The organism is Agromyces sp. H66 (genome assembly GCF_004959775.1).
Classification (GTDB): Bacteria; Actinomycetota; Actinomycetes; order Actinomycetales; family Microbacteriaceae; genus Agromyces.
Genome location: NZ_SJZG01000005.1, coordinates 56,754 through 279,254, shown reverse-complemented (window position 1 = coordinate 279,254; position 222,501 = coordinate 56,754). Strand labels below are relative to the sequence as shown.

The following is a 222,501-nucleotide window of genomic DNA, read 5'->3' as shown; positions in this document are numbered from 1 at the left end:
CAGCTCGCGACGCCGCAGGAGCTCTATGCGAACCCGGCGACCCGGTTCGTGGCCTCGTTCATCGGCACGGCCAACCTCCTCGACGGCTCGGCCACGACCGCGGGCGTCGAGGTGCCCGGTGTCGGCGCCGTGGCGGGGACGCACCGGTTCGCCGCCGGGGCGCCGGCCACCGCCGTCGTGCGTCCCGAGGACGTCGAGCTGTCACCGGATGCCGCGACCGCGTCGTTGCGCGGCACCGTGGTCGACACGTACTTCCTGGGCGGCGCCTCGACCATCTCGGTGGAGGTGCCCGGCGTCGCCTCGCCCATCCTCGCGAGCGTGCACGGCGCGAGCCGGCTGGCCCGCGGCGACGTCGTCGGCGTGCGGTTCGGACGCGCGGCCGTGGTCGCACACGACGTACCCGCGGCATCCGCTGCCGAGTCGGACGCGACGGACGCGACCGCGGGCGCTGCGGGCGCTGCGGGCGCGCCTCAGGAGGAGGTCAGCGCGTGACCGGTCGCGACCCGCGCGAACGACACGATGAGCTCGAGGGCGGCGTCGTGGTCGATCGTGGGGTGCTGGGCGATGATGCGGTATCCGTAGGCGTCCTCGAGGGCGACGAGGTTTCGCGCGACGACCAGCGAGGGCTGCGTGAGCGAGAAGATGCCGCGCGCGGCGCCCTGCTCCAGCACGACCTGGTACATGCCCACCTGGCGGTCGTAGAGGGTCGTCAGCAGCGACGCCATGAGCGGGTTGCGGCCGGCCGAGCCGCCGAGCTCGCACAGCAGGCGCACCTCGGTGTCGTCCGGGCCGCTGGGCAGGCCCGACTCGGCGAGGGCGAGCAGTCGCGTGACCGGGTCGTCGGGAAGCTCCTCGAGCATGCGCACCCGACCCTCGTAGAAGCGCTCCATGCCCGCGCGGTTCGCCTCGAACATCAGCTCGTCGATGTCGGGGTAGTAGTAGAGCACCGCCCCCGACGTGAGACCGGCCTCCTCGGCCACGCGGTTCAGGCGTGCGCCGTCGGGCCCGTGCGCCGCGATCGCCCGTTGCGCCGCCGCGACCAGCTGGCTGCGACGTTCCTCCTGCCGCTTCGGCCTGGCCATACCGCTCCTCCCAGCAGACGGATTGTCTGCACCGTCGGTCAATATTAGGGCGAATCGACTTGATTTCACACACTCCTTGACATCACCAGTTCATTCCATCAGCATTCAAGAAATTCACGAACGGAGTCGCCATGAACGATGAGCGCCGCACCTTCCTGTTCATGCCCGAGAGCGCGTACGGTCCGACGAACAACTGCATCGGCATCGGCCACGAGCTCGCCAGGCGCGGGCACCGCGTGGTGTTCGCCGCCGAGCGCTCCTGGGAGGGCAAGCTCACCGCCCTCGGCTTCGAGGAGGACCTCGTCGACCTCGCGCCCGCCCCCGAGGGCGACGACGAGCAGGACGCCGGGCAGTTCTGGAAGGACTACATCAAGGAGGTCGCACCGGAGTTCCGGAAGACCACCGCGGAGCAGCTCGAGACGGTGACCAAGCCCATCTGGGAGGCCCTCATCGACGGGGCGAAGTACTGCGAGCCCCAGCTGAAGCAGATCATCGAGCGGGTGCGGCCCGACGTCATCATCGAGGACAACGTGCTCACCTTCCCGGCACTCGTGACGGCCGGCGTGCCGTTCGTGCGCATCGTCTCGTGCAACCCGCTCGAGGTGCCGGGCGACGACATCGCCCCCGTGTTCTCCGGCCTCGCCGAGGACGACCGCGAGGGCTGGGCGTCGTTCCGTGCCGAGTACGACCGCACCCACCGACCGCTCTGGGAGTCGTTCGACGCGTGGGTGCAGGAGCAGGGCGCCTCGGCGTTGCCCGACCTCGAGTTCATCCACCAGGGCGACGAGAATCTCTACGTCTACCCCGAGGTGCTCGACTACACCGACCGCCGCCCGCTCGGCGCGAACTGGCACCGGCTCGACTCCTCGGTGCGCGAGACCGAGCAGGCGCCCGCCGACCTGCCCGCGTCGTTCACCGACGGCAGCCGCCCGCTCGTCTACTTCAGCCTCGGTTCGCTCGGCTCCGCCGACGTCGAGCTCATGCGCCGGGTCATCGCAGTGCTCGCCGACCAGCCGATCAACGTCATCGTGTCCAAGGGCCCACTGCACGACGAGATCGAACTCGCCGACAACATGTGGGGCGCGGAGTTCCTGCCGCAGACGAAGATCCTGCCGCTCGTCGACCTCGTGATCACCCACGGCGGCAACAACACCACGACCGAGGCGCTGCACTTCGGCAAGCCCATGATCCTGCTGCCGCTGTTCTGGGACCAGTACGACAACGCGCAGCGGGTGCACGAGCGCGGTTTCGGCATCCGCCTCGACACCTACCGGTTCACGCCGGAGCAGTTCCAGGGCGCCGTGCGCACGCTGCTCGACGACACGGCGCTGCGCGAGCGCATCGCCGCCGTCGGCGCCGACATCCGCTCGCGTGCCGGCCTGGCGACCGCGGCCGACGTCATCGAGCGGGTCGGCGCGCGGGAGCGCGTGTGAGCACGGGCTCCTCCACGGCCGGCACGGATGCCGCGGCGCACGCGCTCCGCGACGCGGCTCCCGCCCCCTACTGGATGGATCGACCCGACGCGCCCGGCCCGAGGCCGCGCCTCGAGGGACCGGTCGACGCCGACCTCGTGGTCATCGGTGCGGGGTTCACCGGGCTGTGGACCGCGTGGCGGGCGCTCGAGCGCGACCCCGCTCGTTCGGTGGTCGTGCTCGAGGCCGAGCGCGTCGCCTTCGGTGCGACGGGCCGCAACGGCGGCTTCGTCGCGTCGTCGCTGACGCACGGACTCACGCACGGCACGCACGTCTGGCCCGACCAGGTCGGCGCGCTGCACGAGGAGGGCGAACGCAACCTCGCCGACCTCGTCGCGACGATCGAGGCGGCCGGCATCGACTGCGACCTGCGACGGTCGGGCAAGACGACGATCGCCGTCGAGGAGTGGCAACTGGCGGGACTGCGCGACGCGCAGCGCCTCGGCGAACGGCACGGCGTGGCGCTCGAGCTGCAGTCGCGCGACGAGCTGCAGGCCGACGTGCACTCGCCCACCTACCTGGGTGGGCTCCGCGATCGCACGGGCACGGTGCTCGTCGACCCGGCCCGCCTCGCCTGGGGCATGGCCGCGGAGCTCGAGCGTCGCGGCGTGCGCGTGTACGAGGCATCCGCCGCCACCGGGCTCCGCCGACAGGGCGCGGGCGTGCGCGTCTCGACGCGGACCGGGCACGTCGACGCTCGCGATGTCGTGATCGCGACGGCCGCCTACCCGGCGCCGCTCCGGCGGCTCGGCAACTACCTCATGCCGCTCTACGACCACGTGCTCATGACCGAGCCGCTCACCGAGGCGCAGCGGGCCTCGATCGGCTGGGCCGAGGGGCAGGGGCTCACCGATGCGGGCAACCAGTTCCACTACTACCGGCCCACGGCCGACGGGCGCATCCTGTTCGGCGGCTGGGACGCCGTGTACTACTTCGGCGGTCGCGTGGACTCGAGGCTGGAGCAGCGCGACAGCTCGCACGGGCTGCTCGCCCGCCACTTCTTCGAGACCTTCCCGCAGCTCGCGGGCCTCGGCTTCACGCACCGCTGGGCCGGCCCGATCGACTCGACCACCCGGTTCACGGCGGCCTACGGCACGGCGCTCGGCGGTCGGGTGGCGTACGCGGTCGGGCACACCGGGCTCGGCGTGGGCGCGTCGAGGTTCTCGGCGGATGTCGCGCTCGACCTGCTCGCGGGCGAGCCCACGTCGCGGCTCCGCTACGACATCGTGCGCCGCCGGCCGTTCCCCATTCCGCCCGAGCCGTTCCGCAACCCGATCGTGCAGTTCACGCGGCGCTCGATCCTCGCCGCCGACGCGCACGAGGGCCGGCGCAACCTGTGGCTGCGCACGCTCGACCGCTTCGGCCTCGGCTTCAACTCGTGAAGGACCACCACATGACCACCGGCACGTTCATCGGCGAGTACCGCCCCGGCACGGGCGGCGACGCCGTGATCACCAACCCGGCCACCGAGCAGGAGGTCGCGGCGTTCACCTCGTCGGGGATCGCCGACGTCGAGGAGGCCGCGGCAGCGGCACGCGCCGCGCAACCCGAGTGGGCCGCGAAGACGCCGGGGGAGCGCTCGCTCGCGCTGCTCCGCCTCGCCGACGCGATCGAGGCCGACGGCGAGCACCTCGCGAAGCTCGAGGTCGAGGACTCGGGCAAGCCCTGGACCACGGCGTTCGACGGCGAGCTGCCCTTCGGCGTCGACAACCTGCGCTTCTTCGCGGGCGCGGCGCGATCGCTCGACGGCACCGGGGCGGGATCGTTCTCGAACGGCTACACGTCGATCCTCACGCGCCGCCCCGTCGGCGTCGTCGCCGGCATCACGCCATGGAACTTCCCGCTCATCATGGCGATCTGGAAGGCCGGGCCCGCGCTCGCCGCGGGCAACGCGGTCATCGTGAAGCCGGCCCCGGCGACCCCGCGCACGACGCTGCGGCTCGCCGAGCTCGCGATCGAGGCGGGCCTGCCCGCCGGGCTGTTCAACGTCGTCACCGGGGGTGCGGAGGTCGGACAGGCCCTCGTCACGCATCGCGAGGTCGACATGGTGAGCGTCACCGGGTCGACCGAGACCGGCAAGGCCGTCATGCGCGGCGCCGTCGAGGGCGTGAAGCGCGTGCACCTCGAACTCGGCGGCAAGGCGCCCGTGATCGTGTTCCGCGACGCCGACCTCGGTGCGATGGCGCACGCGGTCGCACTCGGTGCGACCTACAACACGGGCCAGGACTGCACGGCGGCGACCCGCGTCTATCTCGAGCGATCGGTGTACGACGACGGCGTGGCGGCGCTGCGGGCCGCGCTCGCCGACGTGGTCGCGGGTGACCCGATGGACGCCGACACCCACATCGGACCGCTCGTCTCGCGTGCCCACCGCGACCGCGTCGAGGGCTTCGTGTCGCGGGCCGTGGCCGACGGCGCCGAGGCGCTCGTGGGCGGCCACGCCATCGATCGCGTCGGCTCGTACTATGCGCCGACCCTGCTCGTGGGTGCGGCGCAGTCGTCGGAGATCGTGCAGGGCGAGGTCTTCGGCCCTGTGCTCGTGGCGTTGCCGTTCGACGGCGAGGCCGAGGGCATCGCGCTCGCGAACGACAGCGCGTACGGCCTCGCGTCGTCGGTGTGGACGTCGGATGTCGCCCGCGCCCTGCGCGTGAGCCAGTCGCTCGACGTCGGCGTCACGTGGGTGAACGACCACCTGCCGATCGCGTCCGAGGCGCCGCACGGCGGCGTGAAGGGCTCGGGATTCGGCAAGGACATGTCGATCGAGCCGCTCCTCGACTACTCGGTGACGCGCCACCTCATGATCCGGCACGCGCCGCCGCCCGAGACCACTGGGTTCCGTCCCGCCTGAGCCGCGCGGGGTTCACTCCCACGCGTCGCCGCGGCATCCGCATAGGCTGGGTATCGACCGATGCGCGACCTGCGAGGGAGGACGCCCATGCTGGACTACGACCCCTACGAGGCCCTGCAACGAGCGCGACCGGTCGACACGTTCATGGTGACGAGCGCCGACTTCGAGCAGGGGCGACCGCTCGCGCGGGCGCAGTTGGCGGCGCACGCCGGCGGTGCGGATCGCTCGCCTCAACTCTCGTGGTCCGGATTCCCGGCCGGCACGCGCAGCTTCGTCGTGACCTGCCTCGATCCCGACGCGCCCTCGGCCTCGGGGTGGTGGCACTGGGTCGTCGCGAACATCCCGGTCTCGGTCACGAGCCTCGAGACAGATGCCGGCGCCGCGGGCGGCGCGAAACTCCCGCCCGGCGCGATCATGCTGCGCAACGAGGACGGCGAGGCCGCGTACAGCGGCGGGGGACCGCCGCGCGGCACGGGAGTGCACCGCTACATGTTCGTCGTGCAGGCGCTCGACGTGCCGAGCTTCGACCTCGATCCGGATGCCTCGCCCGCGAGCCTGGGCACCCGGTGCTTCTTCCACGCCCTCGGGCGCGGCATCCTCGTGGGCACGGCGACGCGCGACTGAACGCCGGGCCCGCGGCATCAGCGTTCGACCGGGCCCCGGAGCCGCTCGAGCCCGTCGAGAATGAGGTCCAGGCCGAACGCGAACTCGGGCGAGATCCCGTCCGGGGCATCCATCACCGACTCGGCCATCGCGGCGAGGTTCGGGTGGTCGCCGGCGGGCACGCGCCGCACGAAGCTCGCCGCGACCTGCGGAGCCGTTCCGACCTCGAACGGCCAGGCGGACTCCTGGAGTGCGAACCCATACGTGTAGCTGTCCAGCACCATGATCGAGCGCCGGATGATCGGCATCGAGAAGCCTGCGGCCGCGAGCACGCCGATCGTGGCGTCCAGGTATCGAAGTCGTGCGAGGCCGGCGCTGGGACGTGATTCGATCAGGCCGCCGGCCCAGGGGTGCCGCAGGAGGACCTCGTGCGCCGAGATCGCACTTCGCCGCACGGCCGACTTCCAGTCGACGTCGTCGGCGGGCACCTCGAACTCGCTCACGACGAGGTCGGCCATGCCGTCGAAGATGTCGTCCTTGTTGTCGACGTGCTTGTAGAGCGACATCGCCTCGACGCGCAGCTCCTGGCCGAGCTTCCGCATCGAGACCGACTCGAGCCCGTGGCGGTCGGCAAGCCGGATCGCGGCGCGCAGGACCCGGTCCCGATCGAGCGGCATGCGTCGCGTCACCGTCCGGTCGGGCGGTGTCGGCAGGTCCGTCATCCCGATCGCCTCCACCCTTCCTTGACAAGCTTACGGTGTAAGCATAGCCTCGGACCTGAGTGGCTTACGGTGTAAGCCAAGAACGGCCAGGGAGGCATGGATGTCACTGCAATCGGCGACCGTCGCGGGCGCGCTCTTCATGGGGTTCGCGGCGATCGCGGCCATCTTCGTGCTCGCGATCCGAGCGAAGTCCCCGCTCGTACTCGATCCCCTCATCCGCTTCCAGCGCGCGATCGTGAATCCGCGCCAGCTGCGATCGGCGGGCAGGCCGGGAGCGACTGCATCCGTGATCCGGCACCGCGGCCGCGTCACGGGCCGGCCCTACGAGACACCGGTCGCAGCGGTCGTCGCCGATGACGGGTTCCTGATCCCGCTTCCGTACGGAACGCGCACCCAGTGGCTGAAGAACGTGCTTGCCGGCGGCTCGGCCGTCATCGTCCACGAGGGAGGCACGTTCGCGGTCGACCGGCCGGAGGTCATCGGGATTCCGGCGGCACCCTTCACGGCGAGCGAGCGGCGCATCCACCGCTGGTTCGGCGTCGACCGGTGTCTCCGGGTTCGCCGGGCCGGGTCGGACGGCGCTGGAGCGGGTGCGGACGCGGCGGGCGCCTCGTCGACACCACGTCGAGGGACTCCGCATGTCCGATGAGTCGCGCACCGTCGTCAGGGACTTCCGTCGCGATGACCGCGAGGCGGTCATCGAGGTGATGGTCGCGTCATTCAGGGCCTTCGGGCCGGTGGACCAGGTGGTCGGCACCGACCGCAGAGCCCGCGATCGGAGACGTCGCATGTTCGAGATGTCGCTGGACGAGCGGGGACGGCAGCACGTCATCGTCGCGGAGCGCGCCGGTCGCATCGATGGGGCCCTCACCTACGTCGATTGGCCGGACTGCACGCCCGGCATCCGCGACCGTCTCGGCGCCGTGCGCATCGCGGGTCCGAGACTGCCGACGCTCATCCGCGACTTCCGCAGGGTCGGCACGGCCCACCCCACGACGCCGCATCGACACCTGCCCGCACTGGGTGTGCGGCCCGAGGCGCAGGGCCGGGGTCTCGGCGGTCTCCTGATGGCGGAGTACGTACGACGGTGCGACGAGTCGGGCCTCGAGGGCTACCTGGAGACCATCCGCTGGGCCGACGCATCTCGACGTGCCCAAGAGCGGCTGTACGAGCGCCACGGGTTCTCCGAGGCCGCGGTCGTGCCGATGACGGAGGACTGGTCGATGGTCACCATGACGCGGCCGGCGGCCGGGGCCGCGGGCGTCTGAGCCGATCGACCACCGGTACCCTTGAAATTCCATAACACGCTATATATCGTGTTATGGAATGAGGGGAGCGCACATGGTCGACGACATCGTCGGTCGTCTGGGACATCTCACGCTCGGCACGAGGTTCAAGCGCCTCGGAGAGCGCCTGCAGGCCGAGACGACGAGGTTCATCGAGGCGAGCGGCGTCGCGCTGCCGGCGAGCTGGTTCCCACTGCTCGCGGCGATCGAGCGCGTCGGCCGACTGACCGTCGGCGAACTGGCCGAGGCCGTGGGCGTGAGCCAGCCGGGCGTGACGCGCAGCGTGGCGAGACTCGCCGAACTCGGGCTCATCACGGTCGCGCACGAGTCCGCCGATCGGAGACGCCGCTCGGTGATGCTCACCGACTCGGGGGCGTCGCTCGTGGCGCGGGCGCGTGCCGAGGTCTGGCCCCACGTCGAGGCCGCGGTCGTCGACGCCTGCACCGGGCTCGATGGGCCGCTCCTCGACCAGCTGGCCGCGCTCGAGGCCCGACTCGACGACGAGCCGCTCGACCGGCGCGCCCGACGACTTCGCGATGCGGCGGCAACCGAGGCGGCGGCGTCATGACGCGGCATCCGCTCGACCGGCCGGTGTGGAGCGCGCTCGCGAACCGGCAGCGCGCGTTCTCCCTCGGCGACGACCTCGTCCGACGCCTCGACCCGGCCGTCGGGCCGTTCGCGGCCGTCGGAGCCGACGAGCCCGAGAGCCTCTCGCGTCTCGGCGCCCTCGTCGCCGAGCACGGTCCCGTCGTGCTGCTGCAGCGCGGAGAGATCCCCGTTCCGCCCGGCACGACCGCGCGCCTGCGGGCCGCCGGCGTGCAACTCGTGCTCGATCGGCTCGCCGCGGTGCCGACCACCGCCGACCTCGTGCCACTCGGCGCCGATGACGTCGACGAGATGGTCGCCCTCGCGCGGCTCACCGAGCCGGGGCCGTTCGAGTCGCGCACTCCCGAGCTCGGCGGGTTCCTGGGCATCCGGTCGGAGGGACGACTCGTGGCGATGGCCGGTGAGCGCATGAAGCCCGAGGGCCACACCGAGGTCAGCGGGGTGTGCACGCATCCCGACCACCGCGGTCGCGGGTACGCGGCCATGCTCTCGGCCGCCGTGGCCGACCGCATCGTCGCCCGAGGCGAGACGCCGTTCCTGCACGCCTATGCGGCGAACCGCGCCGCCATCACGCTCTACGAACGGCTCGGGTTCGTGCTGCGCACGCCCGTCGAGGTGCTGGCGCTCGTCGCGAGCTGAGCGCGGCGCCGAGCCTGCGGTTCGCACCTCACTCCTCGCTCCTCGCCCCTCACTCCTCGTCGGGCGCGGGCGAGATCGCCGCACCGAGACGGATGCGGGTGCCGAACGGATCGGTCAGGAGCGACGTCCGCTCGCCCCACGGTTGGTCGAGCGGCTCCTCGGCCACGCTTCCGCCGGCATCGGCGAGCACCTCGGTGACCCGGTCGACGTCGTCGACGTAGAACCACAGCAGCACGTTGCCCGGCGGCAGCGGGGACTCGGCCAGGCCGATGCCGAGCGACGACGACCCGACCGCGAGCGACACGTAGTCGGGATCGCCTTCGGGCGGGAATCGGTACGTCACGACACCCCCGAGCGCGTCGCGGTAGAAGACGAGGGCGGCGCGCATGTCGTCGACCTCGAGAATCGGGAACGCTGACTCGATCATGACCCCTCCTCCAACGGGAGGCTACGCCGCCGGTCGGGATGCCGCTACGGTGGCACTCGTGAGCGACCAGATCTCCGTGAGCGTCGCCGACGGGGTCGGCCACGTCACGCTCGACCGTCCACAGGCGCTCAACGCGCTGAGCTATTCGATGATCCGTGAGCTCACCGTCGTCTTCGAGGGGTGGCGCGACGACGCCGAGGTGGGGCTCGTCGTGCTCGACGGAGCCGGCGAACGCGGCTTCTCGGCCGGCGGCGACGTGCGGGAACTCTACGAGTACATCGTGGGCAGCGACCATGGCGAGGCGCGCGAGTTCTTCCGGTCGGAGTACCGGCTCGACGCGATGATCGCTCGCTATCCGAAGCCCGTCGTGGCGATCATGGACGGCATCACCATGGGCGGCGGTGTCGGCCTCGCCGGCCACGCCGCGATCCGCGTCGTCACGGAGCGGTCGCGGGTGGCCATGCCCGAGACCCGCATCGGGTTCACGCCCGACGTCGGCGGCTCGTGGCTCCTCGCGAGGGCGCCGGGCGAGCTCGGCGTGCACCTCGCGCTGAACTCGCGCACGATGGATGCCGCCGATGCCCTGCACGCGGGCTTCGCCGACTCGTTCGTGCCGTCGGAGCGACTGCCGCACCTGCTCGACGCGCTCGCCGAGCGGGCCGACCCCGGCAGCCCGGCCGAGGTCGTGATGCTCTTCGACGAGACCCCCGGTCCGTCGGCGCTCGCCCTCGCGCGCGACTGGATCGACGCCTGCTACTCGGCGCCGACCATCGGTGAGATCATCGCCCGTCTGCGCGCCTTCGCCGATGGACGGACGGATGCCTCGTCGAGCCGCTTTCCGACGAGCCCGCTCGACCCGGCCGCACGGGCCTACGCGGCGGCCGCGGCGGACGAGCTCGAGACCCTGTCGCCCACGGCGCTCACCGTCACGCTCGAGTCGGTGCGCCGAGCCCGCACCCTGCCGAACCTCGAGGCCGCGCTCGAGCAGGAGTTCCGGCTCGTCGCGTGGTTCCTCGAGCAGCCCGACCTGCGCGAGGGCATCCGTGCGCAGGTCGTCGACAAGGACCGCTCGCCGAAGTGGAACCCGCTCACGCTCGACGGCGTCGACGCAGGGCTCGCGGCTCGCGTGCTCGATACGCAGGTGCACGCCCCGGTCTGGCCCTCGGAGGATTGAGGGGGCGCGCAGCGCCCGTCTCGAAACCCGCGCAGGCCCGTCTCGAGACCCCGCAGCACGCCCGATCGCGTTTCGCAAGCCCTTCGCACGCCCCGGGGCATCCGCACGGCTTTTCGATAGCGTGGGGTCGTGAAGACCCACCACCTGCGTACCCACCGAAGCGATGAGAACCTGTCCCGAGAAGGGCAGCTGGCCTGGCAGCTCGCGGGCGTCGCGACCGACCCCGTCGACGTCGGCGACGACGTCGTCGAGATGGTGATCAACCGCGTCATCGACAACGCGGCGGTCGCGGCCGCGGCGCTCGCACGCAAGCCCGTGGTGTCGGCGCGCAGCCAGGCACTCGCGCATCCGGTCTCGATCGGCGGCGACGGCGCCACGGTCTTCGGAGCGGATGCCGCGCGCCGCACGTCGCCCGAGTGGGCGGCGTGGGCCAACGGCGTGGCCGTGCGTGAGCTGGACTACCACGACACGTTCCTCGCGGCGGAGTACTCGCACCCGGGTGACAACATCCCGCCGATCGTGGCCGTCGCGCAGCACCTGGCCGCGGGTCGTGGCCTCACCGGCCGCGATGTCGTGCGCGGCATCGCGACGGGGTACGAGATCCAGATCGACCTGGTGAAGGCGATCTCGCTGCACGAGCACAAGATCGACCATGTCGCGCACCTCGGGCCGTCGGCGGCGGCCGGCATCGGCACGCTGCTCGGCCTCGACCAGGAGACGATCTTCCAGGCCATCGGCCAGGCACTGCACACCACCACTGCCACGCGGCAGTCGCGCAAGGGGGAGATCTCCAGCTGGAAGGCGCACGCCCCCGCGTTCGCGGGCAAGATGGCCGTCGAGGCGGTCGACCGTGCGATGCGCGGCGAAACCAGCCCGACCCCGATCTACGAGGGCGAGGACGGCGTCATCGCGTGGCTCCTCGGCGGCCCCGAGGCCAACTACGACGTGCCGCTGCCCGAGGAGGGCGAGGCCAAGCGCGCCATCCTCGACTCGTACACGAAGGAGCACTCGGCCGAGTACCAGGCACAGGCGTGGATCGACCTCGCCCGCAAGCTCCACGAGGAGTACCCGCTGATCCTCGACGACCCCGACCGCATCGAGTCGATCACGCTGCACACGTCGCACCACACCCACTACGTGATCGGCTCGGGTGCGAACGATCCGCAGAAGTACGATCCGGATGCCTCGCGTGAGACGCTCGACCACTCCATCCCGTACATCTTCACGGTCGCCCTGCAAGACGGCACCTGGGATCACGAGGCGTCGTACTCGCCCGAGCGCGCGCACCGAGAGGACACCGTCGCGCTCTGGCGCAAGGTGTCGACGGTCGAGGACCCCGAGTGGACGCGCCGCTACCACTCGCTCGACATGGACGAGAAGGCGTTCGGTGGCCGCGTGGTGATCAAGCTGGCCGACGGCGGCGAGATCGTCGACGAGATCGCGGTCGCCGACGCGCACCCGCTCGGCGCCCGTCCGTTCGGACGCGAGCAGTACGTGCAGAAGTTCCGCACCCTGTCGGAGTGGGTGCTCGAGGAGGCCGAGATCGAGCGCTTCCTCGAGCTGGCGCAGCGCCTGCCCGATCTGGGTCCCGACGAGCTCGGCGGCCTCACCATCACGGCGGCGCCCGGGTCGCTCGTCGGAGTCGAGATCCCCACCGGACTCTTCTGACGCGGCTCGCGGGTCGAGGAGGGCGCTTCGCGCCCGTCTCGCAACCCGCCTCCATGACCGCATCGAGAAGTCGCGGATGCACGGTGCGACCCTGCATCCGCGACTTCTCGACGGGAAGGGCGTTCCCGCGGTGCATCGCGCCTCCGGGGGCGGGTCAGGTGGCCGCGGCGCTCCGCAACCCGCGGGCCCGTGCGTCTCGCCCGGCCGAGCCGGGTGCCCGTAGGCTGGGGGAGCGGTCGCGCCGCGGCGGCCGCTCCGTCACGAGGAGCACGATGAGCGATCAGCAGCAGGGGGCAGCCCCGGTCATCTACAAGGGCCTGGCCGGCGTGCCCGTCGACTACACGGCCGTGTCGAAGGTGAACCCCGAGACCAACTCGCTGCTGTACCGCGGCTACCCGGTGCAGGAGCTCGCGGCATCCGTCACCTTCGAGGAGGTCGCGTACCTGCTCTGGTACGGGGAGCTCCCCGACGACACGCAGCTCGCCGAGTTCGAGGATCGCGAGCGTTCGCTCCGGGGCCTCGATCACGAGGTGAAGCGCATCATCGACGAGCTGCCGCTCAGCGCGCACCCGATGGACGTCGTGCGCACGGCCGTGAGCGTGATCGGGGCATCCGACCCCGGCGCCGACGACGCCAGCCCCGAGGCGAACCTCGACAAGGCGATCCGCCTGTTCGCGAAGCTCCCGTCCATCGTCTGCTACGACCAGCGCCGACGGCGCGACCTCGAGTTCGTCGAGCCGCGCGACGACCTCGGGTACTCGGCCAACTTCCTGTGGCAGGCGTTCGGAGAGGCCCCTGAGCTGGCGGTCGTGAACGCCTTCGACGTGTCGATGATCCTGTACGCCGAGCACTCGTTCAACGCATCGACGTTCGCGGCGCGCGTCATCACGTCGACGATGTCCGACCTGTACTCCGCCGTCACGGGCGCGATCGGCGCGCTCAAGGGTCCGCTGCACGGAGGTGCGAACGAGGCCGTCATGCACGCCTTCGCCGAGATCGGCACCGCGGATGCCGCGGCCGCGTGGCTCGACGCGGCGCTCGCCGAGAAGCGCAAGATCATGGGGTTCGGGCACCGCGTGTACAAGAACGGCGACTCCCGCGTGCCGACCATGCGGGACGCGCTCGAGCGGATGGTCGAGCACTACGAGCGTCCCGACCTGATGCGCCTGTACATCGCCCTCGAGGAGGCGATGGCCGAGCGCAAGGGCATCAAGCCGAACCTCGACTATCCGGCGGGCCCGACGTACCACCTCCTGGGCTTCGACACCGAGACGTTCACGCCGCTGTTCGTCGCGAGCCGGGTCACCGGGTGGACGGCGCACATCATGGAGCAGAACGCGGCCAACGCGCTCATCCGGCCCCTCTCGGTCTACAACGGCCCCGACGAACGGCACGTGCCCGTGCGGGGGTGATCCATGGCGCAGGTGCTCCTCGAGATGACGATGACGGTCGACGGATTCATCACGGCGCCGGGCATGAGCCCCGAACATCCGCTCGGCGTCGGCGGGGAGCGCGTGCACGACTGGATCCTCGGCGCCGTCCAGCCGGCGACCGACGGGAGCGGCATCATCCCCGAGCACGGCGGCTCCCCCGCAGGCAGCCCCGAGCACGTCGACCGCTTGATCGCGGCTCGCATCATCAACCGCACCGGTGCGTTCGTGATGGGCCTGCGCACCTTCGAGGCCGGCGAGGCCATGTGGGGCGATCGAACCGTCTTCGCGAGACGCCCCTGCTTCGTCGTCACCGACGCACCGCGGGAGCCGATCGTGCGCGGGCGCTCGCGCTTCGATTTCGTCACCGACGGCGTCGCCGAAGCCGTGCGCCGTGCCACCCTGGTGGCGAGGGCTGCCCCCGTCACCGTGATCGGGAACGCGGCGATCGCTCGCGAGGCGCTGCTGGCCGGACTCGTCGACGAGTTGCGGCTGCACCTCGTGCCCGTGCTGCTCGGCTCGGGTGATCGCCTGTTCCCCGAGGTGCGGAACGGGCCCGTCGAACTCGAGTTGCTCAGCGTCGAGCGCGGCGCCAAGGCCACCCACCTGCGCTACCGCGTCATCCGGCCGGATCTGCGCGGACCGGGAATTCGCGCAACCGCACAATCCTGAGGCCGAGCACTCGGCCGGTGGCTGTCGCCAGCCGCAAAGGTGTGAGGATCCACGGTGATCCGGGCATACAGTCGTGGGTTATGCACATGTTGTTCCGCACGCTGCTGCACCTGCTGTTCCTGTCTCGCCGCAAGCCCGACCTCGGGTACCGGGATGTCGCGCGCACGAGGTTCATCACGCTGCCGACCGACCTCGACATCAACCGGCACATGAACAACGGCGTCTACTTCTCGATCATGGACGTCGCGCGCTTCGACATGCTCGTGCGCAACGGCGTGTGGAAGATGATGCTCGACAAGGGCTGGTACCCGGTCGTCGCCAGCGAGACGATCACGTTCCGCAAGTCGCTCGGCCTGTGGGATCGGTTCACGATCGAGTCGAGGCTCGTCGGGCACGACGACAAGGCCGTGTACATGGAGCAGCGCTTCGTGCGCCCCGACGCGAAGGGCGAGCCCGAGATCTACGCGACGGGGTTCATCAGGGCGCGCTTCCTGCGGCGTGCGGGCGGCACCGTGCCGATGTCGGAGATCGTCGAGGCGCTCGGCGTGACCGATGCGCACGGCATCCCCGAGTGGCTCGAGCGGTGGGGCACGGATGTCGCGCTGCCCGCGACGCGCGCGGAAGCCCCGTCGGTCTGGCACTGACAGACGGCGGCGGGGGCTAGGAGCGCGCCTTCCACGGCACGACGACCTCCTTGATGATGAGCAGGATGCCGGCCGCGACGGGGATCGCGACGAGCGCCCCGGGCAGGCCGGCCAGCGTGCCGCCCGCGAGCGCCGCGATCAGCACGATCGAGCCGGGCACCTGCACCGCCCGGCTCATGACTCTCGGTGTGAGCACGTAGGCCTCGACCTGCATGTAGACGAGCATCGCGATCAGCACGATGAGGGCCGCCAGCGGCGACACGAACAGCGAGATCACCGACATGAACACGGTCGTGAGCACGGTACCGATGAGCGGGATGAGCGTGATGAAGAACGCCGCGACCGAGATGACGAGCGCGAACGGCACGCCCACGAGCGAGAGCAGGATGAGGCTGTAGAGGGCGTTGAAGAAGGCGAGCACGACCATGCCGCTGAGGTACCGGCCGACGTTCTGCATGATCCGCTCGGCGTAGTCCACGACTCGTGCGCGATGCGAGGCCGAGACGATGCTGTAGACGGCGGTCTTCGAGGAATCGAGCGTGGCCGTGAAGTAGATCGTCAGGATGAAGATGAAGAACCCGGTCGAGATGCCGCCGACGATCGCGACGCCGATGTTCAGCGCACCGCCGCCGACGGTGGCCCAGAAGTTCGGGTCGCTGATGGTCGAGGTGATCCACGCGTAGACGGTGCCGAGGACTCCGCCGGTGCCCGACTGAGCCTCCTGGAACCAGTCCTGCGCCTGCAGGTCCTGGTACATGGCGGGCAGCGACTGGATGAACGACGCCGCCTGCGTGATGACGAGTGGGAGCACGATCCACAGCAGTCCGGCGATCACCAGCACGAACAGGATGATCACTGTCAGGATCGCGATGCCTCGCGGCATGCCGCGCCGCTCGAACCAGCGCACGAGCGGGTCGAGGCCGAGCGTGATGAAGACCGCGGCGAACACCGAGAACACGACGCTGGAGATGCTGGCGATCGCTGAGGCGATTCCGAACGCGACGAGCACGCCGAGCGTCGCCACGAACGCCCACACGAACGGCCGGTCCGTCATCAGGTTCACGTGCCGCTCGCGCAGGCCCTTCTTCGCGTCGACCTCGCGGGCCCGCCGCTCGATGCTCTTCACGGCGTCAGTCTAGGGCTGGGGATGTCGCGGCCCGCGGACCTCCGTCAGCTGCGTGCCGCGTCGGGAACGTGCAGTCCCCGGTAATAGTCGGCGAACGCCGGGTAGTACGTCTCCCATTCGGGCATCGGACGCCCCGCATGGGCGGCGACCAGCCGGTCGAGGTAGTAGTCCCAGCCGGGGCCCATGGTCGCGGCATCCGCAGCGCTCTGCAACCTGCTGCCGAAGGTGAGGGTCGTCATGCCGCCGCCCTCGACGAGATGGCAGTAGACCCGCATCGGTTCGGCTCCCTCGCGCGAGTCGACCAGGAACCGATGCGGCGGCGCGCATTCGAGGATCGACACGTTCTGCCAGTCGGCGCCCTCCTCGAACGCCATGCGGAACTTCACGCCGCCCGTCGCAGGACTGCCCGTGTACGTGCCGATCCACGCCTGCATCGCGGTGGGATTCGTGAGCGTGAACCAGACCTCCTCGATGGGCGCATGGAACAGTCGATCGAACTGCAGGTAGAGCCCGTCAGGCTTCAACGTGTAGTGGCCGGTCGGTTTCGCGGTCATCATCGCCCCCTGCTCGTCGTGCTTTCAGGCTAATGCGGCGGCTCGCCTATCTCCAGCCGACAGGCCTCAGTAGAGTTGCCGCATGAGTTCCAGGGGAGGACAACGCGTGGGAAACGACGCAACGGTGGAAGTGATCGAGGGCAGGTCCGGATTGTGGGGGGCGCTGGCGGGCCTCATCGTCGCCGCACTCATCGCCGTGCCGCTCTCGGCGTCGTTCGCGTTCGCCACGCATCCGACGACGCAGCAGCTCTTCGCCGGCCGACTCGAGGAGGCGTCGACCGGCGGATACGTCGCGTTCTGGTGGATCGTCACCCTGCTGCTCGCCGCGCTGCCGTTCCTCGTCGGCTTCGGCGTCGCGAAGCTGTCGGTGCGCTCGCTCACGATCGTGGGCGCGATCGTCGCGCTGTTCGTGATCGCGATCATGGTGCTGGGGCAGCTCTTCGTGTTCTGAGCGCGTTCGCGCCGTCCAGGGGGCCACGGTGTACGGTACTGGCCGAGTACCGTACAATACGGTATGGTAGGTTTCATGTCCGTGCTTCCCGATCCGATCTGGCCGGTCGTCGTGCTCGCCCTGATCCAGCTCGTCGACGGCGTGCTGAGCTGGAAGCCCGTGCCGTTCGTCGCGAAGTGCTTCGACGACGTCGGCTTCCCGCGTGAATGGTGGTGGATCTTCAGTCCCATCAAGTTCGCGGCCGCAGGGGGCCTGATCGCCGGGATCTGGATCCCGTATCTCGCTGCCGTGACGTGCGGGGCGCTCGTGCTCTACTTCCTCGTCGCGATCGGCATGCACGTCGCGGCCCGCGACTTCGGCCGGAACCTCTTCCTCAACGCCACGGGGATGCTCGTCATCTGCGTGGCCACCGGCCTCTGGAGCTTCGTGCTCTGACGCGGGGCAGCGAGGCCGGGTCGCCGATCACTCGCCCGGCGACCGCGGAACCGCCTCGAGCAGCAACTCGTAGACGCTGCGCAGTTCTTGGGGCGAGATCGGCGGCACGGTCACCGCCGCGCCGAGCGAGACGAGGTACGGCACGAGGGCGGCGGTGCGCGCCGCGGCATCCGTTCGGACCGACGGCCGCCAGACGGCCTGCAATGCGTCGATGACCGCGGCATCGATGCGCGCCTGCACCGCCCGAGCCTCGGCGTCCGACGACGCCCACGCCCGAACGGCGAGGTCGAGCTCGGGCGTGCGGATCGCGCCCTCCGCGCCGGGCCGATCGCCGGCCGCTTCTGTCGTCGCGAGGCCGGTGAGCCGGGCGAGGGTCGCCCGTGTGCCCTCGCTCCGCCCGGCATCGACGGCCTCGGCGAGGGCGCCGAGTGCGAGCCCTTCGTAGTGTTCGAGCAGCGCCGAGCGGTACGCCGCCGCCCCGGCGAAATGATGGAAGAAGGAGCCCTTCGTCAGTCCGAGCCGTGCGGCCAGCCGATCGATGCGCAGTCCTGCGGCGCCGTCCTCGGCGAGCACGGCCAACCCCTCGTCGAGCCATCGCTGCCTGGTCGCGGACATACCGTTACCGTACCCGATGGTACGGACCCGGGTCGCCGCTCGGGACGCCGACGTTCCGATTCAGGCGACGGATGCCTCGAGCACGGCCATCGCGGCGTTGTGCCCGCCGATGCCGCTCACCGCGCCGCCGCGCACCGCGCCCGAGCCGCAGATGAGGATCCGCGGATGCCGCGTCGCCACCCCCCACCGCTCCGCCGGCGTCGCGAGCCTGGCGTCATCCTCCGCCCACGGCCACGAGAGCGGCCCGTGGAAGATGTTGCCGCCCGGCATGCGGAGGGCCTGCTCGAGGTCGAGCGTGGTCTTCGTCTCGATGCAGGGGCGGCCCGCGGCATCCGTGGCGATCACGTCCTCGATCGGCTCGGCCAGCACCGAATTCAGCGACGCGAGCACTTCGGCCTGCAGCCGCTCACGCAGCTCGTCGTTGCGGAACCGCTCGAGCAGGCGATGCGGCACGTGCAGCCCGAACACCGTGAGCGTGTGAGCGCCGGATGCCGCGAGCTCGGGATCGAGGATCGACGCGTCGCTCAGGGTGTGGCAGTAGATCTCGCACGGCAGCGGCGACGGGATCTCGCCGCGGGCGGCGGCGCGGTACGCGGCGTCGAGCTGCGATTCGAGCTCGTTGATGTGGAAGGTGCCGGCGAACGCCGCCTCGGGCGCGACCTCGGTGTCGCGCAGGCGGGGGAGGCGGGTGAGGAGAAGGTTGACCTTCACCTGGGCGCCCTCGGGGGCGGTGAGCCGGCGGAGCCGCGCGCGCACGACCGGCGGCACGGCGAGCGGGCCGTCGGGCGAGAACGGGTGCTGGTCGCGCGGGGCGATGGCGTTCCCTTCGACGGGCTCAGGGAACGCCGTCGTGCCGGCCTCGAGCAGCATCTCGAGCACGGCGGGGGCCACGTTCGCAAGCAGCGTGGGGGCGGATGCCTCGTGCTCGGCGCCGCCGAGACGGTAACGCACGCGTCCGTCGGGGTCGACCGCGAGCACCTCGGCGCCCGTGACGAGTTGTGCTCCCGCCTCGCGGGCGGCGCGCGCGAGCTCGCCGGTCACGGACCCCATGCCGCCGACCGGGACATCCCAATCGCCGGTGCCGCCGCCGATGACGTGATAGAGGAAGCAGCGGTTGGCGTCGAGCGCGGGGTCGTCGAGGTCGGTGAACGTGCCGATGAGCCCGTCGGTCGCGACCACGCCGCGCACGAGGTCGTCGGCGAAGCGTGCGTCGATGGTGCGTCCGAGGGGCTGCCGGACGAATGCGGTCCACACGCGGTCGTCGGCGACCAGGGCGCGCGCCTCCGCGCGGGTCGGCAGCGGCTCCGTCAGGGTCGGGAACAGCGCCTGCGCGACGCGGGCGGTGTCGGCGTAGAACGCCTGCCACGCGGCGGCGTCGTCGTCCGCGCCGACCCGGGCGAACGCCTCACGCGCGGCAGCGGCATCCGCTTCGACGTCGACGAGGAGGCCCCGTTCGGGGTCGCGCGGGTCGGGCGTGTACGACGAGAAGCGGCGGCGCACGAGCCGCACGTCGAGCCCGAGGTCGTCGATGATGCGTCGGGGCAGGAGGCTCACGAGGTAGGAGTATCGGCTCAGCCGGGCGTCGATGCCGTCGAACGCCTCTGCCGAAACGGCCGCGCCGCCGAGGTGGTCGTCGCGTTCCAGAAGGAGCACCGATCGTCCGGCGCGGGCCAGATAGGCGGCGGCGGTGAGGCCGTTGTGGCCGCCGCCGATGATCACGACGTCGTGGGGCTGGGACATCCCACGAGCGTAGACGACCGCTTGCTGGCAATCCGCCCGCGCGATTCGCCGAGTCGAAGGAGACGTTGCGTGACACGCCGGCGCTGCCCCGGCGTGTCACGCAACTCTCCTTCGACTTGTGAACCGCGCGATGAGGGCGAGCGGATGCGCCATCCGCTCGCCCCTCGCTGAGCGCCGTCAGTTCGCCCGGCGCATCGCCCGAACGCCGACGAACACGCCGACCGCGCAGGTCGCGACCGCGGCGATGATGCCGCCGATCACGTCGGGGCTGCCGAGGTCGCCCGCGAGCAGGGCGCGCTCGGCGGCGACGAGGTAGCTCAGCGGATTCACGGCCGCGGCGACCTGCATCCAGTCGGGGCCGTCCTCGAGGGGGAGCAGCATGCCCGAGAGGATCATCAGCGGGAACAGCAGCGTCTGGTGCACCATCCAGAACATCCAGTCGCGGTTGCGGCACGAGAGCGCCAGCGTGTAGCTCAGCGCGCCGAACCCGATGCCGAAGACCGCGAGCACCGCGAGCCCCGCGACGAGTCCGGGCACGTCGAGGCGGAACCCGAACGGCACCGCGACGAGCACCACGATCGTGCCCTGGATCGTGAGCGGCACGACCTCCTTGAGCGCGCGGCCGACGAGCAGGGCGCTGCGCGAGAGCGGCGCCACGAGCGTGCGCTCGTGCGAGCCGGTCTGCATCTCGAAGAGCAGGTTCGCGCCCGTCGAGGCCGTGCCGAACAGGGCGACCATCACGAGGATGCCGGGCACGAACCACTGCAGCGTGCCGGCGACGTCGCCGCCGGCCGCGCCGATGAGCAGCGGGCCGAACAGGCCGAGGAAGACGAGCGGCTGCACGAGCGAGAAGATCACGCTGAACGGGTCGCGCACGAGCGGGCGGGACTCGCGCACGAACACCGTGGCGGTGTCGCGGGCGAACCCGGTGGGGCGGACGGATGCCGCGGGGCCGGTGGTGGCGGTGGTGCTGCTGGTGGTGGCGGTGGTGGTCATGATGTGGTCCCTTCGGTTCGGTGGTCTGACTGCGCCGGGCGTCAGGCGGCGGCGGCGGTGGTGACGGCGGGCTCGGGCACGGGCGTGGCGGCCTCCTCGCGGAGGCTCCGGCCCGTGAGCGCGAGGAACACGTCGTCGAGCGTGGGCTGGCGGTGCGTGGCCGCCACCACCTCGAGACCCGCGTCCGAGAGCTCGCGGATCCAGCGCGGGAGGGCGCGGTCGCCACCCTGCGCGGTGACGGTCATGACGGCGCCGTCGATCGCGCCGCCGATGCGGGATGCGGCGGCCGCGGCATCCGTCGCCGATCCGAACTCGAGCGTCACCCGGTCGCCGGCGAGCGACGACTTCAGCGCCCACGCGGTGTCGTCGGCGATGACGGCGCCGTGATCCATCACCATGACGCGCTCGGCGAGCTGGTCGGCCTCGTCGAGGTAGTGCGTGGTGAGGAAGATCGTCGTGCCGGTGCTGCGGCGCAGGTCGACGATGTGGTCCCAGAGGTTGGCGCGGCTGTGCGGGTCGAGGCCCGTCGACGGCTCGTCGAGGAAGAGCAGTTCGGGCCGGTGGATCAGCCCGAGCGCGATGTCGAGCCGGCGCTTCTGTCCGCCCGACAGCGCCTGCACCTGGCGGTTCGCGACCTGACCGAGCTCGAGCGATTCGATGAGCTCGGCGGCCCGCGCGCGGGTCTCGCGGCGGCCCATGCCGTAGAACGCGCCCTGGGCGTGCAACTCATCGCGCACGCGCTGGGTGTGCCCGCCCGACGAGCCCTGTCCGACGTAGCCGATGCGGCGGCGCACGCCGGCCGGATCGTGGCGGATGTCGCAGCCGGCCACGCTCGCCTCCCCGCTCGTCGGCGGCAGCAGCGTGGTGAGCATGCGGAGGGTCGTCGACTTGCCGGCGCCGTTCGGGCCGAGGAAGGCGACGAGCTCGCCGTCGGCGACCTCGAGGTCGACGGCTCGGACGGCCTCGACGGTCTGCCCCTTCGAGCGGAACGTCTTCGTGAGGCCACGGGCGGTGATCATCTGAGCGGAGTGCGTGTGGTTCGTCATGTCGCCAGTCTTCCGAGGCATCCGGTCACTTCCTGTCCGGATGAACGAGATACTTGAGACATGGCCGCCACCACCTCGAGGACCCTCGAACTCCTCTCCCTGCTGCAGAGCCACCGTCATTGGTCGGCGCGCGAACTCGTCGACCGGCTCGGCGTCAGCGAGCGCACCCTGCGCCGCGACGTCGAGCGCCTCCGCGAGCTCGGCTACGGCATCGAGTCGATGCGCGGGAGCGCGGGCGGATACCGCCTCGAGGCGGGCACGGGCCTGCCGCCGCTCCTCCTCACCGACGACGAAGGCGTCGCGATCGCGGTCGGGCTGCGCTCGCAGGCGACGGCGGGACTCCGGGGGGCCGAGCACACGACGCTCAGCGCGCTCGCGAAGATCGAGCAGGTGCTGCCGGCCCCGCTGCGGCGTCGCATCGACGCGCTGGCCTCGCACGCGACGCCCGGGGTCGGGCCTGGTGGCGGGGCATCCGGTCGTGACGGCACGGTCGGTCGGCCCACGCCCGAGATCGACACCGAACTGCTCGGCGCGCTCGCGCTGGCCTGCCGCGACGCCGAGCGGCTGCGCTTCGGCTACACGGATGCCTCGGGCCAGACGTCGGCACGCGTCGTCGAGCCGTACCGGCTCGTGCCCGTCGCGCGGCGCTGGTACCTGCTCGCATGGGACCGGCAGCGCGACGACTGGCGCACGTTCCGCCTCGACCGGATGGCCGATCTCTTCCCGACCCGGGTGCGCTTCGAGCCGAAGCCGCTCACCGACGACGAGGCCCGCGAACGCGTCGAGCGGGCGCTGCGGCATCGCGACCGCAGCGTGACGGCCCGTGTGATCGTCGAGATGCCTCGCGAGGAACTCGTCGAGCATCTCGGCCGGTACGGGCGCGACGTCGTCGCCGATGGGCCGTCGCGCTCGGTGTGGCCGCTCGAGGCCGACTACATCGAGATTCTCGCGATGGCACTCATGTGGGTGCCCCGAGGCACCCGCTATCGCGTCGAAGGGCCGCCCGAGGTGCTCGAGTTCCTCGCCGAGCAGGCGGAGCGGTTCGCGGCAGCGGCGGGCCGCGGTCCGGCTGTGGGCGGGCGGGACTGACGCCGCCGATGTTGAGACCATCGCCGCCCTGCCGGACATCCCTGTTCAGGAGGTGTCGAATGGGGATCACGGGGAGCGTCGGGGTCGGCGCGCTGATCGGCGGACTGGCGGCGCTGATGGTGGGGTGGGCGACGCGGTCGTTCGCGACGGCCTTCTCGGGCGCCGAGGCCGCGGTGACGACCTCGACGACGATCGTGGTCGCCGGCGGGTGCGCCGTGGTGCTGGGAGCCGGCCTGCTCGCGATCGCGGCGGTCCTTCAGGCGGGTGAGCGAGCGGGGCGCGACGGCGTGCGTGAGTGAGGCCGGGCGCGGAGCCAGGCGAGGGCCGCCTCGGCCATTGCGGCATGGCCGGTGGGCGACGCGTGCACGCCATCGGCGGTCATCCCGTCGAGCCATCTGCCGCCGGGTCCTTCCACCGCCGCCGCCAGGTCGATCAGTCCGCTGAGCGGCGCGGGGCGGGAGCGGATCCAGTCGTTCACGTCCGGGCGCGCGGATGGCGAGGCGACGGGCACCTGGCCGCCGAGGGTCGACCAGCCGTCACGGCTCGCGGTCAACGGCGGAATCGTCGCGGCGACGACCTCGCCGGCGAGATCGAGGGCACGTCGCCACGCGGTCCCGAGCCGCTCGCGCAGTGCGGAGGCATCCGCACCGCCCTGCAGGTCGTTCGTGCCGAGCGCGACGATCGCGACCTCCGGCCGGAAGCCGCCGGGGAGGTCGAATGCGATGCCGCACGCGGTGACCGCGCCGCTCACCGCCAGGTTCACGACATCGCACCACGGCTCGAGGCCGCGGGCGACCCAGCCGAAGTGGTCGGCGGTGCCGCGCCGGTCGCCGTATCCGACGGCATTCGAGTCGCCGATGATGACGAGGAACGGCGCGTGCGAGGCATCCGGCTCACCCGCGATGAGCCAGGGCGAGTACCCATAGCCGGTCGACGGCGGGAACGCCGAGCCGCGGGCGTCGCCCCGCACGACGCCCTCGTGGGCTCGGGAGTCCGAGGCCGACCCGAGCGGGACGGGTCCGTGCTCGGCCGACACCACCGTGACGGTCGAGATCGTGTCGCCGGCGCGAAGTCGCACGGGGAGGGGATCCGACCACCCGGCGGCGCCGGGCCCGAGACGGATCGATGCACGGCCGGCGAACGTCACGGGAAGCCGCGCGGTGTTCGCGTCCGGGCGCGGGCCGACTGCGCCGTCCAGCACGGCTTCCACCGGAACGGTCACCTCGACGCCGATCGTGAGCTCGGCGGTGCCCGGCCGAGACCGCCCGAGTTCGTTCACGCGGTTCGCGAAGTACAGGCGCGGCGCCGCGACATCCGCTCGCACCCGATGCACCCGTCGGGTGCTCAACGGACCCTCGACCTCGACCGCGTTGCCACCAGAGCCGACCCGGACGAGTCGGTGCGGGTTGTCGGCGACCGGTCGCATCAGCCCTTCAGCCCGCCGCCGAAGCCCTGGATGATGTGCCGCTGCAGGAAGAAGTACACGATGAGCACCGGCAGGGCGGCGATCACGAGCCCGGCGAAGATGATGCCCCATTCGCTCGCGTACTCGCCGCGGAACGAGAACACGGCAACCGGCAGTGTGCGACTCGACGAACCCGAGAGGTACAGCAGCGGCGTCAGGAAGTCGTTCCAGACGTTGATCGCGTTGATGATGACGACCGTGCCGGTCACGGGGCGCAGCAGCGGGAACACGACTCGCCAGAACGTCTGCCACCAGGTGGCGCCGTCGATGCGAGCGGCCTCCTCGTACGCCGGTGACTGCGTGCGCAGGAATCCCGCGTAGAGGAACACCGTCATCGGCATCAGTGCGCCCGTGTTGACTATGATGACCGACCAGTAGGTCTGCAGCAGGCCCAGGTCGCGCATCAGCATGTAGAGGGGCACCATGCCGAGCTGCGCCGGGATCATCAGGCCGAGCAGGAAGAGCATCAACGTCGGCGTGCTCCAACGTCGGCTTCCGCGCACGATGGCGTAGGCGGCCATGGCGCCGATGACCACGGCGCCGAGAATGCTCAGCGACGTGATCACCACGCTGTTCACCATGGCTCGGCCGAGGTCGGCGCCGAACCACGCGGTCTCGTAGTTGCCGAGGTACAGGTCTGGGGGCGGTGCGACGGGGTTTCCGGCGACGTCGACCGGGCGCTTGAACGACGTGACCACGAGGATGTACAGCGGGAAGAGGTAGACGACGGTGAGGGCCACCATCACCAGTTCCAGCACGGGGCGCCCGTATCCGTTGCGGAGCCGCGGGCGCCGCGGTCGGCGGGGGTCGCGGTCGGCCGCTGCCGGTGCGATGGACGTGTCGGGCACGGCGGTCATACCTGGTGCTCCCCTCGGCGGGTGATCGAAAGCTGCACGAACACGACGGCGGCGACGATCATCGTGAGCACGAGCGCGATCGCGGTGCCGTAGCCGTACTCGCCGTAGACGAACGCCTGCTGGTACATGACGAGCGACAGCGTCTGGGTCGACACCCCTGGCCCGCCGCCGGTCATCACGAACATCTGGTCGAACAGCTTGAACGATGCCGTGAGGGTGAGCGCGATCACGATCGTCGTGGATTGGCCGAGGAGCGGCCTCGTGACGTACCAGAACCGGCGCACCGCACCGGCCCCGTCGACCTGGGCGGCCTCGGTCAATTCCGGAGGGATGCTCTGCAGCCCCGCGAGGTAGATGGCCATGACGATGCCGACGTGGTGCCAGATGATGCTCGCGACGATGGCCCAGAGCGCACCATCCGAACCGAGCCAACTGCGGGTGAGGAATCCGAGGCCGAGTCCCTCGAGCGTCGAGTCGAGCGGCCCGCCTGGCGTGTAGATGTACTGCCAGAGCAGGCCGACGATGATCGGCGAGAGCATCATCGGCGCGAAGAAGAGCGTGCGCATGAGGTTCCGCGCCCGGATCGCGGAATTGAGCGCGAGCGCGAGCAGGAGTCCCAGCGTGGTCTGCACGACCGTGATCACGACGGCGACGGCGACGGTGTTCGTCAGGGCAGCCCGCGCCGCGTCGTCGCGGAGGAGCTTCTCGAAGTTCGCCAGGCCCACCCACTCACCGGGATCGAACCCGCTGCGATCGGTGAACGCCAGCACGCTGCCTGCGAGGCTGGGGTACAGCACGACGAGGGCGTAGACGACCAGGGCCGGCAGCAGGAACCACGTCGGTGCGACGGTCGGGCGCCGCCGCGGAGCCGGCCGCCCCGGCACGGACCGCACCGGGGCGTCCGACCGGCCCCGCGACAGCACCGCGGTCATCCCGTGATCTCCGCGTACGCCGCGTCCATGTCGGCCAGCAGTCCGTCGACGTCCTTCTCGCCTTGGATGACCTGCTGGATGCCGGCCATCATCGCCGCCGCGAGCTGGCCGCCCGGCCAGATGTGGTTCTGGAACGGCGACGTGTGCTCCTCCTGCAGGTAACTCCGGATCGACTCGTTCACCGGGTTGTCGATCGGCGTGGCGTTCTTCAGCGCCGGGATGGCGCCCTGCGCCTCGGCGAGCTCCGACGCGCGGTCGGGGTCCGAGATGTGCTCGAGGAAGGCGAGCGCGGCATCGCGGTTCTTCGCGTCCGCGTTCACGACGAGGTAGTCGGGGCTGAACGGGATGAACGTCTCGCTCGGGTCGTCGGTCGCGGGCAGCGCGAAGACGCCGAGGCCGTCCCATCCGTCGGGCACGAAGCCCACGAGCGTGGGCGCAGCGCCGGACGGCATGATGACGATCGCCGCCTCGCCGGTGCCGACGGCCTGCATCGCGGGGTCGCCGGGCGTGCCGAGCGGGTCGGCGTTCGTGTAGCCGTCGTCGATCAGGGAGAACAGCTTCTCGAAGGTCTCACGCCAGCCGTCGGACTCGGCGAAGGAGGTCTCGCCGGAAGCGAGCTCGTCGTAGAAGTCGGGCTCGAGTCCGTTGACGAGCGAGGACGCGAGCGCGTACGTCGGGAACTGGGTGACGTAGTTGTCGGCGAACCCGAACGAGAGCGGGGTGACGCCGGCGGCCTTCAGCGCGTCGAGCACGTCGATGAGCTCGCTCCACGTGGTGGGGGGCTCGACGCCCGCCTTATCGAATGCGGCGACGTTGTAGAAGGCGAGGATCGCCTGGCCGAAGGTCGGGTACGCGTAGAGCTTGCCGTCGGCCTCCTGGAGGGGAGCGAATGCCGATGGCACGTGCTCGGCCCACGGCTGTCCGGAGAGGTCGAGGAGCTTGCCGGCGTCGACGAGGTTCAGCACCGCCGACGGCGCCGCCCGACCGGGGGCCGATCGGAAGAGGTCGGGTGCGGTGCCCGCGTTCAGCTGGATCGTGAGTTGCTCCCCGAGCGCGCCTGCCTCCGCGAAGGTCGTCTCGACCTCGACCCCGGTGTCGGACTCGAAGTCGGGCAGCAGCGGCGAGATGCCGGCCTCACTCGACGTCGCCAGCGTGAGCGTGCCGCCGAGCGACCCCGGGTCGTCGCCGGCGGCGGCATCGCCGGACGCGCACGCCGCCAAGGAGGCGGCGAGCGTCGCCGCCGTGGCGACGGCCGCGAGGCGGATGAGGGTTCGGTGTGACATGGTGTCCTCCATTGGACTGGTGTGATTGCGGATCAGCGAGTCACGGCGGATGCCGCGCCCCGGGTCATGCCGATGAGCACCTTGCCCGCCACGGGAGCCCCGTCGGCGAGGCGCCCGAACATCGCCGGCGCCTCCTCCAGCGGAATCGTCGCCGAGACGAGCGGGTCGACGAGGTCGGGCGCGGATGCCGCCCACCGGGCGGTCTCCGCGAACTCCTCGGCGGTGTAGCAGAACGCACCGACCACCGCGCGTTCCTGGGTCGAGATGTCGTAGGCCGCCACCTCGAGGCGGGGCGACGCCATGCCGACGAGCACGCAGCGACCACCGGGCACGGCGAGCTCGAGGGCGGCGCGCAACGAGCGGTCGTCGCCGACGGCGTCGACCACGAGGTCCGCGCCGGGCAGCGCGTGGAAGGCTGCCGCGTCATCGGGATCGATCGCTTCGGCGCCGAGCCGCGCCACCAGCGCTCGCCGGGTGGCCACGGGCTCGGTCACGGTGACCCGCGCCGCCCCGCGCCGTGCGGCGGCGAGCGCCACGGCCTGCCCGATGGGGCCGCCCCCGATGACGACGACGTTCTCGCCGGGTTCGAGCCGGCCGCGGTTGACCGCATGCCACCCGACCGCGAGCGGCTCCACGACCGCGCCGTGGTCCGGCGAGCCCGCGAACGGCACCGCGTTCGCGGCCGGAATGACGAGGTAGTCGGCGAAGGTGCTCGATCGATCAGGATCGACGCCGATGACGCTGCGCTCGGCGCAGAGGTGGTCGTGCCCCATCCGGCAGCTGCGGCATCGCCCGCAGGAGATGGTGGGGTGCACGACGACGGTCGTACCGACCGCCGGCGACTCGACCCCGGCGCCCAGGGCGTCCACGATGCCGGCCGCCTCGTGCCCCATCACCTGACCCGGGCTGCGGCGACCGTTCTCTCCGGTGAACCCGTGCACGTCGGAGCCGCAGATGCCGGTGGCCACGATTCGGAGGCGCACGTCGCCCGGCCCCGGCTCGGGGGTGGGACGTTGCTCCACCGTCATCCGACGGAACTCGGCGAGCACCAGCGCTCGCATCGCCGTCGGCGACGGGTCGGCCGCGGGGGATATGCTCGGCCGCCTGCCGGTCATCGGCGTCGTCATCGACTCTCCTTCTGTTCCAAATTCGGAACTGGAATTCCTCAGAATGAACTTCGCCGAGCGTAGCGCGCGTCGCGTGCCGCTGCAAGCGGCGGTTCACGCACCGCCGGTCGCTACCGGAGTCGGCTGGACAGGGGCGGGCGCGGGAGGTTAGCCTGTGCTCGCTGTTCCATCGCTGCAACCACTATTCGATATCTCGAACGGATGATGATGTCTGACCGGCTCGACGCGCGGGGTCCCGCCGCACCCGCTGCCCTGCGCACCCTGCGCATCCTCGAACTGCTCGCCGATGCGGAGTCGGCGCTCTCGCTCACCGAGATCGCCTCTCGCCTGGGCCTGCCCAAGTCCAGCGTGCATCACGTGGTGAGCGTGCTCGTCGACCGCGGGTGGGTCGAGAGAGACGACGAGCTGCGGATGTCGCTCGGCCTGCGGGCGTGGGAGGTAGGCCAGGCGTACGACCTCGCGCAGAGCCTCACCCAGCGAGCTCGCCCCTATCTCACCGAGGTGCGTGACGCGGTCGACGAGACGGTACGGCTCGCGGTGCTGTCGGGCACCGACCAGGTCTGCCTCGCCAAGGTGCCGGGTTCGCACCCGCTCGTGTTCGACCAGCGCATCGGCGCGAGGCTGCCGTGCCACGCCACGGGCCTGGGCAAGGCGTTGCTCAGCGGCCGGTCCGGCGACGAGATCAGGAAGCTCTATGCGTCGGGGCCGTTGGAACAGTTCACCGCGCAGACCCTCGCCGATCGGGACGCCCTCGAGGCCGAGCTCGCCACCATCCGCGAGCGCGGCTACGCGGAGGACCTCGGCGAATACGTCCTCGGCATCCGTTGCGTCGCGGTGCCCGTTCGCACTCGCGAGGGCGACGTCGTGGCCTCGATCTCGGTGAGCGGTCCGGTGCACCGATTCGACGACGAGCACGTCGAACGCGCCCGTGCCGCGCTGCAGTCCGCGGCGGAGCAGCTGGGCGTGCGGCTGGGTGAGGCCACGGCCGTCTCGTGAACGCGATGCCTCCCGTCGCGGCATCCGGATCCGAGGTGCGCCCGCGCTTGCGACGCGTCACACTCGAGATGTCGCTCAAGCCGTTCCCGTCGTTCGACGAGGCATCCGTCCGTGCCGTCGCGCGCGAGATGTTCCGGCAGTGGCACGTCCTCCTCGACGATGCCGACGCGTGGTCGGTGATGCTGTGGGTGGCCGACGGAAGCGAGTTGCTCGACTGGGCGGGCCGCGACGCCGACCCGGTGGACTGGGCGCGCTTCATCGGCTTCTGCAACACCGATGCCGACCCGTACGGGCACGTCAAGACCGCCGATCGCGTCGGCATCCCGTATCGGGAGGATCCGCCGGTGCTCGACTACGCGGACCTCCGCCGTATCGTGCGAGTGCTGCGCGAGGAGGGCGAGCGGCTGGGGCATCCGACCACCATCGTGGCCACGTTCGACCCCGGCCCCGAGTTCGCGCCGTCGGCGTTCAAGTACCGGCGGCATCCCGAGATCGTCGCGAGCGGCTCGGACGCCGGGATCGGCCCGGTCATCCGCATGGTGCAGCACTCGGCGACCCTCGCCGCCGAGAGCCGCGACTACGCCGCATTCCCCGACGGGATCCCCGAGGGCACGTCATTCGGCACCTTCCTCGGGCGTCAGGCGCAGGCGTACCTCACGGCCATCGGGTTCGACGGGCTCTGGCTCTCGAACGGATTCGGCTTCAGCGCCTTCCCATGGTCGGAGCTCGGGGCCGCCTTCGACGGCGACGCCTTCCACGCCGAGCGGCTTCCGCGGTTGCGGTCGGCGGCGCTCGCGTTCTGGGACGACCTCGCACGCGAGTGCGCGTTCCCCATCGAGGTGCGCGGCACCAACCACTCGACGGGCATCGATCTCGGCGCCGACGGCGTGCCCGCGCTCGAGGTGTACGAACGCGGCATCATCACCGGCCCGCCGCCGAACTCGCCCTGGGGCCCGCTCAACGAGGACTTCGGCATCGAGATCGCCGGGTACCTCTCGCGCATCGCGATGCTGCCCCAAGGCGCACCCGGTTATCGATTCCGGTTCTACGCGAACGACCCCTGGTTCTGGCAGCAGCCGTGGTGGGACTTCTACGGTCGGGAGCCGTTCGACATCGACCTGCCCCTGGCGGTCAGCCGCGTGACCCGGTCCGGCAGGGTGCAGCCACCTGACGAGGTCAACATCCTGACGGTCGACACCGCTCGCGGCGTGCTCGACGAACGCTGCGCCCGCGAGGTGTCGGGTGCGATCCGACGCGCTCGCGAGACTCCGCCGGATTCCGCGGGGCCGGTCGTCTGGGTGTACCCGTTCCGCGAGATCCACGAGCGTGCGGTGCGCGAGCCCGACTCGGCGGCGCAGGCGTTCGCCGAAGACGCGATTGCGGCCGCCGCCATCTCGGCGGGACTGCCGATGTCGACCGTGGTGTCGACCGACGACCTCCGTGGCGCGCTCGACGCCGGCGCGCTCGACGACCGCGTGCTCGTCGTGCCCGCCGGGGCGCTGACCGACGCCGTCGCCGAGGACCTCGCCCGCCACGTCGCGAGCGGAGGCCACGTCGTGGCCTACGGGACGCTCGTCGGGCGCTCGCCGCGGGCGCTGGCGCTGCTCGGCCTCTCGACGCCCGAGACCGGCGCGTCCGGCCCCGCCGGCTCCGGCGTGCAGGGGGACCTCGTGCTCTCGCTGGCGGCGGACGCGGGCCTCGGCCGTGATCTCGGCGCGCAGGTGGAACGCGCCGCCCTGACGCACACGGCCGCCCTGAGCGGCGGCGCGATCGTCGAGCAGTCCGCGGGTGCCGCCGTGCTCGCAACGGCAATCGATGCGCTCGGTCTAGCAGCCGCCTACGCGAGCCGTCATCGGCCGAACCCGGGCGGGGGCACCGCGATCTGGATCCGCGGCAGCGCGCCGGAAGTGGCCTCGGCGCGCGGCGGGGCACCGGCGCTGGATGCCGGCGCGCTGCTGCGCGATGCGGTGGGCCTGGTGGGGCCATCGGTCTCGCACGAACTGCGCACGCCCGACGGCGGCCGCGTCGTGATCGGCATCCACCGGCATCGCGACGCGCTCTGGTTCAGCGGGCACCAGACCGACACCACCACGCGGGTCAGGCTGCGGCTCCCCGGGGGCGCCCCGATCCTCGTCGGGCGCGACGCCTGGCTCGACGGAGGCGACGCGACCTATCAACTCGATCGATCGTTCCGGCTCGAGTGCCGTGCGCTCGTGCGTCAGGATGCCGCGAGCAGGGTCGGATGCCGCGAACTGGCGCCGTCCCCGGCGTCGATGACGCGCGCCCTCGAGCTCCGCGGCCTCGTCGACGCCGCCGTCGAGCTGCGCCTGCCGCCGGGTACCGCGGCCGAAGCCCGGATCGAGGTGGCGGGTCGGTCCGTCGCGCCCGATCGAGACGGCGACCGGCTGGGACTGCAGGGTGTCACCGGGACGCTCACCGTCGCCTGGCGCGATCCGGTGCTCGCCCCGGCGCCGCCGACCGGGCACGCCGCCGACCACCCTGCCGAGGCGGTGCCGGCATGATCGTCACCGAGGTGCTGGTGCGCACCCAGCCGTACTCCACCGAAACCTGGCTCGATCGGCAGCGCATCTCGACCCCCATGTCGCGATTCCCCGAGTTCGCCGAACGGCGTTCGAGCTGGCGTGGACCCGGAGCCGACCTCGTGTGGGTGCTCCTGCGGACCGACGACCCAGACGTCTTCGGCGTCGGTCAGTCCCGTGGCGGCGCCGTGACCGCCGCGTTGATCGCCGAACACCTGCGAGCCCTGGTCGTCGGCCGGGATCCCGGCGAGATCGGGCTGCGGGTCGCGCAGCTGCGCGCTGCCACGCAACCGTACGCTGACGGGGGCATCGCCGCGATGGGAGTCTCGGCGGTCGAACTCGCCCTCTGGGACCTGCACGCCCGTCGCCTGGACGTGCCCCTCACCGTCGCGCTCGGCGGTTCGGTGGCCACCCCGCTCCGCCACTACCTCACGGTGCCGGGCGGTCTCCTCATCGACTCGCTCGACGCCGAGATGGTCGCAACCGCCGAGGCGGTGAAGGTGCCCGCCGCCTGGGGACCGCATGACGGGGTCGCGGGCCTCGACCGCCTCGTCGCCGACGTCGAGGCGGTGCGCGCGCACGTACCGGCCGACACGCCCATCGCCGTCGACGCCTTCATGTCCTGGGACATCTCGTTCACGCTGAGGGCGATCGAGCGACTGCACCACCTCGGGATCGCCTGGATCGAAGAGCCCTTGCCGCCGAGGGACTTCGAGGGGTACGCCGAGCTGCGCCGCTCCGCTCAGCCGGTGCGCATCGCCGGCGGCGAGCACCTGTTCTCCCTCGCCGACCTTCGGCGCTTCGTCGAGGGATGCGCCGACATCGTGCAGATGGACGTCACGTGGTGCGGCGGCATCGGGGTCTCGACGGCCGCGGCGAGGCTGGCGGCGGATGCCGGGCTGGTGGTCGCCCCGCACGCCGCCGGGAACCAGCCCTGGGCGCTGCACCTCGCGGCGGCGCTGGCCCCGGATGTGCTCGTCGAGGTGCTCCTCGGCGTCGACGGCGCCGACCTGCCCGCGCCATCCGACGCGCCGGGCGTGGGCATCACCCCTCAGGCGGCGGGCTTCGCGTGATCGTCGACGCCCACTGCCATGCGTGGCCCAGTTGGCCCTACGACCCGAAGGTCCCCGATGCGACCACCCGGGGCACGGCGCCGATGCTCGACCACGTGCTCGAGCGGCACGGCATCGACCATGCGGTCGTGGTCGCCGCGAACCTCGGAGCATCGGGGACGCCCGAAGACGACGACGATGCCTATGTCGCCCGGCTCGCGACATCCGACCCCGACCGCTACACCGCGGTGGCCGACCTGGACTCGTTCTGGAGTCCCTCGTACGGGACGCCCGGCATGTCCGACCGACTGGCCCGGATCACGGACGCCGGACCGTTCCGCGGCGTCGCCCACTACGTTCGCGGCGACGACGACGGACACCTGCTCTCGGACGATGCGCTCTCGGCGTGGAGGCACGCCGAGCGGTCGCGCCTCGTGGTCGGGGTGCACGCTCCGCCCGCCTGGCACAGCTCGGTGCTCGCCCTCGCCGCGAAGCTGCCAGACCTGACGATCGTGCTGCACCACCAGGGGCTGGTCACCGACGAGGTCGCCCTCGACGGCCTGCTGACGCTGGCCGCGAGGCCGAACATCCTCCTCAAGGCGTCGGGGTTCCACCACCTCGTCGATGAGCCCTGGCGATTCCCGTTCGCTCCGGCGCTCGAACGGTTCGAGGCGATCGTGGACGCCTTCGGCCCCGACCGGCTGATGTGGGGCTCCGACTACCCCGTGTGCGAGAAACACGGCATCGGCTATCGACAGGCGCTCGAAGCCGTTCGCACGGAGTGCCGGTTCCTCGACGCGGCTGCGCTCGACGCGGTGCTCGGCGGCACGGCGGCGCGGGTGTTCGGACTGGCGGCGGCATCGTGAGTCCGCATGCGCCGCGCATCGCCGTGGTCGGCGCCGGCTGGTGGGCGACCGCGCATCACCTGCCGGCGCTCGCCGAGCTGGCCGCCCGCGGGTCGGCCGAGATCGTCGCCGTCGTCGACGCCGATCCCGGCCGCGCGAGAAAGGCGGCGACGGAGTTCGCGGTCCCGCTCGGGACCGACGATCTCGAAGCCGTCACGGCGGTCGGCCTCGACGGCGCAGTCGTCGCGACGCCGCACTCGACCCACCACGCGATCGCCGGCGACCTGATCGATGCCGGGATCGGGGTGCTCATCGAGAAGCCGCTGGCCACGACGGCCGCCGACGCGTTCGACCTCGTGCGGCGGCACGAGGCGACGGGCGGGGTGCTCGCGGTCGGGTACACCGCCGAGTACTCGCGCGCGGCCCGAATCGCGCGCGAGTGGGTGGCCGACGAGATCGGCGAACTGGTGCAGGTCTCGATCGACTTCGCCTCGGCGGCCGGTGCGCGGTACGCCACGACGGATGCCGCGGACGAACGGTCGGCGTACTCGGCGCGCACCGGCGGCGGCCAGGCATCGACGCAGCTCACGCACGCCGTCGCGTCGGCGATGTACGCCACCGGCCGGCAGGCGGAGACGGTGGCGGCCCTCACATCGGACCGGAGGCTGGCCGTCGATGTCGATGACGCGGCGGTGTTCCGGCTTGCGGGCGCGGTCATGGGGGCGGCCGTGTCGACCGGTGCACTCGAGCCGGGCGCTCCCATGCGGCACCGCGTGCGATTCCTGGGCACGCGGGGAACGGTGTCGCACGACCTCTTGCACGCGACCGCCAGGCTCGAAACGGCCGTGGGCTCGCTCACCGTCGGACCGCGGCACGACGAGCCGGCGTATCCGGCGCGCGAGCCGGTGCGGGCATTCGTGCACCTGCTCTCGGGTGCCGTCGAGAACCCGGCGCCCATCCGGCCCGCGGCCGCGACGGTCGCATTCATCGAAACCCTGTTGCACGCCGCCGAATCCGGCGGATTCCGCGACGTGCCGCAACTGCCACCACTGGAGGACTGAACCCATGGAATTCCTGCGACTCGGAGAGCCCGGACGTGAACGTCCCGCGGTCAGGGAGAATGGCGCCACCCACGACCTGACGCCGCTCACGGACGACCTCGATGGCGCATTCCTCGCCGCAGACGGGGTCGCACGAACGCGCGCGGCGCTCGGAGCCGGTAGCCTGCCCCGACTGGATCCATCGGGACTGCGCGTGGGCGCACCCATCGCCCGCCCCACTGCGGTGCTGTGCGTCGGGCAGAACTACGCGGCGCACGCCGCGGAGTCGGGTTCGGCGCCGCCCACGGAACCGGTGCTCTTCATGAAGCATCCGAACACCGTGGTCGGCCCCTATGACGATCTGCCGAAGCCTCCGGGAGCCACCCGGCTCGACTGGGAGGTGGAGCTCGGCGTCGTCATCGGCCGACGGGCGTGGCAGCTCGGCAGCGACGCGGAGGCGCTCGCCCACATCGCCGGCTTCGTCGTGACCCACGACGTGAGCGAGCGTCGCTGGCAGCTCGAGGAGTCGGGCGGCCAGTGGTCGAAGGGCAAGAGCGCGCCGGGCTTCACTCCCGTCGGCCCTGTGCTCGTGCCCGCCGACGAGGTGCCCGACGTGCAGGCACTCGGCCTGTGGTCGAGGGTCAACGGCGAGCCGCGGCAATCGTCGAACACGGTGGACATGATCTTCTCCGTGGCCCACATCGTGCGACACCTCTCGCGGTACGTCGCCCTCGAACCGGGCGACCTGGTGATCACCGGCACGCCGGAAGGCGTCGCACTCTCGGGGCGCTTCCCCTATCTCGAGCCGGGCGATGTGGTCGAGCTCGGCATCGACGGGCTCGGCGTCCAGCGGCAAGTCGTCGCCTGAGCGGCATCGAGCGGGCGTGCGCCGGCGCGGGTCCGCGCGCCGGCCCGCACGCCGACCCGAGTCGGCGCACGGGCCGGCGTTCCCTATTCGATGCGGAAGATGGCGCTGCGCCACTTCGGGAGGTCGATCGTGAGGCCGCGGGTCCACAGGGTGCGGGTGTCGCCTTGGAACACCGCCTCACCCGATTCGTCGACGAGCGTGAACCCGGACTCGCGCGGCACCCGTGGGAACACCCGTTCGCTGCCATCACTGCCGCTGCGCCGATAGACCACGAGGTGCTGCGGCCCGTACACGAGTTGCAGGTCGGCGCTCGTGCGACGGTCCTCGGCGATGTCGGCCTTCCTGAGGAAGGCCCCGAGTGCGTCGGTGCTGAGGTCCTCCGCATCGTCGACCCAGAGGATGGGCTTCTCGAAGTCGTCGCGCTCGAGGACCTCCCGGACTCGCGCGTCGAGATTTCGGCGGTCGACCACGACCGCCGAGTAGTCGAACGAGGCATCCAGACCATCGACCTGTTCGAGCCCTGACGGCACCTGCGTGAGCATCGTGTCGATGATCTCGTCGTCGGTGAGCAGGTGCCAGACCGGGACGTGCAGGTCGAGCGCGCGGCGGACGAACGGCACGGCCGCGAAGTTGTGTCCGTTCGCGACGGGAACGGCCGCCGGGTTCTGGATGAACGCGACCTCGGCCCCGGACCAGTCGACGGGTCCTGCCGAATAGACCGGCGAGAACCTGCGGTAGTGGCGATCGAAGATCTCCTCGAACGGCACGAAGTCGTTGACGTTGTGCCAGAGGCTCCAGTGGAGTTGGCCGGCCGCCCCGGCGGCGTAGTACTGCACGAGCGCCGCCTCGGTCATGTAGTCGGCGGCCTCGACTCGATCGAGGTCGGGCAGGAACGACTCGAATCCGTAGTGTCCGCCTTCGCCGTTGTAGACCGGATGCCGCGACGTCGAGTACGGCGCGAAGAGCGCGGGAATCGCGTACGCGAACACGGCGTCGATATCGCGCGCGAGCCAGGGCGAGCGACGCGACTGCGCGTCGGAGCGCAGTGCGATCGGAGCGTTCGGTAGGTAGTGGTGGGGAGCGTTGGCGTCCACGACGTTCGAGAACTGCCACGTGGGGGCGGCCGTGGAGACGTCGTGCCCGTAGGCGGGCGGCATCGCGAGCGTCAGGCGCTCGGGGTCTCCGGCCTTGACGGCGAGCGAGGCGAGTTCGGTCAGGCGCCGCCAGTTCGACTGGATCGACATGTAGGCGGCGTGGGGCTCGTTGTGCGGGACCTCGATACCGAGGATGTTCGGATTGCCTCGGAAGTGCGCGGCGGTCCAGCGGTGGGTGTCGAAGAGCACGGTGCGGTGCTCTTCGTCGGCGAGATCGAGTTCCCCGCTCTCGGTCGACGAGGGTGCAAGGTAGGAGATCGCCGTGCCCGGGCGGCCGGTCCCGCGATCAGAGGGGGTGCCGCCCTGCCAGTAGTCGTAGGGATCGGTCGGGGCGCGATGCCAGTCGATGATGACGCGGATGCCGTGCTCACCCGCCCGGGTCACGAAGTAGTCGAGCATCTCGAGGAACTGGGTGTTGAGTCCGCGGCTGCGCAGTTCGCCGGCCCAGGCCGGATCGTCGGGGAAGACGCCCCTCGCCGGCTGCAGGAGACCGATCGCGAGCGGGACCCGGATGGCGCCGAGGCCCCAGCTGGCCATGAGGCTGAGGTCCGCATCCATGCCCGACCACAGCGCCCGGCGCGGATAGCTCAGCAGGAACAGGTCGTAGTTGAAGCCGGTGAAGCCGAAGGGAGTATCACCGTCGTAGAACTTGCCGTCGCGTATCGTCACCGGGCCGAGTGCGCGCGGTGCCCGCACCTCGACGGGGAAGGTCTGGGTCACACCGAGATGCTCGATGCTGATGTCTGCTCGGCCCGCACCGGTCGCCGTGAGACCGCCGTACGCGTCGACCGAGAGCACGGCGGGGTTGGAGCTGGTGAGCGTGGAGTGCTGGGTGACGTCGCGAGCGGCCCGGTCGGCGTAGCTCGCGCGCACCGTGAGCGGAACCGGGTCGACGTCGCCGAGGAGCAGCACCGGAAGCCCGGAGGTTTCGAGCGACTCCGGCGTCTGCTCCTCGACCAGATGATCGATCTGCACGTCGTCGACCCACAGGGTGGCGGTCGGATCACTCGGTACGGCGAGGTAGTCCTTCCAGGCCTGAATCTGAAGGGTGACCGCGTCGGAGAATCCGACGATGTTGTTCCACCGGTCCATCTCGATGCTCAGCCAGTCGCCGGCTCCCGGGCTGACCGCTGCCCAGCCCTGACGCAGCACCCGGGTGCCGCTCACCAGCCGGATCCCCACGCGGGTGAGGTTCTGAGCGCTCACCTTGAGCCGCACCTTGGTGATCTCGAGGTGGTCGAGCGTCTTGACGAGTGCGATGTACCGGCCGGCTTCGCTGAAATCAGCCATGAGCTTGCCCGAGAACACGCCGTCGGCCGCGCGCTCCTCATCGCGGACGAACCCACCTCCCGCGGCTCCGTACTCGGGCCCGTACGACACGGTCCAGGGTTCGTGGCGGGATTCGAACCGGCCGACGACGTCGGTCCAGGTCACCGGTTCGGCGGCCATGGCCGGCGGCGGCCCGGCGACCTCGGTGAGGACGCTCGTCGCGACGACGGCGCCGACGCCCTTGAGCAGGGTGCGTCGTGACAGGTCGGTCGATCCCATGTTGATCTCTCCGTTGCGATCGGTGGTGCCGGGCGGGGTTGCCGTCAGGCTAGCCGGAAAGTCCGGTCCTGTTCAACAGGTTCAACAAGTGTTCCAAATTTGGAATCGCGTGAGGTCAGCGGCTGCATGCGCCGGCGGCTCGCCGAAGGCGTCCGCGCGCGTGCGCGCAGGCCGTTCACCGGCCCCAGGACCGGCTCGTCAGGACGAGGGCGTCGCTGTCTGCCGGGCCGCCCGCGCGAGCGCGTCGCGGCAGGCGGCGACCGCGGGGCGCGCGGACGCGGCGCGCCTGGTCGACGTGAAGACCTCGCGCTCGGGATGCCCCGGCAGGTCCGCGAGCGTCACGCTCGGCGCTTCGCCCGCCCACACGAGGTCGGGCAGGAGCCCCACGGCGTTGCCCGAGCGGATCAGACGGATGTGCGCCATCAGGTCGGCGGTCTCGAAGCGCACGTCGGGTTCGAAGCCCGCGTCGCGGCAGAGCTGCTCGGCCCACTCGCGCGACGCCGTGCCCTGCGGCTCGAGCACCCAGGGCATGTCGGAAGCCGCGGCGAGCGGGCTCTCCCCGGCCCGACTCATGTCACGTTTCGCGGATATACGATCCGCCGCGCCGGCCGCACCCCCACCTGAACCGGGGTGGCGGATCGTATATCCGCCGGAAGGAACGGGAACGGGAACAGGAACAGCGGCGGGCCCCGGCGGCAGCGCCAGCCGGATCGTGTCCGCGGCGAGGTGCACGCGGTCGAGGTCCTCGCGGTGCGCGCGCGTGTGCCCCGGGTACTGTTCGGCGACCACGAGGTCGAAGTCGCGCGCCGCGACGTCGAAGAGGGCGAGCTCGGGCTCGCGCTCGGTGACCTCGACCCGGAGCGACGGATGCTCCGCGCGCAGCAGCGTGAGCGCCTGCGGCACCACGGCGTGCGCCGCGGACTGGAACACGGCGATGCGCACCGTGCCGCCGACCGCGGTGAGCGAGCGCGCGACATCCGCCTCCGCCTCCTCGAGCCGGTCGAGCACCGCCTTTCCGTGCTCGACCAGCACGAGGGCCTGCGGCGTGAGTTGCACGCGGCGGCCCACCTGCACGAGGAGCGGCACGCCGGCCTCGCGTTCGAGCAGGCTGAGCTGCTGCGACACCGAGGAGGGGCTGTACGAGAGCGCCTCGGCGACGGCGGCCAGCGTGCCGCGCCGGCTCAACTCGACGAGGAGGCGCAGGCGTCGCACGTCGAGCATGGCAGGCCTCCGGCATCCGATCGCAACCATTCGGTTCTCATGAACAGTATGCGTCGGATTCATTCGCTGTACCGAACGGATGTCGCGGCCCACACTGGAATCGAGCGGCGCGAACGCCCGGCGCGCCCGGATCAACGGAGACTACCCTCGTGACCATGTCGAACGCCGCAACGGACGCACGACCGAACACCGATCACGTCGTCGCCCTCGTGCGCCGCTGGCTCGCCGAGAGCGCCGACCATCCGGCCGAGCCGGCCGCCGAGCGACTCGCGGGCGTGCTGAAGGACCCCAACGGGCTCGCCTTCACGGTCGGGTTCGTCGACGGCGTCATGCGCCCCGAAGACCTCGGCGTCGCCGGACGCAACCTCGAGCAGGTCGCGCGCCTCACCCCGAGGTTCCTGCCCTGGTACCTGAAGGCGGCCATCCGCGTCGGCGGTGTCGTCGCACCGCTGCTCCCGTGGGTCGTCATCCCGATCGCCCGGCGCGTGTTGCGGGCGATGGTCGGCCACCTCGTGCTCGACGCGACGCCCGAGAAGCTCGGCCCCGCGATCGCGACGCTGCGCGAATCCGGCAACCGCCTGAACCTCAACCTCCTGGGCGAGGCCGTGCTCGGCGAGGACGAAGCAGATCGGCGCCTGCGCGGCACCTACGAGTTCCTCGCCCGCGACGACGTCGACTACGTGTCGATCAAGGTGTCGAGCGTCGTCAGCCAACTCTCCATGTGGTCATTCGACGAGGCCGTGCAGCGGGTGGTCACCAAGCTCAGCCCGCTCTACGAGCTCGCGGCCGCGAGCCCCACGCCGAAGTTCATCAACCTCGACATGGAGGAGTACCGCGACCTCGACCTCACGATCGCGGTGTTCACCACGCTCCTCGACCAGCCGCGGCTGCGCGGCCTCGAGGCCGGCATCGTGCTGCAGACCTACCTGCCCGACGCACTCGGCGCGATGCAGGAACTCACGGCATGGGCGACCGAGCGTCGCCGCGCCGGCGGCGCGCCCATCAAGGTGCGCGTCGTGAAGGGCGCGAACCTCGCCATGGAGCGCGTCGACGCCGCGATCCACGGGTGGCCGCTCGCGACCTACGACGCCAAGCAGGACTCCGACACGAACTACAAGCGCGTGCTGAACTGGTCGATGACCCCCGAACGCACCGATGCGGTGAAGCTCGGCGTCGCCGGACACAACCTGTTCGACATCGCCCACGCCTGGCTCCTGGCCAAGGAGCGCGGCGTCGACTGGCGCGTCGACTTCGAGATGCTGCTCGGCATGGCGACCGGGCAGGCCGAGGCGGTGCGCCGCGACGTCGGCAACCTGCTGCTGTACACGCCCGTCGTCAACCCGAGCGAGTTCGACGTCGCGATCGCGTACCTGATCCGCCGCCTCGAGGAGAACGCGAGCCAGGACAACTTCATGTCGGCGGTGTTCGAGCTCGGCAGCGACGAGCGCCTGTTCGAGCGCGAGCGCCGGCGCTACGAGCGCTCGGTCGCGGCCCTCGAGGCAGAGGGGCCGGATGCCCCGGTGCCGACGCCGAACCGCACGCAGAACCGCCGCACGGAGTGGACCCAGGAGTCGTTCGCGGCCGCCATGGCCGCACCCGACGCGCCCGCACCCGGCGCCGAACTCGACGACGACGCGTCACTCACGAGCGTCGTGCTCGAGATCACCCGCGGCAGCCAGGGCACCGGGCTCTTCGGCGAGACGGATGCCGCGGCATCCGCTTCCCCGGTGCCGGCGGGCCCCGGCGCCACGCCGGGCTTCCGCAACGAACCCGACACCGACCCGGCGCTCGCCGCGAACCGGGAGTGGGGCCGCCGCATCCTCGAACGCGTGCCCGACTCGCGGCTCGGCATCGACACCATCGCCGGGGCGCGTGTCGACGACGCGGCGATGCTCGAATCGATCATCCAGACGGTCGCCGCGCGCGGGCGCGCCTGGGGCGAGCGGAGCGGCGCCGAACGCGCCGCCGTGCTGCACCGCGCGGGCCTCGCGCTCGCCGCGAACCGCGACCGGCTCATCGAGGTCATGGCCGCCGAGACGGGCAAGACCATCGCCGAGGCCGACCCCGAGGTGAGCGAGGCCATCGACTTCGCGCACTACTACGCCGAGCGCGCCCGCGAGCTCGACCACGTGCAGGGCGCCGTGTTCGTGCCGCCTCGCCTGACCGTCGTCACGCCGCCGTGGAACTTCCCCGTCGCGATTCCCGCGGGCGGCGTGCTGGCCGCGCTCGCCGCGGGCTCCGGCGTCATCATCAAGCCCGCGAGGCTCGCGCAGCGCTCGGGCGCCGTGATGGTCGAGGCGCTGTGGGAGGCGGGTGTGCCGCGCGAGCTCCTCGCCCTCGTCGACCTCGGTGAGCGCGAGCTCGGCCGGCAGCTCGTGTCGCACCCCGCCGTCGACCGGGTCATCCTCACGGGTGCGTACGAGACGGCGCAGCTGTTCCGCTCGTTCCGCAACGACCTGCCCCTGCTCGCCGAGACCAGCGGCAAGAACGCGATCATCGTGACGCCGTCGGCCGACCTCGACCTCGCGGCATCCGACGTCGTGAAGAGCGCCTTCGGCCACGCCGGCCAGAAGTGCTCGGCCGCGTCGCTCGTGATCCTGGTCGGATCGGTGGCACGCTCGGAGCGGTTCCGTCGCCAGCTCGTCGACGCCGCCAGGTCGCTGCGCGTCGGCCGGCCCGAGCACCCGCAGAGCCAGATGGGCCCCATCATCGAGCCCGCGAACGGCAAGCTCCTCCACGCGCTCACGCAGCTCGGCATCGGCGAGGAGTGGCTGGTCGAGCCGAGACGGCTCGACGCCGCGGGCCGGCTCTGGTCGCCCGGCATCCGCACGGGCGTGGCCGCGGGCTCGTACTTCCACCTCACCGAGTTCTTCGGCCCGGTGCTCGGCGTCATGCACGCCCGCGACCTCGACGAGGCGATCCGCATGCAGAACGCCGTCGACTACGGGCTCACCGCGGGCCTGCACTCGCTCGACCCCGACGAGGTGGCGACCTGGCTCGACCAGGTCGAGGCCGGCAACCTCTACGTCAACCGGGGCATCACGGGCGCCATCGTGCAGCGCCAGCCGTTCGGCGGCTGGAAGCGCTCGGCCGTCGGTGCCGGGGCGAAGGCCGGCGGGCCGAACTACCTCCTCGGCCTCGGCGAGTGGCTGCCGCGGCACGACCCGTCGACCTCGGGCACACTGCACCTGCGCGGGCTCGAGCACCGGGTCAGCGAGTTCATCGAGGCGTCGCAGCCGTCGCTCGACTACGAGAGCTTCGAGGTGCTGCGGCGTTCGGCGCTCTCGGACGAGTTGATGTGGGCCGAGGAGTACGGCGCGGTGAAGGATGTCTCGGGCCTCGGTGTCGAACGCAATCTCTTCCGGTACCGACCGGTGCCCGTCACCGTCCGCATCGGCGAGGCCTCGACGCTCGCCGAGGGGCTCCGCGTCATCGCAGCGGGCCTGCTCGCGAAGTCGCCATTGGACGTGTCGACCGCCGTCGAGCTGCCGAAGGGCGTGCGCGGCGTCCTCGCGGCGCGCGAGGTGCGCGTCATCCGCGAGGGGGATGCCGCATGGCTCGGGCGCGCCGCGAACGGCGGGATCACGACGCCGCGCGTGCGGCTCGTCGGCGGCGGGGCGAGCGCGTTGGCCTCCGCCCTGGGCGGCTCTCCGGATGTCGCGGTGTGGTCGCATCCCGTGACGCCGTCGGGTCGCGTGGAACTGCTGCCGTTCCTGCACGAGCAGGCGATCTCGATCACGAACCACCGGTTCGGCAACCCGACGATGCTCTCGGACGCGGTGATCTGACGCCCGTGGATTGAGGCGCGAACGCGCAGCCCCGCACGTCGTCGACCTGCGGGGCTGCGCGCGCTCGCGACATCCGCCCCGTCCTATGCTCGGGGTGTGGTCGTGCATGCCCCGATCGTCACGCTGACGATGAATCCCGCACTCGACGTCTCGAGCTCGACCGAGGAGGTCGTGCCCGAGCACAAGCTCCGCTGCGGGCCCACCCGGTTCGACCCGGGCGGGGGCGGCGTGAACGTGTCGCGCGCGATCCGCAACCTGGGCGGCAGCTCGATCGCGATCTGCCCCCTCGGCGGCCCCACCGGGCAGGCGTATCGCGGATTCCTCGAACAGGAGGGCGTGGTCGCGCGCATCCTCGGCGTCGCGGGGAACACGCGCGAGAGCTTCACGGTCGACGAACTCTCGACGGGTGACCAGTTCCGCTTCGTGCTGCAGGGCCCGACGCTCCGCGAGCCCGAGTGGCGGGCCTGCCTCTCGGTGGTCGGCGACCAACTACCGGTCGGCGGCTACCTCGTCGCGAGCGGCAGCCTGCCGCCCGGAGTGCCCGACGACTTCTACGCGCTGCTCGCCCGGATCTGCGGCGAGCACGACGTGCGCATCGTGGTCGACGCCTCGGGCCCGGCACTCGAGGCGGCGCTCGCCGAGGGGGTCTTCCTCATCAAGCCGAGCCTGCGTGAACTGGCCGAGCTCGTGGGCGCCGGCGACACGCTCGACGAGGCCGAACAGGTCGAGGCCGCGCGGTCGATCGTCGCGAGCGGACGTGCCGAGATCGTGGCGCTCTCGCTCGGCGGGGCCGGCGCCGTGCTCGCCACGGCCGAGGGCGTGCTGCGACTGCCGACCCCGCGCGTCGAGGTGCGGAGCACCGTGGGCGCGGGCGACGCGTTCCTCGCGGGGCTGATCATGCGCCTCGCCGAGGGGCGAACCGTGACCGAGGCCTTCCGCACCGCGGTCGCCGCGGGTTCGGCGACGGCCATGCGGGAGGCTACGGGGTTGTGCCTGCCCGAGGATGTCGCGCGGCTGGAGGCGGAGCTGGCCGCCTGACGTTCAAACCCGTGGCCCCGCGTGAGAGTGCATTCCTCGCCCTGCGAGGGGCGGCAACTGCACTCTCGACCGGGGTATCGGGCCGCGTGACCAGGTGAGCGTCGCCCGAGAGTGCATTCCTCGCCCTCGGGAGGGCGGCAACTGCACGCTCGGCCCGATATTGGGCGGCGGAGTCAGCCTCTCGGGGCGCTCAGCGACCGCGGTTGCGGCGGCGGATGCCCCGTGGCGCGCGCCCGCCCGTGAACGATCGCGCCGCGTCGACGACGAATCCCTGGCGCAGCACCTCTCGGCCGATGAGCATGCGGAACCCCATCTCGTCGCGGTTCGTGAGCGTGACCTCGGCCTTCACGGAACGGCCGCGGAGCACCACGTCGAGGAGCACCACGATCCGCTCCTCGGTGTGCCCCGACGAACTCCGCACGATGCGTCGGTCGTGGACGGGGAACTCGACCACGGCGAGGTCCTCGTCGGTGTCCTGCCAGGGGTGGATGCCGAATCGCACGAAGTGCCTGCGTCGTCGCCGGAACTCGACGATGTCGAACGCGTGCAGCGATGACGTGCGCGCCCCCGTGTCGATCTTCGCCTTGATCCACGGCACACCCACTCCGGGCAGGCCGACCCACTCGCGCCATCCGACGATGGTGTTTGAATGGGAAGGCTCTACCACCCGACCATCTTCGCAGGGGCAACACGATGAAACTGGCGATCCTCTCGCGCGCGCCGCACGCGTACTCCACGCAACGGCTCCGCGCGGCCGCGGAACAGCGCGGTCACGACGTCAGGGTGCTGAACACCCTGCGCTTCGCCATCGACCTCGTCGGCCCCGAACCCGACCTGCAGTACCGGGGTCGCCCGCTCTCCGACTACGACGCGATCCTGCCCCGCATCGGCAACTCGATCACGTACTTCGGCACGGCGGTGGTGCGGCAGTTCGAGCAGATGGACGTGTACACGCCGAACACGGCGAACGGCATCACGAACGCGCGCGACAAGCTGCGGGCCAACCAGATCCTCTCGCGGCACAACATCGGCATGCCCGCCACGGCGTTCGTCCGCAATCGCGCCGACGTGCGTCCTGCCATCCAGCTCGTCGGCGGCGCGCCGGTCGTGATCAAGCTCCTCGAGGGAACGCAGGGCATCGGCGTCATCCTCGCGCCAGAGGTGAAGGTCGCCGAGGCCATCATCGAGACGCTGCACTCGACGAAGCAGAACGTGCTCATCCAGCGCTTCATCGCCGAGAGCCGCGGCCGCGACATCCGTGCCCTCGTCGTCGGTGACCGCGTCGTCGCGGCCATGCGGCGGGTCGCGAGCGGCGACGAGTTCCGCTCGAACGTGCATCGCGGCGGCACCGTCGAGCCGGTCGAGCTGTCGCCCGAGTACGAGCAGGCGGCCGTGCGCTCGGCGCAGATCATGGGCCTCAAGGTCGCTGGTGTCGACATGCTCGAGGGCAACGAGGGCCCGCTCGTGATGGAGGTGAACTCGTCGCCCGGCCTGCAGGGCATCGAGACCGCGACGAACCTCGACGTCGCGGGCGCCATCATCGACTACATCGGGGGTCAGGTCGCGTTCCCCGAGATCGACGTGCGCCAGCGCCTCACCGTCTCGACCGGCTACGGCGTCGCCGAGCTCCTCGTGCACGGCGCCGCCGACCTCGTCGGCAAGACCCTCGGCGAGTCCGGGCTCTGGGAGCGCGACATCACGGTGCTCACGCTGCATCGCGGCACGAACGTCATCCCGAACCCGCGCAAGGGCGTCGTGCTCGAGGCCGAAGACCGCATGCTGTGCTTCGGCAAGCTCGAGGAGATGCGGTCCATGGTGCCCGAGCGGCGCCGTCGCCGCGCGAAGGTGCGTCGCCTGCCGAAGCAGCCGATCCCCGAGGTGAGCTGAGCGCGACCTCGGTCGCCGGATGCCGGGTCAGCCCAGCGCGGCGTCGACGATGGCGCGAGCCTCGGATGCCTCGACCCCGAGCCGGCGCGCGAGCGCGGCGTAGTCGGCGGCGGCCCGCTGCAGCCGGCGTTCGGCGGGGTCGCCGTGCTCGGCGACGAACGTGCCGTTGCGCCCCCGTGTCTCGATCACGGCGTCGGCTTCGAGCGCGCGGTACGCCTTGGCGACGGTGTTCACGGCGAGCCCGATCTCTTCGGCCAGTGCTCGCACGGTCGGCAGCTTCGCGCCGACGGCGAGCCGCCCGTCGCGCACGGCTTCGACGACCTGGGTGCGCAGTTGCTCGTACGGCGGGTCGGATGCCCCGGGGTCGATCGTGAACCGCATGCGCCGGCGTCAGTCCCGGTTGCGGTTCACGAGCCGCGAGAGCACGATCGCGCTGCGCGTATGGTCGACGTTCGGGGCGATGCGCACGCGTTCGAGCGCATCCTCGAGCGAGGTGATGTCGCGGGCGCGCATGTGCACGATCGCGTCGGCGCTGCCCGTGACGGTGCCGGCGTACACGACCTCGGGCACGCCCTGCAGGATCCGCTGCAGCTCGTCGGGCGCCACGGTGCCGCGGCAGAACAGCTCGACGTACGCCTCGGTCGACATGCCGTCGACCGCCGGGTCCACCTGGATGGTGAACGCCTTGATGACGCCGTCGCCGACGAGTCGGTCGACGCGTCGCTTCACGGCCGACGCGGAGAGGCCGACGGACGACCCGATGTCGCCGTAGCCTGCCCGCGCGTTCTGCCGGAGCAGGTCGAGGATGGCGCGGTCGAGGTTGTCCATCCTCGGAGTGTACGTCGATTCGTTGCGTTCTCACAGCACAGAACGCCGATTTCCTGCGCGTGTTGGCGAACTCGGTGCGCGCCGGATGCCCCGGCCGGCGTATGCCGGGTGACGGCCGCGGATGCCGCAGCGGAGGACGTGGATGCCGCAGGCGGGGTGTGGATGCCGCGGCGCGGCGTCGTGGCATCCGACCTAGTCTGGAACGCATGCCTCTCGATTCCCCCGTTCGCATCGGCATCCAGGTGCAGCCGCAGCACGCCGAGTACGCCGCCATCCGTGACACCGTGCTCCGCCTCGAGGAACTCGGCGTCGACATCGCCTTCAACTGGGACCACTTCTACCCGCTGTCGGGCGACCGCGACGGCAAGCACTTCGAGGCGTGGACCATGCTCGGCGCCTGGGCCGAGCAGACCGAGCGCATCGAGCTCGGCACCCTCGTGAACTGCAACTCGTACCGCAACGCCGACCTGCAGGCCGACATGGCCCGCACGCTCGACCACATCAGCGCGAAGGGCGGCACCGGCCGGTTCGTCTTCGGCACCGGGGCGGGCTGGTTCGAGCGCGACTACGACGAGTACGGCTACGAGTTCGGCACTCCGGGTACGCGGCTGAACGCGCTCGCCGACGCGCTCCCGCGCATCGAGGCGAGGTGGGCGAAGCTGAACCCCGGCCCGACCCGGAAGATCCCGATCATGATCGGCGGCAAGGGGGAGCAGAAGACGCTCCGCATCGTCGCGCGGCACGCCGACATCTGGCACTCGTTCGTCGCACCCGACGACCTGCCGCACAAGCTCGACGTGCTGAAGCGGTGGGGCGACGAGGTGGGCCGCGACGTGTCGGAGATCACCGTGTCGAACGAGCTCACCCGCCGACGCGTCGACCTCGAGTACGCCGATGCGCTCTACGACGCCGGGGTGCGGTTGTTCACGCTCGGCATCTCGGGGCCCGACTACGATCTCGCCCCTGTGACCGAGTGGCTGGCCTGGCGCGACCGGAAGAACGCCTGAGCCGGACTACGGCGTCGGCACGGTGATCTGCACGGAGCCGTCGGCATGCACGGCCACCGTGACAGTCCCGTCGCGATCGTGCCAGAACTCGTAGCTGAGGACACCCCCCTCGAAGGTCTCGTCGTGCGTGCAGGACATGCCGAAGCCAGGCTGGTCGGGAACGACGGTCAGCACGCACAGGTCGACGGACTCTCCCGGCGGCTTGGCGGCGTACACCGTCATCCCGTTGGGCATGGTGGCGAGGAGCCTCGGGCTCGCCGAGATCCTCCATTCGTCGGGCAGGTCGATTGGCGGCATGTCCTGCGGCGTCGCGGGCCGATCGAAGACCGCGTATGCGGCCGAGCCGTCGACGGGTACCGGCGCCGCGAGGAGCGAGTCCACCGACAACGACACCGGCGCGCCCGATGCCGGATCGGTCACCGGCTCGGCAGCGGGGGTGCGCGCTCCCGCCTGCCATCCCACCGCGACCCCGACGAGCAACGCGGCGGTGCCCGCCGCGATCGCCCAGGTGAGCGGGCGCGCCGCGACGCCGTGCGCGGCCCTGTGCGAGACCCCGTGCGCGTCCTCTCGCGCGTCGCCGGCCGACGCCTCGAGGTCGTCGGCAGCCTCCGCCGGCTCGGGTCCGTCGACGACCGACGCGGCTGCGACATCCGCCCCGCCTGCCTCCGCGCGTCGCAGCGACTCGAGCTCGGCGAGGGCGTCGGCCCGCTCGGCATCGCTCGCCACGGCGCCGTAGGCGATGCGCTGCAGGCGCAGAACCTGCTCGTCGTGCGATGGTTCGTGCACGCCGACCCCCGTCGATCGTCCGGCAGCATGCCGGGTCGAGCAACAGGATGCCCCAGCCGCGGGTAAGGGGCAAGCGCGCCGCGCGAACGCGCCGGGACGAGGCATCCCGTCGAACTCCCATGCAGCTTTCGCCGGAATCCGGCTCGAATGCGCAGGGAAATTGCGTGCGAAGCCCGGAATCTTCCGGCCCATTCGGTTCACACTGAAAGTGGCGTCTCGACGGCGGCGCAACCCGAACGTCGTCGTCGAGGCTCGGAATGAGCGACCTGGTCCGCCGACATTGCAGACCCGGCGGATGTCGCCCGACGACATCCCCCCGACGCGAAGGAGCGAGATGTCGACCGCGATCCAGACCGACGAACAGTCGGGCACCAGGCCCGAGCGACGGCCGACCGGCCGCACCGTGCTGATGTGCCGGCCCGAGCACTTCACGGTCGTGTACCGGATCAACCCGTGGATGAATCCCGCCGAGCCGACCGACACGAACCTCGCGCTCGAACAGTGGCAGGTGCTCTACGACACCTACCTCGAGCTGGGCCACGACGTGCACCTCATCGACCCGATCCCCGGCCTGCCCGACATGGTCTACGCGGCGAACGGCGGCTTCGTGATCGACGGCATCGCCTACGGCGCGAGGTTCACCTACCCCGAGCGGGCGCCCGAGGGCCCCGCGTACATGGAGTGGTTCCGCGCGGCGGGGTTCGACGTGCGCGAACCCGAGGAGATCAACGAGGGCGAGGGCGACTTCCTGCTCGTCGGCGAGACGATCCTCGCCGGCACCGGGTTCCGCAGCCACTCGCACTCGCACGAGGAGCTCGCGCGCATCGCCGACCGCGAGGTCGTGACGCTGCGCCTCGTGGACCCGAGCTTCTACCACCTCGACACGGCGGTCGCGGTGCTCGACGCGACGCCGGGGCAGGAGCACATCGCCTACCTGCCGACCGCGTTCGACGCCGCCTCCCTTGCGGTGCTGCAGGAGCGCTTCCCCGACGCGATCCTCGTGAACGAAACGGATGCCGCGGTGCTCGGCTTGAACTCGTTCAGCGACGGGTACAACGTGGTCATCGCCTCGCGCGCCGCCGACTTCGAGCGGCAGTTGCGACTGCACCGCTACAACCCGATCGGCGTCGACCTCTCCGAGCTGCTGCTCGGCGGCGGCGGCGTCAAGTGCTGCACCCTGGAGCTGCGCCGATGACCCACACGAACCACGACGTGATCAACGTTTCGACACGGACGGCCGCGGCCATCCACGAGGAGGACGAGCACGCCGCCCACAACTACCACCCGCTGCCGGTGGTCGTCGAGTCGGGAGACGGCGCCTGGGTGACCGACGTCGATGGGCGCCGTTACCTCGACTGCCTCGCCGCCTACTCGGCTGTCAACTTCGGGCACGGCAACCCGCGCCTCGTCGACGTGGCGCGCGCGCAGCTCGACCGCATCACGCTCACGAGTCGCGCCTTCCACAACGACCGGCTCGGGCCGTTCGTCGCCGAGCTCGCCGCGCTCTGCGGCAAGGACATGGTGCTGCCGATGAACACGGGCGCCGAGGCCGTGGAGTCGGGCATCAAGATCGCCCGCGCCTGGGGCTACCGGGTGAAGGGCGTCGCGAAGGACCGGGCGAACGTCATCGTGATGGCCGGCAACTTCCACGGCCGCACGACCACGATCATCTCGTTCAGCGACGACCCCGACGCGCACGCCGATTTCGGGCCGTACACGCCGGGCTTCCACACGGTGCCGTACGGCGACGCGGCCGCGGTCGAGGCCGCGATCGACGAGAACACCGTCGCGGTGCTCGTCGAGCCGATCCAGGGCGAGGCCGGCATCCTCGTGCCGCCCGCCGATTTCCTGCCCGAGGTGCGGCGGATCACGCGCGAGCGCAACGTGCTGCTCATCGCCGACGAGATCCAGTCGGGGCTCGGTCGCGTGGGGGCGACCTTCGCGTGCGACCTCGTGGGCGTCGTGCCCGACCTGTACCTGCTCGGCAAGGCGCTCGGCGGCGGCATCGTGCCGGTCTCGGCGGTCGTCGGCGACCGCGACGTGCTCGGCGTGATCCGGCCGGGCCAGCACGGATCGACGTTCGGCGGCAACCCGCTCGCGGCCGCCGTGGGCCTCGAGGTGGTGCGCATGCTCGCGTCGGGCGAGCCGCAGGAGCGCGCCCGGGTGCTCGGCGCGCGCCTGCACGATCGGCTCGAGGCGCTCATCGGGCGCGGCGTGGTCGCGGTGCGCGGCGCCGGCCTGTGGGCGGGCATCGACATCGATCCCCGGCTCGCGACCGGACGCGAGGTGTGCGAGGCGCTCATGCGTCGCGGCGTGCTCGCGAAGGACACGCACGGCTCGACCATCCGGCTCGCTCCGCCGATCGTGGTGGAGCCCGACGACCTCGACTGGGCCGTCGACCAGCTGGCGGCCGTGCTCGACGAGCTGCGCGCCGCGTGACGCGACGAGGGGCCGGATGCCGCGGCATCCGACCCCTCGTCGTGATGGCTACTTCGCGAGGAACGCGAGCAGCACCTCGTTGATCTCGTCGGCGTGCGTCCAGAGCATCCCGTGGGGGGCGCCCTCGATCTCGACGTACTCGGCGCTCGGCAGGCGCTTCACGAACTCGCGCGCGGTCGCGTCGATCGGCAGGATGCGGTCGGCGGTGCCGTGCACGATCAGCGTGGGCACGTCGATCTTCGCGATGTCGCCGCGGAAGTCGGTGAGCCACGTGTCGACCACGGCCGACGATGCGAACCACGACGCGCCGGCCGCCACGTTCCAGCTGGCGCGAACGGCGGCCTCGCTGATGCGGGCGCCGAGGTTCTCGTCGAGGTTGTAGAAGTTCGCGTAGAACTCGTCGAACCACGCGTAGCGGTCGTCGGTCGCCGCCTTCCGGATGCCGTCGAACACCTCGGCGGGCACGCCCGTGGGGTTGTCATCGGCCTGCAGGAGGTAGGGCTCGAGCGAGGCGAGGAAGCCGGCCTTCGCGACCCGCTCGCTGCCGTAGGTGCCGAGGTAGCGGCCGACCTCGCCGCTGCCCATCGAGAACCCGACGAGCACGGCGTCACGCAGGTCGAGGGTCTCCATGAGCACGTTCAGGTCGGCGGCGAAGGTGTCGTAGTCGTAGCCGGTCGTGGGCTGGCTCGACCGGCCGAAGCCGCGGCGGTCGTAGCTGATCACGCGGTAGCCGGCAGCCAGCAGTGCACGCGACTGCTTCTCCCACGAGTGCCCGTCGAGCGGGTACCCGTGGATGAGCACGACGGGCTGCCCGGCTCCGTGGTCCTCGTAGTAGAGCTCGATGGGGGTGCCGTTCTCGATTCCGACGGTGATGGTGGACATGGATTCCGCTCCTTGTTGGTGGTGTCGCGTGGTGGTGTGACATGTTCTAACCGGCTCAGCCGATCATGACAGTTATAACTTGGCGTCGACGGGATTATTCCAACCAGTTCGGAGCGTTGAGAGGGTTAGAATATTCCTCAGCTACGGAAGCGAGATCCCATGTCCATGTCACTCCTCCTCGACCTCGTGAACTCGAGGCTCGTGCTCGGCGACTCCGTGGTCGACGAGCTCGACGGCGATGCCGAGGCATCCGCGTGGCTCCGTGCCCACGACCTGGCCGGGACGCCCGATCAGGTCGCCGACGCGCGAGAGGCGCGCGCCGCGCTCGTGCCGTTCCTGCGGGGACAGGCGGATGCCGCGGTGCTCGAGCCCTGGGTGGGCGTGATGCGTCGCCGGGCCGAGGTCGGACCTGACGGGCTCTCGTGGATCGACGACATCGACCAGGCGCGTGCCGTCGGCGTGCGGGCCGTCGAGGAATGGGGAGCGCTGCAGGGTGAGCAGGGATCGCGCATCCGGCCGTGCGCGGCCGAGGACTGCCAGCACTTCCTCATCGACACGAGCCGCGCGAACACCCGCAAGTGGCACTCGATGGAGACGTGCGGCAACCGCGCCAAGGCGCGCCGCCACTACGCGAAGGCGAAGCAGGGCGGCGCGGGCGCGGAGGCGTGAAGGTCAGTCGGGCTGCCGGCGGATGCCGCGCCGGCAGCGCCAGCGCGTCAGTCCTCGCGGACCGTGATCGATCCGTTCGACGTGTGCAGCTCGAGTTCGAACTCGCCGTCGGGGTCGTCGGCCACGCCGATGTCGGTCGAGCCGTTCGACGTCTCCGCCGTCACGCGATAGGTCGCCTCGGGCACGCTGAGCTCGATCGTGCCGTTCGAGGTGCGCGCCTCGACGTCCTGCGGCTCGCCGATCTCCAACTCGATACCGCCGTTCGAGGTGAGCGCCCGCACGCCGTCGCCGTTGAGGTCGCGGCCGACGACGCGACCGTTGCTCGTTTCGACGTCGACCCGACCCGAGACATCCTCGAGCTCGATGCGGCCGTTCGAGGTGCGCGCGTCGACCTCGGCCACCGCCGTGAGCTCGATGCTGCCGTTCGCCGTCCTGCCCTGCACGTCGAGACCCTCCGGGCCTTCGATGGTGTAGTCGACGGAGCAGAAGCGGCCGCAGCCGCCCAACTCGAGGGTGTCGCCGTCGATGTCGTGCGTGTCGCCGATGTCGCGATCACCGACGTAGGAGACCGTTCGTTCGACCGTGATCTCGGTCGCGCCCTCGGTGCCGACCACCGTCACGTTGCCGGTCGCATCGTCGAGCTCGATCGTGGTGATGTTCTCGGTCACCGTGAATTCGTCGGTGAATCGCTGCGGCGGGCCGATGAAGTTGCACCCGGCCAGGCCGCCCACGGTCACCGCCGTCACTGCTGCCGCGATCGCGACACGGACGAACCTGTTCATGAGAGCCCCCCTTGCGACGTTCGACCTTAGTCCGCCGACGCATGGACGGCACGGACGAAGGTCCCGTCTACTTTGCCACGAACGCGAGCAGCGCCGCGTTCACCTCGTCGGCGTGCGTCCAGAGCAGGCCGTGCGGCGCGCCCTCGATCTCGACGTAGTCGGCGTCGGGCAGCCGCGTGCGCAGTGCACGAGCCGAGACGTCGATCGGCAGGATCCGGTCGGCCGTGCCGTGCAGGATGAGGGTCGGCACGTCGACGTTCTCGATGTCGGCACGGAAGTCGGTGAGCCAGGTGTCGACGCACGCGGATGCCGCGTACCACGATGCCCGTGCCGCGACCGCCCAGCTCCCGCGCAGCGCCTCCTCGCTGATGCGGGAACCGAGGTTCTCGTCGAGGTTGTAGAAGTTCTCGAAGAACCCGGTGAACCATGCGAACCGGTCGCGCTCGGCCTGCGCGGCCAGGTCGTCGAAGTCGGGCGCCGCGCCGCCGGGGTTGTCATCGGTCTTCCGAAGGTACGGTCCCAGCGATGCGAGGAACGCGGCCCCGGCGATGCGCTCGCTGCCGTGGCTGCCGAGGTAGCGGGCCACCTCGCCGCTGCCCATCGAGAACCCGACGAGCACGACCTCGTCGAGGTCGAGCGTGTCGAGCAGGGTCTTCAGGTCGGCCGCGAACGTGTCGTAGTCGTAGCCGGTGGTGGGCTGGCTGGATGCGCCGAAGCCGCGCCGGTCGTAGGTGATCACGCGGTGGCCCGCGCCGAGCAGCGCTCGCGACTGCTTCTCCCACGAGTGGCCGTCGAGCGGGTAGCCGTGGATGAGCACGACCGGCCGCCCGTGCCCGTGATCCTCGTAGTAGAGCTCGATCGGCGTCGAATTCTCGGTTCCGACGGTGATGTACGGCATGGGCGTCCTCACGGTTCGTTGACGGATGTCTCGAATGACGGATGTCGCGGCGGCACCTTCTGCCGCCGTGGCCAGTCCACCACCGGCCGACGGGCGGGCACAAGGGCGCACCCCTCTCATCGAGTGGATGGCCTTTCACCGAGCGGATGACGGATTGACACGGCCGCACGATTCCGCGGGACTGGATCCAGTGCCGTTCGACGACGAGAGGACCGCGGGCCATGCCGACATCGACGAGGGAACTCCCGCGCACCATGCGCGCCGCCGTGCTCCACGACGAGGAACCGCGGCTGCGGGTCGTCGAGGTGGACGTGCCGGTGCCGCAGCGCGGCGAGGCGCTCGTCAGGGTCATCGCCTGCGGCGTCTGCCACACCGACCTGCACGTCGTGAAGGGTGAGGTGGCGTTCCCGCGGCCGGCGGTGCTCGGCCATGAGATCAGCGGGGTCATCGTGGGCTTCGGGCCGGGCACCGTCGTGCCGGAGTCGCTCGAGATCGGCGCCACGGTGGTGGGGGCGTTCATCATGCCGTGCACCGAGTGCGACGCCTGTCGCCGCGGACGTGACGACCTGTGTGCGAACTTCTTCGCGAAGAACCGGCTGCGCGGCACGCTCTACGACGGCACGAGCCGAGTGGCCATGCCCGACGGCTCGTTCCTGGCGATGTACTCGATGGGCGGGCTCGCGGAGTACTCCGTCGTGCCCGTCTCGGCGCTGGCCCCGCTCTCGGAGGCGACGGATGCCGCGACCGCATGCATCGCCGGGTGCGCCGGCCTGACGTCCTACGGGGCGGTGGTGCGCGCGGGGCACGTGGCGGCGGGCGACACCGTCGCCGTGGTCGGCGTCGGAGGCGTCGGGTCGAGCATCGTGCAGATGGCCGCCGCGGTGGGGGCGACCCGCATCGTCGCCGTGGACATCGCGGACGAGAAGCTCGTACGTGCGCGTCAGCTCGGCGCGACCGACACGGTCAACTCCCGGGAGGTCGATCCGGTCGATGCGGTTCGCAGCGTCCTCGAGGGCGGGGCGGATGTCGCGTTCGAGGCCCTCGGTCGCCCCGAGACCTTCGTGCAGGCGTCGCGCATGCTGGCTGACGGCGGACGCATGGTCGCGGTCGGCATCGCCGCCGGCGCGGCGACCGCCCCGGTCGAGATCACGCCGTTGGTGCGGCGCGGGTACACGATCACGGGATCCTTCGGCGGGCGCACCCGTTCCGACCTGCCCGCGGTCGTCGGCCTCGTCGAGTCGGGCGCGTTCGACGCGGCCGGGCTGATCACCCGTCGGTACACGCTCGAGCAGGCCGACGACGCGTACCGGGCGCTGGCCCGTGGCGAGATCACCGGCCGCGCGATCGTCGTGATGGAGGATGATGGAAACCGTGACGGCGGAACACCCGGGTGACGCGGCCGATGGCGGCGCGCCTCGATCGGTGATCGATCGCGCCTTCGCCATCCTCGGCACGTTCCAGGGCGGTCGCGTGCGCCAGTCGCTCTCCGACATCAGCCGTCGCACCGGGCTTCCCATCGCCACCAGCTACCGCATCGTGCAGCGCCTCGTGGAGTGGGGCGCGCTCGAACGCGATGGCGAGGGCCGGTACCGCATCGGCCTGCGCCTCTGGGAGCTGGCGTCGCTCGCGCCGCGCTCCGTGGGCCTCCAGCGACTCGCGCGTCCGTTCATGCAGGACCTCTACGAGACGACCGGCTACGCCTCGCATCTCGCGATCCGGGAGGGCCGCGAACTCGTGTCGATCGAGCGGTTCCAGAGTCCCCGGCGTTCGGTGCGGCGCCCCCTGGTCGGCGCACGATACCCGCTGCACGCCACCGCCATCGGACAGGTGCTGCTCGCGCACGCTCCGCCCGAGATCCGGGAGGAGGTGCTGGCGGGGGAGCTCGAGGCCTTCACGTCGCGCACGTACACCGATCGCGACACCCTCGAACGCCTGCTCAGGGACATCCGTCACATCGGGTACGCGGTCAGCGACCGCCAGGTCGACAACGTGCACATCGGGGTCGCGGCGCCCGTGCGTGACGCGAACAACGAGGTGATCGCCGCGGTCTCGCTGGCACTCACGGAGAAGGACGTCGACGGGAAGAACATGATCCACCTCGTGCGGATCACCGCGGCCTCGATCTCACGCGCGCTCGAGGCCGCCGGCTACGTCGAGCAGGCCGACGACGCGGGTCGGTGAGCGGTCGCCGGCGTCAGGCGAAGCCCTCAGGATTGCGTGGCCGGTACGGCGCCTCGAGCCGTGCGACCTCGTCGGCGGTGAGCTCCAGTTCGAGCGCGGCGATGGCATCCTGCAGGTGCTCGGGTTTCGTGGCGCCGATGATCGGCGCCGACACCGCGGGCTTCGCGAAGTGCCACGCGAGGGCGACCCGTGCACGGGAGACGCCCCGCTCGGCGGCGATCTCGCCGACGGCCGCGGCGATGGCCCGGTCGGACTCCTCGTCCTGCCGATAGAGGTTCGCGCCGGTCGCGTCGAGCTCGAGTCGGGGGCTCGGTGCGCCGTACTCACGGGTGAGGCGGCCGCGGGCGAGCGGGCTCCACGGGATGACCCCGATGCCCTGGTCGACGCAGAACGGATGCATCTCCCGCTCCTCTTCGCGCATCAGCAGGTTGTACTGGTCCTGCATGGAGACGAAGCGCGTCCAGCCGTGCAGGTCGGCGGTGTACTGCATCTTCGCGAACTGCCAGGCGTGCATCGAGGATGCCCCGAGGTAACGCACCTTCCCCGAGGCGACCACGTCGTGCAGCGCCTGCATGGTCTCCTCGACGGGCGTGCGGTGGTCGAGGCGGTGGATCTGGTACAGGTCGATATAGTCGGTGCCGAGCCGTCGCAGCGAGTCGTCGACCTGCGTCATGATGGCGCCGCGCGAGAGGCCGGCGTCGTTCGGCCCTTCGCCCATCGGCATGCCGAGCTTCGTCGCGATGACGACCTGGTCACGGCGAGTGAACTCACGGATGAGCTGGCCGGTGATCTCCTCGCTCGAGCCGAGCGAGTACACGTTCGCGGTGTCGAAGACGGTGATGCCCGCCTCGACCGCGGCACGGAAGAAGGGGCGCGAGTCGTCGAGGCCGAGCGACCAGCCGTGAGCGCCGCGGCCCGGCTCGCCGTACGACATGCAGCCGAGGATGAGGCGCGAGATCCGCAGGCCGCTCGCGCCGAGGGTGGTGTATCGCATTGCAGGCTCCAGGTCGGCGTGGCGCCCGCATCGGGCGCGCCCTGAGATGGGGGCGCCTGCGATCGTGGCAGACGAGGCATCCGAAGTCCACGGCCTTTCCGCTGCGTGGCGTATCGGTGGTGGGCGACGCGTTCGCCGGGTTAGTGTCCGATGGCGGATCCCGAGGCCGAGCGGATGCCGCGCTGGAGGAGGCACCGTGGCACACATCGCGATCGTCGAGTTCCGGATGGACCCTGCACGGCTCGAGGAGGCACACGCCGTGGTGGCGGACCTGCTCGAGGACACCCGATCCTTCCCCGGATTCGAGCGGCTCGAATGGCTCGCGAACCGCGATGACCCGGCCCACTGGACGCTGTACGAGACCTGGGCCTCTTGGGAAGCCGAGCAGGCGTATCGAGACTTCCGTGCTGGGGAGGGCGCGGTACCCGAACTCGCCGAACTCCTCGCCGCGCCCCCGAGCCTCATCAGGTACGAGACGCACCGGTCGTTCGAGGCCTGACGCGGACCGCGTCGCCCGGATTCGCACGTCGCGGCGGGGTGTCACCACGGAACGGGGCCGGTGCTGCTGATGAATGTTCCCGATGCCCCGTGTTCGGAAAGCGTCGCGGCCGCCACGACGATCCGTGCGGCCTCGTCGGCGCTCGTCGGGGCCTGCTCACGGTTCCCCGGTGCGAGGTCGGTCTGCACCCACCCGGGACATACCGAGGTGACCTTGAGCTTGGTGCCGGCGAGCTTCTTGCTGAGGCCGATGGTCATGCTGTTCACCGCCGCCTTCGACGCCTGGTAGGCAGGCAGCACGCTCGTGTAGTACGGAGAGCTCTCGTCCGACTGGTCGCTCAGGGATCCCATCGTGGAGGAGACGTTCACGATTCGACCCGCGTCGCTCCGACGGAGGAGCGGCAGGAAATTCTCGGTGACGGTCGCCACGCCGATGACATTCGTCTCGAACGTGCGGGCGAAGGCACCGATGTGCACGAACTCGTGGTCTCCGATCGCGGTCGCCTCCGGCAGGATTCCTGCGTTGTTCACCAGAATGTCGAGGCGGCCGTGGCGATCGGTGATCGCCTCGGCGCCTGCCCTGACGCTCTCCGGTGAGGCGACATCCATCGTCAAAGCCTCCGCGACGAGCCCTTGCTCGAGCAGGCCGTGCGCGGCCGTGGCAACGGCGTCGGAGTCGCGTCCGGCGATGATGACCGTCGCTCCCGTGCGGGCGAGGGCGGTGGCCGTCGCCAGTCCAAGGCCGCGGTTTCCGCCGGTGACCAGTGCGATGGTGCTCATGTCTGGGTATGTCCTTTCCGTCCGGCGACCGACGCCGGTTCAAGTCCCGCTACCGATTCTGTGCGGAAGACGCCCCGTCATCTCGCGAGAATCGGACCTCGCGTAGAACGTGCGGCGGTCGCTGCTCGGCCATGCAGACGCTGCGCTGGCGGGTGCGTCCTTCTCCGGGGCACCGTTGCCGACACCGGCGTCACGCGGGAGAACGGAATGCACCGCCCCTCGGGCCCGTTGCTGTTGGTGTGACCGACGGCGCCCGAGTCCTGCCCCACTCGTTTACGCTGGATCGCTTCAGTCCCGTCCGGTTCGACGCGGGGCATACCGTGTCGAACGGCGTGGTCGATCTCCTTCTGGAGGCGGCGCGTAGTGCTCCCTCGGCCGGCAACTCCCAGCCGTGGGCGTTCATCGTGGGCCTGCGAGGCGACGAGGTGCATGAGCGGCTCGTACGCCACCTCGCTCGGAGCTCGGCGATGTGGGCGCCCGGCGCCAGCCTGCTCGTCGCGAATCTCGCACACCGATTCGTCGAAGACAGCGATATCGAATACTCGGAGTTCGCGCACTACGACGTGGGGCAGGCGGTCGCCCACATGACGTTCCAGGCGCACTCGATGGGGCTCTTCGTCCACCAGTTCCGCGCCTTCGACCGCGAAGCCGTCGCCCTCGAGTTCCGGATTCCCGAGCACTGGGAGGTGACGACCATGGCGGCGATCGGAATGCCGCTGGGGGGAGGTCGGGGCGACCCGGGGCCCGGTACGAGCGACGAGCGATACCCGCTCGAGGAGATCACGTGGGAGCGAGCCCGATAGCGGTCCCTTCAGTCCTCGTGGAGCAGTCCCACCAGACGGTTCGTCGTGTGCCGACTGCGCACCATCAAGTGCCGCAAGACCGGGGATATCATGCCGGGACGCCCGGACCGGGCGTGACACGAGATGCGAGCACCGGACGGGGCTTTCAGAACTTCGCAGACTCGGACCAGCTCCGCGACGCCGAGGCGTACTACGGGACCAACCTGCCACGGTTGCGGGACATCCGGTCGCACTACGACGCCCGCGGCATCCTCTCGCACTGGCATCCGCTCGACTGAATCTGCGCGAGCACGCTCAGCTCTCATGGAGCACCCCGAGGAGCCTGGTCGTCGTGCGCCAGGTGCGCACGGTCATCTGCTGGAAGACGGGCATGGCCATCAGGCGGGTGATGCGGGTCTTGCCCGCTTGGGCTGCCACCCGCGAGAAGTAGAGCGCGCCGGGCCCGGGCACGATCGCGTCGACGCCCGCTCGCAGGTCCGGCATCTGTGCCATCACGACGTCCGCGGTGAGCGGATGCTTCAGGAAGAACACGTCGCTGCGCAGCTCCGCGGAGCCGTGATCGGCCGGTGCCGACGCGACGGTCGCGTCGAGTTCGTCGCGTGATCGCACGATCGCCGGAATCGGGATGTCGAAGCGCTGCCGAAGCATCCGTTCGATCGTCTCCTCGACGTCGGACCCGCTCCGGCGGCTCGATGAGAACAGGACGTTGCCGCTCTGCAGGTGCGTGCGTACCTCCTCGTACCCGGCCGCGCGGAAGCACTCGGCGAGGTCCTGCATGCCGATGGGGTTCTTGCCGCCGACGTTGATGCCGCGCAGCAGGGCGACGTAGGCGGTCATCACGGAACCCCGCGGAGTCGACGGGAGCCTAGAGAAGCCATACCCCGCACGATGGCACGGACGACCGACACGAGCGACCGCTGATGCTCCGCGATGTCGCCGAGTGGATGCCGATCGCACCGCATCCTGCCTCCCACGGTGCAGATCGCATGCATTCGTGACCCGACGGCTCGAGCCGATGCCGGGGACGCCCTCGCATGCAGGCACGCCGCTGCGTCCGGTCGAATCGACGGGCGCCGGGGACGCTCTACTGGTCGGTGCCGTCCAGCCGGCGTCGCAGGTACCTCGGGGCCTGCACGCGCCACGCGTCGGTCACGAGCTCGGCGAGATGGTCCTCGTCGATGCGGGCCATGCGGAACGCGACCTTCGGCTCACTCCACGTGGTCGTGGTGCGCAGGAACACGTCGGGCGCCATTTCGACAAGGGCGAGCGCGTCCAGGCGGTCGGCGACCTTCACGCCGACGACGAGCTCGGTCGCGATGATCTCGCGGATGTCTGCGGGGATGCTCGGCCAGGGAGGGCACTCCCACGCGTACAGCTTGCGGCGAACGAACCACGCCGCGCCGCCCGTCGTTGCGCGTTCCTCGCTGCCGGGGAGCTCCAATGCGGTGCGGCGCAGGTCGTCGAGTGTGGCCACCGTCCGAGCCTAGGTTGCACCACCGACAGGGAGGCGCGAGGGGATGATGGAACCATGCCCGCCGCCCACCGTCCCGGTCTTCGGGTCGACTCCGCGCTCACGATCCCCGAGTCTGAGCTGTCGTGGCGGTTCTCGCGGTCATCCGGTCCCGGCGGGCAAGGCGTGAACACCGCCGACTCCCGAGCGGAACTCGTGTGGGATGTCGCGGGCTCGGCCGTCCTGTCGCCGCTCCAGCGGGAGCGACTCCTCGAACGCCTGGGCAGTCGCGTCGTCGACGGAGTCCTGACGATCACGGCATCCGAGCACCGCGCGCAATTGCGCAACAGGAACGCTGCGCGCGCCCGGCTGGCCGCCCTCGTGGCCGACGCGCTGAGGCCGCCGTCACCGACGCGACGACCGACGCGTCCGAGTCGCGGCGCCAAGGAGAGGCGCCTGGAGGCGAAGAAGCGTCGCACCGACGTCAAGCGACTGCGCCGCCCACCACAGGACTGACCACCGAACCTCGTGCCGGCGGGATTGATGAGGAGGAACTACCGGCGGGTCGACCTACCAGACGGTGCCGCCGCCGACCGAGATACCGCCCCACGTGAGCGCGATGAAGATCGCGGCGAACACCACGGGCGCGATGCCCGTGCCGCTGCGCGCGAGCCCCTTGAAGAGGGCGATCACGGCGAGGATTGCGGCGACGATCGAGAGGACGCCGCCGAGGATCAGTCCGATGAACAGCGGGATGGGCATGAGCACGAGGCCGGCCAGCGCGAACCAGAACGCGGCCCAGGCGGTCGGATTGGAGCGGCGTTCGACGGAAGAGGACATGCTTCATTATCTCGTGTTCGCGGCTCGCAACCCGTGAGACCCACGGGTACTCGACGAGACGTGAAGTCCTCTACGTCACGCAGCGGCGATCCTTGGACTTCAATGACGCAGCTGTTGCGCCGGCTCTGAGAAATCGCAAGGGTGCTTACTGCAAAGCCTCGTCCCCGTTCGTGGTGATGGTCGCAGGAAGTGTGTCGTCGGTGTCCGTGAGCAAGCGACGAAACTCGTCGCCGTCGCGGAAGTACAGCTGTTGGCGCAGTCGTCACCAATCTGGCGGGCGGCGAGCTGTATACCGGCGAACACGGCATGGTGGCCGCCGCGGACGCAGAAACGCACGCGTTCGTGCTCCTCGTACTGACTCGATGCGATAACCCGTATGCCAGGCCGGCCGACACCACCCAGGGGCGGCTCGGCGTCGATCCCGCGTACCTCTTCACCGACCGCGGACTGACGGGAACGGATCGCGCCCGACCCGGTCTTCGCGAAGCTCTCGCCGCGTGCGGAGACGGCGACACCCTTGTGGTGGCGAAGCTCGATCCCTCGGTGGACGATGCGGGGTCAGCGGTCGTAGACGTCGCGGCGGTGCCCGAGCGTGACGATGACCAATAGCACGTCGTCATGGACGGTGTAGGTGATCCGGTAGTTGCCCACGCGCACCCTGAGTCCGTCTCGGCCTTGGAGTGCCTTTGCCCTGGGCGGGCGCGGATCTTGGCCGAGCAGCGCGATCGCGCCCCGGATGCGATCGCGGTCTTGGTGGTCGATCCGCTTGAGCGCTCGAATGGCGGCCGGTCGCAGTTCGATCCGGTAGCTCACTCCCAGCCCAGGTCCTTCTTGACCTGGTCCCAGGGAATGTTCTCGCCCTCTTCGGCCATCGCCTCATCGAAGGCGGCGGCATCCTCGGCGTCTTCGAGCGCCTCGAGCATGCGCTCGTACCGCTCCGGGCTCACCACGACCGCGGCGCGCCGGCCCCGTCGTTCGATGAAAACCGCCTCCTGCTGGGATCGGGCGATCACGTCCGACAGGTGGCTGCGGGCGGCTGCGACACTTACACTGGACATATTGCAATTGTACATCCGATACGGTGTCATGTACATGATCTACGGCGGGCCTGCCATCCTGCCAGACGCCACTGCGGGCCGCCCTCACCACGTTCAAAGTGCGCGCTGAGGGATCGGCCAGCGGGCACCCGCGGGCAGATCCCTTTTACTGCCAGTCTTCGGCGACGAAGGCGGGCATCGATCTCCACAAGAGCGCACCGCCACGCCGAGTTCCTTATACAATGGCCTATATAGACGCTAAGGAGGAGTGGTCATGCCCATCACCTCAATCGACATTGACCAAGAAGAGCTCAGGCAGGCCAAGCAACTAACTGGCGCGAAGTCGAACCGCGAAACGGTCGATCTCGCCCTGCGGACCTTGATTGCGGTTCGGCGCCAACCGTCCGCCGTTGAACGGATCATCGGTCGCGACTTCGAGCCCGACCAGATCGACGCGCCAACCATCACCCCGACCGCTGCGCCGGCGTGACGACATACCTGGTCGATAACAGCGTCTGGCACAAGGCCAGTAGAAGCCCGAACATCGCTCAGCGCCTCCGGGAGATCTCACCAACTCACCTCATCATCACCTGTCCTCCGCAGGTGCTGGAGTACTGCCATTCTGCGCGCACTACCGCCGAGTACTCCGACCTCCGAGCGGACATGGACGCGCTGCTCCCGGCGTGGGAGCACCCGACCGAGGAAGATGCCCTAGACATCCAGCAGGCGCTCTGGGATCAGGGGATGCCGCGGGCCGCTGGAGCCTTCGACTGCCTCATCGCCGCGTATGCACTAGCCAATGACGCAGTCGTCCTCAACTCGGATCACGACTTCAGGTACATCGCGATGGCCACCAAAGGAACCGTTCGCCAGGAATACATCGCGGAGTAGGCGGTCCAAACCGGGAATACCACTTGCCGACGAGCGCAAGCTGATCCCCCCGCGCACGCCCGCTGGCGGATCCCGCGTGCATCGGGATTCCGCGTGCCGCCGGCGGACCGGTCATCGCGAAATCACGGGCTGGTTGGCCTAACCATCGAACTCGACTACCGGCTCGGCGCTGGCTCCCGGGCCCAAGGTGTCGACGAGTTCCGGATCGCAGCCTGCTCCCGCCGCCCGTGATCCACTCCTGTTCCGGCTCCAGTCGACAAACAGACCGTCCTGGAACTCGGCGGTGATCGAGAAACACGTAGATCGAGGGCGGCCCGAAGTATGGTTCACCCGCACTGACGAAGCGGTCGGATTTCGCGTCCCGCGGCCCGGGTGCGAGGAGCACATCGAAGACCACCAACCCTCGATCGGTGTCACGCAGATCGTAGAGAACGGTGCCGCCCTGGTTGAGGGCCAGCGCCATCGGGTCCGACGTCCCGTCCCAATAGGCTCCTGGAACCGCGCCGCCTTCCGTCATCACATCGTCGACGAAGGCGTCTTGCTCGGCTCCCACCTTCTCCCAGTCCGAGATGGAACGCATCAATGGGTCTTTCAGGGCGCCAATCTGGCGCGCCAGCACGCCGTCGTACTCGGCGATCGAACAGCCAGTCAGGCAGAGCCCCACCGCGACCACGATCGCGCCGAGCGCGAGCGTTACTCGATCTCGACGTTCGGCGATAGAACCCACATGCTTACGCTAGCCACGACCGTCGGGACTTGTATCCCGAGACCCGCGGGTCGCTCAGGGATCCCTGAATGCAACGGCTGTGACGCCGGTGTTCCCGAACGGCTCGGCGGCGTAGGGACTAACCGCGAGCGAATACGTTCGGCGCGACCTCGCTGCCCGATCCCGGGTTGATGCATCCGGTCAACGCGAAGACTGCGATGAGCGAGATACCGGCGAGCGAGGCGATCTTGAACGGCGATACCATGCCCGAATGCTCCCACGTGAGCGTCTGCCGAGTCGAACGGAAGGCCGAGCGACGCCACGCACTTCCCATCGCCAGTGCGCCGCCTACGGGAGGAGGTCGAGCATCTGCGGCCGCGCCTTCATTGCATGGATCACCAGCTCGTTCCCACTGTCGAAGACCAGCACGACCGTCTCGAGCAGTCGACCTCGAGTGTCGAATACGAGTCGGAGCTGCCGGGCGGGCGAGTCGTCGTCGAGGTCTTCGATCCAAGTCGGCCACGAGGCTGCCTGCGTCGCGTCCTCCGGAGTGATGCCGTGCTTGAGTGCCGAAGGGTGGACGTTCACGCGGCGTACGCGGCCAGCGCGTCCCGGATGAGCTCCGACCGAGTCTTGTGCTCGCGGGCAGCGCGCGCATCCAGCACTGCGAGTTCGTCGCTGGTCAAACGCAGCGCAACTACCTGCGACGGCTCAGCACCACGCCCTGGCCGGCCGCGTCCGCGCTTCTTCAGCGCCTCGACGTCATAGCCAGCCTCGGCTTCAGCGACCCACTCGGAGATCTGCTCCTCGGTGACGGGCACGCCGTTGATCGTCTCGCGCTTGCTCATGGCAATAGTGTAAAACGTAAATGCCTGTGGCGACAGCGGACGGTCGCGCTCAGGGATCCGTATACGGGCACGCCGGCAGATGACCCAGTCTGAGAATCAGCCTCGTGCATGTCGCCCGGCACCGCCGTTTCACTAGGGTGACGGTGTGATCAAGGTCAATGCCACCAGCGTGATAGTGACCCGGTGGGCGATGGAGAGATTTTTCTCCGCGGTGCGCGATGGCGAACGCGACGGGCACTCGCACGTGGGCCCGCTTGGTCCCCTCGATGCGACGGACACGAAGGGTCGAACTCGCAGGTGATTGAGATCCGCAACCTCTCCAAGCGCTTCGGCTCGCGGCTCGCTCTCGACGACGTCTCGTTCGTCGTCGAGGCGGGCCGCGTGACCGCGTTCCTCGGACCGAACGGTGCCGGAAAGACGACAACGATGCGTGTCCTGCTCGGCCTGGATTTCGCAGATTCGGGTCAGGCGCTGATCGATGGGAGGCGATTCGTCGATCTGGAGGCTCCGATACTGAGTGTAGGAGCCCTCTTGGATGCTCGTCATGCGCACCCAGGCAGGTCGGCGTTCGCCCACCTTCGGGCGCTCGCGCTTACCCACGGATTACCTCAATCCCGGGTGGAGGACGTCCTGTACGACGTCGGACTCAGCGAGGTCGCCGGAAAGCGAGTGGGCGGGTTCTCACTCGGCTGACGGGAACGAATCGCGCCCGACCCGGACTCCGCGAAGCTCTCGCCGCATGCCGAAACGGCGACACGCTCGTGGTGGCGAAGCTCGACCGGCTGGCGCGCTCACTGCGCGACGCGAAAGACATCGTCGACGAGCTCACCGCCAAACATGTCAAGCTCAGCATCGGCGGCTCCGTCCATGACCCACTCGACCCGGTGGGACGTCTGCTGTTCAACGTGCTCGCGATGGTAGCCGAGTTCGAATCCGACCTGATCCGTGCTCGAACCCGTGAAGGCATGCAGGTGGCGAAAGCGAAAGGCCGGCTCCGCGGCAAGCAGCCCAAGCCCTCCATTCCGCAGCAGCGTCACCTGATGGAGGTCCACAACGCCGGCACCCACACCACGACGGAACTCGCGGAACTCTTCAACGTCGCGCGATCTACCGTCTACAGGACCATCCAGCGCCAGACGTCTGGCCCAAACGCGACACGCGGACCGGCACTTCGCACAACACTCAGCGCGTGAACGCGCTCAACCCCGTGATCGCCCGCCCGACGATGAGCGAGTTGATCTCGTGCGTGCCCTCGAACGTGTACAGGGCCTCGCAGTCGGCGAAGTAGCGCGCCACGTCGTTGTCGATCCGGATCCCCTCGGCACCGCAGATCTCACGTCCGAGCGCGACGGTCTCGCGGGCACGATCGGCGGCCCACGTCTTCGTGAGGGCCGCATGTTCGTCGCCCAGCGGCCCGCGTTCGGCGAGTTCGGTGAGCCGCACCGCCATCGCGAGCGTCGCGGTCGCGTTGCCGAGCATCCGCGTGAGCTTCTCCTGGATCAGCTGGAAGCCCGCGATGGGTCGCCCGAACTGCTCGCGCCGTAGCGCGTACGCCAACGCCGCCTCGTAGGCACCCGTCTGCAGGCCGGCGGCGTTCCAGCCGATCACGAACCGCAGCTTCGCGAGAATGGCCGACATGTCGCGGAACGAGTCGATGCGCTGCAGCCGATCGGACTCGGGAACCCGCACCTCGTCGAGCACGATGTCACCGTTGCGCACCATTCGCAGGGCGATCTTGCCGCCGATGTCGGTGACGGTCACGCCGGGTGCCTCGCGCGGCACGAGGAAGGCCTTCGCACGCCCGTCGGCGGCGTCCTTCGCCACGACGAGGATCACATCCGACAGGGCGGCGTTGCCGATCCACCGCTTGCGGCCTGTGATGCGCCAGCTGTCGCCGTCACGAGTGGCCGTCGTCTCGAGGCCGCCCGCGACATCCGACCCGTGCTGGGGCTCGGTGAGGGCGAAGCATCCGCTCAGCTCGAACGATGGAATCAGCGGATCCCACTGAGCCACCTGCTCGGGCGACCCACCCTCGCGCACGACGGTTCGGAACATGCCCACCTGCCCGCCGTACAGCGTGCCGATCGACATGTCGAACCGCGCCATCTCGAAGTGCTTGAAGCCCACGTAGAAGGGCGAGGGCAGCCCGTCGTCGCTGAGCAGCTCGGGGTCGTCCTCGAGGTGCAGCGCGGCGAGCTCGGCGCGCAGGTGCGCCGGCGACTCGCCGCGCTCCCACCACTCGGCGAGGTGTGGGCGGGCGCGTTCCTCGAGCAGGTCGCGCAGCGACTGCAGCTTCGCGCGCTCGACGTCGGTGAGGAGCTCGGTATAGCCGAACAGGTCGGTCGGGGGGGCCGTGCTCATTCGGTCAGCCCCAGCAGCCGCACCGCGTTCTGCTTCAGGATCAGCTCCCGGATGTCGGCGTCGAGCTCGAGCCCCTCGAAGTCGCCGAGCCACCGCTCGGGGGTGAGGGCCGGGAAGTCGGTGCCGAAGAGCACCTTGTGCTTCAGGTACGTGCGTGCGGCTCGCACGAGCGACGGCGCGAAGTACTTGGGCGACCAGCCCGAGAGGTCGATCCACGCGTTCGCCTTGTGCGTCGCGACCGAGAGGGCCTCGTCCTGCCACGGCACGCTCGGGTGCGCCATCACGATCTGGAGGTCGGGATGCCTCGCCGCGACGTCGTCGAGCAGCATCGGGTTCGACAGCGACAACCGGAACCCCCAGCCGCCCGGAACGCCGGCCCCTGCGCCGGTCTGGCCGGTGTGCACGATGATCGGCAGCCCGAGCTCCTCGATCGCGGCGAAGAGCGGCGTGAACTCGGGCGACGACGGATCGAACGCCTGCACGGTCGGGTGGAACTTGAAGCCGCGCACGCCGAGCTCGATCGCCTGGCGGCGGGCCTCCTCGACGGCGGCCTCGCCCTGCAGCGGGTCGACGCTGCCGAATGGGATGAGCACGTCGGCGTTGCGCCTGGCGCCCTCGACGAGGTCGTCGACGCTGTTCGGAGCGTGGCCGAGGTTCGTGGTCGCGTCGACCGTGAACACCACCGCGCCGATCCGACGCTCCCGGAAGTACTCCGCGGTCTGGTCGACGGTGCGCGGCCCGTGGCTGCTCTTGAAGTACGCCGCCATCGCCTGCGACAACGCGGGCGGCGACGCGGTGCGCCCCGAGCCGTCGATCTGCACGTGCACGTGCACGTCGATCGCCGTGAGGTTCGGGAGATCGAACCCCGGCCAGGAGCCGCCCGTCATCGAGCCGACTCCGCGGCTTCGCGAGCGGCGGGCTCGCGCTCCGCGAGCCGACGCGACTGGAGTTCGGCCGCGGCATCCGCCTTGACCCGTTCGAGCTCCACCTTGCCGGTGGGCGTGCGCTCGAGCGACTCGCGCACGAAGACGTGGCGGGGCTTCTTGTAGCCGGCGAGGCGCTCGTCGAGGTGGGCGAGCAGCTCGGCGACGTCGATGGTCATGCCGGGCGTCGGCGCGAGGGTCGCGCTGACCACCTCGCCGAAGCGTGCGTCGGGCATGCCGTAGACGACGGCGTCGTCGACGGCGGGATGCTCCAGCAGCGCGTGTTCGACCTCGGCCGGGAACACCTTCTCGCCGCCGGTGTTCACGACCGCGCTCAGTCGGCCGAGGAGCTCGATGGATCCGTCGCCGCGTGCGCGCGCCCAGTCGCCCGGCATCACGTACCGGTGCCCGCGGATCGTGGGGAAGTTCTCGGCCGTCTTCTTCGGGTCGCCGTAATAGCCCGATGGAAGGATGCCGCGGAAGGCCAGGATGCCGAGGGCGCCCGCCTCCGCCTGGATCTCGTTGAGGTCCTCGTCGAGGAGCACGGTGCCGGGAGTGATCATGAACTTCGCCGGCAGGTCGTCGACGCTCCTCGTGATGCCGAATGCGAACGGTCCGCCCTCGCTGGACGCCAGCATGTCGACGATCGTGAGGTCGCCCAGCTCGTGCAGGCGTCGCTTCACGTCGTCGCTGAACCGCATCCCCGAGCTGAAGATGGATTCGACGTGCGGCAGGCCTCCGCCCGCACGCTCGACGGCCTCCGCGAGCGGCAGACCGAGCGCGTCGCCCGCGACGATGAGGCGCGTGGCACGATGCGTCGTCATCAGCCGAAGCGCCTCGTCGATGTCCATGCGCGGGGCGGCATGCAACACGACCGTGCCCCCGAGGGCGAGCGTGCCCATGGTCGTGGATTGCGCCGTGCCGTGCATGAGCGGCGTGAGCGGGAGGGTGACCACGCGCGGCGTGGCCGGATCGACCGCGATGCGGATCGCGCCCTCGAGGTCGTCGGGAGGCGTCAGGCCGATGACCCCCCACGTCGACTGCCGCCGGGCCACGAGCAGGGTGTCCAGGTCCCAGACGACCGCCTTGGGCATGCCCGTGGTGCCGCCGGTGTAGAGCCGCAGGTCGGCACCCCGTGGCGCCGACGCCGGCATCGAACCGCCGTCGGCGATGATGTCGTCGTATCGCACCGCGCCGGTCACCGTGCCGGCCACCGGGTCGCCGCCGTCCTCGACGGTGATGATCTCGACCGGGGGCTCGAGCCCGTCCGCTGCGTCCCGGGCCACCTCGCCGAGCGAGGTCGGCACGAGCAGCACCTTCGAGCCGGAGTCGATGAGGAGTGCCCGCACTTCGCCGGCGCGATACCGGTGGTTGATCGCCACGGGCGCGACGCCGATCGACAGGCACGCCCACATGAAGGTGAGATACTCGGGTCGGTTGTAGAGCAGCATGGCCGCGGCATCCCCGAGCCGGAGACCGCGCTCGGTGAGGTGCCGGGCGAGCGCACCGGCCTCGGCGGCGAACCGGCCGTAGGTCAGGGTGTCGTGGCGGGTGATGATCGCCGGCCGGTCTGGGTCTTCGCGGGCGATCCCCTGCCAGAGATCGCTGTAGTGCGGTGCTGCGGTCACCGGGTTCCTCCATTGCGGACGGGCGGCCCCGAGGGCTGGGCTCGCGAAGCGAAGGTGGAGCGCCAGGCGGCGCCGATGCCGGCGGCGCTCCACCCGCCGTCGGCGTACTCGGCGGCCAGCTCGGCCGGGTGGGAGTACAGGGTCAGCTTGTCGCCGCCGATGCCGATCGCCTGGCCGGTGACCTCCTGCGAGTCGGCGGACGCGAGCCATACGATGAGCGGGGCCACGTCCTCGGGCGTTCCGAGGGCGTTGTCGTGCCGGTACGTCGCGGGGATCGGCTCGCCCGCGAGATACCGCTCGTAGACCTCCTTGTACTTGGGGATCGTCGCCGTCATGGGCGAGAGCGCGACGGGAACGACGGCGTTCGCGGTGATCCCGGCGCGCGCGAGCTCGAGCGACCAGGTGCGGGCCATCGCCACGACGGCCGCCTTCACCGCGGCGTAGTTCGTCTGCCCGAAGCTGCCGAACTGGCCGGCCGGCGACCCGATGAGGATGATGCGCCCGCCCTCGCCCTGCTCGCGCAGGTAGCTCGCCACCGCACGCCCACAGGTGAAGGCCCCGCGCAGGTGGCTCGAGACCACGGCATCGAAGTCGTCGTCGGTCATCTTCCACAGCACACGGTCTCGCAGCACGCCGGCGTTCGCGACCAGCACGTCGAGCCGGCCGAACGATCTGTGGGCCGCGTCGACGAGAGCCTGGGCGGTCTCGGCGGAACCCACTGCACCGATCGAGGCCACCGCCCTGCCGCCGCGTTCCGTGATCTGCGCGACCGTCTGGTCGGCGCTCGCTTCGTCGACGTCGTTGACCACGACGGCGGCTCCGGCGTCGGCGAGCGCGAAGGCGTACGCCCGGCCGAGGCTGCGGCCCGCGCCCGTGACGATCGCCACCCGACCGTCGAGTCGCACCGCGCTCATCGGTAGTGCCTCAGCACGAGCTCGGCCACGCAGGCCGGCTTCTCGGCGCCCTCGAGCTCGAAGGTCAGGGGGAGCGTCACCTGCCATCCGCCGTCGACCTCGGTGACGGATGCCACGCGCCCGCGCACCCGGATGCGCGCGCCCGACGGCACCGCGTTCGGGAACCGGATCCTGTCGAACCCGTAGACGATGCCCATGCTCGCACCCTGCACCCGGTAGATCTCGCGCAGATGCCGCACCACCATGCTGAGCGTGAGCATCCCATGCGCGATGGTCCCGCCGTACGGCGATCTCGCGGCCGCCTCCGCATCGACGTGGATCGGGTTGTCGTCGCCCGAGAGATCCGCGTAGCGGTCGATGTCGCTCTGCGTGATCTCCCGCCACGACGACGGACCGAGCTCGGCGCCGATCAGGCCGGTGATGTCCTCGATCGTCGAGACCGCGGGTGTAACTGTCATTCTCACTCCTCCAGCGCGTCGGCACCTTCGCCGATCGCGACATCCAGCAGCCTCTCGTGTTCGCGAGCGCCGAGCAGGAGTCTTTTCATCCAGTGAAAGCGGCCCTGTGGTCGGCAAATCACCGCGTGTCATCCTGATCGCCAGATTGACGACCGCGATGGAGAGGCATGTCGAGATGGCGATACAGGAACTTCTGCTCGATCCCACGGGAATGGAGGAGCATGCGATGGACAGCACGCTCTCTCCTCGACCGGTGAGCCTCAGGGGGCTCACGATCGGGCTCCTCGACAACACCAAGCCGAACGCGACCATGCTGCTCGAGGAGATCGCGAAGGAGCTGCAGGAGCACCACGGTGCGGGCGAGGCGCGCCTGTACACGAAGGAGTACTTCGGCACCCCCGTCGCGGAGCGGCTGCTCGAGCAGATCGTCGACGAGTGCGACATCGTGATCACGGCGGTGGGCGACTGCGGTTCGTGCAGCGCCGCAACCGTGGCCGACGGCATCATGTTCGAGCGCGCGGGCGTGCCGACCGTGAGCATCACCTCCGACTCGTTCCTGATGTCGGGCCAGGCGATGGCGACGGTGCAGGGGTTCCCCGGCTTCGACTTCTACGCGGTGCAGCACCCCGTGGCGAGCCTGAGCGCCGACGAGATCCGGGAGCGCGCGCTGACCGCGCTGCCCGAAGTACTGCGAATCCTCGGAGTGGAGGGCTGAGATGACGACGACGACTTTGGCAGAGGCGACGATGCCGGGAGCGGAAGCCGAGGCGGAGGCCGACCAGCTCCGCGAGGTGCTGGAGCACTACTGGGAGCACGACTGGACCGACGGGCTTCCCGTGGTCCCGGTGACCGAGGGCTACCTCGCGAGGTTCCTCGCGACGGTCGAACGCGACCCCGAGGAGATCCTCTTCACGATCACCCACCTGAACCGCCACCTCACGGTGCGGCTCGCCGCCATCAATGCGGCGATGGCCGGATGCCGCCCCGAGTACTTCCCCGTCGTGCTCGCCGCCTGGGAGGCGATCGCCAAGGAGCCGCACCCCGCCCGGGGCATCTGGCAGAGCACGACGGGGACGGCGCCGTTCCTCGTGGTCAACGGTCCCGTGCGCGGCGAGATCGGCCTCAACAGCCAGGGCAACATCTTCGGTTCGGGGTTCCGCGCGAACGCCACCATCGGTCGCGCGATCCGGCTGGGCCTGATCAACGCCTTCGGACTGCACCCGCACAAGCTCGACCAGGCCACCCAGGGCACGCCCGCGAAGTACTCGGCCTGCATCGCCGAGAACGAGGAGCAGAGTCCCTGGGCGCCGTTGCACACCGACTACGGCTTCGACGCCTCGGAGAGCGTCGTGACGGCCTACGTCATCCGCTCGGTGATGCACATCGAGGCGCGACACACCATGGACCCCGAACAGCTCGCCCTCGACTTCGTGGACACCATCCGCCGCACCGGCTCGCTGATCCACGAGTACACGAGCGCGCTGCTCGTGCTGGTGCCCGAGCACGCCGACGTGTTCGCCTCGGCCGGATGGAGCAAGGACGACCTCCGGAACTTCATCTTCGAGCATGCGACCCGTCCGCGCTCTGAGCTCGTCGCCGTCGGCAAGGACGCGCTCTCGCACAAGACGCGGTGGCGGCTGTCGTCGGACCACCCCGACTCGATGCCCGACACCGCCGCGGCATCCGACACACCCGACACCGTGCGGGTGCTCAGCCACCCGACCTCGATCCAGATCATGGTCGCCGGGGCCAACAACGCGGGCGTCTCGGCCGTGGTCGAGGTGTTCACCCTCAACCCGCCGCGGGTGCAGCCGTTCTCGTACAGCAGGATCGGAGCCGCCGGGCACTGATCCCCGCCCACGCATCTTCCGACCAACAGCGGCGCCGGCCTCCCCAGGAGGCCGGCGCCGCTGCGTGGGGGCATTGTGTCGAGCACCGTCCGATGCGAGGCTTTCCAACCAATGAAAAGCCCGTTGGAGGAGGCTCGATGCGCTGGGCAGACTCGACCCTGCCGTCCACAACGATGCGGACGGGTCATCCGACACAGGAGTCAGACATGACCACAGCAGTGACGCATCCCCCCGTCAGATCTCCGAAGCGACGCCTCTCTCGCATCGGCACAGCCCTCGTCGCCGCGGGTGCGCTCGCCCTCTCGGCGTGCGCGAGCCCCGGCACGACATCCGGCGAGGCCGCTGGTGAGGAGGCCCCCGAACTCACCAAGATGGTGGTGGTCACCTTCCTCCCGCTGGAGTCCTTCACCTTCACCCCCGAGATGTACGCCTACTCGGGCGGCTACTTCGAGAAGCACGGCCTCGACGTGCAGCTGCAGCCCGTGAAGGGCACGGCGGCGGCGATCCAGACCCTCCTCGGCGGTGCGACGCCCATCACCCGTGCGAGCAGCGTCGACGTCTTCCCCGGCATGGAGGACGGCCAGCCGATCGTGGCGGTCGGCACCATGGCGCGCAAGTCCAACCTGCGGGTCATCTCGGCCGACAGCAACCCGATCGAGTCGGCTGCCGACATGGAGGGCGAGGTCATCGGCCTCGGCTCCATCGGCGGCACGAGTGAGCGGATGCTCGACTTCGCGCTCGACGACGCCGGCGTGCCGCGCGACTCGGTGACGCGTCAGGCGGTGCCGGTCACCGCGGCGACGTTCGAGGTCGTGAAGCAGGGACAGCTCAGCGGCTACGTCGTGAGCCTCGACACGTCGCTCGCCATCGCGCAGCAGAACGACGACGCGGTCGTCAGCGATGCCGGCCTCGGCGACGTTCCCGACATGCAGACCTGGATCACGACCCAGTCGAACCTCGAGGACCCCGCGCGCGTGGAGCAGATCGAGAAGTTCCTCGCGGCGATCGAGGAGGCGACCCAGGCCGTCGTCGACGACGCCGAGAACGACTTCGCCAACGTGCTCGAGACCCTGCGCGACAGCGGCGACTGGGACTTCCCGGCGCTGCAGGACGACGAGGTCGCACGCGGGGCCCTCGAGGTCTACACGACGAAGACGTGGATCGACGAGTCGGGCACCGTCGGCATGCTCGAGAACGACCTCGACGCGTGGACCGACGCCTACGACACGTACACGCGGGGTGGGCTGCTCGACGGCGGTCAGGACCCCACGGCGTGGATCACGAGCGAGTACCTGCCCGATTGACCGCACGACCCCCAGGTCCGCCCCGCCCGCGTGGCGGGGCGGACACGGGGTCACCCGATGAGAACCGGGACAACCCGAACAGAGAGGCAGTGCCGCCCCGATGAGTAACGACATGTTGACGCCGACCATCGAGACGTCCGAAGCGGGAACCGAGACCCCTCGGCTCGAGATCAAGGGAGTCGGCCGAGATTTCCACACCAAGGCGGGCGTGACGCACGCCGTCTCAGGCATCGACCTGACGATCCAGCGCGGCGAGTTCGTCGCCCTGATCGGCCGCTCGGGCTGCGGCAAGACGACCCTCCTGCGCATGATCGGCGGGCTCCTCGCCCCGACGGCCGGCACGATCGAGGTCGACGGCAAGTCGCTGTGGCGCGAGAACAACCACGTCGACTCCTCCGCCATCACCAAGCTGGGGTTCGTCTTCCAGGAGAGCAATCTGTTCCCCTGGTTCTCGGTGCTCGACAACATCGCCCTGCCGCTGAAGCTGCGCGGCGTCGGGAAGAAGGAGCGGCGGGCTCGCGCGGCCGACCTCGCCGATCTTGTCGGACTCTCCGGTTTCGAGCGCTCCTACCCGCGTGAGCTCTCGGGCGGCATGCGCCAGCGAGCCGCCATCGCTCGCGCGCTGAGCACCGAGCCCGAGCTCCTGCTCATGGACGAGCCCTTCGGCGCGCTCGACGCGCTCACCAGGGAGCGGATGAACCTCGAACTGCAGCGGATCGTGCTGGAGACCACGTCGACCGTGGTGTTCGTGACGCACGACATCCCCGAGGCGGTGTTCCTCGCCGACCGGGTCGTGCACATGACACCGCGCCCGGGCCGGATCCGCCAGATCCTGCCGGCGGACTTCCCGAAGCCCCGAGCCGTCGACCTGCAGACGACCCCCGAATTCAACGACATCGTGCGCTCCCTGCGGCACGACCTCGACGAGGAGGAATGACGTGTCCCAGTCCCGAATGCTCAAGATCCTGCCGTGGATCGTCACGCCCTCGTTGGTCGTCCTGATCGTGGTGGCCTGGCACGTCATCGTGACCACGCTCAACGTCAACACATTCATCTTCCCGCCGCCGGCGATGGTGTGGGACTCCCTGGTGACGCTGCTCGGTGAAGCCAGGACCTGGGAGGCGGTCGGGGTCACGGTCACGGAGGTGCTGATCGGATTCAGCATCGCGGTCGTCGCGGGCCTCATCGTCGGGGTCGTGCTGGGCAAGGTGCACTGGCTCGAGCTCAGCCTGCGCCCCCTCATCGTGATCTCCCAGGTCGCGCCGAAGGTCGCCTTCGTGCCCCTGTTCGTCATCTGGTTCGGCTTCGGACTGACGTCGAAGGTCGTGCTCTCGGCACTGCTGGCGTTCTTCCCGGTCATGCTCAACGTGCTGCTCGGGGTCCGCTCCGTCGAGCAGGGGCACCGCGAGGTGATGCAGAGCTTCAACGCATCGAGAGGCCAGACCTTCCTCCAGCTCGAGATGCGCAGCCTCCAGCCCTACCTCTTCGCCGGCATGGAGGTCGGGATCGTCCTCGCCACGATCGGCGCGATCGTGGGCGAGTACCTCGGCGGCAACGACGGGCTCGGCAACCTGGTGGTCTCGGCGATGAACTCGCTCGACGCGGCGCGCACGTTCGCGCTGATCATCCTGCTGTCGCTGATCGGGCTCGTGCTCTACCTCATCGTCAACGAGGCGAAGCGGTTCTTCATCCCGTGGCACGAGTCCGTCTACGGACTGCGCAACACGACCGGCTGAGTCCCCGGCGCGCAGCGTTCGCGTCGCGATCCGGCGATCGGATCGCGACGCGAACGCCGTGTCCACCCTCGGTGGCCCGCCCGGCGGGCGACCCGTACGATGGTGCCAGCAGGCACTGAGGGGAGTTCACGGATGTCGCGGCCCCTCGTGGTCATCCCGACCTACAACGAGCGCGAAAGCCTCGCCGACACGGTGGCGCGCGTCCGCGAGGCCGCGCCCGAGGCATCCGTCCTGGTGGTCGACGACGCGTCGCCCGACGGCACCGGCGCCCTCGCCGATGGGCTCGCGTCCGCCGACGAGGCGGTGCAGGTGCTGCACCGCACGGCCAAGAACGGACTCGGCGCCGCGTACCTCGAGGCCTTCGCCTGGGCGCTCGAGCGGGGATTCGACCCGATCGTGCAGCTCGACGCCGACGGGTCGCACCTTCCCGAGCAGCTGCCGCGCCTGCTCGATGCGCTCGAGGGAACCGCGTCTTCCGGGCCGGCGGATCTCGTCATCGGCTCCCGCTGGGTTCCGGGCGGCGCCATCGAGAACTGGCCGCGGCACCGCGAGCTGCTCTCGCGGTGGGGGAGCGCGTACGCCCGCGCGGTCCTGCGCCTCGACACGCGCGACGCGACGGCCGGGTACCGGGCCTTCAGGGCCGATGCGCTGCGTCGCATCCGACTGGAGGACGTGCACACCCGCGGCTACGTCTTCCAGGTCGACATGCTGTGGCACGCGCGGGATGCCGGCCTGACGGTCGTCGAGGTGCCGGTCACGTTCGTGGAACGCGCGCACGGGCGCTCGAAGATGAGCTCCGCCATCGTGGTCGAGGCGATGCTGCGCGTCACGGGGTGGGCGCTGCGCAGCCGGTTCGGGCATCGTCGGCCGGCCGCGGATGCCGTTGCCGAGCCTCGTGGCGCCGAGGCCAAGCGCTCACGCTCCTGAGGTCCGTCGCCTCCGCGACCGCGGAGCTTCGGTCGGGTCTCGGCGACGATCGGTCGGGTGCGCCCGGAGCGCCGGCACGATGCTGGGTGTCGACCTGAAGGAGCACCATGTCCATCGACACCCTCTCGACGCCCACGCAGTCACCGGCTGGGTCGACCACTCCCACCGTCAGACCGGCCGCCTGGCTTGCGGTCGCCTCGCTCGGACTCGGAATCTTCACCCTCGTGGCGAGCGAGTTCCTGCCCGCGAGCCTGCTCTCGCCGATCGCCGCGGACCTCGGCATCACCGAGGGCACGGCAGGCCAGCTCGTCACGGCGACGAGCATCATCGGCATCGTCGGCGGGCCGCTCGTCGTGTCGAGCCTGCCCCGACTCGACCGACGCTGGGTGATGGCGGCACTCACCACCTTGGCGATCGCCTCGAACGTGCTGGTGGCGATCGCCCCGGTGTTCGGGCTCATGCTCGCCGCCCGCTTGCTACTCGGCGTCGCGATCTCCGGCTTCTGGGCCATGTCGCTGGCGGTCACCGCCCAGCTGGTGCCGGCCGATCGGCTGGGACGCGCCATGACGATCGTGAACACGGGCGTCTCCCTCGCGACCATCGCGGCGGTGCCGGCGGGTGCCTACCTCGGCGAGCTGCTCGGATGGCGCGCGGTGTTCCTCCTCGCCGCGGGAGCGGGGGTGCTGACGCTCGCCGCGCAGCTCACGACCTTGCCGTCGGTGCCGCCGAGCGGTTCACCGGGCTTCCGGTCGCTGCTGCAGACGGCGCTCACGCCGGTGGTGGCGCTCGGCGTGCTCGCGATCATCCTCATTGCCGGCGGACACTTCATGGGCTTCACCTACCTGCGACCCGCGTTCGAGACGATCGACGGGTTGACCCCCGCCTTGCTCGCCGTCCTGCTCATGGTCTTCGGCGTCGCGAGCTTCCTCGGCAACCTCGTGGCCGGCCCGCTCGCCGACCGCCGCCTGCCCGTGCTCGTCATCGCGGCACCCATCGCCATCGGCGTCGCCACCGTGCTCCTCGCGACTGCCGGGTCGGGCCTCGTGCTGGCGTTCGCGACGGTGTTCGTCTGGGGCATCGGCTTCGGAGCGGTGCCGACCATGGTGCAGACGTGGGTGGCGCACCACGTCGCCCCCGAACGGCTCGAGAGCGCGGGCGGGCTCATCGTCGCGGCGTTCCAGATCGCCATCACGATCGCGGCCGCGGTCGGCGGGCTCCTCGTGGACTCGGTCGGCGTGCAGGCCGCGCTCATCGCGGGCGGGATCGCCGCGGTGCTCGGCGGCGTCGTGCTCAGCTCGGCACGGGCTCGCTGATCCGTGCCGGATCGGCGCCGGGTCGCGCGACGGCCCGGCGCCAACTGCTGGGCGGCACGCCGGCGTGCCGACGGAAGGCGCGGCTGAATCCCGCCTCGCTCTCGTAGCCGAGCCGGTAGGCGACATCGCCGACTGAGGCGCCGGCACGGAGCATCCGCTCTGCTCGCTCCATGCGCACCCGCGTCAGGTAGCGCGCCGGGGTGTCGCCGACCGCATCCTTGAACTGCTCGGCGAACTGCGAGCGCGACGCGCGGGCCAGGCGGGCGAGCGACTCGACGGTCCACGGCGCGCCCGGATCTTCGCGGATCGCCTCGATGACGCGCCCCAGGTGCGGATCCCGCACGACCGCGAGCCATTCGCGAGCATCGCTGCATCCGCGTTCGAGCCAGATGCGCACGGCCGCCGAGGCCACGACGTCGGCGAGCCGCTCGAGCACCGGGCCGCTGCCGGCCCGGTCGCTCGACGCCTCGGCGTGCATGGTCTCGAGGAGCGACGCGAAGAGCGGCTCCTGTACGCGGAAGCCGCAGGCGAACAGCATCTCCGGCATCGTGCCGGTCGCGAGTGCATCGGCAGGCTCGAGCGTGAGCGAGCCACTGAAGAGCCGCACCGCACGCGACGCGCGGAGCTGCACCGGGCCGCCGAGCGGCAGCATCACGAAGTCGCCGGCCTGCATGGTGAGCGGCTCGTCGCGCTCGCGTCGGAGCTCGAGCTCGCCGTCGGCCACGTAGTGGAACCGGATGCCGCCGCGGCCGTCGTCGTGGGCGACCGCCGCTTCCGGAAGGTGGCGGTGACCGAACTCGAGCACGCGCCAGCGGAGGCGCTCGAGCACGCGGTCGATGGCGGCCAGGGCCTCGTCGGCATCGGGAAGGGTGTCCAACGCGATCGCGCACATGTGAGGTGCAAGTCGACGCGGGCGGCGATCATTCCCGGCCGACCGCCCGATCAGCGAGCGCGCCGCCCGTCGGTGCTCAGCGGCGCTCCTCGGCGACCGCGTTGCCGCCGTCGACGGGAATGAGCTGGCCGGTCACGTATGCCGCGCCGGGGCTCGCGAGCCAGGCGATCGCGGAGGCGACCTCCTCGGGGCGACCGCTGCGGGCGAGCGGCACGAGCAGTCCCTCCTCGGCCTCGCTCGGCAGTTGGCTCGCCGTGGCGATCCACCCCGGCGCCACGGCGTTGGCCGTGATGCCCGAGAGCGCCTCGTCCACCGCGAGCGCGCGCACGTAGCCGAGCATTCCGGCCTTCGCGGTGGCATACCCCACGTCGCCGCGCGAGGCCATGAGCGGTCCAGAGACGCTCGAGACGCAGACCACGCGGCCCCAGCCGACCTCCCGCATCCCGGGCAGCATGGCCCGGGTGAGCAGGAACGCGGTCGTGAGGTTCATGGCGAGGCTCGCGTTCCAGTCGGCGAGCGACATCATGGCGTCGCCGTGCAGCATCTCGGGGTCGCCCGTCGCGATCATGCCCGCGTTGTTCACCACGATGGTCGGACGGATGCCGGCGGCCGCGAGCTCGGCGGCGAGATCGTCGACCTGCTCCTCGGCGTCGAGGCGCGCCACGAACCCGGTGGCCGTGATGCCCGCGTCGCGGAGCTCCTCGGCACGTTCGTGCACGCGCTGGCTCGTGGCGGTGAGCACGATGCCCGCGCCCAACTCGCCGAGCGCCTTGGCCGCGGCGAACCCGATGCCCATCGGGCTGCCCGCGCCGCTCACGATCGCGACGCGTCCGTCGAGGTTCCACAGGTCGGGGAGGCTCATGACGACATCGTACGCACGGAGCCGCCTCAGCCGGCGAGCAGGAGGGGATCGGCGAGCAGGCGTTCCCGGGCCTGACGGCGGGCTCCCACGAGCGGGGCGTCGGTGCCCGCGCGGGCGGCCGCGATGGTCGGGATCGCTCCGAGCGCACCGCCTCCGAGCGTCGGGCGGTTCGCCCGGTACGCCGTGTCGATGTCGGCGACCAGGCCCGCCCAGTAACCGCCGACCACGACCACCGCCGGGTCGATGGTGGGCACCACGAGCTGCAGGGCCCGGCCGACCCAGCGGGCGGCGTCGAGCCATGACCAGCGCGCCCGGTCGTCCGCGGCGTCGACCCGGGCGACGAGCTCCTCGAGGGCGGCGGCACGCCCGCGCGTGGCGGCGAAGCCGGCGAGGTCGGCGCGTTCGAGCACGAGCTCGGGCGCGGCGACCGTGGCGAGGCATCCGCGCTGTCCGCATTCGCAGCGCACGCCGTCTTCGACGACCGGCAGGTGCGCGAACGTCGACGCGAGCCCGTGCGCGCCCGGCAACGGCCGGCCGCCTGAGACCAAGGCGGCGGCCACGCCGGTGTCGCCCTCGATGTAGAGGAGGTCGGCGATGCCGGGCAGCTCACCGCGCTCGGCGGCCGCGGCCGCGACGGCCGTGGGCTCGAGTGCGGGCGGCAGGAGCAGCGTCGGCTCGACCTCGGCGAGCGCGGGCACGCGTGCGCGCAGCTCTCCGAGCACGTCGACCGGTTCGACGCCGAACCTGGCGTCGGTGATGACGACGGCGGGCGAGCCCGCCACCATGCCGTCGACGAGGACCGTCACGTCGGCGACCGGATGCTGCGACCGCTCGGCCCGGGCGAGCGCGCGTGCGAGCGCGGCGCCGAGGGAGTCGAGCGCTGCGGCGGGTGTTGCGGGCGCGCCGTCCGCCTGTGCCGGGACCGGGACCGTGAAGCGGCCGAGCTCGTCGCCCGAGAGCCCGGCGAGGGTGGCGATCGCCTCGTCGGCGCCGATCATGCAGGTCACCAGCACGCGGTCGGCGGCCGAGAGCGACAGCGGCGTCGCCCGCCCGTCGCCCGTCGGGTCGGCATCGGCCGGACGGAGCACGCCCGCGTCGATGAGTCGCGCGGTGAGTCCCGCGATCGCGCCCCGGCCGAGGCCGGTCGCCGTGGCGAGCTCGCTGCGCGTCGACGGACCGTGATCCACGAGGTGCTCGAGGACGAGCGTGGTGTGGGCGACGTGCGTGGACAGCGGGCCGGTCGTGGCAGGAACGGAGGTCTCGCCGACGTTCGTCATGCCGCAAGCATGGTGCGCCGCCACCGTGCGGGTCACCTCCCCCGAACGGGGGGCAGCAGCCTGCGCCATCCGTTCTCCGGGGCGCAACCCCCTTGAGGCCGTCGGTCGCTCCGCCTAGACCGGTGGCGTACGCAACAGATTGGAGGACCCGATGGCGATCCGACTGAACGAGCCCGCGCTGCGGCAGGCCCGTGCCCTCGTGCGTGAGGGCAAGGTGGTGCGCGACGAGCGCGACGACTGGAGCGAGCACGCGCCGAGCGCCGACGAGGAGAACGCGTTCATCGAGAAGGACGGTTGGACGGAGTTCCGGCACTGGCACCTCGGCATCGACGACGACGAGACCCGGGACACGAAGCAGGCGTCGTCGTTCCCGTACGGCGACTTCCGGAAGGTGCACCGCTGCGCGGTCGTCTCGCTCGAGAGCCGCGCGGGGCAGTACGACCACGACGAGATCCGCGACGAGGCGAGGAAGCTCCTGGAGCTCATCGACGAGGGGTGAGCGGATGTCGCGAGCGCCACCGTGAGGCGGGCCGCGTGGTTCGCATTGGACGTGTCGCAGACCAGCGTGGCGGTGACATGCTCGTGGCTATGGAGACCGACACGTCCACGCCCACCCAGCCCGCCCCGCCCACGGCGGCAGTCGCCGACGCCGCCCTGCGTCTCGGGGTCGAGGCACGCCTCGCGCCCGTCGCATTGCGGCCGCTCGCGCCGTGCGCGCCGCTCTCGGGGCGAGCGCGACCCGTCACCCATCTCGGCAGCGTCGACGTGCTGCTCGAGACGATCGACGACGCCGCGCCCGGCGACATCCTGGTCATCGACAACGGCGGACGGCTCGACGAGGCGTGCGTCGGGGACCTCATGGTGCTCGAAGCGGAGCGCGCGGGCCTGGCCGCGATGGTGGTCTGGGGCCTGCATCGCGACACCGCCCAGCTTCGCGAGATCGGGCTGCCGGTGTTCAGCCTCGGCATGTGCCCCTACGGGCCGCGGCGCGTGCCGCCGGCGGGGCGCCGCATGAACTCGGCGTTCCTCGACGGCGTCGCGGTGACCGAGGGCGACCACGTCGTCGCCGACGATGACGGCGTGCTCATCGTGGCATCCGACCGCGTCGACGAGGTGATCGAGCTCGCCCGCGAGATCCAGCGCGTCGAGACCGCGCAGGCCGAGCGGATGCGCGCGGGCTTCACCCTGCGCGACCAGCTCGAGTTCTCGTCCTACCGGAAGCGCCAGGCCGCCGACCCCGAGCTGACGCTCCGGAGACACCTGCAGGAGCGCGGCGGCGCCATCGAGGTGTGACGGCGGTCGATCGACGTATGGCGGGCTGTCAAGGGGTTGGGGCGCGCGTCGGTGTCCGCGTACGCTCGCCGGATGTCGAGGCCGTGGATCCACGAACCGTGCGATCCCGTGAGGAGGACCCGATGCCGAAGACGACGCAGGAACGAGACGACCGCCGCGCCGCGAAGCGCGCCGTGAAGGACGCCGAACGGTCGGCGAAGCAGACGCGCGGGCTCGCGGCGTCGCTGCCCCGGGAGGTGCGGCCGAGGGTGGACGCCCTGGCGGACGTCGAGCGGGCTCGCATCCGCCGCGCCAAGGGCGAGGTCGCCCGCAGCCCCCGGCGGGCCAGGCGCGACGCGCGCGTCGCCTCCGCGCGGCTGGAACGCATGGCCGTGCGCTACGGCACGGCGGCCGGCCGCGCCTCGTCGCGCGATGCCTCCCGCAAGGGCGGGGCCCCGAAGGCGATCAAGCGCCAGCGCATGCAGGTGAAGCAGGCGAAGTCGATGGGGGTCGTCACCGGGCTCCGCACGCTGTTCGCGAGCCTCTTCACCCCCACCGAACGCAAGTCCCAGCAGAAGGTCGCGAAGCGGCGGGCCCGGCGTGTGAAATTCGGGACCGCGTAGTCGACGTCTCCGAGCACGCCCTGACCTGAGGTCCGGGGCGTGAGCTGCGCCGTGGACGGATATCTCGATCCATGTGGCATCCGGGAACAGGTGGCACTCCGGATGCCGCGACGACGCGTCATCCGTAGCGTCGCTGACATGGACCTCGCCGTGATCGCCGGCGTCCTCTCGACCGGTCTCTTCGCCATGAGCTACCTGCCCATGCTGGTGAAGGCCGCGCGCACGAAGGACCTGTCGTCGTACAGTCTCGGCAACATCGCGATCATCAACGTCGGCAACGCCGTGCACTCCGTCTACGTCTTCAGCCTGCCGATGGGGCCGATCTGGTTCCTGCACGGGTTCTACCTGGTGGCGTCGGCGCTGATGCTGACCTGGTTCCTGCGCTATCGCGCCGCATGGGAGCGGCGGCGCCAGGCTACTTCGTGACCGCCCTTCGGGTGGGGGCCTTCGAGGACGACGCCGCCTTCGATGATGTCGCCTTCGATGATGTCGCCTGCGATGTCGTCGCCTGCGATGTCGTCGCCTTCAACTGGCCCGACGGTCGAGGTGAGCGCACGGCCTTCGGCTTCGACGACGCGGCGGCGGCCGCGGCATCCGCCACCGGCTTGGCGACGGGCTGCAGGCGCGCGAGCTGCGTCACGTGCTGCGGGCCGAGCTCGTCGAGCGTGGCGACCTCGAGGAGCTTCATCGTGCGCTCGACCTCGGAGCGGAGGATCGCGATGGTTCTGTCGACGCCCCGACGACCGCCGGCCATGAGCCCGTACAGGTACGCGCGCCCGACGAGCGTGAACCGCGCGCCGAGTGCGATCGACGCGACGATGTCGGCGCCGTTCATGATGCCGGTGTCGAGGTGCACCTCGAGGTCGTTGCCGACCTCGCGCACCACGTGCGGCAGCAGGTGGAACGGGATGGGCGCACGGTCGAGCTGGCGGCCGCCGTGGTTCGACAGCACGATGCCGTCGACGCCGCGGTCGGCGAGGAGCTTCGCGTCCTCCACGGTCTGCACGCCCTTGACCACGATCTTGCCCGGCCACATCTCGCGGATGACGTCGAGGTCCTCGAACGAGATCGTGGGGTCCATCGCCCACTCGATCAACTCGGCGACGGTGCCGCCGGTCGAGGTGAGCGAGGCGAACTCGAGCGGCGGGGTGGTGAGGAAGTTGATCCACCACGCCGGCCTCGGGATCGCGTTGACGACCGTGCCGAGCGTCAGCTGCGGCGGGATCGAGAACCCGTTGCGCTTGTCGCGCAGACGCGCACCCGCGACGGGCGTGTCGACCGTGAAGAAGAGCGAGTCGAAGCCCGCGGATGCCGCACGCTCGACGAGCCCGAACGAGATCTCGCGATTGCGCAGCACGTAGAGCTGGAACCAGTTGCGGCCGGTCGGATTGGCCGCCCTCACGTCCTCGATCGACGTGGTGCCGAGCGTCGAGAGCGTGAACGGGATGCCCGCCGCGCCCGCCGCGCCGGCGCCGGCGACCTCGCCCTCGGTCTGCATCATGCGCGTGAACCCAGTGGGCGCGATGCCGAACGGCAGGGCGCTCGGGCCCCCGAGCACGTCGCGGCTGGTGTCGACGACGGGCACGTTGCGCAGGATCGACGGGTGGAACTCCACGTCCTCGAACGCCTGGCGTGCGCGCGCGAGCGAGAGCTCGCCTTCGGCCGCACCCTCGGTGTACTCGAACGGCGCTTTGGGCGTGCGCCGTTTCGCGATCGCGCGCAGGTCGGCGATGGTGAGGGCCCGCTCGAGCCGGCGGTCGGTGGGATTCAGGGTCGGCTTCCTGAATCGCATGAGCTCGCCGAGCTCGCGGGGGTTCGGGAACTGGCGCTTCAGCATGTCGTCGCTGCCTCTTTCGGTACGGGTTCGGGGGAGATCTCGGCGTAGTAGCCCGAGATGTGGTGGTGGATGCGGGCGCGTGCGGTCGCGGCATCCGCTGCCTTGATCGCCTCGACGATGCCGCGGTGCTCGCGCCGCAGGCGGGCGCTGGTCGCGTCCCAGTCGCCGAGCCTCTCGAGGCCGGCGAGCGCGTACCCCTCGATCCCGCTGCGCAGGCCCGCCATGGTGGCGGTGATGACCTGGTTACCGGATGCCTCGGCCAGCGCCAGGTGGAAGGCCGCGTCGAGCGCGAGGAACTCGGGTGGTTCGAGCTCGGGGGAGTCCATGGCGTCGAGCAGGCGATCGGCGGCGGAGAGATCGGGGCGAGTGGATGCCTCGTGGCCGGCCTGTGCGTCGGCGAGATCGCCGGCGACGGATGCCTCGAGCACGAGCCGGGTGCGCACGATATCGGCGACCGGGAATCCGCTCGCCGCGACCTGCAGGCGCATCAGTGCGCTCATTGCGCCGCCCGGCGTGGCGATGATGATGGCGCCGGCGTTCGGACCCGAGCCGGCGTGCGTGCGGATCAGGCCGAGCACTTCCAGCACGCGCAGCGCCTCGCGCACGCTCGACCGGCCGACCCCGAGGGCTGCCGAGAGCGCGCGCTCGCCGGGCAGGCGGTCGCCGGGTGCGAGGCTGCCGTCGACGAGCTGCCGCTCGACGTGCTCGAGCACGGTCTGCCAGGCGCGCGGCTCGATCGAGCGAGCGGATGCCTCGTCGCCCATGCCGTCCTCCATCTGCGCCATGTGGTCAGACCACAGTAGCAGATGTGGTCAGACCACAGGACGCGATGCAATTGAGGGCTTCCGGGTGGGGTGAGGCGCGCGGGGGATTCAGCCCGGATCGGGCGCTCAGTCCCGCTCGGGCAGCAAACCCGCGACGAGCGCGTCGACGATCTCGTCGGTCGGGGTGCCGGGATCGATGGGCGACGTGAGCCGGTCGAACACGAGTCCGTCGACCGCGTAGTGGAACAGGGCGATCTCGCGGGAGCCGCCGGGCAGCCCCGCGGCCGTGTTGAACGCGACATCCGCGTCGAAGGCGGCACGCTGCCACGCTGAGAGCACCGCGGCGACCTCGGGACGGCGGGTGCCCTCGAGCCTCAGCTCGAAGAGCGCGAGCGTGACCGCAGGCTCGGCGGTGAGGCGCCTGACGATGTCGCGCAGGTACTCGGCGAAGAGTGCTCGACTCGGCGGCTCTCCCGCGCGTGCGGCGAGGTCGGCGTCGGTGGGCGCGAGTCGCTCGGCGATGCGGTCGACGAGTCCGGCGATGAGCGCGTCGCGGCTCCGGAAGTAGTTCGAGGTGGTGCCCTGCGGCACGTCGGCGGCATGATCGACAGCCCGATGCGTGAGGCCGCGGGCGCCGTCGCGGGCGAGCACGTCGATCGCGGCATCCGTGATCTTTCGACGCCGCTCCTCGTTCCTGGCCATGCGTCGAGTGTAGACGCAACCACTACGGCTGTGGTACTTTCGCTCAACCACTACATCGGTTGTGATTGGAATCAACGAATGCGAAACCTCGTGTACTACGTCGCCGCCAGCCTCGACGGATACATCGCGGGCCCCGCGGGCGAATACGACGCGCTCCTCGCCGAGGGCGACCACATGGACGCCATCTACGCCCGCTACCCCGACACGGTGCCCACCGCGGCTGCGGCGGCGCTCGGCATCGAGCAGCCCGGCGAGGTGTTCGACACCGTGCTCATGGGCTGGAACACCTACGCCGTGGGGCTGTCGTTCGGCGTGACCAGTCCGTACTCGCACCTCCGACAGGTCGTGTTCTCGCGGTCTCGAAGCGCGGAGGGCGACCGGCTCGATGTGACCGCCGACGACCCGGTCGACGTCGTGCGCGCCCTGAAGCAAGAGCAGGGTGCGGACATCTGGCTCTGCGGCGGCGGCGGCCTCGCGGCCGCACTCGTCGACGAGATCGACCGGCTCGTGCTCAAGGTGAACCCCGTGCTCTTCGGCGCGGGCATCCCGCTGTTCGCTGGGGACGCCTACCGGCCGCGTGACTTCGAGCTCACGTCGAGCACGCCGTACGGGTCCGGAGTGACCATCGCCGAATACTCGCGTCGCTCGGGCTGACGGTGCTGCGCGGGTGTCTCGACGTGGCCGCGTCGCGCATCTGAGGACTTCGAGGCGACTGGGGGGCATCACGGCCGGAACGACCTCAGTCGTCGTGATCCCCTCAGTTGCCGCCGGCGAGTGGATGTCGCGGGCGGATGTCGACGGTCGGAGGCAGCCGCGGGACATCCGCATGGCTACAGTTAACGGAGCCGCAGGGGAGGAGCACCGGGTGAGCGACCGAACCGAGGCCCGCGAGCTGTTCCGCGACGAGCTGCGGGCCTGCCTGCACGTCGAGCGCTGGGTCGACGAGGTGGCGGATGCCGCGCCGTACGCGTCGCTCGACGAGCTCCTCGCCGCGGCGATGGCGGCCGCGACCCCGCTCGCACCGGCCGAGATCGACGAGGCGCTCGCGGCGCACCCGCGCATCGGCGAGAAGCCGACGGGCGACGGCGCGGCCGCGCGGTTCTCACGCGCCGAGCAGTCGTCGGCCGACGCCGCCGAGCTCGCCGCGGCGATCGCCGCCGGCAACCGCGCCTACGAGGAGCGGTTCGGCCGGGTCTTCCTCATCCGCGCCGCCGGGCGATCGCGGTCGGAGATCCTGGATGAGCTGAACCGGCGACTCGAACTCGACGACGCGAGCGAGCTCGCCGTGGTGGGTGAGCAGCTCCGCGAGATCATGCTGCTGCGACTCGAGAAGCTCTTCGCGGATGCCCCGACCCGGATCGGAGCGGCGACATGAGCGCGCGCAGCCACGTCACCAGCCACGTGCTCGACGCCTCGCTCGGCCGACCGGCCGCCGGCGTCGCGGTGCGACTCGAGCGACGCGACCGCCTCGCCGACGCCTGGTCGCCGGTGGCGGACGCCGTGACCGACGCCGACGGCCGAGCGTCGCGGCTCGGTCCCGAGGCGCTCGACGCGGGCGTGTACCGGGTCGTGTTCGACACCGGCGCGTACTTCGGCGACCGTCCCACGCTCTATCCCGAGGTCGTCATCGTGTTCGAGCTCGCCGAGACATCCGAGCACTACCACATCCCCTTGCTGCTCAGCCCGTTCGGGTACTCGACCTACCGCGGCAGCTGAGGAAGCGGAGCACTCGAGACGTCGATCTTCCGGCACTCAGACGCGCACGATGGCGGGAACGAGGTAGGACTGATCGAGGATCTCCCGGGTGGGCTCGTACATCCGCAGCACCGGGCGGAACTCGCCGGCCGGAGCCGGGAGCCAGTTGGCGCGGGCCCTCTCGTCCTCCGGCTCCGTGTGGGAGATCGTGATGACCAGCGACCCGTCGTCCTCGTACCGGATGCCGGGCGTGCGGTCGCCGATCGAGTATCGCCCGATCGGATTGTCCACGAGGTAGTAGTCGGGCACGTCGTACATCGTGAGCGACCAGAACGCATCGACGGGCGGCGGCGGGTCCAGCGTGAGGGTGTAGGTGCGCTCGCCGGTGAGCCGATCGCCCCGGTCGTCGACGTACGTGGCGATGTAGGCCGCCTCGAACGCCTGGTTGCCCCACAGCCCGCCCAGGGCTGCACCCGCACGCTGCACGATCCGCCGCTCGGGATCCGCGATCTTGAATGCGGGCTCATCGAGGGAGCCCACCTCGAAGTAGTCGAGGTTGTAGTCGAACGAGTGGTAGGCGAGGTTCCAGCCGTTCACGATCGCGTTGCCGCCACCCGACGCGACGACTCCGTCTAGCATCTCCCTGCCTTTCGCGTACCCGGCCTCCAGGGCTGCATCCAGTTCCGCGTCGATGCCGTACGGCGTGGCGCCGATCGTCGTCAGGCCGAGCGGCTCGAACCCGGCGAGCGTGTCCGCGTCTCGCGGCGCAGGCGGGAACGCCTGGCTCCACGCCCTGAGCCGGTCGAAGAACTGCAGCGCTTCACTGAGGCCGGTGTCGTACGCGGGAAGCCCCTCCGGCTGAGCCGATCCGATCGGCGTCAGCGTCGTGACATCCTGCAACGCGTGCGCCGCCGGCAGGTCGTCGTCGCCCGCGACCGCCCACCGGCCGACGATGGATGCGACGCGGGTGGGGACGTGGATGACGGTCTCTCCGGCCGGCTCGCCCTGCCAGCCCGGCGGGACGAGCAGATACGTGGCGGCCGCCGTGCCGGTCGCCCGATGTCCGACGTAGGCGAAGTTGTCGGTCCAGGCCGACACGAACTGCAGCACGTAGTAGCGGCCCGCCGTGTCGGGGACCTCCAGCCTCACCGGCCCCGCACCGAGGTCGAGTTGCGCCATCGAGTAGACGGTGTCGTTGTTGATCGTGACGAACGTGTCGTCGGGGCCGGCCAGCGAGCGGGCATGGCTGAACCGGTTCCAGGGCGCGGCCGGGTTCTTGCCGATGCCGGTCGTCACGTACCGGTGCACCTGATCGAGGTTGAACACGAGGGGGAAGCCGAACAGATACGCCTTGGCTGCGAGATCTTCGAGAGCAATCGACATGGTCTCCATCCTCGCGCTCCGACGGGACCACACGCCGCTCCGACACGGGCGACGCGCGCCCGAGCCGACCTAGGGCACCACCACCGCGCGACCGCGGAGCGTGCCGTCGTGCAGCCGCCGGTACGCCTCGGGCGCCTCGTCGAGCGAGAACACCTCGGTCTCCACCTTCACGTGACCCGTCCGCGCCAGCTCGAACACCTCGAAGAGCTCCGAACGCGAGCCCCAGTACGGCGAACGCACCGCGGAGTCGTACGGGCCCGCGAGCACGCCGCTCGGCAGCGTGCCGGCGCCGACGCCGACGAGCACCTGGTCGCCCTCCGTGGCGACCATGGCGTGGCCCGAGTCGAGGGTCGGCTGGATCGCGACGAAGTCGAACACCGCGGTGGCGCCCGTGCCGTGCGTGAGTTCCCGCACCCGTTCGGCGGACTCGCCGTCGGACGGGAACACGTGGTGCGCGCCCACCTCGGTCGCGAGCTTCAGCTTGTCGACGCTCACGTCGAGCGCGATCACCATGGCGGGGGTCAGGGCGCGCAGCATCTGGATCGCGACGTGGCCGAGTCCGCCCGCACCGATGACGACGGCGGTCGAGCCGGGCACGAGCTTCGGCAGCGACATCTTGATCGCGTGATACGGGGTCAGGCCGGCATCCGTCAACGCCACGTTCGCGACCGGATCGAGGTCGCCGAGCGGGAGGAGATGCCGCGCGTCGGGCACCAGCATGTACTCGGCCATCGAGCCGGGCGCACCGAGGCCCGGAGGCGCGATGCCCAGTTCGGCGGCACGCGGGCAGTAGTTCTCCTTGCCCTGCGCGCACTGGTAGCAGCGGCCGCAGCCCTGCGGGCCGTACACCGCCACCGACTCGCCGAGCTCGAGGCCGGTGACACCCTCGCCCAGCTTGTCGACGACGCCGACACCCTCGTGGCCGAGCGTGAGCGGCAGCCCGAAGGTGTACTGGTCCTCCGGGAGGCTCATGAGGAAGCTGTCGGAATGGCAGGCGCCCGCTGCGGTCACCCTGAGGCGTACCTGACCGGGACCCGGTTCGGGTGTCTCGACCTCGACCACCTCGGGTTCGGCGCCGATCTCGCGGTATTGCAGTGCTTTCATGTCCACGTGCTCCGTTCGTCGTGGCGGTTCCGCCTGCGCCACAGTCTGCACGGTCGAGGCGGCGGATGTCGCGGACGAAAGTCCTTCCGTTCCGCCGTGCGGACGCGGCAGGCTGGACCCATGAGCGGATATGCGAATCCAGACCGGCCCGACCTGCGGCTGAGCGACGCCGAGCGCGACGAGGCAGTGGGCGCTCTCGCGGCCGCTCGCACGGAGGGGCGCCTCGCCGAGACCGAGTACCAGGAGCGGGCGAGCGCCGTGCGCAGAGCCGTCACCAGAGGCGACCTCATGCCGCTCTTCGCCGACCTTCCCGATTCGGCACCCGCCGAGCAGCAGTTGCCGCAGCCGACGACGGCGGTGCCGGGGCCCATGCCTGCCGCACCCCCTGTCCCCCCAGCGCCGCCGGCGCCCGCGGCACCGATCACCGGTTACGGCGCCGACGCCTATCGGGAGCCGCGCGGCTCACGCGCGCTCGGCGGCCGCATCGGCGACACGATCATGGCGCTCACCCCGTTCCTCGCGGTCGGGCTGTTCTTCCTGTTCGGATTCGCCGGGTACTTCGCGTGGTCGTGGCTGTGGTTCTTCATCATCCCGGTCGCCGCGATCATCATCTACGGACCGGGCGGCGACAGCCGTCGTTCCGGCTGAGCGGACTCCGGTCTGCCGTCAGTCCTTCTTGGCGGCCTTCGGGCGGATGCGGATGCGGTTGCCGCCCGTCTCGTCGAGTTCGACCACGCCCGCACGCGACTTCACGAAGTCGGTGAACGATGCGAAACCGAGTCGGCGCTCCTGGAAGCCCGGGTCCATGCGGAGCATCTGGTTCTTCACGGCACCGCTCGCCTGCCACTCCTGGTCGTTCTTGGCCCGCAGCAACTCCAGCGCCTTCAGCAGCAGGCGCCCGGGATTGCGCGTCGTCGGCGTTTCCTCGGCCCCCGGGCTCGCGCGACGTGCCGCCGCCTTCGCGGTCGACTTCGACGCGGCAGGTTCGGCGGCGGGTTCGGGCGGCGCCTCCGACGCGGCCTCCGTCGAGGGTTCCTCGGGCTTCACCTTCCCCCCGCGTGACGACGCGCGGCGTGATCGAGCAGGGGCGGATGCCTCGGGCTCCGTGCGTGCGGACGGCGCCTCCTCCGCGCCGGCCTCGTCCTCCTCGACCGCGGCATCCGTCGACAGCAACGCGTCGTAGTCGGCGAACTCGTCGCACGACGCGGTGAGCGCACGACTCGTGCCGCCCGACACGCCGATGCCCACGACGTAGCGGCCGAGCCGCTTGCACTTCTGGGCGAGGGCGACGTAGTCGGAGTCGCCGCCGACGATGACGATGTGGGTCAGGTCCTCGATGCGGAACATGTCCTCGACCGCGTCGACGGCGAGGCGGATGTCGGCGCCGTTCTTCGTCGCCGACAGCGGGAACAACTGCACGAGGTCGACGGCGCGGTCGATGAGCTGGCCGCGGTAGCTCGCGTTCACGGGTGTCGACCAGTCGGCGTAGGCGCGGGAGATCGCGATCGTGCCGAACGTCGCGGCGAAGTCGAGCACCGCGTCGATGTCGACCGTCGCCTCCTTCAGCCGCGCGGCGGCCTGGGTGCCGGGCGACACGGTCTTGGTGCGCGACGTGTCCTTGCGATACGCGCCGTCGCCGTGGAGTTGGTCGTAGCGCGAGATGACGATGTTGTCGAAATCGAAGTACAGGGCCACACGGGGTTCTGTCGAGGCGGACATGTCGACCTTCCGTCGATTGGCGTCACCTCGATCGTAGGCCCGCGGGGGGAGGAGCGCCCGGCGGAACGCCACCGCCCTGTGTTTCCGTTCGCGCGCGCGGTGCCCGGCCGGAGGGGCACGCGGCGCGCGAACGGGAACACAGGGCGACAAGAGCGCCCCGGTGCTCGAACGGTCAGCCGGCGGATGCCTCGGCGAGCTCGCCCTCGGCGCGCACGCCGGCGGCCTCGAGCACCTCGAGGAACGCCTTCATCCACGTGCCGTTGTCGGGCCACGCGCGGGCCGTGACGAGCTTGCCGTCGACCACGCCGCCGCCGTTCTCGAACACGCCGCCGGCCGTCTCCACGTCGACCGCGAGCTCGGGATACGCCGACGACGTGCGGCCCTGCAGCACACCGGCCGCGGCGAGCAGCAGCGGCCCGTGGCAGGTGGCTGCGACCGGGGCATCCGCCTCGAAGAAGTGCCGCACGATGCGCTTCGCGTCCTCGTTGTTGCGGATGTACTCGGGCGCGCGGCCGCCGGGCACGACGATGGCGACGTAGTCGGCCGGGTCGACGTCGGCGAACGCGACATCCGCCGGCCAGGTGTGGCCGAGCTTCTCGGTGTACGTGTCGAACCCGTCGACGAAGTCGTGCACGACGAACTGCAGCTTGCGTGCCTCCGGCGCGCCGAGGTGCACCTCGAAGCCCGCCTCCTGCAGGCGGTGGTAGGGGTAGAACACCTCGAGGGTCTCGGCGGCGTCGCCGGTGAGGATCAGGATCTTCGACATGGGGTACCTCTCTGTACGTCGGGGCGGTCGGAATGCTTCGTCGGTCGGATGCCCCGCCCGCGGCATCCCCCCGACGATCGTCGCCCTGGGCGGCACACCGCGTCACGGTGCGTTCGCACTATGTGCGAATCGTCATGGAAGTCCGCCGCTCGCGCACGTAGCATCGGCGTCATGAGCGCAGTGGAGCGCCGGAGCGGCGCGGGCATCCAGTCGGCCGAGCGCGCGTTGCGCATCCTCGAACTCGTCGGCGCCGCGCCCACCGGGCTCACGGCGGCCGAGATCGCCGAGCGGCTCGGGCTCGGCCAGTCGACCGCCTACCGGCTGCTCGCGACGCTGCAGCACGAGGACTACCTGACCCGCCAGCCCGGCGAGCACCGCTACATCCTCGGCCGCTCCGTCGACGAGCTCGGACGCGCGCTGCAGGTGCAGCTCGTCGCGACCGACCCGGTGCGAGCGGTGCTCCGCGCCCTGCACGATGCGGCGCACGCGCCCGCCTACCTCACGGTGTTCCGCGGCGACGACATCGCGGTGGCGCACATCGCGGATTCGCCCGAGCATCCGCGCATCGGCCAGCTGCACGTGGGCTTCGCCGAGGCGTCGCACACGACCGCGTTCGGCAAGCTCATGCTCGCCTCACGCGACGACGCGGCGGTCGCCCGCTTCCTCGAGAAGCGCGGCGCCGCGAGGCTCACGGCGTCGAGCGTGACGGATGTCGCGACGCTGCGCGAGCAGCTCGACGAGGTGCGCGCCCAGCAGCTCGCCGTCGAGGTGGAGGAGTACCTGCCGAAGCTCGCGTGCATCGCGGCGCCCGTGCGCAGCCCCGCCGGACGCGTGGTCGGCGCCGTGTCGGTGTCGGTCTCGGCGAAGGACCTGCCGTCGCGCGCGTGGGAGCTCGAGCGGGCGGTGCGCCGCGGGGCGTGGCAGGTGTCTGCGCGCGTCGCCGGCTGATCCGTTGTCGCCTGTATGCGCGTGCGCACGCCGCCTCGCCGAGCGTGCAGATCCCGCCCGCCGAAGGGCGGCGAATGCACGCTCGGTGACCGCACGTCCTGCGTCACACCGCGGCGGCCACCGCGTTGTGCAGCTCGTCGGCGTCGACGCCGAGCCGTCGGAAGCCGGCGCCGAGGTTCGTGAGCAGCACGAAGCACACCCCTGCTGACGGGGTGATCCAGAACTCCGCTCCCGCCCAGCCGCCGTGGCCGAACGTGTCGCGGGCGAGCAGCCCCCGAGCCGAGTGGCGCAGGTTCCACGTGAAGCCCCAGTCCTGGCCGCGGCTCTCGACGTAGGGCTCGAGCTTCGGGAGCCCCGCGGTGAGCGGGCGCAGCATGGCATCGTACGTGACGGGCGCGACGAGCGAACCGTCGTTCCGGAGCAGCGCGCTGCCGATGGCGAGCACGTCGACGGCCCGCGCGAGTGCGCCGGAACCCGGATGCCGCAGCGCTGCGAACCGGGCGTAGTCCACGCCCTGCTCGGCGGCGTCGACGGGGGCGTGCGACGACGCGTCGGCGTCGAAGGTGATGCCCGGGGCATCCGCTCGCTCGCCGACGGCCGCGACCGCCCGCTCCCACGGTGCACCGCTCGCGTGCTCGATGAGCGCCGCGACGCCCTCGAACGCGATGGTCGAGTATCGCGACATCGTGCCGGCTGCGAAATCCCGGCCCGGTGCGAGGAGCGACGGCCGCAGCCCGAGCGGCGTCTCCATCGGCGGCTCGGCGATGCCGGAGGTGTGGCTGACGAGGTGGCGCAGGCGCACGAGATCGTCTCGATCGGACCCGAACTCGGGAACGGCGGCGGTGAGCGGCGTGTCGGGCGTGAGCCGACCCTCCTCGATGAGCCGCAGTGCTGCGAGCCCGACGATCGGCTTCGTGACCGAGAACAGCGGGTAGTGATCGTCGACGGATGTCGCGCGCCCGCGCTCCGACCCGAACGCGTCGAGTGCGATCACGCCCTCGGCGGTCGCGATGCCGAGCACGGCGGTCGGCAGCGGTCCGTGCTCGACGTGACGGCGGACCCAGTCGAAGGCGTGGTCGAAGCGGGGCATGGAGGTTCCTTTCTCGCGCGGGTCGGCCGACGGCGGTGCAGAATTCAGGAGCGGGGTAAGGGGTTCACGTTGTTCACGAAGATGCTTTGATCCAGTGGTGGAAGAATGCACGGATGTCGCGCGTGATCCCCTCTTGTCGTAGATGCTGCATCGCCCGCTTCCGCTGTTCCTGAATTCTGAACACAAACAGGGGGTCAGCTGCGCAGCACGACGTTGCGAGGGTCGTCGCCCCGGCGCATCCGCTCGATCTGATCGCGCAGGAGCCGTGCCATGCGGGGCATCATAGCGGTCGACGCGCCGCCGACGTGCGGCGAGATGAGCACGTTCGGGAGCGCGAACAGCGGATGGCCCTGGGGGAGCGGCTCGGGGTCGGTGACGTCGAGCGCGAAGCGCAGGCGGCCTCGCGAGGCGTGGTCGAGGACCGCCGCGGTGTCGGCGACCCGTCCGCGCGAGATGTTCACGACGAGCGCGCCGTCGGGCAGTGCCGAGAGGAAGGCATCATCGACGAGGTGCGCGGTCTCTCCGGTGAGCGGTACGCCGACGATCACGATGTCGACTCCGGGAAGGAGGGCCGGCAGCTCGTCGATGCCGTGGATGCGCCCGGTGTCGTCGTCGCGCGCCCGTGACGCCACTCGCACGAGCTCGACCTCGAACGGGGCGAGCCGCGCCCCGATCGCCCGGCCGACGCCGCCGTAGCCGAGCAGCATCACGCGACGGTCGGCGAGGCTCGCGTGCCGGGCGGGAGCCCAGCGGCCCTCGACGGCGCCGCGCACGAATCCGGGGATGCCGCGCTGCACCGCGAGCGTGAGCGCGAGGGCGAGCTCGGCCGTCGACGTCTCGTGCACGCTCGCCGCATTCGCGTAGACGTGGCCGGGCGGGAGCGCCGCGGCGATGTCGTCGTAGCCGATGGACTGCGCCTGCACCAGCCGGGTGGTCACGTGCTCGAGGGCGCCGAGCACGCGTGCGGTGCCCATGTACGGCGGCACCACGATGTCGAGGTGGTCGGCGGGCGGCGGGGTCGAGAGGTCCCAGACGACGACGTCGACGCCCTCGGGCACGCCGCCGGGGCCGTGCGCGAGGGCGTCCCGCAGGGTCTCGCCGGGCACGGTCACGAGCAGGCGGGATTCGGTCATGCCGCCATCCTTCCAGAGCGGCATCCCGATCCGTCGGGCGGGCAGTGACCGGCGGCAGGATTTCGGCCACGCGTCGAGATCACGGCAGCTGCGCGACCTGGGCCCGGATGATCCGCTCCACGACGTCGGCGGCGGCGTTCGGCCCCTCGGGCACCTCGTCCAACCCCTGCAGGAGGCCGTCGACCGCCAGGGACGCGATGCCGTGGCTCAGCGTGCAGAGCTGGAGGAACGCCGTCTCCACGTCACCGCCGATGTCGCCCGCGGCATGGACCTCCGCCACCAGCGCACGGAGCCCGTCGAGGGCTGCACGCCGAGCGCGGTCGAGGCTGCCATCGCCCGCCGCTGCCGACGGGGTGCGGAAGATCGCATCGAAGTGCGCCGGATGCCGCTGGGCGAACGCGACGAACTCCTTGGCGTCGGAGACGAGTCGCTCACGTCCGGGCAGCTGCGCGTCGCGTTCCTGCGCGACGCAGAGTTCGTCGTCGAGGAGTTCGAGCCCCTCGAACGCCAGCGCCCGGATCATGCCCTCCCGGCTGCCGAAGAAGTGCGTGGGCGCCGCGTGGGAGAGTCCCGCACGGCGGGCGACCTCTCGGAGGCCGACGTTGCTCACGCCCTGCTCGCGTGCCAGCTCCTCCAGGGCGCGGAGGAGCGCCGCCCGGCCGGGTGAGCCGGTGCCCTGGCCGGCGCCGGTCACCGGTGTCCCGGGTGCGGGTGCTGCCGCGGTTTCCGTCATCATGCTCCCACCGCTTGACATTGTAAAGGGAACGTCCATATCCTGCTTTACATCGTAAAGCCTTGACAATGTAAAGCGGAGGTGCGGCATGGTCGACATCACGAGCGACGAGGTCTGGCAGGCCATCGCGAGGGAGAACTTCATGGTGATCGGGATGGTCTCGGCTCGCGGCGAGGCCCGCAGTGCAGGCGTCATGCATCACGTGCATGACGGCGTCATCTGGTTCACCACCAACGAACGCGAGTGGAAGGCGCGGCACGTCGCCGCGAACCCGGCGGTCTCGGTGACCGTGCCGATCGCGAAGCGCGTGCCGTTCGTGCCGTGGGTGAGGATTCCGCCGGCGACGATCACGTTCCACGGCGTCGCCGAGGCGGTGCCGGTCGCCGACCTTCCCGATGACGTGCGCCGCGCGCTCCTGCATGGGCTCGAGGTCACGGATGGCGGCGAGCGGGGCGCACTCATCGGCATCGCCGTGCGGCCGCGGGGCGACTTCGTCACCTACGGCGTCGGCGTCTCGGCACTGGGCATGCGCGACACCGAGCGCGCTCGCGGCCGAGCGCCGGCCGCGGCATCCGTCGTGGTCTGACGTCTGCGGGACCCGCCTGCTACGGTGACCCGCATGGGGGAGCAGCCGAGCAGCAGTGCCGTCGATCGGCCGTCCGACCGGGTCCGTGGTGGGCCGCGTCGATCACGACGCGAACGCCGCCACGACCGGCCCGAGGACGAGCGCGCAGAGGCACTGAAGGAGCGGGTCTACGCGACGTTCACCGGGCTCGCGATCGTGCTCGTGCAGCTGTCGAACGTCGAGCACATCAGTGCGGTGCGGGCCGCCGTGACGCTCCTCGTCGGGATCGTCGCCATCACCGCCGCGGGATTCGTCGCCGAGGTGATCGCGCACCTCGCCGTGCACGCCGCGTTCCCCGGTCGAGAGGAACTCGGTCGCATGGTGCGGGTCTCGGGGTCCGCAGTCGCCTCCGCGGCGCTCCCGCTCATCCTGCTGGCGCTCGCCGCGTTCGGCGTCTTCCCGCTCGAGGCCGCGCTGGTCGCCGCCTCGGTCGTCTATCTCGCCACCCTCGCCCTCATCGGCTACGTCGCCGTGCGGCGCACCAAGGTGACGTGGTGGAAGCAGCTCGCCGCGCTCGGTGCCCTCGTGGCGTTGGGCCTCGCGGTCATCGTGCTGCAGCAGCTCGCCCACGGGCACTGACCGGTCAGCGGGCGCGCGGCACGTACCGCTTCGGCACGAACGCCGCCGCCACGAGCGCGCGCAGCGACTCGAGGTCGCCGCTCGCGAAGCCCTGCGCACGCGCCTGCACGAGCACGTTGCCGATCGCGGTCGCCTCGACAGGTCCGGCGAGCACCGGGATGCCCGATCGGTCGGCCGTGCGCTGGCACAGCAGCTCGTTGAGCACGCCGCCGCCCACCAGGTGGATCGTCTCGACATCGACCGTCGAGAGCACTGACGCCGTGCGCACCGCCGACGCGAACGCCTCGGCGAGGCTCTCGATGATCGAGCGCGCGAACTCGGCACGGCTCTGCGGGGCGGCGACGCCGTGCTCGGCGCACCATTCCGAAATGCGGCCGGGTAGGTCGCCGGGGGCGAGGAACCGCGGATCGTTCGCGTCGAAGACGGCGACGCGGTCGGTGACGGATGCCGCGGCCGCAAGCAACTCCGCGAGCTCGACGGTCTCGCCGTCGCGCTCCCACCAGCGCACCGACTCGCTGAGCAGCCACAGGCCCATGACGTTGTGCAGGAAGCGGACCCGTCCGTCGACGCCGCCCTCGTTCGTGAAGTTCGCGTCGCGCGCGGCATCCGTCGTCACCGGATGCTCGAGTTCGACGCCCACGAGTCCCCACGTGCCGCACGAGATGTACGCGGCCGACTCGGCGCGCATGGGCACCGCGACCACCGCAGACGCCGTGTCGTGCGAGCCGACGGCGACGACCTCCAGGGTCGAGGGTGCGCCGAGCTCGGCCGCGACATCCGATCGCAGACCTCCGAGCGACTCGCCCGGCGATACGAGCGGTGGGAACAGGGATGCCGCGAAGCCGAGCCGTTCGATGAGCTCGTCGTCCCATTCACCGGAGTCGACCGCCACGAGCCCGGTCGTCGAGGCGTTCGTGCGCTCGGCGACCTTCGCGCCGGTGAGCTGGAACCCGATGAGGTCGGGGATGAGCAGGAACGAGTCGGCGAGGTCGAGCCAGCCATTGTGCTGCTGTTGCTCGGCCGCGAGCTGGTACAGCGTGTTGAACGGCAGGAACTGCAGCCCGTTGCGGCGGTAGAGCTCGTCGAACGGCACGATCGCGTGCACCCGTTCGACGCCGACCTCGTTGCGGTCGTCGCGGTAGTGGAACGGCTCGCCGAGCATGCGGCCGCCGCGCAGCAGCGCGTAGTCGACCGCCCACGCGTCGACGCCGATCGACGCGATCGCGGGGTCGCGGCGGAAGGCCTCGGCGAGACCGGCGGTGAGATCGCGGTGGAGCCCGGTGAAGTCCCAGTGCAGGCCCGAGGCGAGTCGCACGGGCCCGTTCGGGAACCGCGCGACCTGGTCGAGCTCGAGCGTGCCCGCCCGACCGTCGACGCGGCCGAGGATGACGCGACCGCTCGTCGCGCCGAGGTCGACCGCCGCGACGGTGCCCGCGATCATCGCAGGAACGCCGCGGCGACCCCGGCGTCGACCGGGATGTGCAGGCCCGTGGTATGGCTGAGCTCGGGGCCGGTGAGCACGATGACCGCGTTGGCGACGTGCTCGGGCAGCACCTCGCGCTTCAGGATGGTGCGCTGCGCGTAGAACTTCCCGAGGTCCTCCTCGGGGATCCCGTACGTCTTCGCGCGGTTCGCGCCCCAGCCCGACGCGAAGATGCCCGAGCCGCGCACCACCCCGTCGGGGTTGATGCCGTTGACCTTGATGCCGTACTCGCCGAGCTCGACCGCGAGCAGCCGCACCTGGTGCGCCTGGTCGGCCTTCGTCGCCGAGTAGGCGATGTTGTTGGGTCCTGCGAACACCGAGTTCTTCGAGGAGATGTAGACGATGTCGCCGCCGAGCCCCTGCTCGATCATGACCCGGGCCGCGGCCTTCGACACGAGGAACGAGCCCTTCGCCATGACGTCGTGCTGCAGGTCCCAGTCGGCCTCGGTGGTCTCCAGCAGCGGCTTCGACAGCGACAGGCCCGCATTGTTCACCACGAGGTCGAGCCCGCCGAAGGCGAGCACCGCGTCGTCGACCGCCCGCTGCACGGCCGCGGCATCCGTCACGTCCGCCTGCACGCCGATCGCGACATCCGTCGTTCCGAGTTCGGCCGCGGCGGCCTGCGCCTTCTCGAGGTCGAGGTCGGCGATCACGACGCACGCGCCCTCGGCCGCGAGGCGGGTGGCGATGGCCTTGCCGATGCCGGATGCCGCGCCGGTGACGAGCGCGATGCGCGTCGCGTGCGGCTTCGGCCTCGGCAAGCGCTGCAGCTTCGCCTCCTCGAGCGCCCAGTACTCGATGCGGAATTTCTCGGCGTCCGAGATGGGGGAGTAGGTGGAGAGGGCTTCGGCGCCCCGCATCACGTTGATCGCGTTGAGGTAGAACTCGCCGGCGACGCGCGCGGTCTGCGTGTTCGCCCCGTACGAGAACATGCCGACACCGGGCACGAGCACGATGAGAGGGTCGGCGCCGCGCATCGCGGGCGACGCCGGTTCGTCCGCTGAGCCGGTCGAAGCGAAGCGCTCGTAGTACGCTCGGTAGTCGGCGCGGTACGCCTCGTGCAGTTCCTTCAGCCTGGCGATCGACTCGTCGACGGATGCCGCAGCCGGAAGGTCGAGCACCATGGGCTTCACCTTGGTGCGCAGGAAGTGGTCGGGGCAGCTCGTCCCGAGCGCCGCGAGGCGGGGATGCTCCGCTCGTGCGAGGAAGTCGAGCACCTCGGGTGCATCCGTGAAGTGGCCGACCATGGGCCGGTCATGCGACGCGAGCCCGCGGATGGTCGGAGCGAGCGCAGCAGCCTTGGCGCGGCGCTCGGCCGGGTCGAGGGGTTCGTAACCGGGCAAGACGGTTCCGAAGGGCTCGGCCTTCCCGTGGTCGGCGATGTACGCCGCGGCCGTGTCGATGATCCAGAGCGAGTTGCGCTCCGACTCCTCCGACGTGTCACCCCAGGCCGTGATGCCGTGCCCGCCGAGGATGCAGCCGATCGCCTGCGGGTTCGCGGCCTTGACCTCCGCGATGTCGAGCCCGAGCTGGAATCCCGGCCGGCGCCACGGCACCCACACGACCCGGTCGCCGAAGATCTTGCGTGTGAGCTCCTCGCCGTCGGCGGCCGTCGCGATCGCGATGCCCGAGTCGGGGTGCAGGTGGTCGACGTGCGCCGCGTCGACCAAACCGTGCATGGCGGTGTCGATCGACGGCGCGGCGCCGCCCTTGCCGTGCAGCGTGTAATCGAACGCCGTAACCATCTCGTCTTCGCGGTCGACGCCGGGGTAGACGTCGACGAGCGCGCGCAGGCGGTCGAGGCGAAGCACCGCGAGGCCCTGCTCGGTGAGCGTGCCGAGATCGCCGCCCGAGCCCTTGACCCAGAGGAGCTCCACGGGCTCGCCGGTGACCGGGTCGGTCTCGGTGCCCTTGGCCGAGGTGTTGCCGCCGGCATAGTTGGTGTTCTTCGGGTCGGCGCCGAGGCGGTTCGACCGCGCGATGAGGTCGGCAGCTGCCTGGTTCGTCATGGGGTGGATCCTTCGGTGGTCGAATCGGTGGTCAGGGCGTCGAGCCAGCGCACGACGCGCTCGATGGTGACGGATGCCGCGGGCTCGTCGGGTCGGTTCAGGTGCCCGTGCCGCGTGCCGGGCTCGGTCACGACCTCGGCGGGAACGCCCGCCTCGGCGAGCGTGGCGGCGAACACCTCGCCCGAGACGCGAAGCTCGTCGGTCTCGGAGTTCACCATGAGCACGGGCGGGAAACCCGCGAGGTCGGATGCCGCGGCGAGACCCGGCACCGCAGGCAGCGGTGCGTCCTCGACGGGCCCGCCGAGGTAACCCTCGTACATCGCGCGGACCCGCGCCGGCCCGAACGTGTCGGCCTCGGGGTTCGCGTCCAGCAGGGCGCGGAGCGCTGCGTCCGGCGTCGGCTGCACCGCCAGCAGCGTCGGGTAGGCGAGGAAGACGCCCGCGGGCAGGTCGAGGTTCGCCGACAGGGCGCGCGTCTCCTGCGCGACCTCGGGTGTGGCGCCGGGCGCAGGCGCCCCGCCGGCGGAGTCGATGATAGCGCCCTCGCCCACGGTCGCGCGAGCGAGCATCCGAAGCGTGGAACCCGCCGCGAGGTTCGCACCCGCGCTGGCTCCGCCGAGCGCGGCCCGGGCGGGGGCGATGCCGAGCTCGTCGACGTGCCCGAGCGTCCACCTCCAGGCCGCGATCACGTCATCGGACGGGGCGGGGTAGCGGCATCCGTCGCCCACCAGTCGGTAGTCGACCGACACGACCGTGACGCCCCGAGCCGCGAGCTCGCGGGAGACCCGGTCGGCCTCGGGCATGTCGAGGTCGCCGGCGGCGAACCCGCCGCCGTGCACCCAGACCAGCCCGGCCGTCGGGCGCGCCGCCGCGGCATCCGCCGGGTACACCCGCACGAGTCCGCCGGCAGCGCCGTACGACTCGGCCATCTCGAACGACATGGTGCTCAGGCGCCCCAACCCGCCTGCACGCCGCCGACGCGGTCTTCGGCGATCTTCTGCAGGTAACCGGATGCCGCGAACGCGCGCATCGGGTCGGCCGCGAGTCCGCGCGACTCGCGCCACTCGGCGAGAGCGGGGCGCACGTCGGTGTAGAACGCGTCCATGAAGATGCGGTTCGCCTCGAGCACGTCGCCCGACACCTGCGAGGCGCGCAGCGCGACGGTGTCGACGAGCAGCGCCCGCGCGGTCATCTCCTGCACGTTCAGCACCGAGCGGATCTGGCCGGGGATCTTGTCCTCCACGTTGTGGCACTGGTCGAGCATGAACGCGACATCGGGGTGGTTGAGGCCGCCGCCGCGCGCCACCTCGAAGATGATGCGGAACAGCTGGAACGGGTCGGCCGCGCCGACGATGAGATCGTCGTCGGCGTAGAAGCGCGAGTTGAAGTCGAACGAGCCCAGCTTGCCGAGGCGCAGCAGCTGCATGACGATGAACTCGATGTTCGTGCCGGGCGCGTGGTGGCCCGTGTCGAGGCAGACCATGGCCTTGTCGCCGAGGGCCGCGACCTGGACGTAGCTCGTGCCCCAGTCGGGCACGTCGGTGTGGTAGAACGCCGGCTCGAAGAACTTGTACTCGAGCACGAGGCGCTGCTCGTCGCCGAGGCGCTCGTAGATCGTGGCGAGCGATTCGTGCAGGCGGTCCTGGCGGCCGCGCAGATCGGCCTGGCCGGGGTAGTTCGAGCCCTCGGCGAGCCAGATCTTGAGGTCGCGGCTGCCGGTCGCGTGCATGATGTCGATGCACTCGAAGTGGTGGTCGATGGCCTTCTGCCGCACGGCGGCGTCTTCGTGGGTGAGGGCGCCGAACCTGTAGTCGTCGTCCTGGAACGTGTTGGAGTTGATCGTGCCGAGCGCCACGCCGTGCTCCTCGGCGTGGCGGCGCAGGTCGTCGTAGGAGTCGACCTTGTCCCACGGGATGTGCAGCGCCACGGTCGGCGCGAGCTTCGTGTAGGCGTGCACCTGCGCGGCATCCGCGATCTTCTCGTACGGGTCGCGCGGAGTGCCCGGCGTGCCGAACACCTTGAAGCGGGTGCCCGAGTTGCCGAACGCCCAACTCGGCAGCTCGATGGCCTGCATCTCGAGCTGATCGAGGACGGACTGCGGAATGGTGCTCACGAGTTGCTGCCTTCTGTGTCGGTGGTGGCGGATGCCGCGTCTGCTTCGAGCGCGGCGAGCTGGTCTTCGAGGTGGAACACCTCGGGAATCCGCGGGGCGCCCTGGTCGGGGCGGGCGCCGTCGAGTGCGACGAAGAACCCGGCCATCTCCGCCTCCCACGGCGCGGTGCGCGGGTCGTTCGCGAGGGCGGCCTGCGCGGCCCGGTCGTCGTCGACTTCGTAGTAGCCGATGAGGAGGCCGTCCTCGCGGAGGAAGAGGGAGTAGTTGCGTCGGCCCGAGGCCTCGATCGCCCGGAGCATGTCGGGCCAGACCGCGGCGTGCCGTTCGCGGTACTCGTCGAGGCGCGCGGGGTCGACCTGCAGTTGGAAGCAGACCCGCTCGCCGTCGCCGTGCGCCGAGCCCGCGCTCGTCGTTGAGCCGTTCATCCTGTTCCCATCGTTCATGAATCGTTTCAACGATACGACACGCCACCGATCGGCACAAGCGGATTGCGCTTTCCTGTCTTCGGATGCGCTCGCACTCCATAGACTCCGACGAGGGAGGCAACTGATGGCAGTGAGCGTGCGAGACGTCGCGGCCGCGGCATCCGTGTCGGTCGGCACCGTCTCGAACGTGCTGAACCGGCCCGACAAGGTCGCGCCCGACACGGTCGCGCGCGTGCTCGCCGCCATCGACGAGCTGGGGTTCGTGCGCAACGACGCCGCCCGGCAGTTGCGTGCGGGCCGGAGCCGGTCGATCGGCCTCGTCGTCCTCGACGTGCGCAATCCGTTCTTCACCGAGGTCGCCCGAGGCGCGGAGGACCGCGCGGCCGAGGAGGGCATGACGATCCTGCTCGGCAACAGTGACGAGAACACCGATCGCGAGCGCTCCTACCTCGACCTCTTCGAGGAGCAGCGCGTGCACGGCGTGCTCATCTCGCCGCTCGGCGACGACGAGTCGCGCGTGCAGCGCCTGCGACGACGGGGGACGCCGGTCGTGCTCGTCGACCGCGTGTCCGAGGACCGGAGTCTCTCGTCGGTGTCGGTCGACGACGTCGTGGGCGGCGAGCTCGCGGTGCGCCACCTCGTCGAGACGGGGCGGCGCCGCATCGCGTTCGTGGGTGGGCCGACGACCATCCGCCAGGTCGCCGACCGGCTCGCGGGCGCACGCCGGGCCGTCGCCGATGCGCCCGACGTGGTGCTCGAGGTGCTCGAGACGCCGTCGCTCACGGTGCTCGACGGACGGGCCGCGGGCGAGGCGATCCGCGAGCGGCCGCCGGCCGATCGGCCCGACGCGGTCTTCGCCGCGAACGACCTGCTCGCCATGGGCGTGCTGCAGGCGTTCAACATGCTGGGGTCCGTGCGGGTCCCCGACGACATCGCGCTCATCGGCTACGACGACATCGACTTCGCCGCCGCCGCCGTGGTGCCGCTCTCGTCGATCCGCCAGCCCGCCGCGCTCATCGGCTACACGGCGGTCGACCTGCTGCTGAAGGAGGCCGCGGCATCCGACGGCGAGCACGCACCCGAGCGGGTGGTGTTCCAGCCCGAACTCGTCGTGCGCGACTCGACCCGTGGCCCGGCGCGCTGAGCCGCGGCCGTCACGTCACACAGCGGATCCTCAACGCCTGTCTGGTTATGGTGGATCGAGCCGCGCTCGGCCAGCACCACGTGGCATCCCATCGATGGAAGGACCCGCGCGTGAGCCCCAAGACCACGATCGACGACGTCTACGCCCAGACCCTCGCCCGCAATCCCGGCGAGGCCGAATTCCACCAAGCCGTGCACGAGGTCTTCGGCTCGCTCGATCGCGTGCTCGCGAAGCACCCCGAGTACGTGCAGGCGTCGATCCTCGAGCGCGTCTGCGAACCCGAGCGGCAGATCATCTTCCGGGTGCCGTGGGTCGATGACACGGGGCGCGTGCGCATCAACCGCGGGTTCCGCGTGCAGTTCAACTCGGCCCTCGGCCCGTACAAGGGCGGCCTTCGCTTCCACCCGAGCGTGCTGCTCGGCACCGTGAAGTTCCTCGGCTTCGAGCAGGTCTTCAAGAACGCCCTCACGGGCATGCCCATCGGCGGCGGCAAGGGCGGCAGCGACTTCGACCCCAAGGGCAAGTCCGACGGCGAGATCATGCGGTTCTGCCAGTCGTTCATGACCGAGGCCTATCGGCACGTCGGCGAGTACACGGATGTCCCGGCCGGCGACATCGGCGTCGGGGCACGTGAGATCGGCTACCTGTTCGGCCAGTACAAGCGCATCACCAACCGATACGAGTCCGGCGTGCTCACGGGCAAGGGCGTCACGTGGGGCGGCTCGCTCGTGCGCACCGAGGCCACCGGGTACGGTGCGGTGTTCTTCACCCAGCACATGCTCGCGACCCGCGGACGCTCGTTCGACGGCGCGCGGGTGCTCGTGTCGGGCTCGGGCAACGTCGCGATCTACGCGATCGAGAAGGTGCACGAGCTCGGCGGGGTCGTGGTCGGCGCGTCGGACTCGTCGGGGTCGATCCACGATCCCGACGGCATCGACCTGGAGCTGCTTCGCGACGTGAAGGAGCGGCGCCGGGAGCGCATCGAGGCGTATGCGACCGAGCGTGGCGGGCGCGCCCGGTTCCTGCCCGGGGCATCCGTGTGGCAGATCGCCGGCGACGAGCGCGTCGACGTCGCCCTGCCGTGCGCGACGCAGAACGAACTCGACGAGGCCGACGCCGCGCGGCTCGTGGCGAACGGCCTCGTGGCCGTCGCCGAGGGGGCGAACATGCCGACGACGCCCGGCGCCGTGCGGGTGTTCCGCGAGGCCGGGGTGCTCTTCGGGCCGGGCAAGGCGGCCAACGCCGGCGGCGTGGCCACCTCGGCGCTCGAGATGCAGCAGAACGCGTCTCGCGACTCGTGGACCTTCGAGCACACCGAGGAGCGTCTCTCCGAGATCATGGCGGGCATCCACGAGCGCACCGCCGAGACGGCCGACGAGTACGGCGCGCCCGGCGACTACGTGGTGGGCGCGAACATCGCGGGCTTCATCCGCGTCGCCGACGCGATGCTCGCGCTCGGCGTCATCTGACGCCCCGATCGGCCTCGCCTCTCCGTCATCGACGCCCGTTGCGAGAAACCGCTTTCTCGGATACGGTCGACCCGACCACCTACCCGGGAGAGGACACCGATGACCCGTCTCGACTGGCTCACCGTACGCGGCACCGACCTCGTCGACGAGAGCGGAGCCGCGGTCCGGCTCGCCGGCGTCGGCCTCGGCGGCTGGATGAACATGGAGAACTTCATCACGGGGTACCCGGGCAACGAGGAGGACATACGTCGCATCCTGCTCGACCGCATGGGGCGCGAGGCGTACGACGCGTTCTTCGAGGCGTTCACCCGGGACTTCTTCGATGAGGCGGATGCCGCGCACCTCGCATCGCTCGGCATCGACAGCGTTCGCATCCCCTTCAACTACCGGCACTTCGAAGACGACGCCCGGCCGTTCGAGCTGAAGGAGGAGGGCTTCGAGCGCCTCGACCGGGTGGTGACGCTGCTCGCCCGCCACGGCATCTACTCGATCCTCGATCTGCACGCCGTGCCCGGTGCGCAGAACCAGCACTGGCACAGCGACAACCCCACCCACCGGGCCGCGTTCTGGAGGCATCCGCACTTCCAGGACCGCGTGGTGCACCTGTGGGAGGCGCTCGCCGACCGCTATCGCGACCGCCCCGAGGTGGCGGGCTACAACCCGGTGAACGAGCCCGCCGACGAGACCGGCGAGGTGCTGCCGCGGTTCTACGACCGGCTCGAGCGGGCGATCCGCGCGATCGACCCCCGGCACGTGCTGTTCCTCGACGGCAACAAGTATTCGACCGACTTCAGCGCCTTCGACGCGCGCAGCGAGCCGCTGCCGAACACCGTGTACACGGCGCACGACTACGCGCTGCCCGGCATCACGAGCGCGACCGAGTACCCCGGCACGACACGCGGCGAGTACTTCGACCGTTCGGTCGTGGAGCAGACGTTCCTGCGCCGAACCGAATACATGCGCCGCACCGGCACGCCCATCTGGATCGGCGAGTTCGGCCCCGTGTACTCGACCGACCGGTCGCAGGACCCGTGGCGCCTGCAGTTGCTGCGCGACCAGCTCGAGATCTACCGCGACCACGGCGCGAGCTGGGCCCTCTGGACGTACAAGGACATCGGCCTCCAGGGCCTCGTGCACGCGCGGCCCGACAGCGACTACGTCGAGCTCATCCGTCCCGAGCTCGAGACGAAGCAACGGCTCGGCATCGACTCGTGGGGCGGGTCGGACGCGGGCGTCCGCGACATCCTCGATCCCATCGACGCGGTCTTCGACGCCGAGTTCCCGGGCTATGCGCCGTGGCCCTGGGGCCGCCAGCCGCACATCGCCGTGCTCGTGCGGCACATCCTGCTGGCCGAGCCCCTGGCCGAGCGCTTCGGCGATCGCTTCCGGGGACTGACTCCGGATGCCGCGGCCGGCCTTGCCGCGTCGTTCCGGTTCGACCGCTGCATCGAGCGCACCGGGCTCTCCGACGTGCTGCGCGAGCACCTGCAGCCGGCCGCGGCGCGCGCCTGACCCGGCGGCTCAGGCGCGCGGCAGCACCACCCTTGGTCCCGAGCGCCGCATGACACGGGCGCCGTCGAGCTCGACCCGCTCGTTGCCCGCGATCTCGACGGAGAACTCCTCGCCGTCCAGGTGCACAGCCCCGGCGACCGGCCGAGCGGTCATGCCGACGAGGGCGCTCAGGCGCCCGGCGCGGTCGGTGACGGCGCGCAGCCCGTGCGGCATCCGCAGGAACTGGCGGCCGTCGCGATAGCCGACCGCCTCGGTGCCCGTGTTCACGAGCTCGAAGCGCGTGCCGTCGACGGTGCGCTCGTAGGCGAGCTCGTCGGCGACATCGTGGTGGTCGACCCGCCGCGGCACCATGCCCGTGAACCAGAGCTCCCCGTCGGGCCGGGGCAGGATCCCGAAGAGCCGCTCGACCGTGTCGAGCAGCCACAGGATGGCCGGGGAGTACTGCTCGGTGTAGCCCGGCTCACCCGTCCACGGGCTCATCACCTGGGGGAACCGTCCCATGCGTGCCACGGCGGCGACGACCGGCATGAGCGAGAAGGCGAGCTCGGCCACGTGGCCGTGGTGCTCGAAGGCGTGCGGAGCGCGGATGAGGGTCAGGAAGTTGACGGGTCCACCCCAGGAGTTCGCGTGGAAGTCGTGGTCGAACCGCGGGTCGTCGAGCGCGAGCGACGTGAACGGATACGCGGAGAAGAACTTGCGCGAGTTCAGCAGGTACCGCTCGAGCGAAGACGTGAAGAACCCGTGGTCGCCGACCTCGCTCGCGAGCACGCGCAGGAGCACGTCGGACTGCACGCGCACGTGGCGGCCCGCGGCATCCACGTCGTACCAGCATCCGTCGGTCTCGTCGAAGCAGGCCTCGAGTGCGGCGAGGCTCGCGGCGGACTTCGCGCGCCAGGGGGTGGGATCGTCGCCGAGTTCCTCCGCGATGAGAGCGAGGTACGCGCGCTGGCAGGCGACGTTGGCGGTGAGATCGGGCGCGAGGAACGGCAGCACCCCCGACTCGGGATCGAACGCGGCGGCGTCGCCGCCCGGGGTCTGGTCGGGCACGCCCCAGAACCGGGGAGACCGGTCGTGGCCGGTGTCGAAGGTGCAGAACGCCTCGACGCCGCCGGTGCCACGCGTGTCGCGGTGCTCCGCAAGCCACGCGTCATGGCGGGCGAGCGCGCCGTACATCGTGGCGAGGTACTCGCGGTCGCGCCCGTCGAGGAGGTAATGGTGCCAGACGCTGCGGGCGAACGGCGTGACCATCTGGATCTGGGCGTACCCGGCGCCATCGGCGGTGAGTTTGTAGGGGAGCAGTCCGTCGCCGCGCTGGTGTGCGGCGAACTGCAGGTGCGTGTCGCGGGTGACCGCGGGGTCGAAGCGGTCGAGCACCTCGGCGTTGATGGTGGCGGTGCTCTCCATCCAGCTGCCGAGGTAGACGCCCCCCTCGTTCAGCACGGGCACGTCGCCGTCGAGCGGCAGGATGCAGCGGGCCAGCTCGTCGACGGCCTGCTGCCACGCCGCCTCGAGGGGACCGCCGAGGGCGGCGAAGCGCACGTCGCCGAGGCGCACCGACGAGGCGCGCAGGCGCTCGAGAACGGGAGTGGAGTGCGACATGATGCTGGGGCCTTCGGGAGATCGTAGCCGGGAATCGGAACGGCGGCCGTGGGCGATCTGGGGGGATCGCCCACGGCCGCGCACCGGGGGAGCGGGTCGGGTCAGCCGGCCGCGAGTGCCGCCTCGAGTTCCGAGACCCACTGCGCGGCGCCGTCGGCGACCGACGTCTTGCCGAACAGGATGTCCGACTCGATGCGCTGCGACAACTCGTTGAGGATCGCGCCGCCCGCCGGCTGCGGGGGTGCGACCACGCCGATCTCGAGCACCTTCTCGAGGTACTCCGCCGACTGCGCGTCGGCCGGGGCGAGCAGCGGCTTCACGACTCCGAGGATGTCGGGGTTGAACTGCAATCCGCGGTTGGCGAGGATGATCTTCGCCGGCTCGGGCTGGTTGAGCAGCCAGTCGACGAGGAGTGCGGATGCCTCGGGGTGCTTCGTCTCCGACGCGATCGCCCAGAACTGCGAGGGCAGCACGGCGACGCCCGAGACGCCCGTCGACGTGGGCGGGGCGACGATCTGGATGTCCGCACCGCCGGTGCCGGCCGCGTACGACCCGATCTGGTTGTTGTAGGCGAACGTGATCGCGGCCTTGCCGGTGCCGAACAACGACAGGTCGGGGGTCACGTTCCAGTGCTCGACGATGACCGAGGGGTCGGGCAGTCCGCCGCCTTCGACGAGCTCCTGCTCGAGCTCGTACCACTGCTGGATGATCTCGGCGTCGGTGGCGAGCTCGCCGTCCCAGCCGTAGATGCCCTCCTCGGTGTACTGGGCGACGTAGGTGCCGAGGATGTCCTGCACGCGCAGGTCGAGGCCGACCACGCCCGGGACCTTCGCCGAGATCTCGTTCGCCGCCGCGACCAGGTCCTCCCACGTCCAGTCGTCACCGGGCACGGGGACGCCGGCCTGCTCGAAGATGGTCGTGTTGATGAGCGCGCCGATGGCATTGCCGCCCGTGGGCAGCCCGTACAGCGTGTCGTCGACGATCGCGTTGGTGAGCGTGAAGTCCTCGTACTTGCTCGTGTCGAGCTGCTCGCTCACCGTGGACAGGTCGAGCAGGGCGCCGGCCGCGCCGTACTCCTGGGGCTTGGCCCCGCCGAGGGCGAACACGTCGGGCGCGGTGCCCGAGGCGAAGTCCGTGGCGAGTCGGTTGAACAGGTCGTCGGGGGCGCCGACGGGCTCCTCGACGACCGTGATGTTCGGGTACTCCTCCTCGAAGAGGTCGATCGCGTCGGCCATGATCGCCGAGCGCTCGTCGTTGCCCCACCACGCGATGTGGAGCTCGATCTCCTCGTCGGGATCGAACCCGCCGGACTCGCCCGAGGCGGTGCCCGAGCATGCGGTCAGGAACAGGGTCGCGGTCAGGGCGACGCCCAGCGTCGTCCGTCGTGCAACGGAGCGTGTCATACGCGTCATTGCGCCTCTTTCCATGTGATCGAGGGCCGCGTTCCCGCGGTCCCGGTGCTGTACTCCGTGACGTCGGATTCGTCGCGGAGGGGCGGTGCACACGACCTGGGGATCATCCTGTGAAACCGCTTTCTCGGGAAACTAGCATCGATATGTTGGGGTGTCAACGAAATATCCTCGGGGAATCTGAAACGTTGCAGAGGGCGCCGAGACCGCGTCAGCTCGAGCCGACGGTCTCCGCGGCGGCACCGCTGCCGATGCCGGCGCGCCGGCCCGGCGCGGCGGTCGACCCGCGGATCGCGACCCGCGGCTGGAGGAGCACATCGTCGCCCGGAGCCTCGTCGCGGCCGAGGGCATGCAGCCGCTGCCACGCCTGCATGCCCAGCTCCTCGTAGGGGACGGAGGCGGTCGTGAGGGGCGGCGACGTGTAGCGCGCGAACGGGATGTCGTCGAACCCGGTCACCGACAGGTGCTCGGGCACGCGCACGCCCTCGGCGGCGAGGCCGTCGACGAGTCCGATGGCGACGAGGTCGTTGAACGCGATCGCGGCCGTCGCGCCCGACTCCCTGACGAGGGTCGCGACGCGTCGCCCGTCCTCGGTGTCGGCGCCGCAGCTGATGCGATGCAGGATCACGTCGGGCATCGTCGCCTCGAACTCGTCGAGCGCGCGTCGCCGCCGCTCGTTCGAGACGCTGCGCTCGGGTCCGCCGAGGTACACGAAGGTGCGGTGCCCCTGGTCGTACAGGTGCTGCGCGAGCTCCGTGATCCCCGCGCCGTAGTCGATGGAGAGCGAGGGGGCGGAGACCGACGGCGACGGTCGGTTGATGAGCACCACGGGGCCGAGTGTCGCGGCGAGCTCGACGAGCGTCTCCTCGGGCATGCGCGGGGCGCACAGCACGACCGAATCGCAGCGGCGGCGCAACTCGGTCGCGAGCACGGGTTCATCGTCGGGCGTCTCGGCGGAGTCCGCGACGAGCACGCGGTAGCCGTCGCGCGCGGCGGCGCGAGTGAGGCCGCCGAGGATGGCCTGGAACGCCGGGTTGCGGATGTCGGGCACGAGGAGCGCGACCGTGTGGGTCTCGCCGAGGGCGAGGCTGCGCGCGAGCGGGCTCGGCGAGTACCCGAGCTCGGTCGCGGATCGGCGGACGCGATCGGCGACCGACGGCTCCCCGACGAATCGATCGTTCATCACGCGCGACACGGTCGCCGGCGAGACGCCCGCATGTCGGGCGACGTCGGCGATCGTGGTGGTGGTGCCTCGTCGAGCCATCGGTCTCCTCACTCAAGGAACGTATTTGACAAATCGCGGTGCGTGCAACAAAAATCAGACAGCGCGAGAAACCGCTTTCACGAGCGTAGCGGTTCTCAGCTCTGACAGGGAGGTCGTGATGAGCAGTCTCGGCGAACTCCGCACGCTGGCGCGTGCGGCGCGTTCGAGCGGGCCACGGGTCAAGGAGAAGCATCCTGACAACAAGGCGGGATTCCTCTTCCTGCTCCCGTGGCTCGTCGGCATCCTCGTCTTCACCGTAGGTCCGATGCTGGCGTCGCTGTACCTCGCGTTCACCGACTACAACCTGCTGCAGCCGCCGACCTGGGCGGGCATCGACAACTTCGTGCGCATGCTCGGCGACGCGCGACTCTGGAACTCGTTCCGGGTCACGCTCGTCTATGTCTTCGTCTCGGTGCCGCTGCAGCTGGCCCTCGCGCTCGGCGTCGCGATGCTGCTGGATCGCGGCATGCGCGGACTCTCCTTCTATCGGTCGGTCTTCTACCTGCCGAGCCTGCTCGGCGGGTCGGTCGCGATCGCCATCCTCTGGCGTCAGGTGTTCGGCAAGGAGGGCATCGTCAACGGCTTCCTCTCCTGGTTCGGCATCGAGGGTCCCGGCTGGATCGCGCATCCCGACTTCGCACTCGGCACGATCATCGTGCTCCACATCTGGACGTTCGGCTCGCCGATGGTGATCTTCCTCGCGGGGCTCCGGCAGATCCCCGACATGTTCTACGAGGCGGCCGAGGTCGACGGCGCCGGCCGGGTGCGCCGCTTCTTCTCGATCACGCTGCCGCTGCTCACGCCGATCATCTTCTTCAACCTGGTGCTGCAGGTGATCTTCGCCTTCCAGTCGTTCACGCAGGCGTACATCGTCTCGGGCGGCACCGGAGGTCCGAGCGACTCCACGATGTTCTTCACGCTCTACCTCTACAAGCAGGCGTTCACCGAGCTGAACATGGGCTACGCCTCGGCCATGGCGTGGTTCCTCCTGCTCGTCATCGGCGCCATCACCGGCCTCAACTTCTGGCTCTCGAAGTACTGGGTGTTCTATGACGACTGAACTCGACCGCGCCTCGCGTACGACCACCGAAGGGAACGCGACCATGACGTCAACGGGCTCAACGATCGAGCCGCCCACCACCCGGGCGATGGTCGGGGCATCCGTCGATCAGCCCGACGCGGGGATCGCGCGCCGCCGATGGATGTCGGTACTGAAGCACGCCGGGCTCATCGCGCTCTCGGTCGTGATGGTGTACCCGCTCATCTGGCTCGTGGTCTCGTCGTTCAAGCCCAACGAGAAGATCTTCAGCGATCTCAGCATCTTCACCGGCGACCTGACGTTCGAGAACTACCTGCACGGCTGGACGTCGCAGCAACTGCCGTTCAGCGTGTTCCTGGTCAACTCGTCGATCCTCGTGCTCGGCGCGATCGTCGGCAACCTCATCTCGTGCTCGCTGGCCGCGTACGCCTTCGCCCGGCTCCGATTCTGGGGGCGCAACGCGTTCTTCGCGATCATGCTCGGCACGATCATGCTGCCGTTCCACGTCGTGCTCGTGCCGCAGTTCGTCATCTTCCGCGAGCTGGGCTGGCTCGAGACGTTCCTGCCGCTGATCGTGCCGAAGTTCCTCGCTGCCGACGCCTTCTTCATCTTCCTCATGGTGCAGTTCATCCGCGGCCTCCCGAAGGAGATCTTCGAGGCGGCGCGCATCGACGGTGCCGGCCAGTTCCGGATCTACTCGCAGATCACGCTCCCGCTCATGGTGCCCGCGCTCGCCACCACCGCGATCTTCACGTTCATCTGGACCTGGGGCGACTTCTTCGGGCCGTTGATCTACCTGCGCACGCGCGAGAACTTCCCCGTGTCGATCGCGCTGAAGGGCTTCGTCGACGCGCAGTCCTCGTCGGACTACGGGGCGATGTTCGCGATGTCGGTGGTCAGCCTCATCCCGCTGTTCCTCGCGTTCCTCATCGGGCAGCGCTACCTGATCAAGGGGTTCGCGACCACCGGCATCAAGTAGCCGGCGAGGCCTCGCACCGCGGGCCGGTCTCGCCGCGGCGACCGTCGCGGTGGATCGGCTCGCGGGTGCCGGGCTCGCGGGTTCCGGACTCGCGTGAGGCGGCGTCTCGATGGCCCGGCTTCGTGAGCGGGATCGGCGAGGTGAGCGCGACCTGCTCCGAGAAGTCGGCGGGCACGAGCCGATCGGTGGGCACGGGCGGCACCAGGGCGTGCTCGCGTTCGCGTTGCTCGGCCTCGAGGTCGCGCACGACCTCGACGGGCTGCGTCGCGATCGCCGCGAGGGCAGCGGTCGGGGCATCCGCGAACCGCACGACGGGCCGCCAGCGGGCACGCGGATGCCTCGCCAGGTGCATTCCCCGCGCGACGATGAGCCAGCCCAGGCCGATCAGTGCGGCCGTCGCCCCGGCGGATGCCGCGACGCCGAGGGCCCACCGGGGGCCGAAGGCGTCGGCGACAGCGCCCACGATGGGTGCGCCGACCGGGGTGCCGCCGACCATGACCGCCATGTAGAGCGCCATGACCCGTCCGCGGAGGGCCGGGTCGGTGGTGGACTGCACGTAGCCGTTGGCGGTCGTGAGGATCGTTACCACGCCGAAGCCGATCAGCACCATCGAGGCCGCGAAGGTCCAGAACGTGGGCATCAGCGCGGCGATGAGCGCGGCCAGGCCGAAGAACCCCGCGGCGATGATGACGACGCGCAGCCGCGCCCGATCGCGTCGGGCGGCGAGCAGGGCCCCGGCGAGCGACCCGATCGCGAGGATCGACGAGAGCAGGCCGAACTCCCCGGCGCCACGGCCGAACTCGACCGCCATGGTCGACGCGAAGATCGGGAAGTTCATGCCGAAGGCGCCGATGAGGAACACGATGACGAAGACGACCACGAGGTCGGGGCGGCCGGCGACGTACCGGAATCCGGCGACCAACTGCCCGCGCTGCCGTGGGCCCCGCGCGTGCTGGCGCATGGAGTCCGTCCGGAGCAGCGCGAGCGCACCGAGCATCGCGAGGAACGTTGCCGCGTTCACGATGAAGACCCACCCCGAGCCGACGAGCACGATGAGGACGCCGGCGACCGCGGGTCCGATGAGCCGCGCGGTGTTGAACGACGCGGAGTTCAGCGCCACCGCATTCGACATGTGCGAGCTCGACACGAGGTCGGTGACGATCGTCTGGCGCACGGGCGTGTCGACGGCGCTGACGATGCCGAGCGCGAGGGCGAAGGCGTAGAGGTGCCAGAGTTGGGCGACGCCCGTCACGAGCAGGACGCCGAGTGCCAGGCCGAGCATCATCATGGAGCCCTGCGTCAGCATGAGCGTGGTGCGCCGGTCGAAGCGATCGGCGATGAGTCCGGTGACGGGCACGAGCAGGAGCTGCGGCGCGAACTGCAGGGCCATCGTGACACCGACGGCGAAGGCGTCGTTGTCGGTGAGCTCGGTGAGCACGACCCAGTTCTGGGCGGTGGCCTGCATCCACGTGCCGACGCTCGAGACGAGGGCGCCGATGAACCAGATGCGGTAGTTGCGGATGGCGAGGGAACGGAACATGGCACTCATCTGGTGGCGAGACCTCCCATCAGTTCTGCGGCACGGGCGAGGACGGCGCGATCCTCCTTGGAGAGCTCCCGGAGGCGCGTGGTGAGCCACGCATCGCGCTTGGAGAGCGTCTGCTGCACGACGTCGCGGCCGGCATCGGTCAGCGTGATGTTGGACTTGCGGCGGTCGACCTCGTCGGCGGTGCGCACGACGTGCCCTGACTCCTCGAGGCAGTTCACCGTGCGGTTCATCGACGGCGCCGAGACCCGCTCGGCCTCGGCGAGCTCGGTGAGCGTGCGGGCGCCGCGGCGGTAGAGCACGCCGAGCACTGCGAGCTGGGCGTCCGAGAGGGCCTGATCGGCCTTCTCGGCACGCAGCCGTCGAGACAGCCGGAAGGTCGCCATGCGCAGTTCGGTGCTCAGCTCGGTGATGGTCGCCACGGTTAGTTAGCATAACTCATTAGTCTTGCTAAGTAAAATCGCCAGGGTCGGCCGCCCTGGTCGGAGGTGATCATGTGAACCAGTGTTACACTGGTTCACATGGCGAATCGCAATGTCACGCTCTCGCTCCCCGAGGAGCTGTTCCGGCGCGCCAGGGTCTTCGCCGCCGAACACGACACCTCGGTGTCGGCACTCGTCGCAGATCTGCTGAGGACCCACGTCGACGTCGAGTACGACGGCGTGTGGGCCGAGGAGGAGCGGCTCATGCGCGAGGGCGTCGGGCCGCGGATCGGCGAGGCCACGCTGTCGCGTGAAGATGCGCACGCGCGATGATGCACGAGTTCGTCGACACCAACGTCCTGCTCTACGCCTACGACGTCTCCGCCGGGGAGCGGCACGTCCGTGCCCGCGAGCTCGTCGGTCGGCTCGGACGCGAGCGCATGGGAGTGCTCAGCGTGCAGGTGCTCCAGGAGTTCTACGTCAACGCCACCCGGAAGATCGCCGAACCGCTCTCACCCGCGAGCGCTCGCGAACGGGTGCTTGCGCTCGCTCGGTGGCGCCTGCACACACCGAGCGCTGCCGATGTCATCGCAGCGAGTGAGATCGCCGAGCAGACGCGGCGCTCGTTCTGGGACGCGATGATCGTGCGGAGCGCGACGCAGATGAACTGCTCGGTGCTCTGGACCGAAGATCTCGATCACGGTCAGCGCGTGTCGGGGGTCGAGCTGCGCAATCCCTTCGAGGGCTGACCGTCGGTCATCGGGTGCGACGGGGCGACCGGCAGCCCGGCCACCCCGTCGTCTCCGGGAGACGGACCCTACGGCAGCGCCGGCACCGCGTTCGCGATGAGCTCGGCGGCCATGTCGGGGAACCAGACGCCGGCGGGCGGGTCGACGACCCCGCGAACGGGATCGGTCGGGCCGGCCGTGCCGCGCAGGCACTGTCCGTCGGACTCGCCGGGGATCTTGATCCAGAGGTACGCGTCGACGAGGTCGTTGCCCGTGTCGGTCGTCGGGCGCAGGCCCAGGCCGCGGTCGGGCGGGTTGCACCAGTCCTCGGGGACCGCCAGGCCGGTGCCCGAGGCGTCCCACGGCCCTTGCCCGTTCCGGCTCGTGTCGATCACGAAGTGCGTGGTCGCCTCGACCTCGCCGAGCTGGAGCGCGTAGCGGGAGTCGACGCCGGCCGTGTCGAGCGCCGGGTCGGCGGCATCCGCGCTCCACTCGCCGAACGGCGACATGGCGACGCCGGTCCAGTTGTTGGCGGGGCCGCCGTTCCAGTACTGGTTGCCGCACTCGCCGAACGCCCCGGGCTGCACCTCGGTGACGAGCGCGACGCAGGAGGAGATCCACGTGCCGTAGGCCACGAGGTTCGGCGTGAAGTGGTAGTTCGACGCGTTGAGGAAGAACCCGTCGGCCCGCTCGACGCCGGCCTTCAGCAGTCGGTCGGTGATGTCGCCGACGTTGAGCCAGCCGCTGTGCGTGCCATCGAGGTAGACCGCCGTGTTGGGCAGCCCGGCGAACGTGTCGACGGCGTAGTTCAGCATCTCGAACCGCTCGGCGGCCGCCGTCGCGGGGTCGCCCTCTGCGGGCTGGCACCACTCGAGCACGCCGTCGACGGTGGTGTACCAGGGGATGATGCCGAGCCCGTCGGGCTCGAGGATCACGACGGCATCCTTGTTGCCGATGCCCTTGGCGAAGCCGTCGATCCACGCGGTGTACTCGTCGACGCTCGTCGCGCCGCCGGCGGAGTACTGGGCGCAATCGCGGAACGGCACGTTGTAGGCGACGAGGACCGGAACCTCCTGCGCGGCATGCGCGGCCGCGACTGCGCGCTTCACGTCGCGCTTGGCCTCGTTCGGCGTGCCGCCGTTGATCCACGTGGCGCTCGGGAAGGAGCCGAGCAGGAGCGCGTCGGTGCGGGCCTGGCCGGTCAGCTCCGCGGCGGCTTCGATGGTGGTGCTGTCGGGATTGACCCAGAGCTCGGCTCCGGGATGGAGTACGTCGTTCGCCGCGAGCGCCGCGGGTGCGGGCGCGACGGCGATGGCGACAGCGGCGAGCGCGGCGGCGGACGTCGCGGCGGCTCGTCTGAAGATCGGTGGAAGCGACATCGGTTCCTCCTGCTCGGTTTCTGGCCTCGCGCTCGGAGTGAGAGCGCTCTCACGGCCGGTTGATGATCTACCTTGCTCCTGGTCCGGGTTCGCGTCAAGGGCGAGGGTTGCCGGACGCCTCGACGGTGGGCGGCGTGCCGAAGCGTTCGCGGCGAGAGTCGAGCAGCGGATGCCGCGACTGCGACAATGGCCGCATGCCCACGTTCACCGACGACCACGGGGTCCGCATCCACTATCAGTCGTGGCGCGTGCCCGACGCGACCGCCGTGGTGCAGCTCGCGCACGGCGTCGGCGAGCACATCGGCCGCTACACCGAGCTCATCCAGGCGCTGAACGACGCCGGGTACTCGGTGTGGGCCGACGACCACCGCGGCCACGGGCAGACGGGTTTCGAGCAGCACGGCGGCGACCTCACCCGCATGGGCCGGCTGGGTCCGGGCGGGCTGCGGGCGGCGATCGAGGCCGTGCACCGGTTCACCTCCGTCATCCGCGACGCCGAGGCACCCGGCCTCCCGCTCGTGCTCCTCGGCCACTCGTGGGGCTCCCTCATGGCCCAGATCCTGTTGAACCGGTACCCCGACGAGTTCGACGCCGTCGTGCTCACCGGCACCGCGCACCGCACCCTGCTCGACATGAACGGCGGCGACCTCAACCGCCGGCACCGCCATCTCGGGACGACGCCCGTGGAGTGGCTCAGCCGCGACCCCGAGGTGCCGCCCGCATTCATGGCCGACCCGTACACCACGGAGGTGTCGCTGCAGAAGCTCTTCGGACTCGTCGACGCCGCACGCCTCCTCGGACGGCCTGCGCGGGCGCTGCCCGCCGAGTTGCCGGTCCTCATCATGGTGGGTTCCGACGACCCCCTCGGCGGCGCTCGCAGCGCCGAGAAGCTCGCCGACAGCTACCGCCGCCGTTCAGGACTCGTCGACGTCGAGCTCATCGTGTACCCCGAGGCCCGGCACGAGGTCTTCAACGAGACGAACCGCGCCGAGGTGCGCGCCGACCTCATCCGCTGGCTCGACGAGCGATTCGCGGTCGACTGACCCGGCCTGCGCCCCGACCCCTGCAGCTCGTGCAGGAGAATGGGCGGCATCCCCGGCTGACTGCGAGGATGGGGCCCATTCTCCTGCGCAAGCTGACCGTAGGCTGGACCCCATGCACGGTGAGTACAAGGTCCCCGGCGGCAAGCTCGTGGTCGTCGACTTCGACGTGGTCGACGGCGTCATCCGCAACCCGCGGGTGGCCGGCGACTTCTTCCTCGAGCCCGACGAGGCGCTCGACGACATCAACCGGGCGCTCGAGGGCCTGCCCGCGGCATCCGACGCCAAGCAGATCGCCGCGGCGGTCGCGAAGGGACTGCGCCCCGACGCGGTGATGCTCGGCTTCTCGGCCGACGCCGTCGCCGTCGCCGTGCGACGGGCCATGACGGATGCCACGACCTGGTCGAACTACGAATGGGAGCTCGTGCACGACCCGGCCGTGCCGCCGCGGCTGCACCTCGCGCTCGACGAGGTGCTCGCCACGCGCGTCGGCGAAGGGCGCCGCAAGCCCACGCTGCGCTTCTGGGAATGGGACGAGTCGGCCGTCGTCATCGGCTCGTTCCAGTCGGTGCGCAACGAGGTCGACCCCGACGGGGCCGAGCGGCACGGCTTCGAGGTCGTGCGACGCATCTCGGGCGGCGGCGCGATGATGATGGAGAAGGGCAACGTCGTCACCTACTCGCTCTACGTGCCCGCCGAGCTCGTGCAGGGCATGAGCTTCGCCGACTCGTATGCGTTCCTCGACGACTGGGTGCTGCAGGGGCTGCGCTCGATCGGCGTCGAGGCGACGTACCAGCCCCTCAACGACATCGCGAGCCCGGCCGGCAAGATCGGCGGTGCGGCGCAGAAGCGGCTCGGGTCGGGTGGGGTGTTGCACCACGTGACCATGGCGTACGACCTCGACAACGAGAAGATGCTCGAGGTGCTGCGCATCGGGCGCGAGAAGATCAGCGACAAGGGCATCGCGTCGGCGGCCAAGCGCGTCGACCCGCTGCGCTCGCAGACGGGCCTGCCGCGGGCGGAGATCATCGAGGCGCTCAAGCAGACGTTCACCGGACTCTACGGCGCGACGCCGGGATCGGTCGCGGCCGACGAACTCGCCGAGGCGGAGGAACTGGTCGAGGCGAAGTTCTCCACCCGGGAGTGGCTCTACCGCGTGCCCTGAGCGGCGACGCCGTGCCGTGGCATCCGCTCGTGTCCCATTCTGCGGATATACGATCGGGCGCGCCGCAGTTGCGGGGCGCCGCCCCGGGTGTCGGATCGTATATCCGCAGAATGAGACGGCCGAGGCATCCGGATGCCTCCTCCACACCCACCGAGGAAGGCTCAGCGATCCCCGCTACAATCACCCGGGTGGAGTGGTGGATGTGGGTCGGGATCGCCGTGCTCGTCGTCGGCGCCGGGTGGCTCGCCGTGCGGCGCGGCTGGATCGACCTCTCCGACAAGACCCGCCGAGGTGGCGGCGGTGGCGGCATCATGATGATCGGCGACGAGGTGTTCGCGCCCCGCAAGCACGAGGCGCAGGCCGAGCTCGACCGGCAGAGTCGCCTGCCCGCGCCGGCGCCCCTTCCCGGCGACGGTGACAAGGGCATCGCGTTCGCCGCCGACGACGTCGACGAAGAGCACCCCGATCGGTTCCGGGGCCGGATCCGTCTCGACATCGACCGCGGCTGAGTCCTGACGCGGCCCGCGGACGCCGTGTCTCAGCTGAGCGGCAGCACGCCCTCGAGCCCGGCGCCCCACGCCTTCGCGCGCTCGAGCTCGCCGTCGGCGATGGGTCCGGAGTAGCCGTGCACGCCGAACGTCTCGGGCTTGGCCGCGGGCCGGAACCCGAGCGCGACGAGCTTCTTCATCGCCTTCTTCGCGGCCGAACCGGGCAGCCGCGGTGAGACCGTGCGCGTGTCGAACGTCGCCACCGCCACGGCGCTCCCGGGCGACGACAGCCGCTCGATCCACTCCCGGATACCGTTCGCCGGAATCCGCGTGGCACCCTGTTGCCGCGCCGACTCGCGGGTCGACGCGCTCGTCATCGAGAACGCGTGCGTGGGTCCGCCGACGACCAGCAGGTCGACATCGTCCTCGATCGCGGGCGGTGCGGATGCCGCATCCACGACATCGACCGCCTCGGCCCCGATGCCCGCGGCGATCTCGCGCGCGATCTGCTCGGTGTTTCCCCAAATGGTCTCGTAGACCACCATCACTCGCATGTCGGACCCCCTCCCGCGCCACCCTACGCCGACCACGCGACGAGGTGAACCCGCTGGCAGACTGGAGCCGTGGCATCCGACGAACCCGACCGCATCATCCATGCGGACAACCTCGACGTGCTGCCGACCCTGCCCGACGGGCGCTTCACGCTCGTGTACCTGGATCCGCCGTTCAACACGGGGCGCATGCAGGCGCGGCGGGCCACGCGTCACGTGCGGGTCGTCGCGCCCGCGCTCGCCGAGGGCTCGGGCGACGAGCAGGCGACGGATGCCCCGCGCCCCGCGTCATCCGGAACCATCACCGGGTTCGCCGGCAAGCAGTACGAGCGCATCCGCGGCGACCTGCTGCGCTACGACGACCGGTTCGAGGACTACTGGGCGTTCCTCGAGCCGCGGCTCACCGAGGCGTGGCGCGTGCTCGCCGACGACGGCACGCTGTACCTGCACCTCGACTATCGCGAGGCGCACTACGCGAAGGTGCTGCTCGACGCGCTGTTCGGGCGGGAGTGCTTCCTCAACGAGATCGTGTGGGCGTACGACTACGGCGCCAAGGCGAAGCGCAAGTGGCCGACGAAGCACGACACGATCCTCGTGTACGTGAAGGACCCGGCCCGCTACTGGTTCGACTCGTCCGCCGTCGACCGCGAGCCGTACATGGCGCCCGGGCTCGTGACGCCCGAGAAGGCGGAGCTCGGCAAGCTGCCGACCGACGTGTGGTGGCACACGATCGTGTCGCCGACGGGCCGCGAGAAGACGGGGTACCCGACGCAGAAGCCCGAGGGGATCCTGCGGCGCATCGTGCAGGCGTCGACGCGCGAGGGCGACTGGGTGCTCGACTTCTTCGCCGGCTCGGGCACGACGGGCGCGGTGGCGGCGACGCTCGGCCGCCGCTTCGTGCTCGTCGAGAAGAACGCCGAGGCGATCGAGGTCATGCGAGCGCGGTTCAAGGATGTCGCGGGCGTCGAGTTCCAGGAGGGCGTGCCGGCCTCGGCCGCGGGTTGAGGGGGGCGCGAATCGAGAGGTCGCAGATGCAGGGTCGCACCCTGCATCCGCGCCCTCTCGATCCAGCGGATGTCCCGCGGGGCCGTCGCTGCTCAACCCACCTTCGTCCAGTCGCCGCACTTGCTGGACCTGAAGTCCTGCCCGGCTGACACAGTGACGGTGATGCTGCCCATGGTGCCGTAATCGTTCTCCACGATGTCGGAGTAGTTCGTGCCGGAGGTGTAGATCACCCAGTAGCAACTGCCCCCCGTTGGATTCGCCTGATATGTGCCGGCCTCCATCGTCGAACCCACCGTGTAGACGTGCCCGTCCTTGAGCGTCGTCGCGGCGACCTGCTGCTCGACCTTCGAGACGGCGGCCTCACGACGTTCGAGCTCGACCTCTCGGTCGTCAGCGTCGACCTCGCGGGCCTCGACAGCGACCTCCCGGTCGACGAGCTCCTGCTCGCGCTCCTTATAGGACGTGAGCTGTCCGTTCAGGCTCTCAGCTCGTGACTGCTCCCGTTCGAGCGAGTCGCTGAGTTCGGCGGTTTCGTTCGTCCACGTGATGCTGATCGTCACCAGGGCCGCCAGCGCAGCGGCCGCGACCAGGCTCGCAGCAATCAGCGGCAGCAGCAGGCGGGGCCAGGCGCGCTTCCGGCGAGGTGGGACCTCCTGGCCGACCGTGGCTTCCCCTGACATCAGCCGGCCAACGTCGAGAAGATCGCCGCGTCGTACGTGAACGGCGTCGGCGCGATGGACACGGTCACGTCCGCGGCATCCGCCAGCGAGTACGCCATGGTCCACGAGAAGGACTGCCCGGGGAGCACGTCGGCGTTGCCGCCGAAGGGCTCGAGGGCCACGGTGTCATTCGACAGGTCGGTGATCGACTCGCCCTTCACTCCTCCCGAGGTGACCTCGGGCATCGAGAGCAGTTCGAGGGTCGCGTCGCTGCCGTTGACGACCGTGAACGTGATGGTCACGTTGTTCGGGTGCGTCGCACCGGCCGCGTACGGCGACGGTGTGTAGGGCGCCGGGGCCGCGACGGTCAGGGCGACCCCGTCCTCGTAGGTGAAGGTGCCCCCGAACGGTGTCACGTCGGGCTGCGCCGGCGCCGGTGCGTCGGATGCCACGGCCGCCGCGGGCTCGTCGCGCGAGGTCGTCGCTCCGCCGGTCTGCGCACACCCGGTGAGGGCCAGGCCGGCGAGCAGGAGGGCGGCGGCGGTGATGCTGATGCGAGTGTTCATGAGTGGTTTCCTTCTCTTGGTTGGGTTAGGAGTGCGTCCGAGCGAGCCGCGCCGGGTCAGCCGGTGAACTCGATCACGACGTCGAGGCCGTTCGAGGGGTGATAGCCCCACGACGCCGAGAGGTCGTCCCACTCGGCGGTCTGGCGCCCATCGAGCGCGCGGGTGCTGTCCATGCGAGTGATGACACTGTCGGGCACGTCGAGTTCCACGAGCACGCAGACGACGTCGGTGAGTTCTGCGCCGCTGGCCTCATCGCCCTCGGTCTGCAGCGACACGCTGTCGCCGTCGTCGCCCACGACGATCCAGGGGTTGTCGGCGACGTCGCAGGTCTCCACGGCGTTGGTGATGGGACTCGGGCTCACGGCGGCGGTGACCGCATTGAACAGCGGGCCTGCGAGTGCGCCGATGAGGATGCCGGCGATGAGGCCGATCCCGACGCCGGCAGCTCCGATGACGAGGTGCCGCGTGCTCGGGGCGCCTGCATCGGGCGGCGGGCCGGGGACCGCAGGATCGGTGATGTCGGTGCGCTCGACGGGCTGAGCCTCAGCGCCGACCTGTGGATTGGATTCCTCGTTCATGCTGGGTCCTTTCAGAACCGCGGCAGCTGCAGCAGGTTGTCGGTCTCCCGCCCGTTGGCGACGGTCGTGAGATGGCGCCGGCCGTTGTTGCCGGCGCGCGTGATCACCAGCGCCTGGGCTCCGGTGACGTCGTGGCGGCTGTAGATGACGGTGCCGGCGTCGATGGCGTGGACCATCGCCTCGGTCGAGGCGACCGTCAGCGGCCCCGACATCGTCTGGGAGTACTGCACGGTGGTGATGTGCTCGCTTCGGAGCCCGGGCGACTGCACCCTGACTCGACGGATGAACGGCATGCTCGGGCTCCTTCGTTCGGCGTTGAGGACGTCGTTGAAGGTAGAGCGGAAGTGGCACCGCTCAACGCCAGACAGCCGATAAGGAGGGTTATCGGCGATTCGCTGAGAAAGTAGCGGAGGACTCGCTACCGTTGCGTAAGCCGGGCAACCGTCTGGCCCCGATCGACGAGCGGAGGCTGCCGATGACCACTGTCGCAGAAGCCACCGACCTTCGCATCGGCCTCGCCGACGTCGCACGACTCGCGCGCGTTCAGCGCCCGGTGGTGTCGATGTGGCGCAAGAGGTTCTCGACGGGCCCGAGTGCGTTCCCCGCTGCCCTGGAGACGACGGGCGCTGTCGAGCTCTTCGATGCCGTCGCCGTCGCGCGCTGGCTCGTCGACACCGAGCACGGAAACAACCCCGACGCGATCACCGAGGTGCCGCTTCATGCCCGGCCTCAGGCGTTCGAGGGTTCGTACGTCGACGTCATGACGTCCCTGCTCGCCCTTCGAGCCGCGCACGGGTCTGAACTCGGGGCGCTCGCACGCGACGACCTGATTGATCTCGCCGACGAGACCGATCCCGACGACGAGGCGTTGTTCCGCGAACTCGATCGTGTCGAGTCGGGCCTCGAGCGGATGGCGCGGCACGCCGATCAACTCGTGGAGGGGGCATACGGGGTCGCTCCGGCGTTCGAGCACACGCTCGTCGCGCACCGCCGTTCGAGTCGCGATGACGGGAGATCGGAACTCGCCGCCGAGGCCGCATCGCTGTGCGCCGAGATCGCGATCGAGCTCGCCCTGACGAATCCGCTGGCGGATGCCGCGGCCCCGCGTTTCGCCGATCCCACCGGCGCGTGTGCCGATCGGCTGATCGATGTCGTCGACCGGCTGACCGATGTCGCCGAACCGGTCGTGATGAGTGCCGACGGCGACACTTCGGCGGCGAGGCTCCTGCGCCGACGCCTGCTCGCCCACGGCGTTCCGCGAACCGGACTCGCCGTCGACGCCGCCGGCGACTTCCAGGTGAGCGGACCGGTCGTGAACGTGGCGCAGTACCCCTCACCCGATGGTGGTGCGCTCGATGCCCTGACGACCCTGTCGGCCGTCGACCAGATCGCACTGCAGATGGATGACGCGCAGCGCGCGGTCGTGGTCGCGCCGTCATCGGTGCTCGTCGACGGCGGACTCCAACCGCAGGCGGCCGCTCTCCGCTCGCAAGTGCTGCGCACCGATCGGGTTCGAGCGATCGTGCGGCTTCCAGCCGGACTCCTGCCATCGGCGCCGCGCCAGCACCTGGCGATCTGGGTGCTCGGACCGGCGCACGAGGGCATCGCCATCGCCGATCGTTGGACGATGCTCTCCGACCTCAGCACGTTCGAGCTCACGCCGGTCGTGCGCGCCGACCTCGTCGGCGATCTCGCCGCGGCCATGGGTGACCGACAGTCGGTGCACGCGCACTCGTTCACGTTCACGCGCGTGACTCCCACCAGCAGGGTGCTCGCACGCTCCGGCTCGCTGCTCGATGCCGGCGGGATGCTGCGTCATGCCCCCGAACGGGCCAATGTCGACGCCCAGACATCCGCTCGCTTCGACGAGATCGTGGATGATCTCGGCGCGGATTCCGTGCCGGCCTCCGTACGCGCCGCTGCGCCCTCCGCTTCCCCGGCGCGCGTGCCGCCGGCGACACTCGCCGACCTGGTGCGTGAGGGCCACGTGCGTTACGTGCCAGGCTCGCGTCTCGACATCGGCGACCTGGCCGCCGACGACCGCTCGGGATTCACCGTGATCGGCCCCGGCGAGGTGCGCGGCGAGCGCACGCCGGGCGGCCGCCGGATCGACCGACTTCGCCTCGCCGCGACGTACCCATCGGCTCGGCTCACGGAACCCGGTGACGTCGTGTTCCTGACCGGTGCCGAACCCGCCGCGTGGGTGGACTATGACGGCTCATCGGTCGTGATGGCTCCTGCACGCGTGCTGCGCATCAACCGCGACGATGACGCGGGCCTGCTGCCCGACGTCCTCGCCATGGACGTCGCCCGAAGCGCACCCGCGACCCCGTGGCACTCGTGGAGGGTACGCCGCGTCGCGACCGACCAGCGAGCACCGCTCGCGCGCACCCTGGCCGACCTCCGCAGCGCTCGCGCCGAGGCGCTGCAGCGGATCGCCCAGCTCGAGCAACTCGAGCACCTGATCGTGGCGGGAACGACCGCCGGAACGCTGACCCTCACCGAACCACCGGCCGAGTAGCTCCGAGCGAGGCGACGTACCGAGACCTACCGAAAGGATCGCAATGCCCCCGAGAACAAAGGCCGCCCCGTCGGCGCCCTCAACCATGAAGGAGCTGAAGGACACGCTCTGGAAGGCCGCCGACAAGCTGCGCGGTTCCATGGACGCGTCGCAATACAAAGATGTGATCCTCGGGCTCGTGTTCCTCAAGTACGTCAGCGACGCGTTCGACGAGCGGCGAGAGCAGATCGCCGCCGAGCTGCGCGCCGACGGCATGAACGACGAGCAGGTGGCGCAGCTCATCGACGATGTCGACGAGTACACCGGCCGCGGGGTGTTCTGGGTTCCGGATGCCGCGCGCTGGGGCTTTCTCGCCGAGAACGCGAAGGGCCTGCCTGCGATGGGCGGTGAGCCGGCGAAGTCGATCGGCCAGCTCATCGACGAGGCGATGGACGCGATCATGACCGCGAACCCGTCGCTCGCGGCGACGCTGCCGCGCATCTTCAACCGCGACAACGTCGATCAGCGCCGGCTCGGCGAGCTCATGGACCTGCTCAACTCGGCGCGGTTCACGGGTCAGGGCGCGACCCGAGCGCGAGACATCCTGGGTGAGGTCTACGAGTACTTCCTCGAGAAGTTCGCGCGTGCCGAGGGCAAGCGGGGCGGCGAGTTCTTCACGCCAGCGGGGGTGGTGCGCGTGCTCGTCGAGGTGCTGGAGCCGACAAGCGGCCGAGTCTACGACCCGGCGTGCGGGTCGGGCGGCATGTTCGTGCAGGCCGAGAAGTTCCTCGAGGCCCACGACCGCGAGGGCAGCGACATCTCGGTCTACGGTCAGGAGCTCAACGAGCGCACATGGCGTCTCGCGAAGATGAACCTGGCCATCCACGGCTTGAACGGCAACCTCGGCCCGCGCTGGGGAGACACGTTCGCGCGCGACCTGCACGCCGACATGCAGGCCGACTACGTGATGTCGAATCCGCCGTTCAACATCAAGGACTGGGCGCGCAACGAGCAGGACCCGCGCTGGCGCTACGGCGTGCCGCCCACCGGCAACGCGAACTACGCGTGGATCCAACACATCCTCTCGAAGCTCGCCCCGGGCGGGCAAGGTGCTGTCGTCATGGCGAACGGCTCGATGTCGTCGAACTCCGGCGGCGAGGGCCAGATCCGCGCGCAGATCGTCGAGGCGGATCTCATTTCATGCATGGTGGCGCTGCCGACGCAGCTATTCCGCTCGACCGGCATTCCGGTGTGCGTCTGGTTCTTCGCGAAGGACAAGACCGCCGGCCCTTGCGGCTCGATCGATCGCACCGGTCAGGTGCTCTTCATCGACGCCCGCAACCTCGGCTACATGGTCGACCGCGCCGAGCGTGCCCTCAGCGACGACGACATCGCGAAGATCGCGAACACGTTCCACGCCTGGCGCGGCACGAAGTCGGCGACGGATGCCGCGCTGCCGGCGTATGCGGACGAGGCCGGGTTCTGCCGCTCCGCGACCCTCGACGAGATCAAGAACGCGGACTACGCGCTCACGCCCGGCCGTTACGTCGGCGCAGCTGACGCAGAAGACGATGGAGAACCGATTGAGGAGAAGCTCGCGCGACTAAGAGTGGCGCTCTTCAGTGAGTTCGCTGAGTCGGAGCGGCTCGCGGGTGTCGTGAAGCAGCAGCTCGATCGGGTGGGTCGATGACTGGGGAGGTCCGACTTGGGGACGTGACCAAAATCGACGTGGGGTTTCCGTTCAAGAGCGAGTGCTTCTCGGAGAACCCTCAGGACATTCGTCTCTTGCGGGGCGACAACATCGCGCAAGGGCGACTGCGGTGGGCTGGAGTCAAGCGTTGGCCGATCGGATCACCGTACGACTCGCGATACGCGTTGGCGCCGGGCGATGTCGTCCTCGCAATGGATCGTCCCTGGATTGAGGCGGGGCTCAAGCAGGCGACCGTGCGAGACGATGACCTTCCGGCCGTGCTCGTTCAGCGTGTCGCGCGACTCCGAGGCGTTGACGGAAAGCTTGATCAGGGGTATCTCGCAGCGATCGTGAGCAGCGGTTCCTTCTCCGACTACTTGGTCTCGGTGCAAACTGGCAGTGCGGTGCCACACATCAGTGGTCGGCAAATCGCCGAATTCAGTCTCAGACTCCCGCCGATCGGTGAACAGAGGGCAATCGCGGAGGTGCTCGGCGCCCTCGACGACAAGATCGCCGCCAACACCAAGCTCGCCGCAACCGCACGTGAACTTGCACTCGCGATGGTGCCGACCACGGGCGATCGTGTAACGGTTCTGGAGTTCGCGACGCTTCAGAAGACGCAGGTCGATCCGGGAACTCTGGGCGACGAGGTCGTAGACCACTACAGCCTCCCAGCGTTCGACTCAGGGGACGGCCCGGAACTGGTGGAGGCGCGCAACATCAAGAGCAGCAAGTTCGTCGTGTCGGAGCCGTGCGTGTTGATCTCCAAGCTCAATCCTCGGTTCCCGCGCGTGTGGGACCTCGCGCGGGTGAATGGGCGACGAGCGCTGGCGTCGACCGAGTTTCTCGTCCTGGAGCCGCGTGAGATATCGACTTCCGTCCTTTGGAGTCTTCTTGCCCAGCCGTCGTTCGGTCGTGCTCTGGAGTCGAAGGTCGCGGGTACTTCAGGCAGCCACCAGCGCGTGAAGCCGATCGAGGTTCTCGAGGCTCGCGTGTCGGACCCGCGCGGATGGCCAGAAGAATCGCGGGCAACCATCGAGTCACTTGCGTCTGCGGCTATGGCCGCTGATGCGGAGAATCGAACGCTTGCAGAGATGCGCGACGCGCTTGTTCCACAACTCATATCCGGCAAGCTGCGCGTGCGCGCTTGGACGGATGAGGTGTAGCTGTGTCGGCGTCGGCGGCCACGCTCGCCCCGACCGAGCGTGCTTGAAGCAGGCGAGGCGGTGTGTTAAGTTTTGACTGAACAACACGAGATTCGCGTCTTTGAAGACAGCGATGTCGTCGTGCTCGTCAGACGCGGGAACGGGGATAGCGATGCTCTGCAGTTCATCCAGTCGCTCGACAAGCGGTATCAGGCCAGGTTCAAGCGCTACTTCGAGCGGCTCCGCGACGGCCACCAGATCCAGTCGCCCGAGCACATTCGGCGGCTGAACGACGGCAGCGAGCCGGCCGTTCACGAACTGAAGGCGGACAAGTACCGGCTCTACCTCATCAGAGTCGGAAGCCGATGGTTCGTCACGCACGGCCGCCCGAAGCCCAACGACAACCAGGTAACGAAGGAGACCCAGAAGGCGCGTGCGATCTTCTGGGAGGCGCGAGGAGACCACTCATGAGCAACGGATCCGTGTTCCCAACTGGTGACTCAGACTTTGACGCGGTCTACGCGGAGGAGGCTGCGATGGTTGATGCGAGTGAACTCATCGCCGCGGCCCTTGTTGAGTGCGGCATGAAGAAGTCTGAGCTTGCCGAACGGCTCGGCGTGAGCAAGAGCGAGATCTCCGCACGCCTCGCGGGTGAACGCAATATCACCGTGCGCACACTGGCCGCCACCCTGCACGCCTTGGGACAAAGGCTGGAGCTCTCCCTCGAGTCTGGACTCGGCCGGCCGGCTCATACAGCGCGCAGTGAATGGCGATTTCCCTCCGATGAGCAGCATCTTGCGGCGCCTCACCCGCGAGCCTCGCACGGTTGGGCTCTCCCGACTCGGGCTGCCCGATGAACGCCCGCTTTCGAATCACCGACCCTCAGGTCTCGTTCGTCCGGGCGCACCGCGATGGAGCCGAGGAGCCGCACGTGCACTGGTACGTCGGTTACGCGCCAGACCTGACCGAAGACCGCGACGCCCGCGTCGTGCTCGCGACCGTTCACGCCGCCGGAGCGAATGGTGGTGGCGACGTCGAAGTGAGCGCGCTGCTGTGGCGGACCACCGACGAGCCGTGGGACGTTGAAGAGTTGGCCTCCGATCTCGAGATCTCCGACGCGGTGGAGACGCTCTACGACTTCGCGCGGGTGAGCCTGCGTTCCGTGCTCGCACTGACCGAAGCCGACGTCACTGTCCCGACAAAGGCGCCGGCCCCGGTGATCCGCGAACTCGTCAAGCGCGAAGATGCCGACGCCGACGCGTAATTCACGAGCTTTTCAAGAGTCGCTCAACTTATAGAGTTTGTGCGCTGACGTCGATAACTTCGGGCGATCGGAGATTCGCCTCACCAATCAGGAGCCCATCCATGGATGACAACGCAATCGTGCCGATCTGGACGCTCGCGACGGGGGAGGTGAGCGTGCCGCGACTCTTCGGCGATGAGGAGATCACGCTGACGCGACTCTCGGAGCTGAGAACCGCTCTCGCTACGCTCGCGGAAACCCCCATTGCGACGCTCGAAGCGCACCCGATGCCGGCCGCGCGGAACCGCACCGGTGGGATCGTGCTGCATGGGACCAGTCCGCTCGCGCAGCAGTTGTCCCAGCTCGTCACGCAGACCGCGAAGTCGGCGCCGGCGAAGGTGAACCTGGCGGAGACAGGCGAGGTGCTCTACCGAATGGTGGTGCCCGCGAAGGTGGCTGCACAGGTGGGTGAGGGTCTCGTGAAGCCGATGGCCTCGAAGGCGGTCGCAGGAGGCGTATACAGCGCACTGCGCGATTCCACCGGCATCGTTGCCAAGGCGACCTTCGTTCCTGTTGCTGGGAAGGCTGCGGTTGCTGGCGCTGCAACCGGTTCGGCCGCCACAGCGGGTGTCGCTGTAGCAACCGCCGGGGCGCTGACCGTGGCTGCCCCGCTCGTGTTGATGGCCGTGGCGGTGAGCCTCAGCGCCTATGCCGATCACCAACGCCAGAAGGCGATCGAGCACATCACCGATCTCCTCGAGCAACTGCACGAGGAGCACCTCGAGCAAGAGCGCAGCGAACTCGACGGCTGTCGCGACGCGATCGACAAGGCGACCTCGATCCTCCTCGACCAGGGCAAGATCGGACTCTCGCTCGGACTGGATTCCTCGGCTTATGCGATCAGTACGGCGATGGAACGCGCGAAGCGCCGACTCGCGAAATGGCAGGAGGCTGTCACCACACTGCCCGACGGTCCGATCGAACTCAGTGCCTTGACGAAAGCATTTCCCGGCATCAACGAGGCTGGCGGCCTGTTCCGCGCCCACCTCGAAATTGCGCGACTCGCGATGGCGCTCAAGCGCCGAGTGCTCGTGCTTCAGGCCGTTGAACATGCCCAGCTCGAGATGGAGGGTAACCCGTTCACGAGTTTCCTCGCGACGTTGCGCGATGACGAACGTCGCATCGAGGAGGTGGAATCGGGCATCAACTCGGTCCTGCTCCGGCTCTCGACGTTAGAGCTCAAGCGCCCTGGCGGGTTCAGGAGCCCAGTGTTCACGCACGGCGAGGTGGACGACCTCCTGAGAACCGCATATCGTCTCCGCTCCTTGGGGGATGACCTGGGCGCGCGGAGTTCGGGAACAGACGCGGTGATCGAGATCGAGCGATCCACCGACGGATCGCTCCGTGTGTTCCCGGCCATCGCTGCCTAACGTGACGGAGGGGTGCGATAGCGTTGCGCTCTCCCGTGATCTTCGCGCGCTAACGCGGAAGGGGCAGAACCGCGTTCACTTCAAGAGCGAGAGCGATTCGGCGCGCAGGAGTCTCATCTCAAGGATGTGCGAAATGAGCGTCGGCGTGGAGGTTACGTCGTCCGAGGCCGTTCCCACCCAGAATCACGGGCGCTCTGCCTCAACGCTCTCGTCGACGACCTCGTCTCCTCAAGCGCGTCACGGCTCTGCTTGGAGCGTGACGCCTCGGTCGAAGCCGCTGACCGGCGACTCGTACGTGACGCTCTCGTGCGAAACGATTCGCTGGGCCTGATCGAGTACCACCACGTGAGCCCTGCCGAGCAGCCAGTGCTCTGGGTCAGCGACGCCGTGGCCTGATGTCAACAGGCCGGCGGGGAGTGGCCACGGCGGATAGAGACGCTCGTCACAGGTATCAGACCGCTCGGTTAACTCCGCGAGCCCGGCTCGTCATACCGTCCGGAAGACTGCCAGGCTCACTTCTCGGGGCTATTGCCCGTCGCGGGATCCAGTGTAGCCACGCCTCGGATCCGCACGGAACCCCGAATGCGAATCTCGTTCACCCACCAACTCAACTGCGGCTCCAACGCCGGAAGGACCCCATTCGATCGGCCGATGAAAGGGGTTATCAGCGCCGCGAGCGTCGCGCGGCGGCATCCACCCATACGCTGGCATCACATCGCCGACAAGGGGACGAACACGTGACCGGATTCTCAGAGGCCGAGTGGGAACAGCTCGCACTCGACACACTTGCCGAGCCGCTGCTGTGGCGGCCAGCCGCAGGTGAGGCCATCGCCCCCGGCACCGACGAGCGCGACTCGTGGAGCGAGCTGCTGATCCGGCCGCGCCTGCTCGTCGCGATGCAGAAGCTCAATCCGGCCGTGCCGGCAACGTACCTGCAGCAGGCGCTCGCCGAGATCGTCGCGCCGAAGTCGCAGGACCCGATCGCCGAGAACCACCGGATCCACGACATCCTCGTCGGCGGCTATCGGCTCAGCTACCTCGACGCCGACGGCACCGAGCACAACCCGACCATCCGGCTCGTCAGCCACGACCCCGACGAGAACGACTGGCTCGCCGTCAACCAGGTCACGATCCGCCAGGGCGACCGCACCCGACGCTTCGACCTCGTGCTCTACCTCAACGGCCTGCCCGTCAGCATCATCGAGCTCAAGAAGGCCGGCACCGAGCGAGCGGATGCCACGTCGGCACACGCGCAGCTCACCACCTACCTTCGCGAGTTCCCGATGGCCTTCCGTTTCTGCGTGTTCGTGCTCGCGAGTGACGGGCTCGAAGCGATCTACGGCACGCCGTTCACGCCGCTCAACCACTTCTCCCCGTGGAACGTGGACGACGACGGCGAACCCGTCGGGTCCAACCGGCAGATCGACGGCGAAACCATCCCCGCGCTCGAGGATTCGCTCAACGGCCTCTGCAACCAGGAGCGGTTCCTGCAGCTCATGCGCGATTACACCGCGTTCGACGAGGGCGACGACGGGCTGGTCAAGCGCATCGCGAAGCCGCACCAGTACTTCGCCGTGTCGAAGGCGGTCGGCGCGACCCGGCAGGCCGTGGCATCCAACGGCAAGGCCGGTGTCGTCTGGCACACGCAGGGCTCCGGCAAGTCGATGGAGATGGAGCTCTACACTGCCCTCGTCATGCGCGAGCCGGCGCTGAAGAACCCCACGGTCGTTGTCATCACCGACCGAAACGAGCTCGACGGTCAGCTCTTCGCCGGTTTCGACCGCAGCCTGCTACTGCCCGAGAAGCCCAAGCAGATCCGGCTGCGACGCGAGCTGCGCGACGAGCTGTCGAACCGCACCACCGGCGGCATCTACTTCACGACCCTGCAGAAGTTCGGACTCAGCAAGGCCGAGAAGGATGCCGGCGTCGAGCACCCGCTGCTCTCATCGCGGCGCAACATCATCGTGGTCGTCGACGAGGCCCACCGGAGCCACTATGACGACCTCGACGGGTATGCGCGCCATCTGCGCGACGCGCTGCCGAACGCCACGCTGATCGCGTTCACCGGCACGCCGGTCTCGTTCGATGAGCGCAACACCCAAGAAGTGTTCGGCGAGTACATCGACATCTACGACCTCAGCCGGGCAGTGGCGGATGGCGCGACCGTGCCCGTCTACTTCGAACCGCGCCTCATCAAGGTGCGACGGGCCGAGGAACTCAGCGAGGAGGAGATCGACCTCGCCGCCGACGAAGCCACTGTCGGGCTCTCCGACGTCGAGCGTGCTCGGCTCGAGGCATCCGTCGCCGTCGTCAACGCTGTGTACGGTGCGCCCGAGCGGCTCGAGGCGCTCGCGGCCGACCTGGTCGCGCACTGGGAGGAACGACGTGAGCGCATGCGGCCGTTCATCGGCGGCCCGGGCAAGGCACTGATCGTCGGCGGCACACGAGAGATCTGCGCGCGGCTCTACGAGCAGATCGTGAAGGTTCGCCCCGACTGGCACTCCGACGACCTCACCGGCGGGCGCATCAAGGTCGTGTACTCGGGCGTGCCGAGCGACCCGTCGCCGATCGTCGAGCATGTGCGCCGCGACAGCGCGAACGCCGCGATCAAGGAGCGCTTGCGCGACGTCGACGACGAGCTCGAGCTCGTGATCGTCAAGGACATGATGCTCACCGGCTTCGACGCGCCGCCGCTGCATACGCTCTACCTCGACCGCCCGTTGAAGGGTGCGCTGCTCATGCAGACGCTTGCGCGCGTGAACCGCACGTTCCGCGGCAAGGAGGACGGGCTGCTCGTCGGGTACGCGCCGATCGCTGAGAACCTGAGCGCTGCGCTCGCCGAGTACACGGTCACCGATCAGAAGACGAAGCCGGTCGGGCGCGACATAGATGAGGCGGTGTCGCTCGCGGTGCAGCTCGTCGAGCGGGTGCGTGGCCTGGTGGCGGGGTACGACTGGCGCGCGAAGCTCGCCGAAGGCGGGTCGAAGGCGTTCCTCAACGCGGTGAGCGGCACGGTCGCGCACCTCCGTGACCTGCAGAATCCGCTGAACGATCCGAAGCTCGAGGGCGAGACGCTCGCCGCGCAGTACCGCCGATTCTCGGGGCAGCTCGCGCGCGCGTGGGCGCTCGCATCGGGGCAGAGAACGATGCTGGAGTACCGCGAGGAGATCGGCTTCTACGAAGAGGTCCGTGTCTGGATGGCGAAGTTCGACGCCGCCGAGCGCAAAGCGTCCGGTCAGCCGATTCCCGAGGACATCCAGCGGCTGCTCGGCGGCCTCATTGCACAGGCGACGGATGCCGGCGACGTCGTCGACATCTACGAGGCCGCCGGGATGCCGCGACCGTCGCTGTCGCAACTGACGCCCGAGTTCGCGCGTCGCGCCCAGCAGGCACGCAACCCGCAACTCGCGATCGAGGCGCTGCGCGACCTTCTGCTCGAGGAGTCGGCCGCGGTCTCACGAGGGAATCTCGTGCGCGAGCGCGCGTTCTCAGCGCGGATCGCCGAGCTCATGAACAAGTACACGAACCAGCAGCTCACCTCGGCCGAGGTCATCGCCGAACTCGTCGAGCTGGCGCGCGAAGTGGCGGCCGAGGGCAACCGCGGGCAGCACTTCTCGCCGCCGCTCAACGACGATGAACTCGCGTTCTACGACGCCGTCGCCCAGAACGAGTCGGCAGTCGAGATCCAAGGTGAGAGTGTTCTCGCCGAGATCGCTCGCGAACTCGTCGCGATCATGCGCCGCGATGTGCGCACCGACTGGACGGTGCGGGCGGACGTGAAGGCGAAGCTGCGTTCGTCGATCAAACGGCTACTCGTGCTGAAGGGGTATCCGCCCGACAAGCAGCCGGAGGCCATCAAGCTCGTGATGGAGCAGATGGAGTCGATGGCGCCGCGGTACTCGGACGAGCGGGATATCCCATGAAGAGGGGGACTGTCCTGACGATGGGTCTGCTGTACCGAGCTTCGGAGGTAGTTGATGACTGACAATGCTGCAGAATCGCTTCGATACTGCCACTCGTGCGGCGCCGGAGCAGGAGATGGCGCGCTTTTCTGCTCGGCTTGCGGAACGTCTCTCTCGACCGTGCCAGGTGGGCAGAGTGTTTCGGGTGGTAGAGATGTCCACGCGCGCGACATCATTCAGGGTACCCACGTCACGATTCACAATCCCGGCGCGAACTTCGAACCAGAGCCGCCTGGCGTTTCCACGAAATGGACCTGGCGAAGTCCTCTGACCCAGGCCGCGCTGGCGTGGCTCAGCGCTCTCATGGGCGTCGCAAGCCTCTTCGCCGGCTATCAGGGAACGATCGCTCTGATCGAGGGTCCAGTTCGAGCGGACGGGCTCGACCATTCCGAATCAGGGGGCCTTTCGGACATCGTTCCTGCAGGCGTATCGTCGCCATGGCTACTGGTGTTCGCCGCCGCGATGGTCCTGATGATGATTGCCCTGATGCTCCACAGGATCGCGAGGCATCAACTTCTCATCGTTGGTCCGAGTTTCCTCCCAGCGCTCATCGGATGGGGTCGCAGAATTGGACTCGCGAAGCTCGTAGGAGCCTGCACGAAATGCGGTGCGAGACTCCATTTCTACAACAAGCCCACAGAATGGATCATCGACAATTCGGGCTCGCGGAGGGTGACCAAGCGCCAGATGGTGGCCGAGTGCGAGGCCGAGCCCGAGTACCACGTATGGCCCCTCGACCGCACGACGCGGCCATGAGGTGCACCAAGTAGCGGACCAAGCCCCGTCCAGCGCAGGAGCCTGACTTCCGCAGCGAGAGTGCACATCGAGCGGGCACGGCGGCCGGATCGAACGGGCGCAGATGCAGGGTCGCACCCTGCATCTGCGACTTCTCGATTACGACCATGCCGCGCCATGTGGGCCGCCCCGATCGAACGGGCGCAGATGCAGGGTCGCACCCTGCATCCGCGACTTCTCGATTCCGGGCGGGCGCGCGCCGCGCGCTGCGCGCGGCGCTCCTCAACCCGCGAAGCGAGGCGGCCTACGCCGACGCGCGCCGCACGAGCCGCGTCGGCATGAGGTTGCGGTGCGGCACGTCGGTCTCGCCGGCGAGCACGCGCAGCAGCAGGTCGGCCATCTCGAAGCCCATCTGCTCCGACGGCTGGTGCACGGTCGTGAGGGGGATGGCCGACGAGGTCGCGGCGGGGCTGTCGTCGAAGCCGACGACAGCGACGTCCTCGGGCACGCGGCGCCCGCGTTCGCGCAGCACCGAGAGCGCGCCCGTCGCCATGAGGTCGCTCGCGACGAACAGCGCGTCGAGGTCGGGCACCCGGTCGAGCAGGCGCCGGGTGGCGGCCACGGCGCCCGAGACCGACCAGTCCGCCGTCTCCACCGCATCGGCGGGCAGCCCGGCCACCGCCATCGCGCGCCGGAACCCCTCGAGCCGGTCGACGCCCGCGGGCATGTCGAGCGGGCCGGTGATGCTGCCGATGCGGTGGCGCTTGATCGCGATGAGGTGCTCGGTGCCCGTCATGCCGCCCTCGACGTTGTCGACGTCGACGTAGGTCTCGTCGTCGGACTCGTGCGAGGGCCGGCCGCCGAACACCATCGGCACCGAGTCGAAGGCCTCCCACAACGCGTCGTCGCCCTCGTGGTGCGACACGACGAGCGCACCGTCGACCACGCCCGAGCGCAGGTAGCGCAACGCTTTCCGGCCCGGATCGTTGCTGGCGACGAGCAGGTTCAGCAGGTACTCGCTGTCATCGAGCCGGCGCGTGATGCCCTGCACGATGGCGGCGAAGTACGGGTCGCCGAAGAACCGCGTGGTGTCTTCGGGCACGACGAGCGCGATCGCCTGGGTCGTGCGGCTCGCGAGCGAGCGCGCCGCACGGTTGGGCACGTAGTTGAGCTTGGCGATGGCCGCGTTCACGGCGCGCACGACGTCGGGGCTGACCTTCGGCGACCCGTTGACGACGCGGCTCACGGTCGCGCGCGAGACCTTCGCCTCGCGCGCGACCGCCTCGAGCGTCGGTGCGGCGGGCCGTGCGCGTACTCCACCCCGTTGCATGTCGGTCAGTCTATTTGCGTCGTCCGGGCAGCAGGCGTTCAGTCGACGGATGCCGCGGGCGCACCGGATGCCGCGGGCAGGCCGCGCTCGCGGATGACGCGCTGGTACGCCCGCCCGCTGTCCTTCACCGTGCGCTCCTGCGTGTCGTAGTCGACGCGCACGAGCCCGAACCGCTTGTCGTAGCCCCACGCCCATTCGAAGTTGTCGAGGATCGACCAGTAGAAGTAGCCGTGCACGGGCGTGCCCTCGTCGATGGCGTCGAGGATCGACGAGAGGTGGCCGAGCAGGAACTCGGTGCGCTCCACGTCGTGCACGACGCCGTCGGGCGACACGACGTCGTCGTAGGCCGCGCCGTTCTCGGTGACGAACAGGCGCACGCCCGCCGGGCCCGAGTACTCGCGGTGCACGCGGCCGAGCAGTTCGCGCAGGCCGTCGGGTTCGACCTCCCAGCCCATGACCGTCTGCGGCAGGCCCTGGGAGTGGAAGTGCACGCCCTCGGCGGCCGGATACGGTGACCGCGTGGGCCGGTCGGTGGGTGCGTCGCCGGCGTGCGGCTCCGCCGCCGGGCGAGCGCTTACGAACTCGCCGTGGTAGTAGTTCACGCCGAGCGCGTCGATCGGCGTCGAGATGATCTCGAGGTCGCCCGGCATGATGACGTCGCGCAGGCCGAGGTGGCCGACGTCCGCCAGCAGGTCGCCTGCGTAGTGCCCGCGGAAGATTGGGTCGAGGAACACCCGGTTGAACTGCCCGTCGATGCGCCGGGCGGCGTCGAGGTCGGTCGGGTCGCCTGGGTCGACCGGCCGAGCCACCGTGAGGTTGAGCGTGATGCCGAGGTCGAGCGACGCGTCGCGCTCGCGCAGCGCCTGCACGGCGAGGCCGTGGCCGAGCATCAGGTGGTGCGCCGCCGCGAGGCCGGCCGCGACATCCTGCCGCCCCGGTGCGTGCGCGCCGCCCGTGTAGCTCAGGAACGACGAGCACCACGGCTCGTTCAGCGTCGTCCAGATCTTCACGCGGTCGCCGAGCGCGTCGTGCACCGAGAGCGCGTAGTCGCGGAACCGGAACGCGGTGTCGCGGTTCGTCCACCCGCCCAGCTCCTCGAGTGCCTGCGGGAGGTCCCAGTGGTAGAGCGTGAGCCACGGCGTGATGCTCGCCTCGAGCAGTTCGTCGACGAGGCGCGAGTAGAAGTCGACGCCCTTCGGGTTCACCGGTCCGCCGTCGGGGCGCACCCGCGCCCAGGACGTCGAGAACCGGTACGAGTCCAGGCCGAGTTCGCGCATGAGCGCCACGTCGTCGCGGTAGCGGTGGTAGTGGTCGCACGCGACATCCCCGTTGTCGGCGTTGATCACCGCACCGGGCACGCGGCTGAACGCGTCCCAGATCGAGTCGGTGCGCCCGTCTTCGTGGGCGGCGCCCTCGATCTGGTACGCCGCGGCGGCGGCCCCGAGGAGGAAGCCCTCGGGGAATGGCCGAACGGCTGCGGCGGTCGGGGTGGTTTCGAGGTGGACGATGGTCATCCCTTGACGGCTCCTTGCATGATTCCTGAGACGAGCTGCTTGCCGGCGAAGACGAACAGCAGGAGGAGGGGAATGGTCGACAGCAGCACGCCGGCGAGCACGATGGAGAAGTCCACGAAGTGGTTGGACTGCAGCAGCGAGAGCGCGACGGGCAGCGTGGGATTGCTGCGATCGAGCACGATGAACGGCCAGAAGAAGTTGTTCCAGGCCGTGACGAAGGTGAAGAGGCCGAGCATGGCGGCGGCCGGGCGGGCGGCGACGACGCCGATGGTCCAGAAGGTGCGGATCATGGATGCCCCGTCGACGCGTGCGGCCTCAATGAGCTCGTCGGGCACCGACTGGCGCAGGTACTGAGTCATCCAGAACACGCCGAACGCGCTCGTGATCGACGGGATGATGATCGCTCCGATGTGGCCCGTCCAGCCGAGGTCGGCGAACAGGATGTACAGGGGCACGACGCCGAGCTGCATGGGCACGGCCATCGTCGCGACGACGAACACCAGCAGCGGCTTCGAGCCCGGGAACCGCAGCTTCGAGAACGCCCAGCCGGCGAGCGTCGAGGTGACGACGACGGATGCCGCGATCAGCGCCGAGCTGTAGATGGAGTTCCACAGGGCCGGCCAGAAGTTCACGGCCGGGTCGTTCACGACCGTCGTCGCGTTGGCGAGGAAGTTGCCGCCCGGGATCCACGACATGTCGGGGTCGTTGATGGTCGACGAGTCGCCCGACCCGATGAGGAACGACCAGTAGAAGGGGAACAGCGACGCGATGAGCACGACGCCGAGGCCCGCGTAGACCCAGAAGCCGGCGCGCACGCCGCGGATGTGCCGGGTGCGCGTGCGAGTCCGAGGGCTGCCGGGTGCGCTGCCCCCGGAGCCGCCGGCGGTCGTGACGCTGCGGGTGTCGAGTGCGGTCATGGCTATCGCCGCCCTTCGTCGCGCACGAGTCGCCTCGTGACGAGCAGGTTGATCAGTCCGATGAGCAGGATGATGAGGAACAGGATCCAGGCGAGCGCCGCCGCCCGGCCGAAGTTCCACTGGCCCCAGCCGATGTCGTAGAGGTAGAGCGTGATCGTGAGCCACTGCTGGCCTGCGCCGCCACGGCCGAACTGGTCGTACATCCGAGGCTCGTCGAAGATCTGCAGGCCGCCGATCGTCGCCGTGATGATCACGAAGATGAGCGTCGGCTTCAGCGACGGCAGCGTGATGCTGAAGAACTGGCGGAAGGGACCCGCGCCGTCGACGGTGGCGGCCTCGTAGTAGTCGCGCGGGATCGCCTGCATGGCGGCGAGGAGGATGAGCGTGTTGTAGCCCGTCCAGCGGAAGTTCACCATGGTCGCGATGGCGATGTGGCTCCAGAACGGGTCCTTGTGCCACGGGATGGGCTCCATGCCGAGGTTCGTGATCACGTTGTTCACGAGGCCGTGGTTGTCGCCGAACATGTTGCTGAAGATGAGCGCGACGGCGACGGGCGCCATGACGAACGGCACGAGCACGCCCATGCGCCAGAAGGTCTTGGCGCGGATGTTGCGATCGAGCATCGCGGCGATGAACACCGCGGCGATCAGCTGCGGCACGCTCGAGAGCAGGAAGATGCTGAACGTGTTGCGCAGTGCGGTCCAGAAGTGCGCCTGGCCGAGGATCCAGACGTACTGGTCGAACCCGATGAACTCGCCCGAGTTGCGCACGAGGTCCCAGTCCATGAACGAGATCACGGCGGTGAACGCGATCGGGAACAGCCCGACGATCGCGAACATGATGAAGAACGGCGAGATGTAGAGGTAGGGCGAGACCTTGAGGTCCCAGCGGCTGAGGCGCTGGCTGAACGAGATGACGCGCGGCGCCCGCGGCGGGCGGCTCGTCGGTGGCGCCGTCGGGCGCGTCGCGGTGGCGGTCACGGATGCTCCTGGGAGTCGCGTCTGATCTGGGGAGAGGGGGAAGGTGCGGGCCGCGCTGGGGGCGCGGCCCGCACCGTTCGATCAGAAGGCGCTGACCTCGGTGACCCAGGTGTTCCACGAGGTCTGCTGGTCCTCGACGCCGTCGAAGACGCGCGTGACCGCGTTCTGGAGTGCGTCGTGGAACTGGAAGAACTTCGGTCCCTTGAAGGTGGCGACCGTCACCGCCTCGGCGCGGGCGATGCCGATCTCACCGGTGGGGGCGTTGTTGAAGTACTCGTTGGTGAAGCCGGTGAGGTCCTCGTCCTCGTACGCCTCGGACTGGCTCGGGAACGTGCCGGCGTTGGCGAACGCCTTGACCTGCTGCTCGGGGGCCGTCAGCCAGTCGGCGAGCTTGAGCGCCTCCTCGACGTGCTTGCCGTTGGCGGGCACGGTCAGGTAGGAGCCGCCCCAGTTGCCGCCGCCGCCGGGGAAGACGTCGGCGATGTCCCAGCCGGTGACCTCGGGGGCGTTGCCCGAGATGACGCCGTGCATCCAGCCGGGGCAGAGCATGGCGGCGAACTCGCCGTTGGCCATCGAGGCGAACCAGTCGTCGCTCCACTGGCCGGCGTACGCCGAGATCGGCACCGCGCGCTCGACGACCGTGTTGTAGGCGTCCTCGATGTCGGCGTTCTCGGTGGCGACGATGGTGCCGTCGGGCTCCTCGTAGGCGGTCTCGAGCTGGTTCACGATGCCCTGCAGCACCGAGTTGGCCGAGTCGATGAAGGGCTTGCCGGTCGCGGCCTTGTACTGGTCGGCGACGTCGAAGAAGTTCGTCCAGTCGCCGTCGAGGAGCGCGGCGACGTCGGCGCGATCGGTCGGCAGGCCCGCGGCGGCGAAGAGGTCGGAGCGGTAGCACACGCCCTGCGGGCCGATGTCGGTGCCAAAGCCGACGAGGCGGTCGTCGGCGTCGGTGGCGGCGGCCTCCTTCCAATCGAGCCAGCGGCCCTTCGCGCTGTCGGGCACCTCGGCGAGCAGGTCGGAGTACTGCATCGCCTCGGTGAACCAGTCGACCTCGACGGCTTCGATGTCGGCGAGGCCCTCCTTGCCGAGCTTCTGGAAGTAGTTGGCGCGGGCGTCGTTGGAGGTCGCGGCCCGGTTGTGCACGATGGTGACGTTCGGGTTCTCGTCCATGTACTCCTGGAGGAGTTCGTCGGTGTACCCGAAGTCGTTGAACGTGGCGATGGACAGTTCGACGTTGCCGCCGTCGTCCTCGGCGTCGGCCGACGGCGCGCAGCCGCTGGCGAGGAGGGCGATGGATGCGGCGCCGGCTACTGCCGCGATCGCCGTGGTGCGTCGTGAAAGTTTCACGGTCACTCCCTTGTGTGCGTGGTGTCGGAATGGTCACGTGAGGACGCGCTCAAACTCGGTGGTGAGAGCGCTCTCACGGTGTGCACGGCGATGGTAGCGGGGTACGATCCGCAATGTCAAGAGAGCGCTCTCATGCGTGGTGCGCCGGTCGCGGCGGAACTCGCCCGGGCGGTGCCCGCGACCCTGCCCAGTCTGGGGCGCACCCACCCACGCTGGCGCGGGGGAGGTCGGGCGTACACTCGAACGGTGTCCGCGAGCCAGTACCGAGATCCATCCGATCGCGTGAGGCAGAACCGTCGCCTCGCGATCGCGATCTCGCTGAGCCTCGTGCTCGTGGCCGTCAGCGCCGTCGTCGTCGGAATGGTCGCGGGCGCAGCGCCCGACGACGACCCCACCGCGGGCGCCGCCTCCGAGACCCCCACCCCGCGCCCCGAGCCCGCCGTGGAACCGCCGCCGGCGTCGATCGACACGTTCGACCGGGCGGCCCACTCGATCGACGACCCCGCGAGCATCTGGGTCGTGGTCAACAAGCTTCGTCCGATCAATCCGCAGGACTACGAGCCCGCCGATCTCGTCGACGTTCCCGTCGAGTACACGAACGAGCCGTTGCTCCGGCAGGAGGCATCCGACGCCGTGGTGGCGATGTTCCAGGCCGCCTTCGACGAGGCCGGCCTCGAGCTCGCCTCGAACAGCGCGTATCGCTCGTACTTCGCCCAGGAGAACATCTACGACGGCGACGACCTGACGACGGCCCGGCCCGGGTTCAGCGAGCACCAGACCGGCCTCACGATCGACATCGGGCCGCTGTCGGGGGAGTGCTCGCTCGAGGAGTGCTTCGGCGAGACGCCCGAGGGCATCTGGCTGCGCGACAACGCGTGGCGGTTCGGCTTCATCCTCCGGTACCCGGCCGACAAGACCCCGGTCACCGGGTACTCGTTCGAGCCGTGGCACTTCCGCTACGTCGGCGTCGACCTCGCCACCGAGATGCGCGAGACCGGCGTGACCACCCTCGAGGAGTTCTTCGGACTCCCGCCCGCGCCCGAGTACGGCTGAGCCGATGACGCAGCCGAGTGTCGAGCACGTGCCGCGAACCGAGCGGATGCCGCGTCGCGGGGTCTCGCTCACGGTGCTCATCGTCAACCAGCTGCTCGCCGGCGTCGGCGTGGCATCCGGCATGGCGCTCGCGGCCATCCTCGTCGCCGACCTCACCGAGGTGACGGCCATGGGCGGACTCGCGCAGTCGGCGAGCGTGCTCGGCGCGGCGCTCGCCGCCGTGCCCCTCGCGCGCCTGGCCGTGCGGGCCGGCCGCAACATCGCGCTCGCCACCGGCTATGCGTGCGCGTTCGCCGGTGCCGTGCTCGTCATCGTCGCGGCGACGAGCGGCTGGGCGCCGCTGGTCTTCGTCGGGCTCGCGGCGTTCGGCGCTGCGGCGGCCGCGGGGCTGCAGGCCCGGTTCGCGGCGACCGAGATCGCCGCGCCGGGCTTCGAGGCCCGATCGATGTCGCTCGTGCTCTGGGCCACCACGATCGGCTCGGTGGCCGGCCCCCTGCTCTCCGAGGTCGGCGACGAGTTCGGCCGTTCGCTCGGACTGCCCGCGCTCGTCGGCCCGTTCCTCTTCTCGGCGACGGCATTCGCGCTCTCGGGAATCCTCGTCGGCACGCTCCTGCGCACGCCCCGGGCGGGGCACCTCGAGACCGACGACCGCGCCGAGGGGGCGCGGGTCGAAGGGGCGCGGGTCGAGGAGGCGCCCAGCGCCGTCCCGAAACCCGCACCGACTCCCGCGCGCATCGGCGCATGGCAGGCGCTCCGCACGGCGGTGCGCAACCCGACCGCCCTCGTCGCGATCCTCGCCATCGTGTGCTCGCACACCGTCATGGTCGGCGTCATGGTCATGACCCCGATCCACATGACCCAGCACGGCCTGTCGATCGGGCTGGTCGGGATCGTCATCAGCATCCACATCCTCGGCATGTACGGGGCGAGCCCGCTCATGGGCTGGCTCGTCGATCGCATCGGCTCGACGCGTGTCATCGCCATCGGCGCCGCGATCCTCCTCACGGCCACGACCATCGGCATCCTCGCTCCCGGCGACGACGTGCTGCTCGTGCCGCTGGCCCTCGGACTGCTCGCTCTCGGCTGGTCGGCGGGGCTCATCGGCGGGTCGACCCTGCTCACGACCACGGTCGACGAGCGCCTGCGCGTGCCGCTGCAGGGGGCGACGGATGCCGCGATGAACGTGGCGGCCGCGGCATCCGCGGCACTCTCGGGGCTCGTGCTCGGAATCGGCGGCTTCGCGGGGGTCAACGTGGTCGCGATCATCGTGCTCGTGCCACTGGCGATCGCGGGCCTGCGGCTCAGCATGATCGGCCGACGCGCCGCTGCCTGAGCGGGGCTCCGCCGCTCGCGTCCATCGTTCGAATCGCGGACGAGCGCCTGAACGCGCTCCCACGGTCCTCCCAGCGTTCGAGAGGGAACCTCACAAAAACGCGTGATGGGCTGACGTGTCCCCCTTTCTGCCGACACGGAATCCCCTCACTGTGCCCGATACCCCCGAATACCCTGACCTTCCCCTGCGCCGACGCTCGACCTTCCGCATACCCGAACCCCGCCCCGAACTCCTTCCGCAGGCGGCGCTCCACCCGAACGGGGCGCACGTCGCCGATGGCGATGCCGCCACCGCGGACCCCGCGGCCGAGCGGCCGGATCGTCGCGAAGCCGGCCGTCCCGGTCGACCCCGTCACCGTGCGGAGCGGGTGCGCAACCGGCGCGCCGGCGGCGTACGTCGGGCCGTCGCCCTCGGCTGGGCGTCCGCCATCATGGGCGTGAGCGCGTTCGGCGCGGTCGCGGCATCCGCCGACGACGACCGCAGCGCGATGGCCGCCGCAACCGACTCGCCCGGCGCGTCGAGTGCGCCAGCGGGCGACACGATCGCCGCAGCCGAGGTCGCGGTCGACGAGGGCCCCACCGTGACGAGCGATCTCTCGGTCGCCGCGGCGCCCTTCACGGGCGGCACCCAGGTCACCGTCACCGGTGAGCAGCTCGACGAGGTGGCGTCGGTCGTGGTCGGGGGCGCTCCGGCGACGATCGTCGCGGCCGAGGTCGAGCAGCTGACGTTCGCGGTCCCGTCGGTGGCCGACACGGCGCTCGGCACGTCCGTCGAGGTGCAGTTCGCGGATGCCGCGGGCCGGCCGGTCGAGGTGGAGGTGCCGACCGGCGTGGTCGCCGCGGGCACGTCGGTGGTGCAGCCGCTCGAGGGCGAGCTCACCGGCGCTGCGGAGCCCGAGGTCCCGGCGGAGCCGCGCACGCTCGCGCTCACCTACACGAGCGACCCGCACATCGACGCCCAGGTCGGCTACGTCCTCACGTACTGGAGCAGCTACAACTCGGCGGTGTACCCGGTCATCTCCGGGTACGACTGCGCGAACTTCGCGAGCCAGTCGCTCATCGCCCGCGGCTGGACGATGGACGGCGGCTGGTACCTCGATGGCGGCACCGGGGCGATGTCGCCGAGCTGGTCGAGTTCGACCGCCCTGCGCGACTACCTGTACACGCGACCCGACCGCGCCACCGAGCTGAGCGACGCGCAGCGCGATCTCGTCAAGGTCGGCGACATCGCGCAGTTCGACTGGGACTCGTCGGGCGACCGCGACCACACGGCCGTCGTGACGCGCGTGGAGCGCTCGGCCACGGGCACGAAGGTCTGGGTCGGCGGCCACACCAAGGACGCGGACTACTGGGACGTCGACACGGCCCTCGCGACGGGCGGAGGCTCGGTCACCTACTTCTCGATCCGCTGAGACGGACCACCTCTCGTGCGGCGGTCTCCGCCGGCGCGTTCGAGACGCCGATGTCTCCGATCACGACGACGCGCATGAACCCGTCCTTGCGCCCACTGTCAAGGCGTGGATGGAATCCCCGATCTGCCCAAGTATCATCCACAGCACCTTCACCGCTCCGGCGGTGGAGTCGTGGCACCACCGAGGGGAGGCAGCGTGGGAGTCCAGACCGCACTCGACGCCGTCCTGGCAGCACCGTCCATCGTCGACGCCATGCGACTCGCCGACGACCTGGCCTTCGAGACCGGTCGCGACCCAGGGGTCCGCACGCTCCGGGTGCTCGCTCAGGCACTCCGCGGCGACGACGAGATCGCCGCGATCGCCGCGACCCACGCGCTCGCCGAGATGTTCGACCGCGAAGCCGGCCGGATGCTCGTCGGCCTGCTGTCGGACGAGCGTGCCTTCCTGCGCGAACACGCGGCCTGGGCGCTCGGCTCGGGCCTTCCGCGCGCCGACGCGATGGGCGCACTCCTCGGCATGGTGGTCGACGGGGGATTCACCGGCATGCTGGCGCAGCACACCCTCGAGCGGTGGTCGGCGGCGACGGCCGAGCAACTGGTCGTCGGCGTCGAGGGGGCGCTCCTCGGCGTCGCCGCACCCGAAGCGCGGGCACGACTCGTCGAGACCCTCGGGCTCGTACGGCACTCCGTCGCAGCTGCACCGCTGCTGCGGCTGGCCGCAGATGCCGCCGAAGCCGAGGTCGTTCGGATCGCCGCGATGTCGGCGATCGGGCAGCGCCCACCCGACGAGCGGGTCGTCGACCTGCTCGAGGATGCGTCCGCCGGTCACGACCCCCTCGGCGACGTCGCACGTCTCGCCCTCGTCGACCTCGCCGCTCCGCGCGGGCCCGAGCCCGACCGGGCACACGGGCTCACGATCGCCCAGCTCTTCCTGCACGCCGACATCGATCCGCTGCTCAGTTCCGCGGGGTCGGGTGACAACGGCGGCATCGCGACGCTTCTCGTGCGACTGGGGGATGCGCTCGCGCGTGACGGAACGAGCGGCGGGCAACGCGTCATCACCCTGTCGCGCGGGTCGGCGCTCGATGCCGCCGCCGACCTTCCCGCGATCCGCGATGCCGAGCACGGGCACGTCTACGGGCGCATCCCGCTCCTCCGCGATCCCGTGCCGTCGACCGCGGCGTGGCCGCTGCGGGTGGTGATCCGCCGCGGCATCCGACGGATCCTCCGTGCAGCCGGACGCGTCGACGTGCTGCACCTGCGGATGGCCGATGTCGGCAGCCTGGCGGCGGCGGATGTCGCGCGGGAGCTCGGGATCCCGGTCGTCTTCACGGTCGCCCCCGATCCGCACGCGGTCATCGACTCGCTGGATCGGTCGGGTGCCATGACGCGGGAGTCGTTCGGCCGGATCGACCTCGCCGAGCACTTCTGGTTCCGCACGCGTCTCGTGCAGAACCTCGCGGCGAACTCCGCGCACACGGTGTTCTTCCCGAGACCGCGCCTCGAGGAGGACATGCAGCGCCTCGTCGGCATCGACCTCACCGTGCATGCCGAGCGCCACACGATCGTGCCCGAGGGCGTCGACCTCGACACCATCGATGCGGCGCTCGCTGAGGCCTCGGCGCACGCGCGTGGCGCCGAGCCCCGACCGGCGCTGCGCGAGCTGCGCGGCCTGGTCGAATCGCTCGCGCCCGATCGTCGTGGGCTGCCCCTCATCGTGAGCGTCGGGCGACTGCACCGCGTGAAGGGCATGGCGGCCCTGGTCGAGGCGTGGTCCCGCGACCCGCTCGCCCGACGCGCCAACCTGCTCGTGATCGGAGGCGACCTCGACCGGCCGTCACTCGACGAGCGTGAGCAGCTCGACCTCATCGAGGCCATCGTGCCCGCGGCCGAGCGGGCGCGCGCGGGACTCCTGCTGCCAGGGCATCGGGCCAACGACATCGCCGCGCGCTGGGTCGCCGCGGCGCGATTCGGGATGCCCGGTCTCACCGCACCGGGCGGCGTCTACGCGTGCGCCAGCATCAAGGAGGAGTTCGGGATCGCGCTCGTCGAGGCGATGGCGACCGGGCTCTTCGTCGTCGCCCCCGACGGCGGCGGACCCGCCACGTACGTCGAGCACGGTGCGACCGGGCTGCTCACGGCGACGTGGGATGTCGCCCGGCTCCATGAAGCGCTCGACGCGGCGGTGTCGGCCGTCGAGTCCGAGCCCGATGACGCCCGAGTCGAACGGTCACGGGCGATGGTGCGCGATCGATTCACGATCCAACGGATGTCGGCCGCCCTCGGCGAGGTGTACCGCGGAGTGGCGCTCGATGAAGCCGCCCTGCTCGAGCGGGTCGACGTCGTCCGATGACCCTGCTCGTCGTCAGCCCCGACTACGCCTCGCATCTGCTGCCGCTCGCGACCCTGGCGACGGCATGGCGAGAGCGGGGTGAGCGCGTCGTCGTCGCCAGTGGACCGGCGACGGCCGATCTCGTCGCCCGCTTCGGCTTCGAGCGCCGCGACCTTCGACTCGGTCGGGGATCGAACCCGGGGGTCACCAGTGCGGAGCAGCAGCAGGTCGACGAACGCGATTCGCTCCTGGGGTTCTTCGAGGCGACCCGCCGCGGCGCCGTGCCGACGCTGAAGTACCAAGCCGAGGAGCGGCTCACCGACCTCATGTGGCGGCCCGTGGAGGCCGCGCGCGCGACGCGGCGCGTCGTCGACGATGTGTCGCCCGACGAGATCGTCGTGGACCACCTCGCCTTCAGCGCGCGCCTGGGCCTCACCACCGCCGGGATCCCGTACGGCGACGTCGTGCTCGGACACCCGTCGGCGCTCCCCGTCGGCAGCGAGGTGTACGGGTTTCCGCCGGCGTGGCCGCAGGCGTTCCACCCGCGCGATGACGAGCTCGAGGAGCTCCGCGGGCTGTGCGAGCGGGTGTCGGCTCGCTTCACCGACGAGTGGAATCGAGCCGCCCGGGAGCTCCGGTCCGACGCCCTGCCGAGCCGCGATGCGTTCGCCGAGCACGGCCCCATCGTGCTCTACAACTACCCCGAGGACCTCGCCGATGACGGGCGCCGTGCCATCCTGCCGCCGCACCGCTTCCTCGGCTCGATGCGACGCACCGAGCCCGTCGACACCGAGGTCGAGGACTGGCTGTCGGCGTCCGGCTCGTTCGTCTACGTGAGCTTCGGCAGTTTCCTCTCGGTGCGCGGCGATGTGCTCCGGCGAGTGGCCGACGCGCTCCGCGCGCTCGACGTGCGTGCGGCGATCGCGACGGGGTCGACGGATGCCGCGGAGCTGGGCGAGCTTCCCGCCGACTCGCTGGTGCGCGACTACCTGCCGCAGGTGCGACTGCTCGGTGAGGCCGCCGCCGCCGTGACGCACGGCGGCAACAACTCCGTGACCGAGGCGCTCGGGTCGGGAGTGCCGCTCGTGGTCCTGCCGTTCTCGACCGACCAGTTCGCCGGTGCCGCCGCCGTCGAGCGGAGCGGCTTCGGGGTCGCCCTCGATCCGAATGCGGCATCCGCCGACGATCTCGCGCGCGCCATCGGGCAGGTGCTCGGGCTCGACGCCGAGACGAGGGCCGGGCTGGATGCCATGGCAGCTCGTCAGGCGGCGAGACCGGGTCCGGAGCGGGCGTTCGCCGCCCTCAGGGCCTGACCCTCCGCGACGAGCGTCTCGTGGGCGAGACGCTGCTGCGCTCGTTCCTCAACCCGCGGCGCCGAGTGCCTCGCCCACGACGACCTTCGCCTCCGCCTGCACCTTCGCCAAGTGCTCGGGCCCCTTGAACGACTCCGCGTAGATCTTGTACACGTCCTCGGTGCCGCTCGGGCGCGCCGCGAACCACGCGTCGGCCGTCGCCACCTTCACTCCGCCGATCGCCGCGTCATTGCCGGGCGCGTGCGAGAGCTTCGCGGTGATCGGCTCGCCCGCGAGCTCGGTCGCCGCAATCGAGTCGGCGGTGAGCCTGCCGAGCGCCGCCTTCTGCGCGGGGGTGGCCGCGGCATCCGTTCGCTCGTAGGCCGGGTCGCCGAATCGCTCGACGAGCTCGCGGTACAGCTCCGACGGCGACTTGCCAGTGACCGCGCGGATCTCGGACGCGAGCAGGCACAACAGGATGCCGTCCTTGTCGGTCGTCCACACGGTGCCGTCGAACCGCAGGAACGAGGCGCCCGCGCTCTCCTCGCCGCCGAATCCGACCGAGCCGTCGAGGAGCCCGGGGACGAACCACTTGAATCCGACCGGCACCTCCCAGAGCCGGCGGCGCAGGTGGTCGGCGACGCGGTCGATCATCGAGCTCGAGACGAGCGTCTTGCCCACCGCGGCATCCTTCCGCCATCCGCTGCGATGGCCGAAGAGGTACTCGATCGCCACCGCGAGGTAGTGGTTCGGGTTCATGAGCCCGCCGTCGGGCGTGACGATGCCGTGCCGGTCGGCGTCGGCGTCGTTGCCGGTGAGGATGTCGTAGTCGTCGGCGTGCGCGAGCACCGACGCCATCGCGTGCGGGCTCGACGGATCCATGCGGATCTTCCCGTCCCAGTCGAGCGTCATGAACGACCAGGTGGGATCGACCATCTCGTTCACGACCGTGAGGTCGAGGTCGTAGCGGTCGCGGATCGCGTCCCAGTAGTGCACGGATGCCCCGCCGAGGGGGTCCGCGCCGATGCGGATCTTCGCGCGGCGGATCGCGTCGAAGTCGATGATGTTCTCGAGGTCGGCCACGTACTCGCCGCGGAAGTCGTAGGTCTCGACGCCGCTCGGCTCGGCCTGGTTCACCTCGCGCAGGCCGCCGGCGATGAGCTCGTTCGCCCGGTTCGCGATCCAGCTCGTGGCATCCGAGTCGGCAGGGCCCCCGTGCGGCGGGTTGTACTTGATGCCGCCGTCCTGCGGCGGGTTGTGGCTCGGCGTGATGATGATGCCGTCGGCCTCGCCCTCGGCTCGTTTCGCCGGGTCGTTGTTCCACTTCAGGATGGCGTGGCTCAGGGCCGGCGTCGGCACGAAGTCGTCGAACTCGTCGGCGAGCGCGCGTACGCCGTTGCCGACGAGCACGTCGAGCGCCGTCGTGAGCGCGGGCGCGCTGAGGCCGTGCGTGTCGGCGCCGATGAAGAGCGGACCGGTGATGCCCTGCGCCGTGCGGTAGTCGACGACGGCCTGGGTGACGGCGAGGATGTGGTCCTCGTTGAAGCTCGTCGTGAACGACGAACCGCGGTGGCCCGAGGTGCCGAACACGACCCGCTGCCCGGGCACCGAGGCATCCGGTTTCCGTTCGTAGTAGGCCCTGACGAGGGCCTCCACGTCGATGAGGTCGGACTCGGTCGCCGGGGTTCCCGCTCGCTCGTGCATGTGCTCCAGTCTGCCCCGCCCGCGACCTGGCTTCCACAATTCAGGAAGGTGCGCGTCACTCACGGAACCCCGTGTTCGCAATTCAGGAACGGGGCGCTCAGATCGATGAAACCCCAATCCAGAATTCAGGAACGCTCGACCCACCTCACGCGGTCACGAGGGAAATCGGAGCGGGAGACGGTGTCGACTCCCCGTGCCTACCTGAATTCTGCACAACCGCGCTCCTGAATTCTGCACAACCGCGCTCCTGAATTCCGTACGGTGGTCAGACGAGGGCGTGCAGCCCGGAGGCCACGGTGTAGATCACGAGGCCCGCGAGCGCGCCGACGACGGTGCCGTTGATGCGGATGAACTGCAGGTCCCGCCCCACCTGCAGCTCGAGCTTCTCGGTGGTCTCGCGGGGATCCCAGCGCTCGACGGTCTCGGTGATCACCCCGGCGATCTCGTGGCGGTAGCTCCGCACGAGGTACTCCGCGGCATCCGTCACCCACTCGTCGACCTTGGCGGCGAGCTCGTCGTCGGTCGTGAGTCGCGTGCCGACCTCGATGAGCGCCTGCCGCAGGCCGGCGCGCAGATCGCTCCCGGGGTCGGCGAGCGCGGTCTCGAGCGTCGCCTTGATGCTCGCCCACGCCTCGCCCGCGAACTCGCGCACGCGCGGGCTCTCGAGCAGGTCGGCCTTCAACTGCTCGACGCGGGCGATCATCGCGGGGTCGTGCTGCAGGTCGTCGGTGAACTCGGCGAGCCACCCGTCGACGGCCTCGCGCAGCGGATGCTCCGGATCCCCGCGCACCGACCGCACGAACGCGAGCACCTCGCGGTAGGCGCGGTCGTCGACGAGCCCGCCCACGAAGGACGGCACCCACTTCGGCAGCCGTTCGGAGACCATGCTGCCGAACGCCTCGGGGTGCGCGGCGAGCCATCCGTCGGCCTTCTCGAGCACCACGTCGATCGCGGCGCGATGCTGCCCGGCGGCCACCAGGCGCGTGCCGATGCGACCGATCGCCGGCGACCACTCGGGCTCGAAGAGATGGCGTCGCGCGAGCTTGTCGATGACGTCCTCGACGTCGTCGTCGCCGAGCAACTCCAGGATGCCGCGCCCGGCCGCCGCCGCCTCGGCCGTGAGCCGCTCGGCGTGCCGGGGCGTCGCGAGCCACTCGCCGAGTCGTCGGCCGATCTGCATCGAGCGGAGCTTGCCGAGCACCACGTCGTCGGAGAGGAACTCGTTCTCGACGAACGCGCCGAGGGTCGCACCGATCTCGTCCTTGCGCCTCGGGATGATCGCGGTGTGCGGGATGGGAATGCCGAGCGGATGCCGGAACAGCGCGGTCACCGCGAACCAGTCGGCGATCGCGCCGACCATGGCGCCCTCCGATGCGGCGCGCACGTACCCGAGCCAGGGGATCTCGTTCTGCAGCGTGAACGACACCGCGAACACGACGGCGACGGCGAGCAGCAGGCCGACCGCGACGCGCTTCATCCGTTGCAGCCCCGCGAGCCGTTCGGCGTCGGTCGGCAGCGTCCGGCGTCGCGTCGTGGCATCCGACCTCCCGCTCATCGACGCACCCCCTCGGATGCGATTCTGCCCGACCGGCCGGAGAACGCTCCGATCTGGACGGCGCGGTCGCATCGTTCGCCGGTTCCCGTGAGGATCTCACCCCCGAAGGTGGGTCGCGGATGCCTCGCGGAGGGCGTAGCTTTCGCGCTGAGTCCCACGTCGATCCCGGGGCCCGCCCGCGGCGGGACGAAGAACGCCTCACCGGTCAGCGCGTATCCGCGCCCGAGTCCCGGAGGTTCTCATGCCCGAATTCGCCGATACCCCGTCGAAGGCCGGCCGCCGTCGGACGCCCTCGCGCCGCGCTCTCGTCTCGGTCCTCGCCGGTGGCGGACTCATCATCGCCGGCACGCTGGTCGGCGGCCCGCCCGCGGTCGCCGCGCCCACCACCCCGCTCACCGTCACCATCATGAGCGTCGACGGGGTCGGCGACGACCTCGACGGCACCGGCCGCAGCGACGCCGACCTCTACGCCGGCGTGGAGTTCGGCACCGGCACCGTCTCGGCCTTCCGAACGGCGACGCCGAGCTTCGAGACGCATGTCGACGATGAGCCGAACATCACGCCGTTCTGGCCGATCACCGGCCTCGTGGACGTCTACACCGTCAACGGCGTGCCGACCGCGAAGGTGACGCTCTCGATCTGGGACCACGACGACTGCGACACGGCGTTCTGCACCGACACGGGCGTCTTCGAGTCCGATGACGACCAGCTCGACGTCAAGCCCGGCGCGGGCGAGACCGTCGAGCTCACCATCGACATGGGCAACGGTCGTTGGTCGGGGGATGTCGCGTGGCCGGCGAACTGCGTCACGGGCGACGGCGGCGAGGCGGTGAAGGCGTGCTTCGACGTGAGCGTCGACTCCGCGTCCGGCGACGCCGACGGCGACGGGCTGCTCGACGGCTGGGAGCGGAACGGCTTCGACGCGGACTCGGACGGCGCGGTCGACGTCGACCTTCCCGGGTTCGGCGCCACCGTCGGACACCGCGACCTGTTCCTCGAGCTGGACTACTCCACCGGGCAGGCGCCCCGGCGCGACGACATCCAGGCCATGCGCGACGCATTCGCCGACGCACCCCTCGGCAACCCCGACGGCGTGACCGGCGTGCGGTTGCACGTCGACACCGGGCCGCTCGTCGACACGACGGTGCGCAAGAACCAGCCGCTCGGCACCTGCTCGGACGGCATCGACAACGGCGGCGACGGACGCATCGACGCCGCCGACCCCGACTGCGACAACGTCGCCGCGGGGACCTCGGGAGAGTACCTCGAGACCAGTACCGAGGATCCCGGACCCGCGAACTGCACGAACGCGGATGCCGGCGACCCGACCTGCCTCGTCGGCGACGACCTCGGCGGCGGCAACCTGCTGCCGCAGCACCTGAACAACTGCGGCGTGGACGCGGTGTTCTACAACGCCAAGAACGGCGGCGGCGCGTTCCCGACGGCGAACTTCGACCCCGACCGGAGATGGATCTTCCGTTACGCGATCAGCACGCAATCCGATCAGGACACCGACGGAGCCGGGCCCGACACCGGGTGCGGATCCGGCGGACAGGGTGAGATCGGCGGGAACGACTTCGTCGACTTCAACCACGACGGCGGCACCGTCATGCACGAGCTGGGCCACACCCTCGGGCTCCGGCACGGCGGCAACGAGAACGGCAACTGCAAGCCGAACTACGTGAGCATCATGGACTACGACGAGCAGTTCGGCATCGCCCGCGCCGGCGGCGGGGCGATCATCGACTACTCGCCGCCGCGCATCGACCTCGACGGCGACCCGCACGGCGCCGCGCCGCTGTCGCAGCTCGTCGAGAACGCGCTCGATGAGAACGTCGTGCTCGACTCGGCCGACAACCGGAACCTCATCGTGTTCAAGGACGGCACGGGTGCCCGGCGCAGCGGGCCGCTGACGGGCGGCGTCGACTGGAGCGGGAACACCGCGATCTCGGCGCCCGGCACGATCGAGGCCCCGACCAACATCAACGGCTCGAGCCCGCCCGGTCCGACCCCGGCTCCGCCGGCTCCGGCACCCCAGCAGCCCGCCGCGTGCGCGTCGAACACGTCGACCACCGACACGCTGAACGGCTTCCACGACTGGAACGCGATCTCGATCCCGTTCCGTCAGTTCGGCGACTCGAGCGACGGCGCCCTGAACCCGGCCGACGAGATCCTGCCGACGATCGCCGATCGCGACGTCATGATCGCCCAACTGAACACGGCCGACGTGAGCGTGTCGCTCGCCGACGGCCCCGACCCGGTCGGCGCAGGCGAGCAGTTCACCGTGACCGCCACGGCGACGAACACCGGACCCAACCCGGCGAATTCGACGGAGGTCACCGTGACCGTGCCGAGCGGCCTCGATGTCGTGAGCACGAGCGTGACCTGCGTCACGTCCGCGAGCACGGTTCGCTGCAACCTCGGCAGCATCGCCGCGACGGCATCGCGGTCGTTCCAGGTGGTGCTCGGCGTCCCGGCCGGATTCCTCTACCCCGACGCGACGCGCGCGGTGACGACGACGGCGTCGGTCGACAACCTGGCCGGTCCCGACCCGAACGCGGCGAACGACACCGCATCGACGACCACGAAGGTCATCACGAAGGCCGACGTCTCGGTCACCGACGTTCGGGCGGCCGCGCCGCTCGAGATCCTCGTCGGGCAGACCGGGCAGGCCGCGGTGGCGGTGGATGTCGCGAACGCTGGCCCCACGAGCCCGGTCGACGCGCGTGTCGACGTCTCCGTCTCGGGCGACGGCGGACTGCTGATCTCGCCGACCGCGGCGAGTGCCGGCGTGACCGCGCTCGCCATCGGCGCCGGGCAGACGGCGACGCCGGCGGCGTTCGACGTGACGTGCACCGCTCCCGGCTACCAGTCGATCTCGGTGTCCGCGACGATCGTGCTCACCGCGACCGACGCCGTCGACCCGGTTCCGGCGAACAACCAGGACTCCGTCCAGCTGACGGTCGACTGCGTGGTGCCGATCGCGATCAACGTGCGCCCGGGCGGCTGGCCGAACTCGATCAACCTCAACACCGATGCCACGCTCGCGGCCCTCACGACGAAGTCGGGGGAGTACGGGCTGCCGATCGCGTTCGACGCCACGACGATCGACCCGTCGAGCGCCCGGTGGGGCCTGCGCGACGCGGTCTTCAACACGGCGACGGTGAGCGGGGCGCCCGAGATCCACTCCGCGGTGCACCGCGAGCGCTCGTACGAGCCCGACGACCGCACCCGCGATCGCGATCTCGATGGCGTGATGCACTTCAAGCCGAGTGACAGCGGCATCACCTCGGCCACCACGGAGGCGTGCCTCAAGGTGTCGTTCCGGGCCGCGGGCGGCGCCACGTACCGGGGGCTCGGCTGCGACGCGGTGCGCGTGGTGTCCTGACGGCACCGCGCGGCACTCGGGCCGGCCGGTGAGGGGTGACACGGCCGGCCCGCGCCGTAGGCTGGCTGCATGACGGATGCCCCGCCCACGCCCCCCGAGGACACCTACTCGTTCCTGGGACCGGCCGGCACCTTCACCGAGGCGGCGCTCAAACAGGTGCCCGAGGCCGCGGGCAAGCACTGGCGGTCGGTGAACAACGTCGGCGAGGCGCTGGCGGATGTCACGAGCGGTCGCTCGATCGCCGCCATGATCGCGATCGAGAACTCGATCGAGGGCGGCGTCTCGGCCACCCAGGACGCCCTCGCGACGGTGCCCGGACTGCGCATCGTGGGCGAGTACCTCGTTCCCGTGAACTTCGTGCTCGTCGCCCGACCCGGCACGAAGCTCGCCGACGTGCGCATCGTCAACGCGCACCCCGTGGCCTACGCGCAGTCCCGCGGCTGGCTCGAGCGAGAGCTCCCCGATCACGGGCACATCCCGTCGTCGAGCAACGTGCAGGCCGCGTCCTCGCTCTTCGAGCCCGACAGCAATGCGGATGCCGCGGTCGCGCCCCCCGGCATCACCGAGCATCTCGACGTCGACGTGCTGGCCCGCGACATCGGCGACAACCCCAACGCGGTGACCCGGTTCGTGCTCGTGTCGCGTTCGCGGGTGCTCGCCGAGCGGACGGGAGCCGACAAGACGAGCCTCATCGTCGAGCTGCCCACCGACGAACCCGGCGCGCTGCTCGCGATGCTCGAGCAGTTCTCGACCCGCGGAGTGAACCTGTCGCTGCTCGAGTCGCGACCCATCGGCGACGCACTCGGCCGCTACCGCTTCGTCGTCGACCTCGACGGCCACATCGCCGACGAGCGCGTCGCCGACGCCCTGCTCGGCCTTCGCCGCACGAGCCCGAACGTGATCTTCCTCGGCTCCTATCCGCGGGCCGACCGGCGCGAGGTGTCGTATCACTCGAGGTACGACGACGAGATCTTCATCGAGGCCCGCGACTGGCTGCGCGGGCTCCTGAGCGGCGAGCCCGACTGAGGCGTCCGCCGGTGGATCCGAGAGGGGGACGCGTGAGCGAGGGGAAGGCGCCGCGGATCGATCCGCGATTCGACCCGCGCTTCCAGCGTGGCTATGTTCCGGATGCCGCGGCGGGGGCCGCCGAGACGCCGGGGGCTCCGTCGGCGCCCACGACCGGGCACGATGCCGCCGCGCCGATGCGGCCGCCCGCGACATCCGAGGTCCCGCCCATTCCGGGCGACGCCCCGGTCGGCGGCGCCGCTGGGCGATCGGTCGGTCCGCCGGCTCACCCGGCCGTCGTGGGGGAGCGGCCACCGGGTGGCGCAGCATCCGCCGGCACCGATGCCCGCTCGGCCATTCCCGAGGACGAGCCGGTGCTCACGGACATCTTCGGGCCGTCGAGCGTCGAGGAGTCGCGGAGCATCGCGCCGTGGTTCATCGCAGGCTGGGGCGTCGCGGTGGTCGCGACGGTCGTCGGCGTCGCGCTGTGGTGGACGTCGATCGCGAACCAGAACTACTACTCCGGCCCCGTCGATGAGTCGGATCGCTGGTTGCAGGCGTTCGGCTGGATGGTCGCGCCGTCGCTCATCGAGGCCGGACTGCTCGCCATCGTCGCCATGCTCGTCTGGACGGGCGTGCGCCACGCTCGCCGCCACGAGAATCCGTCGTGACGCGGAAGCTGCTTCGCAATCCTGCCGCCCTCGTGCTCGCGGCCGCGGTGGTGGTGTCGGTGTTCGCGGCGACCTGGGCGCTCGGCTTCATGGTCGACTTCCAGGGCACCTCGTGGCAGGGCGAGCCCACCGAGGAGCAGCTCTGGGAGCAGCGGTTCTTCCAGGTCGCCCAGTACATCGCGGAACCCGCGACGATGCTGGCCGTCTCGGCGACGCTGGGCTTCATCATCGTCGCGGCGGCATCGAGCCGACCGGGCCCGGGCCGCTACCGTTCGACGCGAACGATGAGCGCGGCGGGGGCGACGACGAAGCGCGCCGCCGTCACGACGCCGAACTCCTCGCCGTCGATCTCGACCTCCTGGGGTTCTCCCTCGATCGAGACGTCGACCGACCGGCCGCGCGAGTAGACGATCTCCCGCCGACGGTTGCCGCCCGTGAGGTCGATGAGCTGGCGACCGAGCGCCGTCTTGGCGAGCACCCGGTTCTCCCACGCGACCTTGCGCCAGATGAGCAGCCAGCCCCAGGCGTTGCGCGGCTGCAGCCGCACGACGTCGAGGTGCCCGTCGTCGAGCTCGGCGTCGGGGATGAGCTCGAGGTTGCCGGGCAGGTACCCGAGGTTGGCGATGAGCATGCTCGAGAGGCGCGACCGGTGGGGGCGCCCTCCGTCCATGCGGTGCACGGCGCGGAACGGCTTCGACGCGGGGATCGCGCGCAGCCCGGCGTCGACGTAGGCGAGCCAGCCGACGCGTCGCTTCAGTTCGGGGTTGGTGGTCGCGATCATGGTCGCGTCGATGCCGATGCCGCTCATCACGAGTGACACGTGCGATTCGGTGCTCCCGTCGGGGCGGGTCAGGTGGGCCACGAGCACGTCGACGGCGCGGTCGAGCCCCGAGAACGCGAGCACGACCGCGTCGAACTGGTCGTTCACGGGGATGCCGAGGTTGCGCGCGAACAGGTTGCCCGTGCCGAGCGGCACGAGCCCGAGCGGCATGCCCGTGTCGCGAAGGGCGGCCGCGACCGCTCGCACCGTGCCGTCGCCGCCGACGGCGATGACGAGATCGACGCCGGCCGCGAGCGCCTCCTGCGCCATGCCCTTGCCGGGGTCGTCGACGGCGGTCTCCAGCCACAGCGACGGCGCGAACTCCTGCAGGCGCTCGGCGCGGGCCACGGCATCACGCAACTCGTCGAGCCCGCTCTTCGTCGGGTTGTAGATGACCGCAGCCCTCGGACGTGCCGCCGCGGCATCCGTCACCTGGTCGTTCGCACCCGCCGCCACGAAGCCAACGGTATTGCATTCGCCTGCGAGACGGCCCGTTCGGGCACGCGGACGCCACGGATGCCGCGACTAGACTTGCTCGGGTGATCGACCCTGTGCTGCTCCGCGAGAACCCCCAGCTGATCAAGCGTTCGCAGGAGCTGCGCGGCGAGTCCACAGCGCTCGTCGACGCGGCCGTCGAAGCGGATGCCGCGCGCCGCACCGCGATCGCCGTGTTCGAGTCCTTGCGTGCCGAGCAGAACGCGTTCAGCAAGCAGGTCGCGCAGGCGCCGAAGGAGGCGAAGGCCGCCCTCGTGTCGCAGGCGCAGGAGCTCGCCGCTCGCGTCAAGGCCGCGAACCAGGCCGCGAGCGACGCGGATTCCGAGTTCATCGAGGTCGTGCAGCGCATCGGCAACGTCGTCATCGACGGCGTGCCCGGAGGCGGCGAAGACGACTACAACGTGCTCAAGGAGGTCGGCGACATCCCGGCGTTCGGGTTCGAGCCCCGCGATCACCTCGAGATCGGCGAGCTCCTCGACGCCATCGACATGCAGCGCGGCGCGAAGGTCTCGGGTGCGCGCTTCCACTACCTCAAGGGCATCGGGGCGCGTCTCGAACTGGCGCTCATGACGATGGGCCTCGACCGCGCGCTCGCGGCCGGATTCACGCCGCTCATCACGCCGACGCTCGTGCGGCCCGAGATCATGCAGGGCACCGGGTTCCTCGGGGCGCACTCCGACGAGATCTACTACCTGCCCGACGACGAGCTCTACCTCACCGGCACGAGCGAGGTCGCGCTCGCCGGGTACCACGCCGACGAGATCCTTGACCTGTCGAACGGCCCGATCCGGTACGCGGGCTGGTCGACGTGCTATCGGCGCGAGGCGGGCAGCGGCGGCAAGGACACCCGCGGCATCATCCGGGTGCACCAGTTCAACAAGCTCGAGATGTTCAGCTACGTCGATCCCGCCGATGCCGAGGCGGAGCACGAGCGGCTCCTGGCATGGCAGGAGGAGATGCTGCAGAGCCTCGGCCTCGCGTACCGCGTCATCGACACCGCGGCGGGCGACCTGGGCTCCAGCGCCGCGCGCAAGTACGACGTCGAGGCCTGGGTGCCCACGCAGGAGCGGTATCGGGAGCTCACCTCCACCTCGAACTGCACGACCTTCCAGTCGCGCCGCCTCGACATCCGGCACCGCACGGACGGCGGCAAGACCGCGCCCGTCGCCACGCTCAACGGCACACTCGCGACGACGCGCTGGATCGTCGCGATCCTCGAGACGCACCAGCAGGCCGACGGCACGGTCGTCGTGCCCGAGGCGCTGCGCGGCTACCTCGGCGGCCTCGAGCTGCTGGAGCCCGTCGCACGGTGAGCGAGCGGATGCCGCAGGCCCACGCCGCGGCCGAGCCCTGGCTGGTCGCCCTCGACGTCGACGGCACGATCATGCACGAGGACGAGACGATCGACGAGCGCGTGGCCGAGGCGGTCACCTCCGCGGTGGCGCGTGGTCACGAGGTGACGCTCGCGACCGGGCGCTCGTGGGCCACCACCGGACCGGTGCTCGAGCGGCTCGGCCTCGCTCCCGAATATGTCGTGTGCGCCAACGGCGCCATCACGATGCAGCGCGACGACGCGTCATCCGATGGGTACACGCAGGCGCATGTCGAGACGTTCGACCCGACCGCCGTGCTCGAGCGCATCCGCACCCACTTGCCGAGCGGACGGTTCATGGTCGAGGTGCCCGACGGCTTCCGCTTCTACACCGAGGGCATGAGCGACTGGAACCTCGACAACGCGCGGCAGGTCACCTTCGAGGAGCTCCTCGACCGGCGCGCGACCCGCGTGGTCGTGATCTCGCCCGACCATGAGCTCGAGGAGTTCCTGCAACTCGTCGACGACATGGGCCTGCACCAGGTCAGCTACGCCATCGGCTGGACGGCGTGGCTCGACATCGCTCCCGACGGGGTCAGCAAGGCGACCGCGCTCGAGCGCGTGCGCGGCTGGCTCGACCTGCCGCTTCATCGGGTGATCGCCGTCGGCGACGGCCGCAACGACATCGAGATGTTCACGTGGGCGGGCGCCGCCGGGCGATCCGTCGCCATGGGGCAGGCACCCGACGAGGTGCGGGCGGCCGCCGACGAGGTCACCGCCGACATCCATCACGCGGGGCTCGCCTCGGTGCTCGATTCGCTGCCCTGACCCGCATCCGGCGGTCGCTCAGGTGCGCCGGATAGAATCGGCGCAACGGGAGGGGGCACCGTGACGACGTCGCGCATGCGCGAGACCGCGGCCGAACCTGCCGTTCCGGCGCGGCACGCGCGGATGCCGCGGCACGGCACCTGGGTCACCTACGCGAAGATCGCGGCATCCGTCGTCGGTGTGCTGGCCGTGAGCGCCACCGCCGTCGCGTCCTATGCGGCGATCGACCTGCTCAACTCGGTGAAGCCCCCCGTCGAACTCGAGAGCGAGAAGATGCTCGAGGGCGTGCCCGACATCGGCGCCATGGAGGGCGGCCTCAACTTCGTGCTCGTCGGCAGCGACAAGCGCCCCGACGACGGCGCATTCGGCGACCCCGAGGTGGACTCGGCAGTGCTGAACGACGTCACGATGCTGCTGCACATCTCGCAGGACCACTCGCACGTCGAGGTCGTGAGCTTTCCGCGCGACATGCTCGTGAACGTGCCCGCATGTCCGGATCCCCAGGATCCGGCCACGCTCCTGCCCGAACTGTACGAGGCGAAGCTCAACGAGGTGCTGGCGTGGGGCGGGCTCGGCTGCGTCGCGTCGACCATCGAGCAGCTCACCGGCGTGCAGATCCCGGTCGGCGGCATCGTCGAGTTCTACGGCGTCGCCGCGCTGTCGTCGGCCGTCGGCGGCGTGGAGGTCTGTGTCGCCGAGCCGATCAGCGACGACTACACGGGCGTGCAGCTCGCGGCCGGGACGCATACCCTTTCCGGCATGGACGCGCTCCAATTCCTGCGTGTGCGCCATGGCGTGGGCGATGGCAGCGACCTCGGTCGCATCTCGAACCAGCAGACGTTCCTCGCGTCGCTGATGCGGACGCTGCAGAGCTCGGGGACGCTCAGCGATCCGGCGAAGCTGTATTCGATCGCGAAGGCCGTGCTCTCGAACATGACTCTGTCGACCGCCCTGCAGAACCCGGTGCAGCTCGTGTCGATCGCGAGAACCCTGCAGGACGTCGATCTCTCGAAGATCGCGTTCGTGCAGTATCCGACCGCGTACACCTGGGACTCCTCCGCGGTGATCCCCACGGAGTCGGCGGCCGTGCTCAACGCGGCGCTGCAGGCCGACCGGCCAGTGGCGCTCGACCCCGATGCGACCTCCAACGCGGAGTTCGGCACCGTCACCGAGCCGAACGCGCAGCCGGTGGAGCCGGCGCCGACGCCTGGTGACGCCTCCGCGCCCCCCGGCGACGCTTCCGCCACCCCCGGTCCGACGAGCCCGCCCGCCGAGGTGCTGCCCGGCGACGTCACCGGACTGACTGCCGCCGAGGTGCGCTGCTCGACCGCGAACGAGGGCTGACGGCCTCAGCACCCTCCCAGCCAGGGCTGGAAGGCTCCCGTTGAAATGCGCTTCGGCTAGAATCGGGGCCTGCCGCACGTCGCCGTCCCTCGTGGGGCTCGATGTGCCGCAGAGGAGGGCTGTCCGAGCGGCCGATGGAGCTGGTCTTGAAAACCAGTGGGCAGCAATGCCTCGTGGGTTCGAATCCCACGCCCTCCGCGCAGGAATGAACGAATCGGCTCGAGGCACGACGGAATGACAGGAGAGGAACCCGGTTGAACCAGGATCTGCCCCAGACCTCACGCCGCTCCGCGAAAGCTCCCTCCGTCGCACGTCATGGTCGCCTGAAGCGCCACGGCACCTGGCAGACCCTCGCGAAGATCGTGGGTTCCGTCGTCGCCGTGACGCTGGTCTCGGGTTCCGCGGTCGCCGCGTACGCGGCGCTCGATCTGGCGGCCACCGCGAAGCCCACCGTGACGTTGGGCAACGAGGCGGCGCTCGAGGGCGTGCCCGACGTCGGCGCGATCGAGGGTGGTCTCAACCTGCTCATCATCGGCAGCGACAGCCGCGAGGGCCAGGGCGACGGCTTCGGTGACCCCGAAGAAGAGCAGGGCGTGCTCAACGACGTCAACCTCCTCCTCCACATCTCCGAGGACCACAGCCACGCGTCCGTCGTGAGCTTCCCGCGCGACATGCTCGTCGATGTGCCAGGGGGCTGCACCGATCCCGAGTCCGGCGAGGAGCTCTGGGAGCAGTACGACGTGAAGATCAACTCGATACTCGAGTACGGGGGCATGCCCTGCGTCGTGAAGACCGTCGAGGAGCTGACCGGCGTGCCCATTCTCTTCGCGGGAATCGTGCAGTTCCTGGGCGCCGCAGCGATCTCCGAGGCCGTCGGCGGTGTCGACGTCTGTGTCGCCGAGCCCATCGAGGACACCCACACCGACCTGTTCCTCCCGGCCGGCATGCATGAACTGAAGGGTGTGCAGGCGCTGCAGTTCCTCCGCACCCGCTACGGCGTCGGCGACGGCAGCGACCTCGGCCGCATCTCCAACCAGCAGGTCTTCATGTCGGCGCTCGCGCGTGAGCTGCAGGCGGAGGGAACGCTGACCGACCCGACGAAGCTCTTCTCCATCGCCAAGGCGGCGCTCCAGAACATGCAGCTCTCTGACAGCCTCATGGATCCGACGCGAATGATCTCCATCGCCAAGGCGGTGAAGGACACCGACCTCGCCAAGATCGCGTTCATCCAGTACCCGACGGGGTACACCGAGGACGGCGGTGCCCTGATTCCCGGTGAATCGGCCGAGATCGTGAACCTGGCGCTCCAGAACGACACGCCGGTCATCTTCGACCCGGCCGCCCAGGAAGCCTCCTTTGCGTCGACCGCCGACCCGAACGCGCCGCCGCCCGAGGAGGCGCCCGCCGAGGAGGCGCCCGCCGAGGAGGCTCCCGCCGATCCTGCCGCTCCCGCCCCGACGGCCGAGGCGCTGCCGAGCGACGTGACCGGCCAGACCGCGGCCGACGTGCGGTGCTCGGCCGGTCGCACGCTCGACGATCAGTAGCGGCATCCGCCCGATGTCGACTCGAATCGCTTCGGCGCCGACTGCGGGTTATGATGGCAATCGCGTGCGCGCAAGCGTCGCGCGAGGAGACGTCGCATAGTCCGGTCGAGTGCACCACCCTGCTAAGGTGGAGTCCCCGTAAGGGGACCGCGGGTTCAAATCCCGCCGTCTCCGCTCCCTTTCGCTCCCGCGATCATCCCCGTCGTGCGAACGTGATGTGCGTGACGCCGCTCGGCGACGACACCTGTTCGACGTCGTATCCGCTCTCGAGACCTTCGAGTCCGTCCCAGAGGCGGACGCCCCGACCCAGCACGATCGGAACCTGCACGACGTGCAGCACATCCACGAGCCCGGCCGCGAGGAACTCGCGGATCATCGTGGCGCCGCCGCCGAGACGGATGTCACGGTCGCCCGCAGCCTCGCGCGCCTGCGCGAGGGCATCCTGCGGGGACGCGTCGATGAAGTGGAAGACCGTGCCGCCATCCATCTCGATCGACGGCCGCGGGTGGTGGGTCAGCACGAACACCGGCGTGTGCAACGGCGGGTTCTCGCCCCACCACCCGCGCCACTCCTCGTCGCTGCCGAGGTCGGTCCACGGGCCGGTCTGCGGGCCGAACTTGCCGCGGCCCATGATCTCGGCCCCGATGCCCAGGCTGTCATGCCGTTCGGCGAACGCGTTGTCGACACCGTCGGATCCACCGGGCTCGCCCAGCATCTCGTGGCCGAAGCGCGTCGCGAACATCCACTCGTGCAGCCGTTCGCCGGCATGCCCGAATGGGGCGTCGAGGCTGAGCCCCTCGCCGGTGGCGAATCCGTCGAGGGAGATGGAGAAATTCTGAACTCGGACGAGTGACATCCTTCTGGCCTCCAAAGTGATTGCTGATCGAAAGCACCTCGCACACTAATCGAGCCGATTGCGAACCGCAACCACTACCATGGATCCCATGGAAGTCGCCCCGCGTTCCGGCTGCGCGATCAACGCCGCCGTCGAGGTGCTCGGCGACCCCTGGACGATGCTGGTGCTCCGCGACATCATGTTCGGCAACCGCCGGCATTTCCGTGAGCTCGTGGCCGGGTCGGAAGAGGGCATCGCGACGAACATCCTCGCCAGCCGGCTGAAGCGACTCGTCGAGGGCGGGTTGCTCACCCGCGACGACGCACGCCGCGGCCAGCGGGCGATGTACTCGCTCACCGAGGCGGGCATCCAAGTGCTGCCGATCATGGCCGCGCTGGGCACGTGGGGCCTCGCGCACCGCGACGGCGAGCAGCGCCTGCGCGTGCGTGCCGAACTGCTGCGCGACGGCGGCCCCGAACTCGTCGACGCCATGATGGACGAGCTCCGCGAACTGCACCTCGGCATCCCGCGTCCCGACGCGAACGCCCCGAGGCCGAGTGAGCAGCTCGCGGCGGCCTACGAGGCCGCGATGCGCGACGCAGGCCGCGACTCGGCGTGAGGGTCGCGGTCGTATGGCCGATCACACCTCGACCCAGTGACGCAGTTTCTCGGGGCGCAATCGGATCCACACCATGGTGATCAGACCCCGGGTGAAGTCGATGGTCATGGCCGCGATCGGTTCGTCGTGCCGGTTGAGGATGAGCCCGGCCTGCGCGTTGACGGAACGTTCGTCGATGACGAGGCCGGGCTTGGGCGCCATTCCGTGCAAGAGCAGGACGAGTGTGTCGTGGACGCCGCGCACCACCCTGATCGCGGGGTGTTCGCGATCGCCGGCGTCGACGACGACGGCGACACCGGGGTCCAGGAGCGACGCAAGGCGCGCCGTGTCGCCGTGCTCGGCGGCTTCGCGGAACTCGTGCACGGCACGGTGATGCAATGGCCGGGCGATTCTCATGGTCTCCCCTTCCGGCCCGGCGATGCAGTGACCGCGGAACCTACACATGAAGACAATCCGCACGGCCGTTCTGTGACGCTGCGACGCGGGTCGGGGCGTTCCCAGCCTGTCAATCCCGAGACACCCGTCCCCCCGCGCGCTAGCGTCGAACTGCAGACCGACGCCCGCGTCGGCCGGGAGGGGTCAGGATGTCTCGCAACGTCCGCGCCATGGCGTGCTCGCCCGAGGCGGTGTTCGAGGTGCTCGCCGACGGCTGGTTGTATCCGAGTTGGGTGGTCGGCGCGTCGCGGATGCGCGACGTCGACGCCGCGTGGCCGTCGACGGGCAGCGAACTCCACCATTCGGTCGGCGCGTGGCCGGTGCTGATCGACGACGACACCGTGAGCGTGGAGTGGGCGCCGCCGCACCGCGCGGTGATGCGCGCGAAGGGATGGCCGATCGGGGAGGCGCGCGTCACGATCGAGGTGCGGCCGCACGGTGACGGATGCCTCGTCCGCATGAGCGAGGACGCCGTGGAAGGGCCGGCCGAGCTGATCCCGCGGTTCCTCATCGAGCCGGTGCTGTACTTCCGCAACCGGGAGACGCTGCACCGACTGGCATACCTGGCCGAGGGACGCGAGCAGAACCGCGAGCGCTGAGTCGCGGCATCCGCTCGGCTGCTACTCCGTCTCGGCGGGCACGCGAACGGCGAGACCGCCGGCCTCGATCCACGTGCGGAACGCCTGCGTTCGGCCGAAGCCGTCGCCGTCGAGCTCGAGTTCCTCGGGATGGCTCAGCACCACGTCGAGCCGGCGACCCTTGATGTAGCGCAGGGCGTCGACATCGGGGCTGACCAGCTTGCGGCCGACCCTGCTTCGACGCAGCACGCCGTTCTCCCAGACGACCTTGACGAAGATCTGCAGCCAGCCCCATGCGCTCTCGGGTCGCAGGAACACCGCCTCGAACCGGCCGTCGTCGATCGCCGCCTCGGGCAGGAGGAGGATGTTGGCGGGCAGCGATCCGCAGTTGCCGATGATGAGCGTGTGCGCCGAGACGGAGCGGGTGCCGTGCCGGTCGAGTCGGTATCGCATGCGCAGCCGGTTCTTGTCCCTGAGCGCCTTGCGCATGGCGTCGACGTAGGCGAGCCAGCCGACCTTGGCCTTCAGCTCCTCGTCGGTGTGCGACAGCATCTTGGCGTCGAGTCCGAGCCCCGCCATGACGAGGAAGGCCTGTCGTTCGACCCTGCCGGCGTCGCGGCGGATGTCGACCCACGCGAGGTCGATCCGCCGGTCGACCCCCGTGAAGGCGACGCGGATCGAGTTGGCGAGATCGTCGAGCGTGAGGTCGAGATTCCGAGCGAGCAGGTTGCCGGTTCCCGAGGGCAGCAGGGCGAGCGAGGCCGCCGAGCCGGCGAGCACTTGGGCCACCGCGCGCACGGTGCCATCGCCGCCCGCGGCGATGACGAGGTCGGCGCCCTCCTCCAGGGCACGGTGGGCCTGGCCGGTTCCGGGATCCTCCTCGGTCGTCTCGAACCACCGGGTCTCCGCCCAGCTCTCGGCTCCGGGCTCCGCGGCGACGGCGGCGCGGATCTCGTCGACATCGACCTTGACCGGGTTGTAGATCACCGCGGCGCGACGCTTCGCGGTGTCCGACCCGCTCAGCGGTCCATCTCCCCGGGCGTGACGTCGACGTCGCCGGGCGTGACGTCGACGGGCTTCGACTCGAGGTTCGGTCGCGCGCCGGTCTCGTCTTGCGTGCTCATGCTGCCGAGCCTAGGTTCGTCCCGGCATGATTGCAGCCCCTTGACGTGCCCGCTCGCGTTGTGCGTGACGCCGTTCGGCGCCTCATCGTTCGCGCGTCGCCGTCCGGTGAAGACGCGCACACGCAGGGTGGCAGGATCTTGGCGATCGTTGTCGGTGGGTGCCCGATAGGCTGGGAAAAACACCAGATCACCGGGAGTATATGCAAATGCAACGAATCAAGATGTCTGCCGCGCTCGTCTTCGCGGGCGCCCTGCTGTTGTCGGGTTGCGCCGCCGGCGGCGGGAGCGGTGACGCGTCGGGCGACGCATGCGAGACGATCCGCGCCGAGGTGCGCGACATCTCGAACGGCGCGCAGAACGCGCTCGCGGCAGGCGGGGACCCGAGCGAGGTCCAGTCCGCGCTCGAGGGGTACAGCGAGCGTGCCGATGCGCTCGGCGAGGAGGCCGACGACGACGTCGCCGGCGCACTCGACGCGCTCGTCGGTGCTCTCGACGAGGCCGCCGGCTTCGCCGAGACGCTGCCGACCGATCCCGAGGCCGAGGTCGACGGCGAGGCCGTCGCCGAGCACCAGACGGCGATCCAGGAGGCCGCGACCGAGGTCGCCAGCGCGTGCGCGGCTGACACCGAGAACTGAGCTCTCTCCCACGCAGTGCGGCGCGCGGCATCCGATCGACGGATGCCGCGCGCCGTCGTCAGGAGGCGGCCTTCTTCTTCGCGGGTGCCTTCTTCTTCCCGCCGTCGCCGCCCGACGTCTTCGCGCCGCCGGACGCCTTCGAGCCCGACGAGCGTCCCTTCGACCCGGACGCCGACGTTCCGGCCTTCGCGGCATCCTTCGATCCGGTGCCGCCCTCGCGCTTCGCGGCGATCGACTGGCGCAGCGCCTCCATCAGGTCGATGACCTCACCGCCCTCCTCCTCGGGCTGTTCGCCGAACGTCGCCGCCGTGTCGAGCGCCTCGCCCTGCTCGAGCTTGGCCGTGATGAGCGTTCGCAGCTCCTGCTGGTATTCGTCGACGAACTGCTCGGGCTCGAAGTCGGAGACGAGGCTCTCGACCAACTGCTTCGACAGATCCAGTTCCTTCGACGAGATCTTCACGGGCTCGTCGAGCGACGGGAAGTCGGCGGCCCGCACCTCATCGCTCCAGAGCAGGGTCTGAACCATCAGCACGTCGCCGTGCACCCGCAGCGCAGCGAGATGCGTCTTCTGCCTGAGGGACATCCTCACGATGGCCGTGCGGTCGGTCGACTCGAGTGTGCGTCGTAGCAGCACGTACGCCTTCGGCGCGGAGTCGGGTTCGAGGTAGTAGCTGCGGTCGTACATGATCGGGTCGATCTGGTCGGTCGGCACGAACTCGACGACCTCGATCTCGCGACTGCGCTCGGCCGGCAGCGCCTTGAGGTCCTCGTCGGTGATGATGACGGTGCGCTCGCCGTCGTCGTAGGCCTTGTCGATGTTCTTGTAGTCGACGACCTTGCCGCAGACCTCGCACCGGCGTTGGTAGCGGATGCGCCCGCCATCCTCGTCGTGCACCTGATGCAGTGACACGTCGTGACTCTCGGTCGCGCTGTACAACTTGACGGGCACATTGACGAGGCCGAATGTGACCGCCCCTTTCCAGACGGCTCGCATGCCTCCAGTAGACACCCCGGCCCCGGTCCCGGCCAACCCCCTTGATTCCCTGCCCACGCGGGGCCGACTGTTAACGTTCGCCGCCGAGAGATACCGGTAGCGCCGCCGGATCCGACCCGATCGTTAACATTCGGCGATGGAAAGGGGAAGGATTGGGACATGGCCGACACGCGCCAGCTCGTCGAGGTCGATGGCCGGAGGCTCCGGCTGACGAACCTCGACAAGGTCATGTATCCCGAGACGGGCATGACCAAGGGCGAGGTGATCTCCTACTACGCGGAGGTCGCCAAAGTCATGGTGCCGCTCGTCGCGGGCCGGCCCATCACGCGCAAGCGATGGGTCCAGGGCGTCGGAACGGCGGATGCCCCTGAGTCGGCGTTCTTCGAGAAGAACCTCGAGCACGCGCCCGAATGGGTGCGCCGCGGCGTCATCCACCACTCCGACGGACCCAAGACGTACCCGATAGCGGGGGACCGGGCGACGCTCGTGTGGCTCGCGCAGCAGGCCGCGCTGGAACTGCACGTGCCGCAGTGGCGTTTCGATCCGCAGGGGAACCCCGCCAACCCCGACCGGATCGTGTTCGACCTCGACCCCGGACCCGGCATGGGGCTTCGCGAGTGCGCCGAGGCCGCGCGCCTCGTGCGTGCGCTGCTCGCGGGGATGGGCCTCGAGGCGTTCCCGGTGACGAGCGGCAGCAAGGGCCTCCAGCTCTATGCCGCGCTCGACGGGCGGCAGACGTCGGATCAGATCTCGACCGTCGCCCGCGAGCTCGCGCGGGCGCTCGAGGCCGACCATCCCGAGCTCATCGTGTCGAACATGCGCAAGACCTTGCGCGAGGGTCGCGTGCTCATCGACTGGAGCCAGAACAACGGCAAGAAGACCACGATCGCGCCGTACTCGCTGCGCGGACGACCGCGTCCCACGGTGGCCGCGCCGCGCACGTGGGCGGAACTCGACGACCCGGACCTGCGTCACCTGGAGGCGCAGGAGGTGCTCGAGCGCGTGGCATCCGGCGATGATCCCCTCGCCGCACTGACGGCCGCCGCCCACGGCGGACCGCTCGCGACGTACCTCGCCATGCGCAAGACCGGCGTCACACCCGAGCCCATGCCCGAGTCGAGCTGGGGCGGCTCGGGCGGCGGCGAGCCGACGTTCGTGATCCAGGAGCACCACGCCCGTCGCCTGCACTACGACTTCCGGCTCGAGCGGGACGGCGTGCTGAAGAGCTGGGCGGTGCCGAAGGGCGTTCCGGATGACGCGGGCACGAACCATCTCGCGGTGCAGACCGAGGACCACCCCATGGAGTACGGCTCGTTCGAGGGCACCATTCCGGCAGGCGAGTACGGCGCGGGCTCCGTCACGATCTGGGACGCCGGCACCTACCAGACCGAGAAGTGGCGCGACGACGAGATCATCGTCGACCTCGACGGCCGGCCGGGCGGTCCGCTAGGGAAGGTGCGGCTCGCGCTCATCCGCACCGACGGCGAGGGGGAGAAGAGCTCTTGGCTCCTGCACCGCATGAAAGACCAGCACCCGCCGGAGCCGCGGGTCGGGGAGCGCCCGGCGGAGGCGGCGGTTCCTCGACCTGCGGTGTCGGTCACCGAGCGGCCGATGCTCGCGACGGCGGGCACGCTCGCCCTGCTGACGGGCGAGGACTGGGCGCTCGAGTGGAAGTGGGACGGCATCCGGGTCCTCGCGCGCGTGCAGGGCGACGGCCTCCGCCTGCTCAGCAGGAACGGCAACGACGTCACCGCCCGCTATCCCGAGCTCGCGGCGCTGCCGAAGGTGCTCGCCGAGGACGCGCTGGTCGACGGCGAGATCGTCGCGCTCGACGCCGACGGGCGACCGAGCTTCGAGCGCCTCCAGCGGCGGATGAACCTCACGCGCGCTCGCGAGATCGAACGCGTCGCGGCATCCGTGCCCGTGCGCCTGCTGCTCTTCGACGTGCTCGAGATCGGCGGCGAGTCCGTGGTGGACGAGCCCTACCACGAGCGCCGCGACCGGCTCCGTCGTCTCGTGCGCCCGCGTCGCGGGGTGCCCATCGAGATGCCGGCCGAAGCATCCGGGCCGCCGGAGGAGGCGCTGGAGGAGAGCCGTCGCCTGGGGCTCGAGGGCATCGTGGCGAAGCGTCCCGACTCGAAGTACCGTCCGGGCACACGGTCGGCGGACTGGGTGAAGCTGAAGGTCACCACGACGCAGGAGGTCGTCATCGGCGGATACCGCAAGGGCACCGGCACGCGTACGGGCCGCATCCGCTCGCTGCTCGTCGGCATTCCCGGCGAGCACGGGCTCGAATACGCCGGCCGTGTCGGCAGCGGACTCCGCGAGGTGCAGGCAGAGCGGCTGCTGACCGAGCTCGACGCACGCCGCCAGGAGACGTCGCCGTTCGTGGGGGTGCCGGCGGCGGATGTCGCGGACGCCGTCTGGGTGCGGCCCGAGCTCGTCGGCGAGATCGAGTTCGGCGAGTGGACCCGCACCGGGGTGGCACGCCACCCGCGGTGGCGCGGACTCCGGCCCGACAAGTCGCCGAACGAGGTCATTCTCGGACAGTGAGAACCCGCGCGGCGCGCCACCTGCCCGCGAGGTACTCTGAGTCGTGGGCACTCTCTATTACGGCGAATCCGGCACGCCGATCGGCATCGACGATCGCGCGCTCGCGCACCTCAAGGTCGCCATCACCACCAAGCTCCGTCGCGGCGAGAGTTTCACCCTGTCGTGGCAGCACCCCGACGACCAGCCTCGTGGCCGCAGCACGCTGTGGCTGCATCCGTCGATCGCACTCCGCTTCGTCTTCGACGACCCTGAGACGCCCGAACTCAGCCGCGACTGGGTCGAAGCCCTCATGCGCTCCGCGAACAGCACCGGCGGCATCATGCTCGTCGAGAAAGACATCGACACGGACCACCTGGCGGCCAAACAGCCCGAACCCGTCGGCTGACGGCTCGTCAGCCCGGCTCCTCGTCTTCGACCAGCAGGGCGAGGAGCGCGCGTTCGCGGTCGCCGCGACGGGCGATGACCCGGCCGCGCTCGTACTCGGCGAGCACGCGCGGATCGACGTAACTCGCCTTGGCGATGGCGGGCGTATTGCCGAGCACCGTGCTCGCGTGCTCGATCGCCTCCCGGATGGCGCGTCCGCGCGCCCTGGCCGACGCCTCGGCGCCGAGCTCGGCGAGCCGGTCGGCCGCGGCGATCGTGCCGCGCAGCGTGCGGAAGTCCTTGGCCGTGAACTCGCCGCCGGTCCGGGCACGGATGTCCTCGTTCACGTCGACGGGGACGGCCGGCCGCATGCGGCGCCCCTCCGACCAGGCGTAGAGCCGGGCCGCCGCCGACCGTTCCGCGGCACGCTGCACGAACGCGGCGAGCGACGGATCCACGACCCGTACCTGCTGCTTGACCCCGCCCTTCGCGCGGAACCGGAAGCGCACGGTCTCAGCATCGTCGAGGAGGGCGTTGCGCACGAGGAGCGTCGTGAGGCCGCGGCTCCTGAACCCGGCGAGCGATTCCTCGGAGCCGATGCGGATGGCGCCGAGATCGAGCGTCTGGAAGGCCGCGGCGAGCACGCGCTCCCGCGACAGCTCGTCGACCGAGAGGTCTCGTCGCACGCTTCGTCGCGCGAGGGGAAGCGCCTCGGCGAGCGCGGTCATGCGGAGGAACTTCTCGGCGTCCTGCCGTTCCCGCCACACCGGGTGGTAGAGGTACTGTCGGCGGCCGGCCGCGTCGACGCCGACGGCGAGGATGTGCGCGTTCGGGGCATCCGCGATCCACACGTCCTCCCAGGCGGGCGGGACGGCGAGGTCCGCGATGCGCGCGCGTTCGGCGCGGCCGGCCGTCCCGCCATCGCCGTGCACGTACGTGAAGCCGCGCCCGCGCCGCACCCGGGTGAACCCGGGCGAGACGTAGGGTTCGACCCGTTTGAGGCGGGGCATCCGCGGCTCAGTGCTTGCGCAGTGCGGAGATGAGCTCGGACTTGCGCTTGCCGCTGTACCCGGTGATGCCGAGTTCCTTCGCGCGCTTCTTCAGTTCGTCGACCGTCCAGTCCTCGTAGTCGCCGGACCTGCCGCCCTTGCGGCCGACGCTGCTGCGGCCGCGGTTCGCCGCCGCGTTCGAGATGCGCGCCGCCTTCTCCTTGGAGGCGCCGTCCTTGCGCAGCTCCTCGTAGAGCTCGGGGTCCTTCAGCGACGAGTTCCTGCGTCCGGGCATGTCGTGCTCCTCTCCTCCTGTGCGCTTCCCGATTCGATGTCGCCTTCGCTTTCGCCTCCGCCTCGACCGCTTCGCGGTCGCTCGTCGCGTCGCGTCACAGTCCGCGGCCGCCGGTGACCGGGACGACCGCGCCCGACACGTACGACGCGTCGTCGCATGCGAGGTACACGTAGGCGCCCGCGAGCTCGGCCGGCTGGCCGGCGCGACCGAGCGGGGTGTTGCGGCCGAAGTCCGGCAGCTTGTCCGGCCATCCCGTCGAGGGGATCAACGGGGTCCAGATGGGTCCCGGTGCGACGGCGTTCACCCGGATGCCGCGTGGCCCGAGCTCCTCGGCGAGCGCCTTCGTGAAGGCGACGAGCGCCGCCTTCGTCATGGCGTAGTCGACGAGCGCCGACGACGGGTCGAAACCCTGGATCGACGTGGTGGTGATGATGCTCGATCCCGCGTCCATGAGCGGGACGGCCGCACGGGCCAGGAACACGGGCGCGAAGAGGTTCACGCGCACGACCGCCTCGAAGTCGGCGGTGGGGATCTCGTCGATGCCGCCTCGGTTGCGCTGGTGCGCCGCGTTGAGCACCAGCAGGTCGATCCCGCCGAACGCCTGGTCGGTGTACTCGACGAGCTCCTTGCAGTGTTCCTCGCTGCGCAGGTCGCCCGGCAGCAGCAGCGGATCGCTGCCGGCATCCGCGATCCAGTTCGCCGTCTCCTCGGCGTCGACCTGCTCGCTCGGCAGGTAGGCGATCGCCACCTTCGCGCCCTCCCGCGCGTAGGCGATCGCGACGGCACGCCCGATGCCCGAATCGCCGCCGGTGATGAGGGCACGCCGACCGTCGAGCCGTCCGTTGCCGCGGTAGCTGTATTCGCCGTGGTCGGGCTGCGGAGCCATGCGGTCGGTGAGCCCGGGAGGTGCCTGCTCCTGGCGGGGGAACGGATCCGTCGTGTGCTTGGTGGTCGGATCGGTCAGCTGTTCACTGGTCATCTGGAACTCCAACGGTCCCGAGCCACGCTACGCGCGCGCATCGGGCCCTGCAGGGGGTTGACAGGTCCCTCAGACGGACCATGTGCCGACGGGCGCCGTCGTGCGCGGGGTACCACGCCCCGTGAATGGGGGTCAACCCCTCGCCGCCCGCGAGCCGGCGCCCGTACGGTCGGACACACGAGACGTACCCTCGTCTCCAGGTCCCGCCCGCTCGACGGGAGGGGTCGCCGTCCGCCTCGTCACCACGGGTGCGGATCACATGAAGGAGAGATCATGAACATCCTCGTCGCCATCATCGCCATCGCCGCCATCATCCTGCTCATCACGGGCGGCGTCGTCCCCACGCTGAACTTCCTGCTGTGGGTGGGCCTCGCGCTCCTGGTGATCGCGGTCATCGTGTTCCTCGTGCGGTACATCGGCGGGAACCGGACGGTGTGATCCTCGGCGCAAGTGCTTCAAGGAGCGGGCGGTCTTCGGGCCGCCCGCTCGTGCGTGCGGGGCGGCCGAACGTCCTGTCCCGCACGAACGCGGGGGCGTATGCTCGATCCGTGGGCACGCTATATTACGGGGACTCCGGCACGCCGATCGGCATCGAAGATCGGGCGCTCGCGCATCTGAAGATCGCGATCACCACCAAGCTTCGCCGCGGCGAGAGCTTCACGCTCTCGTGGCAGCACACCGACGACCAGCCACGTGGCCGCAGCACGCTGTGGCTGCATCCGTCGATCCCGCTGCGGTTCGTGTTCGACGAACCCGAGGCGCCCGAACTCAGCCGCAACTGGATCGAGGAGCTGATGAAGTCGGCCAACAGCACCGGCGGCGTGCAGCTCGTGCCCGAGCACCTCGACACCGATCCGATCGCGACCACGCCCGACCAGCCGGTGCAGGTCGGCGTCGACGTCCAAGAGGTCAGCAGCGCGGCCGACGAAGGCGGCGGCAAGAAGCACTCGGCCGGCAGCAAGAAGAACGAGACGCAGACCGCGTAGGCCTGCGTCTCGTCCGACTCCGTCGACGGACGCTCCCGGGCGCCCGGTCCGTCAGAGGTTCAGGTCGGGGTCGGTCCCGAGCGTGCCGGTCGTGCCGCCGGGGTGGGTCGTGCCCGGTGTCGGGCGGGCCTCGCCGCCGTGCACCTCGCCTCGCCACGCACCCGTCGGCGTGCCGCGGTCTTCCACGAACTCCTTGAATCGCTTGAGGTCGCTCTTGACCTGCAGGTCGTCCAGCTGGAGTGCGGCACCCGCCTGCTCGACGAAGCCCTCGGGCTCCCATTCGATCTCGAGGTCGACCTGCGTCTCGTCGGCGCCCTTGGGGGTGAACTCGACGCGTCCGCGGTGCATGACCTCGCCGCCGAGGCTCCGCCACGCGACGTGGTCGTCGGGTACCTGGTCGCCGATCTCGGCGTCGAACTCGCGCTTCACGCCGCCGATCGACACGACCCAGTGGGTCAGCGAGTCATCGATCTGCTTCACGGAGTCGACGCCACCGAGGAACTCGGGGAACGACTCGAACTGGGTCCACTGGTCGTACGCGACGCGCACGGGGACATCGACGTCGATCGACGCGTTCAGGGTCGTGCTCATGATGATCCTCCGTTCCGGACACCACGTCGGCGTCCGGCAGCCACCGTAGGCAGACGCCCGTCGGGATGGCGAGGGGGTTGCCGCGTCGAGAGGCGGCTGCTAGACGAGAGGTGGGCAATCGAAGGGGGAGACGATGGGCAACGGCGGCAGCGAGCGGGTGTCGGTCGAACGGTGGTGGCCCCATCTGTCGATCGACTCGAAGCACCGGCTCCTCGAGGACCTCGGGGCCCCGATCGACGACCGGACCGCGACGGAGATCGAGTCGATCACCGGCGCCGACGCACCGGAGCGGCTGTCGGCGGACGAGCAGCAGTTCGTGCGGACGCAGATCGAACCGGTCGACTGAGGCTCACTCGTCGATCGGGTCGTCCTCGTCGGGCTCGGGCACGAACTGGAGGCCGGCCGTGCTGTTCGCGGAGAGCAGGAGCTGTTCGATCCACCGCCGATTGAGCTTCGCAGGGCGGTTGCCGCTGAACACGAACTGCAGGGGGATCGACTCGTGCAACCAGATCGTCGTGCGACCGCTGCCGTTCTCGACACCGTGCTCCCAGGTCATGGAGAAGCTCTCGGACCGGCGGAGCTTGTTGAGGACCGCCACCCTCAGGTGTGCGAGCGTGCGGTCGTCGATCTCGAGCTCGCGGGTCGAGGAGTTGTAGATGAACTTGCCCATGGCGAGACTCTAGCCGCCGCGTATCCGTCGTCGATACGCCCTTGCGCTGTGGTGGTCGGTCGTGTCAGATGACGTGGCCGTCGGGGTCGAGGGGGTCGGACGTCTCGCGGCTCGGGGCGTGTCGGTCGAGGGGATCGACGGACCGGGCGCCCGCGTCGGGGTCGGAGAGCACGGTGCCCTCGTATCCCACCGGTGGCGGCACGTCGCGCGCGATGTGGCGCGCGTCCGTCTCAGCAATGATGGCGTCGGGTTCGCCGTCCGTCGTCGGCCCTGGCGAACCGATCGACTTCTCCATGGTGGTACTCCTTCCAATGCACGGATGCCACGAAGCATCCGCTGCTCTCAAGCTACGCCGCCGAGCGCACCGCGGACAGGCCCTTGACTCGCGGGTCGTGAGGAATCGGATGCCGCCGGCCCGCGTAGGCTGGCCCGCGTGGGACATCCGCAGGTCGTCGATCCGCGGCATCCGCTCATCGAGAGGGTGCGGCGGATCTGCTTCGAGTTGCCCGAGGTCGTCGAAGTCGAGGCGTGGGGCCGGCCGACCTTCCGGGCGGCGAAGCCCATCTTCGTGCATGTCGCCGCCACCGCCGACAACCCGTTCTCGATCGTCGTCAAGACCGACCCGCAGGAGCACCTCGCCCTGCTCGAGGACGGCCGGTTCTACGGGGTGCCCTACTACGACCGAGCCCGGTGGGTGGGCACCGACCTCGACACCCCGCGCACCGATTGGGAGTTCCTCGCCGAGCTCATCGAGACGTCGTACCGGCAGGTCGCGAATCGCCGCCAACTCGTCGCGCTCGACGCGCTGAGACCGGAGCACGCGGGCTGAGCGCGCGGCCCTCTCCGAACGCTCCCCGATTGGCGCGCGGCTCCCGTCTGGGATAGAGTGTCGGGGTTGCCGGTTGTGCATGCAAGTGCCCGGCGACAACCCATGCGCCCGTAGCTCAACGGATAGAGCATCTGACTACGGATCAGAAGGTTGGGGGTTCGAATCCCTCCGGGCGCACACTGGTTGAGACAGTACGAAGCGGCTCGCGAACGCGAGCCGCTTCCGTCGTTTCGGGAGAGCGGCGCTCCGCGGACGAGGGCGGACGTGGGCAGGGCTCCGCACGGGCGAACGCCGGAATCGGGGGACGGCCGCCCGCGGCATCCGGATGTTCGCTGGGAATCCGCCGAGTATCGGCGAGCCTACTCGAATGCGACCATGGTGAATGGCTATCGGCCCGGATATGCTCGGCACACGTCTGATTCCCGTGATCGAGAGTTCGGATATGAGGGGTGCGCGGGCCGGGGGTGACCCGGCATCGTCAAGAGGGATGGGCCGTCGGCGAGGGCGCGCGGCCGGATCCCGGAAGGCCGGTGGTGGGGGACACGATCGGCAGGTCGTCATACCCGCGATGTGGGGCGGCCGTCTCATCCGCCGCACGTACGCACTGCTCATCGCCGTCGCGATCACGATCGTCATGTTCCACGAGTTCACGTCGCAGTTCGGTGCCGGGTATCGCGGTTCGCGGGTGCCGCTCGCAGTGCACGGCGACGACGTCGTCTGGGCGTTGCCGGCCATCGCGATGGGGGCTGCCGTCGGCGCAGGACTCGTCGTGGCCTCGGGTTCGCGTGCCGGCGTGTCGGTGCTCGAGCGCCTGCACCTGCCCGGACTCGGCCGGGATTGGCGAGCGCGCTCGATCGGGCTGGTGTGGGGTGCGATCGGTGTGCTCGCGGTCCACTTCACGGGTGCGGCATTCGAGGGGGTTCCGGGCGGGCCCTCGACCGTGGCGGTGGTGATGGGCGCGGCACTGGGCTTCGGCACCTACCGCCTGCATCGGCACGCCATCGAGCACGAGGCGTACCGCACCTTCAACCTCGTGGCGATGCTGCTCGCGGCCGGCAGCCTCGCCAGCATGAGTATCACGCCAACCGGCGAGTGGTGGACTCGCAACTTCAGCACGCTGGGCACCTCCGACGACATCGCGGCCGCGTGCTTCAACATCGCCGTCATCGTCTCCGGGGCCGGCATGGCGGGCATGGCGGCCAGCCTCACGCGGGCACTGCGGGCGCCGCGGTTCGGCCTACGCCGGGGCGGCCTCCTGGCGATGCGGGCGCTCATCGTGGTCATCGGCGTGAGCCTCATGGGCGTGGGACTCATGCCGATCGACGGGCCGACCGACCTGCACAACGCGGCCGCCCTGTGCGCGGCCGCGGCCTTCGCCGTGCTCAGCGTCGGCGTGCAGTTGTGGGCGCGCTCGCTTCCGCGCGAGCTCGTCGTGGCCTCGTACGCCTCGATCGCGATCGAGGTGACCGCGATGGTCCTCTACGACGTCGTCGGCGTCTTCAACCTCACGGTGTTCGAGGTCGTGGCCTTCGCGCTCGTCTTCGCGTGGCTCATCGCGCTCGTGGCCATCACGCACGCGAACCCCGAGGGTCAGGATGCCACGGGCCGCCGTCACCTCGTTCCCGCTCGTCGCGCGCCGCATCCGGGTGCTGCCCACGATGCCGTGGCCGGTCGCATGCGGCCGACGGCGCGGAGCGGTGGTCCGCCGCGGCGGGCGGTGGTTCGCCCCTCGCGTCCGGCGCATCGGACGGGTGCGCTTCGCGACGTCCAGCGCGCGTTGCGGCGGGGCAGCGACGGAGCGGACGAGCCCCCCGAACCGGAATGCGCGCGGGTGCCGCTATCGTCGTAAGCGGGCGCATCGCTTCATGAGCTGCCCCGGCCGGAGGCATCCGACGACCCGACAGGAGTACTCGTGAGCGTCATCACGATCGATCGCAACGAGGAAGCGAACCGGTACGAGCTGAAGCTCGACGGTGAGCTCGCGGGGTTCGCGGAGTACCGCACCGCCCCGGGGCGTGTCACGTTCCATCACACGCTGGTGTTCCCCGAGCACGAGGGTAAGGGGCTCGGCAGCCGACTCGCGAAGCGCGTGCTCGACGACGCGGTCGAACGTGGCGAGACCATCGTGCCGCGGTGCCCGTTCATCGCCGCCTACCTGCGGCGCCACCCGGGGGTCTACGACGACTCCGTCGCCTGGCCCTGAGTCCCGCGGTCCCGACGCCGCAGCGCACCGAGACGTCTCCTGCCCCTCATTCGGGGCGATGTGCGCGCGGTCCCGGGCGATTACGATTCGAGCAACCCGAGTCGGGCCCGACCCGACGGGTTCGCCGTGCATCGGCGGGCCCTGGTATCGACTCCCGTCGCTTCCTCGGGATGTGCTCGCCGAGCTCAGTTCGGGTCGCTCGGCGGGAGTGGCCTCCTTCGAGGCCGCGGTGGGGTGGGAGGTAGGGTTCCCATCCCACCGTCCCGCTCCAGGACGTCAGGTGTTCTCGGGTGCGCCGGCGCCGGGCACGGCCGAGCCGTCCGCGAGCTCCGCTCCGACCGATCGCCGCAGCTGATCGCAGAGGTGGATGAGCTCGCGCAGCTCCTGCTCGTCGAGCGCGTCGCCGACGTGCCGCGTGATGGCGTCGGTGTGCGTGAAGGCGACGCGGCGGAAGAGCGCGAAGCCCTCTTCGGTGAGCGCCACGATGGTGCCGCGACCGTCAGTCGGGTCGGGAGCCTTCGTCACGAGCCCGCGGGTCGCGAGTCGGTCGACCAGGCGGCTCACGCTCGGCTGCGTGAGGAGCACCGAGCGATTGAGGTCCTTGAGTCGGAGGCGTCGCCGGGGCGCCCGCGAGATGTTGAAGAGCACGTCGTACTCGTTCAACGAGATGATGTCGCTCGGGAACTCGGCTGCCAGTGCGCGAAGGATCGTGACCTGCGCACGGAACAGCGACTCCCATGCGGCGACCGTGAGTGCGCGATCGGCCACTCGTGCTCCCCTCGAGAATCGTTCGCCGGATCAGCGAACGTGATCCAAGGATAGGGAACATCTCCGGGAACGGTTGAGGGCCGGTCGTAGAGGCTGACGACCGGCCCTCTCCCTTGCACCAAGAGTGTCCTGCAATCACATTCCGCACCAACCGCCACAGCAAACAGCCGGTGCACAACCGAATATATAACGGATCGGTAACGGCGTCTAGTTATCGTTCTGTGATTTTTCTGACGAATTTCGGGCGATGGCGAAAACACATGAGAATCCAGATCATGCGCCCGTCGGAGGCGTTGTGGTCGGGATTGTCATGTGTTCTGACGCCCAGGGGTCGAAGGGGCGTCGCCGCCGACTCGGCGACGCGGCCGCATCCGCCGATGCGCCCGCGTCAGTAGAGATCGGGCGACGGCGTCGAGGCCTGGCGGATCGACACGTCGGCGTGCCGGTCGAACCGGTAGCCGACCCCGCGCACGGTGCGCACGATGTCCTGGTAGTGGGCCAGCTTCGAGCGCAGGCGCCGCACGTGCACGTCGATCGTGCGCTCGCTGGGCGCCTCGTCATCGGCGCCCCAGAGGTTCGCGATGAGCTCGTGGCGATCGATCGTGCGCCCCTCGCGCAGCACGAGGTACTGCAGCAGTTCGAACTCCTTGTAGGTGAGCCCGGCGGCCTCGCCGTCGAGCAGCACGCGCTTGCGGGAGATGTCGATGATGACGCCGTTGGGGTGGCGGTCGCTGTCGTCGCGGAGCCCCTGCTCCTCGCGCTGCTTGGCGAGGGCGGCCGGGTCCTGCAGGGCGAGGCGCACCACGTCGACGTCGCGGCCGCCCGCGCCCTCGGGCGCGAGGGCGACGGCGGCGTACGTCTCGGCTGACGGCGCGATCTCGGCGGTGAGGGCACGCAGCGCCTCGACGATGCGGTGCAGCGTGGTGCCGTCATCGGTGGCCTTGGTCTCGTCGATGCCGACGTAGAGCACGAAGCCGCGTGCCTCGGTGCCCTCGGGGACGGCGCGCACCCGGGGTGCGGCGGCACGCGCGGCCTGCTGGGCGGGCGCCGGGCTCGGCTGCGCGGCATCGACCGGCGTGCGCGGCGTGATCGAGATGGGACGGGCCGGTGCGGCGGGCAGCGACGGCGCGGTGCGGACCGCCGCGGTGCGGACGGTGGTGGTGGTGCGAGCGGGTGCGTAAGCGAGGGACATGACGGATTCCTTGTGCGAAAGAAGGTGCGGCGAAGGACCCCGGTGGCGGAGGGGTCGATGCGAATGGCCGTTCGGCCTGGCGAACCCGCGGGTGGTGCGGCAGGTTCAGTGGAGTCCGGGCCGATCAGGATCGGATCGGCGACGGGAACTCGGCGGTCGGGTCGCGTTCAGCGGCACATTCGACAACACATGGGCGCACGCGCCGGCATCATCATGCCGGCAGTCCTCTGAGCCTCGCGGGCGATCAGGGGGCGTGCGGTGTCAGTCATGGGCGTCAGTCAAACCGATGCCCGAGCGTGTGTCAATTCGTGACACCCGCATGACGGTCTATGACGGCGCAGACGGTGCGCCGGAGGTCGCGGCATCCGGGAGGATCAGAGCAGCGGATGCCGCAGCCGCAAGAATCTGCGAGAGTCCGCGCGTCTGCGAAATCTTCCGCGTACCGGTGCGGTGACGGCGTGTTCGCTCACGAAGATCCTTCGGCAGGTGCCCACGGGAGAGGCGTATATCAGACCGTGCCGTAGAGGCGGTCGCCCGCGTCGCCGAGGCCGGGCACGATGTAGCCGTGCTCGTTCAGCCGCTCGTCGACGGCGCCGAGCACGATCGAGACCTCGCGGCCCTTCATCGCCTGTTCGACCGCCTCGAGACCCTCGGGCGCCGCGAGGATGCAGATCGCCGTGACATCCGTCGCGCCACGTGCGAGCAGGAACTCGATGGCCGCCGTGAGCGACCCGCCCGTCGCGAGCATCGGATCGAGCACGAAGCACTGACGGTCGCTGAGATCGTCGGGCAGGCGCTCGGCGTAGGTCGTGGGCTCGAGCGTCTCTTCGTTGCGGGCCATGCCGAGGAAGCCGACCTCGGCGCTCGGCAGGAGCTTCACCATGCCGTCGAGCATGCCGAGCCCGGCACGCAGGATCGGCACGATGAGCGGCTTCGGCTCGGCGATGCGCACGCCCGTCGTGGGCGCCACGGGCGTCACGATGTCGACGGGTTCGACGCGCACCCCCCTGGTGCCCTCGTAGGCGAGGAGCGTCATGAGCTCCTCGACCAGCGCCCGGAAGATGGGCGACGGCGTGTTCTCGTCGCGGAGCACCGTCAGCTTGTGGGTGATGAGCGGGTGATCGGCAACGTGGACTCGCATAGGCTCGAGTCTATTGCCGACCGAGTCGCGGAGCCCGGCTGATCTCGGGGGACTCGGCGGACGGGATCGGACGTCGGAAGGAGCGCCAGTGGAGCTTCCGATCCACCGCGAGTGGATGCGGCTGGCGCTCGCCGAGGCGGAGCAGGCGCCGGCCACGCGTGACGTGCCGGTCGGCGCGATCGTCGTCGACGCCGACGGCGTCGTGATCGCGGCCCGGCGCAACGAGCGCGAACTCACCGGCGACCCCACCGCGCACGCCGAAGTGCTCGCGCTGCGCGATGCCGCCCAGGCGATCGGCGACTGGCGTCTCACCGACTGCACGCTCGTCGTGACGCTCGAGCCGTGCGTCATGTGCGCGGGGGCGATCGTCGCGGCGCGCGTGCCGACCGTCGTCTTCGGCGCCTGGGACGAGAAGGCGGGGGCGGCCGGATCGCTCTACGACGTGCTGCGCGACCGGCGCCTCAACCACCAGGTCGAGGTGTTCCCGGGCGTCGAGGCCGAGGCATCCGCTCGCCTGCTCGTGTCGTTCTTCGAAGACCCGCTGCGGCGCCCGGCGAGCCCGGCGAGGTAGTCGCCGAGCAGGGCAGCGGATGCCGCCTGCGCGCGCGGCCCGTAGGACGCGCGCTCCTCGCGCAGCCGCTCACGGCTGAGCCCGTACTCGGACAACTCGTCGCCCCACTCGCGCAGCCAGTCCTCGTGGATCTCGTCGGTCACCTCGGGGTGGAACTGCACCGCGAGCAGCCACTCGCCACGGGCGAACGCCTGGTTCTCGTACTGCGGCGAGGTCGCGAGCCGCTCCACCCCGTCGGGCAGGTCGAAGGTGTCGCCGTGCCACTGCACGGTGGGCACCCCCGCGAAATGGCGCACGGGCGACGAGGCGCCCGTTGCGGTCGGCTCGACCGTGAGCCAGCCGACCTCCTTGCGCGGTCCCCGGCGCACCTCGGCGCCGAGGGTCTTCGCGAGCAGTTGCGCACCGAGGCACACGCCGAAGACCGGTGCCTCGGCCTCGACGCGCGCCGAGAGCAGCGCGATCTCGTCGGCGAGGTACGGGTAACGGTCGGTCTCGTACGCCGCTTCGTCGCCGCCGAGCACGACGACGAGGTCTGGCGCCAGCGGGTCGAGCGCCGAGACATCCGCGCGGGGTGCGTCGACCGTGACGATCTCGTAGCCGTGCGCCTCGAGGGTGGGGCCGAGGTTGCCGAGGCCGATCGCGGAGTCGTGTCGCAGCACCAGAGCCGTGCGTGCGGGGCCCGTCACTCGAGTCCCTTGATCACGATCGCATCGGTCGCGGGGGCGGGGGCGGCCGGATCCACGTACACGTCGGCCTCCACGTAGATCACGCGCGCGGCCGGTACCGCCTCGCGGATGCGCTGCTCGATGACGTTCGTCGCGGTCGAGACCTCGAGCAGGCGCCGGTCGGCGTGGAAGCCCACCTTCGCCGCGACGAGCAGTTCGTCGGGTCCGAGGTAGAGGGTCTTCATGTGGATGATGCGCTCGGCCTCGGGTCCGGCGAGGATGGCCCGTTCGATCTTCGCGTGATCGGCCTGGGTGGCGCCCTCGCCGACGAGGAGGCTCTTCGTCTCGATGCCGAGGATGATCGCCACGAGGATCAGCAGCGTGCCGATCATGAGCGTGCCGATGGCGTCGAACAGGGGGTCGCCGGTGAGCACGGTGAGGCCCACGGCGATGAACGCGAACACGAGGCCGAGCAGCGCCGCGATGTCCTCGAGCAGCACGACCGGGAGCTCGGGCGCCTTCGCGTGTCGCACGAACTGCACCCAGCTCTGCTTGCCGCGCACGTGGTTGGACTCGACCACCGCCGTGCGCAGCGAGAAGGATTCGAGCGCGATGGCGATCGACAGCACGAGCATCGGCAGCCACCAGTTCTCGAGTGGGTGCGGGTGCTGCAGCTTGTCGACGCCCTCGTAGATCGAGAAGATGCCGCCGACCGAGAACAGGATGATCGCCACGACGAACGCGTACACGTACCGCTCGCGGCCGTAGCCGAACGGATGCTCCATGTCGGCCTTCTTCTTCGCCTGCCGGCCGCCGAGGATGAGGAGGAGCTGGTTGCCGGCGTCCGCCACCGAGTGCACGGCCTCGGCGAGCATCGAGGCGGAACCCGAGAAGAACCACGCGACGAACTTCGTCAGGGCGATGCCCGTGTTGGCGAGGAATGCCGCGATGATGGCCCTGGTTCCGCCGGATGCGCTCATATCAGCAATCCTAGGATGGCCGTCGAGGCGATGACGTGGTCGGTCGGGAGGCTTGCGCGGGGCGCTCCTAGGATGGTCGCATGCCAGTCGAGACGCCCGTGAAGCTGCCCGCGATCGCCTTCCTCGGGGCCGGGTCCATGGCCCGCGCGATCCTCGCCGGGCTCCTCCAGCCGGGTGTCGAGATCGACGGCGGCATCCGGGCCACGAACCGCTCCGCGGCGCGCGCGGCCGAGCTCGCCGACCTGCCCGGGGTCGCCTCCTCCGCCACCGAGACGGATGCCGCGGCGAACCGCACGGCCGTCGCGGGCGCGGGCCTCGTCGTGGTCGCCGTGAAGCCCGCCATGGTGCCCGACCTGCTGCGCGAGATCGCGGATGCCCTCGAGCCCGGCACGGTCGTCGTCTCGGTCGCGGCCGGCGTGACCGTCGCGACCTTCGAGTCGCTGCTGCCCGAGCACGTCTCGGTCATCCGCTCGATGCCGAACACCCCGGCGGTGGTCGGCCGCGCCGTGACCGGGGTCTCCGCGGGCACCCGTTCGAGCGACGACGACCTCGCGCTCGCCGTCGCCATGTTCGGAACCGTCGGCGACGTGCTCGTCGTGCCCGAGTTGCAGCTCGACGCCCTCTCGACCATCTCGGGCTCCGGCCCCGCGTATGTCTTCTACCTCATCGAGCAGCTCACGGCCACCGCGATCGACAAGGGGTTCACGCCCGAGCAGGCGGCGCGCATGGTGCAGGGCACGTTCCGCGGCGCGAGCGAGTTACTCGCGGCATCCGACGACGATCCCGCCGAGCTGCGCCGCCGGGTGACGAGCCCCAAGGGCACCACCGAGCGCGCCATCGCCGTGCTCGAGGAGGCGAACCTGAAGCGCATCTTCGACCGGGCGACGGATGCCGCGCTCGCCCGGGCGCGCGAGCTCGCCGCCGGGGCGTGATCGGGCCGACGCGTTCGCTACGGTGAATCGCATGGAGTCAGCGGAGGTGGTCGCGACCGTCGCCGAGGTGATCGGCTGGATCGCCTTCGGCGGATCGCTCGGTTGCCTGCTCCTCGCCCTCCTCATCCGACTCGCCGACGGTCGGTGGCTGCCGACCGACGCGGTCGTCGTCGACCAGGAGCACGGCAGCACGGTGCGCTGGTTCGCCGAGGGCGCGTTCCACCAGCGACGGCTCAGCGACGACGAGCGAGCGCACGTGGTCGACGCGGACGAGGAGCGCGCCTACTACCGGGAGCGCGAGCCGGATCGGCTGCGACTGCATGAACCGCCGGCCGGGCGTCGCGCCATCCGCGTGGTCGGGCTCGTGCTGCTCGCCATCGCCGGCACGGCGGGGGTCGTCAGCCTCGCCATCATGCTGGCCGGCTGACCCCTTCGCTACTCGAGGGCCGCGAACTTCTCGATGTCGCCCTCGGTGCCCGAGACGATGATGAGATCGCGGTTGGTGACCACGGTCTTCTCGGTGGCGTACGTGAACGGCTTGCCCGGGCTCTTCACCCCGACGACCGTGACCCGGTGCCGTCTCCGCACGCCCGACTCGGCGAGGGTCTTGCCGCGGACCGGCTTCGGCGGGTACATCTTCACGAGCGCGAAGTCGTCGTCGAACTCGATGAAGTCGAGCATGCGTCCGCTCACGAGGTGCGCCGTGCGCTCGCCCGCCTCGCGCTCGGGATAGATGACGTGATTCGCGCCGATGCGCTCGAGGATCTTGCCGTGCGACTGCGAGATCGCCTTCGCCCAGATCTGCGGGATCTTGAGGTCCACGAGGTTCGCGGTGATGAGCACGGATGCCTCGATCGACGAGCCCACGGCGCAGACCGCGACGGAGAAGTCCTGGGCGCCGATCTGCCGCAGCGCCTCGATGGACCGTGCGTCGGCGACCACCGCGTGCGTGACCCGCTCGGCCCACTTCTGCACGAGCTGCTCGCTCTCGTCGACGGCGAGCACCTCGCGGCCGAGGCGGTCGAGCTGGCCGGCGGTCGCCGCGCCGAAACGACCGAGGCCGATGACGAGCACCGGCGCGTCGTGCTTGATGCGATCAACCAACGATGGGCCTCTCTTCCGGAAGCTTGTACAACTGCCGGCGCTGGCTGGCCGCCAGTGCTGCGGCGAGTGTCACTGTACCAACCCGCCCCATGAACATGGTGGCGGCCATCACGTACTTGCCCTCGGGTGGCAGGTCGAACGTGAGTCCGGTCGACAGCCCGCAGGTGGCGAAGCCCGAGATCACGTCGAACAGCACGAAGTCGAGCGGCGACTTCGTGATCTGGGTGATGATCACGGTCGAGACCGCCACGATGGTCGCGCCCCAGAGCACCACGCTCACCGAGAGCCGGAGCATGTCACGCGGGATGCGACGACCGAACGCCGACATCGCGGGCGCGCCCTTCGCCTCCGCGTAGGCGGCGAGGAACAGCACGGCGAGCGTGGTCACCTTGATGCCGCCGGCCGTCGACGCCGAGCCGCCGCCGACGAACATGAGCATGTCGGTCACGAGCAGGCTCGAGCTGTTCAAGTCGGCCATGTCGATCGTGGCGAAGCCGCCCGAGCGCGTCATCGTCGACATGAAGAACGCCTCGAAGACGGTCTTGCCGAAGCCGAACCGGCCGTAGGTGTCGGGGTTGTCGTACTCCAGCAGGAGGAAGGTGAGCGCGCCGGCGATCCAGAGCACGATCGTCGTGGTGAGGGTGAGCTTGACGTGCACGCTCCACCGGTGGGGGATCCGCCAGGTTCGCAGCAGTGCGAAGATCACGGGGAAGCCGAGGCTGCCGAGGAACACGTCGACCATCATGAGCGACTGGAACCAGTAATCGTCGAAGAACTCGACCGGGCCGAGCGGGTTGGGGTTGAAGCCCGTGTTCGTGAACGCGCTCACCGAGTAGTACGCCGAGTACCAGATGCTCGTGCCGGCGTCGTAGCCGGCGGCGAGCACGCTCGGGATCATGCCGAGCATGATCACCGCCTCGATCGACAGGGTGCTCAGGGCGACGGTCGCGAGCAGCCCGCCCACTTCGCCCAGCCGGATCGCCTGGCTCTCGGACACGGGGCCGGCGTGGGTGCGGGCGACGTTGGTGTCGCTCGCCGCGATGAGCTTCGCTCGCAGGCCGAGCCGCCGCGAGATCACGAGACCGAGGATGGAGGCCAGCGTCAGCACGCCCATGCCGCCGATGTTCATGCCGATGAAGATCACGGCATTGCCGAACGGCGACCAGTGCGTCGCCATGTCGACCGTCGTGAGCCCCGTGACGCAGATCGTCGACACTGCGGTGAAGAACGCGTCGTGGAGCGGCGTGCCGCGCCCCTCGCCGGCCCGGGCGATCGGGAGGCTGAGCAACGCCGTCGTGATGAAGATGAGCCCGGCGAACACGAGGAGCGCGAACCGAGCTGGCGAGCTTCGCACCAGGCCGTCGAGGGCGTCGCGAACACGTCCGAGCCAGGACCGCTGGTCGCTCTGCCCACCGCGGCCCATCGGCTGTGCGCGCATCGAGCCCCCTCACGTGCCTTCACCGAATGCGTGAGTCATGGTACTCCTCGCCGTGAGTGACTAGCCTTGTCGCATGGCGGACATCTTCGACGTGGTGGCGGATACGACGCGGCGCGACATCCTCGCCGTGCTCCTCGAGCGGGAGACCGCGGCGCCGCAGTCCGGCGGCGAGATCAGTGTCTCCGAGATCGTCTCGGCCCTCGGGCTCAGCCAGCCCACGGTCTCGAAGCACCTGAAGGTGCTGCGCGAGGCGGGTCTCGTCGGCGTTCGCGAGGAGGGCCAGCACCGCTACTACCACCTCGACCGCCGCCCGCTCGAGCTGCTCGAGGATTGGCTCATCCCCTTCGTGTCGTCGGAGGCCGCAGCGGATGCCGCCACGCTCGCGGGTGCCGAGTCCGCGTCGCTCAACGAGGAGCAGCGTGCGTTCGCGTCGGCGATCGGCAAGGCGTTCGCCGAGACCGCTCATCAGGTGACCGCGGCCGTCACGCCGAAGAAGCGCAAGTAGCGTCGGTTCCGCGGGACGAGGAGCACGCGCAGCGCGCGTCTCGAGACCCTCGTCAGCGCCAGACGAGCGCGAGCACGAACCCGACGCACGCGGCGGCGCTCGTGAGCGCGCGCACGTGGTTCCACGCCTGCCAGCCCGGCCGGAACTCCTGCCACGCCGCCGCGAGGGCCGGTGCGTCTGCGGCTGGCGGCGCGGCGAGGTGGTTGTTGCGCGGCACGTTGGCGGCCCCGGTCACGCCGATCGCGCCGACGAGGTAGACCGCCGCGGCGCCGATCGCCCACCATGCCGCCCCGCCGAGGGTTCCGGTGAGCGCGAGCGCCCCGACCGCGACGGTCAACAGGGCCGTGCCGAACAGCACGAGCATGAACGGCGGCCGCACGGCCGTCACGTTGATCTCGCGCATGGCTCGGGCGGCGTCCGCGGCGGGCAGCCGGTCGAGGCCCTGCGTGACGAAGGCCGAGAAGGCGGTGAAGACGCCGGCCGCGACGCCGGTGCCGACGATCGTCGCGACGAGCAGCACGTCGATGAGCCAGTCCATGCGGACAGTCTGCCGTGCACCGCCGTCACCGGAGCGGCTTGATCATCTCCAGTTCCAGGCCGCCGGGTTCGAGCTCGTACTCGCGGCTGCGGCCGGTGAGCGTGAAGCCGAGCTTCTCGTAGAAGCGCAGGGCACGCGGGTTGTCCTCGTGCACCTCGAGGCGCAGCGTGTCGCCGTGCCCGAGCGCCCAGCGCTCGACGGCCTCGAGGAGGAGCCGGGCGACGCCGGCCTTCTCGCCGCGGTGATCGGGCGCGACGTAGACGCCGACGAGCATGGGGCCGCTCGTCGCATCCGGGATGTAGCCGCCCATGTGGCCCACCCACCGGCCGCCATCGATCGCGACGACGGCGGTCTGCCGCGGCGCGGTGCCGCGTGCCGCGCGCGTGCGCCAGCCGGATTCGTCGACCGTGAGCGCGTGCTCGAGCGTCTCGCCGTACGCGATCGGGGTGTCGCGGAGCATCTCGAGGCGCAGTGCCCGGACCTCGCGCCAGTCGTCCTCGGTCGTCGTGCGGATGACGAGGTCGGTGCTGCGCATCCATCGACGGTAACGCATGGGAAGGGCGCGGTTGCGCGGATCCGGTAGACTACCCCGAGGCTTTCCGGCCACCGGCTGCGGCACGCGCGGCCGTCTCGACTTTCTGTGAGGTTCTGATGGGTTCCGTCATCAAGAAGCGCCGCAAGCGCATGGCGAAGAAGAAGCACCGCAAGCTGCTGCGCAAGACGCGTCACCAGCGTCGCAACAAGAAGTAGTCGTCGAGCACGACCGGCTGAGCGTCAGGCCATCGGCCTGGCGCTTTTCGCTGTGCCCGGGGTTTCGCGAACCACCGGCGCCTAGGCTGGAGCCGTGACCCGAGACATCCGCCTGACCCTCATCGGCAAGCCCGGCTGCCACCTCTGCGACGACGCGCGCGAGGTCGTGCAGGCCGTCATCACCGAGGTCGAGGCATCGGATGCCGCGCCGCGATTGCACCTCGACGAGCGCTCGATCCTCGACGACGAAGCACTGGCCGCCCGCTACGCGGAGGAGATCCCCGTGCTGCTCATCGACGGCGAGGTGCACAACTACTGGCGCATCGATCCCGTGCGGCTGAAGACGGCGCTGCTGGCGGGCTGACGCCGTAGCCGCGGCATCCGGAGCCGTCAAGCGCTTGCCGTCGGGCGGTGCGCGGTCTTGACTGACCGCATGACGAGCCTCTGGAGAGACGCGGCCGCCCCTGACGAGGAGGCGGCCGGAATGCCCAGTTCGCGCTACGAGACCGCCGTGCTGCCGACGGAGCGCTTCGACGTCGCCGTGATCGGCGCCGGGATCACCGGGCTCGCGACGGCGCTCATGCTCGTGCGCGGCGGCCTCGAGGTGGTCGTCGTCGAGGCGAGCGACGTGGCCGCGCTCGCGACGGGCGCCAACACCGGAAAGGCGAGCGTGCTGCAGGGCTCGGTGCTGCAGCGGATCCGGCGCACGCACTCGACGCGCCTCGCGCGGGCGTACGTCGAGGCGAACCTCGACGGGCAGCGGTGGATCGCCGAGTTCGCGCAGCACCACGGCGTGCCCGTGGCCGAGGAGATCGCCTACAGTTACGCGAGCACCGACGACGGGCTCCGAACCGTCGACCGCGAGTTCGAGGCCGCACTCGCCGCGGGGCTGCCGGCCGAACGGATCGATCGGATGCCGGTGCCGTTCCCGTTCGCGGGCGCCGTCGCGCTGCCCGGGCAGCTCGCGCTCGACCCGTACCGCCTCGCCGTCGCGATGGCGCGCGCGTTCGTGGCGGAGGGCGGCGTGCTGGTCGAGCGCACGCGCGTCGAGGGCGTGCACGCGGGCCGGCCGGTCGAGGTGCGCACGCCCGTCGGCACGATCCGCGCGGAGACCGCGGTCATCGCGACCGCGACGCCGATCCTCGATCGGGGCCTCTACTTCGCCAAGCTGCACGCGTCGCGCAGCCACCTCACGTCGTACCGCGTCGCCGAGCCGCCGCCGTCGGGGCTCTTCCTCTCGGTGGACGAGCCGACGCGCACGATCCGCACGACGCCCGATGGCGTCGCGGAACCGGAGTCCGGCGGCGATGCGCCGCCGCCGCCGCTGCTCCTCGTCGGCGGCAACGACCACCCCGTGGGCGGCGTTCCGTCGACCGAGGCGAGGGTGCAGGACCTCGTCGACTGGACGCATCGGCACTTCCCGGGCGCCGAGCTGACGCACCGATGGGCGGCGCAGGACTACCACTCGCTGAACCTGGTGCCCTTCGCGGGCCGGATGCCGCGTGGCCGCGGCCGCGTCTGGTTCGCCACCGGCTACGGCAAGTGGGGGCTCACCAACGGCGTCGCGGCCGCCATCCGCATCTCGTCGGAGATCCTCGGCGTGCCGTGGTTCGAGCGTCGGCCATGGATCCGGGTCATCGGCACGCGGGTGACACGGCCCGGCGACCTCGCACGCGGGGCGGAGGAGGGCGCACGCGTGGGCCGCGGCCTCGTGACGGGCTGGGTGGGGGCGCAGGGTCGTCCGGCACCCGTGCCGCGACCGGCCGAGGGTGAGGGAGTCGTCGTCAGCCGCGGGGGCGTGCCCTACGGCGTGTCCACCGTCGAGGGGCGCACCTGCGCGGTGCGGGCGGTCTGCACGCATCTCGGCGGCGTGCTGAACTGGAACGACGCCGAGTCGACGTGGGACTGCCCGCTGCACGGCTCGCGCTTCGAGGCATCCGGCCGTCGCATCGAGGGGCCGGCGGTCTACGACCTGCCGGAGACGACCCGCACGCGGCCGCGGATCTGACTCACACGTCGCGCGCGCACCGGAACCCGATGTGCGTCGTGGCCGTGTCGTCGGCCTGAGGTGAGCGCGCGGCGGGCCGGTAGCGCAGGCAGTACTGCGGTGAGCACAGGTGCGAGCCGCCCTTGAGCACGCGCCGGGGGATCCGGGAGCCGGGCTCGGCGGATGCCGCGGCGAGCAGGTTCTCGCGGCCGCCGGCGTCGACCGCCACCTCGCCGGGCACCTCGTGGCGCGGCGCGTAGTAGTCGGTCGTCCATTCCCACACGTTGCCCGTCACGTCGTGGAGACCGTAGCCGTTCGCCGGGAAGGTCATGACGGGCGACGTGCCGACCCAACCCGCGGCGCCGGTGTTCCGGTACGGGAAGTCGCCCTGCCACCGGTTCACCATGAGTCGTCCGCCGGGAAACTCCTCGTCGCCCCACGCGAAACGCGCGCCCTCGAGGCCGCCGCGGGCGGCGTACTCGAACTCCGCCTCGGTGGGCAGGCGGCGGCCGGCCCATGCCGCGTAGGCCGCGGCATCCGCGAAGCTCACCTGCACGACCGGGTGCGTCGGCCGGTCGTCGACGGATGAACCGGGGCCGAACGGATGCCGCCAGCTCGCGCCGGGGACCCACCGCCACCACTGCCGCCAGTCGTGCAGGTCGACGGGGCCCGCCGTGGGGGTGAACACGAGGGCGCCGGGCACGAGCTCGGCCGGATCCGCGCCCGGGAAGTCGGTCGGGTCGAGCGGTCGCTCGGCCACCGTGACGTGACCGGTCGACTCGACGAAGGCCGCGAACTGCTCGTTCGTGACCGGATGCACGTCGATCTCGAACGAGCCCACGGTGCGCTCGTGCACGGGGGTCTCATCGGCGGAGAACTCGTCGGAGCCCATCCGGAACGTTCCGCCCGGGATGTGGATCATGCGCGTCGTGTCGACCACCCTTCGACCCTACGTCCGCGCGGTACCTGACCGTCGAGTGTTAACGGCCCATGCCGAGTGATACCGCCAGGGACCGCCTCGAGAGACGGAACGTCAACAGTCGGCGAAGGTGGGAGGGAACGTGGGGCGGTGGAAGGGAGGAGGTCGCGCCGCGGGTCAGGGCAGCAGGCGGGTGGGGCCGCGGAACAGGTAGGTCGTCTCGCGGATCGAGTGCTCGTCGAGCATGAGCATGAGCACCCGGGCCAGCCCCATGCCGAACCCGCCGTGCGGCGGCACGCCGTAGCGGAAGAAGTCGAGGTAGAACTCGAGCTCCTCGGGCTCCAGGCCCTTCTCCTTCGCCTGCGCGATGAGCACGTCGATGCGGTGCTCGCGCTGCGCGCCCGTCGAGATCTCGACGCCGTTGTAGATGAGGTCGTACGAGTTCGTGAGGCCCGGGTCATCCGCGTGCCGCATGTGGTAGAAGGGTCGGATGCTCGACGCGTAGTCGGTGAGGAACACGAAGTCGTGGCCGTACGTCTCCTTGACGTACTGCGAGATGCGGCGCTCGCCCTCGGGGTCCATGTCGGCGTCGGCGCGCGGCACCACGTACCCGTGCTCGGCGACGATCTGCTTCGCCTCGGCGAGCGGGATGCGCGGGAACGGGGCCGTGGGCACCTGGAGCTCGATGCCGAAGAGCTCGGCGATCTCGGCGCCGTGCTTCTCCTTCACCGCCGTGAACGCGGCGACGAGGAGCTCCTCGTGCATGCGCATGACGTCCTCGTGCGAGTCGACCCAGCTCATCTCCGCATCGATCGAGGTGAACTCGGTCGCGTGCCGCGACGTGAACGACGGGTCGGCGCGGAACGCCGGGCCGATCTCGAACACCTTGCCGAATCCGGCCGGCTGCGCCATCTGCTTGAAGAACTGGGGGCTCTGCGCGAGATAGGCCGTCGTCTCGAAGTAGCCGACCTCGAAGAGCTCCGCACGCGACTCCGAGGCGCTGGCCATCAGCTTCGGGGTGTGGATCTCGATGAACTCGTTGTCGATCCAGTACTGGCGAAGCGCGTGCTCGAACGTCGTCTGGATGCGGAAGATGAGGTGCTGCTTCGGGTGGCGCAGGTCGAGGAAGCGCCAGTCCATGCGCTTGTCGAGGCTGGAGTCGGCCGCGATCGGCGTCTCGAGCGCCTCGGACACGACGTCGAGCGTGGCGATCTTCACCTCGAGGCCGCCGAGCTTCACGCGCTCGTCGTGCTTCAGGTCGCCGGAGACGGTGACGAACGTGCCGTGCGAGAGCGCGGAGATCTGCTCGGTCAGCACGAGTGCCTCGGCGGCGCCGACGCTGACGCCCTCGGGATCGAGTTCGCGCACGGCGGGGTTCACGAGCTGCACGGCACCCGTCTCGTCGCGCAGGATGATGAACTGCACCTTCTTCTGATCGCGTACGGTCTCGACCCATCCGGCGACGGTCACGGGGCCGTCGGGCAGCGCGGCGAGGTTCTTGATCAGGGTGCGGGAGGTCACGATCGACCATCCTACCCGCGGGGCTTGCGGCGGATTCAAAGGGAACGCCTCTCTAGACTGGACACCGTGCCGGCCGAGCAGATCCATCTCGTGCGCCATGGCGAGGTCTTCAACCCCCAGGGCGTGCTCTACGGGCGCCTGCCGGGATACGGGCTCTCCGATCTCGGCCGACGGATGGCGCAGGCCGCCGCCGACGACCTCGCCGCTCGCGGTCGGCCCGTCGGCCTGCTGATCTCCTCCCCGCTGCAGCGCACCCAGCAGTCGGCGGAGCCGATCGCCGAGGCGTTCGGCCTCGAGCCGCAGCTCGACGACCGCGTCATCGAGCCCGAGAACCGCTTCGAGGGGCTGAAGATGCACGGCCGCGACTCCGCGCTCCGCGACGTGCGCAACTGGAGCTTCCTCGTGAACCCGTGGGAGCCGAGCTGGGGCGAGCCGTTCCGCTCGATCGCGAGTCGGATGCTGCACGCGATGCACGACGCGTGGGACGCGACCCCGAGCGGCGACGCCGTGATCGTGAGCCACCAGCTGCCGATCTGGATGGTGCACCGTCGCGTGACGGGCAGGTCGCTCGCCCACGACCCGCGTCGGCGTCGTTGCGCACTGTCGAGCATCACGTCGTTCGAGCGCCGCCCTTCGACGGGCTCGGGCGGCGACCGGTTCGTCGAGGTCGGGTACCGCGACCCGGCGGCGGGCCTCGCCGCGCAGGCGACCGACGTGGGGGCCGTGTGATGCGTGTTCGACTGGTCGCGCTGGTCGCGGCATCCGCCCTGCTGCTCACCGGCTGCACGAGCGACCCGCTCGCGGAGCAGTACCGCGAGGGCAGCGGCAAGAACTACATCGCCGGTGACGGCACCATCTCCGAATTCGCCGAGGAACAGCGCGGCGAGACCATCGAGTTCTCGGGCGAGACGGTCGACGGCGGCGCCTTCGACTCCGCCGACACGCTCGGCGACGTCACGGTCGTGAACTTCTGGTACGCGGGCTGCGCCCCGTGCCGGGCCGAGGCGCCGGTCCTCGAGGAGGTGTCGCAGTCGTTCGCCGGCGACGGCGTGGCCTTCGTGGGCGTGAACGTGCGCGACCAGGCCGGCACCGCGGCATCCTTCGAGCAGAGCTACGGCGTCACCTACCCGTCGATCCTCGACGTCGAGTCGGGCACCGCACAGCTCGCGTTCGCGGGCGACGTGCCGCCCGCCGCCGTGCCGACGACCATCGTGCTCGACCAGGAGGGCCGCGTCGCCGCTCGCGTGCTCGGCCAGCTCACCGAGGCGTCGATCCTCGAGTCGATCATCGACACGCTCCTCGCCGAGCAGGCGTAGGCGCGGGCGAAGCGGCGGCGGAGGAAGCGACGTGGACGGCATCGGCGAGATCGTACTCAGCGGGCAGTTGCTCGCGGCCGTGCCGATCGCGCTCGCCGCGGGGCTCGTGTCGTTCCTGTCGCCATGCGTGCTGCCCCTCGTGCCCGGCTACCTCGGCTACCTCGGCGGGTTCACGGATGCCTCGGAGCTGGCCTCCGAGGAACGACGCAACCGTCGGCGGCTGGTGCTCGGCGTGCTCCTGTTCATCGCGGGGTTCACGGTGGTGTTCGTCACCTTCAACCTGCTCGCGGGCGTCGCGGGCGCGTGGTTCAACGCGTACGGCGAGATCATCACGCGCGTGCTCGGCGTGCTGCTCATCGCCATGGGCCTCGTGTTCATCGGCCAGTTCACGTTCCTGCAGCGCACCGTCAAGCCGTCGTGGCGCCCCGCGACCGGGCTCGCCGGCGCGCCCCTGCTCGGCATCGTGTTCGGCCTCGGCTGGACCCCGTGCATCGGCCCGACGCTCGCCGTCGTGCTCACCCTCAGCGCCGACTCCGCCTCGGCCGGCCGCGCCGTGCTGCTCGGCCTCGCCTACTGCGTCGGCCTCGGTATCCCGTTCCTGCTCGTGGCCCTCGGGTTCGGCTGGGTGACGGGGTCGATGGCGTTCTTCCGCCGCCACATCCGCACCATCAACATCATCGGCGGGGCGCTCCTCATCGCGATCGGCCTGCTCATGGTGTCGGGTCTCTGGACCATCTGGATGTACGAACTGCAGGCGGTGATCACCGGCTTTGTCCCCGCGATCTGACCCAGACGCGCTGTCGCGCCCCGACGACCACATCGACGCCCCCGAGCGCGACGCGGCTCCGGCATCCCCTCGACAGCCCGAGGACGGCGCCGTCACCCAGCCGAAGCTCGGCGCAGTCGGCTGGCTTCGCTTCGCCTGGCGGCAACTCACGAGCATGCGCACGGCGCTGCTGCTGCTGCTCCTCCTCGCGATCGCCGCGGTGCCCGGGTCGCTCGTGCCGCAGCGCTCCAGCGACCCGAACGGCGTCTCGCAGTACTTCGCCGACAACCCCGACCTCGCGCCGGTGCTGGACTCGTTCCAGATGTTCGACGTCTACACGTCGGCGTGGTTCTCGGCCGTGTACCTGTTGCTGTTCGTCTCGCTCATCGGCTGCGTCATCCCGCGCACGAAGCACCACTTCGAGGCGCTGCGGGCGCGGCCGCCGCGCACGCCGGCGCGGCTGTCGCGACTGGCCGGGTACACCGAGCGGCCGCTGGTGGTCCCTGAGCCCGCCGAAGGGACGGCCGCTTCGACCGGCTCAGCGACCGATGCGGCGGCGGATGCGGCGATCGACGCCGCGGCGGCGCAATTGAAGCAGGCGGGCTACCGGGTCGAGCGGTACGACCTGCGCGGCGAGGCATCCGTCTCGGCCGAACGCGGCTACCTTCGCGAGACCGGCAACCTCGTGTTCCACACGGCACTGCTCGGCATCCTCGTCGCCGTCGGCATCGGCGGCGGCTTCGGGTTCTCGGGCCAGCGCGTCGTGGTCGAGGGCCAGTCGTTCGTGAACACGCTCGCCGCCTACGACTCGTTCAACCCGGGCCGCTTCTTCGACGACGCGAACCTCGATCCCTACCGGCTCGAGCTCGAGGAGCTCGATGCCGTCTACGAGACGCAGAACCAGGAGGCCATCGGCCAGCCGATCGACTTCACGGCGCGGGTCTCCGTGCAGGCGCAGGACGGCGCCGCCGAGCCCGGGGTCGTCAAGGTCAACGAGCCGCTGCGGGTGCACGGCACCGACGTCTACCTGCTCGGCAACGGCTACGCACCCACCATCACGGTGCGCGATCCCGACGGCGAGGTCGTGTTCACCGACTCGGTGCCGTTCCTGCCGCAGGACGCGAACCTCACCTCGATCGGCGTCGTGAAGGTGCCCGACGGGCTCGCCGACCAGCTCGGCATGGTCGGCTTCCTGTACCCGACGCAGACCACCCTCCCCTCGGGCGCCTACACGTCGAGCTATCCTGACCTCGTCTTCCCGGTGCTGACGCTCAACGTGTACCAGGGCGACCTCGGCATCGACGATGGAGTGCCCACCTCGGTGTACACGCTGGACCCGTCGAGCATGGAGCAGCTCACGGGCGGCTCGACGGGCGTCGACTCGATCGAGCTCATGCCGGGCGAGACCGTCGACCTGCCGAACGGGCTGGGCTCGATCACGTTCGAGAACGCCGATCCGGATGCCGCGGCCGACGACTACTCGACGAGCGTCTCGCGCTTCGCCAGCTTCGACATCCACAACGACCCCTCGCAGGGCTGGGTACTGGTGTTCGCGGTGCTGATCCTCGCCGGGCTCCTCGTGTCGCTCTTCGTGCCGCGCCGGCGCATGTGGGTGAAGGCCGCGCGCCGGCCCGACGGCACGGTGGTGCTCGAGTACGCGGGACTCGCCCGGGGCGAGGACCCGGGCCTCGAGGACGCCGTGGCGGCGTTCGCCGACAAGCACGCGGGCGGACCTCCTCAACCCGCGAAGCGAAATCCTTCGACGTAAGGTAGAACAGTGACGCTCGACCAGATCTCCATCACGCTCGTGTACTCGGCCATGGCCGTGTACGCGGTCGCGTTCATCGCGTACGCGATCGACCTGGCGCGGCGATCGGCTGCCGCCACCGCAGCGGTCGCCGTCGCGGTCGAAGCGCCCGCCGCGGTAGGCGCGCCCGTGTCGACGAAGGTCGCCGAGCCTGTCGAAGCGGCCGCAGCGGTGGAGGCGCCCGCTTCGACGAGCTCAGCGAACGGCGCCATGGCCTACGGCCGCTCGCCGTCGCTGCGCGTGGGCGTGGCGATGACGGTCGTCGCGTGGCTGCTGCACCTGGCCGCCGACGTCACGCGCGGCATCGCCGCCGAGCGCGTGCCGTGGGCGAACATGTACGAGTTCGCGCTCACCGGCACCCTCATCATCACCACGGTCTACCTGCTCGTGCTCGTGGTCTCGAAGCACGACCTGCGCTTCCTCGGCACGTTCGTCACCGGTCTGGTGCTCGTGCTCCTCGGCGTCGCGACCGTGAACTTCTACGTGAGCGTCGTGCCGCTGCCGCCGGCCCTGCAGTCGGCGTGGCTCGTCATCCACGTGTTCGTCGCGACCTCGTCGGTGGGCTTCTTCGCGCTCGGGTTCGCACTCTCGGTCGTGCAGCTCCTGCAGTCGCGACGCGAATCGCTCGTGGCATCCGCCAAGGCCGTCAAGCAATCGTTCCTCGCGACGCTGCCCGACTCGGCGACCCTCGAGAACCTCGCCTACCGGGTCACGATCGTCGGCTTCATCCTGTGGACGTTCACCCTCATGGCCGGTGCGATCTGGGCCGAGGCCGCGTGGGGCCGATACTGGGGCTGGGACACCAAGGAGGTGTGGACCTTCATCATCTGGGTGGTCTACGCCGGGTACATCCACGCGCGTGCGACGCGCGGCTGGCGCGGCTCGCGGTCTGCGTGGCTCGCGATCATCGGCTTCTCGACGGTGCTCTTCAACTTCACGGTCGTCAACCTGTTCTTCAAGGGACTGCACGCGTACTCGGGCCTCTGATCCCGCGTTGCGCTCACGCTCGCGAGCGGCCACCATCGCACTATGAGGCTGCTCGAGCGTGAGCCCGAACTCGCCGCGCTCGGCGAGGCAGCGAGTGCGGCCGCCGGCGGGCGAGGCTCCGTCGTGCTCGTGCACGGTGAGGCGGGCATCGGCAAGTCGAGCCTCGTGGGCGCCATGCGCGACCAGCCGCCGGCGGGATGCCGCGTGCTGGTGGGCGCCTGCGACGCGCTCTCGACGCCGCGTACGCTCGGGCCGCTGCGCGACCTCACGCCGTTCGTCGGTGCGCGCCTCGGCGATGCGCTCCGTGCGGGCGACCGAGAGGAGGTCTTCGCGGCGCTGCACGAGGAACTCGCCTCGTCACGCGGCACCGTCCTCGTCGTCGAGGACGCGCACTGGTCCGACGAGGCGACGCTCGATGCGCTCCGATTCCTCGCGCGACGCATCGACGCCCTTCCCGCGGCACTCGTGCTCACGTACCGGGACGACGAGCTCGACCGCGGGCATCCGCTCGCGCGGCTGCTGGGCGACCTGCGCACCAACGTGCACCATCTCGCGCTGCGGCGACTGTCGCCGGACGCGGTCGGCATGCTCACCGCTCCTCGCGGCCTCGACGCCGAGCGAGTGTTCGCCCTGACCGGCGGCAACCCGTACTTCGTGGGCGAACTCGTCGCGACCGCCGATGCGGCAGTCGTGCCGCCGACCGTGGTCGACGCCGTCGCGGCGCGTCTGCGCCGCCTCGATCCCGCCACCCAGGAGCTCGTCGAGCAGCTCGCGGTCGTGCCGTCCGCCGTCGGCCCGGCGGAGCTGGCTCGCCTCGTTCCCGGAGGGCCGGGCGCCCTGAGCGCCGCCGAGGAGGGCGGCCTCCTCACGGTGCGGCCCGATGGCGTGCAGTTCCGGCACGAGCTGACGCGCCGTGCCGTGGTCGACTCCCTTCCCGCTTCGCGCCGCATCGAGCTCAACGCCCGGGTGCTCGAGATCCTCGTCGACCTCGGCGCCGACCCGGGCCGGATCGCGTCCCATGCCGCCGAGGCCGGCGACATCGACGCGGTCGTGCGTTGGGCGCCGCGGGCTGCCCGCGACGCGTCCGTGAGCGGGGCGCACCGGCAGGCGGCGGCGCACTACCGCGCCGCGCTCGCCCACGCCGACCGGTACGACGATGCCGAGCGCGCGGAGCTGCTGCAGGCCTCGGCCATCGAGGCGTACACGCTCGGGAGCGGGCCAGAGGCGGTCGCATCGCAGCTCGAGGCCGTGGGCCTCCGTCGTGAGCAGGGTGACCGCACGGCACTCGGCGAGGGCCTGCGCTGGCTCTCGAGGTTCGAGTGGCTCGTGGGTCACCGCCCCGAGGCCGAGGAGGCCGCTGCCGAGGCATCCGTCGTGCTCGCCGACTCGCACGATCGTGGGCTGCTCGCCCTCGCGGTGAGCAATGAGGCGCAGCTGGCGATGCTCGCCCACGACCTGCCGCGCACCATCGAACTGGCCACGCGTGCAGAATCGCTCGCCCGCGAGGCCGGCGAACGTCGCGCGCTCTCGCATGCCCTCACCAACCTCGGCACCGCGCACCTGTTCCAGAACCGCGACGAGGGCATGGGGGAACTCCTCGAGGCGGCGGAGGTGGCCGTCGCCGGCAACTTCACCGACGACGCCGCCCGTGCCCACGTGAACCTCGTCTGGAGTCTGCTCGACCAGTATCGGCTCGACCTCGCCGAGCGGTACCTGGCTCCGGCCCTCGAGTTCTCGGAACGCACCGAGGTCGTGGGGCTGTGGATCTACCAGCAGGTCGAGCGCGGGCGACTGCACCTCGCCAGGAGCCAGTGGGATGCCGCCCTCGCCGCGACCGGGATGCCCGGAGATGCGCTGCCGCATTCGCAGGCGGCCGCCCTCGTCGTGATCGGACTGGTGCAGCTCCGGCGCGGCGACCCCGGTGCCGAGGCGACGCTCGAGGAGGCGCGCCGCGTCGCCGATCGGCTCGGCGACCTGCAACGCACCGGCCCCGTCGCCGCGGCCCGCGCCGAGGCCGCGCTGCTGCGCGGCGACCCCGCCGAGGCTCGAGCCGTCGCCCGTCCGGCGTACGACGAGGCGGTGCGACGGCGGGCGCTGAGCCTGCAGGCCGAACTCGCATCGCTGCTCCGGCGGGCGGGCGAACCGGTCGAGGCGCCCGAGGGCGATCACCCGTTCGCGGTGCAGGCGCGCGGCGAGTGGCGACGTGCGGCCGAGCTGTGGCGATCGATCGGATGTCCCTACCACGAGGCATCCGCGCTGGCCGAGAGCCCCCACGAGGCCGACCTGCTGGCAGCCCTGGCCATCCTCGACCGCATCGGAGCAGTGCCGCTCGCCCGACGCGTGCGGAGCGCCCTGCGCGACCGGGGCGTACGGAGCATCCCGCGTGGTCCGTCGACGCCCACCCGGCGAAACCCGGCCGGTCTCACCGGGCGTCAGGTCGACGTGCTGCGGCTTCTCGCCGAGGGACGCACCAACGCCGAGATCGCCGAACGGCTCGTGCTCTCGGTCCGCACGGTCGACACCCACGTGGCCGCGATCCTCGCGAAGCTGGGCGTCTCGTCGCGGCATGAGGCTGCGCGAATGGCGGGCGAGGTGCTTGCGTGATCTCGGTAGTCGGTCGGTGAGATCTCCGTAGGTCCCCGGATGTCGGGCGACAGTGGGTCGGCGTAGAACAGAGTCAGGCCCCGGAACGGGTCAGCACACGAATCCCAGGAGTCATCATGCCCACCCCACTCATCGCGACCGGCTCGGTGCCGGTCGTACCGCACCGAGACGCCTCGTTCATCGAGCGCATCTCGCTTCGTGCCGGGCTGGCGCTCGTGGCGTGGAGCAGGAGGGCGGAGCGGCGCGGCAGTCGCGAGCAACTCGCCGAACTGCACGAACGTCGGCGCGAGGCCGACCGTCTGCGCACCGAGCTCCAGCGCGACCTCATGCTCGCCCGCAACCTCTGACGCCTGAGCGTCGATGCGGCGCTCAGGCCTCGCCGACCGTGAGGTCGACGAACAGCTCGCCGGCGGCGCGATCGAGGTCGTCGCGCACGTCGGCCGGGTCGACGTCGGGAGGCACGCGCACGAGCAGGTGCGCCTCGAACAGCCGACCTCCCGACATCGGGGCATCACGGCGCTCGGTCGCCATGGACTCGATACTGAGTCCGTGCCGCGCGAGGGCCGCCGACACGTCCCGGACGATGCCCGGGTGGTCGCTGCCGATGAGGTCGATGCTCAGGTGCGACCACGTCTCGGGCGGCGCCGGCTCCTCGACGCCCGGATGCGCGGTCACGTCCATGAGCCCCTCGAGCCCGTCGAGCGCGGCCCGGAGTTCGTCGGCGCGCTCGCTCGGCACGGTCACCACCACGATCCCCGCGAACTGGCCGGCGAGCTCGGCCATCCGGCTCTGCTCCCAGTTCCCGCCGTGGGCGGTGATGACCTCGGCGAGCGTCTCGACGAATCCGGCCCGGTCGTCTCCGATGACGGTGAGCACGAGTGTGGACATGGGGGCATCAAACCACGGCGCGGGCGTTGCGGTCGACCCCGTGACAGAACCCGGCGCCCGTGCTCAGTGCCCTGCGTCCGTGCTCAGTGGCCGAGGCCCGCGAAGAACTCGCCGAGGTCGCGGGCGTACAGCCCGGGCTGCTCGAGCGCCGCGAAGTGCCCTCCGCGCCGCAGCTCGGTATAGCGCACCAGACGGTAGTTCGGCTCGACCCAACGCCTCGTCGCCGGATTGATCTCGGCCGGGAACACGGCCGCCGCGGTCGGCACCTCCGGAACGGGGTGCACGCGCCCCTCGGGGTCGAGCCGCGACTCGTAGTAGATCATCGACGACGACGCGACCGAGCGCGGGATCCAGTAGAACATCAGGTTCGTCAGCAGGTCGTCGGTGGAGAACGCGCTGAGCCCGCCGTCGCTCCACGCCTCGAACTTCTCGAGGATCCAGGCGGCGAGGCCCGCGGGGGAGTCGGTCTGCGCCACCGCGAGCGACTGCGGCTTCGTCGACTGGAGTTGGGCGTACCCGCGGCCGGTGGCATCCGTCTCGTCCCAGCGTGCGAGGAGCTCGCGCTCGTGCTCGTCGGCGCCGTCGGCCCATGAGGCGTTCCGGTGCACGCCGAGCAGCGGCAGGTTGGTGTGGAAGCCGATCACGGCGTCGGCGTGGAGCTGTGCGAGCCGCGAGCCGATGATCGCGCCCCAGTCGCCTCCGGCGACGCCGTAGCGTGCGTGGCCGAGCTCGGTGACCATGAGGGTATGCAGCGCCTCGGCGATGCGAGTGACGCCCCAGCCGGGCTCGGCGGGCTTGCCGCCGAAGCCGAAGCCCGGCAGCGACGGCATGATCAGGTCGAATCCCGCCTGACCAGCAGCCGGGTTCGTTAGCGGCTCGATGACGTGGCGGAACTCGACGATCGAGCCGGGCCACCCGTGGATGAGCAGCAGCGGGATCGCGTCGGCCCTGCCCGACGGCGCGCGGAAGACGTGCAGGTCGACGCCGTCGACCGGCACCGCGATCGGGTCGAGGCCGTTCAGCCACTCCTCGTGCGGACGCCAGTCGTACGCCTCCGCCCAGACGCGGCAGAGGTCGCGGAGGGCCGTGAGATCGGTGCCGGCCGCCCAGGGCTCCGCCGGAAGCGGCTCCGGCCACCTCGTGCGGCGGAGGCGCTCGCGAAGCTCGGCGAGCTCGTCCTCGGCGACGTGGATCGGGGCGGAGCGGTGAGCGCTGGCCATGTTCGATTATCGCGCGCGCCCACGATCGAGGACGATTGAGAGCGTTTCCACAACGTGCGGCTCCACGGAGTCCGACGTGCGCCATTTCACCGCCTCCCACCTGTAAGCGCTTGCATTCATGCGACGGGCGCTGCTACGGTCACGAGCAACGTCGGTGGCACGCGGTCGTGCCGGAAATCGGGGAGTCAAGGATGACGCAACGCGCTCGGGTCCGAAGCTGGTTCGCTCTCGCGGTGTCGGGGGTGCTCGCGGCCTCGGCCGCCGTCGCGGGCGTGGCGATGCCGGCCGCGGCCGAGGAGCCTCGCACGTTCGCCCTCGTGGGCGACCTGCAGTCCGAGCTCGGATGCCCCGCCGACTGGTCGCCCGACTGCGCCGAGACCGAGCTCATCGCCACCGGCACGGCCGGGGTGTTCGCGGCCGAGTTCACGATCCCGGCCGGCTCCTGGCAGTACAAGGTCGCGGTGAACGACGCCTGGGACGAGTCCTACGGGCTGGACGGCGGCGGCGACAACATCCCGCTCACGGTCGCCGGCGACACCCCGGTGCGCGTGGTCTTCGACGACAACCTGAAGCGCGTGGGTCTCGAGGCGACCGGCCTGCGCGGCGCGTACGACGAGGCATCCGACGCCGCCCTCGTGGCCGACCCGGTGCGCCAGCCGGGCAGCGACGAGGTGTTCTACTTCGTGATGACCGACCGGTTCGCGAACGGCGACACCGCCAACGACGAGGGCGGGCTCACCGGCGATCGCCTCACGACGGGCTACGACCCCACCGACAAGGGCTTCTACAACGGCGGCGACCTCGCCGGCCTGCACTCGCAGCTCGACTACATCGACGGCCTCGGTACCACCGCCATCTGGCTCACCCCGAGCTTCAAGAACCGCCCGGTGCAGGGCACCGGCGCGAACGCGAGCGCCGGCTACCACGGCTACTGGATCACCGACTTCACCCAGATCGACCCGCACCTCGGCACCAACGCCGAGCTCGAGGCGCTCATCGCCGACGCGCACGCCCGCGGCATCAAGGTCTACTTCGACATCATCACCAACCACACGGCCGATGTCATCGACTACGCCGAGGGCCAGTACGACTACGTCGACCAGGCCACCGAGGCCTACGTCGACGCCGACGGCAACGCCTTCGACCCGGCCGACTACGCCGACGGGTCCCAGCCGTTCCCGCCGCTCGACGCGGCGACGAGCTTCCCGTACACGCCCACCGTCGCGCCCGAGGACGCGGACCTGAAGGCGCCGGCCTGGCTCAACGACCCGACGCTCTACCACAACCGCGGCAACACCACGTGGGAGGGCGAATCGGTCACGCTCGGCGACTTCGACGGGCTCGACGACCTCATGACGGAGCATCCGACCGTCGTGAACGGCTTCGTCGACGTGTACCAGGCGTGGATCGACCTCGGCATCGACGGCTTCCGCATCGACACCGCCAAGCACGTGAACCTCGAGTTCTGGGAGCAGTGGTCGACGCAGGTGCTCGACTACGCGCACGCCGCCGGCAAGCCCGACTTCTTCATGTTCGGCGAGGTCTACGACGCCGACCCGGCCAAGCTCAGCCCATACGTGCGCAACACCGACATGAACTCGGTGCTCGACTTCACGTTCCAGTCGCAGGCGGTCAGCTTCGCGGCCGGAAACTCGGCGAAGAACCTGCAGTCGCTCTTCGCGGGCGACGACTACTACACGACACCCGACTCGTCGGCCACGGCGCTGCCGACGTTCCTCGGCAACCACGACATGGGCCGCGTGGGCTACATGCTGCAGTCGACGGATGCACCGCTCGCGCGCGACGAGCTCGCCCACGAGCTGCTCTTCCTGACGCGCGGCCAGCCCGTGGTCTACTACGGCGACGAGCAGGGCTTCGCGGGCATCGGCGGAGACAAGAGCGCGCGGCAGACCCTCTTCGCGAGCCAGGTCGCCGAGTACCAGAACCAGCCGCTCGTCACGGGCGAGACCGCGGGCAGCGTCGACCGCTTCGGCACCGACGCCCCGCTCTACCAGCACATCGCCACGCTCGCCGACCTGCGCGCGGCCCACCCGGCGCTCGCGACCGGCGCCCAGGTCGAGCGCTACGTCGACGACGGCGCGGGCGTCTACGCGTTCTCGCGCGTCGACCGCACCGAGCGGGTCGAATACCTCGTGGCGGCGAACAACGCGAACGAACCCCGCACGGTCGAGGTGCCCACGCTCACGGGCGACGGCGCATTCCAGGTGCTCTACGGCGACGGCCAGGCGGTCACGGCGGATGCCACGGGCGTCGTGTCGGTGACGGTGCCGCCGCTCGGCGCGGTGGTGTGGAAGGCCGACCGGCAGGTGACGGCCCCGGTCGCGGCATCCGCCATCTCGGTCGACGTGCCGGTCGCGGGCGCCGGGGTGACCGGCGTGACCCCCGTCGCCGCCGACGTCGACGACGCCACCTGGCAGGAGACGAGCTTCGCGTGGCGCGTCGCCGGCGCGGGTGACGACGCATGGCAGGTGCTCGGCACCGCCGAGGACACCACCCCGCGCGTCTTCCACGACACGGCCGGGCTCGCCCAGGGCACGCTGCTCGAGTACCGCGCGGTGTCGACGGATGCCGCGGGCAGCCGCGCCGCGGCGTCGACCTACGCGTCGGTCGGCAACGCCGTGAACCTGATCGTGGAGGAGGAGCCCGAACCGCCGATCGACCTCGTCACGGTGCCCGGCTCGCACAACTCCGAGATGGGCTGCCCCGGCGACTGGACGCCGGGCTGCGAGGCCGCGAAGCTCACGCTGCGCGCCGACGGCATCTACGCCGGCACGTTCGACCTGCCCGCGGGCGACTACGAGTACAAGGTCGCGCTCAACGGCAGCTGGGACCTGAACTACGGCGCCAACGGCGAGCAGAACGGCCCGAACATCGCCTACTCGCACCCGGGCGGGCCGATCACGTTCTACTGGAACCCGAACACGAAGGTCGCGTCCTCCACGGCCGAGGGGCCGGTCGTGACCCTGCCGGGCAGCTTCCAGTCGGAGATCGGATGCCCCGGCGACTGGCAGCCCGATTGCCTCGCGTCGCTCATGCAGGACGGCGACAAGGACGGCGTCTCCACGTTCGCCACGTCGTCGATCCCGGGCGGCAACTACGAGGTGAAGGTCGCGCACGGCCTCAGCTGGGACGAGAACTACGGCGTCGGCGGTGCGCCCGGCGGCGCGAACTACGCGTTCACCGCGACCGACGGCAAGCTCGTCGAGTTCCGCTACACCCTCGCAACGCACGTGCTCGAGATCATCGTGACCGATCCGCCGCTGGCGGGCACGGGACAGTCGCGGGCGCACTGGGTCGACGAGCAGACGCTCGCCTGGCCGGCCGAACTGCTCGGCGGGGCATCCGCCGACTCGGCAGCCTGGACGCTCGAGCACTCGGCGACCGCCGCGCTCGCCGTCGCCGACGGCGCCGTCACCGGCAGCGATGGCTCGGTCGAGCTCGCGTTCGACCCGGCCGGTCTCACCGACGCGCAGCTGGCGAAGTTCCCGCACCTCGAGGGCTTCCTCGCGCTGCACCCGGTCGGGCTCGACCGCGCCGCCGTGCAGCAACTCCTCACCGAGCAGCTCGCGGTGTCGCAGACGACGGATGCCGCCCTCACCGCGTTCACCGGCGTGCAGGTGCCCGGCGTGCTCGACGACCTCTACGCCGACGCCGTGGCATCCGTGCCCCTCGGCGCCTCCGTGACCGGCATGGAGTCGACGCTGCGACTCTGGGCGCCGACCGCGCAGCAGGTGTCCCTCGAGGTGTGGCCGTCGGGCGGCGTGGGCGACCCGAACCTGATCCCCGCCGACTGGAACGCCGCCGACGGCACGTGGAGCGTCGACGGCCCGTCGGTCGGCGACGAGTACCGCTGGTCGGTGCAGGTGTACGCGCCGACGACGGGGGCGATCGAGACGAACTCGGTGACCGACCCGTACTCCGTGGCCCTCACGACGAATTCGGCGCGCACGGTCATCGTCGACCTCGACGACGAGTCGCTCGTGCCCGAGCAGTGGGAGGAGACGCCGGCACCCGTCGTCGAGCGCGCGGTCGACCGCGCCATCTACGAGCTGCACGTGCGCGACTTCTCGATCACCGACGAGTCGGTGCCCGAGGCGGAGCGCGGCACCTACCGCGCGTTCACGCGCGAGAGCGCGGGCACCGCGCAGCTGCGCGAACTCGCAGAGGCCGGCATCAACACGGTGCACCTGCTGCCGACGTTCGACATCGCCACGATCGAGGAGGACCGGGCCGCACAGGCGACCCCGGCCTGCGACCTCGCGTCGTTCGGGCCGGCGTCGCCCGAGCAGCAGGCGTGCATCGACGCGATCCGCGACCTCGACGGCTTCAACTGGGGCTACGACCCGTTCCACTTCCAGGCGCCCGAGGGCTCCTACGCGGTGGACCCGAACGGCGGCGCGCGCATCGGCGAGTTCCGTGAGATGGTCGGGGCGCTGCACGACATGGGCCTGCAGGTCGTGCTCGACGAGGTGTACAACCACACCGCGGCATCCGGCCAGGGCGAGAAGTCGGTGCTCGACCGCATCGTGCCCGGCTACTACCAGCGCCTGAACGCCCTCGGTGCCGTCGAGACCTCGACGTGCTGCCAGAACATCGCGACCGAGCACGAGGTCGCCGAGAAGCTCATGGTCGACTCGGTGGTGCTGTGGACGACCGAGTACAAGGTCGACGGATTCCGCTTCGACCTCATGGGCCACCACTCCCGCGACAACATGCTCGCGGTGCGGGCCGCGCTCGACGAGCTCACGCTCGAGGACGACGGCGTCGACGGGTCGGCCGTGTACCTCTACGGCGAGGGCTGGAACTTCGGCGAGGTCGCGAACAACGCGCGCTTCGAGCAGGCGACGCAGGGCCAGCTCGGCGGCACCGGAATCGGCACGTTCAACGACCGGCTGCGCGACGGCGTGCACGGCGGCAGCCCGGTGGTGGGCGAGTCGATCTTCGACCAGGGCTTCGGCACCGGCCTCGCCGGCGACCCGAACGGTCACCCCGTGCGCGACGGCACGCGCGACCTCGGTCAGCAGACCGACCTCGTGAAGGTCGGCCTCGCGGGCAACCTTCGCGACGTCGAGCTCGTCGGCTCCGACGGCGTGCTGAAGACGGGCGCCGACGTCGACTACAACGGCTCGCCGGCCGGGTACGCCGACCAGCCCGACGAGGTCATCAACTACGTCGACGCGCACGACAACGAGACGCTCTACGACCTCGGCGTGCTGAAGCTGCCCGTCGACACGTCGATGGCCGACCGCATCCGCATGAACACGCTGTCGCTCGCGACCGTGACGTTCTCGCAGTCGCCGTCGTTCTGGCACGCCGGAACGGAGTTGCTGCGCTCGAAGTCGCTCGATCGCAACAGCTACAACTCGGGCGACTGGTTCAACCGCATCGACTGGACCGGCCAGGAGTCGACCTTCGGCTCGGGCCTGCCCATGGCGGCCGACAACGAGGACAACTGGCCGTCCATGGCGCCGCTCCTCGCCGACCCGGCGCTCGAGCCCGGCGCCGACGACATCGCCGCGGCCGAGGCATCCGCGCTCGACCTGCTGCGCGTGCGCTCGTCGGTCGACCTGCTGCAGCTGGGCTCGGCGGAGCTGATCAACGAGAAGGTGTCGTTCCCGAACAGCGGGGCGGATGCCACGGACGGGCTCATCGTGATGCTCATCGACGACCTCGTCGGCGAGGACGTCGACCCGTCGCTGGAAGGGGCGCTCGTGGTGTTCAACGCGTCGCCCGACGCGGTGACCGAGACCGTCGACGGGCTCGCGGGCCGGTCGTTCGAACTGGCCGACGCGCTGGCGAACGGCGCCGATCCCGTGGTGAAGACCACGGAATGGGATGCCGCGACCGGGTCGCTCACGCTGCCCGCGCGTACTGCGGCGGTGCTCGTCGACGAGCAGGAGCCGCCGGCGACCGCCACCTCGGTGATCGCGGTGCCGAACAAGGTGTTCGCGAAGGCCGGGTCTTCGGTGAAGCTGACGGGTCAGGTGTCGGCCGCCGACGGGACCGAGCCGGTGGGCACGGTCACGGTGTTCGACGGCGATGACGCCGTCGCGACGGCGCTTCTCGGCACCGACGCCGACGGCGGGTTCAAGGTCAAACTGCCGAAGCTCGACGCGGGCCTGCACGTGTTGACGGTCACGTTCGACGGTGGCGAGGGGTACGCCGACTCGCAGTCGGTGCCCATCGTGATCGTGCTCTGGTAGCGCGCCGCCCGTGGGGTGGGGAGTGCCCCCTCACCCCACGGGTGCCCGTCGCGGGTGCCCCCTCACCCCACGGGCTCGCGGTCGGCGAGTCCCGCACGGTGGGCGATGGCCGTGAGCTCGGAGCGCCGGGCGGCGCCCAGCTTCGCGAGCAGGTTGGACACGTGCCGCTCCACCGTGCGGTGGCTGATGAAGAGCCGGTCTCCGATGGCCCGATCCGTCAGCCCCTCCGCGACGAGGGCGAGCACATCGCGCTCGCGGCGGGTGAGGTGATACGGGTCGTCGCTCGAGTCGGGCGGATCCTCGCGCAGCGTGATCCGGGCCCGCTTCGCCACGTCCTCGGCGAGGCGGTGGAGGTGCGCAGCACCGATCCGGTCGGCCGTCGTCCATGCGGTGCGCAACTCGTGGGCGGCCGACGCCCGATCCCCGCCGTTCGCGAGCATCGCCGCCGTCGCCCGCAGCCGCGCCTGTATCTCGCGGAACGGGTTCTGCAGGTCCTGCCACCCCTCGGCCGCGGCGAGCCACGCTTCGGCATCCGCGTGGCCCGAGGCATCCGTCAGCTCGCACTGCGCGACCGCGTGGTCGGCGCTGGCGACCGGGTTCACCGAACGTGAACGCGAGAGCGCCTCGGCAGACCGGACGACCCAACTCCGCACCTCGTCGATGTCGGCGCGCGAGTCGCGCGAATCCGTCGCGATCGCTGCGGAACCGGAGGCGGCAGCGGCTGTGGCAGCCGCGGCCGCGGCGAACAGCGGCACCGAGAAGACGGCGTGCTCGTCGTGACGGAGCTTCTCCCGCCCCTGCTCCGCCATCGCCAGCGCCTCGTCGAACCGGCCCTGGGCGGCGAGGACCTCGACGAGCGTCGCGTAGAGCGGCCCGAGCAGCTGGGTGTCGATCAACCGGGCGCCCGCGTGCCGTGCCGCGTCGAGTCGGGAGCGAGCGCCGTCGAGGTCGCCCAGCCGGAACAGGAGCCGGCCGCGGATGAGGTCGACGCGCACGGCGTCGACGCCGGCCGGTTGCAGGGCGTCGGCTTCGTCGAGGAGCTGCGTCGCCTCGGTGTTGCGGCCGAGTTGCAGGAGTGCCTCGGCCGCGTCGCATCGGCACCAGACGCCCTTGCGCTCCCGCAGGCCAAGACCCTCCACGATGTCGATCCCGTCGATCGCCACGTTCGCCGCCTCGGTCATGCGCCCGGCGTCGTACAGCGCGGAGTGCAGGTTGACGATGGCGCGGGCGATGTCGTCGACGTCCTCGAACTCCTCCTCGGCGATGCGCCGGGCCGTTCGGAGTTCGGCGATGCCCTCCTCGAGCTCGCCGAGATACGACAGGTCGACCCCGAGGTTGTTGCGGGCGTGACCTTCGACCGACCGGGCTCCCACCTGCCGGGCGATTGCGATGGCTTGGCGGGCGACCGGGGCCGACTCCTCGAAGCGGCCGGCCAGCATGAGCACCTGCGAATAGCCGCTGAGCACGGCGGCCCGCCACGAGGTGACCGGTTCGGCCGGCACCAGCTCGACGGCGCGCTCGTACGCGACGAGGGCGTCCTCGCCTTCGGCGGCCATCCACAGGTAGCGTCCGAGACGCTCGTGCAGGTACCCGTGGTGGTGCTGCTCGGCGGGGTCGACGGCCGCGATGGCGCGGCGCACCAGCTCGGCGGCCCGCTCGGGGCACGCCGCGAGGTGCGCGACCTCGGCGGCCGACCACAGTACCTTGTAGCAGGGTGCGTCGAGGTGCACGTCCTCGTCGGGCAACGTGTCGAGAAGGGTGACCGCACGCTCGTAATGCGAGAGCGACTCGCTGAACGCCAGCGCGCGGGCGGCCGCCCGGGCGGCGTCCACCGCCGCGGTCAGGGCGCGCGGCGCGTCGCCGGCCGCGTCCCAGTGGCGCGCGATCCGGCCGGGCACCGACCCGGGATCGCCCGCGAGTTCGGGTCGGTCGGACAGCGTCTCGGCGACCCGCCGGTGGAGTCGGGCCGCCTCGCCGGGGAGGAGCCCTCCGGCGATCGCCTCCTGGAGGAGTGCGTGACGGAACACGTACGCGCCGCCGTCGCCGGTCTCGGTGAGCAGCACGTGGTGCTCGACCGCTGGACGCAGGGCGGCGTCGAGCGCCGGGGCCGGCACGTCGGCGACGTGTTCGAGCAGGCGGTGCGGCACCCGGCGTCCGATGACGGACGCGGCGCGCAATGCCTGCCGCGTCGCGGGTGCCAGCTCCTCGAGCCTCGCGAGCAGCAGGTCGCGGATGGTGGCGGGAAGGTCTCCGCCCGAGCCCAGCACCAGCAGTTCCTCGGCGAAGAACGGATTGCCCTCGGCTCGTCCGTAGATGTCGTCGAGCAGCGCCCGGTGCGGCGGGATGCCGAGGATGTCGCTGAGCTGCAGTGCCTGCTCGTCGCGGGTCAGGCGTCCGAGCACGACGTGCCGGCCCGACCGACGGCCGGACTCGGCGATGAACCGCGTCACCGCGACGTCGTGCGGCGGCTCGTCGGTGCGAACGGTGAAGACCAGCAACGTGTCGCCGCGCAGGTGGCCGCCGAGGAGCGTGATGAGTTCGAGCGTCGACCGGTCGGCCCAGTGCAGGTCCTCGACGATCACGATCACGGGAGCTTCGACGCCGAGCCCGTCGATCACCGCGCTCACCGCTCGGAACAGCAGGCTCGCGCTCGCTCGGGTGGGCTCGGGGACGGGCATGGAATCGGCCAGGGCCGGGATCCACCTGGCCAACTCGGGCGCCGCGTGTCCGGCGAGCCGGACGACCTCCGCGGCGCCGCGTCGCCGCACGAGGTCGGTGAGCAACTCCACGAGCGGCGCGTACGGCAGGATCTGCTCTCCGTACGCGACGCAGCGCCCGACGAGGACGTTCGCGCCCCGGGCCGTGGCCCGGGACGCGAACTCCTGCACGGTGCGTGTCTTGCCGACCCCCGCCTCGCCCTCGACGAAGACTGTCTGCACCGAGTGGTCGGCGGTCGCATCGGCGAGCAGGGCCTCCAGCCGCGCGAGTTCACGCTCGCGGCCGACCAGCTGTCGACTGGTGGCGCGATTCGTCGTGACCTCACCGGTCATCGCCATATCTGGATTATCCCCCGATTCGAGGAATCCTCGGGCCGAAATCGTGATCTCGGCTGCCGGGATCACCCCTCCTGGACCGGAACGAGCTGGTCGGCGACCAGCCCGTGCGCCTCGCGATGCACCTGGGCCGCGGCTTCGGCGTCGGGGGCGTCGACGAGGCAGAACACCTTGCCCGACCCCTCGTCGAACCAGTACTGGCGGTAGTCGACGCCGTAGCGGCCCTGGACCTCGAGGTCCTTGGCGTGGGCGCCGGCCACCGCATCGGCGGTGAGCCCCTCGACCCGGTCGTGGACATCCATGAAGAGTGCCATTTCATCCTCCTGTGGTTGTTGGCGGGTTGGTGATACCACCAGCGTGGAGGGCGGGCCGTCGGGGCCGTTACGGGGAACCACGCAGTTCCGGATGCCTCGACCACGCAATTCCCGTCGGCCCGGGTCAGTCGGCGACGCCCGAGCGTGCGGCCTCCAGCACGGCGTACGCCCGCCCGAGCCGCTCGATCCACCACTCGGTGCGCTCGGGCCCGGCCGCGTACCGGTCGAGCAGCTCGGGGTCGGGGTCGACCCGCCGCACCCCGATCGACCCGCCCTCGGGCACGAGCGGGTCGCGCGTGACATCCGCCGCCAGCAGCGATGCGGTGCCGAGGCCGCAGTCGTAGTCGAGGTCGGGCACGGATGCCGCGAGCTGCGCGCCCATCGCGAGGCCCACGCTCGTGTCCAGCGCGCTCGAGACCACGACCGGCAGGCCGGCTCGCGCGACGATGTCGAGGGCCCGGCGGATGCCGCCGAGCGGTTGCGCCTTGATGACGAGGAGGTCGGCGGCGCCGGCCTCGGCGACGGCGAGCGGATCGTCGGCGCGGCGCACGCTCTCGTCCGCCGCGATGGGGATGCCCATGTACTTGGTGCGACGGCGGATCTCGGCGAGCTCCTCGACGCTCGGGCACGGCTGCTCGACGTACTCGAGGTCGAACGGCGCGAGGGCATGGATGGCGTGCTCGGCCTCGTCGACGTTCCAGCCCCCGTTCGCGTCGACGCGGATGCGTCCCTCGGCGCCGAGCGCCTCGCGCACGGCGCGCACCCGCGCGACATCCGCCGACAGGGGCTGGTCGCCGCCCGCGACCTTGACCTTCGCCGTGCGGCATCCCGGGAATCGCGCGAGCACCGCCGGCACGCTGTCGGGATCGACCGCCGGCACCGTCGCGTTCACGGGGATCCGGTCGCGGAGGGCGGGCGGCGGCGCGTTCCAGCCGTAGTCGATGGCGGCGGCGAGCCAGGCGGATGCCTCGTCGTCGTCGTACTCGGCGAACGGCGAGAACTCGGTCCAACCCTGCGGCCCCTGCACGAGGAGCGCCTCCCGCACGTCGATGCCGCGGAACCGCGTGACGAGCGGGAGCGCGACGACGCGCGCGGTGGACAGGAGCTCGTCGAGGTGCGGCTGCGGTGCGGCGTCGTCGGTCACCCTCCCATCGTGTCACCCCGCGGCATCCGTTCGCGCCCCCGGGAAACCGGAGTCGCCACCTGCTACCGTGTACCGACCTGGGGGTGCACATGTCCGACGAATTCGCCACGCTCGGCGTCGAGGCCGCTGAAGACACCGAGGTGCGCGACTCCGCCGGACGCAACGTCGCGATCGCCGTCATCGGCCTCGTGGTCGTCGTCGCCGCGCTCATCCCGCTCACCTACGGCGCCGTCTGGGTGGGGTCGATCGTCTACGCCGCCGTGGTGTCGTTGCTCACCGGCGGTCCGGCGCCCGCGGCGCCCGGCGTCGCGACCTGAACGACCGGTCGACCGCGCGAGCGGATGCCCCGACCGCCGGGAATAGGCTGGGCGCATGGCACGCCAGGTCTCCGAACTGTTCGACGCGAGCGAGTGGACGGATGCCGCGGCATCCGTCACCGGCTCTGGCGGTTTCACCGACATCACGTACCACCACTCCGCCGACGGGCGCATCGCCCGCATCGCGTTCGACCGTCCCGAGGTGCGCAACGCGTTCCGGCCGCAGACGGTCGACGAGCTCTACCGCGCGCTCGAGGACGCGCGCACGAACCCCCGGATCGGCGTCGTGCTGCTCACGGGCAACGGGCCGAGCGAGAAGGACGGCGGCTGGGCGTTCTGCTCCGGCGGCGACCAGCGCATCCGCGGGCGCGACGGGTACAAGTACTCCGACGCTGAGACGGCGATCGTCGAGGGCGCAGGCGGTTCGCACGGCAGCCACGCCGCGGTCGGGCGCCTGCACATCCTCGAGGTGCAGCGGCTCATCCGCTTCATGCCGAAGGTCGTCATCGCGGTCGTGCCGGGGTGGGCGGCGGGCGGCGGCCACTCGCTGCACGTCGTGTGCGACCTCACGATCGCGAGCCGCGAGCACGGCCGGTTCAAGCAGACGGATGCCGACGTCGGCAGCTTCGACGCCGGCTACGGGTCGGCGTACTTCGCGCGCCAGATCGGCCAGAAGTTCGCGCGCGAGGTGTTCTTCCTCGCCGAGGAGTACTCGGCCGAGCGCGCCTACGAGATGGGCGCGGTGAACCGGGTCGTGCCGCACGCCGACCTCGAGCGCGAGGCGATCGCGATGGCGCGCACCATCCTCACGAAGTCGCCGACGGCGATCCGCATGCTGAAGTTCGCGTTCAACGCGGTCGACGACGGCATGGTCGGCCAGCAGGTGTTCGCGGGCGAGGCGACCAGGCTCGCCTACGGCACCGACGAGGCCGTCGAGGGCCGCGACGCGTTCCTCGAGAAGCGCGAGCCCGACTGGGGCCCGTACCCATGGCACTTCTGATCCGCTGGGCTCGAAATGAAACCCGTCAATCAGGTTGCGGCCTCGGATGTCGCGGCGGTGAGCCGTGCGCTCCGCGTCGCGCTCGACGGCGGGCCCGCCGTCTGGCCGGTCGACCCCGCCTTGCGAGTGTTGACGTTCCCGTCGAGTGATGACGCTGCCGCGGCGCCGGACCGGGGGAACGTCAACACTCGGCGGGAGAGGGAACAGGTCGACGACGGCGTCGCGCTCGTCGTGGAGACGAGCGGGTCGACGGATGCCCCGAAGCGCGTGCTGCTCTCGGCGGCCGCGCTGCGCGCGAGCGCGGCGGCGACGGCGGCAGCACTCGACGGGCCCGGGCAGTGGCTCCTCGCCCTGCCTGCGCACTACATCGCGGGCGCCCAGGTGCTCGTGCGATCCATCGTCGCGGGCACCGAACCCGTCCTGGTCGGCGGCGAGCACTTCGACCCGGCCGCGTTCGCTGCGGCATCCGCACGGCTGGACCGGCGGCGACCCCGGTACACCTCGCTCGTGCCGGTGCAGCTCGGCCGCCTCGTCGACGCGGCCGAGTCCGACCGCCGCATCGCCGAGGCGCTGCGCTCGTTCGACCGGATCCTGCTCGGCGGCCAGGCCGCGCCGCCGTCGCTCATCGTCGCCGCCGACGTGCTCGGCGCGCGGGTAACCCGCACGTACGGTTCCAGCGAGACGTCGGGCGGATGCGTCTACGACGGGCGTCCGCTCGACGGCGTGGGTGCGCGCATCGTCGATGGCCTCGTCGAGCTGACCGGGCCGATGCTCGCCGACGGATACCTCGGCGACCCCGAGCGCACCGCGGCCGCCTTCGTGGCCGACGCCGATGGAACGCGCTGGTATCGCACCGGGGATCTCGGTCGCATCGAGCACGACGGCACGCTGCGCATCCTCGGGCGCGCCGACGACGTGATCATCTCGGGCGGGGTGAAGGTCGCGCTCGGCGAGGTCGAGCGGGCGATCCGCGCCCGGCCCGGCTTCGCCGACGCCGTCGTGGTGCGCGTGACGGATCCCGAGTGGGGGGAGCGGCCGGCGGTGGTCGCGACGGGAACGGAAGCCGCCGCGACATCCGATGCGCTCGCGACGCTCGCCCGGGCGACCGACGCCGCCGGACTCCCGCCCGCTGCACGGCCCGTGCGGCTCGAGTTCGTCGACCGGATGCCGCTCCTCGCGTCGGGCAAGCCCGACCGTCGCGCGATCGCCGCGATGCTCTCGAGTTAGCGGGTCGCGGAGCCGTTCGTGTCGACGGTCGCGAGGCCGAGCTCACGCCAGGCCGCGATCAGGTCCCGATCGCCCGAGACTGCCACGAAGTCCTCGCTCGCCGCCTCGACGGCGGTCGCGCAGTGCACGGCGTCGTACCCTCGGAGTCCGAAGCGCCGGCTGAGTGCGGCCGCATGGAGCACCGAGTCCTCGCGGGGTTCCACGACCACGACCGAGCCCCAGAGGCGCTCGAGCGTGACCATCGAATCCCGATGCCGGTCTGCGTCGAGGCGACCCATCCGTTCGGCGCGAGCGAGCGCGGCCGCTGCTTCGACGTAGGCCAGCAGGCTGACGACCACCTCGTCGGCCGCGAGCCACACGCGCCGGGCGCGGGCAGAGCCGGGTTCATCGATGATCAACGGGATGATCGCCGACGTGTCGAGGTATGCGATCACCGCCGTTGCTCGGCGATGAGATCGGAGACGGTGCCCGATGCCGTGATCGGAGTCGGAAGCGTGGCTTTCGGACGCAACGGCGGCCGGGCGAAGCCCTCGGCGATCATCCGCTCGATCGGCGACTCGGCTTCGATGGGGACGATGCGGGCGATCGGCTTGCCGTGGTCGGTCACGACGACCGTTTCGCCCTGGCGGACTCGTGCGAGCTGCCGACTGAGCGTGTCCCGGAGCTCGCGGATCCCGACGTTCGATGATGTAGCCACATTCATGCGCCGATTATAGCCACATTCGCCGCAGGCGCCGGGAGTCGGCCCGTCACGGCGCCGTCGGCGCGGCCTGGCGTGCCACCGCTTCGGGCTCGGCGTCGAGCTCGGCCAGCCGCTTCGCCTCGTCGAGGTGCGCCAGCACGCGGCGGCGGCTCGGCAGCAGCAGGCTCGCGAGCGCGGCGATGGCGAAGCCGGCGACCGACACCTGGACCGAGGCCTGCAGGGCCTGCACCACGTGCTCACGGCTCAAGTCGTCGCCGACGATCGTGAAGAAGACGGTCGTCGAGACCGCCACGCCCGTCGCGGCGCCGAGCTGCTGGAAGGTGCTGAACGCACCCGATGCCGAACCGGCATCGGCGACCGGAACCGTGGCCAGCGCGACGTCGATGAGCGGGATGATGAGCAACGAGAGTCCGAACCCCGCGAGGAGCATCGGCCAGACCGCCGCCCACCCGCTGAACGCGGCGCCCGCCTCGGCGACGACGGCGAACACCCAGAGCACGCCCGTCGCGAGGAGCACCGAACCCGCCGTGACGAGGAACTTGCCGACGCGCGGCACGAGCGGGATGACCGCGCCCGTGCCGAGGAGTGCGCCGAGGCTGAAGGCGAGCAGGTTGAGGCCCGCGGTGAGGGCGTCGAAGCCGAGCCCCGCCTGCAGGTAGATGACGAACGGCAGGGTGAAGGCGTTGAGCGCGCCCTGGAACGCAGCCTGCGTGACGACGCCCGCCGAGAAGCCGCGATCGGCGAAGAGCGGCATGGGCAGGAGCGCCGAGCCATCGCGGCGCATCCGCCGACGCTCGTGGGAGACGAAGGCGAGGAGCAGCAGGATGCCGGCGATCACCGGCAGCCAGAGCCAGGCCGGCCAGCCGAGCGTCTGTCCCTCGACGAGCGGCACCATGAAGGCGAGCACCACGGCGGTGAGCAGCAGCACCCCGGCGACGTCGAGGCGCATCGGCCGGGGAGAGCGGGTCTCGGGCACGAACCGGGCTGCCAGCCCGACGATGACGATGCCGACGGGGATGTTGATGAGGAACACCGTGCGCCAGCCGAGTCCCCACAGGTCGGCGTCGACGAGCCAGCCGCCGAGCACG

General features: G+C 70.4%; 222 protein-coding genes, 3 tRNA genes and 4 pseudogenes (2 of these 229 running past the window's edge). 124 read left to right on the top strand and 105 right to left on the bottom strand.

All coding sequences use genetic code 11. The features are described 5' to 3' along the window. On the top strand, nt 1-492 hold the final stretch of the coding sequence (locus EZM51_RS11245; RefSeq protein ID WP_136708341.1) for an ABC transporter ATP-binding protein. The gene continues 648 nt to the left of window position 1, outside the view; only the last 492 of its 1,140 coding nucleotides appear in the window; the start codon falls outside the window, past its left edge; the stop codon is at nt 490-492. On the opposite strand, the gene EZM51_RS11240 is transcribed toward EZM51_RS11245, so the two are convergent. Further along, nucleotides 471-1,082 (bottom strand): TetR/AcrR family transcriptional regulator, encoded by a 612-nt coding sequence (locus tag EZM51_RS11240; RefSeq protein ID WP_136708340.1) that lies wholly within the window; start codon nt 1,080-1,082, stop codon nt 471-473. The two genes, EZM51_RS11245 and EZM51_RS11240, sit on opposite strands and share 22 nt — an antisense overlap. A 131-nt stretch (nt 1,083-1,213) precedes the next feature. Between EZM51_RS11240 and EZM51_RS11235 the strand changes: the two genes are divergently transcribed. The 4 genes from EZM51_RS11235 to EZM51_RS11220 all read left to right on the top strand — a co-directional run bounded on the left by EZM51_RS11235 (nt 1,214) and on the right by EZM51_RS11220 (nt 6,026). After that, nucleotides 1,214-2,515: a glycosyltransferase gene (locus EZM51_RS11235; protein ID WP_136708339.1), complete on the top strand. Its 1,302-nt coding sequence runs from the start codon at nt 1,214-1,216 to the stop codon at nt 2,513-2,515. After that, complete coding sequence (locus EZM51_RS11230; RefSeq protein WP_248305601.1) at nt 2,512-3,936, top strand: FAD-binding oxidoreductase; 1,425 nt, start codon at nt 2,512-2,514, stop codon at nt 3,934-3,936. Before EZM51_RS11235 ends, EZM51_RS11230 begins: the two co-directional genes overlap by 4 nt. An 11-nt stretch (nt 3,937-3,947) precedes the next feature. Continuing rightward, nucleotides 3,948-5,402, top strand: coding sequence for an aminobutyraldehyde dehydrogenase (locus tag EZM51_RS11225; RefSeq protein ID WP_136708338.1), 1,455 nt, complete (start codon nt 3,948-3,950; stop codon nt 5,400-5,402). A gap of 87 nt (nt 5,403-5,489) precedes the next feature. Continuing rightward, nucleotides 5,490-6,026: a YbhB/YbcL family Raf kinase inhibitor-like protein gene (locus tag EZM51_RS11220; RefSeq protein ID WP_136708337.1), complete on the top strand. Its 537-nt coding sequence runs from the start codon at nt 5,490-5,492 to the stop codon at nt 6,024-6,026. A 17-nt stretch (nt 6,027-6,043) separates the two neighbouring features. Here EZM51_RS11220 and EZM51_RS11215 read toward each other — a convergent pair whose 3' ends face one another. Then, nucleotides 6,044-6,727 carry a TetR/AcrR family transcriptional regulator C-terminal domain-containing protein gene (locus EZM51_RS11215; RefSeq protein ID WP_136708336.1) on the bottom strand — a complete coding sequence of 228 codons (684 nt, stop codon included), beginning with the start codon at nt 6,725-6,727 and terminating at the stop codon, nt 6,044-6,046. A gap of 100 nt (nt 6,728-6,827) precedes the next feature. On the opposite strand from EZM51_RS11215, the gene EZM51_RS11210 reads away from it, so the two are divergent. The 4 genes from EZM51_RS11210 (at nt 6,828) to EZM51_RS11195 (ending at nt 9,258) form a co-directional block, all read left to right on the top strand. Then, on the top strand, nt 6,828-7,376 hold the full coding sequence (locus tag EZM51_RS11210; protein ID WP_136708335.1) for a nitroreductase family deazaflavin-dependent oxidoreductase: 549 nt from the start codon (nt 6,828-6,830) through the stop codon (nt 7,374-7,376). Beyond that, entirely contained in the window at nt 7,366-7,995 is a 630-nt protein-coding gene (locus EZM51_RS11205) for a GNAT family N-acetyltransferase (RefSeq protein ID WP_136708334.1), read from the top strand. The genes EZM51_RS11210 and EZM51_RS11205 overlap by 11 nt, the downstream gene beginning before the upstream one ends. A gap of 73 nt (nt 7,996-8,068) precedes the next feature. Further along, nucleotides 8,069-8,581 carry a MarR family transcriptional regulator gene (locus tag EZM51_RS11200; protein ID WP_136708333.1) on the top strand — a complete coding sequence of 171 codons (513 nt, stop codon included), beginning with the start codon at nt 8,069-8,071 and terminating at the stop codon, nt 8,579-8,581. Beyond that, entirely contained in the window at nt 8,578-9,258 is a 681-nt protein-coding gene (locus tag EZM51_RS11195; protein WP_136708332.1) for a GNAT family N-acetyltransferase, read from the top strand. Before EZM51_RS11200 ends, EZM51_RS11195 begins: the two co-directional genes overlap by 4 nt. A 49-nt stretch (nt 9,259-9,307) precedes the next feature. On the opposite strand, the gene EZM51_RS11190 is transcribed toward EZM51_RS11195, so the two are convergent. Beyond that, a complete protein-coding gene (locus EZM51_RS11190; RefSeq protein ID WP_136708331.1) occupies nt 9,308-9,685 on the bottom strand; it encodes a VOC family protein in 378 nt (125 codons plus the stop codon). 58 nt (nt 9,686-9,743) lie between these two features. Here EZM51_RS11190 and EZM51_RS11185 point away from each other — a divergent pair, with 58 nt between their 5' ends. The 5 genes from EZM51_RS11185 to EZM51_RS11165 all read left to right on the top strand — a co-directional run bounded on the left by EZM51_RS11185 (nt 9,744) and on the right by EZM51_RS11165 (nt 15,273). Beyond that, nucleotides 9,744-10,859, top strand: coding sequence for an enoyl-CoA hydratase/isomerase family protein (locus EZM51_RS11185; RefSeq protein ID WP_248305600.1), 1,116 nt, complete (start codon nt 9,744-9,746; stop codon nt 10,857-10,859). 129 nt (nt 10,860-10,988) lie between these two features. Continuing rightward, on the top strand, nt 10,989-12,527 hold the full coding sequence (locus EZM51_RS11180) for an MmgE/PrpD family protein (protein WP_136708329.1): 1,539 nt from the start codon (nt 10,989-10,991) through the stop codon (nt 12,525-12,527). Nucleotides 12,528-12,799: 272 nt separating this feature from the next. Beyond that, a complete protein-coding gene (locus EZM51_RS11175) occupies nt 12,800-13,939 on the top strand; it encodes a bifunctional 2-methylcitrate synthase/citrate synthase (RefSeq protein WP_136708328.1) in 1,140 nt (379 codons plus the stop codon). Nucleotides 13,940-13,942: 3 nt separating this feature from the next. After that, nucleotides 13,943-14,629, top strand: coding sequence for a dihydrofolate reductase family protein (locus tag EZM51_RS11170; RefSeq protein ID WP_136708327.1), 687 nt, complete (start codon nt 13,943-13,945; stop codon nt 14,627-14,629). Nucleotides 14,630-14,709: 80 nt separating this feature from the next. After that, complete coding sequence (locus tag EZM51_RS11165) at nt 14,710-15,273, top strand: acyl-CoA thioesterase (protein WP_136708326.1); 564 nt, start codon at nt 14,710-14,712, stop codon at nt 15,271-15,273. A 16-nt stretch (nt 15,274-15,289) separates the two neighbouring features. Here the strand turns inward: EZM51_RS11165 and EZM51_RS11160 are convergent, their stop codons facing one another. Then, nucleotides 15,290-16,399 (bottom strand): AI-2E family transporter, encoded by a 1,110-nt coding sequence (locus EZM51_RS11160; RefSeq protein WP_136708325.1) that lies wholly within the window; start codon nt 16,397-16,399, stop codon nt 15,290-15,292. Nucleotides 16,400-16,443: 44 nt separating this feature from the next. Further along, on the bottom strand, nt 16,444-16,953 hold the full coding sequence (locus EZM51_RS11155) for an SRPBCC domain-containing protein (protein WP_169053880.1): 510 nt from the start codon (nt 16,951-16,953) through the stop codon (nt 16,444-16,446). Between the two features lie 106 nt (nt 16,954-17,059). Between EZM51_RS11155 and EZM51_RS11150 the strand changes: the two genes are divergently transcribed. Both EZM51_RS11150 and EZM51_RS11145 read left to right on the top strand, forming a co-directional pair. Next, a complete protein-coding gene (locus tag EZM51_RS11150; RefSeq protein WP_248305599.1) occupies nt 17,060-17,404 on the top strand; it encodes a hypothetical protein in 345 nt (114 codons plus the stop codon). Between the two features lie 75 nt (nt 17,405-17,479). Next, complete coding sequence (locus tag EZM51_RS11145; RefSeq protein ID WP_136708322.1) at nt 17,480-17,839, top strand: DoxX family protein; 360 nt, start codon at nt 17,480-17,482, stop codon at nt 17,837-17,839. A gap of 27 nt (nt 17,840-17,866) precedes the next feature. On the opposite strand, the gene EZM51_RS11140 is transcribed toward EZM51_RS11145, so the two are convergent. From EZM51_RS11140 to EZM51_RS11125, 4 genes are all read right to left on the bottom strand, one after another. After that, complete coding sequence (locus EZM51_RS11140) at nt 17,867-18,454, bottom strand: TetR/AcrR family transcriptional regulator (RefSeq protein ID WP_136708321.1); 588 nt, start codon at nt 18,452-18,454, stop codon at nt 17,867-17,869. Nucleotides 18,455-18,514: 60 nt separating this feature from the next. Continuing rightward, on the bottom strand, nt 18,515-20,194 hold the full coding sequence (locus tag EZM51_RS11135; RefSeq protein WP_136708320.1) for an NAD(P)/FAD-dependent oxidoreductase: 1,680 nt from the start codon (nt 20,192-20,194) through the stop codon (nt 18,515-18,517). A gap of 177 nt (nt 20,195-20,371) precedes the next feature. Next, entirely contained in the window at nt 20,372-21,190 is an 819-nt protein-coding gene (locus tag EZM51_RS11130) for an ABC transporter permease (protein WP_136708319.1), read from the bottom strand. Between the two features lie 41 nt (nt 21,191-21,231). After that, nucleotides 21,232-22,236, bottom strand: a complete 1,005-nt coding sequence (locus tag EZM51_RS11125) for an ATP-binding cassette domain-containing protein (protein ID WP_248305598.1) — start codon at nt 22,234-22,236, stop codon at nt 21,232-21,234. Nucleotides 22,237-22,296: 60 nt separating this feature from the next. Here EZM51_RS11125 and EZM51_RS11120 point away from each other — a divergent pair, with 60 nt between their 5' ends. Next, nucleotides 22,297-23,325, top strand: a complete 1,029-nt coding sequence (locus EZM51_RS11120) for a YafY family protein (RefSeq protein WP_136708318.1) — start codon at nt 22,297-22,299, stop codon at nt 23,323-23,325. 59 nt (nt 23,326-23,384) lie between these two features. Further along, on the top strand, nt 23,385-23,624 hold the full coding sequence (locus EZM51_RS11115; RefSeq protein WP_136708317.1) for a hypothetical protein: 240 nt from the start codon (nt 23,385-23,387) through the stop codon (nt 23,622-23,624). On the opposite strand, the gene EZM51_RS11110 is transcribed toward EZM51_RS11115, so the two are convergent. From EZM51_RS11110 to EZM51_RS11090, 5 genes are read right to left on the bottom strand one after another with little or no spacing between them, the layout of a single operon-like run. Continuing rightward, nucleotides 23,582-24,751: an SGNH/GDSL hydrolase family protein gene (locus EZM51_RS11110; protein ID WP_169053879.1), complete on the bottom strand. Its 1,170-nt coding sequence runs from the start codon at nt 24,749-24,751 to the stop codon at nt 23,582-23,584. The genes EZM51_RS11115 and EZM51_RS11110 overlap by 43 nt on opposite strands. Then, nucleotides 24,751-25,647 carry a carbohydrate ABC transporter permease gene (locus tag EZM51_RS11105; protein WP_136708315.1) on the bottom strand — a complete coding sequence of 299 codons (897 nt, stop codon included), beginning with the start codon at nt 25,645-25,647 and terminating at the stop codon, nt 24,751-24,753. The genes EZM51_RS11110 and EZM51_RS11105 overlap by 1 nt, the downstream gene beginning before the upstream one ends. Then, entirely contained in the window at nt 25,644-26,579 is a 936-nt protein-coding gene (locus EZM51_RS11100; RefSeq protein WP_136708314.1) for a sugar ABC transporter permease, read from the bottom strand. The genes EZM51_RS11105 and EZM51_RS11100 overlap by 4 nt, the downstream gene beginning before the upstream one ends. After that, nucleotides 26,576-27,862 (bottom strand): extracellular solute-binding protein, encoded by a 1,287-nt coding sequence (locus EZM51_RS11095; protein WP_169053878.1) that lies wholly within the window; start codon nt 27,860-27,862, stop codon nt 26,576-26,578. Before EZM51_RS11095 ends, EZM51_RS11100 begins: the two co-directional genes overlap by 4 nt. Nucleotides 27,863-27,894: 32 nt before the next feature. Continuing rightward, nucleotides 27,895-28,989, bottom strand: coding sequence for an alcohol dehydrogenase catalytic domain-containing protein (locus EZM51_RS11090; protein ID WP_211195885.1), 1,095 nt, complete (start codon nt 28,987-28,989; stop codon nt 27,895-27,897). Nucleotides 28,990-29,196: 207 nt separating this feature from the next. On the opposite strand from EZM51_RS11090, the gene EZM51_RS11085 reads away from it, so the two are divergent. Genes EZM51_RS11085 through EZM51_RS11065 form a run of 6 tightly spaced genes read left to right on the top strand, consistent with a single transcriptional unit; the run spans nt 29,197 to nt 36,330 of the window. Beyond that, the gene (locus tag EZM51_RS11085) at nt 29,197-29,985 is read left to right on the top strand and encodes an IclR family transcriptional regulator (RefSeq protein WP_169053877.1); all 789 of its coding nucleotides are present in this window, start codon (nt 29,197-29,199) and stop codon (nt 29,983-29,985) included. 47 nt (nt 29,986-30,032) lie between these two features. Next, the gene (locus EZM51_RS20570) at nt 30,033-32,507 is read left to right on the top strand and encodes a hypothetical protein (protein WP_169053876.1); all 2,475 of its coding nucleotides are present in this window, start codon (nt 30,033-30,035) and stop codon (nt 32,505-32,507) included. Continuing rightward, nucleotides 32,504-33,598, top strand: coding sequence for an enolase C-terminal domain-like protein (locus EZM51_RS11080; RefSeq protein ID WP_169053875.1), 1,095 nt, complete (start codon nt 32,504-32,506; stop codon nt 33,596-33,598). The genes EZM51_RS20570 and EZM51_RS11080 overlap by 4 nt, the downstream gene beginning before the upstream one ends. Continuing rightward, nucleotides 33,595-34,443 (top strand): amidohydrolase family protein, encoded by an 849-nt coding sequence (locus EZM51_RS11075; RefSeq protein WP_169053874.1) that lies wholly within the window; start codon nt 33,595-33,597, stop codon nt 34,441-34,443. The genes EZM51_RS11080 and EZM51_RS11075 overlap by 4 nt, the downstream gene beginning before the upstream one ends. After that, entirely contained in the window at nt 34,440-35,483 is a 1,044-nt protein-coding gene (locus EZM51_RS11070; protein ID WP_169053873.1) for a Gfo/Idh/MocA family oxidoreductase, read from the top strand. Before EZM51_RS11075 ends, EZM51_RS11070 begins: the two co-directional genes overlap by 4 nt. Before the next feature lie 4 nt (nt 35,484-35,487). After that, nucleotides 35,488-36,330: a fumarylacetoacetate hydrolase family protein gene (locus EZM51_RS11065; protein WP_136708308.1), complete on the top strand. Its 843-nt coding sequence runs from the start codon at nt 35,488-35,490 to the stop codon at nt 36,328-36,330. Between the two features lie 83 nt (nt 36,331-36,413). Here the strand turns inward: EZM51_RS11065 and EZM51_RS11060 are convergent, their stop codons facing one another. Together EZM51_RS11060 and EZM51_RS11055 are read right to left on the bottom strand one after the other, a co-directional pair. Then, a complete protein-coding gene (locus EZM51_RS11060; protein WP_136708307.1) occupies nt 36,414-39,032 on the bottom strand; it encodes a cellulase family glycosylhydrolase in 2,619 nt (872 codons plus the stop codon). A 198-nt stretch (nt 39,033-39,230) separates the two neighbouring features. Continuing rightward, the gene (locus EZM51_RS11055) at nt 39,231-40,253 is read right to left on the bottom strand and encodes a LysR substrate-binding domain-containing protein (protein ID WP_136708306.1); all 1,023 of its coding nucleotides are present in this window, start codon (nt 40,251-40,253) and stop codon (nt 39,231-39,233) included. Nucleotides 40,254-40,408: 155 nt separating this feature from the next. Here EZM51_RS11055 and EZM51_RS11050 point away from each other — a divergent pair, with 155 nt between their 5' ends. Both EZM51_RS11050 and EZM51_RS11045 read left to right on the top strand, forming a co-directional pair. Further along, nucleotides 40,409-44,041, top strand: a complete 3,633-nt coding sequence (locus tag EZM51_RS11050; RefSeq protein WP_136708305.1) for a bifunctional proline dehydrogenase/L-glutamate gamma-semialdehyde dehydrogenase — start codon at nt 40,409-40,411, stop codon at nt 44,039-44,041. A gap of 96 nt (nt 44,042-44,137) precedes the next feature. Continuing rightward, nucleotides 44,138-45,079 (top strand): 1-phosphofructokinase family hexose kinase, encoded by a 942-nt coding sequence (locus EZM51_RS11045; RefSeq protein ID WP_248305597.1) that lies wholly within the window; start codon nt 44,138-44,140, stop codon nt 45,077-45,079. Between the two features lie 190 nt (nt 45,080-45,269). Here the strand turns inward: EZM51_RS11045 and EZM51_RS11040 are convergent, their stop codons facing one another. Further along, entirely contained in the window at nt 45,270-45,746 is a 477-nt protein-coding gene (locus EZM51_RS11040) for a RimK/LysX family protein (RefSeq protein ID WP_136708304.1), read from the bottom strand. 26 nt (nt 45,747-45,772) lie between these two features. Between EZM51_RS11040 and EZM51_RS11035 the strand changes: the two genes are divergently transcribed. Beyond that, nucleotides 45,773-46,966: a RimK family alpha-L-glutamate ligase gene (locus EZM51_RS11035; protein WP_136708303.1), complete on the top strand. Its 1,194-nt coding sequence runs from the start codon at nt 45,773-45,775 to the stop codon at nt 46,964-46,966. Nucleotides 46,967-46,993: 27 nt separating this feature from the next. Here EZM51_RS11035 and EZM51_RS11030 read toward each other — a convergent pair whose 3' ends face one another. Then, nucleotides 46,994-47,347 carry a GntR family transcriptional regulator gene (locus tag EZM51_RS11030; protein ID WP_136708302.1) on the bottom strand — a complete coding sequence of 118 codons (354 nt, stop codon included), beginning with the start codon at nt 47,345-47,347 and terminating at the stop codon, nt 46,994-46,996. A 9-nt stretch (nt 47,348-47,356) separates the two neighbouring features. Beyond that, entirely contained in the window at nt 47,357-47,794 is a 438-nt protein-coding gene (locus EZM51_RS11025) for an Lrp/AsnC family transcriptional regulator (RefSeq protein WP_136708301.1), read from the bottom strand. A 206-nt stretch (nt 47,795-48,000) separates the two neighbouring features. Here EZM51_RS11025 and EZM51_RS11020 point away from each other — a divergent pair, with 206 nt between their 5' ends. Continuing rightward, the gene (locus EZM51_RS11020; protein WP_136708300.1) at nt 48,001-48,801 is read left to right on the top strand and encodes an LLM class F420-dependent oxidoreductase; all 801 of its coding nucleotides are present in this window, start codon (nt 48,001-48,003) and stop codon (nt 48,799-48,801) included. A 6-nt stretch (nt 48,802-48,807) separates the two neighbouring features. Here EZM51_RS11020 and EZM51_RS11015 read toward each other — a convergent pair whose 3' ends face one another. Then, the gene (locus EZM51_RS11015) at nt 48,808-49,587 is read right to left on the bottom strand and encodes a hypothetical protein (RefSeq protein ID WP_136708299.1); all 780 of its coding nucleotides are present in this window, start codon (nt 49,585-49,587) and stop codon (nt 48,808-48,810) included. Between the two features lie 334 nt (nt 49,588-49,921). Here EZM51_RS11015 and ddaH point away from each other — a divergent pair, with 334 nt between their 5' ends. Then, entirely contained in the window at nt 49,922-50,782 is an 861-nt protein-coding gene (ddaH, locus tag EZM51_RS11010) for a dimethylargininase (protein ID WP_136708298.1), read from the top strand. Next, entirely contained in the window at nt 50,779-52,026 is a 1,248-nt protein-coding gene (gene rocD, locus EZM51_RS11005) for an ornithine--oxo-acid transaminase (RefSeq protein WP_136708297.1), read from the top strand. The genes ddaH and rocD overlap by 4 nt, the downstream gene beginning before the upstream one ends. Nucleotides 52,027-52,074: 48 nt before the next feature. Here rocD and EZM51_RS11000 read toward each other — a convergent pair whose 3' ends face one another. Continuing rightward, on the bottom strand, nt 52,075-52,908 hold the full coding sequence (locus EZM51_RS11000) for an alpha/beta hydrolase (RefSeq protein ID WP_136708296.1): 834 nt from the start codon (nt 52,906-52,908) through the stop codon (nt 52,075-52,077). A gap of 159 nt (nt 52,909-53,067) precedes the next feature. On the opposite strand from EZM51_RS11000, the gene EZM51_RS10995 reads away from it, so the two are divergent. After that, nucleotides 53,068-53,577 (top strand): CGNR zinc finger domain-containing protein, encoded by a 510-nt coding sequence (locus EZM51_RS10995; RefSeq protein WP_136708295.1) that lies wholly within the window; start codon nt 53,068-53,070, stop codon nt 53,575-53,577. A 47-nt stretch (nt 53,578-53,624) separates the two neighbouring features. On the opposite strand, the gene EZM51_RS10990 is transcribed toward EZM51_RS10995, so the two are convergent. Beyond that, a complete protein-coding gene (locus EZM51_RS10990; RefSeq protein ID WP_136708294.1) occupies nt 53,625-54,359 on the bottom strand; it encodes a DUF4097 family beta strand repeat-containing protein in 735 nt (244 codons plus the stop codon). A 67-nt stretch (nt 54,360-54,426) separates the two neighbouring features. Then, nucleotides 54,427-55,257, bottom strand: coding sequence for an alpha/beta hydrolase (locus EZM51_RS10985; RefSeq protein WP_136708293.1), 831 nt, complete (start codon nt 55,255-55,257; stop codon nt 54,427-54,429). Nucleotides 55,258-55,478: 221 nt separating this feature from the next. Here EZM51_RS10985 and EZM51_RS10980 point away from each other — a divergent pair, with 221 nt between their 5' ends. Continuing rightward, nucleotides 55,479-56,651, top strand: a complete 1,173-nt coding sequence (locus EZM51_RS10980) for a zinc-binding dehydrogenase (RefSeq protein WP_136708292.1) — start codon at nt 55,479-55,481, stop codon at nt 56,649-56,651. Further along, nucleotides 56,629-57,438 carry an IclR family transcriptional regulator gene (locus EZM51_RS10975; RefSeq protein ID WP_211195884.1) on the top strand — a complete coding sequence of 270 codons (810 nt, stop codon included), beginning with the start codon at nt 56,629-56,631 and terminating at the stop codon, nt 57,436-57,438. The genes EZM51_RS10980 and EZM51_RS10975 overlap by 23 nt, the downstream gene beginning before the upstream one ends. Nucleotides 57,439-57,451: 13 nt before the next feature. Here EZM51_RS10975 and EZM51_RS10970 read toward each other — a convergent pair whose 3' ends face one another. Further along, complete coding sequence (locus EZM51_RS10970) at nt 57,452-58,432, bottom strand: aldo/keto reductase (protein WP_136708290.1); 981 nt, start codon at nt 58,430-58,432, stop codon at nt 57,452-57,454. A 196-nt stretch (nt 58,433-58,628) separates the two neighbouring features. On the opposite strand from EZM51_RS10970, the gene EZM51_RS20565 reads away from it, so the two are divergent. Continuing rightward, on the top strand, nt 58,629-58,931 hold the full coding sequence (locus EZM51_RS20565; RefSeq protein WP_169053872.1) for an antibiotic biosynthesis monooxygenase: 303 nt from the start codon (nt 58,629-58,631) through the stop codon (nt 58,929-58,931). Between the two features lie 41 nt (nt 58,932-58,972). Here the strand turns inward: EZM51_RS20565 and EZM51_RS10960 are convergent, their stop codons facing one another. Further along, nucleotides 58,973-59,710, bottom strand: coding sequence for an SDR family NAD(P)-dependent oxidoreductase (locus EZM51_RS10960; RefSeq protein ID WP_136708288.1), 738 nt, complete (start codon nt 59,708-59,710; stop codon nt 58,973-58,975). Nucleotides 59,711-59,718: 8 nt separating this feature from the next. Between EZM51_RS10960 and EZM51_RS10955 the strand changes: the two genes are divergently transcribed. Continuing rightward, the gene (locus tag EZM51_RS10955; RefSeq protein ID WP_349236066.1) at nt 59,719-60,513 is read left to right on the top strand and encodes a nitroreductase family protein; all 795 of its coding nucleotides are present in this window, start codon (nt 59,719-59,721) and stop codon (nt 60,511-60,513) included. Between the two features lie 113 nt (nt 60,514-60,626). Then, on the top strand, nt 60,627-60,791 hold the full coding sequence (locus EZM51_RS20560; RefSeq protein ID WP_169053858.1) for a BBE domain-containing protein: 165 nt from the start codon (nt 60,627-60,629) through the stop codon (nt 60,789-60,791). A 16-nt stretch (nt 60,792-60,807) separates the two neighbouring features. Here the strand turns inward: EZM51_RS20560 and EZM51_RS10945 are convergent, their stop codons facing one another. Beyond that, a complete protein-coding gene (locus EZM51_RS10945; protein ID WP_136708286.1) occupies nt 60,808-61,350 on the bottom strand; it encodes a DUF1697 domain-containing protein in 543 nt (180 codons plus the stop codon). 247 nt (nt 61,351-61,597) lie between these two features. Further along, nucleotides 61,598-61,987 (bottom strand): MmcQ/YjbR family DNA-binding protein, encoded by a 390-nt coding sequence (locus tag EZM51_RS10940; RefSeq protein ID WP_136708285.1) that lies wholly within the window; start codon nt 61,985-61,987, stop codon nt 61,598-61,600. Between the two features lie 54 nt (nt 61,988-62,041). Here EZM51_RS10940 and arfB point away from each other — a divergent pair, with 54 nt between their 5' ends. Next, the gene (arfB, locus tag EZM51_RS10935; protein ID WP_136708284.1) at nt 62,042-62,479 is read left to right on the top strand and encodes an alternative ribosome rescue aminoacyl-tRNA hydrolase ArfB; all 438 of its coding nucleotides are present in this window, start codon (nt 62,042-62,044) and stop codon (nt 62,477-62,479) included. A gap of 54 nt (nt 62,480-62,533) precedes the next feature. Here arfB and EZM51_RS10930 read toward each other — a convergent pair whose 3' ends face one another. After that, on the bottom strand, nt 62,534-62,803 hold the full coding sequence (locus tag EZM51_RS10930) for a hypothetical protein (protein ID WP_136708283.1): 270 nt from the start codon (nt 62,801-62,803) through the stop codon (nt 62,534-62,536). Between the two features lie 429 nt (nt 62,804-63,232). Between EZM51_RS10930 and EZM51_RS21075 the strand changes: the two are divergent. Further along, nucleotides 63,233-63,340 (top strand): annotated as a pseudogene (locus EZM51_RS21075) (recombinase family protein); the annotation flags it as partial. Between the two features lie 21 nt (nt 63,341-63,361). On the opposite strand, the gene EZM51_RS10920 reads toward EZM51_RS21075, so the two are convergent. Both EZM51_RS10920 and EZM51_RS10915 read right to left on the bottom strand, forming a co-directional pair. Beyond that, entirely contained in the window at nt 63,362-63,616 is a 255-nt protein-coding gene (locus EZM51_RS10920) for a type II toxin-antitoxin system RelE/ParE family toxin (protein ID WP_136708281.1), read from the bottom strand. Beyond that, nucleotides 63,613-63,861: a type II toxin-antitoxin system Phd/YefM family antitoxin gene (locus EZM51_RS10915; protein WP_136708280.1), complete on the bottom strand. Its 249-nt coding sequence runs from the start codon at nt 63,859-63,861 to the stop codon at nt 63,613-63,615. The genes EZM51_RS10920 and EZM51_RS10915 overlap by 4 nt, the downstream gene beginning before the upstream one ends. 253 nt (nt 63,862-64,114) lie before the next feature. Between EZM51_RS10915 and EZM51_RS10910 the strand changes: the two genes are divergently transcribed. Beyond that, a complete protein-coding gene (locus EZM51_RS10910) occupies nt 64,115-64,330 on the top strand; it encodes a type II toxin-antitoxin system VapB family antitoxin (protein WP_136708279.1) in 216 nt (71 codons plus the stop codon). Further along, the gene (locus EZM51_RS10905; protein WP_136708278.1) at nt 64,327-64,731 is read left to right on the top strand and encodes a PIN domain-containing protein; all 405 of its coding nucleotides are present in this window, start codon (nt 64,327-64,329) and stop codon (nt 64,729-64,731) included. Before EZM51_RS10910 ends, EZM51_RS10905 begins: the two co-directional genes overlap by 4 nt. Here the strand turns inward: EZM51_RS10905 and EZM51_RS10900 are convergent. The 4 genes from EZM51_RS10900 to EZM51_RS10890 form a co-directional block, all read right to left on the bottom strand. Next, nucleotides 64,673-65,458: a hypothetical protein gene (locus EZM51_RS10900; RefSeq protein ID WP_136708277.1), complete on the bottom strand. Its 786-nt coding sequence runs from the start codon at nt 65,456-65,458 to the stop codon at nt 64,673-64,675. The genes EZM51_RS10905 and EZM51_RS10900 overlap by 59 nt on opposite strands. Before the next feature lie 118 nt (nt 65,459-65,576). Then, nucleotides 65,577-65,702, bottom strand: a complete 126-nt coding sequence (locus EZM51_RS21215) for a hypothetical protein (protein ID WP_282568140.1) — start codon at nt 65,700-65,702, stop codon at nt 65,577-65,579. Nucleotides 65,703-65,785: 83 nt separating this feature from the next. Then, entirely contained in the window at nt 65,786-66,025 is a 240-nt protein-coding gene (locus EZM51_RS10895) for a toxin (RefSeq protein WP_136708276.1), read from the bottom strand. After that, complete coding sequence (locus tag EZM51_RS10890) at nt 66,022-66,285, bottom strand: ribbon-helix-helix domain-containing protein (protein WP_136708275.1); 264 nt, start codon at nt 66,283-66,285, stop codon at nt 66,022-66,024. The genes EZM51_RS10895 and EZM51_RS10890 overlap by 4 nt, the downstream gene beginning before the upstream one ends. Before the next feature lie 183 nt (nt 66,286-66,468). Between EZM51_RS10890 and EZM51_RS10885 the strand changes: the two genes are divergently transcribed. Next, complete coding sequence (locus EZM51_RS10885; protein ID WP_349236065.1) at nt 66,469-66,978, top strand: ATP-binding cassette domain-containing protein; 510 nt, start codon at nt 66,469-66,471, stop codon at nt 66,976-66,978. After that, a pseudogene (locus EZM51_RS10880) lies at nt 66,975-67,478 on the top strand (recombinase family protein); the annotation flags it as partial. The gene EZM51_RS10885 and the pseudogene EZM51_RS10880, both read left to right, overlap by 4 nt. On the opposite strand, the gene EZM51_RS10875 reads toward EZM51_RS10880, so the two are convergent. From EZM51_RS10875 to EZM51_RS10855, 5 genes are read right to left on the bottom strand one after another with little or no spacing between them, the layout of a single operon-like run. Next, nucleotides 67,468-68,646 (bottom strand): acyl-CoA dehydrogenase family protein, encoded by a 1,179-nt coding sequence (locus tag EZM51_RS10875; RefSeq protein ID WP_136708272.1) that lies wholly within the window; start codon nt 68,644-68,646, stop codon nt 67,468-67,470. The pseudogene EZM51_RS10880 and the gene EZM51_RS10875 sit on opposite strands and share 11 nt — an antisense overlap. Beyond that, the gene (locus EZM51_RS10870) at nt 68,643-69,533 is read right to left on the bottom strand and encodes an amidohydrolase family protein (RefSeq protein WP_136708271.1); all 891 of its coding nucleotides are present in this window, start codon (nt 69,531-69,533) and stop codon (nt 68,643-68,645) included. The genes EZM51_RS10875 and EZM51_RS10870 overlap by 4 nt, the downstream gene beginning before the upstream one ends. Further along, nucleotides 69,530-71,197 (bottom strand): AMP-binding protein, encoded by a 1,668-nt coding sequence (locus EZM51_RS10865; RefSeq protein ID WP_169053871.1) that lies wholly within the window; start codon nt 71,195-71,197, stop codon nt 69,530-69,532. The genes EZM51_RS10870 and EZM51_RS10865 overlap by 4 nt, the downstream gene beginning before the upstream one ends. Continuing rightward, nucleotides 71,194-72,102, bottom strand: a complete 909-nt coding sequence (locus tag EZM51_RS10860) for an SDR family NAD(P)-dependent oxidoreductase (RefSeq protein ID WP_211195893.1) — start codon at nt 72,100-72,102, stop codon at nt 71,194-71,196. The genes EZM51_RS10865 and EZM51_RS10860 overlap by 4 nt, the downstream gene beginning before the upstream one ends. Nucleotides 72,103-72,107: 5 nt before the next feature. Continuing rightward, on the bottom strand, nt 72,108-72,569 hold the full coding sequence (locus EZM51_RS10855) for a MaoC family dehydratase (RefSeq protein WP_136708268.1): 462 nt from the start codon (nt 72,567-72,569) through the stop codon (nt 72,108-72,110). A 226-nt stretch (nt 72,570-72,795) separates the two neighbouring features. Here EZM51_RS10855 and EZM51_RS10850 point away from each other — a divergent pair, with 226 nt between their 5' ends. The 7 genes from EZM51_RS10850 to EZM51_RS10820 all read left to right on the top strand — a co-directional run bounded on the left by EZM51_RS10850 (nt 72,796) and on the right by EZM51_RS10820 (nt 79,699). Then, nucleotides 72,796-73,284, top strand: coding sequence for a UGSC family (seleno)protein (locus EZM51_RS10850; RefSeq protein ID WP_211195883.1), 489 nt, complete (start codon nt 72,796-72,798; stop codon nt 73,282-73,284). Nucleotide 73,285: 1 nt separating this feature from the next. Then, a complete protein-coding gene (locus EZM51_RS10845; RefSeq protein ID WP_136708266.1) occupies nt 73,286-74,419 on the top strand; it encodes a hypothetical protein in 1,134 nt (377 codons plus the stop codon). Between the two features lie 206 nt (nt 74,420-74,625). Continuing rightward, entirely contained in the window at nt 74,626-75,723 is a 1,098-nt protein-coding gene (locus tag EZM51_RS10840; RefSeq protein ID WP_169053870.1) for an ABC transporter substrate-binding protein, read from the top strand. 112 nt (nt 75,724-75,835) lie between these two features. Then, on the top strand, nt 75,836-76,660 hold the full coding sequence (locus EZM51_RS10835) for an ABC transporter ATP-binding protein (protein WP_136708264.1): 825 nt from the start codon (nt 75,836-75,838) through the stop codon (nt 76,658-76,660). Nucleotide 76,661: 1 nt separating this feature from the next. Further along, on the top strand, nt 76,662-77,459 hold the full coding sequence (locus EZM51_RS10830) for an ABC transporter permease (protein ID WP_211195882.1): 798 nt from the start codon (nt 76,662-76,664) through the stop codon (nt 77,457-77,459). Between the two features lie 132 nt (nt 77,460-77,591). Continuing rightward, nucleotides 77,592-78,386 (top strand): polyprenol monophosphomannose synthase, encoded by a 795-nt coding sequence (locus EZM51_RS10825; protein WP_248305595.1) that lies wholly within the window; start codon nt 77,592-77,594, stop codon nt 78,384-78,386. Between the two features lie 107 nt (nt 78,387-78,493). Next, nucleotides 78,494-79,699 (top strand): MFS transporter, encoded by a 1,206-nt coding sequence (locus EZM51_RS10820; protein ID WP_136708262.1) that lies wholly within the window; start codon nt 78,494-78,496, stop codon nt 79,697-79,699. On the opposite strand, the gene EZM51_RS10815 is transcribed toward EZM51_RS10820, so the two are convergent. From EZM51_RS10815 to EZM51_RS10805, 3 genes are all read right to left on the bottom strand, one after another. Then, complete coding sequence (locus tag EZM51_RS10815; protein WP_136708261.1) at nt 79,677-80,591, bottom strand: AraC family transcriptional regulator; 915 nt, start codon at nt 80,589-80,591, stop codon at nt 79,677-79,679. The genes EZM51_RS10820 and EZM51_RS10815 overlap by 23 nt on opposite strands. 76 nt (nt 80,592-80,667) lie before the next feature. Continuing rightward, nucleotides 80,668-81,453, bottom strand: coding sequence for an SDR family NAD(P)-dependent oxidoreductase (locus tag EZM51_RS10810; protein WP_136708260.1), 786 nt, complete (start codon nt 81,451-81,453; stop codon nt 80,668-80,670). Nucleotides 81,454-81,479: 26 nt separating this feature from the next. Further along, complete coding sequence (locus EZM51_RS10805) at nt 81,480-82,730, bottom strand: ROK family transcriptional regulator (RefSeq protein WP_136708259.1); 1,251 nt, start codon at nt 82,728-82,730, stop codon at nt 81,480-81,482. Between the two features lie 151 nt (nt 82,731-82,881). Between EZM51_RS10805 and EZM51_RS10800 the strand changes: the two genes are divergently transcribed. From EZM51_RS10800 to EZM51_RS10785, 4 genes are all read left to right on the top strand, one after another. Continuing rightward, nucleotides 82,882-83,229 carry a hypothetical protein gene (locus EZM51_RS10800; RefSeq protein ID WP_136708258.1) on the top strand — a complete coding sequence of 116 codons (348 nt, stop codon included), beginning with the start codon at nt 82,882-82,884 and terminating at the stop codon, nt 83,227-83,229. An 89-nt stretch (nt 83,230-83,318) separates the two neighbouring features. Continuing rightward, nucleotides 83,319-84,023 (top strand): RraA family protein, encoded by a 705-nt coding sequence (locus EZM51_RS10795; RefSeq protein ID WP_211195881.1) that lies wholly within the window; start codon nt 83,319-83,321, stop codon nt 84,021-84,023. A 122-nt stretch (nt 84,024-84,145) separates the two neighbouring features. After that, nucleotides 84,146-84,625: a hypothetical protein gene (locus EZM51_RS10790; RefSeq protein WP_136708256.1), complete on the top strand. Its 480-nt coding sequence runs from the start codon at nt 84,146-84,148 to the stop codon at nt 84,623-84,625. A 138-nt stretch (nt 84,626-84,763) separates the two neighbouring features. After that, the gene (locus EZM51_RS10785) at nt 84,764-85,051 is read left to right on the top strand and encodes a hypothetical protein (protein WP_136708255.1); all 288 of its coding nucleotides are present in this window, start codon (nt 84,764-84,766) and stop codon (nt 85,049-85,051) included. On the opposite strand, the gene EZM51_RS10780 is transcribed toward EZM51_RS10785, so the two are convergent. From EZM51_RS10780 to EZM51_RS10770, 3 genes are all read right to left on the bottom strand, one after another. After that, nucleotides 85,041-86,462 (bottom strand): alpha-hydroxy acid oxidase, encoded by a 1,422-nt coding sequence (locus tag EZM51_RS10780; RefSeq protein ID WP_136708254.1) that lies wholly within the window; start codon nt 86,460-86,462, stop codon nt 85,041-85,043. The genes EZM51_RS10785 and EZM51_RS10780 overlap by 11 nt on opposite strands. Then, nucleotides 86,456-87,247 carry an FCD domain-containing protein gene (locus EZM51_RS10775; RefSeq protein WP_248305594.1) on the bottom strand — a complete coding sequence of 264 codons (792 nt, stop codon included), beginning with the start codon at nt 87,245-87,247 and terminating at the stop codon, nt 86,456-86,458. The genes EZM51_RS10780 and EZM51_RS10775 overlap by 7 nt, the downstream gene beginning before the upstream one ends. Nucleotides 87,248-87,352: 105 nt before the next feature. Then, a complete protein-coding gene (locus EZM51_RS10770; protein WP_136708253.1) occupies nt 87,353-87,928 on the bottom strand; it encodes a TetR/AcrR family transcriptional regulator in 576 nt (191 codons plus the stop codon). 78 nt (nt 87,929-88,006) lie between these two features. Between EZM51_RS10770 and EZM51_RS10765 the strand changes: the two genes are divergently transcribed. The 3 genes from EZM51_RS10765 (at nt 88,007) to uraH (ending at nt 89,644) form a co-directional block, all read left to right on the top strand. Further along, on the top strand, nt 88,007-88,582 hold the full coding sequence (locus tag EZM51_RS10765) for a dihydrofolate reductase family protein (protein WP_136708252.1): 576 nt from the start codon (nt 88,007-88,009) through the stop codon (nt 88,580-88,582). A gap of 211 nt (nt 88,583-88,793) precedes the next feature. Further along, nucleotides 88,794-89,303 carry a 2-oxo-4-hydroxy-4-carboxy-5-ureidoimidazoline decarboxylase gene (uraD, locus tag EZM51_RS10760; protein ID WP_248305593.1) on the top strand — a complete coding sequence of 170 codons (510 nt, stop codon included), beginning with the start codon at nt 88,794-88,796 and terminating at the stop codon, nt 89,301-89,303. Beyond that, nucleotides 89,300-89,644 (top strand): hydroxyisourate hydrolase, encoded by a 345-nt coding sequence (uraH, locus tag EZM51_RS10755; RefSeq protein ID WP_136708250.1) that lies wholly within the window; start codon nt 89,300-89,302, stop codon nt 89,642-89,644. The genes uraD and uraH overlap by 4 nt, the downstream gene beginning before the upstream one ends. A gap of 36 nt (nt 89,645-89,680) precedes the next feature. Here uraH and EZM51_RS10750 read toward each other — a convergent pair whose 3' ends face one another. Both EZM51_RS10750 and EZM51_RS10745 read right to left on the bottom strand, forming a co-directional pair. Continuing rightward, complete coding sequence (locus tag EZM51_RS10750; protein WP_136708249.1) at nt 89,681-91,006, bottom strand: DUF1254 domain-containing protein; 1,326 nt, start codon at nt 91,004-91,006, stop codon at nt 89,681-89,683. A gap of 69 nt (nt 91,007-91,075) precedes the next feature. Next, nucleotides 91,076-92,110, bottom strand: coding sequence for an NAD(P)-dependent alcohol dehydrogenase (locus EZM51_RS10745; RefSeq protein WP_136708248.1), 1,035 nt, complete (start codon nt 92,108-92,110; stop codon nt 91,076-91,078). A gap of 120 nt (nt 92,111-92,230) precedes the next feature. Between EZM51_RS10745 and EZM51_RS10740 the strand changes: the two genes are divergently transcribed. Then, the gene (locus EZM51_RS10740) at nt 92,231-92,758 is read left to right on the top strand and encodes a DUF1707 domain-containing protein (RefSeq protein WP_136708247.1); all 528 of its coding nucleotides are present in this window, start codon (nt 92,231-92,233) and stop codon (nt 92,756-92,758) included. 18 nt (nt 92,759-92,776) lie between these two features. Here the strand turns inward: EZM51_RS10740 and EZM51_RS10735 are convergent, their stop codons facing one another. Together EZM51_RS10735 and EZM51_RS10730 are read right to left on the bottom strand one after the other, a co-directional pair. Continuing rightward, nucleotides 92,777-93,829 (bottom strand): NYN domain-containing protein, encoded by a 1,053-nt coding sequence (locus tag EZM51_RS10735; protein ID WP_136708246.1) that lies wholly within the window; start codon nt 93,827-93,829, stop codon nt 92,777-92,779. 172 nt (nt 93,830-94,001) lie between these two features. Further along, on the bottom strand, nt 94,002-94,595 hold the full coding sequence (locus EZM51_RS10730) for a DJ-1/PfpI family protein (RefSeq protein ID WP_136708245.1): 594 nt from the start codon (nt 94,593-94,595) through the stop codon (nt 94,002-94,004). Between the two features lie 171 nt (nt 94,596-94,766). Between EZM51_RS10730 and EZM51_RS10725 the strand changes: the two genes are divergently transcribed. Beyond that, nucleotides 94,767-95,543, top strand: coding sequence for an IclR family transcriptional regulator C-terminal domain-containing protein (locus EZM51_RS10725; RefSeq protein WP_169053869.1), 777 nt, complete (start codon nt 94,767-94,769; stop codon nt 95,541-95,543). 103 nt (nt 95,544-95,646) lie between these two features. Here EZM51_RS10725 and EZM51_RS10720 read toward each other — a convergent pair whose 3' ends face one another. The 3 genes from EZM51_RS10720 to EZM51_RS10710 all read right to left on the bottom strand — a co-directional run bounded on the left by EZM51_RS10720 (nt 95,647) and on the right by EZM51_RS10710 (nt 98,502). Continuing rightward, nucleotides 95,647-96,633 (bottom strand): serine hydrolase domain-containing protein, encoded by a 987-nt coding sequence (locus EZM51_RS10720; RefSeq protein ID WP_136708243.1) that lies wholly within the window; start codon nt 96,631-96,633, stop codon nt 95,647-95,649. Nucleotides 96,634-96,827: 194 nt separating this feature from the next. Beyond that, nucleotides 96,828-97,766, bottom strand: coding sequence for a 2-hydroxyacid dehydrogenase (locus EZM51_RS10715; RefSeq protein ID WP_136708242.1), 939 nt, complete (start codon nt 97,764-97,766; stop codon nt 96,828-96,830). 79 nt (nt 97,767-97,845) lie between these two features. Continuing rightward, nucleotides 97,846-98,502: a TetR/AcrR family transcriptional regulator gene (locus EZM51_RS10710; protein WP_169053868.1), complete on the bottom strand. Its 657-nt coding sequence runs from the start codon at nt 98,500-98,502 to the stop codon at nt 97,846-97,848. An 85-nt stretch (nt 98,503-98,587) separates the two neighbouring features. Between EZM51_RS10710 and EZM51_RS10705 the strand changes: the two genes are divergently transcribed. Together EZM51_RS10705 and EZM51_RS10700 are read left to right on the top strand one after the other, a co-directional pair. Then, on the top strand, nt 98,588-99,085 hold the full coding sequence (locus EZM51_RS10705; RefSeq protein ID WP_136708240.1) for a pyridoxamine 5'-phosphate oxidase family protein: 498 nt from the start codon (nt 98,588-98,590) through the stop codon (nt 99,083-99,085). Nucleotides 99,086-99,118: 33 nt separating this feature from the next. Next, a complete protein-coding gene (locus EZM51_RS10700) occupies nt 99,119-99,703 on the top strand; it encodes a hypothetical protein (RefSeq protein ID WP_136708239.1) in 585 nt (194 codons plus the stop codon). Between the two features lie 4 nt (nt 99,704-99,707). Here EZM51_RS10700 and EZM51_RS10695 read toward each other — a convergent pair whose 3' ends face one another. The 5 genes from EZM51_RS10695 to EZM51_RS10675 are packed head-to-tail and all read right to left on the bottom strand — an operon-like array spanning nt 99,708 to nt 105,733. After that, on the bottom strand, nt 99,708-101,144 hold the full coding sequence (locus EZM51_RS10695; RefSeq protein WP_136708238.1) for a rhamnulokinase family protein: 1,437 nt from the start codon (nt 101,142-101,144) through the stop codon (nt 99,708-99,710). Beyond that, nucleotides 101,141-103,195 carry a bifunctional aldolase/short-chain dehydrogenase gene (locus tag EZM51_RS10690; protein WP_248305592.1) on the bottom strand — a complete coding sequence of 685 codons (2,055 nt, stop codon included), beginning with the start codon at nt 103,193-103,195 and terminating at the stop codon, nt 101,141-101,143. The genes EZM51_RS10695 and EZM51_RS10690 overlap by 4 nt, the downstream gene beginning before the upstream one ends. Next, nucleotides 103,192-104,136 (bottom strand): alpha/beta hydrolase fold domain-containing protein, encoded by a 945-nt coding sequence (locus tag EZM51_RS10685; RefSeq protein WP_248305591.1) that lies wholly within the window; start codon nt 104,134-104,136, stop codon nt 103,192-103,194. Before EZM51_RS10685 ends, EZM51_RS10690 begins: the two co-directional genes overlap by 4 nt. Nucleotides 104,137-104,141: 5 nt before the next feature. Then, nucleotides 104,142-105,308: an L-rhamnose isomerase gene (rhaI, locus tag EZM51_RS10680; RefSeq protein ID WP_136708237.1), complete on the bottom strand. Its 1,167-nt coding sequence runs from the start codon at nt 105,306-105,308 to the stop codon at nt 104,142-104,144. Continuing rightward, entirely contained in the window at nt 105,305-105,733 is a 429-nt protein-coding gene (locus EZM51_RS10675) for an L-rhamnose mutarotase (protein WP_136708236.1), read from the bottom strand. Before EZM51_RS10675 ends, rhaI begins: the two co-directional genes overlap by 4 nt. Nucleotides 105,734-105,857: 124 nt before the next feature. Here EZM51_RS10675 and EZM51_RS10670 point away from each other — a divergent pair, with 124 nt between their 5' ends. The 3 genes from EZM51_RS10670 to EZM51_RS10660 all read left to right on the top strand — a co-directional run bounded on the left by EZM51_RS10670 (nt 105,858) and on the right by EZM51_RS10660 (nt 109,858). Continuing rightward, nucleotides 105,858-106,877, top strand: coding sequence for a LacI family DNA-binding transcriptional regulator (locus EZM51_RS10670; protein ID WP_136708235.1), 1,020 nt, complete (start codon nt 105,858-105,860; stop codon nt 106,875-106,877). A 110-nt stretch (nt 106,878-106,987) separates the two neighbouring features. Next, nucleotides 106,988-108,346, top strand: a complete 1,359-nt coding sequence (gene gdhA / locus EZM51_RS10665; RefSeq protein ID WP_248305590.1) for an NADP-specific glutamate dehydrogenase — start codon at nt 106,988-106,990, stop codon at nt 108,344-108,346. A 99-nt stretch (nt 108,347-108,445) separates the two neighbouring features. Further along, nucleotides 108,446-109,858, top strand: a complete 1,413-nt coding sequence (locus EZM51_RS10660; RefSeq protein WP_136708233.1) for a cellulase family glycosylhydrolase — start codon at nt 108,446-108,448, stop codon at nt 109,856-109,858. Nucleotides 109,859-109,867: 9 nt separating this feature from the next. Here the strand turns inward: EZM51_RS10660 and EZM51_RS10655 are convergent, their stop codons facing one another. The 3 genes from EZM51_RS10655 to EZM51_RS10645 form a co-directional block, all read right to left on the bottom strand. Further along, a complete protein-coding gene (locus EZM51_RS10655; RefSeq protein ID WP_136708232.1) occupies nt 109,868-111,457 on the bottom strand; it encodes a hypothetical protein in 1,590 nt (529 codons plus the stop codon). A gap of 101 nt (nt 111,458-111,558) precedes the next feature. Beyond that, nucleotides 111,559-112,860 carry an extracellular solute-binding protein gene (locus EZM51_RS10650; RefSeq protein WP_169053867.1) on the bottom strand — a complete coding sequence of 434 codons (1,302 nt, stop codon included), beginning with the start codon at nt 112,858-112,860 and terminating at the stop codon, nt 111,559-111,561. A 217-nt stretch (nt 112,861-113,077) separates the two neighbouring features. After that, nucleotides 113,078-114,130, bottom strand: a complete 1,053-nt coding sequence (locus tag EZM51_RS10645; RefSeq protein ID WP_136708230.1) for a LacI family DNA-binding transcriptional regulator — start codon at nt 114,128-114,130, stop codon at nt 113,078-113,080. A gap of 118 nt (nt 114,131-114,248) precedes the next feature. Here EZM51_RS10645 and EZM51_RS10640 point away from each other — a divergent pair, with 118 nt between their 5' ends. Together EZM51_RS10640 and EZM51_RS10635 are read left to right on the top strand one after the other, a co-directional pair. Continuing rightward, nucleotides 114,249-115,190: a sugar ABC transporter permease gene (locus EZM51_RS10640; RefSeq protein ID WP_136708229.1), complete on the top strand. Its 942-nt coding sequence runs from the start codon at nt 114,249-114,251 to the stop codon at nt 115,188-115,190. Nucleotides 115,191-115,278: 88 nt separating this feature from the next. Further along, nucleotides 115,279-116,148 carry a carbohydrate ABC transporter permease gene (locus tag EZM51_RS10635; RefSeq protein WP_248305613.1) on the top strand — a complete coding sequence of 290 codons (870 nt, stop codon included), beginning with the start codon at nt 115,279-115,281 and terminating at the stop codon, nt 116,146-116,148. Here the strand turns inward: EZM51_RS10635 and EZM51_RS10630 are convergent. Together EZM51_RS10630 and EZM51_RS10625 are read right to left on the bottom strand one after the other, a co-directional pair. Further along, nucleotides 116,141-117,688 (bottom strand): MFS transporter, encoded by a 1,548-nt coding sequence (locus tag EZM51_RS10630; protein WP_136708227.1) that lies wholly within the window; start codon nt 117,686-117,688, stop codon nt 116,141-116,143. The two genes, EZM51_RS10635 and EZM51_RS10630, sit on opposite strands and share 8 nt — an antisense overlap. Before the next feature lie 5 nt (nt 117,689-117,693). Then, nucleotides 117,694-118,116 (bottom strand): MarR family transcriptional regulator, encoded by a 423-nt coding sequence (locus tag EZM51_RS10625; RefSeq protein ID WP_349236064.1) that lies wholly within the window; start codon nt 118,114-118,116, stop codon nt 117,694-117,696. A gap of 99 nt (nt 118,117-118,215) precedes the next feature. Between EZM51_RS10625 and EZM51_RS10620 the strand changes: the two genes are divergently transcribed. Both EZM51_RS10620 and EZM51_RS10615 read left to right on the top strand, forming a co-directional pair. Continuing rightward, entirely contained in the window at nt 118,216-118,449 is a 234-nt protein-coding gene (locus EZM51_RS10620) for a DUF6364 family protein (protein ID WP_136708226.1), read from the top strand. Next, nucleotides 118,446-118,865 carry a PIN domain-containing protein gene (locus EZM51_RS10615; protein WP_136708225.1) on the top strand — a complete coding sequence of 140 codons (420 nt, stop codon included), beginning with the start codon at nt 118,446-118,448 and terminating at the stop codon, nt 118,863-118,865. The genes EZM51_RS10620 and EZM51_RS10615 overlap by 4 nt, the downstream gene beginning before the upstream one ends. A gap of 68 nt (nt 118,866-118,933) precedes the next feature. Here EZM51_RS10615 and EZM51_RS10610 read toward each other — a convergent pair whose 3' ends face one another. Next, nucleotides 118,934-120,223 (bottom strand): glycoside hydrolase family 6 protein, encoded by a 1,290-nt coding sequence (locus tag EZM51_RS10610; protein ID WP_136708224.1) that lies wholly within the window; start codon nt 120,221-120,223, stop codon nt 118,934-118,936. A 194-nt stretch (nt 120,224-120,417) separates the two neighbouring features. On the opposite strand from EZM51_RS10610, the gene EZM51_RS10605 reads away from it, so the two are divergent. The 3 genes from EZM51_RS10605 (at nt 120,418) to EZM51_RS10595 (ending at nt 122,937) form a co-directional block, all read left to right on the top strand. Continuing rightward, nucleotides 120,418-121,266, top strand: coding sequence for an alpha/beta fold hydrolase (locus EZM51_RS10605; RefSeq protein ID WP_136708223.1), 849 nt, complete (start codon nt 120,418-120,420; stop codon nt 121,264-121,266). A gap of 112 nt (nt 121,267-121,378) precedes the next feature. Next, complete coding sequence (locus tag EZM51_RS10600) at nt 121,379-122,428, top strand: biotin/lipoate A/B protein ligase family protein (RefSeq protein WP_136708222.1); 1,050 nt, start codon at nt 121,379-121,381, stop codon at nt 122,426-122,428. A gap of 188 nt (nt 122,429-122,616) precedes the next feature. Further along, nucleotides 122,617-122,937: a hypothetical protein gene (locus EZM51_RS10595; protein WP_136708221.1), complete on the top strand. Its 321-nt coding sequence runs from the start codon at nt 122,617-122,619 to the stop codon at nt 122,935-122,937. A gap of 29 nt (nt 122,938-122,966) precedes the next feature. Here the strand turns inward: EZM51_RS10595 and EZM51_RS10590 are convergent, their stop codons facing one another. Further along, nucleotides 122,967-123,470, bottom strand: coding sequence for a flavodoxin domain-containing protein (locus tag EZM51_RS10590; protein ID WP_136708220.1), 504 nt, complete (start codon nt 123,468-123,470; stop codon nt 122,967-122,969). A gap of 69 nt (nt 123,471-123,539) precedes the next feature. Here EZM51_RS10590 and EZM51_RS10585 point away from each other — a divergent pair, with 69 nt between their 5' ends. Continuing rightward, nucleotides 123,540-124,472 (top strand): site-specific DNA-methyltransferase, encoded by a 933-nt coding sequence (locus tag EZM51_RS10585; protein ID WP_169053866.1) that lies wholly within the window; start codon nt 123,540-123,542, stop codon nt 124,470-124,472. 92 nt (nt 124,473-124,564) lie between these two features. On the opposite strand, the gene EZM51_RS10580 is transcribed toward EZM51_RS10585, so the two are convergent. The 4 genes from EZM51_RS10580 to EZM51_RS10565 all read right to left on the bottom strand — a co-directional run bounded on the left by EZM51_RS10580 (nt 124,565) and on the right by EZM51_RS10565 (nt 126,568). After that, the gene (locus tag EZM51_RS10580) at nt 124,565-125,032 is read right to left on the bottom strand and encodes a hypothetical protein (RefSeq protein ID WP_136708219.1); all 468 of its coding nucleotides are present in this window, start codon (nt 125,030-125,032) and stop codon (nt 124,565-124,567) included. Between the two features lie 119 nt (nt 125,033-125,151). Then, nucleotides 125,152-125,697 (bottom strand): hypothetical protein, encoded by a 546-nt coding sequence (locus EZM51_RS10575; protein ID WP_136708218.1) that lies wholly within the window; start codon nt 125,695-125,697, stop codon nt 125,152-125,154. A gap of 56 nt (nt 125,698-125,753) precedes the next feature. Next, nucleotides 125,754-126,275, bottom strand: a complete 522-nt coding sequence (locus EZM51_RS10570) for a hypothetical protein (protein WP_136708217.1) — start codon at nt 126,273-126,275, stop codon at nt 125,754-125,756. Nucleotides 126,276-126,286: 11 nt separating this feature from the next. Then, nucleotides 126,287-126,568, bottom strand: a complete 282-nt coding sequence (locus EZM51_RS10565; RefSeq protein WP_136708216.1) for a DUF3892 domain-containing protein — start codon at nt 126,566-126,568, stop codon at nt 126,287-126,289. 182 nt (nt 126,569-126,750) lie between these two features. Between EZM51_RS10565 and EZM51_RS10560 the strand changes: the two genes are divergently transcribed. The 9 genes from EZM51_RS10560 (at nt 126,751) to EZM51_RS10525 (ending at nt 139,001) form a co-directional block, all read left to right on the top strand. Continuing rightward, a complete protein-coding gene (locus EZM51_RS10560) occupies nt 126,751-128,796 on the top strand; it encodes a hypothetical protein (protein ID WP_136708215.1) in 2,046 nt (681 codons plus the stop codon). A gap of 43 nt (nt 128,797-128,839) precedes the next feature. Then, the gene (locus EZM51_RS10555) at nt 128,840-130,465 is read left to right on the top strand and encodes a class I SAM-dependent DNA methyltransferase (protein ID WP_136708214.1); all 1,626 of its coding nucleotides are present in this window, start codon (nt 128,840-128,842) and stop codon (nt 130,463-130,465) included. Next, on the top strand, nt 130,462-131,631 hold the full coding sequence (locus EZM51_RS10550) for a restriction endonuclease subunit S (protein ID WP_136708213.1): 1,170 nt from the start codon (nt 130,462-130,464) through the stop codon (nt 131,629-131,631). The genes EZM51_RS10555 and EZM51_RS10550 overlap by 4 nt, the downstream gene beginning before the upstream one ends. Before the next feature lie 120 nt (nt 131,632-131,751). Further along, nucleotides 131,752-132,081 carry a hypothetical protein gene (locus tag EZM51_RS20555; RefSeq protein ID WP_169053864.1) on the top strand — a complete coding sequence of 110 codons (330 nt, stop codon included), beginning with the start codon at nt 131,752-131,754 and terminating at the stop codon, nt 132,079-132,081. Then, entirely contained in the window at nt 132,078-132,467 is a 390-nt protein-coding gene (locus EZM51_RS10545; protein WP_169053863.1) for a helix-turn-helix transcriptional regulator, read from the top strand. The genes EZM51_RS20555 and EZM51_RS10545 overlap by 4 nt, the downstream gene beginning before the upstream one ends. Nucleotides 132,468-132,541: 74 nt before the next feature. Next, nucleotides 132,542-132,874: a hypothetical protein gene (locus EZM51_RS10540; protein WP_136708211.1), complete on the top strand. Its 333-nt coding sequence runs from the start codon at nt 132,542-132,544 to the stop codon at nt 132,872-132,874. A 101-nt stretch (nt 132,875-132,975) separates the two neighbouring features. Continuing rightward, entirely contained in the window at nt 132,976-134,283 is a 1,308-nt protein-coding gene (locus tag EZM51_RS10535; RefSeq protein ID WP_136708210.1) for a hypothetical protein, read from the top strand. Between the two features lie 737 nt (nt 134,284-135,020). Then, the gene (locus tag EZM51_RS10530) at nt 135,021-138,206 is read left to right on the top strand and encodes a type I restriction endonuclease subunit R (RefSeq protein ID WP_248305589.1); all 3,186 of its coding nucleotides are present in this window, start codon (nt 135,021-135,023) and stop codon (nt 138,204-138,206) included. A 54-nt stretch (nt 138,207-138,260) separates the two neighbouring features. Further along, on the top strand, nt 138,261-139,001 hold the full coding sequence (locus EZM51_RS10525; RefSeq protein WP_136708208.1) for a zinc ribbon domain-containing protein: 741 nt from the start codon (nt 138,261-138,263) through the stop codon (nt 138,999-139,001). 283 nt (nt 139,002-139,284) lie between these two features. On the opposite strand, the gene EZM51_RS10520 is transcribed toward EZM51_RS10525, so the two are convergent. The 5 genes from EZM51_RS10520 to EZM51_RS10500 form a co-directional block, all read right to left on the bottom strand. Next, on the bottom strand, nt 139,285-140,310 hold the full coding sequence (locus EZM51_RS10520) for a LacI family DNA-binding transcriptional regulator (protein WP_136708207.1): 1,026 nt from the start codon (nt 140,308-140,310) through the stop codon (nt 139,285-139,287). Nucleotides 140,311-140,348: 38 nt separating this feature from the next. Then, the gene (locus tag EZM51_RS10515; RefSeq protein WP_136708206.1) at nt 140,349-141,824 is read right to left on the bottom strand and encodes a GH1 family beta-glucosidase; all 1,476 of its coding nucleotides are present in this window, start codon (nt 141,822-141,824) and stop codon (nt 140,349-140,351) included. Further along, complete coding sequence (locus EZM51_RS10510; protein WP_136708205.1) at nt 141,821-142,741, bottom strand: carbohydrate ABC transporter permease; 921 nt, start codon at nt 142,739-142,741, stop codon at nt 141,821-141,823. The genes EZM51_RS10515 and EZM51_RS10510 overlap by 4 nt, the downstream gene beginning before the upstream one ends. Before the next feature lie 2 nt (nt 142,742-142,743). Next, entirely contained in the window at nt 142,744-143,721 is a 978-nt protein-coding gene (locus EZM51_RS10505) for a sugar ABC transporter permease (protein ID WP_136708204.1), read from the bottom strand. An 81-nt stretch (nt 143,722-143,802) separates the two neighbouring features. Continuing rightward, entirely contained in the window at nt 143,803-145,068 is a 1,266-nt protein-coding gene (locus EZM51_RS10500; RefSeq protein WP_211195880.1) for an ABC transporter substrate-binding protein, read from the bottom strand. A gap of 246 nt (nt 145,069-145,314) precedes the next feature. On the opposite strand from EZM51_RS10500, the gene EZM51_RS10495 reads away from it, so the two are divergent. The 5 genes from EZM51_RS10495 to EZM51_RS10475 all read left to right on the top strand — a co-directional run bounded on the left by EZM51_RS10495 (nt 145,315) and on the right by EZM51_RS10475 (nt 152,509). Continuing rightward, complete coding sequence (locus tag EZM51_RS10495) at nt 145,315-146,121, top strand: M15 family metallopeptidase (RefSeq protein WP_248305588.1); 807 nt, start codon at nt 145,315-145,317, stop codon at nt 146,119-146,121. 4 nt (nt 146,122-146,125) lie between these two features. After that, a complete protein-coding gene (locus tag EZM51_RS10490; protein ID WP_248305587.1) occupies nt 146,126-147,454 on the top strand; it encodes an MFS transporter in 1,329 nt (442 codons plus the stop codon). A 367-nt stretch (nt 147,455-147,821) separates the two neighbouring features. After that, on the top strand, nt 147,822-148,865 hold the full coding sequence (locus EZM51_RS10485) for an amidase domain-containing protein (protein WP_136708202.1): 1,044 nt from the start codon (nt 147,822-147,824) through the stop codon (nt 148,863-148,865). A 195-nt stretch (nt 148,866-149,060) separates the two neighbouring features. Continuing rightward, a complete protein-coding gene (locus tag EZM51_RS10480) occupies nt 149,061-151,217 on the top strand; it encodes a glycosyltransferase (protein ID WP_136708201.1) in 2,157 nt (718 codons plus the stop codon). Beyond that, the gene (locus EZM51_RS10475; RefSeq protein ID WP_136708200.1) at nt 151,214-152,509 is read left to right on the top strand and encodes a glycosyltransferase; all 1,296 of its coding nucleotides are present in this window, start codon (nt 151,214-151,216) and stop codon (nt 152,507-152,509) included. The genes EZM51_RS10480 and EZM51_RS10475 overlap by 4 nt, the downstream gene beginning before the upstream one ends. 48 nt (nt 152,510-152,557) lie before the next feature. Here the strand turns inward: EZM51_RS10475 and pgm are convergent, their stop codons facing one another. Next, the gene (gene pgm / locus EZM51_RS10470) at nt 152,558-154,192 is read right to left on the bottom strand and encodes a phosphoglucomutase (alpha-D-glucose-1,6-bisphosphate-dependent) (protein ID WP_136708199.1); all 1,635 of its coding nucleotides are present in this window, start codon (nt 154,190-154,192) and stop codon (nt 152,558-152,560) included. 265 nt (nt 154,193-154,457) lie between these two features. Beyond that, nucleotides 154,458-155,747: a DUF445 domain-containing protein gene (locus EZM51_RS10465; RefSeq protein WP_136708198.1), complete on the bottom strand. Its 1,290-nt coding sequence runs from the start codon at nt 155,745-155,747 to the stop codon at nt 154,458-154,460. Between the two features lie 241 nt (nt 155,748-155,988). On the opposite strand from EZM51_RS10465, the gene EZM51_RS10460 reads away from it, so the two are divergent. The 3 genes from EZM51_RS10460 to EZM51_RS10450 all read left to right on the top strand — a co-directional run bounded on the left by EZM51_RS10460 (nt 155,989) and on the right by EZM51_RS10450 (nt 160,811). Then, a complete protein-coding gene (locus EZM51_RS10460) occupies nt 155,989-159,135 on the top strand; it encodes a DUF11 domain-containing protein (protein WP_136708197.1) in 3,147 nt (1,048 codons plus the stop codon). Between the two features lie 69 nt (nt 159,136-159,204). After that, the gene (gene pheA / locus EZM51_RS10455) at nt 159,205-160,161 is read left to right on the top strand and encodes a prephenate dehydratase (RefSeq protein WP_136708196.1); all 957 of its coding nucleotides are present in this window, start codon (nt 159,205-159,207) and stop codon (nt 160,159-160,161) included. Nucleotides 160,162-160,193: 32 nt separating this feature from the next. Continuing rightward, complete coding sequence (locus tag EZM51_RS10450) at nt 160,194-160,811, top strand: hypothetical protein (protein WP_136708195.1); 618 nt, start codon at nt 160,194-160,196, stop codon at nt 160,809-160,811. 265 nt (nt 160,812-161,076) lie between these two features. Here the strand turns inward: EZM51_RS10450 and EZM51_RS10445 are convergent, their stop codons facing one another. Beyond that, nucleotides 161,077-162,087, bottom strand: a complete 1,011-nt coding sequence (locus tag EZM51_RS10445) for a diacylglycerol kinase family protein (protein WP_136708194.1) — start codon at nt 162,085-162,087, stop codon at nt 161,077-161,079. Nucleotides 162,088-162,170: 83 nt separating this feature from the next. Here EZM51_RS10445 and serS point away from each other — a divergent pair, with 83 nt between their 5' ends. From serS to EZM51_RS10415, 6 genes are all read left to right on the top strand, one after another. Continuing rightward, nucleotides 162,171-163,439, top strand: coding sequence for a serine--tRNA ligase (gene serS, locus EZM51_RS10440; protein WP_136708193.1), 1,269 nt, complete (start codon nt 162,171-162,173; stop codon nt 163,437-163,439). Next, complete coding sequence (locus tag EZM51_RS10435; protein WP_248305586.1) at nt 163,436-164,266, top strand: HAD-IIB family hydrolase; 831 nt, start codon at nt 163,436-163,438, stop codon at nt 164,264-164,266. Before serS ends, EZM51_RS10435 begins: the two co-directional genes overlap by 4 nt. A gap of 60 nt (nt 164,267-164,326) precedes the next feature. Continuing rightward, the gene (locus EZM51_RS10430; RefSeq protein WP_136708191.1) at nt 164,327-165,610 is read left to right on the top strand and encodes an LCP family protein; all 1,284 of its coding nucleotides are present in this window, start codon (nt 164,327-164,329) and stop codon (nt 165,608-165,610) included. A 113-nt stretch (nt 165,611-165,723) separates the two neighbouring features. Beyond that, nucleotides 165,724-165,808, top strand: a tRNA-Ser gene (locus EZM51_RS10425). A gap of 56 nt (nt 165,809-165,864) precedes the next feature. Beyond that, the gene (locus EZM51_RS10420; protein ID WP_136708190.1) at nt 165,865-167,154 is read left to right on the top strand and encodes an LCP family protein; all 1,290 of its coding nucleotides are present in this window, start codon (nt 165,865-165,867) and stop codon (nt 167,152-167,154) included. Between the two features lie 85 nt (nt 167,155-167,239). Next, a tRNA-Ser gene (locus tag EZM51_RS10415) sits at nt 167,240-167,328 on the top strand. Nucleotides 167,329-167,347: 19 nt separating this feature from the next. On the opposite strand, the gene EZM51_RS10410 is transcribed toward EZM51_RS10415, so the two are convergent. Then, nucleotides 167,348-168,010, bottom strand: a complete 663-nt coding sequence (locus EZM51_RS10410) for a dihydrofolate reductase family protein (RefSeq protein WP_136708189.1) — start codon at nt 168,008-168,010, stop codon at nt 167,348-167,350. An 88-nt stretch (nt 168,011-168,098) separates the two neighbouring features. Between EZM51_RS10410 and EZM51_RS10405 the strand changes: the two genes are divergently transcribed. Further along, complete coding sequence (locus EZM51_RS10405; protein WP_136708188.1) at nt 168,099-168,608, top strand: helix-turn-helix domain-containing protein; 510 nt, start codon at nt 168,099-168,101, stop codon at nt 168,606-168,608. 21 nt (nt 168,609-168,629) lie between these two features. Here the strand turns inward: EZM51_RS10405 and EZM51_RS10400 are convergent, their stop codons facing one another. Next, the gene (locus EZM51_RS10400) at nt 168,630-169,004 is read right to left on the bottom strand and encodes a hypothetical protein (protein WP_136708187.1); all 375 of its coding nucleotides are present in this window, start codon (nt 169,002-169,004) and stop codon (nt 168,630-168,632) included. A 188-nt stretch (nt 169,005-169,192) separates the two neighbouring features. Here EZM51_RS10400 and EZM51_RS10395 point away from each other — a divergent pair, with 188 nt between their 5' ends. Further along, nucleotides 169,193-169,642, top strand: a complete 450-nt coding sequence (locus tag EZM51_RS10395; protein ID WP_136708186.1) for an SRPBCC family protein — start codon at nt 169,193-169,195, stop codon at nt 169,640-169,642. Between the two features lie 21 nt (nt 169,643-169,663). Here EZM51_RS10395 and EZM51_RS10390 read toward each other — a convergent pair whose 3' ends face one another. Beyond that, nucleotides 169,664-170,608, bottom strand: coding sequence for a diacylglycerol kinase family protein (locus EZM51_RS10390; RefSeq protein ID WP_248305585.1), 945 nt, complete (start codon nt 170,606-170,608; stop codon nt 169,664-169,666). A 343-nt stretch (nt 170,609-170,951) separates the two neighbouring features. Here EZM51_RS10390 and EZM51_RS10385 point away from each other — a divergent pair, with 343 nt between their 5' ends. Further along, nucleotides 170,952-171,380 carry a hypothetical protein gene (locus EZM51_RS10385; RefSeq protein WP_136708184.1) on the top strand — a complete coding sequence of 143 codons (429 nt, stop codon included), beginning with the start codon at nt 170,952-170,954 and terminating at the stop codon, nt 171,378-171,380. 58 nt (nt 171,381-171,438) lie between these two features. Here EZM51_RS10385 and EZM51_RS10380 read toward each other — a convergent pair whose 3' ends face one another. Further along, on the bottom strand, nt 171,439-172,374 hold the full coding sequence (locus tag EZM51_RS10380) for a Ku protein (RefSeq protein ID WP_136708183.1): 936 nt from the start codon (nt 172,372-172,374) through the stop codon (nt 171,439-171,441). 159 nt (nt 172,375-172,533) lie between these two features. Between EZM51_RS10380 and EZM51_RS10375 the strand changes: the two genes are divergently transcribed. Together EZM51_RS10375 and EZM51_RS10370 are read left to right on the top strand one after the other, a co-directional pair. Beyond that, nucleotides 172,534-174,927 carry an ATP-dependent DNA ligase gene (locus EZM51_RS10375; RefSeq protein ID WP_136708182.1) on the top strand — a complete coding sequence of 798 codons (2,394 nt, stop codon included), beginning with the start codon at nt 172,534-172,536 and terminating at the stop codon, nt 174,925-174,927. A gap of 43 nt (nt 174,928-174,970) precedes the next feature. After that, nucleotides 174,971-175,312, top strand: coding sequence for a hypothetical protein (locus tag EZM51_RS10370; protein WP_136708181.1), 342 nt, complete (start codon nt 174,971-174,973; stop codon nt 175,310-175,312). 7 nt (nt 175,313-175,319) lie between these two features. Here EZM51_RS10370 and EZM51_RS10365 read toward each other — a convergent pair whose 3' ends face one another. The 3 genes from EZM51_RS10365 to EZM51_RS10355 form a co-directional block, all read right to left on the bottom strand. After that, on the bottom strand, nt 175,320-176,300 hold the full coding sequence (locus tag EZM51_RS10365; RefSeq protein ID WP_136708180.1) for a DNA topoisomerase IB: 981 nt from the start codon (nt 176,298-176,300) through the stop codon (nt 175,320-175,322). A 7-nt stretch (nt 176,301-176,307) separates the two neighbouring features. After that, nucleotides 176,308-176,574: a Rho termination factor N-terminal domain-containing protein gene (locus EZM51_RS10360; protein WP_136708179.1), complete on the bottom strand. Its 267-nt coding sequence runs from the start codon at nt 176,572-176,574 to the stop codon at nt 176,308-176,310. Between the two features lie 94 nt (nt 176,575-176,668). Next, nucleotides 176,669-177,553 (bottom strand): SDR family oxidoreductase, encoded by an 885-nt coding sequence (locus tag EZM51_RS10355; RefSeq protein WP_136708178.1) that lies wholly within the window; start codon nt 177,551-177,553, stop codon nt 176,669-176,671. Nucleotides 177,554-177,826: 273 nt separating this feature from the next. Between EZM51_RS10355 and EZM51_RS20550 the strand changes: the two genes are divergently transcribed. Together EZM51_RS20550 and EZM51_RS10350 are read left to right on the top strand one after the other, a co-directional pair. Continuing rightward, nucleotides 177,827-177,991 carry a hypothetical protein gene (locus EZM51_RS20550; RefSeq protein ID WP_169053862.1) on the top strand — a complete coding sequence of 55 codons (165 nt, stop codon included), beginning with the start codon at nt 177,827-177,829 and terminating at the stop codon, nt 177,989-177,991. A 110-nt stretch (nt 177,992-178,101) separates the two neighbouring features. Further along, a pseudogene (locus EZM51_RS10350) lies at nt 178,102-178,401 on the top strand (hypothetical protein); the annotation flags it as partial. 189 nt (nt 178,402-178,590) lie between these two features. On the opposite strand, the gene EZM51_RS10345 reads toward EZM51_RS10350, so the two are convergent. Then, nucleotides 178,591-179,130, bottom strand: a complete 540-nt coding sequence (locus EZM51_RS10345) for an SRPBCC family protein (RefSeq protein ID WP_136708177.1) — start codon at nt 179,128-179,130, stop codon at nt 178,591-178,593. Between the two features lie 133 nt (nt 179,131-179,263). Here EZM51_RS10345 and EZM51_RS10340 point away from each other — a divergent pair, with 133 nt between their 5' ends. Then, nucleotides 179,264-179,476 (top strand): hypothetical protein, encoded by a 213-nt coding sequence (locus EZM51_RS10340; protein ID WP_136708176.1) that lies wholly within the window; start codon nt 179,264-179,266, stop codon nt 179,474-179,476. A 3-nt stretch (nt 179,477-179,479) separates the two neighbouring features. Here the strand turns inward: EZM51_RS10340 and EZM51_RS10335 are convergent, their stop codons facing one another. Both EZM51_RS10335 and EZM51_RS10330 read right to left on the bottom strand, forming a co-directional pair. Next, nucleotides 179,480-179,800: an ATP-dependent DNA ligase gene (locus tag EZM51_RS10335; protein WP_136708175.1), complete on the bottom strand. Its 321-nt coding sequence runs from the start codon at nt 179,798-179,800 to the stop codon at nt 179,480-179,482. A gap of 64 nt (nt 179,801-179,864) precedes the next feature. Continuing rightward, nucleotides 179,865-180,095, bottom strand: coding sequence for a hypothetical protein (locus EZM51_RS10330; RefSeq protein ID WP_136708174.1), 231 nt, complete (start codon nt 180,093-180,095; stop codon nt 179,865-179,867). Nucleotides 180,096-180,233: 138 nt separating this feature from the next. On the opposite strand from EZM51_RS10330, the gene EZM51_RS10325 reads away from it, so the two are divergent. The 4 genes from EZM51_RS10325 (at nt 180,234) to EZM51_RS10310 (ending at nt 182,832) form a co-directional block, all read left to right on the top strand. Continuing rightward, nucleotides 180,234-180,629, top strand: a complete 396-nt coding sequence (locus EZM51_RS10325; protein WP_169053861.1) for an MmcQ/YjbR family DNA-binding protein — start codon at nt 180,234-180,236, stop codon at nt 180,627-180,629. A gap of 104 nt (nt 180,630-180,733) precedes the next feature. Continuing rightward, a tRNA-Arg gene (locus EZM51_RS10320) sits at nt 180,734-180,806 on the top strand. Nucleotides 180,807-181,197: 391 nt separating this feature from the next. After that, complete coding sequence (locus tag EZM51_RS10315; RefSeq protein ID WP_136708172.1) at nt 181,198-182,478, top strand: hypothetical protein; 1,281 nt, start codon at nt 181,198-181,200, stop codon at nt 182,476-182,478. Nucleotides 182,479-182,541: 63 nt separating this feature from the next. After that, nucleotides 182,542-182,832: a GNAT family N-acetyltransferase gene (locus EZM51_RS10310; protein WP_248305584.1), complete on the top strand. Its 291-nt coding sequence runs from the start codon at nt 182,542-182,544 to the stop codon at nt 182,830-182,832. A gap of 276 nt (nt 182,833-183,108) precedes the next feature. Here the strand turns inward: EZM51_RS10310 and EZM51_RS10305 are convergent, their stop codons facing one another. The 3 genes from EZM51_RS10305 to upp form a co-directional block, all read right to left on the bottom strand. Next, entirely contained in the window at nt 183,109-183,600 is a 492-nt protein-coding gene (locus tag EZM51_RS10305; protein ID WP_136708171.1) for a MarR family transcriptional regulator, read from the bottom strand. Between the two features lie 388 nt (nt 183,601-183,988). Next, a complete protein-coding gene (locus EZM51_RS10300) occupies nt 183,989-184,792 on the bottom strand; it encodes a winged helix-turn-helix domain-containing protein (RefSeq protein ID WP_136708170.1) in 804 nt (267 codons plus the stop codon). A 508-nt stretch (nt 184,793-185,300) separates the two neighbouring features. Beyond that, a complete protein-coding gene (gene upp, locus EZM51_RS10295) occupies nt 185,301-185,933 on the bottom strand; it encodes a uracil phosphoribosyltransferase (RefSeq protein ID WP_136708169.1) in 633 nt (210 codons plus the stop codon). A gap of 115 nt (nt 185,934-186,048) precedes the next feature. Here upp and tadA point away from each other — a divergent pair, with 115 nt between their 5' ends. Next, nucleotides 186,049-186,504: a tRNA adenosine(34) deaminase TadA gene (gene tadA, locus EZM51_RS10290; RefSeq protein WP_136708402.1), complete on the top strand. Its 456-nt coding sequence runs from the start codon at nt 186,049-186,051 to the stop codon at nt 186,502-186,504. A gap of 137 nt (nt 186,505-186,641) precedes the next feature. On the opposite strand, the pseudogene EZM51_RS21070 reads toward tadA, so the two are convergent. Next, nucleotides 186,642-187,163: pseudogene (locus tag EZM51_RS21070) on the bottom strand (gamma-glutamyl-gamma-aminobutyrate hydrolase family protein); the annotation flags it as partial. 23 nt (nt 187,164-187,186) lie between these two features. Then, nucleotides 187,187-188,149, bottom strand: a complete 963-nt coding sequence (locus tag EZM51_RS10280; protein ID WP_136708167.1) for a cation diffusion facilitator family transporter — start codon at nt 188,147-188,149, stop codon at nt 187,187-187,189. Between the two features lie 80 nt (nt 188,150-188,229). Here EZM51_RS10280 and proC point away from each other — a divergent pair, with 80 nt between their 5' ends. Both proC and EZM51_RS10270 read left to right on the top strand, forming a co-directional pair. After that, nucleotides 188,230-189,081: a pyrroline-5-carboxylate reductase gene (gene proC, locus EZM51_RS10275; RefSeq protein WP_136708166.1), complete on the top strand. Its 852-nt coding sequence runs from the start codon at nt 188,230-188,232 to the stop codon at nt 189,079-189,081. A gap of 31 nt (nt 189,082-189,112) precedes the next feature. Continuing rightward, nucleotides 189,113-189,508, top strand: coding sequence for a hypothetical protein (locus EZM51_RS10270; RefSeq protein ID WP_136708165.1), 396 nt, complete (start codon nt 189,113-189,115; stop codon nt 189,506-189,508). An 8-nt stretch (nt 189,509-189,516) separates the two neighbouring features. Here the strand turns inward: EZM51_RS10270 and EZM51_RS10265 are convergent, their stop codons facing one another. After that, a complete protein-coding gene (locus EZM51_RS10265; protein ID WP_136708164.1) occupies nt 189,517-190,185 on the bottom strand; it encodes a TrkA family potassium uptake protein in 669 nt (222 codons plus the stop codon). Beyond that, nucleotides 190,178-191,623, bottom strand: a complete 1,446-nt coding sequence (locus EZM51_RS10260; protein ID WP_248305583.1) for a potassium transporter TrkG — start codon at nt 191,621-191,623, stop codon at nt 190,178-190,180. Before EZM51_RS10260 ends, EZM51_RS10265 begins: the two co-directional genes overlap by 8 nt. 73 nt (nt 191,624-191,696) lie before the next feature. Between EZM51_RS10260 and EZM51_RS10255 the strand changes: the two genes are divergently transcribed. After that, complete coding sequence (locus tag EZM51_RS10255) at nt 191,697-192,128, top strand: metalloregulator ArsR/SmtB family transcription factor (protein ID WP_136708163.1); 432 nt, start codon at nt 191,697-191,699, stop codon at nt 192,126-192,128. A gap of 52 nt (nt 192,129-192,180) precedes the next feature. Here EZM51_RS10255 and EZM51_RS10250 read toward each other — a convergent pair whose 3' ends face one another. Beyond that, nucleotides 192,181-192,666 (bottom strand): anthrone oxygenase family protein, encoded by a 486-nt coding sequence (locus EZM51_RS10250; RefSeq protein WP_136708162.1) that lies wholly within the window; start codon nt 192,664-192,666, stop codon nt 192,181-192,183. 25 nt (nt 192,667-192,691) lie between these two features. After that, complete coding sequence (locus tag EZM51_RS10245) at nt 192,692-193,201, bottom strand: GNAT family N-acetyltransferase (RefSeq protein ID WP_136708161.1); 510 nt, start codon at nt 193,199-193,201, stop codon at nt 192,692-192,694. Between the two features lie 116 nt (nt 193,202-193,317). Between EZM51_RS10245 and EZM51_RS10240 the strand changes: the two genes are divergently transcribed. The 3 genes from EZM51_RS10240 (at nt 193,318) to EZM51_RS10230 (ending at nt 195,424) form a co-directional block, all read left to right on the top strand. Further along, entirely contained in the window at nt 193,318-193,416 is a 99-nt protein-coding gene (locus EZM51_RS10240; protein ID WP_003792170.1) for an AURKAIP1/COX24 domain-containing protein, read from the top strand. Between the two features lie 94 nt (nt 193,417-193,510). Then, nucleotides 193,511-193,780 carry a glutaredoxin family protein gene (locus EZM51_RS10235; RefSeq protein ID WP_248305582.1) on the top strand — a complete coding sequence of 90 codons (270 nt, stop codon included), beginning with the start codon at nt 193,511-193,513 and terminating at the stop codon, nt 193,778-193,780. Nucleotides 193,781-193,900: 120 nt separating this feature from the next. Beyond that, the gene (locus tag EZM51_RS10230; protein ID WP_136708399.1) at nt 193,901-195,424 is read left to right on the top strand and encodes an FAD-dependent oxidoreductase; all 1,524 of its coding nucleotides are present in this window, start codon (nt 193,901-193,903) and stop codon (nt 195,422-195,424) included. A gap of 1 nt (nt 195,425) precedes the next feature. Here the strand turns inward: EZM51_RS10230 and EZM51_RS10225 are convergent, their stop codons facing one another. Beyond that, the gene (locus EZM51_RS10225; protein ID WP_136708398.1) at nt 195,426-196,325 is read right to left on the bottom strand and encodes a formylglycine-generating enzyme family protein; all 900 of its coding nucleotides are present in this window, start codon (nt 196,323-196,325) and stop codon (nt 195,426-195,428) included. Between the two features lie 174 nt (nt 196,326-196,499). Next, nucleotides 196,500-197,843, bottom strand: a complete 1,344-nt coding sequence (aspS, locus tag EZM51_RS10220; protein ID WP_248305581.1) for an aspartate--tRNA(Asn) ligase — start codon at nt 197,841-197,843, stop codon at nt 196,500-196,502. A 66-nt stretch (nt 197,844-197,909) separates the two neighbouring features. On the opposite strand from aspS, the gene EZM51_RS10215 reads away from it, so the two are divergent. The 7 genes from EZM51_RS10215 (at nt 197,910) to EZM51_RS10185 (ending at nt 205,670) form a co-directional block, all read left to right on the top strand. Beyond that, nucleotides 197,910-198,572 carry a histidine phosphatase family protein gene (locus EZM51_RS10215; RefSeq protein WP_136708160.1) on the top strand — a complete coding sequence of 221 codons (663 nt, stop codon included), beginning with the start codon at nt 197,910-197,912 and terminating at the stop codon, nt 198,570-198,572. Next, nucleotides 198,572-199,159 (top strand): TlpA disulfide reductase family protein, encoded by a 588-nt coding sequence (locus EZM51_RS10210; RefSeq protein WP_136708159.1) that lies wholly within the window; start codon nt 198,572-198,574, stop codon nt 199,157-199,159. The genes EZM51_RS10215 and EZM51_RS10210 overlap by 1 nt, the downstream gene beginning before the upstream one ends. A gap of 31 nt (nt 199,160-199,190) precedes the next feature. Beyond that, a complete protein-coding gene (locus EZM51_RS10205) occupies nt 199,191-199,946 on the top strand; it encodes a cytochrome c biogenesis protein CcdA (protein WP_136708158.1) in 756 nt (251 codons plus the stop codon). 31 nt (nt 199,947-199,977) lie between these two features. Then, on the top strand, nt 199,978-201,693 hold the full coding sequence (locus EZM51_RS10200) for a cytochrome c biogenesis protein ResB (RefSeq protein WP_248305612.1): 1,716 nt from the start codon (nt 199,978-199,980) through the stop codon (nt 201,691-201,693). A gap of 51 nt (nt 201,694-201,744) precedes the next feature. Further along, the gene (gene ccsB, locus EZM51_RS10195; RefSeq protein ID WP_136708395.1) at nt 201,745-202,719 is read left to right on the top strand and encodes a c-type cytochrome biogenesis protein CcsB; all 975 of its coding nucleotides are present in this window, start codon (nt 201,745-201,747) and stop codon (nt 202,717-202,719) included. Between the two features lie 42 nt (nt 202,720-202,761). Next, entirely contained in the window at nt 202,762-205,323 is a 2,562-nt protein-coding gene (locus tag EZM51_RS10190; RefSeq protein ID WP_136708157.1) for a LuxR family transcriptional regulator, read from the top strand. A 116-nt stretch (nt 205,324-205,439) separates the two neighbouring features. Then, nucleotides 205,440-205,670: a hypothetical protein gene (locus tag EZM51_RS10185; RefSeq protein ID WP_136708156.1), complete on the top strand. Its 231-nt coding sequence runs from the start codon at nt 205,440-205,442 to the stop codon at nt 205,668-205,670. 22 nt (nt 205,671-205,692) lie between these two features. On the opposite strand, the gene EZM51_RS10180 is transcribed toward EZM51_RS10185, so the two are convergent. Next, nucleotides 205,693-206,211 (bottom strand): ACT domain-containing protein, encoded by a 519-nt coding sequence (locus tag EZM51_RS10180; RefSeq protein WP_136708155.1) that lies wholly within the window; start codon nt 206,209-206,211, stop codon nt 205,693-205,695. Nucleotides 206,212-206,294: 83 nt separating this feature from the next. Next, nucleotides 206,295-207,431 carry an epoxide hydrolase gene (locus tag EZM51_RS10175; RefSeq protein WP_136708154.1) on the bottom strand — a complete coding sequence of 379 codons (1,137 nt, stop codon included), beginning with the start codon at nt 207,429-207,431 and terminating at the stop codon, nt 206,295-206,297. A 191-nt stretch (nt 207,432-207,622) separates the two neighbouring features. Between EZM51_RS10175 and pulA the strand changes: the two genes are divergently transcribed. After that, nucleotides 207,623-213,655, top strand: coding sequence for a pullulanase-type alpha-1,6-glucosidase (gene pulA / locus EZM51_RS10170; protein WP_136708153.1), 6,033 nt, complete (start codon nt 207,623-207,625; stop codon nt 213,653-213,655). 62 nt (nt 213,656-213,717) lie between these two features. Here pulA and EZM51_RS10165 read toward each other — a convergent pair whose 3' ends face one another. The 3 genes from EZM51_RS10165 to EZM51_RS10155 form a co-directional block, all read right to left on the bottom strand. Further along, nucleotides 213,718-216,711, bottom strand: coding sequence for a helix-turn-helix transcriptional regulator (locus tag EZM51_RS10165; protein WP_136708152.1), 2,994 nt, complete (start codon nt 216,709-216,711; stop codon nt 213,718-213,720). A 62-nt stretch (nt 216,712-216,773) separates the two neighbouring features. After that, nucleotides 216,774-217,022, bottom strand: a complete 249-nt coding sequence (locus tag EZM51_RS10160; protein WP_136708151.1) for a DUF4242 domain-containing protein — start codon at nt 217,020-217,022, stop codon at nt 216,774-216,776. 124 nt (nt 217,023-217,146) lie between these two features. Further along, entirely contained in the window at nt 217,147-218,166 is a 1,020-nt protein-coding gene (locus tag EZM51_RS10155; RefSeq protein WP_136708150.1) for an o-succinylbenzoate synthase, read from the bottom strand. Between the two features lie 89 nt (nt 218,167-218,255). Here EZM51_RS10155 and EZM51_RS10150 point away from each other — a divergent pair, with 89 nt between their 5' ends. From EZM51_RS10150 to EZM51_RS10140, 3 genes are read left to right on the top strand one after another with little or no spacing between them, the layout of a single operon-like run. Next, on the top strand, nt 218,256-218,483 hold the full coding sequence (locus EZM51_RS10150) for a hypothetical protein (protein ID WP_136708149.1): 228 nt from the start codon (nt 218,256-218,258) through the stop codon (nt 218,481-218,483). 55 nt (nt 218,484-218,538) lie between these two features. Then, nucleotides 218,539-219,483: a 1,4-dihydroxy-2-naphthoyl-CoA synthase gene (locus EZM51_RS10145; protein ID WP_136708148.1), complete on the top strand. Its 945-nt coding sequence runs from the start codon at nt 218,539-218,541 to the stop codon at nt 219,481-219,483. Between the two features lie 15 nt (nt 219,484-219,498). After that, nucleotides 219,499-220,710: an AMP-binding protein gene (locus EZM51_RS10140; RefSeq protein ID WP_136708147.1), complete on the top strand. Its 1,212-nt coding sequence runs from the start codon at nt 219,499-219,501 to the stop codon at nt 220,708-220,710. Here EZM51_RS10140 and EZM51_RS10135 read toward each other — a convergent pair. The 3 genes in view from EZM51_RS10135 to EZM51_RS10125 are tightly spaced (at most 46 nt apart) and all read right to left on the bottom strand, a layout consistent with a single transcriptional unit that may run on beyond the window. After that, the gene (locus EZM51_RS10135; protein WP_136708146.1) at nt 220,707-221,144 is read right to left on the bottom strand and encodes a type II toxin-antitoxin system VapC family toxin; all 438 of its coding nucleotides are present in this window, start codon (nt 221,142-221,144) and stop codon (nt 220,707-220,709) included. The two genes, EZM51_RS10140 and EZM51_RS10135, sit on opposite strands and share 4 nt — an antisense overlap. Then, nucleotides 221,141-221,413, bottom strand: coding sequence for a type II toxin-antitoxin system prevent-host-death family antitoxin (locus EZM51_RS10130; RefSeq protein ID WP_136708145.1), 273 nt, complete (start codon nt 221,411-221,413; stop codon nt 221,141-221,143). Before EZM51_RS10130 ends, EZM51_RS10135 begins: the two co-directional genes overlap by 4 nt. 46 nt (nt 221,414-221,459) lie before the next feature. After that, nucleotides 221,460-222,501: the 3' portion of an MFS transporter gene (locus tag EZM51_RS10125; RefSeq protein ID WP_136708144.1), read on the bottom strand. 449 nt of this gene lie beyond the right edge of the window; only the last 1,042 of its 1,491 coding nucleotides appear in the window; the start codon falls outside the window, past its right edge; its stop codon occupies nt 221,460-221,462.

Bases quoted from the DNA above. Each gene is read 5' to 3' on its own strand.
- EZM51_RS10740 (WP_136708247.1), top strand. From the start codon at position 92,231: ATGAGCGGATATGCGAATCCAGACCGGCCCGACCTGCGGCTGAGCGAC.
- EZM51_RS10770 (WP_136708253.1), bottom strand. From the start codon at position 87,928: ATGGCCAGGAACGAGGAGCGGCGTCGAAAGATCACGGATGCCGCGATC.
- EZM51_RS11065 (WP_136708308.1), top strand. From the start codon at position 35,488: ATGGAATTCCTGCGACTCGGAGAGCCCGGACGTGAACGTCCCGCGGTC.
- EZM51_RS10345 (WP_136708177.1), bottom strand. From the start codon at position 179,130: ATGAGCACGACCCTGAACGCGTCGATCGACGTCGATGTCCCCGTGCGC.
- EZM51_RS10700 (WP_136708239.1), top strand. From the start codon at position 99,119: ATGGGGGAGCAGCCGAGCAGCAGTGCCGTCGATCGGCCGTCCGACCGG.
- EZM51_RS10715 (WP_136708242.1), bottom strand. From the start codon at position 97,766: ATGACCGAATCCCGCCTGCTCGTGACCGTGCCCGGCGAGACCCTGCGG.
- EZM51_RS10725 (WP_169053869.1), top strand. From the start codon at position 94,767: ATGAGCGCAGTGGAGCGCCGGAGCGGCGCGGGCATCCAGTCGGCCGAG.
- EZM51_RS10300 (WP_136708170.1), bottom strand. From the start codon at position 184,792: ATGTCCCTCGCTTACGCACCCGCTCGCACCACCACCACCGTCCGCACC.
- EZM51_RS10855 (WP_136708268.1), bottom strand. From the start codon at position 72,569: ATGACAGTTACACCCGCGGTCTCGACGATCGAGGACATCACCGGCCTG.
- EZM51_RS11225 (WP_136708338.1), top strand. From the start codon at position 3,948: ATGACCACCGGCACGTTCATCGGCGAGTACCGCCCCGGCACGGGCGGC.
- pheA (WP_136708196.1), top strand. From the start codon at position 159,205: ATGACGGATGCCCCGCCCACGCCCCCCGAGGACACCTACTCGTTCCTG.
- EZM51_RS10840 (WP_169053870.1), top strand. From the start codon at position 74,626: ATGACCACAGCAGTGACGCATCCCCCCGTCAGATCTCCGAAGCGACGC.
- upp (WP_136708169.1), bottom strand. From the start codon at position 185,933: ATGCGAGTCCACGTTGCCGATCACCCGCTCATCACCCACAAGCTGACG.
- pgm (WP_136708199.1), bottom strand. From the start codon at position 154,192: ATGCACGAGCGAGCGGGAACCCCGGCGACCGAGTCCGACCTCATCGAC.
- EZM51_RS10995 (WP_136708295.1), top strand. From the start codon at position 53,068: ATGTCCATGTCACTCCTCCTCGACCTCGTGAACTCGAGGCTCGTGCTC.
- EZM51_RS10565 (WP_136708216.1), bottom strand. From the start codon at position 126,568: ATGCCGTTCATCCGTCGAGTCAGGGTGCAGTCGCCCGGGCTCCGAAGC.
- EZM51_RS21215 (WP_282568140.1), bottom strand. From the start codon at position 65,702: ATGGTATCGCCGTTCAAGATCGCCTCGCTCGCCGGTATCTCGCTCATC.
- EZM51_RS10800 (WP_136708258.1), top strand. From the start codon at position 82,882: ATGGCGATCCGACTGAACGAGCCCGCGCTGCGGCAGGCCCGTGCCCTC.
- EZM51_RS10185 (WP_136708156.1), top strand. From the start codon at position 205,440: ATGCCCACCCCACTCATCGCGACCGGCTCGGTGCCGGTCGTACCGCAC.
- EZM51_RS10610 (WP_136708224.1), bottom strand. From the start codon at position 120,223: ATGTCGCTTCCACCGATCTTCAGACGAGCCGCCGCGACGTCCGCCGCC.
- EZM51_RS11090 (WP_211195885.1), bottom strand. From the start codon at position 28,989: ATGACGACGCCGATGACCGGCAGGCGGCCGAGCATATCCCCCGCGGCC.
- EZM51_RS10570 (WP_136708217.1), bottom strand. From the start codon at position 126,275: ATGAACGAGGAATCCAATCCACAGGTCGGCGCTGAGGCTCAGCCCGTC.
- EZM51_RS10955 (WP_349236066.1), top strand. From the start codon at position 59,719: ATGTCCTTTCCGTCCGGCGACCGACGCCGGTTCAAGTCCCGCTACCGA.
- EZM51_RS10690 (WP_248305592.1), bottom strand. From the start codon at position 103,195: ATGACGAACCAGGCAGCTGCCGACCTCATCGCGCGGTCGAACCGCCTC.
- EZM51_RS10315 (WP_136708172.1), top strand. From the start codon at position 181,198: ATGTGGGGCGGCCGTCTCATCCGCCGCACGTACGCACTGCTCATCGCC.
- EZM51_RS10810 (WP_136708260.1), bottom strand. From the start codon at position 81,453: ATGAGCCTCCCCGACCTGTGGAACCTCGACGGACGCGTCGCGATCGTG.
- EZM51_RS10145 (WP_136708148.1), top strand. From the start codon at position 218,539: ATGGCACGCCAGGTCTCCGAACTGTTCGACGCGAGCGAGTGGACGGAT.
- tadA (WP_136708402.1), top strand. From the start codon at position 186,049: ATGCGGCTGGCGCTCGCCGAGGCGGAGCAGGCGCCGGCCACGCGTGAC.
- EZM51_RS11190 (WP_136708331.1), bottom strand. From the start codon at position 9,685: ATGATCGAGTCAGCGTTCCCGATTCTCGAGGTCGACGACATGCGCGCC.
- EZM51_RS11165 (WP_136708326.1), top strand. From the start codon at position 14,710: ATGCACATGTTGTTCCGCACGCTGCTGCACCTGCTGTTCCTGTCTCGC.
- EZM51_RS11155 (WP_169053880.1), bottom strand. From the start codon at position 16,953: ATGACCGCGAAACCGACCGGCCACTACACGTTGAAGCCTGACGGGCTC.
- EZM51_RS10765 (WP_136708252.1), top strand. From the start codon at position 88,007: ATGCGAAACCTCGTGTACTACGTCGCCGCCAGCCTCGACGGATACATC.
- EZM51_RS10535 (WP_136708210.1), top strand. From the start codon at position 132,976: ATGGATGACAACGCAATCGTGCCGATCTGGACGCTCGCGACGGGGGAG.
- EZM51_RS10655 (WP_136708232.1), bottom strand. From the start codon at position 111,457: ATGTCGCACTCCACTCCCGTTCTCGAGCGCCTGCGCGCCTCGTCGGTG.
- EZM51_RS10990 (WP_136708294.1), bottom strand. From the start codon at position 54,359: ATGAACAGGTTCGTCCGTGTCGCGATCGCGGCAGCAGTGACGGCGGTG.
- EZM51_RS10815 (WP_136708261.1), bottom strand. From the start codon at position 80,591: ATGTGCGCGATCGCGTTGGACACCCTTCCCGATGCCGACGAGGCCCTG.
- EZM51_RS10150 (WP_136708149.1), top strand. From the start codon at position 218,256: ATGTCCGACGAATTCGCCACGCTCGGCGTCGAGGCCGCTGAAGACACC.
- EZM51_RS10845 (WP_136708266.1), top strand. From the start codon at position 73,286: ATGACGACGACGACTTTGGCAGAGGCGACGATGCCGGGAGCGGAAGCC.
- EZM51_RS10175 (WP_136708154.1), bottom strand. From the start codon at position 207,431: ATGGCCAGCGCTCACCGCTCCGCCCCGATCCACGTCGCCGAGGACGAG.
- EZM51_RS11175 (WP_136708328.1), top strand. From the start codon at position 12,800: ATGAGCGATCAGCAGCAGGGGGCAGCCCCGGTCATCTACAAGGGCCTG.
- EZM51_RS10605 (WP_136708223.1), top strand. From the start codon at position 120,418: ATGCCCACGTTCACCGACGACCACGGGGTCCGCATCCACTATCAGTCG.
- EZM51_RS10795 (WP_211195881.1), top strand. From the start codon at position 83,319: ATGGAGACCGACACGTCCACGCCCACCCAGCCCGCCCCGCCCACGGCG.
- EZM51_RS10735 (WP_136708246.1), bottom strand. From the start codon at position 93,829: ATGTCCGCCTCGACAGAACCCCGTGTGGCCCTGTACTTCGATTTCGAC.
- EZM51_RS10515 (WP_136708206.1), bottom strand. From the start codon at position 141,824: ATGACCATCGTCCACCTCGAAACCACCCCGACCGCCGCAGCCGTTCGG.
- EZM51_RS11145 (WP_136708322.1), top strand. From the start codon at position 17,480: ATGTCCGTGCTTCCCGATCCGATCTGGCCGGTCGTCGTGCTCGCCCTG.
- EZM51_RS11115 (WP_136708317.1), top strand. From the start codon at position 23,385: ATGGGGATCACGGGGAGCGTCGGGGTCGGCGCGCTGATCGGCGGACTG.
- EZM51_RS10825 (WP_248305595.1), top strand. From the start codon at position 77,592: ATGTCGCGGCCCCTCGTGGTCATCCCGACCTACAACGAGCGCGAAAGC.
- EZM51_RS10945 (WP_136708286.1), bottom strand. From the start codon at position 61,350: ATGACCGCCTACGTCGCCCTGCTGCGCGGCATCAACGTCGGCGGCAAG.
- EZM51_RS10525 (WP_136708208.1), top strand. From the start codon at position 138,261: ATGACTGACAATGCTGCAGAATCGCTTCGATACTGCCACTCGTGCGGC.
- EZM51_RS11220 (WP_136708337.1), top strand. From the start codon at position 5,490: ATGCTGGACTACGACCCCTACGAGGCCCTGCAACGAGCGCGACCGGTC.
- EZM51_RS10385 (WP_136708184.1), top strand. From the start codon at position 170,952: ATGCAACGAATCAAGATGTCTGCCGCGCTCGTCTTCGCGGGCGCCCTG.
- EZM51_RS10510 (WP_136708205.1), bottom strand. From the start codon at position 142,741: ATGACCGCACTCGACACCCGCAGCGTCACGACCGCCGGCGGCTCCGGG.
- EZM51_RS11095 (WP_169053878.1), bottom strand. From the start codon at position 27,862: ATGTCACACCGAACCCTCATCCGCCTCGCGGCCGTCGCCACGGCGGCG.
- EZM51_RS11050 (WP_136708305.1), top strand. From the start codon at position 40,409: ATGTCGAACGCCGCAACGGACGCACGACCGAACACCGATCACGTCGTC.
- EZM51_RS10545 (WP_169053863.1), top strand. From the start codon at position 132,078: ATGAGCAACGGATCCGTGTTCCCAACTGGTGACTCAGACTTTGACGCG.
- EZM51_RS10245 (WP_136708161.1), bottom strand. From the start codon at position 193,201: ATGCGCAGCACCGACCTCGTCATCCGCACGACGACCGAGGACGACTGG.
- EZM51_RS10615 (WP_136708225.1), top strand. From the start codon at position 118,446: ATGATGCACGAGTTCGTCGACACCAACGTCCTGCTCTACGCCTACGAC.
- EZM51_RS10180 (WP_136708155.1), bottom strand. From the start codon at position 206,211: ATGTCCACACTCGTGCTCACCGTCATCGGAGACGACCGGGCCGGATTC.
- EZM51_RS20550 (WP_169053862.1), top strand. From the start codon at position 177,827: ATGAACATCCTCGTCGCCATCATCGCCATCGCCGCCATCATCCTGCTC.
- EZM51_RS10355 (WP_136708178.1), bottom strand. From the start codon at position 177,553: ATGACCAGTGAACAGCTGACCGATCCGACCACCAAGCACACGACGGAT.
- EZM51_RS11170 (WP_136708327.1), top strand. From the start codon at position 13,943: ATGGCGCAGGTGCTCCTCGAGATGACGATGACGGTCGACGGATTCATC.
- EZM51_RS11110 (WP_169053879.1), bottom strand. From the start codon at position 24,751: ATGCGACCGGTCGCCGACAACCCGCACCGACTCGTCCGGGTCGGCTCT.
- EZM51_RS10705 (WP_136708240.1), top strand. From the start codon at position 98,588: ATGGTCGACATCACGAGCGACGAGGTCTGGCAGGCCATCGCGAGGGAG.
- EZM51_RS10685 (WP_248305591.1), bottom strand. From the start codon at position 104,136: ATGTCGTTCGAGATGGCCGAGTCGTACGGCGCTGCCGGCGGACTCGTG.
- uraH (WP_136708250.1), top strand. From the start codon at position 89,300: ATGAGCGCGCGCAGCCACGTCACCAGCCACGTGCTCGACGCCTCGCTC.
- pulA (WP_136708153.1), top strand. From the start codon at position 207,623: ATGACGCAACGCGCTCGGGTCCGAAGCTGGTTCGCTCTCGCGGTGTCG.
- EZM51_RS11200 (WP_136708333.1), top strand. From the start codon at position 8,069: ATGGTCGACGACATCGTCGGTCGTCTGGGACATCTCACGCTCGGCACG.
- EZM51_RS10870 (WP_136708271.1), bottom strand. From the start codon at position 69,533: ATGACGGGCGGCTCCTGGCCGGGGTTCGATCTCCCGAACCTCACGGCG.
- EZM51_RS11020 (WP_136708300.1), top strand. From the start codon at position 48,001: ATGCCTCTCGATTCCCCCGTTCGCATCGGCATCCAGGTGCAGCCGCAG.
- EZM51_RS11235 (WP_136708339.1), top strand. From the start codon at position 1,214: ATGAACGATGAGCGCCGCACCTTCCTGTTCATGCCCGAGAGCGCGTAC.
- EZM51_RS10750 (WP_136708249.1), bottom strand. From the start codon at position 91,006: ATGTCGATTGCTCTCGAAGATCTCGCAGCCAAGGCGTATCTGTTCGGC.
- EZM51_RS10225 (WP_136708398.1), bottom strand. From the start codon at position 196,325: ATGATCCACATCCCGGGCGGAACGTTCCGGATGGGCTCCGACGAGTTC.
- EZM51_RS11120 (WP_136708318.1), top strand. From the start codon at position 22,297: ATGGCCGCCACCACCTCGAGGACCCTCGAACTCCTCTCCCTGCTGCAG.
- EZM51_RS10985 (WP_136708293.1), bottom strand. From the start codon at position 55,257: ATGCCGTACATCACCGTCGGAACCGAGAATTCGACGCCGATCGAGCTC.
- EZM51_RS10835 (WP_136708264.1), top strand. From the start codon at position 75,836: ATGTTGACGCCGACCATCGAGACGTCCGAAGCGGGAACCGAGACCCCT.
- EZM51_RS10340 (WP_136708176.1), top strand. From the start codon at position 179,264: ATGGGCAACGGCGGCAGCGAGCGGGTGTCGGTCGAACGGTGGTGGCCC.
- EZM51_RS10820 (WP_136708262.1), top strand. From the start codon at position 78,494: ATGTCCATCGACACCCTCTCGACGCCCACGCAGTCACCGGCTGGGTCG.
- EZM51_RS10490 (WP_248305587.1), top strand. From the start codon at position 146,126: ATGACGCAGCCGAGTGTCGAGCACGTGCCGCGAACCGAGCGGATGCCG.
- EZM51_RS10710 (WP_169053868.1), bottom strand. From the start codon at position 98,502: ATGATGACGGAAACCGCGGCAGCACCCGCACCCGGGACACCGGTGACC.
- EZM51_RS10160 (WP_136708151.1), bottom strand. From the start codon at position 217,022: ATGGCACTCTTCATGGATGTCCACGACCGGGTCGAGGGGCTCACCGCC.
- EZM51_RS10960 (WP_136708288.1), bottom strand. From the start codon at position 59,710: ATGAGCACCATCGCACTGGTCACCGGCGGAAACCGCGGCCTTGGACTG.
- EZM51_RS10635 (WP_248305613.1), top strand. From the start codon at position 115,279: ATGGTCGGGGCATCCGTCGATCAGCCCGACGCGGGGATCGCGCGCCGC.
- EZM51_RS10240 (WP_003792170.1), top strand. From the start codon at position 193,318: ATGGGTTCCGTCATCAAGAAGCGCCGCAAGCGCATGGCGAAGAAGAAG.
- EZM51_RS10780 (WP_136708254.1), bottom strand. From the start codon at position 86,462: ATGCTGAAGCGCCAGTTCCCGAACCCCCGCGAGCTCGGCGAGCTCATG.
- EZM51_RS10875 (WP_136708272.1), bottom strand. From the start codon at position 68,646: ATGAGCACGGCCCCCCCGACCGACCTGTTCGGCTATACCGAGCTCCTC.
- EZM51_RS10255 (WP_136708163.1), top strand. From the start codon at position 191,697: ATGGCGGACATCTTCGACGTGGTGGCGGATACGACGCGGCGCGACATC.
- EZM51_RS10360 (WP_136708179.1), bottom strand. From the start codon at position 176,574: ATGCCCGGACGCAGGAACTCGTCGCTGAAGGACCCCGAGCTCTACGAG.
- EZM51_RS11105 (WP_136708315.1), bottom strand. From the start codon at position 25,647: ATGACCGCCGTGCCCGACACGTCCATCGCACCGGCAGCGGCCGACCGC.
- EZM51_RS11035 (WP_136708303.1), top strand. From the start codon at position 45,773: ATGAAACTGGCGATCCTCTCGCGCGCGCCGCACGCGTACTCCACGCAA.
- EZM51_RS11100 (WP_136708314.1), bottom strand. From the start codon at position 26,579: ATGACCGCGGTGCTGTCGCGGGGCCGGTCGGACGCCCCGGTGCGGTCC.
- EZM51_RS11210 (WP_136708335.1), top strand. From the start codon at position 6,828: ATGTCACTGCAATCGGCGACCGTCGCGGGCGCGCTCTTCATGGGGTTC.
- EZM51_RS10555 (WP_136708214.1), top strand. From the start codon at position 128,840: ATGCCCCCGAGAACAAAGGCCGCCCCGTCGGCGCCCTCAACCATGAAG.
- EZM51_RS10460 (WP_136708197.1), top strand. From the start codon at position 155,989: ATGCCCGAATTCGCCGATACCCCGTCGAAGGCCGGCCGCCGTCGGACG.
- EZM51_RS10210 (WP_136708159.1), top strand. From the start codon at position 198,572: ATGCGTGTTCGACTGGTCGCGCTGGTCGCGGCATCCGCCCTGCTGCTC.
- EZM51_RS11030 (WP_136708302.1), bottom strand. From the start codon at position 47,347: ATGCGGTTCACGATCGACCCCGGGGCATCCGACCCGCCGTACGAGCAA.
- EZM51_RS10695 (WP_136708238.1), bottom strand. From the start codon at position 101,144: ATGATCGCGGGCACCGTCGCGGCGGTCGACCTCGGCGCGACGAGCGGT.
- EZM51_RS10970 (WP_136708290.1), bottom strand. From the start codon at position 58,432: ATGCGATACACCACCCTCGGCGCGAGCGGCCTGCGGATCTCGCGCCTC.
- EZM51_RS10465 (WP_136708198.1), bottom strand. From the start codon at position 155,747: ATGAGCGGGAGGTCGGATGCCACGACGCGACGCCGGACGCTGCCGACC.
- EZM51_RS10630 (WP_136708227.1), bottom strand. From the start codon at position 117,688: ATGTTCCGTTCCCTCGCCATCCGCAACTACCGCATCTGGTTCATCGGC.
- EZM51_RS10730 (WP_136708245.1), bottom strand. From the start codon at position 94,595: ATGTCGAAGATCCTGATCCTCACCGGCGACGCCGCCGAGACCCTCGAG.
- EZM51_RS10410 (WP_136708189.1), bottom strand. From the start codon at position 168,010: ATGTCACTCGTCCGAGTTCAGAATTTCTCCATCTCCCTCGACGGATTC.
- EZM51_RS10575 (WP_136708218.1), bottom strand. From the start codon at position 125,697: ATGAACACTCGCATCAGCATCACCGCCGCCGCCCTCCTGCTCGCCGGC.
- EZM51_RS11130 (WP_136708319.1), bottom strand. From the start codon at position 21,190: ATGACCACCACCGCCACCACCAGCAGCACCACCGCCACCACCGGCCCC.
- EZM51_RS10560 (WP_136708215.1), top strand. From the start codon at position 126,751: ATGACCACTGTCGCAGAAGCCACCGACCTTCGCATCGGCCTCGCCGAC.
- EZM51_RS10790 (WP_136708256.1), top strand. From the start codon at position 84,146: ATGCCGAAGACGACGCAGGAACGAGACGACCGCCGCGCCGCGAAGCGC.
- rocD (WP_136708297.1), top strand. From the start codon at position 50,779: ATGACCCACACGAACCACGACGTGATCAACGTTTCGACACGGACGGCC.
- EZM51_RS11140 (WP_136708321.1), bottom strand. From the start codon at position 18,454: ATGTCCGCGACCAGGCAGCGATGGCTCGACGAGGGGTTGGCCGTGCTC.
- EZM51_RS11000 (WP_136708296.1), bottom strand. From the start codon at position 52,908: ATGTCCACCATCACCGTCGGAATCGAGAACGGCACCCCCATCGAGCTC.
- EZM51_RS10890 (WP_136708275.1), bottom strand. From the start codon at position 66,285: ATGAGCAAGCGCGAGACGATCAACGGCGTGCCCGTCACCGAGGAGCAG.
- EZM51_RS10260 (WP_248305583.1), bottom strand. From the start codon at position 191,623: ATGCGCGCACAGCCGATGGGCCGCGGTGGGCAGAGCGACCAGCGGTCC.
- EZM51_RS10190 (WP_136708157.1), top strand. From the start codon at position 202,762: ATGAGGCTGCTCGAGCGTGAGCCCGAACTCGCCGCGCTCGGCGAGGCA.
- EZM51_RS11240 (WP_136708340.1), bottom strand. From the start codon at position 1,082: ATGGCCAGGCCGAAGCGGCAGGAGGAACGTCGCAGCCAGCTGGTCGCG.
- EZM51_RS10365 (WP_136708180.1), bottom strand. From the start codon at position 176,300: ATGCCCCGCCTCAAACGGGTCGAACCCTACGTCTCGCCCGGGTTCACC.
- EZM51_RS10600 (WP_136708222.1), top strand. From the start codon at position 121,379: ATGCACGGTGAGTACAAGGTCCCCGGCGGCAAGCTCGTGGTCGTCGAC.
- EZM51_RS10270 (WP_136708165.1), top strand. From the start codon at position 189,113: ATGGAGTCAGCGGAGGTGGTCGCGACCGTCGCCGAGGTGATCGGCTGG.
- EZM51_RS10850 (WP_211195883.1), top strand. From the start codon at position 72,796: ATGGACAGCACGCTCTCTCCTCGACCGGTGAGCCTCAGGGGGCTCACG.
- EZM51_RS11135 (WP_136708320.1), bottom strand. From the start codon at position 20,194: ATGTCCCAGCCCCACGACGTCGTGATCATCGGCGGCGGCCACAACGGC.
- EZM51_RS10930 (WP_136708283.1), bottom strand. From the start codon at position 62,803: ATGTCCTCTTCCGTCGAACGCCGCTCCAATCCGACCGCCTGGGCCGCG.
- EZM51_RS11205 (WP_136708334.1), top strand. From the start codon at position 7,366: ATGTCCGATGAGTCGCGCACCGTCGTCAGGGACTTCCGTCGCGATGAC.
- EZM51_RS11215 (WP_136708336.1), bottom strand. From the start codon at position 6,727: ATGACGGACCTGCCGACACCGCCCGACCGGACGGTGACGCGACGCATG.
- EZM51_RS11080 (WP_169053875.1), top strand. From the start codon at position 32,504: ATGATCGTCACCGAGGTGCTGGTGCGCACCCAGCCGTACTCCACCGAA.
- EZM51_RS10590 (WP_136708220.1), bottom strand. From the start codon at position 123,470: ATGCGAGTGATGGTGGTCTACGAGACCATTTGGGGAAACACCGAGCAG.
- EZM51_RS10400 (WP_136708187.1), bottom strand. From the start codon at position 169,004: ATGAGAATCGCCCGGCCATTGCATCACCGTGCCGTGCACGAGTTCCGC.
- EZM51_RS11060 (WP_136708307.1), bottom strand. From the start codon at position 39,032: ATGGGATCGACCGACCTGTCACGACGCACCCTGCTCAAGGGCGTCGGC.
- EZM51_RS10915 (WP_136708280.1), bottom strand. From the start codon at position 63,861: ATGTCCAGTGTAAGTGTCGCAGCCGCCCGCAGCCACCTGTCGGACGTG.
- EZM51_RS10230 (WP_136708399.1), top strand. From the start codon at position 193,901: ATGCCCAGTTCGCGCTACGAGACCGCCGTGCTGCCGACGGAGCGCTTC.
- EZM51_RS10130 (WP_136708145.1), bottom strand. From the start codon at position 221,413: ATGAATGTGGCTACATCATCGAACGTCGGGATCCGCGAGCTCCGGGAC.
- EZM51_RS11085 (WP_169053877.1), top strand. From the start codon at position 29,197: ATGTCTGACCGGCTCGACGCGCGGGGTCCCGCCGCACCCGCTGCCCTG.
- EZM51_RS11025 (WP_136708301.1), bottom strand. From the start codon at position 47,794: ATGGACAACCTCGACCGCGCCATCCTCGACCTGCTCCGGCAGAACGCG.
- proC (WP_136708166.1), top strand. From the start codon at position 188,230: ATGCCAGTCGAGACGCCCGTGAAGCTGCCCGCGATCGCCTTCCTCGGG.
- EZM51_RS10650 (WP_169053867.1), bottom strand. From the start codon at position 112,860: ATGACACGCTCCGTTGCACGACGGACGACGCTGGGCGTCGCCCTGACC.
- EZM51_RS10620 (WP_136708226.1), top strand. From the start codon at position 118,216: ATGGCGAATCGCAATGTCACGCTCTCGCTCCCCGAGGAGCTGTTCCGG.
- EZM51_RS10330 (WP_136708174.1), bottom strand. From the start codon at position 180,095: ATGGAGAAGTCGATCGGTTCGCCAGGGCCGACGACGGACGGCGAACCC.
- EZM51_RS10785 (WP_136708255.1), top strand. From the start codon at position 84,764: ATGGACCTCGCCGTGATCGCCGGCGTCCTCTCGACCGGTCTCTTCGCC.
- ccsB (WP_136708395.1), top strand. From the start codon at position 201,745: ATGGCCGTGTACGCGGTCGCGTTCATCGCGTACGCGATCGACCTGGCG.
- EZM51_RS10165 (WP_136708152.1), bottom strand. From the start codon at position 216,711: ATGGCGATGACCGGTGAGGTCACGACGAATCGCGCCACCAGTCGACAG.
- EZM51_RS10720 (WP_136708243.1), bottom strand. From the start codon at position 96,633: ATGCCCCGCTTCGACCACGCCTTCGACTGGGTCCGCCGTCACGTCGAG.
- EZM51_RS10335 (WP_136708175.1), bottom strand. From the start codon at position 179,800: ATGGGCAAGTTCATCTACAACTCCTCGACCCGCGAGCTCGAGATCGAC.
- EZM51_RS10395 (WP_136708186.1), top strand. From the start codon at position 169,193: ATGTCTCGCAACGTCCGCGCCATGGCGTGCTCGCCCGAGGCGGTGTTC.
- EZM51_RS11055 (WP_136708306.1), bottom strand. From the start codon at position 40,253: ATGCTCGACGTGCGACGCCTGCGCCTCCTCGTCGAGTTGAGCCGGCGC.
- EZM51_RS10640 (WP_136708229.1), top strand. From the start codon at position 114,249: ATGAGCAGTCTCGGCGAACTCCGCACGCTGGCGCGTGCGGCGCGTTCG.
- EZM51_RS11195 (WP_136708332.1), top strand. From the start codon at position 8,578: ATGACGCGGCATCCGCTCGACCGGCCGGTGTGGAGCGCGCTCGCGAAC.
- EZM51_RS10380 (WP_136708183.1), bottom strand. From the start codon at position 172,374: ATGCGAGCCGTCTGGAAAGGGGCGGTCACATTCGGCCTCGTCAATGTG.
- EZM51_RS10405 (WP_136708188.1), top strand. From the start codon at position 168,099: ATGGAAGTCGCCCCGCGTTCCGGCTGCGCGATCAACGCCGCCGTCGAG.
- EZM51_RS11125 (WP_248305598.1), bottom strand. From the start codon at position 22,236: ATGACGAACCACACGCACTCCGCTCAGATGATCACCGCCCGTGGCCTC.
- EZM51_RS10675 (WP_136708236.1), bottom strand. From the start codon at position 105,733: ATGAACGGCTCAACGACGAGCGCGGGCTCGGCGCACGGCGACGGCGAG.
- arfB (WP_136708284.1), top strand. From the start codon at position 62,042: ATGCCCGCCGCCCACCGTCCCGGTCTTCGGGTCGACTCCGCGCTCACG.
- EZM51_RS10745 (WP_136708248.1), bottom strand. From the start codon at position 92,110: ATGAAAGCACTGCAATACCGCGAGATCGGCGCCGAACCCGAGGTGGTC.
- EZM51_RS10550 (WP_136708213.1), top strand. From the start codon at position 130,462: ATGACTGGGGAGGTCCGACTTGGGGACGTGACCAAAATCGACGTGGGG.
- EZM51_RS10140 (WP_136708147.1), top strand. From the start codon at position 219,499: ATGAAACCCGTCAATCAGGTTGCGGCCTCGGATGTCGCGGCGGTGAGC.
- EZM51_RS10980 (WP_136708292.1), top strand. From the start codon at position 55,479: ATGCCGACATCGACGAGGGAACTCCCGCGCACCATGCGCGCCGCCGTG.
- EZM51_RS10375 (WP_136708182.1), top strand. From the start codon at position 172,534: ATGGCCGACACGCGCCAGCTCGTCGAGGTCGATGGCCGGAGGCTCCGG.
- EZM51_RS10250 (WP_136708162.1), bottom strand. From the start codon at position 192,666: ATGGACTGGCTCATCGACGTGCTGCTCGTCGCGACGATCGTCGGCACC.
- EZM51_RS10775 (WP_248305594.1), bottom strand. From the start codon at position 87,247: ATGGCGCAGATGGAGGACGGCATGGGCGACGAGGCATCCGCTCGCTCG.
- EZM51_RS10660 (WP_136708233.1), top strand. From the start codon at position 108,446: ATGACCCGTCTCGACTGGCTCACCGTACGCGGCACCGACCTCGTCGAC.
- EZM51_RS10670 (WP_136708235.1), top strand. From the start codon at position 105,858: ATGGCAGTGAGCGTGCGAGACGTCGCGGCCGCGGCATCCGTGTCGGTC.
- EZM51_RS10805 (WP_136708259.1), bottom strand. From the start codon at position 82,730: ATGACGAACGTCGGCGAGACCTCCGTTCCTGCCACGACCGGCCCGCTG.
- EZM51_RS10520 (WP_136708207.1), bottom strand. From the start codon at position 140,310: ATGCAACGGGGTGGAGTACGCGCACGGCCCGCCGCACCGACGCTCGAG.
- EZM51_RS10280 (WP_136708167.1), bottom strand. From the start codon at position 188,149: ATGAGCGCATCCGGCGGAACCAGGGCCATCATCGCGGCATTCCTCGCC.
- EZM51_RS10910 (WP_136708279.1), top strand. From the start codon at position 64,115: ATGCCCATCACCTCAATCGACATTGACCAAGAAGAGCTCAGGCAGGCC.
- EZM51_RS10475 (WP_136708200.1), top strand. From the start codon at position 151,214: ATGACCCTGCTCGTCGTCAGCCCCGACTACGCCTCGCATCTGCTGCCG.
- EZM51_RS10645 (WP_136708230.1), bottom strand. From the start codon at position 114,130: ATGGCTCGACGAGGCACCACCACCACGATCGCCGACGTCGCCCGACAT.
- ddaH (WP_136708298.1), top strand. From the start codon at position 49,922: ATGTCGACCGCGATCCAGACCGACGAACAGTCGGGCACCAGGCCCGAG.